We start from the raw sequence: 226443 nt of genomic DNA, 5'->3' as shown, positions 1-226443 counted from the left end.
GCCTCTCTCCTATCCGTTGATTGCCCGTAGCGTGAACGCAGCCACTATCCTCATGGCGCAGTACGGCCCACGCGCCGTGATCCCGTGATCGAGTCTGCCGCGATTGTTTCAGCCACCTGGCGCCTGAGAAGCCGATCCGGAAGGTGTCGGACGGCGAGATCGCGTTGCCCCCTGGTGCGGATCGAAGCCAGTTCGAAGTGCGCGAAGGGTGTCGGCCTGATGGATCTTGCCGCCTACCCTGACTGCCAAATGGAGGCAGCTCGCAAGGAGTGCCGCCAGCTCACCGGATCATAGAGATGGTCGGACCCGTTGATGCTGCACGCCGACTACAGCCCGCAGCGCAAATCAGTGCAATCCATCGTTGTAGAAACCTAAGTTAATTGCTCGATTAGCTAATATTTAACCCTGCTCAACCAGTTTCGCCCTGTCTGTGAGGGGGAGGTGACGGGCCGGGATAGTCCGGGGTCATACACCTGACGCGGATCCCCACGTCGGGCAATCAATATGCGCCACGCCACGTTCTCCATCGCCTCGGATCCGGCGAAGCACGATGCTCCTTCCACCCTGGCAAGCGTTTCCGCTCTGACTGAAGAGGTCAGACGCATCGCTCAGGACAAGGCTGGCCGCATCCAGCAGATCACCGCGCAGACCAAGATGCTCGCCCTCAATGCGCTGATCGAAGCTGCGCGCGCGGGAGAACAGGGTCGCGGCTTCTCCGTCGTCGCTCAGGAAGTGCGCGCCATCGGTAGCGAGGTGGAGACGCTCGCTCGCGAACTGGAGACGCATCTCTCGGCGCGGGTGAGCGACCTGCAGCGAGCCGTCGACGCAATGGCTGGTCGGGCGCAGGACGAGCGTCTCGTCGACTTGGCTCTGAATGCGGTCGAACTGATCGACCGGAACCTCTACGAGCGCACCTGCGACGTGCGCTGGTGGGCCACTGATGCGGCCGTGACCGCCTGCGCGGCAGCACCGGACGACACTGCGGCTACTTATGCCAGTCAGCGCCTCGGCGTGATCCTGTCGGCCTACACCGTGTACCTCGATCTGTGGCTCTGCGACTTGGACGGGCGTGTTCTGGCCAACGGCCGGCCGGATCGCTACCCGGAGGTCCGCGGCCGCAGCGTGGCCGGTGAGCCCTGGTTTCGCGAGGCCGCCCGTCTGTCCTCCGGGGACGACTATGTCTGTGCCGACGTCTGCCTTGAGCCCGGTCTCCATGGGGCACAGGTCGCGACTTACGCTGCGAGCGTGCGCGAGGGCGGTCAAGCAAACGGGCGACCGGTAGGCGTGCTCGCGATCCACTTCGACTGGGAGCCGCAGGCATGAGCCATCGTCGAAGGCGTGCGCGTGTCACCCGAGGATCGCAGCCGAACCCGCGTCCTGCTGATTGACAGCCGCAGACGGGTGCTCGCCGCCTCCGATAGCCAGGGCGTGTTGAGCGAGACGCTCGCGGTTGATCTAGGCGGGCGGCAGAGCGGCGTGGAGCGGGATCCGCGTAGCGGAACACTAACCGCCTATCATCGAACTCCGGGCTACGAGACCTACCTCGGCCAGGGCTGGTACGGCGTCATCGTGCAGCGAGGCGTTCAGGGCGGTCGATGAGGTCAGTCCGACAGGCTGGCCGCCTTGGAAGGCGGCCGAGACCAGTTGGTTCATCCCAGTCTTCTGTTAAGAGCCTATTATTCAAGGAATCACCTGTCGCACTTTGTCTGCGATCTGCTCGGGATCATCCGACGCCTCAGGCGTTATCGCTGAGCTTAGGGAGCCGGCATGGCTTCAAAGGGACGCAGCGTCGATGATCCACCAGCTTATTTACTATAGCCGCAACACCGTTCTGGGCGGCGATCGCGCCATGCTGACGAACCTGCGCGAGATCGTCTCCGCCTCTCAACGAAATAACAGCCGCGAGGGTGTTACCGGCTTCCTCATCTTCGACAAAACTTGGTTTCTCCAAATCCTGGAGGGCGAACGAGCCAAGGTGACGGAAACTTATAACCGTATCGCGCGCGATAGCCGCCACTCCGGCGCGACGATCGTCAACGTCCAGGATGTATCCACACGCTCTTTCCCGAACTGGACAATGGGCGGTGCCCTGCGCACCCTGGAGGTGCAGGAGATCTACTTGGCGCACAACATCGGCACGGTCATGGATCCGTCGCGCCTGAAGAGTGCTCAGATCCTCCAGCTGGCCATCGACCTTCAGGAGTTCGAGCAGGCCAAGCGGCAAGGGCAGCGGCTTGCAAGCTGACGGGATGCGAGGTGGCGCTGCCGCCGACATCCTTGAACGACAACGGCGCAGCAACCCGGAAGGTCACTGCGCCGCTGGATCGGGCCGCCGAGGGGGCGATGACGGCCTTGAACGGTGAGTACACCTGGCCCAGCCCCCGTGAGGTGCGCCCCAGCACATACACCAGCATGTGACTCGGCAGTGACACGCGTCGACGACCAGCTGTGGACAGCGCCGAGTGTCCCAGATTGGTCAAGGTTCAGCGGCCAGCGTGGCGCTTAACCCCCGATTTGGCTCTCCTATGTTCGCTAGCCCTCACGCCTTCGTTCTCCACCACCGCGAGCGCCTTGCCGTGCTCCTCTCCTCGGCTCTGTTCCTGGCGGGCGCACTCCCGTTGTTCTGGGCGATCGGCTGAGCCGTCGCCGTCACCCGGCGGATGTGCGGATCGAGTGTGCTATACTGTTCTGACCGACGAACCGACGGAGGTTCTGATGGACATCAAGCAGTCGCTCGAACTCGCGGTGCTCGTCATTGCGGCGATCGCGATAGTCGCGAGCCTGTTCAATCTGCTGACGCGGGAGCGACGCCCGAAGATCGGCTACACCTACAGTGGCAGCGGCTACTCGGACGGGACTGGCAGCTTCCCAGGTCAGGGCACAGACCCTAGCCCATTCTCTGGCAGTCATGGTGGGCACCACTGCACGCACAGCGGCTCTGGCAGCAGCGACGGCGGAGGCTGCGGTGGCGGAGATGGCGGAGGAGGCGGCGGCGACTGACGCATCGAATAGATGAGGCTGGCCGATCTGCGGCGACGCTTTCTTCAAGCTCGGTGGCAGATTGCGGCCACCATGCCGATCCGGTCCGAGCACCGCTTCTTCTACCCCAGCGACTGGGCGCAGCTTTCGGCCGTGATCCGGTTCGGATGGGCGAAAGGCTGCTGCGAAGGCTGCAGGCGGCCGCACGGACGGATGGTCTACAACCTCGGCGACGGACGCTGGTGGGACGCCGATGCCGGCCGGTGGCGCGATGGCTGGGGCAGGCGGATCGGGATCGCTGCGGAAGCTGACATCCTCGGCCGTGCCCGTCGGACCCGGGTCGCGCTCGCCGCTGCCCACCGGGACCACGACACCTCGAACAACGCGGACGCCAACCTCGCGGCCTTCTGCCAGCGATGCCGCATGATCCATGACCGGCCCGAGCATCAGACGCGACGCTGGCGGACGCTATCCCGGCGGAAGACGCTCGGAGACCTGGTCAGTGGATCCTACGCTTGAGGGCGTTCTAACCCGTCTGGTCTCGGCGGGTCAGCTGCTTCACCAACTCAGCCAGCCTTTCCTCGGACTTCTTTAGAGCAACCCGCGAACTGTGCCCTAGCGGCGTACCTTCGGCTGCTTCTCGGAGCTTCGCTATGGTGCCTTGGGTCTTCTCAACCTCGGCATCGAGCGCCGCACGCTCGCCGGATCCGTGTTCGACCATCTCGGCTCTCCCTATCGTCTGCGGCCTCTCATGCCGGGGCTGCTGCCGACTGAGTTAGGCCGTATCTTCAGGCGAGACGACCCCCGTGAGCCGCTTTAGGGGCCGGTAAGTGGCCGGCGGCGAGGGCAAACGAACGGTTCACCAAGTATGCGCAATTGCGCGGAATGCCGTGATCCCGCCGCCATCGGCTGACGTTCCACCGGCACACCCACCGGCGACATGCAGCCATGCTGACCGGTGCGCTCGCCGCAGAGCAATGGCATCGCGGAGGCGTTCGTGAAGACGCTGAAGCGCGACTATGCCTACCTCGCCATCTTGGCCGACGCCGAGACCGTGATGCGGCTCCTGCCGACTTGGTTCGAGGATTACAACGCCATCCACCCGCACTCCGGACTGCGCATGCTCTCGCCCCGAGAGTACCTCAGCCGGAGTGCCTAAACCCGCCCCGCCGCCTGTCCGGTCAACCAGGGTGCACTCCAGCCCATAATCACGGCGGTCATGACCATCGTACGGCGCAGACCGGACGTCGTAGCTTTGCCCACCAGCAGCTTCTTGGACTGTGGGTGTATCTCGATAGCCCTGGCCACGTCGATCCTGTTGACCAACGGTCGAACCAATGACCGGGCTTAACCCATTACGACAGCTCCGATCGTCTGCGCGACAGCGTTGGCTTGGTCGCGAGTTAGGCCGGTCACCAAGACAGCATTGTCCCGGTGTACGTGCCATCGTCGGTTGCCCGGATGCGGATCATGGAGCCTCCTGCAAATCGCTCATGCGCGGTTGATGGGTGAAGCCGGGCGGCGCGTTGTCTCGCACACGCGTTGCGTAAACGGCGCATCTGATCCTGCTGAGCCTCAGCCTCTTGCGACGGATAGCTTGTCATCGAGAGGATGATTGACAGCGAAGAATTGCTCTCGTGCTGTAGGTGCATCAGTTTCATGGCGATGCCCCTCGTCACTGCTTAAGCAGGCAAGCTTAATCTTTCATTCACGGTTGGCAACTCTGGGGAGCGCCGAGGGTCGATCCGGATGTATGTACGGCGTTCCAACAGCTATCCGGGAACGCGTTAGCTCCCGAAGAGAGTCGCCCGGCTCAATGCAGCCGCAGCACCTCCAGCGCCTTGCGCACTAGCCGTTCGGCACACGGCTTGGCGATGAAGTGCGCGGTCTCGGGCAGAAGCGCAGCTTCGTCGGGCATGCAACCCGAGCAGACGATGATCCGAGTCTCTGGCCAGCGCGTGACTACGGCGTGCGCAAGATCGCAGCCGTTCATCGTGCCGGGCATGTTCACGTCGGTGTACAGCAGGGCGGCACCGCCGTTAGCCTCCAGGTGCTGGAGTGCGCCGTGGGCGTGCTCAGCTTCTAGCACTTGGAAGCCAAGCTTCGACAGCATGTCGGCCGCCGCTATGCGGACGATCTCTTCATCTTCGGCGAGGACGGCGAGCGGGCGAGATCCTGACATGGATCAAAAAATGCGAACCGCCGCGACGCGTTTCAGCTCTGCCGTAGATTTTCTCGATGTGGTGACGGGCGAAATTCCTGCTTGGGACCAGTCCACAATCGACGCTGGCACGCCGCGCTAACCGCCCTCCCCCATCCTGCATCTCGGGCCGCGTTGCGTACTTGCCCGGGACGTGAGGAACGGCACCGAGCCCTGCCACCCCCGTGAACAGCTGGGGCGGGGGCTTTCGTTCAGGCGCTTCGCCCACCTGCGAGCCAAGCGGACGGCAGATGCAAGAGCTTCCGCGGCCCATGATGTGAACCTCAGCTCTCGGCGCAGCATCCGCTTCTTTCAGAGCGCCGAGCTCTGGTCATTCTGTCGCACAGCACAGAACTCAACCTCAGCCTGTTGGTCTGAGAATTGGCTGGGAGTTCTGCAACCGTGTCTCTGGCGTACATCATCATGCTGACGGCCGCGATCGGCGCCATCGCACTCACGATCGCCGCGCTTCCAGCCCTCGACCGCTTCCTAAGGTGGTGAGGCCGCCATCCGAAACCTTGCCGCCTCATCGCGGGTTGCCGGCGTGCGAGTTAGGTGGAGGATACCGCGGTGGAGTTCGTTGTGATGATCGCGGGCGTGGTCGGAGCTGGTGCGACCCTGCTGTTCATGATGCCAGGCCTGGACACCTTCTTTTCCTGGTAGCTGATTGCCTATGTCCTGCGATACGGGCCGCGTCGCGTACCGGCCTGTCACCGCGAAGAACGAGCCCTGAGCCGCGTCAGCCCGTGATGAGATCGGGCGACGGGGCTCCAAATGCACGTCGACCCTTACTTGGCCGCAGCGGCCTTCTTCGGCTTGCGGGCGCGGGCCGGCTTCTCGGTTGGCGCGACGACGGGCTCGGCAGCCCTTTTCCGGCCCTGGCTCTTCGGCACCTCGGCAATGGTCTCAGCGACCTCAGCCACCTTCGGCGCCGCGTTCCGACGCCGGTTGCCGAGACCGAGCGACAGGGCGAGCTTGGAGCGCTGCTCGGAGTAGCTGGCGGCCGTGGACGGGTAGTCGCGTGGCAGCCCAAAGCGCTCACGATACTCCTCGATGGTCAGGCCGTGCTTGGTCAGGTGGCGCTTCAGCGTCTTATACGGCTTGCCGTCGATGAAAGAGATCAGCGCGCCCGGCGTGATCGACTTGCGGATCTGTCCAGGCGTCAGCTTCTCCACCTTTGGTTCGGCCGAAGCAGGCGCGCTATTGAGTCCGCTGATCGCAGTGTGAACGTCAGCCAAGAGTGCTGGCAGATCAGCCGGGCGTACGGAGTTCTTCGACACGTACGCCGAGACGATATCGGTAGTGAGGTCGATGAAATTGGTCGGACTTGTTTCGGGAATTGAAACTCTGTCGTCCATGTGTGTCTCCTCGATATGCGCGCGCAGCAAACGCGATGAGAAGGTCTGATAGTCAAGTGCACGGATGGAAAGTTCCGGCTAATCAGGCCAGATATCCGCTGGTTTCAGGGCCGAGATCTGACGCGCATCAGCTGGTGATCGGCCAAGATTGAGATGAACTCCGACCGCATAGGTGATCCAGGGCTCTCGTTCGGTCGGCAGTGCGTGAAAGGCCGGCAGCCCGGAGCTTCCGGTATCGTCACTGCCGCATTCGCTAACGAGCGCGTGGCCTTGCCGCCTGGATAAGCAAGTATCCATATCCATTGTATTGCTTTTGTCGAGTCGATACGGATATAGACGCGCTCCTCGGCACATCTGCGCGAGCGAACTGAAAAAAGCAGGAATAAAGTGACAAGCGAAAACGTTGAACACACCGCCGACATCACAGAGCTGGCCGGCGGAATTGTTGCCGCCTACGTCTCGAATAACCCCGTCCCCCTCGCGGAGCTTCCCAACCTGATCCGAAGCGTGCACGGCGCGATCGCCGGGCTCGTCACCGGTACCCTCTCGGCCGAGAGCGGCCCTGCGGCGCAGAGCGAGGTCGAGAAGCCGAGCGCCGCCCAGATCCGCAAGTCGGTCCGTGATGATGGGATCGTGAGCTTCATCGACGGCAAGCCCTACAAGACGCTCAAGCGCCATCTGAGCAGCCACGGGCTCGACCCGCGCAGCTACCGTGACCGCTATGACCTACCTTCGGACTACCCGATGGTAGCGCCGAGTTATGCCGCGCAGCGTTCTGCGCTCGCCAAGGCAATCGGTCTCGGCCGCCCGGGGGCGATGGCTGCTCAGGCTGAAGAAGCGGTCCAGTCTGAGCGGAAGGGCCGACGCAAGGCCGCCTGACCGTCCATCACCGTTCACGCGCGGCCAAGGCGCCGGCCTGTGGCAACGATCCGTTAACCATAATTGCCGAGGTAGCTGTCAGCGACCGGCTGGGGGCTGAGCGTCGGAAGAGCAGCACCGAGACCCGGATGTACGGTCTCACGAGCGGCCTCGCCGGCGCAGTCGCAACAAGCCCGCACCTGGAACACCAGGGCGGGCCTTTCTCGTCAAATCGGGCAACAGCCCCGATACAATCGGTTTCTCATCCTACTCCAGTTGGGCCATCGATAACCCGACGCACGCGGCGGGCGAGTTCCAGCCGCTTGTAGGGCTTGTTGATGATCTCGAACTCTATACCGCCTGCGTCCGTCCGCTCCAGCGACGCCTCCGCGTACCCGGTCGTCAGCAGGATCTTGATCTTGGGCTGACGCTCGCGGGCGGCACGAGCCAACATCACGCCGTTCATACCGCCTGGCATGATCAGATCGGTGAACAGCAGGTCGATGCGTTCCTCGTCGTCGAGGACCTCAATCGCTGCCCTTGGGCCATCCGCGCTGATGACCTTGTAGCCGAAGTCCTCCAGGATGGTGCCCGCTGTGGCCGCAACGTCGGGGCGATCATCGACTACCAGGATCGTCTCTGTGCCATGCCGATCGGCAGCGCGTTGGGAGGCTTTGCGCTCGTCCTCGATCTTCTGATCCGAAGCGGGGAAGAGCAGGCGCACCGTCGTGCCGTGCCCGACCTCAGAGTAGATCTTGACCGATCCACCCGACTGCTTGGCGAACCCGTAGACCATCGCGAGACCAAGACCGGTGCCTTTGCCCTCACCCTTGGTGGTGAAGAACGGTTCCATCACGCGCGCCAGGATCTCAGGCGGCATGCCTGCCCCCGTATCGGTAACCGAGACCACGACGTAGGCCCCCGGTCCGACCGTCTTGAATAGCGCGCTGTCCTCGTCCTCAATCAGCAGGTTCTCGGTCTTCACCGTAACACGGCCGCCGCCCGGCATGGCATCGCGGGCGTTGATCAAGATGTTGAGGAGCGCGACCTCGGCTTGGGTCAGGTCGATGCGCGTGTTCCAGAGATCCTCAACAAGGGCTAACCGCATCTCGATGTGCTCGCCGAGGGTGCGCTCGGCCATCTCGCTCATGTTCTGTACGAGGCCGTTGAGGTTCAGGAGGCGGCCCTCCAAGCGCTGCTTGCGCGAGAAGGCGAGAAGCTGGTGAGGCAGCTTGGCGGCGCGCTCGCTGGCGTCGCGCACGGCCTCGCCCGCACGGCGCATCCGTCCGACATCGATGGTCGGGTGATCGATCAGCGCGAGCATCACCTCGTTGTGGCCTGAGATGACTTGAAGCAGGTTGTTGAAGTCGTGCGCGATGCCGCCGGTAAGCTGGCCCAGGCTTTCCATTTTCTGAGCCTGATGCAGCGACTCCTCGGCGTCCCGCCGCCGCGACACGTCAAGCTGCGAGCCGAAGAAGTACACGAGATCGCCCGACCTGTTGAACACCGGAGAGACGAACAAGGCGTTCCAAAACGAGGAGCCGTCTTTGCGGTAATTTATGATCTCGGTGGAGAACTCGCGGTGCTCGGCGATGGCGGCGCGGATCTCAGCGACCGATCTCCCGATCGGTCTCTGGCCCTTGTAGAAACCGGCAGTTCGTCCCAATCAACTCCGCGCGGGTGTAGCTTGTCATCCGCTCGAAGGCGCGATTGACGAAGATGATTGGGTTGTCCGGCTGATGCGGGTCCGTGACGATCATAGGCATGCGCGTCGTCTCGACGGCAGCGAAAAAGATGTCGTGGTGCTGATCGACGACGCCCTCGGGGCCGCTACCGCTGACCGGTGTGCGCGGGCCGCGGATCGCGGGCTTCTCAGGAGTGGTCACCATCGGTTCGGCTCATTACGGGACCGAACCGCGGATGCAGCAGGCCATCTCGTCACTTCGTTCTGAGGACGCGTAACATGAAGCCGGAACCATGTCCGGGTGCAGCGCGGCTACTCGCTGTCGCAGTTGTCACAAGAATTAGATCCCCTATCAGAGCCGATAAGTCCTTCGTGCCCCGCAGAAATTTTTCTCTTGCCGAGTCTTTGACCACGGATGCGTGGATGAAATAGGTTATGCGATCTGAAAAATTCTACTTTTGCACACAACTTGCGCGTCGGTCTCAGCCGCCAGCTGCCATAGCGAAGACCACCAAGAGTTGAAGAAACACGAGCCCCCCGAGCGTCAGCCGCCAGCCCGTCAGGAGCCTCGGCATCAAAGCCAACTACCCGATAGGACCAGTGCTTTCGCCCCTGAGAGGGCGAGGTCGGTGACGCCATTGTAGATGTTGAAGTGAAAGCGCACGGGGCTCTCCGCCGTTCGAGGCGGGAGCCGGCCGCTCTCACTCGCTGGCGTGCCAAGGTCGAAGCCCGCGATTGATAGCTGCGTTGTCACCCATCCTCGGGTGTCGCACAGACACAGATCAACCTTTCTGATGCGCGATATGCCAACCCATGTTGGGCAAGGTCGCTTCTGGCCGCATGGTCACCCGATCGCGCCGGCCGTAGCCCTTGAGTGGGCTTCCGGTTTTCCGCTCTCCATGCTCGCTGACGCAGCCGCCCTGTGGCGCGCAGCGCTATAGAGGACGCGATCTCATTTCCATAAGGCTCGGGCTGCAACTATGAGCGCCACGGCTGTGAGGATTGCCAGCTGTGGCCAGTCACTCCGGTCAGGTGCGTTTCCATAACGCCCGATCTGCAGCACTCCACCGCCCAGAAGTACGGTGAGCAGCAGCAACAGAACGAGGCTTAGCATTCAGACGCTGCGCGTCGGCGCTGCGTACCACAGCCTCTCTGCCCGGCTTGCTGACTGAACTCAGCTTGGATCTGACGAGCTTCGAAGGTCATGCGAACTCGTCCGACCTCAAATTCAGGAGTTCAGGTCGGACTGAGGCTTTCATGCGGGCTCCCTCTACGCCGGAGTAATTAGGGGAAGCGTCCTAAGGCTCGCGCAACGGTGATGATGCCTGCAAGCGCCACGAGGCCAGCGGCCAGCAGCAGCTTGGCGTGTACCCACCACATGTCAGCTTCGCTCCGGCCAATAGTTTTAGGGAACCTCACCGGGTGAGCTATGTGACCAAGACACTCTGCGCCAAGCGAACGCACCCTCGCAGCTCGCCAGGCCTCACGCATCCCGATCGCATTACGGCTGCTGATACCGAGATAGGCCGATCGAACGGCTTGCCCGACGTGACCACGTGATCACATTGCGACGCGAAAAGGTTGTTCATCGACGGTCGGTTACAGTGCGGCCTCGCCGACGCAGTCGCATAGAGCCTGCCCAGGTCCCATCTGGGCGGGCTTTTTCGTGCGTGATATCCAAGGCTCTCTTCACCATCCGAGGCGGAAGAATGGACCGACTCGGGATTACGCCCGTTCAAGCCGCATGGGCCAACGGGCGCAGACGCTACAGGACTTCCTGACGCCCAGCGCATCGGCGGTGGCCGACCTATCCGTGGTCGACTTCGTTCAACGCTGGCGTATGATCACGGGCGAACCGCCAGCCGTTCTGCTCACCTCACGAACCGAGATGCTGGCGCTCCTCATCGAGAGCACGCCCGCCGCGCCATTCAAGGCCCCCATCCCTGCGTGGGACAATCGCAAGCTGGGTTCCGGCACCGCCCGGTAATCGCCGCCCGCCATCCTGCCTCCGAGCCAAGTTGCGTATCGGCTCGGCTCACACGCTGGTGAGATCGGACGCTCCCCCGCCCCGTGAGCAGATCGGGGCGGGGCCGAGCGGCCGAGGAGTCAGCGCTTGATCGGCTGAGCAGACATGACGGCGGCGGTCAGCACCATCCGAAATGCCTTCTCCTTTGGCCCTGATCGGTCCACTGCCTCAAAGGCTGGCGTGGCGTTCACGAGGGCCGCGATGTCGAGGTTGTGTCCGCTAGCGAACCGGTAGGGGCCAGCGGTCGGATCCCGCAGGTACACGTCGATCGCCGCGACGATCTCCTGGCTGCTGATGATGCCGGCCCTGCGCAGGTCGGCGACGGTCGGCGGTTCGGCCATGGCGGCGGATCATCCCTCAAGGTAGTGACTTGGGCCGCACAGTCAGATCGAACAGCACTGCCAGCAGCGACCCACCTCGCGGGAGCTAGCCATGTGCCAACGGTGGCTAATCTCAGATCGATCTCGGCTCCCGCTTTGGCGAGCGTGCGAGGCTCCGGATACTTCGCGGCGGTCGCTTCGCCTTCACGGCAATCTCAGCTTCCTGCTACGGCATGAGGTCGCGCGCCGGCTCATCACCATCGAAGCCGCTCAGGATCTCCATCGGCATGCGCCTGTTCGAGACGCGGCTGCCGTCCTCGAACACGACGTCGAACAGGATGAAGCCTCGATCCTGAGGCAGTTGTTTCACGCGCTTGGCCATGCCCCGCTGATAGGCCGGCAAGCTCGACAGTGCCAGATCTCTAGGCCGCGGCAGACGGCTGGCCCATGTCACGAAAGGCAGACAACCCGGCTTCAATAGGTCGACGGGGGCGGGCCTACACGCTACGACGCTGACGAGGTCCCATGGCGCCGAAGAGTAGGCCACGCTGCTCTGCCGGCGTCGGGCAATCACCCGGTCGCTGTGGGAGCCCTACCGAACGGGGGACAACGATCCGTTGAGGGAGTGGTCGCCTGCTGATCTGAGATCTCCGCCGTAGCTTGATCGATCGCATGCACAAACAGCATTGCGGCGACGACGATCAGCACGAGCGCTGCGATGCGCCAGGGTTCGATGATGGGTTGTAGGGCCGGCGTGTTCATCTCGGTCTGCATCAGCCCACTCTCCCGGAGGTCTTGGGCCGTGAGACGGCGCTGAGATGGCAAGCGCTGGGTAAGAGCGTGGCACCCTGACGTTGGCTAAACCGTATAGTCCGGTCGACTCAAACAATACCATTCACGCTCGGAGGCCAGCGTAGCATCAGCCGGCACTCAGCAGAACCGCTAGAGGGCTGCGGAGGGGCGGCGGGCGACTTCGTCCGAAGCGATCCTGTGAGAATTCTCGCAGGCGGTAATTCGAGCGGAGCCATGCGTTGAGGGTCTGCGATCGGGCAGTGGGACGAACGCGGTTTCCCGTCGCACCCAGCCTGCCGCCTAACTCAAGTAGTTTCAGCAACAGCTGCCTATGCACAGGACAGCGGACCGCCCGCGTGCCCGGAGGTCCTGTCGGCCGTGTTCTAGTCCCCCTCAGTTCACGGCTGACGGGTCCGCTCCTGGGAGAAACGCGCCGCATGAAGGAAGGGGCTGCGCGTGGGCCTGAGTTCTGGGATGGGCTCGCCGACCACGTCACTGCAACCGTCGAGCCGGTGTTGCGGCGGAACCGGCGCGCTCGCGAGCCGGTGATCGCCTACCTGCGCGCTTTGAAAGTACTGGCGCGACGCGAGTGCGACAGTCGAGAGGTGATCCAGATCATCGCGTCCGCGCGCAGGCTCCTCGGTGATCGGGACGAGATCGAGACGCTCAATGAGCCATCCTTTCGAGCTTAGCCCCCGTAAAAACGTGTTTTCCTTGATCTAGATGCTATCGTAATCGACACAACTGCACGAACCCTGGCCTTAATCGTAGCGATCAATCCTGGCAGGGCTGCGAGTGAGGGTCCGTGTCGCCCCCGCCGAGTGACGAGCGGGGGTATGGATGCCGCGCTACCACTTCAACGTCCACGACGGCGTGAGCAGCCTTGATCACGATGGGACGGAGTTGCCGGACTGGAAGGCTGCCCGCCTGGAGGCTGTCCGGCTGGCAGGCGAGATCCTGAAAGACGAGGCGGAGCGCGTCGTTCTCGGCGAGGACTGGCGCATCGAGGTCAGCGACGATACTGGCCTCGTCCTGTTTCAGATGGCGTTCGTGATAACCGAGCCCTCAGCTATAGGATAAGATTAGACCGATCTAGGTCGCTTGTTCTGACCGCCTTCACTCGACCGTCGAGTCACCGGCGGTCGCCGATCTCAGCCCACGGGTCCGTTCGCCGATGAACAAGCATGACGCCGGTGGTTTCGTCGGCGATCGACCAAGGTCTACCGATCTCGACAACCCGCTGGCGCGCAAACTGGAGCATTTTGCCCGCCTCGCGGATGACGATCGGCTGCAGCTCGCGGCGGCTCTCTCACCCGCTCGGACCATAGCGGCGCGCGCCGATATCCGGGAAGAGGGAGACGACCCGCGCTCCGTCAACGTCATCCTCGACGGTTGGGCCTGCCGTTACCGGCAACTCCCGAACGGGCAACGGCAGATCGTCAGCCTGCTCCTGCCAGGCGATCCGTGCGACCCACAGGTGTTCCATCAGCGCCGCGTCCATCACGCGATCGGCGCGCTCACCCCAGTCAGCCTCGCTCAGATCCGCGGGTCTGCCATGAAGGAGCTGATGGCGCACAGTTCCGCGCTGGAAGAGGCCTTCTTCCGCGAGCGCCTGAGCGCAACGGCGATCCAGTACGAGTGGACGGTCAGCCTGGGCAGGCGCTCGGCCATCGAACGGCTCGCGCATCTATTCTGTGAGCTCCACGCCCGGCTCGACGCTGTGGGTCTGGCCGACGGAGCCTCATGCGCGATGCTGCTGACCCAGACCGATATGGCGAACGCTCTCGGCCAGACCTCAGTCCATATTAACCGTACGCTGAAGGAGTTGCGCGATATGGAGCTGATCACACTCCGGTTGCGGCGCCTGACCATCCACGATCATGCAGGCCTACAGGCGCTGGCCATGTTCGAGCCTACGTATGTGATGGACGATGAGGTGGGTTCGTCAGCGCAGCCACGCTGATCCTCGGTGCAATCAGCGGGGCACCAAGACAGCCTCTACGGATCCTCGCAGCTGTCCTGATGACCGTGGGCGCGGCTTAGGTTGCCCTGTTCTGATTGTCCCAGCCAGGAACAACGTGGCGGGTCCACGTCTTCCCTTCCCTCAAACTTAGAGGGAACATGTCTCGTTTCATCACGCTCACCGGCGCTGCGGCCATCCTGGCGCTCACGGCAACAACTTCTTTCGCGGCCCCGTGTGCTGTCGGTACGACGACCAGCAGCAAGGGCCCGACGACGAAGGACACTAGCTCCAACGTCGAGGGTGGCTCGACCCAAAAGGTGACTCCGGGCGCGAAGGGCGAGTCCCCCGGCACAGTCGGCGCGCTGAACAACGTCGGCGCCAACGCGATGGCCGACAAGGGCGAGAAGAAGGCCCCCGAAGGTCAGCCGGTCAAGCCGGGCGACGACAACTGCTAAGGTGAACCTGATCCGCTTATCTGGTGAAACGTCGATGTCGGTGAGGACGCTGACTTTGGCAACCGCACTTACGCTCGCGCTCTCGGGTGTCGCCACGGCCCAGGCTGCAGCCGGCGGCGGTAGCGCCGAGGGCAACATGAACAACCCCGGCTCGGTGAAGAGCAATTCTGAGAAATCCATGAGCACTGGATCTGGCACCAAGACCACGGGTACTGGACCTGGGACCAGCGGCGGCCCACCCGTCAGCACGTCCGGTGCACCAACCGGCAGTGGCACGGGCAACAGTGCCACCGGCAGCGGAGCAGCGCCAAGCGGCAGATAAATCATCGCCCCGCGGCTTCATGGTCGCGGGGCTGTCACTTCGCTTATAGAGCGGCCCGACTGCCATGGCGTCGCAGCGGAGGACCTATTCGGTAAAGTGCCTGTTGCACTCTCGGATCCGCATTTGTGGATCAGCGAGGTCTTCAGGTGGCAGAGCGGCATTCCAGCCAGAACGGGCAACACGGCGGCCCCAAGATGCCGCTATTTTACGGTGTAATCTGCAGTATGGGGCTGATGGGCGCAGCTCTAACCATCCTGATGACTGGACAGATCCTCGGCGCAAACCCGAAGATGAACGGTACAACTTTGCTGTCAGGTGAAGCATTAGTTGCTAGAGGTAACGTTCTACCTCGCAGCCCGGGCAACAAGCAACCGACTCAGACGCGTTCAGAACTAGACGGGCAGCGCCTCTCGCGCGCTCCGATCTGATGATTGCGAACCTCCGGGGCGCGGGCAAGATCAACCACGGGCATGTTGGAGCGGCCCAACTCGGTACATGCGATGAGGCAGGAGGGGCCCCCACAACACCGCAATTCGTGAAATTTGCTCGCGCGAACGAAGCGGCGTCGGAACGTGTGCGTGATACACATCAGACGCGCGACGGTCTTAGGTGGACCGTGCCGGTCTTCTCCGTAGCTATCGCCGCGATCGGAATGACATTAGGTCTTGGGATCTGGATGACTCCGTGAACTTATCGCGCTGAATGTCAGGTTCAGCTCGTTAGCATCTCAGGTGCGCCGGCTGGCAGCTCCTGAGATGATAGCACCACCGGCAGGAGCGCAGCAGTCAAAGCGCCACAGGGCCGGACCTCTCATACCAACAGCCCGTTGCACCTACGCGCTCGCATCATCGAGCGAGCGAGGTTCATCGGTGGCAGAACAACTCTCCGGGCAAGACGGTCGCCAAGGCAAGCGCGGCAGGCCGGCGCTCTACGTCCTGATCGTCAGCGTGGGTTTGATGCTGGCAGCGCTGGCCGGGCTCATGATGTGGCAGGGTGCGAGTTCGCCGCCGGACTATGCGAGCCAGAGCCAAGGCGCCTCACGCAAGCAGATCACGGGAACTGAGAGCGGTCAGGGCAGCGCGACGTCGCCGTCCAACAGCACCGCTGTTCCGGGTGGCAACCCGTCTTATCCGCAGCCTGCGGCACGCAGCGCTAATCCGTAGGGCGCGCAATGGCTGACCGTACATCCGATCCGACACGCCTGCTGATTGTCTATTACTCGCGCAGTGGCAGCGTCGAAAAGCTTGCGACCGCCGCTGCCGCGGCTGCACGAGAGGCCGGCGCCGATGTGCGCGTGCGCAGAGCGCGAGAGGTCGTCGATGCGGCAGCCATGGCCAAGGTCGATGGCTGGACCGAGAGTGCGGCTCGACAGAACGCTCTGTACGAAGCGCCCACGCACGACGATGCTGAATGGGCGGACGCCATCCTGTTCGGCACGCCGAGCTACTTCGGGGCGATGGCGACCGAGGTGAAGAACTTCCTCGACCAACTCGGCCCACAGTGGAAGCGGGGTGCTCTGGCCGGCAAAGTCGGGGGAGCCTTCGCGGCGGCATCCTGGCCGCACGGTGGCTCTGAGGTCGTCACGCTGTCGTTGTACGCTCCGATGTCGCATCTGGGCATGGTAATCCTGCCGACCGGCTACACCGACGAGGCGATGCTGGAGGCGGGCTCACCCTACGGTGCATCCACGATCGTCGGTAAGGAGAACCAGCCGCCACGGTCGGAGGACCTCGATGCCGCCCGACATCAAGGGCGGCGGATGGTGGCGATCGCCGGTGCGCTGATCGCGGCCGGAGAGATGCCGTGTCGCCGGCCGGATGCTACCTAGGCCAAGCCATCTTTGGCTGCCCTGTCCGGATCGTCAGGCTTGCGCTTAGCGTCCTCGACGAGATCCTCGCTCTCGGGCTCGCTACCGGTCGTTGGATCCGGAATGTTGACACCCCGGATCGGTACAGTGGGCGGCTGGACGCTTTCGCCCGCAGGCTTGTCATGCTCGGACATGATGCTGATCGCTCTCCTATCGTCCTCGCAGGAAGAAGAACCAGATCAGGATCAAGACGGGGATCGGCACGCCTAAAAGCCACAGCAGGCTACCGGTCAGCATGGTGTTACCGCCTTGTACCGGTGGTGATGGCGTTCATTGCGCCAGAGTGCGACAGCGACACGCCGGGCCTCGTAGCTTCGCCGCAGCGACGTACCGAGGCCGCCCTGCCCTTCCGGCGCGTACCCATAGGTCAGCACTCCATCCGGCCCGTAGATCCGGTGCATCTCCTCACGCCAAAGCCGATCCGCTGATGCGAGGGCGGCTTCCGTAAGAGCTAAACGGGTGAGGTTTGGCAGGATCATGGAAAACTCCGCGCGTGTATCGCTCAACGCGGCGATCGGAGCAGAGGTCCTCAGAATTGGCCTCGCTCGCCAGCCGTTAGGCGTAGGGGCTGCCGAACAGGTCGCCCAGGGCCTTTCGCCGGAACAACGTGCGCCCAGCGCCTAGGCTGATGCTCCGGCCGTTCGTGGATCATGTGGCATCGCTGGCAGAAGGCCGCGAGGTTGGCATCTGCGTTGTTCGAGGTGTTGTGATCCCGATGGGCGGTGGCCAGAACGACCCGGGTTTGACGGATCAGCCCAAGGATGTCGGCGTCCGAGGCTATGCGGAACCGCCTGCCCCAGCCATTGCGCCATCGGCCGGTATCCGGGTCCCACCAGCGTCCATCTCCGAGATGGTAGACCATCCGTCCCTGCGGCCGCCCGCAGCCTTCGCAGCAGCCTTTCGCCCGGCTGAACCGGATCACGGCTGAGATCTGCGCCCAGTCGATGGGGTAGAAGTAGCGATGCTCGGGCCGGATCGGCATGGTGGTCGCACTGTGCCACCGAAGATGAAGAAAGCGTAGCGTTAGAAGGATGCTACGGATCGCCCATGGACCTATCCGACCTTGAGTTCTGGGCCTTCCTCACGGCGGCGATCCCAGTCCTGTTCCTGCCGGTCGCGATCGTCTGGTGGAAGGGCCGCCCCATCGTTCCGGTCGCCCTGCTTAGCGTCGTGTTCTGGCCTGGCGCGCTGATCCTGGCTCTGCGCCTGCGGCGGCGGATCCGTAACTAGCCTCTGCGGGAACTTGAACGATGTTGATCGCGGTCACGTTAGGTCCGGGACCGATCAACACGATCCGTCTGGAGGAAACGCCATGTCGATCAAGACACTCGCGCTGGCTGCAGCACTGTCGCTCGCAGTCACAGGGTCGGCTCTCGCTCAGATGCCTGCTGGTGGCGGCAGCGCCCAGAGCAACATGAACAACCCGGGCAGCGTGAAGAGCCCGTCGCAGAAGCGGATGGGCGGCCAGCGGGGTATGATGAGTATGAAGCACATGAAGCGCCATCGGCGCCACCACATGCGTCGTTCCCCCATGTAATGTGATTTGCCCCGCGGGTCTCACGCCGCGGGGCGTCTGCACGCTTAGACCACCAGGGGATCCACTCTGATCCCTACCTGGATTAACTTAGCATCCCTTCTTGTAGAGTTTGCTCGCGATCTCGAAGATCTCCTCCGGCGCGTAGTCCGGCGCGAACGCACCGTAGTTGCCGTCGAGTTCCGGGATCTTGCCACCCTCAGGGTAGCTGTCGACGACTTCGAGATTGCCTAGCGGGTCGCCTAGGAGCGCCACCTCGTCGTTCGACCATACGCCAGCCGCTTCCTTGTAGTCATGCTCGCGGAAGGTGTAGAGCCGCCGGTGCTTGCCCTCGTCGAGGTACTTCTGACACTCCGGGATGCGCGACAGGTCGATCGTAAGCGCTCGTTGGCAGGCGCCTTGCGGGATAAGATCCTGGACCTGGATACAGTGCTGTCGCGAAGGCCTGTATCCGCCCTATGTCTGGACCTACGATCTCGCCCCATATCGTCGTAGCCGGCACGCGTCGCTCGTGGACGCGTGAGGAAAAGCGAGCGATCCTCGATGAGGCAGAGAGCACCACCGCGTCGATCTCGTCCGTGGCACGCCGCCATGGCCTGACGCCATCGCTGCTCTTTCGCTGGCGACGCGAGGCCTGGGATGAGGAGCGGGCGGCGGCCCTGCCGGTTCCGCCTCCCTTCGTTCCGCTCGCACTGCCGGCACCGGTGGGGCTGCCGACCCGTGACCAGGGTGCGCCGGGTGGCGCCATCGAGGTGGAACTGGTCGGCGGGCATCGGCTCCGTGCCGAGGCCGGTGCCGATCCCGCCTTGGTGCGGGATCTTCTCGCGGCGCTGCTGGATCGATGATCCCCGTTCCCTCGGGCTCGCGCGTGTGGCTGGCCACCGGCCACACGGACATGAGGAAGGGCTTCGACGGGCTCGCCGCGCTGGTGCAGGACCACCTGCACCATGATCCGTTCTCCGGTCAGGCCTTCGTCTTCCGCGGCCGTGCGGGGCGGCTGATCAAGGTCCTGTGGTGGGACGGCCAGGGCCTGTGCCTGTTCTCGAAGCGGCTGGAGAAGGGCCGTTTCGTCTGGCCGGGGACTGCAGGGGCCGCGGCGGCGCTCACACCGGCTCAGCTGGCGATGCTGCTGGAGGGGATTGACTGGCGGGCGCCCGAGCGCACGGACCGGCCGCGCATCGCGGGCTGAGGGCGGCCGCGCCCGAAGGAGCTGGCGAAGCCATCGTGGACAAGCTAAGCTATTGGTATGGCTCTCGATCCTGCCTCGTTGCCGGATGATGTGGATGCGCTCAAACGCATGATCATCGGCATGGCGAAGGACGCCGTTCATGCCAACACGCTGATCGAGAAGCTGCGCAGCGAACTCGCCAGGTTGAAGCGGGCGCAGTTCGGTGTCTCGTCCGAGAAGTTGCAAGCCCGCGTCGAGCAGCTCGAACTCGCCATCGAGGCCCTGGAGGTCGACGAGGCCGAGCGTCTTGCAGCGGCTCCGGTCGTCGCCGAGGCGGTCGAGGCGGCAAGCCGGAGGCCAGCACGCCGCCCCCTGCCGGATCATCTGCCGCGCGAGACCGTCGCTCATCCCGGCCCCTGCGCCTGCCCAGCGTGCGGCGGTGGCCTACGCCGGATTGGCGAGGACGTGACGGAGAGCCTCGACTACGTGCCGGGCCGCTTCAAGGTGGTGCGGCACCTGCGCGAGGCCTTCTCCTGCCGGTCCTGCGAGAGCGTGGTGCAGACCCCCGCGCCCTACCACGCCATCGCGCGCGGCCGTGCAGGCCCCGGGCTGCTCGCGCACATCGCCGTGGCCAAGTTCGATGATCACCTGCCTCTGTATCGTCAGGCGGAGATCTATGCGCGGGACGGCGTCACGTTGCAGACCTCGACCCTATCCGACTGGATGGGCGCGACTGCCGCCGCGCTGGCCCCTCTGGTCGATCAGCTTCGCGAGGAGGTGATTGCCGGCTCGGACGTCCTGCACGGCGACGATACGACGGTGCCGATCCTGGCGCCCGGCGCGGGCAAGACGAAAACCGGTCGGCTTTGGGCGTATGTGCGTGACGAGCGTCCTCATGGCGGGGTGCGTCCGCCGGCGGCCGTGTTCTTCGCCTCGCCGGACCGGAAGGGGGAGCGCCCGCTCACGCATCTGGCGGCGTTCTCCGGCGTGCTTCAGGCGGATGGCTACGCTGGCTTCAACGGGCTCTACGAGGCCCGTCGCCCGGGCGGCGCGTTGATCGAGGCGGCGTGCTGGGCTCACACGCGGCGCAAGTTCTTCGACGTTCATGCCAGGACCGGTTCGGCGGTCGCCTTCGAGGCTCTGGAACGGATCGGCGTGATCTACGAGGTCGAGCGATCCGTCAGCGGCAAGCCTCCCGACGAGCGCTTGCGGCAGCGCCAAGCTCGATCACGACCGCTCGCAGCGGCCTTGAAGTCCTGGGCTGAGACGATCCTGCCGCAGCTCTCCGGCGGCTCCGATCTCGCCAAGGCGTTCCGTTACATGCTGGTGCGCTGGACGGCGCTGACCCGCGTCTTCGACGACGGCCGGATCGCGCTCGACAACAACCCGGCCGAGCGGGCGCTGCGGTCCGTCGCGATCGGGCGCAAGAACTACCTGTTCGCCGGCTCGGCGCGCGGCGCCGAGCGAGCCGCGGCGTTCTACACCCTGATCGAGACGGCCAAGCTCAACGCGCTCGACCCGGAGGCCTATCTGCACGACGTGCTCACCCGCCTCGCCGATCATCCAGCCAAACGCCTGGCCGAACTCCTGCCCTGGAACTGGTCGCCGGTCGCCGCTGGTGCTCAGGCCGCCTGATCAACCGGGCCCCTCGCCGAGCGCTTACGGTCGATCTTGGGCGTCGGCAGCATCTGCTCGATGGCCACCCCGGTGAGCTTCTTCAGCGCCAGAGCGTAGGCATGGGCGTGGAGCGAACCGCGCACCAGCAGGTAGCCGCAGACCTCGCGCCCCGTCGGCTCGGTTATGGTCTCATAGACTCGCAGCTTATGGATGCGCGCGCCGCACTCCAGGTGGAAGTTGTGCAGCAGGTCGATGATCAGGTTCCTCAGATCCAGTTCGCGCACGTCCGAAAAGGGTGGATTTCCGCCGGTCCGCTTCGGGGCGGCGATGCATCAGAGCGGAAATCGTCTTTGCTACCGCTGGCGCCAGTGTGCCGAAAGTTAGGACGTCAGCTGCCAGATCGCACTCTTCAAGCCCGATTAATCCGGAGCCGCAGCCAGCGCCGTTTACGGGGCATGGGCGCGACCGGCTGCTCGGCCGCAGGCGCCGGAAAGAGCGGGCTGCCGACGATCTGGCGCGTCTGCTCGGCGATCTCGATCAGGATCGCGTTGTGCAGAGCCTGCCGGCGCTGCGCGACTTCCTCGGCCGGTATCTTCTCGGCGCCGACGCGAAGGCGCACGAGAAACTCGGTATCCGGCCGCTCGACTAGGGTCTCGATCCGAAGGTCGAGATAGCCGAGCTGCGAAAGCTCCAGAAGCATCAGCTTGAAGCTCGACGGCACGAACACCCAGCCGTGCGCGTCGACATACTCCGTCGCATAGCGTATTGAGGTTTTAGTCTTTATCTCTTCTAGACTAATCAACAATTCAGCGGGCCGGGTATCGTCCTGATGCCAAGCCGGTCCACGACCTTTCCAACTCATCTGCATCATGTAGTCGAGATGCGTTCTGAGGCTATGCCGATCACGCCGATCCTCAAAAGCGGCGATTGCGTCCGCCGTTGTGGAAGGATGGCGATAGAAATCGAAACACTTACGTTTGTCGGGCACAGCCAAGACTATGACGCCGTCCGGTTTGATAAGCCTCTGCGCAGCCTGGAGAAACGCGACGATGTCAGTCGAATGCTCGATAACATGCGAGGCTATGAATGCATCGAAGGAGCCGCACTGGTCCGGAAGTGCATCGGCAAGAGATCCGCCTTGCCACACGTAGTCGACTGCTTCTATGCGATCTACGTCTTTGCCGTGTTCGCGATATTTGGCGACCAGCTCCTCACGGGTTGTGTGATCTACTATGAAAGTGTTCCAGCCCTCTCGCTTCGGCGCCAGCGGGCTGTAACTCGGACCGATCTCAATGACGCGAGATTCCTTAGAGATGCCAGCTAGCAGTAGCTCGTCTCGTGTCATCATTGCGGCCTGTAAATCAGTCTCAGCCGATCAAGGTAAATCAGCGGTCGCGCAATCTGCTCAGCAAGCCCTTCCGACGCTGAGCCGGTGCGGGGCTCGGCTCTGGCGCTGGTGCTGCTGGGGCTTCCGGCCACGGGCTCGTGAGCGTTGACGCGTCGAACGTGCGCGCCGCGTTCGTTCCCCGCCTGATCGCGATGATCGACGGCCGGTGGTTCTGCACGTAAACGCCGTTCTCGTCCTGCATCGAAGCGTGGGCCTTGGCGAAGTGGACATCGAAGCCAAGGTTATCGAACAGCTTGATCCAGAGGCCGCGCGACAAGTGCCACCACACGTACATCATGCGGTGATCGTCGAGCGGGGTGATCGGGATCATGCGCAGGTCGTCGACCGGGACCGCCTCCGTCCAAGGCAGAAGGACGGCCTCGCGCGCAAGCCGCGCCCAAGCGCCAACGGAGTACACGGGATCAGACAGGTGCTCGATGATAGCGCCAGCCTGGACCACATCGAACATCTCGGCCGGCCACTCATATAGCTCCTGGTGCGGAGCGTACACGCACTTAGCCTTGCTGTTGTACTTGTGCCAGGAGTACCACCAAGAACGCTTGATCGGGTCGAGATTACTTTCAGTCCAAGCCGCTTGCGAAGCAGCTATGTCCTGGTACGACAGTGTTTCCTTATATGGAAAGTGGCGAAACTCCTTCGTCGTCGCAGCATCGAGGCCAGTGACTTCGGCTCCGGCCAGCTCAGCATTAAATGCGAGATAGCCCGAGGCCGTCCCAACATCGAGCAAGGTCTTGCCTTTGAGATCGTAGCCGCCGATGTACTGGCTGAAACCCGGTATATCCCAACTACCTTGTATGACTTCTCCGTCCGGGAAGCGCATGGTGTGATACCAATAAGCGGACTTTGATGGGTCGAGGGGCCAGGGCTGCTCGTAAACGGGCTGCTTACTCACGGCAAAAATACCTCCGCAACGACGGATTAAAAGCACCGAAGCGGCGCTATCACGGCGCGGAGAGGTGTGTCGATCAGGTTATTTTGCCACTGTCAAGTTGACAAACAGGGCTGCCCATGTTCGCTGATAAGTTGCACCCGTGGGAAGGTAGCACACGCTTTTGTAGCGTTTTATCTTTCCGGTACCGTTTGCCTCCAAGCCGCCAGCAGTCGGCTGTGATCGGCAACCTACACGCCCTAATCAGTCCCTCTCGGATCGCCATCTTGAACTACACGAGGTGGCACCCGCCCCTGCCATCGCCCTGCGCACGACCCGAACCCTTGTGCGCTCGGCGCCAGCCGGCCTGGCGTTCAGCGAGACTTGCTGGCACCGGACGAATTAGCACTCCGCGGCGTCAGCTCTCGCTCTTCATACCGAGCCGACTTTGAACAGCGACTGGTTTATGACCGCTTTCGGGAAGTGCCGGCGGCTTTCTAGGCGACCGCAATGGGTCGAAAACCGAATGACCGCTCAGGGTGGATTTTGTTGAAAAACTCAGGACCTGGTCGATTGCACCTTGTGAACGGCTCCGGCCGGTGAAGATCCTAATATTAAACGCTTAGAACACAATGCAGGAATGGGGTCGCGCCGTCCGCAAGAGGCAAATTTTCTCCCGGGCGCCAACTTTGATGACGCTTGAAGCGCTACCTTCGAGTTTTTCAACAAAATCGGTGGGTATCTGCCAGTCCGCTTCCGCTCAAACATGTAGCGGAAGCGGACGTTCGAGGGTTCGTGTCAGGCCGCCGCCCAGGCGATCGCATCAGCGCCGGCCGGCAGGCGCATCGGGCAAGCCGGGTCGGTTGCCGCGCGCCAGACCGCCTCGGCCACGTCCGAGGCCCGAGTCACTTCTTCCGTCGCCTGCTGGAAGTTCGCGAAGACACTCCCAGCCAGATCGCCGTAGGCCCTGGGCACATCCATCCCCATCCGGGTGCGGGCGTTGGTCCCGAACGCGGTCTCCGGCGATCGGCCGGGAATGACGAGATGGGCGCGCACGTCGAATGGCATGAGCTCGTGGGCGAGGGACTCGGTGAAGGCGTTCACCGCCGCCTTGCTCGCGGTATAGACCGCCAGCAGCGGCAGCGGCCGCAGGGTCACGCTTGACGTCACGTTGACGATCACACCTGCGCCCCGTTCCCGGAACTGCGGCAGCACAGCCTGGGTCATGGCGATGGTGCCGAGGGTGTTCGTCTCGAACACCTCCCGGGCGGACTCCATCGACAGGCCTTCCAGGGCGTTCAGCAGCCCGACGCCCGCGTTGTTCACCAGGACATCGAGCGGCCCGGCCTCCGCGACTGCCCGGGCGATGCTGCCGGCGTCGGTCACGTCGAGCGGCAGGACGGTGAGGCGGTCGGACTCCGGGATCAGGGCCGCCTGAGGCGTACGCATCGTGGCGACGACCCGCCAACCTCGGTCGAGGAACAGGCGCGCCGTCTCCAGGCCGAAGCCGGATGAGCAGCCGGTGATGAGGATCGTGTTCATGGGGACCTCGCGTTTGACCCACACGGGGTGATAGGAGCGCTCCGCCGGACGTGATACGGGCGCAAGTCCGTATTTCATTAGCGAGCGTCCGAAATGGTCGACCCGCTCACCCAGGTGGTCGGGCTGCTTCAGCCCAGCGCCTCGTTTTCCAAGTTGGTCCTGGCCGGCGGCGCCTGGACCGTGCGCCGCGAAGACCACGGCCAGCCGTTCTACGCCGCGGTACTGGAGGGGGCGTGCCGCCTCGCGATCGACGGCGAGGCGGAGATCGTCCTCGCGGCCGGCGACTTCGTGCTGATCCCCGCCGCCAGCGCCTTCGCCGCCTCCAGCCTCGTCGCGCCATCGGCGGGGCGGGCGCCACCGCCCGTCGAGGTCGGCCCCGGCGTGTTCCGGCTCGGCCCTCCCGAGGTGCCGCCCGACCTGCGCATGCTGGTGGGGCACTGCACCTTCGCCTCCGACGATGTGGATCTGCTTCTGTCGCTCCTGCCCCGGTTCGTCCATGTGCGCGGCGTCGGGCGACTAGCGATGCTGCTCGGCCTCGTGAACGAGGAGACGCGGGAGGACAGGCCCGGCCGCGAGGTGATTTTGGCGCGGCTTCTGGAGGTGCTCCTGATCGAGGCGCTTCGGTCCACCAAGGGTCCGGCGGCGCCCTCGGGCCTCCTGCGCGGGCTTGCGGACGACCGCGTGGCCGCCGCGTTGCGCCGGATGCACGAGCGCCCGACCGTTCCCTGGACAGTCGCGGCCCTGGCCCGAGAAGCGGGACTGTCGCGCTCGACATTCTTCGAACGGTTCCGGCGCGAGGTCGGCGTCGCGCCGATGGCGTATCTTCTGGCGTGGCGCATCGCGCTGGCGAAGGATCTGCTTGGTCGCGAGGGAGCTGGCGTGGCGGAGGTGGCTGAGCGCGTGGGCTACGGGTCTGCCAGCACCTTTAGCACTGCCTTCGCTCGTCATGTCGGCAGGCCGCCAAGCCTCTACGCCCGCGAGCAGCGCGCCCAACTCCGCAGCCCTGCGCCTCTGAACGTCTGAGACGGATGGAGAACAGTCTTGCCGCTTTCAAGCCGCGAATGGGTCGAGGCGGCCAGTTACAGCCTTTGCAACCTAAGCCCCGGGCGTCCGTTGGATGAGTATCCATTCAATCGGATCAAGGAGGCGCGATCTTCGTGAGAAGTCGCGGGAGATCGCTTATGTCTTTTAGTCCTATGCCAGTTCAAAGCCGCACCGTTACGCATATCGACATCACTGATCGCGCCGTCCGATCCGCATGGGCCGAGCGCTATGGCGTGACCGACGCGCAATTGCGCAAGGCCGTGAGGATGGTGGGTTCGCGGATCACCACACTCTCGAACCATCTTCGCATGGCGTCCACATCGTGATCGCTGCGCTTGCCCCGGATCGGCGGGCGTCATTGGCCGCGCATGAACTCGGCGTCCTGATCGTGGACGACGATCCCATACTCCTGATGGACATGGCGCAGTCTCTCGCCGATGCCGGCATCGTCGTGTTCGAGGCGCGAAACGCCAACGAGGCGCTACAGGTGCTCTCCACCCGAACCGATGTGCGCATGACGATCACCGATGTCGATATGGGCGACGGAGGCCTAAACGGGTTCCAGTTGGCGAAGGTGGTCGCGACGCGGTGGCCAGCGATGAGCTTGCTCATCGTCTCCGGTCAGAGCCGCCCCAAAGCCACTGACCTGCCCGAGGGCGCACGGTTCCTGGCAAAGCCCTGTGCGCCCAGTTCGCTTATTGGAAACGTGTTTGCGTTGGTGGCGCAGCAGAGCGGTTCCATCTAGCCGGCCAAGCTGCCGCTTCACGGTCGGTTCGTGCTCCCGTTCCTGCGCTTGCGCATGGCGCGGCTTAGGACCCGCGACAGCGCCTCCACGGAGTACGGCTTCTGCAGAAGCTCGAACCCATGGTCCGCATCCTGCGCGAGCACGTGGCTATATCCGCTCGTCAGGACGACCGGGATGCGCGGATACAGCCGAGCGATCTCCTGCCCCAGTTCCACGCCGTTCATGCCCGGCATGATCACGTCCGAGAACACCACGTCGTGGGCATCAGGGTCTCGCGCCAATGCATCGAGCCCTGCCTTCGCGCTCAGAACCCAGTCGGTCCGGTACCCCAATTCGCTCAGCGTCTGCGTCACGAACGTGCCGACGTCGCGGTTGTCCTCGACGACCAGCACGCAGGCGCCACCGCCGTCGATGGCCGGCGCGTCCTCCTCCAGGCGGGCGCGAGCCTGCTTCTCGGCCGCGCGCGGGAGGTAGAGGGTGAACGTCGTCCCCGTGCCGACCTCGCTCTCCACCATGATCTCGCCGCCGGACTGCTTGGCGAAGCCGTAGACCTGGCTGAGCCCCAGCCCCGTCCCCTGACCCACCTCCTTGGTGGTGAAGAACGGCTCGAAGATCCGCCCGAGCTTCTCCGGAGCGATGCCGCTGCCGGTGTCCTGGATCGACACCTTCACGAACGCCCCCGATACGGCTTCGTGGGCACGGACCGCCGGCATGCCCGCGGCCGGCTGCACGCTGATGGTCAGCTCACCCTCGCCCTCCATGGAGTCGCGGGCGTTGACCGCCATGTTGACCAGCGCGGTGTCGAACTGGCTCGGATCAGCGTTGATGAAGCACGGCTCGTCGGAGAGCTGCTGGCGAACGCTGATGCGCGCGCCCGTCAGGGTGCCGACCATGTCGGCGATGGCGCGCACGCTGACCGCTGCGTCGAACACCTCGGGGCGCAGGGCCTGGCGGCGGGCGAACGCGAGGAGCTGACCCGTGAGCTTGGCGGCGCGGTCGACCGTGTCGGAGATCGCCGCGATGTAGCGGGCACGCCGCTCCGCCGAGAGGTCGGGACGCTTGAGCAGGTCGGTCGAGGACTTGATGACGGTGAGCAGGTTGTTGAAGTCGTGTGCCACCCCGCCGGTGAGCTGGCCGACAGCCTCCATCTTCTGCGACTGACGCAGCGCGTCCTCGGCCTGCAGCAGCAGCCCCGCCTGCCGGCCGTTCTCGGTGACGTCGCGGGCGGAGCAGTACAGCAGGCCGTCCGAGGGAACGGCTGTCCACGACAGGTGCACGTAGTCCCCGTCCTTGGCGCGGAAGCGGTTCTCGAACGCCAGCGTGGCCCGCCCCCCGGCGAGATGGGCGACCTGCTCGCGCGTCTTGACCTGATCATCCGGGTGTTCCAGCCACTCCGTCGTCCGGCCGATGAACTCGCCCTGGTCCCATCCCAGAACCGTGGTCCAGGCCGGGTTGACGCTCAGGATCACGCCGCCGCCGTCGGTCACCATGAACAGGTCGCGGCTGACCTCCCACAGGCCGTTGCGCTCCTGCGTGCGCTGCTGGACCTGCTCGGCCAGGGTCGCGTTCAGGGCCTGCAGGGCCGCCTCGGCACGCCGCCGGTCCGTGACGTCGGAGGCGGCCCCGAGCCAGCCGGTGATCTCGCCTTGGGGATCGAGGAGCGGCACCGCGTGCGAGAAGGCCCAGCCCACCGTGCCGTCGACGCGGTTGACCCGATGTTCGAGGCGGTAATCAGCCTTCGTACGGATCGCGCGCTCGATCTCTGCGCGCACCGCTGCACGGTCCTCTTCCGGGATGTACTCGTCGAGCCAGTTCGCGTTAGCCGCGTCGGTATCGGGAATGAAGCCGCCGCCAGCGAGCTGGTGCAATTCGCCCCAATCCGCGCTGATCGAGTAGCGTACCTCGGAGGACGAGCGGATCAGCGCGTCGAGGCGCTGCTCGCTCTCGCGCAGCCGGATCTCGCTGGCCTGGACGGCCGCGAACTGCCGTTCGAGGCTCTCGTTAAGCTGGGTGAGATCGCGCTCGGCGGTGACCCGTCGTGTCGTCTCCGTTACGACCAGGAAGACGCCGGCGATCCGCCCCGCATCGTCCCAGAGTGGGCTGTGGCAATGGGTAAAGAAGGCATCCTGCGGCGTGCCGTCCCGGTCTGGAGTGTAGCGGGCATCCTCGACGAGGTAGGGCTGTCCCGCGAGCACCTGGTCGAAGATGGGCGTGAGCTGGTCCCACATCTCCGACCACCATTCCCGTGCCGGCTGACCAAGGTGGCCGGGGTGCTTGCGACCGAGGCTCGGCGCGTAGGCGTCGTTGTAAATCGTGACGAGGTCCGGTCCCCAATGGAGCATCATCGGGAAGGCCGAGTTCAGCACGATGCGCACGGCCGACTGCAGCGAAAGCGGCCAGCGCTCCACGGGACCGAGCGAGTTGACGGACCAGTCGAGGGCGCGCAGCCGCTCGCCAGCTTCGCCGCCGCCTGCGAGGCAGGAGCGTTCGAGTGAGAGCCCGGCGCTCACGCGCTCAGGGCCTGGTGTGTGGACTGCGTCGCTTTGAGTGTCTCGCAATGCAGCTGGAAGCTCCGCTCACGCTTATCGAGTAGGCGGAGCGCCGCGCGGAACACCTCGCTCAGATTGCCGTAACGCCCGGAGGCGAGCATGCGCTCGGCGGCGGCATGCAGCTCAGGGCTGAGGGAGACGGAAATGGTCAGACGTGCGGCCATCACTCATGTATCGCGCGCAGGAATTGTTAGAACAAGGCGTCCACGGCTGACGGAGGTGAGAGAGACCTCCGGTTTAGAGCCTGTCGTCACCTGAGGTGATCGAGGGCTGCGGCGAGGCAGAGGCCTCCGGTGAAGCTGGAGGCGGTTTTCTCATAGCGCGTGGCAACCGCTCGCCACTCCTTGAGCCGTGCCCAGAGCCGCTCGACGACGTTGCGGTTGGTGTAGATCCAGTCCGGGCAGCGCTCGGGAGCCTCGTTACTCTTGGACGGGATAGCAGGTGTTGCCCCGACCTCTCGCAACTGCTGCCGGAAGCGTTGGCTGGAGTAGCCCCGATCCGCCACGACCCATTGGGGAATGCCCGGCAAGCGACCGAGCAAGGGCAGCGCGTGGGGTAGTTCATGGGCCTGCCCCGGTGCGATCCGAAAGGCGATCGCGCGGCCTGCGCCGTCAGCGATCACGCAAGCCTTGGTCCCATAGCCGCCACGTGATCGGCCAACAGCTTCACGATCGTCTCGCTCGGCTGCAGATCCCCCCTTTTGGCGGCTCCAGCCGCCTTCTGATGCGCACGCATATTGGTGCCATCGAGGAACACCATGCCCAGCTGAACGCCGCGCTCCTGCACGAGAGCAAGTAGACGCTCCCACACCCCGCCGCGCGACCACCGGATGAAGATCTGTGCGGCCCGCCACCACGGCCCCAGGTCTTGCGGGATCGCGCGCCACTTGGCGCCGTTCTGATGGCGCCACAGGATCGCCGAAAGCGTGCGCCGCAGGTCTTGCGGCGGTGTCTTCGCCTTCGGCCGACAAGCCTCGACCAGTGGCTCCAGAACAGCCCATTGCGCGTCGCTCAGCATCGTCCCTCCTCAGAGCGGAAACACAAAACGCGTGCTGCGCCAGATGGTTCAGGCGACGACAGACCCTAGTTCAAGGCAGAAAACTCGGGTCGTCTTCCTGGCACGAGCTCACTCTAACGGCGTGTTGGCGAATGGCTGCTTTCGGGGAGCGGTGACGGCCATCTCAACGGCTGCCTTGGGTCGGTAGGAGGCCGTCTGCTTTTCCGGCAGCACCGCTCCGAAGCGGACCGACAGCTTTCGGCCAGACTACGCCACGCCGGATCGCCTGGCCGGGCAGAACCGGACATTCGGCTTGGCGCCCAATGCAGTCGTACTCGCGTGGCCGCGCGACCTTCGAAAGCAGACAAGTATCCCGCCGCCACTCTGGCGGTGACGCGCCCCTCCAAGGAATTCTCGGGCCCTGGGAGACGCCTCCAGAGCGGGCGTGGAGCGTAACAGCTGGCCGCGGTGCTTTGGACATAAACCCGTGGTCGCCACCGTGCAGCAGCCTCGCAATTGGCCGGGTTTAAAGTCTCGGCCAGCTCACCCGTCGGCTAGGCACGCGTCGCTTAAGCTTTAGCCCGGTCGGAAACCAACCGAACACCGGCAGGCCGGCGCGCCGCGAGCACGCCCGCAACCTTGCGTTCGAGTTCGCCGTCTCGGAACGGCTTCAACACGACCGCATCGGATCCACTGGCGCCGGCCTGACGAAGGGCTGCAGTGTCGGCAAAGCCTGTCACGAACACGACCGGCATTGCTGGCCAGCGTTTGCGAAGCTCAGCTGCCGCCTCCGCCCCGTTCATGCCGGGCATCGCGAAGTCCAGGACGACAAGGTCGACGCAAGGATTGCCTTCGAGGCTGGCCAGCGCCTGCAGGCCAGAGGCCGCTTCGCGTACGGCATAGCCGGCCTCACTCAGCCGGGTTGCAGTTACCTCGCGCACCCCTTCATCATCGTCGACCACCAGCAGTACGGGCTTGCTGCCAGGCGGACGAGCCCGCACACAATCGATGGGAGGCGCCGCGATGAGAGTGGCGGCGCTCTCTACCCGCGGCAGGTAGACCTTGAACGAGGTGCCCTCACCCAGGGCGGTATCGACGCGGAGGCCGCCGCCGGACTGCTTCACGAACCCGAAGACCTGGGCGAGCCCGAGGCCGGAGCCCTTGCCTGTCTCTTTGGTGGTGAAGAACGGCTCGAATATGCGCGCCAGCACTTCTGGCGGCATGCCGGTCCCGGTGTCGCTCACCGAGATCATAACGTACTCGCCCGGTTGTGGCTGCTCCGGTCGGGCCGGGATGCCATTTACCGTGACGTTGGCGGTCTCGATGGTCAGCCGCCCGCCGACCGCCATGGCGTCGCGAGCATTGATGGCGAGGTTGAGGATTACGAGCTCAATCTGAGTGGCGTCGACCAGCGCCGGCCATAGCCCGTCCTGCAGCGTCGTCTCGATCTGGATCGCGCCGCCGATGGAGCTCTGCAGCAGGTCACGCATCGATACAACGGTCGTGTTCAGGCTGACCGGAGTGGGTTCAAGGCGCTGCCTCCGCGAGAAGGCGAGAAGTTGCGCGGTCAGGTTGGCGCCGCGCGCGGCCGCGCCCCGCATCATGTCAAGTCGCCGCTTCGACCGCTCGTCCGTGACGGCGCGCTCCAGGAACTCGATGTTGCCGGCGATGACAGTGAGGAGGTTGTTGAAGTCATGCGCCACACCGCTGGTCAACTGCCCGACCGCCTCCAGGCGTTGGGCCAGTCGCAGGGCCTCCTCGACCCGCTCACGCTCGGCAATCTGCTCCTGAAGGGCTGCGTTGGCCTCTGCGAGTTCGCGAGTGCGCTCGGCGATGCGCGCCTCCAGCGTCTCGTTGAGCGCCTGCAGGGCGGCTTCGGCCGCACGCTTGTCCTCCCGCGCCCGGGTTTCCGCCAACGCCCGCACGATGGTGCGGCTCATGCGGTCAAGCCGCTGCTTGGTCACGTAGTCGGTGGCACCGTTCTTCAGGGCCTCAACAGCCACCTCCTCGCCAAGCGTACCCGAGCAGAAGATGAAGGGCGTGTCCGGGCACTGCTGCCGGGCGATGCCGAGCGCGCTGACGCCGTCGAAGGTCGGCAGCACGTAATCCGCCAGGATGAGGTCGTGGCGGCCCGCGACCGCCGCGGCGGCGAACTCGCTACGGGTCATGACCCGCTCAACCGTCACCGGGTGACCGAGGGTCTCCAACTCGGCCTCAATGAGTTCCGCGTCGAGGTCGCTGTCCTCCAGGTGGAGGATGCGCAGGGGGCCGGTCCCGGCTCCGATCACCCGTTCGATGGCCAGCCTCCCCGGTGCGGTGGCGGTTCATTAAGGAGCGCCCAGAACACGCCGATATCCTTGATCGCCGCGAAGAATTCGTCAAACGCGACCGGCTTCACCACGAAGGCGTTGACCCCGAGATTGTAGGAGCGGACGACGTCAGTCTCCTCGCGGGACGACGTCAGCATGACCACCGGGATGCCGCGGGTGTCGGGGTCTCCCTTGATCTTGGCGAGCACCTCCAGGCCATCGACCTTGGGCAGCTTCAGGTCGAGCAGCACCACCGCCGGGTCCTGGGCCTGGCGCTTCTCGTGCGCCCCGCGCCGGTAAAGGAAGTCGAGCGCCTCGGCCCCGTCGCGGCAGATGACGATCTCGTTGGCGAGCTGGCTCGATTCGAGGGCCGCCAGGGTCAGCTCGATGTCATTCGGGTTGTCCTCCACCAGCAGGATCGGTTTCAGTCCGGCCATCTCAGCGCGCCTCCTCCCGGATGGGTAGGGTGAAGTAGAAGGTGGCGCCTTTACCTAAGTCGCCCTCGGCCCAGGTTCGGCCGCCATGACGCTCGACGATGCGGCGGACGTTGGCCAGCCCGATACCGGTGCCCTCGAACTCCTCGACCCGGTGCAGGCGCTGGAACACACCGAACAGCTTGCCGACATAGGCCATGTCGAAGCCGACGCCGTTGTCGCGCACGAAGAACACCGCCTCGCCGTCCTGCGGTGGCAGACGCCCGATCTCGATGACCGCCTCCGGCCTGTCGCGGCTGTACTTCACCGCGTTCGAGAGCAGGTTCTCGATGACGAGGCGCAACATGACCGGGTCGGCGTGCACCCGGCCGAGGGGTCCGACCTCCCACCGCACGGTCCGGTCGGGGGTGACATCGCGCTCGACCTTGCGCCGAACCTCCTCGACCAAGGCGTTCAGGTCGCCGGACACCTTGTTCAACGCATGCCGGCCCATCTGCGAGAAGGTCAGGAGGTTGTCGACGAGGGTGCCGGCCGAGAGCGCCGCCTCGATGATGGTCTCGACGTAGTGCCGGCCTTTCTCGGAGAGGTTCGGCGCCTCGCGGGTCTTCAGCAGGTTGGAGTAACCCACGATGTGCCGGAACGGCGCGCGCAGGTCGTGGCTGACCGAGTAGGAGAAGGCCTCCAGCTCCTTGTTCGAGCGCTGGAGCTCCTCGCTCATCGCGGCGAGCTCCTCCGCCCGGCGCAGCACGATGCCGAGCACCGAGGCGCGCAGGTCCTTGGCCGCCTCAACCTCCGGGACGGACCACGGCAGGGAGCGGCCCTTCACGGTCTCCTTCCAGGTCTCGAAGGACTTGCGGGGGTGCAGCCGGTCGGGTCCGCCACCGGGATCCGGCCGCGCGGCCTTCACCGGATTGCCGCCCCACTTCACGGTGCGCACCACCTCCGGCCTGAACCAGAGGACGTAACTGGCGTACTTCTTCGAGACGGAGATCGCCAGGACACCGCTGGCGCGGTCCGCGACTGCCGCGGCCTGCGGGAAGCCTTCCGCCAGCGCGTCGGTCACGAAGACGTCGTCGGCGTCACCGCGGGCTGACAGCCAGTCGTACAGCGCACGGACCTCGCCCTCCGGGGGCGTCGACCCGAGCAGCCGGCAGCGATCGGCCGTCACGACGGCTGCGCCCGAGGCGTTCACCAGAGCCAGGACGTCGTCGGGATGGTTGAGGAGGCCGTCGACGAAGCTCTCCTCCTCAGCCATGTAGCCGAGCAGCCTCACCTGCACGGCACCGAGCGCCAGCCGTTGCTCGGCCTGCTCGCCGCGAACCTTGGCGGAGAGTTGCAGCGCGAAGATCTGGGTGAGGACGTCGCAGGCATTGCGGGCCTGGAGCGGCACCCGCTTGGGATCCCGGTTGTGGCAGGAGACGAGTCCCCAGAGCGCACCGTCGACCAGGATCGAGACCGACATGGACGCCATCGTGCCCATGTTGCGCATATACTCGACGTGGACCGGCGAGACCGAGCGCAGCACCGACTGGCTGAGGTCGAGGGGCTCGCCCTCCGGTGTCGTCGTCGGCCGTACCGGCACCGGGACGTAGTTGGCGTCGGGAATGATGCGCAGGCGGTTGCGGCGGTAGAGCTCGCGCGCTTGCGCCGGGATGTCGGAGGCCGGGAAGCGCAGGTCGAGATAGCTCGGCAGGACGCCGTTGCTGTCCTCGGCCAGCACCGTGCCGTGCCAGTCTCGGTCGAACCGATAGACCAGGGCTCGGTCGAAGCCAGTCACGTGGCGAATGTCTTGTGCCAAGAGTTGGCAGAGGTCCTCGACGGAGCGAGCAGCGTGAAGGCGCTCGACGAAGGCGCGCAGACGCGGCGTGAGCGCATCGAGACCGGCGTCTCCGGAGGAGTCAGCCGTCTCTTCCAGCTCCAGCACGACGAGGTCGTCGACCCGGTGCGCGGCGACCTCGTAAGCTTGGCGCGTACTCCCGGATCCGAGCGTGACCGTGCGCAGGTATGTTGCACCGTCCTGCTGCCTGTGGCCGTCGAGGTAGTGCCGGACGATGGCGTCGAGCTCGGGAAAGGCGCTGGAGAGCGTGGCGCCGACTTGGGCAGCTGCCGGGGCGTTGGCACTGGCCTGGACGATGCGCAGCACAGGCAGGTCGAGGGCGAGCAGGAAGCCGTGCGGCTGGACACTGCCCACGATATGGATCGGCTCGCGGTCGCAGGCCGTCAGGTCGACGTCATTCTGGGCCGCATCGCTGCGCTGGTACAAGCCTGGATCCCGTAAAAGCGTGGGCCGTCGGCGGCCCCGACCGTCCTGTTACCAGCCCGACGCGGATGCCGATATGGGTCGAAAGCGCCGGTGCCGCAGGCTGCTGGGCTAATCGTGCCGAAACGCCCGTCTGACGGTCATCAGGTCGAGAAGCGAGCCAGAGGACGAGTTGCCGGCTGGCCAGCGCCCCCTCCCAGTGGAACGTCGATAGTGCAGCTCGCACCGGCTGGTTTGTAGGTGAGGCGGACTTCTGCTCCAAGCTCGCCGGCAAGGCTGCGCTCGATGAGGCGAGATCCAAAGCCTCTTCGCCTCGGAGGCACGACCGTCGGACCGCCGGTCTCGCGCCATTCCAAACTAAGGTGCGGGCCGCCGTTTGGCTCCTCAACTTTCCAGACGATCTCGACCCAGCCCGTCTCGTTCGAGAGCGCCCCGTACTTCACCGCGTTGGTTGCGAGTTCGTGAAGCGCCAGCGTCAATGCCAGCGCGATCCTGGGCTCCAGCCGAACCGGCGGACCTTGTGTCTTGAAGCGCGTCGGTCCTGAGGATTGGTGCAGGTCGACCGCGGAGCCGACGATGTCCCACAGGTCAGCACCCTCCCAAGTCTCGCGCGTGAGAATGTCGTGCGCCCGCGCGAGGGTTAGCAGGCGCGGCTCTAAAGCTTGGCGTACGTCCTCAGGCGTGGCGGCATTCCGCACGCTCTGCGCTGCTATAGCTTGCACCGTGGCCAGCGTGTTCTTCACGCGGTGGTTCAGCTCATTGACCAGAAGGCGCTGGTGCTCCTCGGCGCGGCGGCGCTCCGTGATGTCGTGAGCAACTTGGACACTACCGATGACCTCGCTGTCGGCGAGAATAGGCGCCGCCGAGCACAGGACCTCGACCGGGCTGCCGTCCTTACGGAAGAACGTTGTCTCGTGTCCTTCAAGGACAGATCCAGAGGCGTGCGCCTGAGACAGCGGGCACTCGCAAGCGGGGTACGGCCTTCCATCCACGTGGTGGTGATGCGCAACGTCGTGCAGGATTCGACCGATCAGCTCGCTTGGTTCCCAGCCGAGCAGGCGCGAGGCGGCCGGGTTGGCGACGGTGACGCGCCCCTTAGCGTCGAGCAGGAACAGCGCGTCGGGCGCGTGCTCTGTGATGGCGCGGTTGAGCGCTTCGCTCCGCTGCAGAGCCTCCTGTCGTAGGCGCTCTTGCTCAACGTCCTCGATCAGCGTCACGGCGGCGATGATCTCGCCCGCGTCGTTCCGAACCGGAGCGCTGTTGAACGACAACCGCCGACATGGTCCGGTTCCGTCGCGGCCACCGTGACAGTACACGACCTCTTCATCGACGACGGTCTCGCCGCGCAGCAGCGCGCGCACGCTGGGGTATTCATCGACGGAATATGGCCGGCCGTCCGGGTGGCGAGCACCGTATGCAAGGTAGCGCTCGACGCTGTGGCCCATTTCGGTATGGCCGGTGATCTCGACGGCCTTGTCGTTCAGAATGAGTGAGCGTCCGCTCGGAGCCTCCGAGATGGAGATGCCAACCGGCGCCTGCCGGATGATGGCGGAGAGCACCTCGCGCTCGCGGGCCAGCTGAGCTTCGCTGGCCACCAATTCCTGCTCGGCGAGTTTGCGGTCATGGACGTCTTCAACGACGCCATACCAGCGGATGATCATCCCCGCATCGTTCCGGCGCGGGTAGGCGCGGGCGCGCATCCACCGATACACACCGGCGGCCGCGACGTAGATGCGGTAGTCGACATCCACCGGCTCGCCTGAGATCAAGCTGGCGGAGAAGACAGCGAGCGTTGGATCAAGATCGTCTGGGTGCAGGACCTTGAGCCAGCCCGTGCCGTCCGGCTCGCCTGGAACCTGACCCGTCAGGTCGAGCCAGCGCTGCGAGTAGGAAGTTATGTTACCTTGCGGGTCACAGGTCCAGGGCACCTGCGGATTGAGCTCGACTGTGTGTCGAAGGTGGTCCTCGCTTTCGCGCAGACGCTCCTCTGAACGCTTCCACTCAGTCTGATCGCGAAGAATTTTAACGAACCCGCCAGGCGCAGCCCGGATTCGAATGAGCTCTCCCGTGGCCCAGAACCGGGAGCCGTCTTTGCGCAGATGCCAGCGTTCGTCGCGGGCTCGCCCCCTGGCGCGGGCGTTCTGCTCCTCCGCGTCGGGCGCACCGGCCTCGCGGTCCTCCGGCGTGAAGATGAGGTCGGCAGACCGGCCGAGGATCTCGTCTTCCGTCCAGCCCATCAGGGTTTCGGCACCGGAGCTCCAGCCGGTGACTCGGCGATCCTGGTCCATGCCGATGAAGGCATAGTCGGTGGTGCTCTCCAAAACCGCGTGCAGGTGCGCGGCATGGAACCCGCGTCCATGCGACCGTTCATTCTTAGCCTGCGTCGAAGCCGACCCGCTCACCGATGTCCCGCCTCGCGATAGAGGCGCGCCTTGACTGCGGCCACGACGGCACGCCTGTCCGTGAGCTCTTCGTCGGCGATGCCGGAGATGCCTGCATCTCGCAACGCCCGCAGCAGAAGCGTACGGACGGTGATGCCCTCTTTCCTAGCCGCTTGGCGAATCGCTTCTCGAACGGGAGCAGGAAGCGTCACGCAGAGCTGCACGTCAGAGCGCGTCGCACTGAGCGGGTCAGTCATCATGGAACCTTATGCAAGAGCGCTTTTCTATATGAGCGAAGCCTAGGTGTTACAAGCTTAGTATTAGCTAAGGCTTCGCTTGGCTTTTTGAGCGGTCTAGGACTCTCGGCGCCCGTGTGCTGGTTTTGGCGGTGCGAGGGCGCCGATAGTGTTCCAGTTGCCTAGCCGGATGCTGGCTACCCACCCCAAACCGAAGTTATTGAATGGCCACCGAATGACTGCTCTCGGGAAGCGCCGAAGGCTGTCGGAACGGCTGGCATGGGTCGATAGGTGGCCGTCCGCTTTTCCAGCAGACCATCTCAGAAGCAGCCATTCCGCTTTCGGCCACTACCGGCAACGCTCGCTGGCGCCACTGAACGCCTAGGTGGGGTGGAAAGGGGAAGGTCGGCTTGGAGGCTCGCCTTGGCTTAAACCGACATGATCCTCGAAGCATCGCGCTCACCGCGGCGGCTCATAGTCTGGACGGCTTTGATGCCGCGCTGCGATGTGGTCGAGGAGAATGTGCGGGACGGTCAGGGCCGACAACATTTGGAGCGTCACGGTCAGAAGATTGGCCGACACATCAGATGAGCCAGAGGCATAGAGCGGCCAGAGGCCAGCGCCCAGTAGGAGGGTCAGGGCGAAGATCGGCAGCGACGTGCGGACGGCCCGCTGTATCGTATCAACGCCAGGAGCCTTGATCGGGTCTCGCACCAGAGCGAGCATGTGCCTGGGCGCATGAAGGCCGACGAAGTACAGGGTGAATGCCGTTAGGGGTGGTAGCGCCAGGAAGGTCGCAGCCAAGCCAATGATCTCACCGAGCACGTTCCACCGTGCTTGGCGCGTCAGAAGCCAAGCCACTGTCAAGGCAAGCCAGAGCCACGCTGCGGCTGACCACCAAGTGGGGAGCTGCGGCATCGGCATACGCGCAACGACCGAGAAGATCTGCGCCGTTTCCTCCGGGCGTAGCAGCGCTGGCAGTGCGATCGGTAGGCCCCCGCGCACGAGCGCCTCGATCGGTCTGCCCGGGCCCGCGTCCTCCTCGCCGAAATGCAGAACCGATACAGCCAGGAACCCCGCCAGGGTTGCAAGAGGCAGGACCTGCCAAGCCGAGAGAACTAGCGCGGAGAGACCGAGATACGGGATGGCAAAGACCCCGAACCATGCACGCCCGTATCGGGGGCGCAGCAGCGGCGCCGCCACCGCGCCGTCCAGGGCACCGTGGGGAACCCCAAGAACGATCACCGCGGTTAGGGCCACGAGCCAAGAGACTTCACGCGGCAGAAAGGCAGAGGCGACCAGCCCGAGCACAGCCAGCACGCTGGCGCCTTGCAGCAGCCGAGGCCACAGTGAAGGCATGCGGTGGCGGCTCGCGCCGGCGGCATCCCCGAGGAGGGAGAAAGACGACGGAGCCGCCATCCGCTTCAGGCCGCCCGGCGCAGCGGCGTGGTAGCGACAGATCCATCCTTCAGGTCGCGATCGACGGCGCGCGTCGTCTCCAGGGTCGCCATGATCCCGTAGACGACCTTGGCGGTCAGATCGAGGATGGCGATCACCGCCAGGGCCGCAGTCGGCGATAGGATGCCGAGGCCGTCCTGACCGACAAGCAGGACGATCGGGTAGGCCGACCACACTCCCGTGAGGAACACGGCATTACGCACGAAGGCTTTGCGCACATCGGCGCGCTCAGAGGCGTTCTCCTCACGCAATTGCACGAAGATCCCGTAGAACACGGCGAGAAACGCGCCGCAGGAGATGGCGAACCACGTCCACTTGACCGCGGCGACGTCGGACAGGCCAAAGGCCAGGGCCGTCACGATCATGATCAGGTCAGAGCCGATCAGCCCCCAGACAACTGCCGGCCGGCGCATGCCAGAGTGCATCGCCGTGCGCGAGAGCCCGACGAGCAGCAGAGGCGTGGTGAACGTCCAGTCGATGTAGCGCGCGAAGTAGAACTGGCGCGCAGCCTCTGCCGCGTCGGGACCGGCGGGGAGGACGAGACTTCCCTGTCCCGTGGCCATAGCGAAGTAGGAGCAGGCTGCGATGATCGGCACGATCCCGTGGATGATCCCATCGGCCTCTTCGGCGGGTGTCCGCCGCTTTGCCATGAATAGGATCGCGGCAGCTCCTGCCGCCATGCCTGCGAAGCCGAGCCACAGCCAGAATTGAGGCGTCATCGATGTCTCATTGGGATAGGGATGAAAGAGCCGCGCACGAACGTGGCGGCACCCTGCCCAAGAGGCTTGGAACGAGATCGTTGCGTAGGATGATTGTCGCAGTTGCGCCAAATCTGAGCCGCAGCCTTTGCCAAAGGCTTGGCAGCGTGTTTTCCGCTTAGGGAAGTCGCGGGTTCGTGATCCGACGACTTACAGCCGGGGCGCATCGGACGTCCGCTTCAGGGTGGGCGAATGGGCTCCAAGTACGGCCGCTATGGGTCGATGGGAGGCCGTCCGCTTTTCCCGCGGACAATCTCCGAAGCGGACAGGCCGCTTACGGCCAACTTCGGTCGGTCAGCTTCAAATCCGACCACCCGACAGCGGACTTTCTGAAGCCGGCTTTGGGTTGTGAGCTCGCGCCGTTAGGGCAGCTCCGGGTCAAAGGTTTGCGCGCCGTTAGATGGCGAAATGAAAACTCGATTTTGGGAGCTTCGCACACGCGTGCGAACCTCGCAGCTCACCGGTCCGGCGGAAATACCCTCCTGAAAACGGGATCGACCTCTTTCCAAGACCGTCCGGCCATACGGCCTCGGATCACAGCTGTCGAAAGACGTCTGACCCCCTACCAGAGGCTAGGCCCTCTGGCCCGATTTGGCCGGTTCACCCACGTCCGGGGACTTACAGCTTGAGGGCATGAGCCGCCCCGGGCACGCTCGCGATACAGCCGTCTGACAGCGCCACCACATACCGTTTGATCGCCATGTAGCGCGGAAATGGCCGTCCGAATACCGTCCGAGTCGGGCTTAGGCGTCTGTCCAGAGACTGCTCTGCAAAGGACAAAGCGTGCCGGCGGAGCTTGCAATCGGCCGCTTAGAAGGCGGCTGCTCTATCCAGCTGAGCTACGGAGTCAGGAGGCCCCAGAAGCCACGGGCTCGCCCGAGGGTCAAGCACTCGCTCGGGCGCACGCACCGGCCGGCGGACGGATCGGCGGCCGGCACGGATCCCGCCTGCGCGCGGCGGGGGCCTTGCGAAACGGGACGGATCCGGACAGGTCCGGATGCGGTTCATGCCGGGGCGCCGCGCCCGTGTCCGGAGACCGAGCTTGACCGCGCCGAGTCCCACAGAACCACCGTCCGCGCGCGCCCGGAGCCGCCGACGCGACGCGGGCCGGGGCAGCCTGAACCGGCCCGGCGCGGATCTGCGGCGCCTGCCGACCGGCCTCGACCTCCGGGGCCTGCGGCTCGTGGAGGGCGTGCGCGCCGCCTTCGCGTTCGGCGTCGTCATCCTGCTCAATATCTGGGTGCAGTGGCCGCCGCTGCTGACCATGGCACTCGCCGCCAACCTCGCCTGCTTCTGCGACAATGGCGGGCCGATGCGGGCGCGCCTGCGCGTGCTCACCGCCTTCTCGCTGCTCGGCGGCCTGCTCTGGGCCGCGCTCGGCCTGCTCAAGCCCCTGGGCCTGCCCGTGGTCGTGCCGGTCGCCTGCGCGCTGATCTTCGCCTGCGCGTACGCGCGGGTCTGGAGCGTGCAGGCGCAGTCGGCCGGCAACGTCCTCGTGGTGGTGCTGTGCATCGCCCTCGACCGGCCGCTCAACCCCGAACAGGCCGGCATCACCGTGCTGATGTTCGCCGCCGGCGGTCTCTGGGCGACCTTCCTGGCCCTCGTGATCTGGCGCCTGCATCCCTACCGGCCGGCCCACCGGGCGGTGGCGGAGGTCTGGCACGACCTCGCGCGGCTCTGCGGCGATCTCGAGCGGCTCGTCGCCCTGCTGGAGCCCGACAATGCCGCCTTCGACGGCCATGCCCGCGGCCACCGGCGGGGCGTGCGGGCGCGCATCGAGACCGCGCGGACCATGATCCTCGACCTCGCCCGCTCCCGCGAGCGCGTCTCGGACCGCACCGCCCAGGCGCTGCTGCGCCTGGAGAGCGCCGAGCAGATCTTTTCCGCCTTGATCGCCGTCGGTGAGCTGATCGACAGCCGGCCCGACCCGCGCCGCCGTGCTCTGGCAAAAACTTTCCTGCGCCGCCTGCGCCCCCTGCTGGTGACCATCGCCCGGGCGATCCGTGACGATGTCGACCTCGATCTCGCTCGCCTGGAGCACTCGATCACCCGGGTGGCCGAGGGGCTCTCGGCCGACCCGATCCTGGCGGGGCTCGCCGACCGGATCGTCGGGCGCGTGCGCATCGGCGCCAAGCTCTCGGCGCCGGAGGGTTACCGGCCCGGCGGCACCCTCACCGAGGGCGGCCGGCTCGACCGATGGACCCGCTATGTCGGGCCGCTGCAGCAGAACTTCACCCTGGCCTCGCCGAACCTGCGCCATGCCCTGCGGGCGAGCGCGGTCGCGGCCCCGGCGCTCGCCGCCACCCTGAGCTACGCGGGCGCCTTCACGCACTGGCTGGTGATGACCGTGGTGCTGACCATGCAGCCCTTCTACGCGGCGACGTGGCAGCGGGCCCTGGAGCGGATCGGCGGCACGGTGCTGGGCGGGCTCGCGGGCGCGGTCCTCGCCTATTACGCCACGACCCCGCTGATGGAGGCCGGCCTGATCCTCGTGCTCAGCGTGGTCGGCTTCGCGGCACGCCAGATCTCGTACGGCTTCTTCGTCACCTGCCTGACCCCGCTCGTGGTCCTGCTGGTCGAGCTGCTGGAGCCGGGCCACAGCTCCTGGGAGATCGTCGCCATGCGGGCGGGCTTCACGGTGCTCGGCGGGCTGATCGCGGTGGCGAGCTGCCTGGTGCTCTGGCCGATCTGGGAGCCCGACCAGGTCCGCCAGGAATTGCGCCGGGCGCTGAAGGCCCATGCGGATTTCGCCGAGGCCGTGCTGCGCGCCGCCCCCGGGCCGGAGCGGGAGGCCGCGCTCCTGGCCAGCACCCGCGCGGCCGGCCTCGCCCTCAACGATCTGGAGGCGGCGCTGTCGCGCGCCCTGCAGCAGCCCCGGGCCGGCCACCACCCGGAGGTGGAATCCGCCCTGGTGGCCGACGCGACCCTGCGCCGGATCAGCGCCCGGCTGACGGTGCTGCGGCACGCCCCCGAGGCCGCGGACCCGAGGACCGGGATCTGGCGGGACTGGATCACCACGACGCTGGCGGCACTCGGCGCCGATCTGCCGCTTCCGGAGCGGCCCGACCTGAACCAGGGCCAGTCCCTCACCCGGCTGGTGAGCCAGGTCGATCTCCTGGCCGGGACGCTGCGTCCCGGACAGATCCGCGCGGCGGCCGTGGCCGGGATGGCCACGCCGTCCGGGCCGCCGACCGTGTCGGTGACCCGGTAGGCTGGCGCGGCGGGACCCCGGACGATCCGGGGATCCGCGGCGTCAGTAGCGCGGCAGGGCGTTGGCCGGGCCGCCGGCATGCGGGCCGGCGTAGCGGTAGGCGAGCGGCCGGCCGTAATCGGCGGGGGCCTGCGTCACCACCGGAGCGTTGCCGATCCAGCCCGAATAGGCGGAGGCCGGGTAGGGCGAGTGCTTCGAGTCCAGGCCCTGCGCGAGGGCCGGCGTGGCGGCCGCGGCGACCAGGGCGGCGGCAGCGAGCATGCGGATCGTCATGATGATCTCTTGGTGTTTCGTATGACTTCAACGGGAAGTCATCCGGTCAACCGTGTCGGGTGAGGAAGATCGTCGGTGCGGCGGTCTTGATCACTCGGGCTTTGCTTGGCCGAATGTGACCTCTCAACGGGGATGTACTGCTTCGGGTTCGCCCGACGCCGTGCGCTGGCGCACGGGGGATGCGCCGCGCGCGGAAGCGTGCCAGAGACCGCGGCCTGACAGGGATGCAACCACCATGCGGCTGATCGTCGGCCTTGGAAACCCGGGCGCGCGCTACGCGGGCAACCGGCACAATATCGGCTTCCTCGCCGTCGACGCCATCGCCCGGCAGCACCGGGCCAGCCCGTTCCGGCACCGCTTCCAGGGCGAGGCCGCCGAGGTGGTGCTGGGCACGGAGCGGGCGATCCTCCTGAAGCCTACGACCTTCATGAACGAGTCGGGCCGCTCGGTCTCGGAGGCGCAGCGCTTCTACAAGATCCCGCTCGGCGACGTGATCGTGCTCCACGACGAGCTCGACCTCGCCCCGGCCAAGCTGCGGGTGAAGGTCGGCGGCGGCAATGCCGGCCATAACGGCCTGCGCTCGATCACCGCGCAATGCGGCAACGATTATCGCCGGGTCCGGCTCGGCATCGGCCATCCCGGCGACAAGGCGCTGGTGCATTCTTACGTGCTCAACGATTTCGGCAAGGCCGAGCAGCCCTGGGTCGAGGATCTCTGCCGGGCGGTGGCCGACCACGCCGCGCTGCTCGCCGCCGGTGAGGATGCGAGCTTCCAGAACAAGGTCCACCTCGCCATGGCCGGCCGCGGCTGGGATGACGTGAAGACGCTCGGCGCGAAAAATTGACACGAAAACACGGGGGCACGATATGGATCGGCCGTGGAGGCTGCCATGAAGAACGTCACCGTGACGATGAGCGAGGCCCTGCTGCAGCGGGCGCGCGTCGCCGCCGCGCGCGACGGCAAGAGCCTGTCGCGCTTCGTGGCCGAGGCCGTCGAGCAGCGGGTCGGCCGGCCCCTAACGCAGCGGGAGGCGCTCGAGCGCTTCCTGGCCGGTCCTCTCATGAATCTGACGGACGACAACGGCAAAGCACCGTCGCGCGATGAACTTTACGATTGAGCCGATCTTCATCGATACGAATGTGCTGGTTTACGCACGCGACAACCGGAACGCCGACAAGCGTGAGCGGGCACGGGCCTGGCTGGCCGCCATCACCGATGTGGGCGGCGCCCGCACGAATCTTCAGGTTCTCAACGAACTGACGCGCTGGATCCTTAAGAACGAGCCGGGGCGCTCGCTGGGCGACGTTCAGGCCGAGGTCGAGACGATCGGGGCCTGGGGAGTGCGCCCGATCGACCAAGACGACGCGGAACTGGCATGGCTCGTCCGCAAGAATCTCGGCTATCAGTGGTTCGACTGTCTTCTGGTGGCTGCGGCCCAGCTCGCCGGATGCCGCTACTTTCTGACCGAGGATATGGCGCATGGCGCCGTGTTCGACGGCCTTACCCTTATCAACCCTTTCCGCACGTCGCCCGACGATGTGCTGCGACGAACCTGATCACGGAACGGACCTATGGGCTTCAAATGCGGCATCGTCGGCCTGCCGAACGTCGGCAAGTCGACCCTCTTCAACGCGCTGACGCAGACGGCGGCTGCCCAGGCGGCGAACTACCCGTTCTGCACCATCGAGCCGAATGTCGGCGAGGTGGCGGTGCCGGACCCACGCCTGACGGATCTCGCCCGGATCGCATCGTCGAAGGAGATCATCCCGACGCGGCTGACCTTCGTGGACATCGCCGGCCTCGTGCGCGGCGCCTCCAAGGGTGAGGGCCTGGGCAACCAGTTCCTGGCCAATATCCGCGAGGTCGACGCCATCGCCCACGTGGTCCGCTGCTTCACGGACGGCGACGTCACCCACGTGGAGGGCAAGGTCGATCCGGCCGCCGACATCGAGACGATCGAGACCGAGCTGATGCTCGCCGACCTCGACAGCCTGGAGCGCCGCGCCGTCGCCCTGGAGAAGAAGGCCAAGGGCGCCGACAAGGAGGCCAAGGAAACCCTCGACCTCGTCAACCGCGCGCTCCCGCTCCTGCGCGACGGCAAGCCCGCTCGCCTCGTGGAGCGCAAGCCCGACGAGGAGAAGCTGTTCCAGTCGCTCGGCCTGATGACCGCCAAGCCCGTCCTCTACGTCTGCAACGTTGACGAGGGCGACGCCGACAAGGGCAACGCCTACTCAGACGCGGTCGTCGCCCGTGCCAAGGAAGAGGGCGCCGTGGCGGTGGTGGTCTCGGCCAAAATCGAGAGCGAGATCGCCGTGATGCCGGAGGCCGACCAAGCCGAGTTCCTGGAGGCGGTGGGGCTCACCGAGCCGGGCCTCAACCGGGTGATCCGCGCCGGCTACGACCTCCTCGGCCTCGTGACCTACTTCACGGTCGGCCCCAAGGAGGCGCGGGCCTGGACGATCACCAAGGGCACCCGCGCCCCCGGGGCGGCCGGGGTGATCCACTCGGATTTCGAGAAGGGCTTCATCCGCGCCGAGACCATCGCGTTCAAGGATTACACGGCGCTCAACGGCGAGGCCGGGGCCCGGGATGCCGGCAAGCTCCGGCTCGAGGGCAAGGAGTACGTGGTGCAGGACGGCGACGTGCTGCATTTCCGCTTCGCCAACTGAGGTCGGCCCCACCCCGTCATCGCGAGCGCAGCGAAGCGACCCAGGGCAGCGGGACCGCCCGGCAGCGTGGCGCCACTGGATTGCTTCGCTCCGCTCGCAAAGACGGCGTATCCCGATCCCCGCTGATCAACGAGACGAGCCCGCCATGCCGGATCCCGCCCTCGAAGACTTCTCCGTCGGCGACGTGATCGTCGGGGCGCCGCTGACGGTCACCCGCGACGCCATCGTGGGCTTCGCGACGGCGTTCGACTTCCAGCCGTTCCATATCGACGAGACGGCCGCCGAGACGACCTTCGCGGGCCGGCTGATCGGCTCGGGCTGGCACACGGCGGCGCTCGGGATGCGGCTGCTCCAGCAGGGACCGTTCAAGGGCGGCTCGTCGCTCGGCGCCCCGGGCATCGACGAGCTGCGCTGGCTCGCCCCGGTCCTGCCCGGCGACGCCCTGACGCTGACCTTCCGGGTCGTGGGGATGCGCGATTCGGCGACAAAGCCCGGCCTCGGCTTCGTGACCGCCGAGGTCGCCCTCGACAACCAGCGGGCTGAGACGGTGCTCACCCAGCGCTTCACCTTCATGCTGGCCCGCCGCGGCACCGATCCCCTGCCCCCGCGGCCCGTCGCGATCGGGGAGCCCGGCCCGGTCACCGAGCCGGACGATGCCGAGATCCTGCCGTTCCTGCGGGATGCCGAGATCGGCGCCGTGCGCGAGCTGGGCGCCTACGCGTTCACCGCCGAGGCGATCGTGGCCTTCGCGCGGGCCTACGACCCGCAGGCCTTCCACCTCGACCCCGAGGCGGCGAAGCGCAGCCATTTCGGCGGCCTCTGCGCCTCCGGCTGGCACACGGCCGCCGCCTACATGAACCGGATGCTCACGACCCGCGCCCGCGACGCCGGCTACACGGCAACCCGGGGTCCCATCCCGGAGGCGGGCCCCTCCCCCGGGTTCAAGAATCTGCGCTGGCTGAAGCCGGTCTACGCGGGCGACACGGTCCGGTTCAGCGCCAGGCTCACCGACAAGCGCGCCTCGGCCTCGCGGCCGGGCTGGGGGCTGGCGTTTGCCCGCAACACCGGGGTGAACCAGCGCGGCGAGCCGGTCTTCGCCTTCGACAGCGCCGTGTTCCACCGCTGGGAGCCCTGAGCGCACCGGGCCCGGTGCCGCGCGTTGTCGCCAGGGAAACGGACGGGATCAGGCATGTACCAGAAGAAGCTCGGCAACACGGGGCTGTTCGTCTCGGAACTCTGCCTCGGCACCATGACCTTCGGGGGCGGAGCCGGGATGTGGCGCCAGATCGGCGCCCTCGACCAGGCGGAGGCCGGGCGCCTCGTCGGGCGGGCGCTCGAGGCCGGGATCAACTTCATCGACACCGCCGACGTCTATGCCGAAGGGCTCTCGGAGCAGATCACCGGCCAGGCTCTGCGCGACCTCAAGGTCCCGCGCGACAGCGTCGTCGTCGCCACCAAGGGCTACGGGCCGACCGGCCCAGGCGCCAACGCCAAGGGCGCCTCGCGCCTGCACCTGATCGACGCCTGCAAGGCGAGCCTCAAGCGGCTCCAGCTCGACCATATCGACCTCTACCAGATCCATGGCTTCGACCCGGCGACCCCGATCGAGGAGCAGGTGCGGGCGCTCGACATCCTCGTGCAGCACGGCCACGTCCGCTACGTCGGCGTCTCGAACTGGGCGGCGTGGCAGATCGTGAAGGCGCTGGGGATCAGCGCGCGGGCCGGGCTCGCCCGCTTCGAGACCCTGCAGGCCTACTATTCCATCGCGGGCCGTGACCTGGAGCGGGAGATCGTCCCGATGCTGCACTCGGAGGGGCTCGGCCTCCTGGTCTGGAGCCCGCTGGCCGGCGGCCTGCTCAGCGGCAAGTATTCTGGCGGCAAGGATTCCGGCGGCAAGGATTCCGGCGGCAAGGATTCCGGCGGCGCAGGCGAGGGCCGGCGCGCGAGCTTCGATTTCCCGCCGGTCGACCGGCCCCGGGCCGAAGCCTGCATCGACGCGATGCGCAATGTGGCGGAGGCCCGCGGCGTCTCGGTGGCCCAGGTGGCGCTGGCCTGGCTCCTGCACCGCAAGGCGGTGACCAGCGTCATCGTGGGGGCCAAGCGCCTCGACCAGCTGGAGGACAACATCGCGGCGACCGAACTCAGCCTCACCGGCGAGGAACTCGACGCCCTCGACGCGGTGAGCGCGCTGCCGGCCGAGTATCCGGGCTGGATGTTCGAGCGCCAGGGCGTCCGGGCGCAGCAGCTCGCGGAATCGGGCCGGCCCGGCGTGCGCTGAGGCGGCCGGATCGCGCGGGCCCATCCGACCCGCATCCTCATCCTGAGGTGCCGGAGCGTAGCGGAGGCCTCAGGATGAGGGCACGGGTTGGGGTCAGCGGAGTCCAAGGCGATGACGGCTCAGCGGTCGAGGGCCTATGGAACCGCCGGTGTCGACGAGAGCCCTCGTCGCGCCGCGTGACGCCCCTCAGGGCGCCGCCAGATCCGGATCCTGCCCGCTGGCCTCCAGGCCGCGCCGCACCAGCCCGTCGCGCTTCGCCTGCGCGATGAAATCCGCCAGATAGGCCGCCCCCGTCGCGCGTCCCACCGGCAAGCCCATCGCTTGCGGGATCGCCATGAAGTGCCCCGGCAGCAGCCGCACCTCCGGATGCGACGCCGCGTAGGCGGCGAGCGGCTGATCCACGCCGGCCGCGACCTCGAGACCGTCGCGCGCGAACGCCGTCACCGCCTCGGCCGAGGTCGGCGCCCGCACCAGGGTCGCGTGCCTCAGGGCGCGGGTCAGGAACAGGTCGTAGGCGCTGCCGCGGCCCACCGAGACGCGCACGCCGTCGCGGTCGACCTCCTCCGGGCTCCGGATCGCCGAAGCGGCCGGCACGAGGTAGCGGCCGGCGATCCGCACGTAGGGCTCCGTGAAGGCGATGCCCTCGGCCCGCTTCGGATCGATCGCCAGGAAGCAGATGTCCCAGGCGCCCGTTCCCGCCGAGCCCGAGACCGCGCCCGCCCCGGAATAGGTCACGAACGCCACCGGCACGCCGAGCCGGGCGGCGAGCGCCCGGGCGAGATCCACCGAAACCCCCGCGGGCCCGTCCAGGCCCGCCTGCGCGAGGACCGGATTGCCGAGATTGATCGCCGCCCGGAGCGTGCCGGTGGGGGCGAGGTCGTGCAGCACGGCCGCGTCCGGCACCATCTGTCGCGTCTCCGCTTGGGCGAGGGCCGGCTGGGCGAGGGCGGGGAGCAGGAGCAGGCCGAGGGCCGCGCGCCGCCGCATGAGCATCGGTCTCGGCCTCAGGCGCGCCGCGTCTGCCCGGCGGGCACCCGCGCCTCGCCCTGCGCGGACCGCCGTCGCCGCCGGGCCAGCATATTGAGGCCCTCCACGCCCGCCGAGAACGCCATGGCGGTGTAGATGTAGCCCTTCGGCACATGCGCCCCGAACCCTTCGGCGATCAGCGTCATGCCGATCATGATCAGGAAGCCGAGGGCCAGCATCACCACGGTGGGGTTGCGGGCGATGAAGGCCGAGAGCGGCTCGGCGGCGACCAGCATCACCACCACGGCGATCACCACGGCGATCATCATCACCGGCACGTGCTCGGTCATGCCCACCGCGGTGATGATCGAGTCGATCGAGAAGACGAGATCGAGGAGCAGGATCTGGCCGATCGCCGCGCCGAAGCCGAGGCTGCCGCCGGCCGCTCCCGCCGCCTCGGGCTCCGGATCCACCGTGTGGTGGATCTCCTTGGTGGCCTTCCAGAGCAGGAACAGGCCGCCGCCGATCAGGATCAGGTCGCGCCACGAGAAGGCTTGGCCGAACACCGAGAAGACCGGCTCGGTCAGATGGACGATGAACGCCACGGTGCCGAGCAGCCCCAGCCGCAGGACCAGGGCGAGCCCGATCCCGATGCGCCGGGCCCGGGTCTGCTGATCGGCCGGCAGCTTGTTGGTCAGGATCGAGATGAAGATCAGGTTGTCGACCCCGAGCACCACCTCCATCACCACCAGGGTGGCGAGGGCGGCCCAGACGGCGGGCTGGCTGGCGAGCTGGATCAGGTCGGTCACTGGCGGGGGGCCTCGCTGGTCGGGAACAGGCTTTTGCCCAGGGTGGTGAGATCGAAGGGGGTGGGCCCACGCACCGGTTCGGGGGCGAAGACCCGCAGGATCTTCGGGACGACCTTGAAATGGGCGGGCGTGTGCGTGGTCAGCTCGCCGTCGGTGTTCACCGGCCGGGGCTTGCGGGTCGAGAGCCGGATCTCCTGCGCGTGGAAGGCCCGCACGTCGGCCGCGCGCCCATGCGTGCCCCGGCGCAGGGCCGGCAGCAGCGCGAGCAGCCGCCACCAGTGGTTGATCTCCAGGCTGTAGAAATCCAGCTTGCCGTCGTCGACCGCGGCACTCTCCGCCACGGTCATGCCGCCGCCGTAGTGCCGGCCGTTGCCCACCGAGACCTGGATGGTGGTGACCTTCTCGACCACCCCGTCATGCTCGATCGTCACCGTGAAGGGCCGGACCCGGCGCAGCACGCGGATGGCCGCGACCGCGTAGCCCAGCACGCCCCAGGTCTTCTTCGATTCCGCCGTGAGCTCGCCGGCGAGCTCGGCCGAGAAGCCGACGCTGGCCACGTTGAAATAATAGTGGCCGTTGACCCAGCCGAGATCCACCGGGCGTGCCTCGGCGGTCGGGATGAAGCGGGCCGCCGCGAGCGGGTCGAGCGGCAGGTTCAGGGACCGGGCGAGGTCGTTCGCCGTGCCGAGCGGCAGGATCGCGAGCGGCAGGCCGCTCTCCACCAGGGCCGGCGCGGCGTAGTTCATGGTGCCGTCGCCGCCGCCCAGGATCACCATGTCGACCGCGCCGGCCCGGTCACGGATCACGTCGCAGCAATCGGCCTCCGGCGGCGGCTCCTCCGGCTCGATGCCGCCCGCGCGTAGGATCCCCCGGACCTCGTCCAGATCGAGGGCGCCGTTGCGGGCCTTGGCGTTGCAGAGAAGCAGGGCCCGGCGCGGGTTGATGCTCATCGGGCGTTCCCGGGATGCGGGCCTGGGGGCGAAGCGGTCTCGGGACGGTCCAAGGGATCCTCGATGCGCGGCGGAGGCGGGCGGTATGGGAGCCTGGGAACGGCCGAAGGCCAAGACTGTCCCCGACTTGGTACCCAAACGCACGAACGCAACCCCATCATCCCCGCAATCCAGGGCTGGTCGCCGCCGTCCCATACGTCAGGATGGGGGCGCGCCCGAAACGATCGTGGAACCCCTTCGACGGGCGGGCGCATTCTCCCCATTGATCGCTCCGGCCGCCAGGAAGGCACCGATGTCCGCCACCCGTCCCGCTCGACCCCAAACCCTCGTGCTCGGCCTGCTCCTGCCTCTGGCCTTCACGGGCGCCGCGTCGGCTCAGCAGCAGGGGGCGGATGCCCGGTCGGCCTGGGTGGATCCGCCGCCGCGCTCCGCCACGCCGGCCGCGGGGGCCGCGAAGGAGTCCCCTAGGGCGACGGATCAGGCCAGGACCGTGCCGGCGGACAAGCCCACGGAGCAGCAGGCCGCCCAGCAGGCGAAGAGCCGGCCTGCCGGCACGCGCGACGCGGAACCCGTCCGCCAGGCCGCCAGGCCGGAGGCCGCCGAGGACGCCTTGCCGAAGGCCGCCGGAACGCGGGCGCCGAGCCCGAAGCGGGCCGCCGCCCTGGAGCGGCCACCGGCCCGCGAGGCGCTGCGCCGCCCCGCGCATCACCCGCACCGCCTCGCCGCGACGCCGGCGGCCTTCGCCCCGGTCTCCGCACCCGCCTCGGCCGAGCGCGCGGCCGCGGCCCGGGCCCTGACCGCCAGCTACCTCGACACCGTCTCGGCCTCCGGCGACACCATGGTGGGGGCCGCGACCCGGTATTACGCGACGCGCGTGCGCTTCTACGGACGGCCGATCACGACGGCCGGCCTCGTCGCCGAGAAGCGCAGCTTCGTCCAGCGCTGGCCCGAACGGCGCTACGAGCCGCGGGCGATGCACGCCGCCTGCGATGCCGAAACCTGCACGATCCGCGCGCTCGTCGATTTCCGCACGGCCAATCCCGGCCGCGGTGCGGTCTCCAGCGGCGAGGCCGAGCTGGTCCTGGAGGTGGGTTTCGCGGGCACGCGGCCTTACATCCTGGGCGAGACCGGGCGCGTCCTGCGTCGGAGCATCCAGGCCGGCACCCTGGCTCCGTCGCCCGGCAAGGCGTAAGAGCCTCGCGTGGCGGCCTGCGGCGCCGTCGCGGGCGGCGCGTGGTGATGCCGGGATCGGGTGTATGACGTCTTCAACGGTGGTGGCGAAGCAGGAAGCGGAGCCGGCGCGTCCGGCGCTCGACGATCCCGGTCGCACCGCCCTCCGCGCGGCGATCCGGGCCGAGATCGCCCGCGCGCGCCCGCGCCCGGTGGCCGTGCGGACCCTTGAACTCCTGGCGGAAGCCGCGACCGTGACCGACGCGGCCGGAAACGGCCTGCGCGTGCTCGACCGGCACGGCGCCGTGCGCCTGCGCGGCGACACGTCCGAGCCGATGACGCTGGCCGATCTCGTCGCGGAGCTGCAGGAGCGGCATCCGGCCCTGTTCCTGCCGCCCGAGCCCGAGCCTGAGGCGGCCCCGGTCGAGGAATCCCGGGATTCGCCGCTGCTCAGCGGCGCCTACGAGATGAAGGCGGCGACGGCGCGCTTCGTCGAGACCCAGTCGGAGCGCGCCCGCTCGCTGGCCGAGCGCTCCTCCGTGCAGGGCCGGGCGCTGGCCCAGAACGCCGCCGGCCGGTTCGCGACCCTGCGGACAAGCCTGCGCGGCCGGTTGGCCCGTCCCGCCGGCGAGCCCGAGGGGCATGCCGCGGCCGCGGCCCCCGGATCGGACCCGGTGGCGGCCTGGAATGCCGGAGCCGGCCGCTTCGGCGAGACGGTGCGCGACGGCGTCGAGCGGCTGCGCGACCGGCTGCGTTTCGGCCGGGACGATCTGGACGAAGCCGCCCGCCGGCAGCGCCGCTGGCTCGCGGGCGCGAGCGCGGCCGCCCTGGTGGCGGTCGTCGCGGCCGGGCTCGTCCTGGAGAGCCGCCCGCCCGAGACGGCGCGGCCCGCCGCGCCCGAGCCGGCCGCGTCCTCGTCCGCCGCCCCGGCCGGCACGCCGAGCGGCGCATCCCGGGGCGCGCCCGCGGCCGCCCCTGTTCCCGACACGGTGACCCCACCCCCTGAGACCGGCGGCGATCCCGAGCCCGACACGCCGCCGCCCTCGCCCAACGCTGTGACCGGGCCGGTCCAGGTGATCGATACCGCCACCCTCAAGGTCGGCGGCAAGGTCGTCCATCTGTTCGGCGTCGAGTGGGTGCGGGGCGGTCAGGCGGACGAGCTGGCCCGCTACATTGGCGGCCGGACGGTGACCTGCCAGCCCGCGCCGGGCAGCGAGACCATGAACTGCCTCGTGGACGGGCGCGACCTCTCCGAGGTGGTGCTGTTCAACGGCGGCGGCCGCGCCTCCCCGGAGGCGAGCCCGGAGCTGGTCGCGGCCGAGGACCATGCCCGGAGCGAGCGGCTCGGCGTTTGGAAGCGCTAGCCGGATGCCGGTCGAACCGTTCGGCACAACGGCGGACGGCCGATCGGTCAGCCGCCACAGCCTGAGCCGCGGCAGCCTGCGCGTCGACATCATCGAATTCGGCGCCGTCATCACGCGGATCGAGGTGCCGGACCGCGCCGGACATTCGGCCAACGTCGTCCTCGGCCTCGACACCCTGAGGGGATACGAGACCGTGAGCCCGAGCTTCGGCGCGGTGATCGGACGCTACGCCAACCGCATCGCGGGCGGGCGCTTCAGCCTCGACGGGCACACCTATCGGCTACCGGTGAACGAGGGCCCCAACACGCTGCACGGCGGCCCGCGGAACTTCGGCAAGCGCCTGTGGCGGGTCGAGGGCGCCGACGCGACCAGCCTCACCCTGGCCCGCCGCTCTCCGGACGGCGAAGAGGGGTTTCCAGGCAACCTCGACGTCCGGGTGCGCTACAGCCTGCCCGCGGACGGCGTGCTGCGCATGGATTACGCGGCCACGACCGACCGTCCCACGGTCCTGAACCTCACCAACCACAGCTACTTCAACCTCGCGGGTGAGGGAACGGGGAGCGTTCTCGGCCACGTCGTGCAGGTCGACGCCAACGCCTTCGCCCCGACGGACGCGACCCAGATCCCCACCGGCGCGCTCCGGCCGGTCGCCGGCACCCCGTTCGACTTCCGCATGCTGCACCCGCTGGAGGCCCGCATCCGGGCCGGCGACCCGCAGCTCGCCATCGCCAAGGGGTACGACCACACCTTCGTGCTGCGCGGTCCCGCCGGGACGTTGCGGCCGGCGGCCCGATGCACCGATCCAGAGAGCGGGCGCCGCCTCGACGTCTGGACCACGCAACCCGCCCTGCAGCTCTACAGCGGCAACAACCTCGACGGCACGCTGATCGGGCCGTCGGGCCGGATCTACCGCTCCGGCGACGGGGTCTGCTTCGAGACTCAGAGCTTTCCGGACGCCCCGAACCAGCCGGCGTTTCCGTCGGCGGTGCTGCGACCGGGCGAGACCTTCGCGGCGCGCACGGAGTTCCGGTTCTCGGTGGCGTGAGGCGGCGGGCGCCCGCTCAAGCGGCCGCGCGGATCCGATCCTCCGTGTCCGCCTCACGCGCTGCCGGCAGCGCGGCGGCGGGCGCGGCGGGATCCGGGCGCCAGGTCTCTCCGAGCGCCAGGAGCGCCGCCGTCACGTCGTCGAGCCGCGACGGCTCGCCCTCGGCCATACCCTCGGCGGCGGCGACCTCCTTCAGGTACTCGTCCCAGGCCCAGCGCCGCAGGATCTCCCGCTTGCACGGGCGCAGCAGCCGGGGATGGTCGCGCACGGCGGCCGGCGTGTCGAACACCGCCGCCGGGTTGACCAGGGCCCGCTCCAGATCGGGCAGGCTGGCCGAGTTCGGCGCATTGGCGCGCCGGTCCCGCGTCGTCGCGCGGCCCTGAGGGCGCGCCGGTGCCGGGCGCCGGTTCGCGCGCCAGACCCGCAGGGTCTTCGCCCGCGCCGTCTCCGCCGGCTCGGGCCCGGCGCTGTAGGCGAGGCCCTGGCGCTCGGCATAGGCCACAGCCTGGGCCCGCGTCGGGAAGGCCAGCACCACCTCCGTGGCGAGCGTGTCGGTCCCGCCGGTCCAGCCCATCAGCGGCTCGATCTCCGGGGGCGTCTGCCGCTCGAAGGTGAGTTCCCAGGTGTCGGCCCGGGCGCGGCCCAAGGTCTCGACGGAGGGCCCGCGGCGGCGGATCAGCGCCCGCCGGCCGGCGAGCCACGGCGCGTCCAATGCGGCGGGCGGGTTGTTGTGTCCGAGTCCGATGGTCTGATCCTGCATGGTTGCCTCCCTGTCTCGGCGCGCTCAGCCGCCGAAGAGGCCGAGGCGCGCCGCCGATTGCACGCCGAAGCTGGCCGCGAACGAGAGCAGCGCGGCGTCCCAGGCGGTCAGGTGCGGAGCGTCGGCCGGCGGCCCCGCCTGCGTGATCGCCAGACCGAGCCAGACGAAGCCCGACAGGCTCAGCAGGCCGGCCAGAACCCAGGGCAGGGCCGGCGCCGGGCAGGGCGCGGCCAGGGCGAGGCACAGCGCGGCCGACGCGATCCAGCTGCCCAGCACGGCTCCGTCGGTGGTCCGCGCCGGCCATCCGCGCCGGCTGCGCCGGAGCCGGGACCGGAGCCCGCGGCCGCCTTTCAGGTCGAAGGTCGTCATGGCAGCCCCCGGTTCAGTTCAGCGCGCGCGCCCGTCCCCCCGGGCCGCGCTGCCAGCGGCGCGAGAGGCCCCCCGAGCGCAGCGATTGGGGCGCCGCCGGGGGTGCGGCCGGTGCCGCGCCGTCGTCGAGCGCCTGGAGCGCGGCCAGGATCGTGTCGAGCGGCACGGGCTCGGCCCGGCAGCCCGGCAGGCAGCGCAGGCCCGGGCACGACTCGACGGCCCGCGCGTCCGAGGCCCAGGAGGCCAGGATCGCCCGTTTCTCGGCCCGCGACAGGCCCGGATAGCCCAGCACCTCGCGCGGATGCCGGAAGACGTCCCCCGGCGCCACGAAGGCCTCGAACGGCTCGATCGCCGGCGGCCTGAGGCTGGCCGCCGCCACCGGACCGAGGCGCTCGATGTCGGGCTGGAGCAACGATGTTTCGATCGGCTGCATGCAATCCTCCACGTGAGCAAAGGCGTGAGCAAAGGCTGGGCGGCCGGCACGCCCGCTCGGGTCGCGCCGGCCGCCGCGTCATGCGTCCCGCCCGCGGCCGCCGGGGCGGCCGCGTTCGGTCCCGGCTCAGTGCTTGGCGGCCGGGGTCGCGCTGCCGTTGATCGCGATCCGGCGTCGGCGCTCCGGTGCCTCGGCGGCGCGCGGCAGCGTCACGGTGAGGACGCCGTTGCGGAACGTTGCCTCGGCCTTGTCCTCCGCCACCGGGATGGGGAGGGCGATCGCGCGCTCGAAGCGGCCGTAGCTGCGCTCCGTGTAGCCGCGCGCCGCGTCGGTGGTCTCTGCGCGCTTCTCACCCTTGAGGGTGAGGACGCCGTCGGCGATCAGGAGCTCGACGTCCGCCTCGTCGAGCCCGGGAAGCTCGGCGGAGACCCGAAGCGCGCCGTTCTCCTCCACCAGCTCGACCTTCGGCCAGCCGAGCGTGCGGTCCGCCAATCCCGGTAGGCTGCCGAACCCGCTGAACACATCGTCGAACAGCCGATTCATCTCGCGGTGCAGCGTCAGGAAGGGGCTGGCCGCCTCGTTCGACAGGGAGGCCGGCGCGGGGGCCGGGGTGGTGCGGTTCCAGGGGATCAGATCTCTCACGCTCATGGTCCTATCTCCATCGAAAGCGATGCCGTCGTGGGAACAGGCCCGCGGGTCCGCGGACCCGTGAGGGATGTCGATCGGTGGGTGCGGCGGCGCCCGGGCGGGCCCGGGACGCCGGCCGTGCGGCTCCCGCCGCGGATCAGGCCGCCTTGGCCTCGCGGGCGATCTGCGCCGGGGCATTGTCCTGGCCGGACACGCCCGTCGTGCCGCCGATGGCGATGCGGCGGGGCTTCAGGGCCTCCGGCACCTCGCGCTTCAGCGCGACGGTGAGCAGGCCGTTCTCCAGGGAAGCCCCCACGACCTTCACGTGCTCGGCCAGGTTGAAGGTCTGGCGGAAGCTGCGCGCCGCGATCCCGCGGTGGAGGTAGTGCGTCTCGGCCTCCGGGGCGGCCTTCTGGCCCGAGACCAGGAGCGTGGTGTCCTGCTGGGTCAGCTCGATCTCGTCGGCCGTGAAGCCCGCGACCGCCATGGTGATGCGGTACTGGTCCTCGGCGACCTTCTCGATGTTGTAGGGCGGCCAAGCGGTCGATGCCTCGACCCGCTCGGCCTGATTGAGCAGCTCGAACAGACGGTCGAACCCGACGGACGACCGGAACAGGGGCGAAACGTCGTAAGTCCTCATAACCACATCCTCCAACGAGCAACGTGACTACAAGCGACGCCGGACACCGAGCCCGGCGCCCTCGCTGCGAGCCCGTTTCCAGGCCTCGCACGCGCGTAACGTGCGGATAGCGGTCGGGTTCCGAGCCGAAGCAATTTTTTTAGCCGCTCTGCCGAGAGGGGGGCGACGGGGCACTCCAACCCGAACACCGCATCCCGAGGTGCCGCGGAGCGGCCTCGAAGGAGGGATCCAGGGATCGCACGGCCGGTTGAAGGCCTCCTTCGAGGCCTCCGCTACGCTCCGGCACCTCAGGAGGAGGCTCCGTCTGGGACGGCCGGGAAAGCTGAGCGAGCGGCTCCAGCGCCCGCAATGATCAGCCGACGGCCTCCTCCACCAGGATCTCGCGCTTGCCGGCATGGTTGGCCGGGCCGACGATGCCCTCAATCTCCATCCGCTCCATGATCGAGGCGGCGCGGTTGTAGCCGATCTGCAGCCGGCGCTGGATGTAGCTGGTCGAGGCCTTCTGGTCGCGCAGCACCACCTGCACGGCCTGATCGTAGAGGTCGCCGCCGGCCTCGCCGAAGGAGCCCTGGTCGAATACCGCGCCGTCGAGTTCGAGTTCGGCCGCGCCGGCCTTCCCCTTGCCGCCCTTCTCAGGCGCGCCCTCGTCCTCATCCGCCGTGACGGCGTCGAGGTAGCTGGGCCGGCCCTGGCGCTTGAGGTGGGCGACCACACTCTCGACCTCGCTGTCCGAGCAGAACGGCCCGTGCACGCGGGTCGTGCGCCCGCCGCCGGCCATGAACAGCATGTCGCCCTGGCCCAGAAGCTGCTCGGCGCCCATCTCGCCCAGGATCGTGCGGCTATCGATCTTGCTGGTCACCTGGAAGCTGATCCGGGTCGGGAAGTTCGCCTTGATCGTGCCGGTGATCACGTCCACCGACGGGCGCTGGGTGGCCATGATCAGGTGGATGCCGGCCGCGCGCGCCATCTGCGCCAGCCGCTGGATCGCGCCCTCGATGTCCTTGCCGGCCACCATCATCAGGTCGGCCATCTCGTCGACCACGATCACGATGTACGGCAGCGGCGCCAGGTCCATCGCCTCGTCCTCGTAGACCGCCTCGCCGGTGTGGCGGTCGAAGCCGGTCTGCACGGTCCGGGTCAGGACCTCGCCGCGCGCCGCCGCCTCGGCGACCCGGGCGTTGTAGCCGTCGATGTTGCGGACCGCGATCTTGGACATCTTCTTGTAGCGCTCCTCCATCTCGCGCACGGCCCATTTAAGGGCGATCACCGCCTTCTTGGGGTCGGTGACCACAGGAGAGAGCAGGTGCGGGATGCCGTCGTAGACCGACAGCTCCAGCATCTTGGGATCGACCATGATCAGGCGGCACTCTTCCGGCTTGAGCCGGTAGAGCAGGCTGAGGATCATCGTGTTGATCGCCACCGACTTGCCCGAGCCGGTGGTGCCGGCGACCAAGAGGTGCGGCATGCGCGCGAGGTCGGCGATGATCGGCTCGCCGCCGATGTTCTTGCCCAGACACAGAGCCAGCTTGTGCTTGCTCTCGGCGAAATCGGCCGACGAAAGCAGCTCGCGCAGGTACACCGTCTCGCGCTTGGCGTTCGGCAATTCGATGCCGATGGCGTTGCGGCCGGGGACGACCGCGACGCGGGCCGAGACCGCCGACATGGAGCGGGCGATATCGTCGGCCAGCGCGATCACGCGGCTGGACTTGGTGCCGGGGGCGGGCTCGAGCTCGTAGAGGGTGACGACCGGACCGGGCCGCACCGCCAGGATGTCGCCGCGCACGCCGAAATCGCCGAGCGTCGCCTCGAGCAGCGTCGCGTTCTGCTCCAGGGCGTCCGCCGAGATCTGGCTCGCCGGCGACGGGCCGCGCGGCGCAGCCAGCAGATCGAGGGCCGGTAGGGCGTAATCCTCGGGACGGGTCGGCGGTGCCGGCGCGCGGCGGGCCGGCACGGGCGCGGCGGGCGGCGGGGCGACGCGGGACGCGGCCGGCTCGGTCCGCGACGGGGCCGGGCGCTGCGGGGCCTCGAACGCCTCCGCCTCGTCCTCGTCGTCGTGCAGCGGCACGGCCCGGCGAGCGGTCGCCGCCGGGACTGGCGACCCGTCCTGTGGGTCGAACACGGGCTCGCGCCGGGCCGCGCCCGGCCGGGCGCCCTCCGGCAGGTGGTCGGCCCAGGGCAGGTCCGCATCCGTGAAGGCCCGCCGGGCCGCGAGGGCCGGCGAGGCGCCGTCGAAAGGTTCGGCCCGGTCCGCGCGCCAGGTCGCGATCCGCTCGGAGGCGGCGTGGCGGAGGCCCATCAGCCCCTGCGCCAGGGCGCCGACCCCGACGAGGCCGAGGCTCGGCTCGTCGGCATCCTCGCGCTCGTCGCGGCTCGAGTCGCGGCCCCGCACCGGCGCGCGCCGGACGGGATAGGGCTCGTCGTGGAGCGAGTCCTCCTCCACGGCTCCGAAACGGCAGGCGCCGGTCAGGCTGAGGATCGCCACCGCGGCGTAGCCGAAGCCGACGAGATGCGCGGCCGCCGACGAGACCGCCCCGACGATCACCCGGGCCATCGACAGCAGGCCGTCGCCGGCCACGCCGCCGAGGCCGGTGGGCAGCGGCCAGCGCGTCGTCGGCGGTAGCGCGCTCGCCACCGCGCTCGCCGCGCAGAAGCCGATGATCCAGAGCGCGATGCGCAGGCCGCCGTCAGGGAGGTTGCGCTCGCGCATCAGCCGCACGCCCCAGAGGACCGGCGGCAGGACGAAGGCGAGGGCGCCGAGACCGAGGATCTGCATGGCGAGATCCGCCACGACGGCGCCCGGCTGGCCGAGGACGTTGTGGGCCGCATGGTCGGTGGCGTGGTTCAGGCTCGGATCGTCGATCGACCACGTGGCCAGAGCCACGGTCAGGGCGACCGCGCCGGTGAACAGCACGAGGCCGCCGAGTTCCGTCAGGCGCTTGCCCAGGAACGGGCGAACGCTATCGACGAAAGTGTCGTAGGGCGATGCGGGACGGCGAAGCGAGCGCATGCGGGACCGGACGCAAAACGGGGACGTACTCCAGAGGCTAGGCACGGGGGCCTTAACGAGCCGCTAAGGTTGAGGAAGGCTGACCGGCCCTCGTACGGGCGTCCTCAATCCGATGTCGGCTCCGGTGCCGGCCCCGGCGCCGGATCATCCGGGAGGGTGCAAAACCCGTCCCGCTGTGGCACAGGACCGGCCATGAACATCGACGGCCAGCCCTACCGCACGATCTTCCCGGACCCGGACGGCGTCAGCGTCCAGGTCATCGACCAGACGCGCCTGCCCTTCGCGTTCGAGCTGAAGCGGCTGGCCACGCTGGACGACGCCGCGGTGGCGATCCGCACCATGATCGTGCGCGGCGCGCCGCTGATCGGCGTCACCGCCGCCTACGGGCTGGCCCTCGCCATGCGGGCGGATGCCTCCCTCGACGGGATCGACCGGGCGGTGGCGACGCTGGCCGCCACCCGTCCGACCGCGATCAACCTGCGCTGGGCGCTCGACCGGCTCTCGGCCAACCTGCGGCAGGTCCAGCCGGGCGAGCGCTTCGCCCGCGCCTTCGCGGAGGCCGGCCGCATCGCCGAGGAGGACGTGGCGAGCTGCCGATCGATCGGCGCCCATGGCAGCCGGATCATCGCCGACCTGCACAGGGCCAAGGGCGGGGCCAAGGGCGGCGACAAGCCGATCACGGTGCTGACCCATTGCAATGCCGGCTGGCTCGCCACGGTGGATTGGGGAACGGCGCTCGCGCCGATCTACGCCGCCCACGAGCAGGGCGTGCCGGTCCACGTGCTGGTCGACGAGACCCGGCCGCGCAGCCAGGGCGCGGCGCTGACCGCCTTCGAGCTCAACGGCCACGGCGTGCCCCACACGGTGATCGCCGACAATGCCGGCGGCCACCTGATGCAGCACGGTCAGGTCGATCTCTGCATCGTCGGCTCGGACCGGACCACGGCCTCGGGCGACGTCTGCAACAAGATCGGCACCTACCTGAAGGCGCTCGCCGCCCACGATACCGGCGTGCCGTTCTACGCGGCGCTGCCGTTCTCGACCATCGATTGGACGCTCGACGACGGCGTCAGGGAGATCCCGATCGAGGAGCGCGACGGGCGCGAGGTCACCCACATGACCGGGCGGCTCGCCGATGGCGGTTTCGCCACGATCGAGGTGGTCTCGCCCGGCAGCCCGGTGGCCAACCCGGCCTTCGACGTGACGCCGGCCCGGCTGATGACCGGGATCATCACCGAGCGCGGCGTCTGCGACGCGAGCCGCGAGGGCCTGTACGGGCTCTATCCGGAGCGCCGCAACGCGGCGTGAGAGCCCGGTTCGGAGCTGTTCCGGCCGCGTTATCCCGAGCGACACCGGGGCGGTGCCGAGTCCTGTGCCGGCCTCCGACCCGCGCCCGCATCCTTGAAAGTCATCCGGGGTCCGATCTGGTAGGATCAGGTCTGCGGCGACGGGCGGGACGCCGGCCCATCCTGGGGCTTTGAAGCCCGCACCTCAACTCGGATGCCTGTCCATCCATTCCACAACCCCGGACAGTTGCTCGGGCCGCAAGAGCCCGGTTGCGCAGGGTGGGGCGGACCGGCGCTCGCCGCGCGCCAGCACCTCAGGATGAGGATAGAGGGTGGGTCGGCGTAGATCCCGGATGGGATCGGCCGACCGACGCCTCACACCACCAAGTTCACGATCCGCCCCGGCACCACGATCACCTTCCGGGGCGCCCTCCCCTCCAGGATCGTCTGGACCGCTGCCAGCGCCAGGGTCGCGGCCTCCACGGCCTGGGCGTTGGCGTCGCGCGGCACGGTGACGTCCGCGCGCTTCTTGCCGTTGATCTGCACCGGCAGGGTAATCTCGTCCTCGACGAGGAGCCCCGCCTCGGTCTCGGGCCAGGGCGCCTGGGCCACGAGGCCGCCGCCACCGAGGACGGACCAGCATTCCTCGGCGAGGTGGGGCATCATTGGGGCGATGAGCTGCACCAGGATCCCGGCCGCCTCCTTGGCGACGGCTGGCGAGGCCGGGCCGCGCAGGCCGTCCTCCAGGGCGTTGGCCAGGGTGTAGATGTGGGCGACGCAGCGGTTGAAGCGCAGGCGCTCGATATCGTCCTGCACGGAAGCCAAAGCCCGGTGGGCGGCCTTGCGCAGCAGCAGATCCGCGGCGCCGTCGCCTTTCGCCTGCCCGGCCGCGTTCACCAGCCGCCAGACCTTCTGGACAAACCGGGCCGCGCCCTGCACGCCCTCCTCGGTCCAGATCACGTCGCGCTCGGGCGGCGAGTCGGACAGCATGAACCAGCGCGCCGTGTCGGCCCCGTAGCTCGCGATGATGTCGTCGGGATCGACCACGTTCTTCTTCGACTTCGACATCTTCTCGATCGGGCCGATCGCGATCGGCGCTTGAGTTTTCACGTGAAACGCGCGGCGCTCGCCCTCCTCGGTGGCGAAGCGGATCTCGGCCGGGGGCACCCAGGCACCGGCCGCGTCCTTGTAGGTCTCGTGGACCACCATGCCCTGCGTGAACAGGCCGGCGAACGGCTCTGCGACGCCGGCCCAGCCGGTCTCGCGCATCGCCCGCATGAAGAAACGGGCGTAGAGCAGGTGCAGGATCGCGTGCTCGATGCCGCCGATATACTGGTCCACCGCCAGCCAGCGATCGACTACCGCGCGGTCGGTGGGCGCGTCCGCCAGCCAGGGCGCGGTGAAGCGGGCGTAGTACCAGGACGAATCGACGAACGTGTCCATCGTGTCGGTCTCGCGCCGGGCCGCCGCGCCGCAATGCGGGCAGGGCACGTTGCGCCACGCGGCGTCCCGCTCAAGCGGGTTGCCGGGCTGGTCGAAGGACACCTCCTCCGGCAGCTTCACAGGCAGGTCGGCCACCGGCACCGGGACTGGGCCGCAGCTGTCGCAGTGGATGATCGGGATCGGGCAGCCCCAGTAGCGCTGCCGGGAGACGCCCCAGTCGCGAAGGCGGAACTGGACCTTGCGCTTGGCGACCCCCTCCCCTTCCAGTCGCCGGGCCACAGCCTCGAAGGCCTCGTCCGTGCTCATCCCGTCGAGGAAGCGCGAGTTGATCATCCGCCCGTCCTCGACATAGGCGGTGTCGGTAATCACGAAACTCGCCGGGTCCTGGCCCTCGGGGCAGACCACGGGCGTGTTGCCGAGCCCGTACTTGTTCGAGAAGTCGAGGTCGCGCTGGTCGTGCGCCGGGCAGCCGAACACCGCACCGGTGCCGTATTCCATCAGCACGAAGTTCGCCACGTAGACCGGCAGCTCCCAGGACGGGTCCAGGGGATGGCGGACCGTGAGGCCGGTGTCGAAGCCGTGCTTCTCGGCGGTGTCGATCGCGGCCTGGGCGGTGCCGGTGCGGCGGCACTCCTCGATGAAGGTCTGCAGCTCCGGCCGTCCCTCGGCCAGAGCGGCGGCCAGGGGGTGGTCGGCCGCGATCGCCAGGAACTTGGCGCCGAACAGCGTGTCGGGCCGGGTCGTGTAGACGGTCACCGTGTCGGCGGCACCGGCCACCGGCTGGGCGAGGCTGAACTGAACCTCCAGGCCTTCCGAGCGGCCGATCCAGTTCTTCTGCATCAGCCGGACCTTCTCCGGCCAGCGATCCAGCCCGTCGAGGGCGGTCAGCAGGTCCTCGGCGAAGTCGGTGATCTTGAAGAACCACTGGGTCAGCTCGCGCTGCTCCACCAGGGCGCCGGAGCGCCAGCCGCGCCCGTCGATCACCTGCTCGTTGGCCAGCACCGTGTGGTCGACCGGGTCCCAGTTCACCTTGGCGGTGCGGCGGGTGACAAGGCCCTTGCCCAGGAAGTCGAGGAACATGCGCTGCTGGTGCTTGTAGTAGTCGGGATCGCAGGTCGCGATCTCCCGGCTCCAATCGAGCGACAGGCCCATGGCCTTCAGCTGGTCGCGCATCGAGGCGATGTTGGCGTAGGTCCAATCCCGCGGGTTGACCTTGCGCTCCATGGCGGCGTTCTCGGCCGGCAACCCGAAGGCGTCCCAGCCCATTGGGTGCAGGACGTTGAAGCCGCGGGCGCGCTTGTAGCGGGCGACCACGTCGCCCATCGCGTAGTTGCGGACATGGCCCATGTGGATGCGCCCCGACGGGTAGGGGAACATCTCCAGCACGTAGTATTTCGGGCGGGGGTCGGAATTGTCGGTCTCGAACAGGCGCTTCTCGGCCCAGGCCTCCTGCCAGCGCGGCTCGGCATCCTTGGCGTTGTAGCGCTCGACGGGCTGGGGGGCGGTGCTGGTGGTCATGGATCCGGCTGGGTCAGGGGCTCGTCGGTCATTCCGAAGGATGACCACGGCACGGTTGCGCCGCGATAGCATATCTGCGCCGCAGCCGGTCAACGCGGCGCGCGATTCGGGCTTGCGCGGGGCGCGCGAACGCATAGGTCGGCATGACAGGACACAGACCACACCGAGAGCCTGCGCCGGGGTGCTCCCGATCTCGTCCCTCATCCTGAGGTGCCCGCGTGAGCGGGCCTCGAAGGAGGATTCCAGGGATCGCCGCGCCATCTGGAGGTCTCCTCCGAGGCCTCCGTTGCGCTCCGGCACCTCAGGATGAGGGTTTGGGGTTGGAGAAGCGCCTCCCGGAGGGGTCCGTTCTCGGGTCGTGTACAGTTGGGCGCAGGATCGGCGTCCGGCAGCGATAGGACAGGCAGGCATGGACGACGCGATCACCGACACGAACGCTCCGGCGACGGACGGGATGGGGCACCGGACGGAGAAGCCCCCGGTCGGGCAGGCCGACGTCGCCGCCGGGCTTGCCGAGGTGCGGGCGGCGATCGCCCGGGCCGCCGAGGATTCGGAGCGCGATCCGGCCGAGGTCCAGCTGGTGGCCATCTCCAAAACCGTGCCGGCCGACGGCATCCTGCCCGCCCTCAAGGCCGGGCAGCGGGTGTTCGGCGAGAACTACGTCCAGGAATCCACGGCGAAATGGCCGGACCTGCGCGCCCGCTTCCCGGATGTGGAGCTGCACCTCGTCGGGCCGCTACAGTCGAACAAGGCCCGGGAGGCGGTGGCGCTGTTCGACGTGATCCACTCCCTCGACCGGCTGTCGCTCGCGGCGGCGCTCGCCAAGGAGATCGACCGGTCCGGCCGGACCCCGAAGCTGCTGATCCAGGTCAATACCGGCGCCGAGCCTCAGAAGGGCGGCGTCCTGCCGGACCAGCTCGACACCCTGCTGTCCGAATGCCGCGAGACCCACGGGCTCGCGATCCAGGGGCTGATGTGCATCCCCCCCGCGGAGGATCCGCCCTCGGCCCATTTCGCCCAGCTGGCCCGGCTGGCGAAGGCGCACAACCTGCCGATCCTGTCCATGGGCATGAGCGCCGACTTCCCGGCGGCGATCCAGCTCGGCGCCACCCATGTCCGGGTCGGGACCGCGATCTTCGGGGCGCGGCTACCGAAAGGGTAGCGGCACCCGACGGGTTCCAAGGGCCGAACCGAAACGGCCCGGTCGATGTCACAGTCGGTCAGGACACGTTACGGAGCGGCGTTCGCTTCAGCCGGCGCCACGGCCAGGATGACCAGGGCCATCAGGATTCCGAGCGGGAGGACGACACAGCCGAAGGCGAGATGCGCGATCCCGAAGGCTCCGCACAGCGCGCCTGCGGCAAAGGCCGCGATGGCCGGCAGCACGCGCAGAAACCGCCGGCGGGTCTGATCGCGATCCTCGGCCCGCCGCAGGACCAAGTCCGTCGCGTCGATGACGGCTTGGCTCACGCTCACCGTCATCACCGTCGTGGGCGCGAGATGGCCGAGGGAGAGGCGGCCGATGGCGTTCTGCAGGCCCATGGCGGCGACCGCCAACATGCCGACGGCGATGGCCGGGGCGCCGTCCGCCGCCCCCAGCGGCGCCGCCAGCGTGCCGCACAGGCCGAAGCCCGCGAGCAGGCCCAGTTCGACGGCGAGCAGCCAGGGCAACGGCGCGCGTCCCTGCCGCTCCAGCAGCAGCGCCAGAACCCGCGCGCCCGCCACTGCCCCGACGAAGACGGGCAGCGCCAGGAGCTTGGCCAGCACGCCGCTTGAGCTTGCGACCAGCTCGGCGCCGATCAGGACGAAGTTTCCGGTGACGTGGGCCGTGAACAGGCCGGTCAGCGCGATGAAGGCCGCGGCGTCGACGAAGCCGGCGACGAAGGCGAGGGCAGCCCCGGTGGCCGCGCCGCAACCCGTGTTCTGCAAGCGCACGCGACGCACCCCGACGTCAGTCGGCGCCCGCAGGTTCGGTCGCGGCGACCGGCATCTGCGGATTGGCGTAGTAATCCGGCCAGCGCGCGCAGAGATACAGGGCCGCACCCATCACGATGATGACCGCCAGGAGGAAGGCGAGTGCCTCGGTGACCTGCTGCGCCCACTTCCCGAGCGTCGGGATCGCGACCAAGCCGCCGACGAAAAGCGTTGTCATGAGCACGGGTGCGGACATGGACGAGGCTCGGCGGCTGGGCTCTGCAACGGGCTCGGCCCGGACCTTAAGCCGGCCCGCGCCGCAGCGTGACCGATATCGGTTATCATGAATCATGATGGGCCCTCCGAACATCGCACTGCTCCGCTCCTTCCTGGCCGTCGTCGAGAGCAGCAGCTTCACGGGCGCGGCGCAGTCGCTGGGGCTGCGGCAATCCACGGTCAGCGGGCATATCGCGCGGCTGGAACAGGCTCTCGGCCGCTCCCTGCTGATGCGGGATACCCATCGGGTCGCCCCGACGCCGGATGGCCAGGCCCTGATCGGCTTCGCGCACGACGTCGTGCAGGCGCAGGACCGGCTGTGCGCTTTCTTCTCGCCGAGCGGCCTGCGCGGCCGCATCCGGCTTGGTGTCTCGGAGGACTACACCCTCGCAACCCTGGGCCGTGTCCTCGCACGCTTCGCCGATCGTCACGATGCTGTGGATCTGCAGATCACGGTCGGGCTGAGCCGGGCGCTCTATCAAAGCTACGATGCCGGCGACTTGGACGTGATCTTCTGCAAGCGCCGGCGCGGCGATCCGCGCGGCACGATGGCCTGGACGGAGGAGCTGATCTGGACGGGACGGCCCGGCTTCGTTCCGGATCCGGGGCAGCCCTTGCCCTTGGTGCTCTATCCCCCACCCTCGATGACCCGCACGCTGGCGCTCGATGCCCTTGAGGCGGCGGGTCGATCCTGGCGGATTGCCTGCACCAGCGGCAGCCTGATGGGGCTGCGCGCCGCCGTCGAGGCCGGCCTGGGCATCGCGCCACACTCGGCCAAGGTCCTGCCGCCAGGGCTGGCCGCGATCCCCGACTCGGCGGGCCTGCCCGCACTCGGAGAGGTCGAATTCGTCGTGCTCGGCCCGGGCCGCCACCACCATCTGGCCACGGCGCTGCAGGAGGCGATCCTGGCGAGCACGGTCGAGCTTCAGGGTGCTGGTCCGTCCTGAACGGCGCGCAGGCCCCGAGCCATCTGCGCGGTCAGGTTATCGCGCTCAGCGTCGCGCTGCCGCCGAGCCGGGCTCAGCCGATCCGCAGATGCGTCCGCGGCCCGAGGCGCCGGAGCAGCCGCAGCAGGTCGGCCCGGGCCAGGGCGACGCAGCCCTCCGTAGGGCGGTAGCCGTCGCGGGCGATGTGCAGGAAGATCGCCGAGCCCCGCCCCTTCCGGATCGGGGCGCGGTTGTAGTCGAGGTCGATCACCACGTCGTAGAGCCCGTCGCCCCGCCACATCGATTCGGCGCTGACCCCCGGCGCCGGCAGGCGGATCGGCCGGTTGTAGCGGCGGTCCCGCCGGTCGTCGCACCAGCCGTCCTCGGGCCGGGTCGCCCGGAGCGGCAGCGCCGTGCGCGGGCGGACCCCGAGATGATCGGGCCGGTAGGCGCCGCCCCGCAGGCGGAAGCGGCCCCGCGGCGAGCCGCCGTCGCCCTCGCGCTTGGCGATGACGATTCCCCCGGCCCCGAGGGCGCAGGGAATCACCGTCGGACCAACCAGGAGCTGGCCCCGCCGCCGGTCCCCGACCGTCGCCCGCACGCGGATCTCGCCCAGGCTCAGGCGGACCGAGCCGGGCTCCTCATTTCGTCCTCGACGCACGGCTACCCCCTCTCAGCCTGGTCCACCGAAGCGGAACGGCGGGTCTCAGGTCCGGGATTCGCAGTTTGAATCCGGTGAACAATTGCGCACAAGGCAGTTTCCGGCCACAAACGTTGCCCTATCCTTGGCCGGAAACCGGGCGGCCGATCCGGGATTGGGAGCGAAGCCGCCACGCCTGGCGCGGCCGACGCCCTCGAATCACGGCGCGCGCCGCCCGGCACGGACAATGATGCGGAAACAATACCCTCGGCAAAGTCGCGACGCGCGATCCTGCTGAGACCATCAGTCATCGCACGCTGCGCCCGGAAGGCGGCCCTTCCCTTCCGCAGCCTGCTCTGGGACCCGGACGATGCCGAATGCCTACCGCCTGCTGATCTGCGACGACGACGCGATCCTGCGCGACACCCTCACCGAGCAGCTCGACCTCTGCGAGGATTTCTCGGTGATCACCGAGGCGAACGCCGCGGACGCGATCCGGCGGGTGGCCGCCGAGCGCATCGACCTCGCGGTGATGGATGTCGGCCTGCCCGATCTCGACGGGCGCGAGGCCGTGCGCCGGATGCGGGCGGCCGGATACCGCGGCCCGGTGATCATGCTCACCGCCCAGGATTCGGAGGCGGATCACGTCGAGGGGCTGGAGGCCGGCGCCAACGATTACGTGACCAAGCCGTTCAAGTTCGGCATCCTGCTGGCCCGCATCCGCGCGCACCTGCGCAGCCACGAGGCCTCCGAGGATGCGGTCTTCCAGATCGGTCCCTACACGTTCCGGCCGGGGGCCAAGCTGCTGGTCGGCGAGCGCGGCTCGAAGCTCAAGCTCACCGAGAAGGAGACCGCGATCCTGCGCTTCCTCTACCGGGCGGGCCGGGCGGTGGTGAACCGCGACACGCTGCTGGCCGAGGTCTGGGGCTACAACGCACACGTCACCACCCACACGCTGGAGACGCATATCTACCGGCTGCGCCAGAAGATCGAGCCCAACCCTGCCACCGCCGCGATCCTCGTGACGGAGGGCGGTGGATACAAGTTGCTGCCCTGACGAAATGAAGTTTTCCGTGTAGGCGATCCGAATAGGTTCGCGTGCGCGCAGGGTGGTGAGGCGTTCTTGGGGCTCGACGACGACATCGCGATCCTCGCAGCCGCGCCGCTGTTCGGCTTCCTCGACCGGGATGCCCTGCGCCTGCTGACCTTCGCGGCCGAGCGGCGCGAACTGACGGATGGCGACCTGCTGTTCTCCCGCGGCGACCCGGCCGATGGCGGCTTCGTGGTGATGTCGGGCACGATCCGGCTTGAGCCGCGGGGCGCGGGGGCCGAGCCGGTCCGGGCCGGGCGCGCGGCGCTGATCGGGCAGCTCGCCCTGTTCGTGCGCGGCACGCGCCCGACCGAGGCCCGGGCCGAGGGCACCGCCGAGGTCATGCGGATCACCCCGACCCTGATGCGCCGCGTGCTGGAGGAATTCCCCGGCGCCGCCCAGGCCGTCCACGACACCCTCGCGGACGACCTCGCCGGTCTCGTGGCCGATCTCGATCAGGTGCGCGCGCTGCTCGCGGCGATCGATGGCATCGCTCCGGGTGAGAGCCCGGGTGAGAGCCCAGGTGACAGCCCCGGTGACCGCTTGTAAGCACGGGCTCCCGCCGCAAGAGTTCTGACCCGTCCATGTCCCAGGCCGGCAAGCCCCATTCCGATCTCGCCCAGACCATCGAAGCCGCCTGGGAGGACCGCGCCAACATCTCGACCGCCACCCGGGGCGCGGTGCGCGAGGCGGTCGAGGCGGCCCTGGACCTGCTCGATTCCGGCAAGGCCCGCGTCGCCGAGAAGAGCGGCAACCAGGATTGGGTCGTCAACCAGTGGCTGAAAAAGGCGGTGCTGCTCTCCTTCCGCCTCAACGACATGGCGGCGATCGAGGGCGGCCCCGGCGGCGCGCCCTGGTGGGACAAGGTCGCCTCCAAGTTCGCCGGCTGGGGCGAGGCCGAGTTCCGCGCCGCGGGCCTGCGCGCCGTGCCGGGCTGCTTCGTCCGCCGCGGCTCCTACATCGCGCCGGGCGCCGTGCTGATGCCGAGCTTCGTCAATCTCGGCGCCCATGTCGGCGAGGGCACGATGGTCGACACCTGGGTGACGATCGGCTCCTGCGCGCAGGTCGGCAAGAACTGCCACATCTCGGGCGGCGCCGGCATCGCGGGCGTGCTGGAGCCGCTCCAGGCCAACCCGGTGATCATCGAGGACGATTGCTTCATCGGCGCCCGCGCCGAGGTGGCGGAGGGCGTGATCGTCGGCCAGGGTAGCGTCCTGTCGATGGGCGTCTATATCGGCGCCTCGACCAAGATCGTGGACCGGACCACCGGCGAGGTCATGTACGGCCGCGTGCCGCCCTACTCGGTCGTCGTCTCGGGCACGATGCCCGGCAAGGCGCTGCCGGACGGCTCGCCCGGCCCGGGCCTGTACTGCGCGGTGATCGTGAAGCGCGTCGATGCCGGCACCCGCTCGAAGACCGCGATCAACGAGCTGCTCCGCACCTGATTCTTCTGGGACTCGAGGGCGGCCCGATGGAGACGCAGGCGCTGAGCCTCACGGTGGCGGGCCGGCCGGTGCCGACGCCCTGCGACGTGATCGGCCAGGGGCAGGACGCGCTCCTGCTCCCGGCCCTCTCGACCATCTCGGCGCGGGCCGAGATGCGCGACCTCGCCCGCGCACTGGAGACCGGGTATCGCTGCCGCATCCCCGACTGGCCGGGCTTCGGCGCCCGGCCGCGGGACTGGGTGCCGCTGGCCCCGGAGACGTTCCACGCCTTCCTGGACGCGCTGATCGAAGCCGCGCCCGGCCCCTACGCGCTCGGCGTCGCGGCCGGCCATGCCGCCGGCTACCTCGTGGCGGTGGCGCGGCGCCATCCCGGCACCTTCGCCCGGCTGGTCCTGGTGGCGCCGACCTGGCGGGGGCCGCTGCCCACCGCGATGCCGGGCCGCGCGCACTGGTTCCCGCGCATCCGCCGGGCCGTGGAGGCCCCGATCCTCGGCGAGGCGCTCTACCGGATCAACATCAGCCCGCCGATCATCGGCCGGATGATGCGCGCCCATGTCTACGCCGACGCGGCCCGCGTCACACCGGCCGTGGTCCGCGACAAGCACGCGATCACCCGCCAGCGCAACGGCCGGTTCGGCACCGCGGCCTTCGTCACCGGCGGCCTCGACCCTGTGGCCAGCCGCGCGGCCTTCCTCGACCTGTTCGACGCGGCCCTGCCGCCGATCCTGGTGCTGCGGCCCGAGGGCGCCCCGCGCCGCTCAGGGGCCGAGATGGACGCCCTGATCGCCGGCGGCCGGGTGACGGGCGCGGTGATCCCCGGCGCGCTGAGCCCGCACGAGGAGCATCCGGAGGCCGTGGCGGCCGCGATCCGGGCGGGCTGACGTCCCTCAGCGCAGGGCGCGACGGGCCCCATCTGGACAGGATCGCCCGCCTGTGCAGGGACTGAGCGGGCCGGTTGAGCCGTTCGTCCGGCAGCGGGACTGGCCCGCAGGTTTCCATCCGATAGAGCCCCGGATCCGATGCTGCGCACCCCGTCCCGTCTCGCTCCGTCCGTCCTCCCCGCTCTCCTCGCCGTTCTCCTCGCCGCGGCGGTTCCGGCACTGGCCGAGGACATGCCCCGCCCTGCCCCGCCGGGCGTGGCGCCGTCGCTCGGCTCCGACACGCTCAAGCCCGGCAAGCCGGCGGCGAAACCCTATCTCGCCGACACGGCGCTGCCCGACGCCCTCAAGATCCTGCCGGCGCCGCCGGCCCACGACGCGCCCCTCGACAAGGCCGACCGGGCGGCCTTCAGCAGCACCCGCGCCCTCAAGGGCAGCCCGCGCTGGGAGATCGCCAGCAACGATGTTGCCGAGGGCGCCGCCGCGGTGCTGGAGAACTTCGCCTGCGTGCTCGGCACCCGGATCGACCAGACCCGGGTGCCGGCGGTGATCAACCTGCTGGAGCGGGCCCGCCTCGACCTCGCCCGGGCCACCCGCGGTCCCAAGGTGCATTACCGCCGGCTGCGGCCCTTCGTGGGCAACGAGGCCCCGATCTGCGTCCAGCGCAGCCAAGCGCTGGCCGACAGCTTCAGCTATCCCTCCGGCCATGCGACGCAGGGCTGGGCCTACGCGCTGATCCTGGCGGCCCTGGTGCCCGAGAAGGCGACCCCGATCCTGGTCCGCGGCCGGGCCTACGGCGAGAGCCGGATCGTCTGCGGCGTCCACTGGCTCAGCGACGTGGTCGCGGGGCGGCTGACCGGCACCACGGTCTTCGCGGCCTTGATGGGCGACCCGACCTTCCGGGCCGACCTGGAGAAAGCCCGCGCCGAGTTGCGCGCCGCCCTCGCCGGGGCCGGGACCGCGCCCGATCAGGCGACCTGCACCCGGGAGGCCGACGCCCTGCGAGAGCCGCCGCTGGAGTTCTGAGATCGGGCGGCGCAGATGAAGCGGCGCGCCCCCGGAGATCTCGGCGGGGCGCCGACAGCTCTTTTGCGCGTGGGGGATCTGACCGCGGGTCGGATGCAGTTCCGGCTCTGAACAGCGCGCCAGGCTGGAACGGTTATAGATTTTAGGTCTTCTAACTGTGTGATTTTCAACACGAATCTGCCTTGCCCGATCATCCTTGAGCAGCCCATCGTGAGCGCGCGATCGCCGGTCACCGGTGTCGGTTCGGGCTTCGAGGGTTCATGCGTTCGGTCCGCCTCACGGTTCTGCTCGCCTCGACGGCGCTCGCCGGCTCCGCCCTCGCCCAGGAGGCGAAGGTGCAGCTCAACGAGATCTCCGTGGAGGCCGCAGGCCCCGCCCCGGCCGCCGCGGCCGTCTCCGGCGCGGGCGGCAATGTCAGCGGCGGCGACGGCAACAGTTCGGCCACCAGCGGGGGCGGTGGCGGGCCCTCGGGGGTCACCGGCTACGTCGCCCGGGTCAGCCCCACCGCCACCAAGACCAACACCGCGCTGATCGACACCCCGCAATCGGTCTCGGTCGTCACCCGCGAGCAGCTCAACGACCGCAACGTCCAGAGCGTCAACGAGGCTCTGGCCTACACACCCGGCGTGTCGAGCAACGTGTTCGGCTTCGACCCGCGCTTCGACGCCTTCTACATCCGCGGCTTCGCCGCGACGAACAACGGCGTCTTCCGCGACGGCCTGCGCCAGCCCGGCGTCGGGCAGGCGGTGGCCCGGATCGAGCCCTACGGCACCGAGGCGCTGACCATCCTGCGCGGACCATCCTCCGGCCTCTACGGGCTGGGCTCACCGGGCGGCATCGTCGACATCACCTCGAAGCGGCCGGTCTTCGTGCCCTTCGGCGAGGTCTGGTTCCAGGGCGGCAACTTCGACCGCACCCAGGGGAATTTCGACATCGGCAGCCCGATCGAGGGCTCGGACGGCACCCTCGCCTTCCGGCTGACCGGCGCGTTCCGCGAGGCGAACACGTTCCTGCCGAGCGGCACCGACAACCGCTTCACCATCGCGCCGGCGCTGACCTGGAAGCCCTCGGCCGACACCACCTTCACGCTGCTCACCGAGTTCCAGCACTCCAAGGCGCCCGGCACCTCGGCCTTCTACACCGCGCCGGGCTTCGTCATCACCCGCCTCTACCAGGGCGACGCGGCCTTCAACGCCCTGAACCAGGATTCCTACCGCATCGGCTACGCCTTCGAGCACCGGTTCTCGGACGACCTGATCTTTCGCCAGAACTTCCGTTACCAGAACATCGACAGCCATCTCGCCTACACGCAGATCGACAGCGTCACCGGCCTCTCGGCCCAGCGCGAGAATGGGCTGATCCACGACCGGCTCGGCTACGTAGCGGTCGACAACCAGCTCGAGGCGCATCTCATCACCGGCCCGGTGAGCCACACCTTGCTCGCCGGCGTCGATTACCTCCACTACGATTACCGGCGCGATGCCGGCTTCGGCCTGATCCCGGACCTCAACCTCGCGGGCGTCAGCGACTTCTCGACCTTCCGCTACCGCACCTTCGTGCCCCGCCCGGCCCTCGCCTCGGCCTCCGAGCAGTCGCAGGACCAGATCGGCCTCTACATCCAGGAGCAGGCGAAGTTCGACCGCTTCGTCCTGACGCTGACCGGCCGCCAGGATTTCGTCAGCCAGTCCACCCGCGCCGGCACGCCCGGCAGCCTCGGTGCGGCGCGGAGCCAGGACGATTCCGCCTTCACGGGCCGCGCCGGTCTCAACTACCTGCTGGCGCCGGGGCTGGTGCCCTACGCGAGCTACGCCACGACCTTCACGCCGCAGCTCGGCGTCGACATCAACGGCCGCCCGTTCAAGCCCGCCACCGGTGATCAGATCGAGGCCGGCGTGAAGTACGCCATCCAGGACACCAACATCACCGGAAGTTTTGCCGGCTTCGATATCGTGCAGTCGAGCGTCCTGCAGACCGATCCGACCAACGTCGCCAATCAGGTCGCCTCGGGATCGGTCCAGTCCAAGGGCTTCGAGGCCGAGCTGACCGCCAATTTCGCGCCGGGGACAAATCTGACCGTCGCCTACACGCATCTCGACCTGCGCTATCGCAACGCGACCTTCCCGGGCACGACCCAATCGATCAGCGGCAATGCCGTCTCGGGCATCCCGGGCGACACCTTCGCGGCCTTCGGGACCTATCAATTCCCGCCCGCCTCGCCGCTGCGCGGCCTGCAGATCGGCGGTGGCATCCGCTACACGAGCACGAGCTTCGCCGACGACCTCAACACCGTGCGCAACCCGACGGTGACGCAATTCGACGCCTTGGTGGCCTACGATTTCGCGGCTTTGGACCCGAAGTACAAAGGCTTCCGGGCGCAGATCAACGCGTTCAACATCTTCGACCGCGACTACTACACGTGCCAGTCCGGCTTCTGCTACCGCGGCGCCCCCGCCACGGTGATCGGCAGCCTGATCTACCGCTGGTAGTGAAGGGCCGGTCAGTCTGTGCCGGCTCCGAGGTGGGCCTCAGCTTCGAACCGTTTCACATTTTAAACGTTCTAAGTGTGTGATCTAGAACACGTTTTCGGCTTGATCAACAAACCGTGAACGGGTGAAGAGGACCTCAAGTGCCGATCAACGGCGCGAATACAGGGTCTTTGATGTTCACGCGTTCTGCCTCCCTCGGTCTGCTCCTCGCCTCCACGGCCCTCGTCGGGCCCCACATGGTCAGTCGCGCCGCGGCCCAGCCCGCCGATGTCCAGCTCAACGAACTCTCGGTCGAGGCTGCCGGCCAAGTCGTGACCGGTCCGGCGGTCTCCGGGGCGGGCGGCAATGTCAGCGGCGGCGACGGCGGCAACAGCTCGGCCACCAGCGGGGGCGGGGGCGGCCCCTCCGGCGTCACCGGCTACGTCGCCCGGATCAGCCCGACCGCCACCAAGACCAACACACCGCTGATCGAGACCCCGCAATCCGTCTCGGTGGTCACCCGCGAGCAGCTCAACGACCGCAACGTCCAGAGCTTCAGCGACGCCCTCGCCTACGTGCCGGGCGCCACCATCAACGTCTCGGGCTTCGACCCCCGCTTCGATCAGGTCTTCATCCGCGGCTTCGACGTGCTCTCCAATCAGGGCACCTACCGGGACGGCCTGCGCCAGATCGGCAGCGGCTTCATCTTCCCGCGCATCGAGCCCTACGGGCTGGAGGCCGTGACGGTCCTGCGCGGGCCGGCCTCGGGCCTCTACGGCCTCGGCTCACCGGGTGGCATCCTCGACGCCACCTCGAAGCGCCCGGTCTTCGCGCCCTTCGGCGAGGTCTGGTTCCAGTCCGGCAGCTTCGACCGCTTCCAGGGCAATTTCGACCTCGGCGGCCCGGTGGAGGGCTCGAACGGCACCATGGCCTACCGGCTGACCGGCGTGCGCCGGGAAGCCGGCACCTTCATCGGCCGCGGCACCAACGACGACCAGCTCAACATCGCCCCGGCCTTCACGTGGAAGCCCTCGGCCGACACCACCCTCACCTTCCTGAGCGAATTCCAGGTCCGGAACACGCCGGCCACCGTGTTCTACTACAACGATCCCGGCTTCCGGGTGACCAAGTATTACAGCGGCGACCCGCGCTTCGCCGGGCTCGACCAGACGCAGTACCGGATCGGCTACGCCTTTGAGCACCGGTTCTCGGACGACCTGATCTTCCGCCAGAACTTCCGGCACTACGGGATCTTCCTCAGCGCCAAATACACCAGCATCGATTCCATCAACGAAGCGCGCACGCTGGGCTCCCGCTCGACCGGCTATATCCGCGAGGGGCTGGTGCAGCAGACGCTGGACAACCAGCTCGAGGCGCACCTCGTCACCGGCCCGGTCTCCCACACCCTGGTGGCGGGCGTGGACTACGCCCATTACGGTCTGAGCAACCGCTTCGGCGGCGGCCCCGCCCCCGACCTCAACCTCATCACCCAGAATTACGGCCGGCAATTCATCCCGACGCCGACGCTGGCGAGCCCGACGCGGCAGGCCCAGGACCAGATCGGCGTCTATCTGCAGGATCAAGCCCGGTTCGGCGACTTCATCCTGACGCTGAACGGGCGCCACGACTGGATCTTCCAGGACAACCGCACGACGCCGGTCAGCGCGGTCACCCGCCAGGACGACACCGCCTTCACCGGCCGCGTCGGCCTCGGCTACGTGCTGGCGCCCGGCCTCGTGCCCTACGCGAGCTACGCCACGACCTTCACGCCCCAGGTCGGCACGGATGCTCGCGGCCAGGCCTTCAAGCCGGCGAGCGGCGACCAGATCGAGGCCGGCGTGAAGTACCTGATCCCCGGCACCAACATCCAGACCGCCTTCGCGGGCTTCGACATCGAGCAGTCGAGCATCCTGCGCACCGACCCGACCAACATCGCCTTCCAGGCCGCGACCGGCTCGGTGCGCTCCCGCGGCTTCGAGGCCGAGGCGACCGCCAACCTCGCGCCGGGCACGAACCTGACCATCGCCTACACGCACCTCGATTTCCGCTTCCTGAGCCAGACCTCGTTCGGGGGCGCCAACCAGGACGGGAACCGCGTCTCCGGCATCCCAAGCGACACCTACGCGTCGTTCCTCACCTACGCGTTCCCGACCTACTCGGCCTTCCGGGGCCTGACGATCGGCGGCGGCATCCGCTACATCGGCACCAGCTTCGCCGACGACGACAACACGGTGCGCAACCCCACCGTGACGCTCTACGACGCGCTGGTCGCATACGATTTCGCCGTGATCGACCCGAAGTATCAGGGCCTGCGCGCGCAGATCAACGCCTACAACATCTTCGACCGGACCTATAACACCTGCGCGTTCGGAAACTGCTTCCGAGGCGCCCCGGCCACCGTCATCGGCAGCCTGATCTACCGCTGGTGATCCCGTAGGGGCGGGCGCCGGCATGGCTGGCCCCCGCCCCCGGCACTGGAGATCGGCGCGGAATCCGTCCTAAGGCCGGAGCATCGTCCTCCGCCCCGGGCCCGCCATGCTCTCGACCCTCCTGGTCGTGCTGCCGATCTTCGCGCTGATCTTCGCCGGCTGGCTGGCCCGGCGGATCGGCGTGCTCGGTGCCGCCGCCACCACCGAGCTCAACCGATTCGTGGTCTTCCTGGCGCTGCCGGCGCTGTTGTTCGACGTCACCGCCCACGCCCATTGGAGCGCCATCTGGAAGCCCGGCTTCATCGGCGCCTTCGGCCTCAGCAGCCTCGCGATCTTCGCGCTCACGGTGCTGATCCGGCGGGGGGAGGGGCGTCCGCTCGCCGATGCTGCTCTGGACGGGCTCAATGCCGGCTACGCCAACACCGGCTTCATGGGCTTCCCCCTGGCGCTCGTGGCCTTCGGTCCCGAGGCGCTGGCCCCCACCACGGTGGCGACGATCCTCACCGTCTGCGCCGTGTTCGCGGTGGCGATCGTGCTGATCGAGACCGGGCTGCGGCGCGAGGCGGCCGCGGCCGGGCAGGGCGGCGCCCGCGGCCCGGTCTGGCGCACGGTCGGCCGGTCGCTGCTGCGCAACCCGCTCTTGGTGGCGCCGGCACTGGGGGCCCTGGTGCCGAGCCTCGGGCTCGCTCTGCCGACGCCCGTGGAGACTTTCCTGAAGCTCCTCGGCGGCGCGGCCTCGCCCTGCGCCCTGGTGGCGCTCGGCCTGTTCCTGGCCCAGAAGCGCGGGCGGCAGAGCGGGCAGGGGCGGGTGGCGGGGCTCCTCGTCGGGCTGAAGCTCGCCGCCCATCCGCTGCTGGCCTACGGGCTCGGCCGCTACCTGTTCGACCTGCCGCCGCTCCTGCTGCACGTGGCGGTGCTGATGGCGGCGCTGCCCACCGGGACCGGACCTTTCATGCTGGCGGAGTTCTACCGGCGCGAGGCCGACCTGACCGCCACGGTGGTGCTGGTCTCGACGGTGCTGGCGGTCCTGACGGTCTCGGGCTACCTGGCGACGCTCTGAAACGTGGCCGATACCTGGCGACCACGCTCTTGCCGCAGAGGAATCGTAACGCTTCGGACCTAGCGTCATGGCGCGGGCCTCTGTGTCCGCGCTAGAACGATCCGGCGAAGCGGGGCGGAACGGCGGCTGATGGTGAGGTCTGGGGTATCGATCGCGGGTCGGGTCGGCCGTCTCGCCTGCGTGGCCGGCCTGGCGCTGAACCTCTCGGCCTGCTTTCGCCCGCTCTACGGGCCGACGGCCTCCGGCGAGACCGTCCAGGCGCTGCTCGCCTCCGTGCAGGTCGACGACGTGGTGATGGCCCAGGGCCAGGAGCGGCTCGGGCATTACCTGCGCAGCGAGCTGGTCTTCGACCTCGACGGGTCGGGCCAGCCCTCGGCCAAGCGCTACCGGCTGAAGCTTTCGGGCTCCGAGATCGTCCAGACCCCGATCGTCTCCTCGACGACCGGCCGCGCCGAGGCCGGCACCCTGGTGGCCAACATCAAGTACAGCCTCGAGGACATGACGGGTGCCAAGGTCTACACCGAGGGCGTGGCGACCTCGACCGCGACCTACGACCGGTCGGTCCAGCGCTTTGCCAGCCAGCGGGCGGCGCGCGACGCCGAGATCCGCCTCGCCAGCGTGCTCTCCGACCAGATCAAGAGCCGCCTCGCGGCCGTGCTCTCGACCAAGCCGTAAGCCGCGGTGACCGCGGTCAAGGCCGGTGAGATCGAGGGGCTGATCCGGCGTGGGCCCGACCCGCGCATCCCGGTGATCCTCGTCTACGGACCCGACACGGGTCTCGTCACCGAGCGCGCCCGCAAGCTCGCCGAGGATTTCGTCACCGACCCGGCCGACCCCTTCGCCCTGGTGCGGATCGACGGCGACGCCCTCGCCTCCGATCCGGGCCGGCTCTGCGACGAGGCCGGCACGATGGGCCTGTTCGGCGGCCGCCGGGCGATCTGGGTCCGGCCCGGCACCCGCAACTACGCGCCCGCGGTCGAGGCGGTGCTGGGCGCCACGGTCGCCGACGCCCGGATCGTCGTGGAGGCCGGCGACCTCGCCAAGAACAACCCGTTGCGCACCCTGTGCGAGCGCTCGGCCAAGGCTCTGGCAATTCCCTGCTACGCCGACGACGAGCGCACCCTCTCGGACCTGATCGAGCGCACCCTCCAGGAGCGCGGCCTGCGCATCGACCGCGCCGCCCGCGAGGTCCTGGCACGGAGCCTCGGCGGTGACCGCCGGGCCAGCCTGATGGAAATCGAGAAGCTCGCCCTCTACGCGGCCGGTGCGGGGACCGTGACCCTCGACCATGTCGAGGCCGTCACCAGCGACGTCGCCGCTAGCGTGCTCAACACCCTGATCGACGCGGCCTTCGACGGCCGCCGCGACGCGGTGGAGCGCGATTACCGGCGCTTCCGGCACGAGGGTCTCGATCCCGGCGTGGTCCTGGGCTCGGCGCTGCGGCACGCCCTGACGCTGCTCACCACCCGCCTCGACAACCCCGACAAGACGCCCGCCCTGATGGTGGCGACGTGGCGCGGCCTGCATTTCAAGCGCAAGGCCAGCATCGAGGGCCAGCTCGGCGTCTGGCCGCCCGGTACCCTGCGGCAGGCGGTGGCGGCCCTTCAGGCGGCCGTCCTGGCCTGCCGGCGGGCCGAGCCGGAACTGGCCCACGCCCTGGCCTCAGCGGCCCTGCTGCGCGTCGCCGAGGCCGGAGCGCGGCGTCGGCGGTAGGGCAGGGCGCGGGAGCGACCCGCCGGGGCGTTGCGGGGCTGGCGCGCCCGGCAGAACGCCCGCTCGACCCACCCTGCTCCGAGACCCGACCTCATCCCGAGGTGCCGGAGCGCAGCGGAGGCCTCGAAGGAGGGCTCCAGCCACGCGATCCCCGGAGCCTTCTTCGAGGCCCGCTGACGCGGGCACCGCAGGATGAGGGGCAGGTTGGGATCGAGCCCGGCGCCCCGAAGCAGGCCGGCTTGGTCTCAGCCGTCCGACACCCGGAAGCGGTTGAGCAGCCCCTGTAGCTCGTCCTGGGTCTCGTAGCGGATGCGGATCTCGCCGGAGGACTCGTCCTTCGGGCGGTACGAGACCGGGACGCCCAGCGCCCGGTGGATTCGCAATTCGAGGTCGCGCACCGGGGCGGCGCGCTCCGCGGACAGGCGCGGGCGGCCGGGCCGGGGCGCCTCGTTCGGCTGGGCCTCGGCGGCCGCGATGGCCTCCACGTCCCGGACCGACAGGCCCTCCGCCACGGCCCGGCGGGCCAGGGCCTCCGGATCCCGGACCGCGAGCAGCGCCCGGGCATGGCCGGCGGTCAGCTCGCCCTCGACGACGCGCTCCTGCACGGCGGCCGGCAGGTTGAGCAGGCGCAGGGTGTTGGCGAGGTGGCTGCGGCTCTTGCCGAGGATCTCGGCCAGCTCCTTCTGCGTGTACGAGAAGTCCTGCATCAGGCGCTCGTAGCCCGACGCCTCCTCGATCGGGTTGAGGTCGCTGCGCTGGACATTCTCCAGGATGGCGAATTCCAGCGAGGCGCGGTCGTCGATCTCGACGACCACCACCGGCACCTCGTCGAGCCCGGCCCGCTGGGCCGCCCGCCAGCGCCGCTCGCCGGCGACGATCTCGAACGTGCCGGGCACGTCACCGATCGGCCGCGCCACGATCGGCTGGATGATGCCGCGCTGACCGATCGAGGTCGCCAGCTCGGACAGTTCCGTCTCGCTGAAGCTCCGGCGCGGGTTGCGCGGGTTCGGCCGCAGGAACTCCACCGGGACCCTGCGCTGCGCGTCCACCTTCGCGGCAGCGGCCTGTCCCGTGTCGCCGAAATCACCGATCAGCGCCGCGAGGCCGCGCCCCAGTCGGGGTCTTGCCCCCTCCTCCGCCATGATCGCCACCCGTGTCACGCTCCACACATACCCCCCGGATCGGCGAGGGGCTCATCGGCGCCGTTCCGACCTCGTCGGGTACGGCTCCTGGTTCGATGCGCCCTCCGGAGCCAGCCGGCATCCGGTCCGCGGGGCGCTCGCGCAGTCCGATCAGGCCGCGGCCGGGACCCGGCCCTCGCGCTGGATCACCTCCGAGGCCAGGCGCAGATAGGCCTGGCTGCCGGCGCATTTCAGGTCGTACAGCAGGGCCGGCTTGCCGTGCGAGGGCGCCTCGGAGATGCGGACGTTGCGGGGGATCACAGTCTCGTAGACCTTGTCGCCCATGAAGCCGCGCACATCCGCCACGACCTGGGCAGAGAGGTTGTTGCGCGGGTCGAACATCGTCAGCACGATGCCCTGGATCGTCAGCTTCGGATTGAGGGCGCCGCGCACCTGCTCGACCGTCCGCAGCAGCTGGCTCAGACCCTCCAGGGCGAAGAACTCGCATTGCAGCGGCACCAGCACGGCATCGGCCGCCGCCAGCGCGTTGATGGTCAGCAGGTTCAGAGAGGGCGGGCAGTCGATCAGCACGTAGCTGATCTTCGACAGGCTCGGCGCCTGGGTCAGGCTCTTGAGCATCGAGCGCAGCCGGTGCGCCCGGTCGGGCAGGGTGGCCAGCTCCAGCTCGAGCCCGAGGAGATCCATGGTCGAGGGCGCGATCGACAGCCGCGGCACGGCGGTCGGCACCACCGCCTGCGCCAGCGAGGCCTCGCCAGCCATCACCTCGTAGGTCGAGACCCGCCGCTTGGCGCGGTCGATCCCGAGCCCCGTGGAGGCGTTGCCCTGCGGATCGAGGTCGATCACCAGCACGTCCTCGCCGATCGCCGCCAGCGCGGTGCCGAGGTTGATCGCCGTGGTGGTCTTGCCGACGCCGCCCTTCTGGTTGGCGAGCGCCAGAACGCGCAGAGGGCGTCGCATGGATGAATCCATGGACCGGTCGGCGGACTCGCCGAGGATCGGTTCGCTCATCGGTGGCTCGGGGCGGCGAGGGCAGTGACGCGCACGATCCGGGCAGCGGAATCGGTCCGGCTCGGCACGAGGTCGTTAACGACTGTCCACTGCGCGGACGCCTGGGTCAATTCGGCTTGTACATCCCGGCCCTTCGGAAACAGACCGGTGGTGCCCGTTTTCAACAGCGGCGCCGTCCAGGTGAGGAGCTGCGTCAGGGGTGCGAGGGCCCGGGCGCAGACGACCTCGATGCCCTGATACGCGTCGATCACCGCCTCGATGCGGGCGTTGCGCACCCTGACCGGTGCGCCGGTGAGGCGGGCCGTCTCGGTGAGGAAGGCGCATTTGCGCGCGTTGCTCTCCACGAGGTCCACCTGGATCCCGCGCTCGGTTCCGGCAATGGCCAGGATCAGCCCCGGGATACCGGCCCCGGAGCCGAGATCGAGCCAAGTCCGGGCCTCCGGGGCGAGGTCGAGGAGCTGCAGCGCATCGTCGATATGCCGGCGCCAGACCTCGTCCAGGGTGGCGGGGCCAACGAGGTTCTTGATCGGCTGCCAGCGGCGGAGCTGGGCGACGTAGAGGTCGAGCCGCTCGGCTGTTTCACGTGAAACACGGGAGCCGGCGAGGACACGGGCGCGGTCGGGATCGGTCATGCCGACAGACGATTCGCGTTCTCCCGCGCGCCGCGCCGGGCATGGGCGGCGAGCAGCGTCAGCGCGGCCGGGGTCACGCCTTCGATGCGCGCGGCCTGCCCGAGGGTCCCGGGGCGCACCGCCTCGAGCTTCACCCGCATCTCGTTGGAGAGACCGCTGATCGCCGCGTAGTCCAGCCCGGCCGGCAGGCGTACGGCCTCGTCCCGGCGGAAGGCCGCGATGTCGGCATTCTGACGATCGAGATAGACCGCATAGGTCGCGTCGGTCTTGAGCCGGTCGGCGATCCGCGGCGCGACCGCGGCGAGGTCGGGCCAGATTTCCGCCAGATCGGGCCATGCGATTTCCGGATAGGCGAGCAGCTGGAAGCCCGTCCGGCGGATGCCGTCGCGGTTCAAGCTGATCCCGTGGGCCGCTGCCTGGCTCGGCGTCAGGCTGACCGCGTCGAGCCGCGCCCGGGCCGCGTCGAGTTCCTGCTGCGACGCCGCGAAATGCGCCGCCCGGTGGCGGCCGACGCAGCCCAGGGCCTCCCCGCGCGGGGTCAGCCGGGCATCGGCGTTGTCCACCCGCAGGGACAGCCGGTACTCGGAGCGCGACGTGAACATCCGGTACGGCTCGCTGACCCCGTGGGTCACCAAGTCGTCGATCATCACGCCGAGGTAGGATTCGGCCCGGTCGAAGCCCGCGATGTCGAGGCCGCCGGCGGATCGGGCGGCGTTGAGGCCGGCCACCAGCCCCTGGCCGGCCGCCTCCTCGTAGCCGGTGGTGCCGTTGATCTGGCCGGCCAGGAACAGCCCCGGCAGGCGCTTCACCTGCAGGCCCGTGTCGAGCTCGCGCGGGTCGACGTAATCGTACTCGATGGCATAGCCCGGCCGGAGGATCGCGGCCCGCTCCAGCCCTGGAATCGCCCGGATGATCGCCTGCTGCACCTCTTCCGGAAGGGCCGTCGAGATGCCGTTCGGGTAGATGGTCGGGTCGTCGAGCCCCTCGGGCTCCAGGAAGATCTGGTGCCCTTCGCGGTCGCCGAAGCGCACCACCTTGTCCTCGATGGACGGGCAGTAGCGCGGCCCGCGGCTGGCGATGCCGCCGGAATACATCGGCGACCGGTGCAGGTTGGCGCGGATCAGGTCGTGGACGGCTTGGCTCGTCCGGGTGATGCCGCACCGGATCTGCGGATTGGTGATCCGCTCGGTCAGCGTCGAGAACGGCACCGGCTCGGCATCGGCCTCCTGCATCTCCAGAGCGGCCCAGTCGATGGTCCGGCCGTCGAGGCGCGGCGGCGTACCGGTCTTCAGGCGCCCGAGGCGCAGGCCGAGGCGGTCCAGCGTCCGCGCGAGCCCGACCGCCGGCGCCTCGCCGACGCGGCCCGCCGGGATCTGCCGCTCGCCGATATGGATCAGGCCGCGCAGGAAGGTGCCGGTGGTCAGCACCACGGCGGCGCAGGCGAGGGTACGGCCGTCGGCCAGGACGAGACCGGCGATGCGGCCGCCGGTGTCGAGGACGAGATCCTCGCAGGCCCCCGCGATCACCGTCAGGCCGGCTGTCTCGGCGATGGCCGCCTGCATGGCGGCCGCGTAGAGCTTCCGGTCGGCCTGGGTCCGGGGGCCGCGCACCGCCGGTCCCTTGCGGCGGTTGAGCAGGCGGAACTGGATGCCGGCGGCGTCCGCGACGCGGCCCATCAGCCCGTCCAGGGCATCGACCTCGCGCACGAGGTGGCCCTTGCCGAGGCCGCCGATGGCGGGGTTGCACGACATCGCCCCGATCGTGGCCGGGTCGTGGGTGACCAGGGCGGTGCGCGCGCCGCAGCGCGCCGCGGCGGCGGCGGCCTCGACGCCGGCATGGCCGCCGCCGACGATCGCGACGTCGAACCGGTCGGGTGAGGGGGTGGGCATCGGGTGACGCGCGGCCTTTCGCTGAAGTCCCGCCGCATCGTCCGCACGGGGGAGGGGCCCCAGGTCGGGCCGGTCAGGCCGGTCTAAGCGCGCGCGGACGCGGCGGTCAACGCGTCGCGCCGTCCGCCCGCCGCGGCCCGCCCGGTCGGGCCGGGATCGCGCGGACCGGCAATACGGCAGTACAGTATTCCGAGCCTGCGCGCCGCCCGCCTCTGTCCCGCGACGATGCTATACTTCGAGCTGGCCGGTGAGGACTGTCCCGGCCGCCCTTGCCAGGTGGTCCCGGCCATGCAAGTCTTGGCCGTCACGGAATCCTGAACGGACAACGGCGTCCGTCAGGCCCACGCGGGGGATTGTTTCGCTGCGTCGCGGAGCGACGCGCGGTGAGGAGAGATCGAGATGTCGTCGCTGACGATCGGCCTGGGTGCCGTCTGTTGCGCGGCCGGCGCCGCCGCCCATTTCCTCGACAGCACAAAGCGCAAGGAAGGCCTGTTTGGCCTCGCGGGTTTCGCCCTGCTGCTGACCGGGATGTTCCTGACTCGCTCCTGAGACCCACAGCGGCCGGAGACCCAGCCTCGGGCCGCTGCCGGAGCCGGCTCAGCCGGTCATCGCGGTGGCCGTGTAGCCCGCCTTGGTCAGGGCTTCGACGACCACCAGGGCCTGCGCGTCGGTGCGGATCGCCACCTGCCCGGTCGCGCGGTCGACCTGAACCTCGGCCGCGGGATCGAGGCGCTGGACCGTTCGGGTCACTGCCGCGGCGCAGCCGTCGCAGGTCATGCCCTCGACCCGCATCAGCAGATCCGTGTGCGTCGCGTCCATCGCGTCCTCCGAGAAGCCAGGCCCCGGGATGTCGGGACCGGATCCGCCCCGCGCAAGGCGGGCGGCTCAGAACAGGGCCGGCATCCGGAACGCGTAATCGATCCGCAGGCCGAACTGATACTGATTCGGGTTGCCGAAGGGACGGCGCACCAGCGGGCTGTCGCCGGACACGCCCAGGATCCGGGTGTAGCCGGCATAGGCCGTGTAGGCCCAGGTCTCGTTCGGCGTGTAGGTCACGGCGCCGAGAGCGCCCGCCGAGTAGAAGCTGTCCGGATCGTAGGGGGTGACGCGGCCGTTGAGGGCCGCCTCGGTCGGGGACACGCCGAAATACTTCCGGGCGAAGCTGGCATCGCCGATGTTGAAGCGCGGCCCGATCGAGAACAGGAGCTTGTCGACCGGTATCAGATAGTCGGCCGCCACTGAGCCGACCGTACCGTGATGTCCGTAGATGCCCTGCCGGATCTCGGCGCGGGTGCGGATGAACGAGACCGGGTAGAATTCCGCGAACACGCCCGGCTCGACCGCGAAACGCGCGTCGCGGAAGCCGAACAGGTGGCGCCGGTCGTCGCCGTAGTAGCGGCCCGGCACGAAGCGGGCGGTCGGCCCGATCCGGAAGGTCTCGCTGTCGTAGAGGGACAGGCTGAAACCGTCGTCGGGGGCCGAGAAGCGGCGCGGCTCCCCGACCCGGCGGATGTCAATCGAGGGATAACCCACCGCCGTGTAGTCGCTCGCGCCAGGATAGCGCGGCACGGCCTGGATCGAGCCGCTCACCGTCACGATCCAGGTGCTGGGATCGACCATCGCGAAGGTCGGCGTGGCGCGCGGCAGCACCGCGCCGAGATCGGCGGCGCGCGACGCCGTCGGAACGCTGGCGGCGACGAGCGCGGCGGCGCCGAGCACGGCGCGGATTCGAGAGGGACGGAGGGAGACTGACGTCATGGCCACGCTTTATGGCGCCTTTTCATCCGCTCCGCATTCGCAAGCCGCGCAACCCTCCCCGGAACGCCTCGCAATCGGGTCGGCCGTGACGATTCCGCAACGTTCCAGCGGGCGCGGGCGTCACACCACCCGGAATTCACACCCTGCGCGCCGCAGCAGGACGCACACGGCCTTGCCGCCCCGGCCGCGCGGCGCCAAAGATTCGGCGAGCGGTTCTCGCCCGGCGGGGTTTCGCGCGGGATCTCCCCCGGCGACCGGTGCGTGACCCTGGCGGGTGTTGAGACGATGGTCCCGGTCCTCGGCCGGTACGCGGGGCTGTTGACGGTCGGCCTTCTCGGGCTCGTCGTGTTCGGGCCGCTCGCCGTGTTCCTGCCGCTCTGGAGTGCCCTGACGCTCGGTGTCCTGTCCGCCGGGGTCGCGGGCCTCGCCCTGACCCGCATCGCGGTCCTGAAGGCGCGCTGCGAGAAGTTGTCCGGCGAGGTCGACCTGCTGTCCCGCCGCCTGCTCAAGGTCGAGACCGGCACCGCCACCGCCGCCGCGCAGCCGCAGCCCGAAGCCGCCGAGGCGGCGCTCCGGGCGCAGATCGAGGAGCTCACCGTCGAGTTCGGGCTCCTGAGCGGGATCGTCCGGGACCTCACCGGAGTGGTGACCGCGCAGGATGCCGAGATCGCCCGCCTCAACGCCCGGCCGGTCGCGGCGCCGGATTTGCGGTCCGAAATCCGGGCCGAGATCCGGGCCGAGCTGGCCGCGCCCGCACCGGAGCCGATCCCTCCGTTACGCCCGCAGGCCGCCGCACTCGAGGCGCTGCCCGTCGCGGCCACCCGGCCGGTCCTGCCGGCCTCGCCCGCGGCGCGACCGATCCCGCCATTGCCGCTTCCGCCGCGACCGATCCCGCCGCGACCGATCCCGCCCCGACCGGCCCGGGAGCCCGAGGAAGAGGCCGAGATCATCCGAGCCTTCGAGGGGGAGGGGCTGGAGATCCATCTCCAGCCGGTTGTCACCCTGCCTCAGCGCAAGGTCGTGGCCTACGAGGCGCTGGCCCGGCTGCGGGTCGGCGGCGTGTCGACCGAGCCCGAAACCTTCCTGCCGGTGCTGGAGCGCCACGGGCGCACCACCGAGCTCGACCGCCGCATGCTGCAGCGGGCCGCCATCGTGACCCGCCACCTCGCCCGGCGGGGCAGCGAGACCATGCTGACCTACGGCCTGTCGCCGCTGTCGCTGTTCGAGCCCGGCCTGATGCGCGAGCTGGCCCGCATGGCGGCGGACGATCCCGCCCTGGCGGGCCTGGTGATCGGCCTGCCGCAGGCGAGCTGGCGCGGCCTCGATGCCGGCCAGCGGGGCCTGCTGGCGCCCCTGCGCGGCCGGATCGGCTTCGGCCTCGACCGCCCGGACGACCTCCGCTTCGACGCGGCGGAGCTGGCCGCGCTCGGCATCGGTCAGGTCAAGGTCCCGGCGGAGATGCTGCTGCGCCCGGCCTCCGAGCGGGACCGCCTCGCCGACATCGCCGTCGAGGATACCGCGCCGGCCCTTGCGCGCGCCGGCATCCGGCTGGTCGCCACGGAGATCGGCGACGAGGCGGATGTGCCCGATCTGATCGACCTCGACGTGCCGTTCGCGCAGGGCTCGGCCTTCGCGACGCCCCGGCCCGTCCGCGCCGAAGTCCTGGCGACGCCCTCCGACGGCCCCGTGCCGCCCCCCGAGCCGGAACCGGAGCGGCGCTCCTTCCGGTCGGTCCTGCGTCGCGCCGTCTGATCCGGTTTCCGTCCGAGAGCGTTGGGTGGGGTGTCCGCATCCGTCATCACGCGCAGCGAAGCGATCCGGGGCAGCAGGACTCCTCCGGAGGTCGCGCGACCCTGGATGGCTTCGCTCCGCCCGCCAGGACGGCCGGCGCGGCCTCACCAGTAGATCTGCAGGCGCCCGATGACGGTGTCGACCGAGAACGGCGCAGTGCTGAGCGTGTCGGCCTGCGCCGCGCCGGGCCGCACGCGGCCGTGGATGTAGTTGGCGATGAGGCGGAGATTCGGTTCCGGGTACCAGCTCAGGCCGAGGGTGACATCCCGCTCCAAGCCGCCGCGCAGGCCCCGGTCGTCGAGGTCGATGGCGCTGAAGCGGGCGGCCAGCTCGAACACGCCGATCCCGCCCCGCGAGACCCGCTGCCCCTCCGGCACGGCCACACCCTTGAAGGTGGCGTAGGTGGTGCCGCCATTCGGCGTCAGGGCGTAGCGGCGGCCCTCCCCGTTCAGCACGAGGGCCGCCTCGATGTAGCCGCCCTGGAAGGCCCGCGCCGGCGGCGACCCGCCGGGCCCCGCGAAGCGCTCGATCTCGGCCCGGATGTACTCGGCCTGGACCAGGAACGGGCCGTTGCGATAGGCGAATTCCGCGCCGAGCCGCGAGACGCGCGCCACGTCGGGCAGGTCGCCGGTATCGGCGAACGGGCGCGCGAACAGCGACGCCTCCGCTTGAGTCGAGAAGCTGAAATCGCCGTCGCTCCGGGACCGGCGGCGATAGATCCCGGCGAGCCCGAAATGCAGGGTCTCGTTATCCGTCAGGATCGGCGCCACCGTCGCCCGCCCCGCGGCCGCGACGCCGTCCCCGCCGATGCCGTTGCTGGCGGCGTTGCCGAACACGCCGGCCACGGCGGTCCAGGCCTGCCCGTGATGCCCGACCGCGAAGCCGAAGCGTCGGTCCGGCACGAAGGCGTTGGCGAGCGAGCGCTCGGTGAACAGCGTGTCGTTGTTGCTCTGCAGCCATTCCAGGCTGAACGGCACCTTCATGTTGCCGAGGGTCAGGATCGTGTCCGGCAGCCCCTTCCAGGCCACGAAGGCGTCGTTGATCGGCAGTTGCGGATCGCTGAAATCGTACTGGAAGGCGATCACCCAGTCCTTGCCGATGGTCAGCGTCGGCTCGATCCAGGCGCGGCGCACGGCGACCTTGTCGGGGAAGGCTTCGGGCAGGCCGGGCCGGCTGAAGCCCGCCGTGCCGGCATCGAGGTGGAGCCGGCCGCCGATATTCAGCGTCACCTCGGGATCGGGAAACGTGAGGGTCAGCCCCTTCTCGTCGTAGCGCAGGCGCTCTCCGTAGGGGCCGGCCATGCCCTCGAATGCGTCGTCCCCGGCGCGGGCGGGGGTCGCGCAGGCGAGGGAGGCGGCCAAGAAGGCCTGGGCGGGGCGCGATCCGATCACGGGGCCAGCAGAGAGCAGGTCGGCCCGGCAGCGCCAACAGCGTGGGATAGCAAACCGTAAAAACGCTGGGGGCGTGACCCGGCTGCCACGATGCAGTTCCCGGGACGGCGCCCTGGCGCCGGCCAGCAGCACTGGGGATGCTGAAGGCGCGCAGCCCGGTGACTGGGTGCCCCGGGGCACGCTGGATCAAGGGTCGATTGCGGACCGATCCGGGCCAGAGCAACCTACGTGATGGAAGCCGGCAGCATTTGCGGCACCTTCGCGCGGCCTGCTCCGGACCTGCAGGCCTGGAAGGGTCGTGCCGATGTCTGCCGGGTCACTCTCCCGCCGCCGCGTCCTGGCGGTCGAGGACGAGTACTTCATCGCGGAGGAGCTGGAGGAAGCGCTGCGGAATGCCGGGGCCACCGTGCTCGGGCCGGTCGCGTCTGTCGACGGCGCCCTCGCCCTGCTCCGAACCGAGGCGGCGCCCGAGGCGGCGATCCTCGACGTGAACCTGTGCGGCGAGATGGTCTATCCGGTCGCGGACCTGCTGACGGCGCGCGGCGTTCCGTTCGTGTTCGCCACCGGCTACGATCAGGCCGCCCTGCCCGAACGCTACGCCGCGGTGCGCCATTTGGTGAAACCGTTCGAGCCGCCCGCGGTCCTTCGGGAACTCGGGCGCCTGCTCGCGGGCACGACCGCGCCGGCGTAGGGCGGCCCAGGGCAGGGCGAGGGCCGCGGCAAACAGCCTATTCCCATCCTTCCCCTCATCCTGAGGTGCCCGCGTCAGCGGGCCTCGAAGGAGGGCTCCAGGGATCGCGCGGCCGGCTGGAGCCCTTCTGCGAGGCCTCCGCTGCGCTTCGGCACCTCAGGATGAGGGCAAGGGTGGGACGATGATGACCGGCCCTCGCGCGACGGCTTGTGTCCCGCCGTCGACCGTCTCGATGCGATCGAAAACGGCCCTACACGGCGAGATTGTCGATCAGCCGGGTCCGACCGAGGAAGGCGGCGGCGAGGACGCGCGCCGGGCCGTCGACCCGCTCCATCGGCGCCAGGGTCCGGGCGTCGCAGACGGCGAGGTACTGAACCCGGAAGCCCGCCACCTCCAGCGCGGCCCGCCCGGCGGCGATCCGGCCGGCCACCGGGGTGCCGTTGCGCGAGGCGGCCGCGATCTCGGTCAGCACGGCGTGGAGCCTCGGCGCGACCGCCCGCTCCTCGGGCGAGAGGTAGCGGTTGCGCGACGACAGGGCGAGGCCGTCCGGCTCCCGCACGGTCGGCACGCCGCGGATCTCGACCGCGAGATCGAGATCGGCCACCGCCTGCTGGATCACCCGGAGCTGCTGGAAATCCTTCTCGCCGAACAAAGCGACGTCCGGCCGGACCTGGTTCAGGAGCTTGGTCACCACGGTGGCGACCCCGGCGAAATGACCCGGCCGGAACGGGCCGCACAGCCCCTCGGACAGAGCCCCGACCTCGATCCGCGTGGCGAAGCCCGGCGGGTACATGGTCGGCACGTCGGGCGTCCAGGCGGCGTCGGCCCCCGCCCGGCCGAGGAGGGCCAGGTCGGATTCCACGTCTCGCGGATAGCGGGCGAAATCCTCGTTGGGGCCGAACTGCGTCGGGTTGACAAAGATGCTCGCCACGATGCGCTGCCCGAGCTTCCGGGCCTCCGCCACCAGGGCGAGATGGCCCTCGTGCAGGGCGCCCATCGTGGGGATCAGGACGACGCGCTCACCCGCTGCGCGCCACCCCGCCACGCAGCCGCGCAGGGCGGCGAGATCGCTGAAACGCTGCGGGATCGACTCGGGCACGGGACAGGCTCCGGGGGCGGTGCCGCCGGTCTAGAGCCGTTTCCGATCGCGTTGCAATCGGGAACGGCGCGACGGGGCCTCCGCGCCGCGCTGCCCCCCGTCAGGGACAATAGGGCAGGAGCGAGCGGCCGAAGGGATCGTCGACGCCCAGCGGTGGCGTGAAGCCGTAATAGCTCGGATGCGACAGGCCGTATTCCGAGCCGACATAGCTCGGATCGTCCGGCGCGTTGGTGGGCACCTTTGCCCGCCGGGGCGTGCAGCCCGCCGGCACCGGACGGCTCCGGACGGCGTAGACCGGCCGGCGATCGATCCCGTCATTGCGCGGGAAGAAGCGCGGGCTGCCGCTCACCCCGGACTCGTAGGCGCCGCGGACCTCGAGATCCGCCGCCGCGCCGGGACCAGCGGGCAGCAGGGCAAGTCCGAGCGCCGCCATCACCCCGCGCCCCACGATCCGCATGCCGGTCCCACCTTTCAGGAAGGCGCCACCGTGCGGGAACAGGGTAAACGCGCTCTTACCCGGCCCGGCTAGGCGAGCGGGACGACCAGGGCGTTCAGCGCCGCGACGAGGTCACCCTCGGTCAGGCGGATCTGGAGGCCGCGGCCGCCGCCGTTGACGTGGATCTCGGCGCCCGGGTCACCCAGGGAGCCGGCATCGACCGCCGTCGGGAAAGGCCGCTTCTGGCCGAGCGGGCTGATCCCGCCGACATGGTAGCCGGTCAGGCGCTCGGCATCGGCGGGCTTCAGCATCGCGGCGGCCTTGCCCGAGAAGGCGGCCGCGACGCGCTTCATCGCGACCTCCTTGTCGGAAGCCACCAGCAGGCAGACGGGGCGTCCATCCACCGCCGCCATCAGGGTCTTCAGCACCCGGCCGGGATCGACGCCCAACGCCTCCGCGGCCTGGAGGCCGATGCGGGAAGCGTCCGGATCGTAAGCGTAGGTGTGGACACTGTAGCGGTATCCGGCCTTGTCGAGGGCCTGCGTCGCACGTGTGATCTTGGCGGGGGCCTTCGCGGCTGTCTTCGCGGCTGTCTTGGCCATGATGTGTCCGGTCTCACGCACCGGCCGCCCGCGCGGCGACGAGCCGGCCGATCTCCGCAAAGGCCACCTCGTAGGCCGCCGCGGGGGCTGCCGAGCCGGTGACGTACACGGTCGCGATCACCGGCGCACGCCCCGGCGGCCGCAGGATCGCGACGTCGTTCACCGTGCCGTTATCGCCGCTGCCGGTCTTGTCGCCTACCGGCCAGTCCGGCGGCAGTCCCGCACGGAGCCGCTTGAAGCCGGTCTGGCACGCCGCCATCCAGCCCTCCAGCCGCGCGCGCGACGGCGGGGCCAGCACCGACCCGAGCAGGATCCGCGCGAGGGTCTCGCGCATGGCCTCCGGGGTTGTGGTGTCGCGTGGATCGTGGGGGATCGCGGTGTTCAGGGTCGGCTCGGTGCGGTCGAGCCGGGTGAGCGGATCGCCGAGGCTCCGCAGCCACGCGGTCAAGTCTTCCGGGCCACCGAGGCTCGCGAGCAGCAGGTTCGCGGCGGTGTTGTCGCTCCATTCGAGGGCGGCCGCGCAGAGGTCGGAAACCGTCAGGCGGCCACCTCCGGTTTCCAGCGCCTTCCGGGTCACCGGCGCGTAGCTCAGCAGGTCGTTTGGCCCGTAGGCGACGCTCCGCTCCAGCGTCTCGGACCCGGCATCGACCCGGGCGAGAACCGCCGCGACGGCTAGGACCTTGAAGGTGCTGCACAGGGGGAAGCGCGCATCGGCGCGGTGTTCGATCAGGACGCGCCCGGCCGAGGCTGCGGAGACGCCGAGGCGGCCGCCGAGCCAGCTCTCGATTGCCACGAGGTCGGTCCCGGTTCCGGCGCGGGCCGGCCGCAGATGCAGGGAGGCGGGCGCGATCAACAGGCCGCAGCCGATGCTGCGGCGGGTCCAGAGCGTCATAGCGATTCCCAATTCGGCGCGTCCGCCTTTGTCCTGCAGCCGCAGAATGGCGCCAGGATGGTATAGGGTCGGACGGGTGTTTCACGTGAAATCCTGTCCCGGCAGCCCGGCCGCCGCGGAGCGTCACGCCTTTCGAAGACCATGACCGACACCGACACGCTCTTCGCTCCCGCCAGCGGCTTCGGCCGCGCGGCGGTTGCGGTACTCCGGATCAGCGGCCCGGCCGCTGGGGATGTGGTCCAGGCCCTGGCGGGGACCCTGCCGCCGCCACGGCGGCTATCGCTCCGGACGCTCCGCGATCCCGCCGACGGGGCCGAGCTCGACCGGGCCCTGGTCGCGTGGTTCCCGAGTCCAGACACCTATACCGGCGAGGACATGGCCGAGCTGCACCTGCATGGCGGCCCGGCGGTGCGGATGGGCGTGCTCGCGGCGCTCGCGCGTCTGCCCGGCTGCCGGGCCGCGGGACCCGGAGCCTTCACCCGCCGCGCCGTGCTGAACGGCCGGATGGATCTCGCCGAGGCCGAGGCGGTCGCCGACCTGATCGACGCCGAGACCGAAGGACAGCGGCGCCAAGCGCTGCGCCAGCTCGACGGTGCCCTCAGCCGGCAGGTAGCGGCTTGGCGTGCCGAGGCGATCGATTGCCTGGCCGCCGCGGAGGCGGCCCTCGACTTCGCCGACGAGGGTGACGTGGACGATGCCGGCCTCGACGCTGCCCTGTTCGGCCGGGCCGCCGCGCTGCGCGACGCCGTCGCGGCGGCCCTGCGCGATGGCCGCAGGGGCGAGCGGCTGCGCGACGGCTTCACGGTGGTGCTGGCCGGCGCACCCAACGCCGGCAAATCGACCCTGCTGAACGCCCTCAGCCGTCGCGAGGTCGCGATCGTCTCGGACGTGCCGGGGACCACCCGGGACGCGATCGAGGTCCGGCTCGACCTCGGCGGCCTACCGGTCCTGCTGGTCGATACCGCGGGCCTGCGCGATACGGCGGAGCCGGTCGAGGCCGAGGGCATCGCCCGCACCCGTGCGCGGATCGCGGGCGCCGATCTGGTGCTGCTGCTCGTGCCGCCCGAAGGCACCCGACCGAACTTCGACGCCGGTGCGGTTCCAGCCGTGACGGTCCTCACGAAGGCTGATCTATTTGCCGGCTCACAGCATGCCGGACTGACTGTTTCGGCGCGGACCGGTGCCGGTCTCGAGACCCTGCTCGACACCATCCAGACGGCGGCGGAAACCGGGCTCGGCGCCGGCGACGCGCTGATCACCCGAGCGCGTCACCGGGGGGCGCTCGAGGCCTGCGTGGCCCATCTGGACCGTCTGCAGACCGGCGCCGGCGGCTTGCCGGAACTCGCCGCAGAGGATCTGCGGATGGCCGTCCGAGCGCTCGGCGAGGTCGGCGGCCATGTCGGCGTCGAGGACGTGCTGGACCGATTGTTTGCCGGCTTCTGTATTGGGAAATGAGGGCTGTGCCCTGATGGGCTCGAGGTCGAGGCGCGGCTGTTCCGGATCACGGGCGCTCCCACCCGCGCCCTTACCCTGAGGTGCTGCAGCGCAGCGGAGGCCTCGGGGGAGGGATCCAGGGATCGCGCAGCTGGCAGAGTTCCTTCGAGGCCTGCTCCGCCCGCACTTCAGGATGAGCGCGCGGGTCGGGGGGACGTCCTTAGGTGGGGATCCGCAGCACGCGCGGTCGCCAGATCCCGAGCGCCACGTTCGCGGTGGCCACGGCGAGCAGCACCCAGAGCGTGCCGCGCTCGCCCGGGAGCGAGACCGCCAGGGCGGCGGGATCGAGCGTGCCGGCGAGCGCCTGCGCGCTCTGCTCGGCCTCCCGCTTCATCGGACCCTGCACGTAGACCAAGCCGCCCTCGAACATCAGGACGCCGGTGGCGAGCTTCAGCCACGCCCAGCCGGCATTGAGATAGGCGCGGTTCAGCGCCATCGCGAGCAGGCCCGACATCAGCGTCACGGCCAGGGACGGCAGGAAGATCCAGGTGGCGACCGCGCCCATCGCCCCCCGGATTGCTGCGTATCCCGACAGAGCCGCCGGCGCGGGCGCGAGGCTCAGCAGGACGACCAGCGCGGCCATCGCGCCGAGCAATCCGGCCGATCCCATCGTGTGCAGGAACTTCAGCAGGCGTCGCACGGCGTCTCACCCGGGCCGCTTTCGGCGAAGCTTAGCGCGGGTGGACCTGGCGGGATAGCGGCGCGTCGGTCGCAGGGCTTCCGGTCGAAGCGCTCCGCAGTTCTTGCGAACGCAGCGAAGCAATTCAGCAGCGCCACGCCGACCGAGGTCGCGCTACCGTGGGTCGCTTCGCTCCGCTCGCGATGACAGCGTGGACCGTCAGCTCCGGAGGCCTGGCGCCTCTTGGCCGGTGCGGGCGACGTACTCGGTATAGCCGCCGCCATACTGGTGGATGCCGTCCGGGGTCACTTCGAGCACCCGGTTCGACAGCGCCGCCAGGAAGTGCCGGTCGTGGGAGACGAACAGCATCGTCCCCTCGTAATTGGCGAGGGCGGTGATCAGCATCTCCTTGGTGCCCATATCGAGATGGTTCGTCGGCTCATCGAGCACCAGGAAGTTCGGCGGGTCGTAGAGCATCAGGGCCATGACCAGCCGGGCCTTCTCGCCGCCCGACAGCACGCGGCAGCGCTTCTCGACATCGTCACCCGAGAAGCCGAAGCAGCCGGCGAGCGCCCGGAGCGATCCCTGGCCCGCCTGCGGGAAGGCCTCCTCCAGGGTCTGGAACACGGTGCGGTCGCCGTCGAGCAGGTCCATGGCGTGCTGGGCGAAGTAGCCGAGCTTGACGCTGCCGCCGACCGTGACCGCGCCGTCGTCGGGCGCGGTGGTGCCGGTGACGAGCTTCAGAAGCGTCGACTTGCCGGCGCCGTTGATGCCCATCACGCACCAGCGCTCCTTGCGCCGCACCGAGAAGTCGAGCCCCTCGTAGATCGTACGGCTGCCGTAGCGCTTGTGCACGCCCTTGAGCATCACGACGTCGTCGCCCGAGCGCGGCGCAGGCTGGAACTCGAAGGCCACCGATTGCCGCCGCCGGGGCGGCTCGACGCGCTCGATCTTGTCGAGCTTCTTTACCCGGCTCTGCACCTGGGCGGCGTGGGAGGCCCGGGCCTTGAAGCGCTCGATGAAGGCGATTTCTTTCGCCAGCATCGCCTGCTGGCGCTCGAACTGCGCCTGCTGCTGCGCCTCGTTGAGCTTCCGCTGGCCCTCGTAGAAGGCGTAGTCGCCCGAATAGGTGGTGAGCGCGCCGCCGTCGATCTCGATGACCTTGGTGACGATGCGGTTCATGAACTCGCGGTCGTGCGAGGTCATCAGCAGGGCGCCGTCATAGGCCTTCAGGAACGATTCGAGCCAGATCAGGCTCTCGAGGTCGAGGTGGTTGGACGGCTCGTCGAGGAGCATCACGTCCGGGCGCATCAGCAGGATGCGGGCGAGCGCCACGCGCATCTTCCAGCCCCCCGACAGGGCGCCGACATCACCGTCCATCATCTCCTGGCTGAAGCTCAGGCCGTCGAGCACCTCGCGGGCCCGGCCCTCCAGGGCGTACCCGTCGAGCTCCTCGAACCGCGCCTGGACTTCGCCGTAGCGCTCGACCAGGGCGTCCATCTCGTCTGCCCGGTCCGGATCGGCCAGGGCCGCGCCGATCTCGGCGAGTTCGGCCGCCACCGCGCTCACGGGACCGGCCCCGTCCATCACCTCGGTGACGACGCTGCGGCCGGACATCTCGCCGACATCCTGGCTGAAATACCCGATGGTGATGCCCCGGTCGGCCGAGACCTGCCCCTCGTCGGGCTGCTCCTGGCCGATGATCATCCGGAACAGGGTGGTCTTGCCCGCCCCGTTCGGGCCGACGAGCCCGACTTTCTCGCCGCGCTGCAGGGCGGCCGAGGCCTCGATGAAGACGAGCTGCCGCCCGTTCTGCTTGGTGATCTTGTCCAGGCGTATCATGGCGGCGGGCGCTGTCCGGGGGAATGCCCTGGCGCTTACGGCATCCGCCTGGGCTGCGCAAAGCGTGATGTCGCAGTGCGGGATAACGCTTGCGCCCCGCGCAAGGCTGGGCGCATGCCGGGACCCGAAACCAGGCTCGGCCGTTGCCGTGTGCAACAGTTGCCATGGGCAACATGAGGAACGCGATGCTGTTCGGTTGGTGGAAGACGGGCATGGACATGGCCATGCTGGGGCTAGAGGCGCAGGGCGTCATCGCCCAGCGGATGGCGATGCTCGCCCTCGGCGGCCCGGCGGCCCAGGCCGAGGCGCAGCTGATGGTGACCGAGAAGATGCTGGCCGCCGGCGAGGCCGCCCTGATGCTCGCCGCGGGTGCCTCGAACGGCAAGGTGATCCGCAGCTACCGGCGGAAGGTCCAGGCCAATGCGAGGCGGCTGAGCCGGGGATGAGGGATCAGATCTGACCCCGCGCCGTCATCCCGAGCGCAGCGAAGCGAACCGGGGCAGCGGGAACTTCTCAGGACGTCGCGCCGCCCTGGATGGCTTCGCCGCCCGCGCAAGCACGGATACGGGCCGCCTCGAACCGGCGGCCCGACCTCAGTTGTTCGCCGTCCGGAACGTGTCGCAGGCCTTAGTCTGGCCGCTCTTGTAGCCAGCCGAGAACCAGCGCTGGCGCTGGGCCGAGGAGCCGTGGGTGAAGGAATCCGGCACCACGTAGCCCCGCGAGCGCTGCTGCAGGGCGTCGTCGCCGATCTGCGCGGCGGCGTTCAGGGCCTCGTCGATGTCGCCCTGGTCAAGCTCGGCGTATTTGTCGTTGGAGTTCTTGGCCCAGACGCCGGCGAGGCAGTCGGCCATCAGCTCGATGCGCACCGATAGGGCGTTCGCCTCGGCCTTGCTGGAGGCCTGCTGCTGGCGGGCCTGGACCTTGCCGAGGATGCCGAGCACGTCCTGGACGTGGTGGCCGACCTCGTGGGCGATCACGTACGCGTAGGCGAAGTCGCCCTTCACGCCGAACTTCGAGGCCATCTCCTTGAAGAAGCCGGTGTCGAGATAGACCTTCTTGTCGAGCGGGCAGTAGAACGGGCCCATGGCGGCCTGGGCCGAGCCGCAGCCCGAGCGGGTGCCGCCGGTATAGAGCACCAGCGTCGTCGGCGTGTACTGCTTGCCGGTCTGCTGCGGCAGGATCTGGCTCCACACGTCCTCGGTGTTGCCCAGGATCTTCGAGGCGAACCGTCCGCTCTCGTCGGTCGGCGCCTGACGGCGCCGGGCCTGAGTCTGCGGGTCGGCCGGCTGCTCCTGCTGGGCGCGGCCGCCGCCGATCCGCTCGGCACCGCCGATCAGGATCGCCGGGTTGATGCCGGTGAAGTAGCTGACGATCAGCAGCACCACGATGGTGCCGATGCCGAGCCCACCAGCGCCGCCGCCGGGGAAGCCCATGCCGCCGCCGCCACCCTCGCCCCGACGATCCTCGACATTGTCGGAGCTGCGTAGATCTTCCCAGCGCATGGTTGGGTCCCGCCATCGATGCCGCGCCGGCCGCCTCGGGCAGCCCACGGCTGTGTGCACGTCGCTTGGCCCGCCCGGTGGCGGACCACCGGCGGGAACGAAGCTCTAATGGCGGGAGGGGAGACCCGGTTCCGCGATCCCGGTCAAGCTTTCCCGTCGAGCAGCACGCGTAGGGCGCGGAAATCCCGCCACGCCAAGCGCTTCTGCACCGGCTGGCGCAGCAGGAAGGCCGGGTGCAGCGTCGCCAGCACCTTCACTTCGCGGCTCGGCAATTTGTACGGGAACAGCCGGCCACGGGTCCGCAGGATGCCGTCCTTGGTGCCGGTCAGCGTCTGGGTCGCGGGCGCGCCGAGGCAGACGATGATGTCCGGGTCGACCAGCTCGATCTGGCGCTCCACGAACGGCCGGCACACCGCCACCTCCTGGGGGGTCGGGTTGCGGTTGCCCGGGGGCCGCCAGGGCACGATGTTGCCGATATAGGCGCTTGACCGGTCCAGACCGATCGCCTTCATCATCTTGTCGAGGAGCTGGCCCGAGCGGCCCATGAACGGCTTGCCGATCCGGTCCTCGTCGGCGCCGGGCGCCTCGCCGAGAAACATCACCCGCGCCTCCGGATTGCCGTCGGCGAAGACGAGGTTCTTGGCGGTGAAGCGCAGCGGGCAGGCATCGAAATCCGCCAGGATCTTTTCCAGCTCGTCGAGGCTCTTGGCCTGACGCGCCCGGGCGCGGGCGTCGGACGCGGCCTCGTCGGGCTGGGCGCTGGCGGCGCGGCCGAAGGTGCGCGGCGCCACGGCCGGCGGCGGCGATCCGGGGGGCGGAACGAGCGTGTTGGCGACCGCGCCGGCCGGCGGCTCGGCGGCCCGAGGCGCCGTGCGGCGGAGCGCGCGCAGGGTCGGCGCGGGGGCGTCGGCCTCGCCGAAGCGGTCGTGCGGCTGCTCGTCGAGCGCCGCGTCGGCCCCGGCCTCCACGTGGAAGTCGAGATAGGCGATCAGGTCGGCTTGCGTGTCGGCGGGGCTCGGCATGGACTTCAGAATGTGGGGCGGCCGAGGCCTGTGGACAACTCTTGAAAGCGGCCAGCCGCCAAGGACTTGCGTGACCGAACAGCGCGGTACCGGGAGGCCGATACGGATCGTCCCACCCGTGCCCTCATCCTGAGGTGCCGAAGCGCAGCGGAGGCCTCGCAGGAGCCCTCCTTCGAGGCAGCTCCGCCGCACCTCAGGATGAGGGCGCAGGTTGGATCACCTCGATAGCCTGCCGTGCGGCAAAGGGAACTTTGCCATAACCCTGGGCGTCGGCAACTTGCCTTTCTAGCTTGGAATCGCTTGAGACGGCATCAGGAAGGCCGGCCCGGCGACGAACCGGGCGCCGGAACAAGAAAAGGAACGTGAGGATGGCGCTGCCCGAACGCGAGAGCATGGATTTCGACGTGGTCGTGGTCGGCGCCGGACCGGCCGGGCTCGCCACCGCGATCCGCCTGAAGCAGCGCGCCGCCGAGATCGGCGAGGAGATCTCCGTCGTCGTCGTCGAGAAGGGCTCGGAGGTCGGCGCCCACATCCTGTCGGGGGCGGTGATCGACCCGAGCGGCCTCGACCGGCTGCTGCCGGAGTGGCGCACCGATCCGGAGCGGCCGCTGAAGACCGAGGTGCAGCGCGACGAGTTCATGCTGCTCACCAAGAACAGCGGCCTCACCCTGCCGAACCTGTTCTTCCCCAAGCTCATGTCGAACCACGGCAATTTCGTCGGCTCGCTGTCGAACGTCTGCAAGTATCTCGGGGCCCAGGCCGAGGCGCTCGGCGTCGAGATCTATCCGGGCTTCCCGGCCTCCGAGGTGCTGTTCGACGCCAACGGCGCCGTGGCGGGCGTCGCCACCGGCGACCTCGGCATCGGCCGGTCGGGCGAGCCGCGCGCGGACTACACCCGCGGCATGGAATTGCGCGCCAAGTACACGGTGTTCGGCGAGGGCGCCCGGGGTAACCTGACCAAGGGCCTGATCCAGCGCTTCGAGCTCAACCGGCACAGCGACGTGTTCAAGTACGGGCTCGGCGTGAAGGAGCTGTGGCAGCTCGCGCCCGGCAAGTTCGAGCCGGGGCTGGTGCGCCACACGATGGGCTGGCCGCTGCCCAACCGGGCCGGCGGCGGCTCCTGGCTGTACCATTTCGACGACAACCTGCTCTCGGTCGGCTTCGTCACGCACCTGAACTACGAGAACCCGACCCTGTCGCCGTTCGAAGAGTTCCAGCGCTTCAAGACCCACCCGCTGATCGCCGAGACCTTCGAGGGCGCCAAGCGCATCGGCTACGGCGCCCGCGCCATCATGGAGGGCGGCTGGCAATCGGTGCCGAAGCTGGTCTTCCCCGGCGGCTGCCTGGTCGGCTGCTCGGCGGGCTTCGTGAACGTGCCGCGGATCAAGGGCTCGCACAACGCGGTGCTCTCCGGCATGCAGGCGGCCGACGCCATCGCCGATGCCCTGAAGGCGGGCCGCGCCGGCGACGAACTCACCGCCTACGAGGCCGGCTGGCGCGACAGCCCGATCGGGCAGGACTTGAAGGCGGTGCGCAACGTCAAGCCGCTTTGGTCGCGCTACGGCACGCTGGTGGGCGTCGGCCTCGGCGGGATCGACATGTGGGCGACGAGCCTGCTGGGCGCCTCGCCGTTCGGCACGCTGTCCCACGGCAAGCCGGATCACGCCTGCCTGAAGCCGCTCTCGGAGGTGACGCCGATCGTCTACCCGAAGCCCGACGGCAAGCTGACCTTCGACCGGCTGTCCTCGGTCTACCTGTCGAACACCAACCACGAGGAGGACCAGCCGCCCCACCTCAAGGTCCGCGACCTGGAGCTGCAGAAGCGCTCCGAGCACGACGTCTACGGCGGGCCCTCGGGCCGCTACTGCCCGGCGGGCGTCTACGAGTGGGTGGAGGATTCCTCCGCCAGCGACGGGGTGCGCTACCAGATCAACGCGCAGAACTGCGTCCACTGCAAGACGTGCGACATCAAGGATCCGAACCAGAACATCGACTGGGTGACGCCGGAGGGACCGGGCGGGCCGAACTACCCGAACATGTGAGGGCCGCCCTCGGCCCAGGAGCCGAGGCACCCCGTCCTTGCGAGCGCAGCGAAGCGATCCAGGGAACCGCGACGTCCTGGGAAGTCCCGCCGCCTTGGGTCGCTTCGCTGCGCTCGCGAGGACGGGAGGGCGGACGACCCGGGCATCCGCCCCCGCGCCATCCTTTCGCCTTGCGGGGCTGGCGGGATGGGTTCAGTGTCCCCAGCGTTTTTTCGGGGACGCCCCGCCATTCTCGCGCCCGGCCCACTTGCGAGCCGGCGCCCAGGAGCCGCGATCGGTTCATGATGACATCTCGCGCCCGCCGGAGCGTTTCGGCGCTCGCCCTGCTGCTCGCCGCCGGGCTTCCGCAGACCGGGCTCGCCGCGCAGCCGAGGGAATCGACCCCGGTGCTCGACTACGAGCCCGCGGATTCGCTGGAGGGCAACTTCCTCTCCGCCTACATCGCGGGCGCGTCCCGGGACACGGCGGCGGCGGCGACCTTCTACCGCGAGGCGGTCAAGGCCGACCCGCGCAACGCGGAACTCGTCGAGCGCGCCTTCATCTCGCTCCTGGCCGACGGCGCCCTGCCGGACGCGTTCCGCACCGCCGAGAAGCTGATCGCCCGCGATCCGACCAACGGGCTCGCCAACCTCTCGCTGGGTGTGCGCCAGATCAAGGCCGGCCAATGGGCCGCCGCACGCCAGAATTTTTCGCGCAGCGGCCGGGGTGCTGCGACCGACCTCACCGCGACGCTGCTCACCGCCTGGTCGTATGCCGGCGCCGGTGACGGCAAGAAGGCTCTGGAGACGGTCAACAAGCTCCGCGGCGAGCGCTATTACAACACGTTCCGTGACTACCATGCCGGCCTGATCGCGGCGGTGACCGGCGACAATGCCGAGGCCGAGCGCCGCCTGAAGGCGGCCTATGAGGCCGACCGCAACACCCTGCGCATCGTCGATGCCTACGCGCGGATGGAGGCGAGCCTCGGCCGCACCGACCTGGCAATCCAGGCCTATTCCGATTTCGACCAGCTCTCGCCCCGCCATCCGCTGGTGCGCGACGCCCTGGACAAGCTCAAGGCCGGCAAGCCGCTCACGCGCCTGATCGGCAACGCCCAGGAGGGCGCCGCCGAGGTGCTGTACGGGCTGGGCTCCGCGGGCTCGACGCAGGGCGACGAGCTGCCCGCCGTGATCTACCTGCGGCTGGCGCTCTACCTCGCCCCCGACCACGCCCTCGCCCGGCTGACGCTGGCCGACACCCTCGACCGGATGAAGCAGCCCGAGCGCGCCAACGAGGCCTACGCGCAGATTCCCGCCAATTCCCCACTCAAGCTCAACGGCGACATCCAGATCGGCCAGAACCTGGAGCAGATGGGCAAGGGCGACGAGGCGCTCGAGCATCTCGACGCCACCATGAAGGCGCATCCGGACGACATCGACGTGATCACCGCGCTCGGCAACGTCCAGCGCGCACGCAAGAAGTACGAGGAGGCGGCGGCGACCTACACCCGCGCCATCGACCTGATCGGCGACCGGCCGCAATCCAATTACTGGACGACCTACTACTTCCGCGGCACCGCCTACGAGCGCGCCAAGCAATGGCCGAAGGCCGAGGCCGACCTGAAGAAGGCCCTGTCCCTGGTGCCGGCCAGTCAGCCGGCCGCCAAGGCGCAGGTGATGAACTACCTGGGCTATTCCTGGGTCGACCAGAACACCAACATCGACGAGGCGTTCAAGCTGCTGCAGCAGGCCGCCGACGCGAGCCCCCGCGACGGCATGATCGTCGACAGCCTCGGCTGGGCCTATTTCCGCCTTGGCCGCTGGGACGACGCGGTGCGCGAACTGGAGAAGGCGGTCGAGCTGAAGCCCGGCGATCCGACCATCAACGACCATCTGGGCGACGCCTACTGGCGCTCCGGCCGGCGCCTTGAGGGCAAGTTCCAGTGGCAACACGCCAAGGACCTGAACCCCGAGCCGGACGACCTCGCGCAGATCAACACGAAGCTGAAGGACGGCCTGCCCGACATCGAGAAGCCGACCGCCACCGCCGAGACTGTGCCGGCGCCGGTCGCCGCCCCGCACAACGCCGAGAACCCGGAGCTGCCGAAGGGCGCGCCGCAGCCGCACGAGGCGCCGGGCGCCGCCGACAAGGCCAAGAAGTCGGGGGGCTGACGGAGCCGCGCCCGTCCTTCTCGGATCGCTCACTCTCTCCTCGGTGTCGGCGCATCGCGGCCGCTTCCTCCTGTCATTCCGGGGCCGCGCAGCGGAGCCCGGAATCCAGAGCCGCCGACCGGCCAAGATCCGGCACCGAGCGCGGTTCTGGATTTTGGGCTCGCCTTCGGCGTCCCGGAATGACGGCGTGGATCTCCGGCCGTAGACGGCCAACAGGGAGACGGATTTTCCTAAGCGTGCCGCCGTCAGCCCTTGTGAGGCGGGGCGACCATCCTTTCCGGATCGACAAGAGTATTTTGTCGGCCACCTCATAAAAATCGACGCGCATTTCCGAACGGTTTGACGCACAGTGCGCAGCCGTTCGCGGGCGGCTGCCCGCACGACCGGTCACCCGCACGGCAACAGCCGGCGGTCGGGCGCCGAGCCCGCAATCCAGGGAGGGAACGCCCATGCCGTCAGACATCGAGATCGCCCGCGCCGCGACCCTGAAGCCGATCGCGCAGGTCGCCGAGCGACTCGGCATCCCGGATGACGCGCTCCACAATTACGGCAAGCACATCGCCAAGATCGACCACGGCTACATCGCCGGGCTGGAGAGCCGGAAGCCCGGCAAGCTCGTGCTGGTCACCGCGATCTCCCCGACCCCGGCCGGCGAGGGCAAGACCACCACCACGGTGGGCCTGGGCGACGCCCTGAATCGGATCGGCGAGAAGACCATGATCTGCCTGCGCGAGCCCTCGCTCGGGCCGTGCTTCGGCATGAAGGGCGGCGCCGCCGGCGGCGGCAAGGCGCAGGTCGTGCCGATGGAGCAGATCAACCTGCACTTCACCGGCGACTTCCACGCCATCACGTCGGCCCACAGCCTCGCGGCCGCGCTGATCGACAACCACGTCTACTGGGCGAACGAGCTCAACATCGACGTCCGCCGCATCCACTGGCGCCGGGTCGTCGACATGAACGACCGCGCGCTCCGCCAGATCACCCAGTCGCTCGGCGGCGTCGCCAACGGCTTCCCCCGCGAGGATGGGTTCGACATCACGGTGGCGTCCGAGGTGATGGCGGTGTTCTGCCTCGCGCGTGACCTCGCCGATCTGGAGGAGCGCCTCGGCCGGATCGTCATCGCCGAAACCCGCGACCGCAAGCTCGTCACCCTCAAGGACGTGAAGGCCACCGGCGCCATGACGGTGCTGCTCAAGGACGCCTTGCAGCCGAACCTCGTGCAGACGCTCGAGGGCAACCCGGCGCTGATCCATGGCGGCCCCTTCGCCAACATCGCCCATGGCTGCAACTCGGTGATCGCCACGCGGGCCGGCCTGCGGCTCGCCGACTACACGGTGACGGAGGCCGGCTTCGGCGCCGATCTCGGTGCCGAGAAGTTTTTGGACATCAAGTGCCGGCAGGCTGGCCTCGTCCCCTCGGCCGTCGTGGTCGTGGCGACGATCCGCGCCCTCAAGATGCACGGCGGCGTCGACAAGAAGAACCTGGGCGGCGAGAATATCGACGCCCTGGAGAAGGGGTTCGCCAACCTCGCCCGGCACGTCACCAACCTGCGCGGCTTCGGCCTGCCGGTGGTGGTCGGCGTCAACCACTTCCACGCCGACACCGACGCCGAGCACGCCAAGCTGAAAGAGCTGTGCCGCGAGCGCCTCGACGTCGAGGCGATCACCTGTCGCCACTGGGCCGAGGGCGGCGCCGGCGCCGAGGAGCTCGCCCGCGCGGTGGTGAAGCTCAGCGAGGCCGAGCCGGCGCCGATCCGGCACGCCTACGAGACCGAGAGCCGCCTCACCGACAAGATCCGGGCGATCGCCACCAAGCTCTACGGCGCCGCCGACATCCAGATCGAGACCAAGGCCGCCGGCAAGCTCGCCACCTTCGAGAAGGACGGCTACGGCCACCTGCCGATCTGCATGGCCAAGACCCAGTACTCGTTCTCCACCGACCCGACCCTGATGGGCGCGCCCGAGGGCCACATCGTCGGCGTGCGCGACGTCCGGCTCTCGGCCGGCGCCGGCTTCGTGGTGGCGATCTGCGGGGAGATCATGACCATGCCGGGCCTGCCCCGGGTGCCGGCCGCCGACACGATCCGGCTGGATGCCAACGGGCAGATCGACGGGCTGTTCTGAGGATCCTGCGCGGCCTTCGAGGGTGGCTCAAGGCCGCGCGGGACTGTCCCAGAGGCTCAGCAGGGACATACCGGTTGTCGCTGAGGCAGTCAGGGGCGATCGGCTGCCTCGGGCAGAGGGCTGGAACGCGGGAAATCGATCGCGATATCTTCGACGCCCTCCGGCCACCCCAGGGTCTCAACGAAATCGGGCTCCTGTCCCGTGAGGCGCCGGTACTCGGCGAAGCTGAGCAGGACATGAGTGGGCTGGCCGCGATCCGTAATGAACACAGGTCCACCGGCTGCTGCCTTCTTGGCGCGTTCGGTATCCTGATCGAAGGCTGAGCTCGTCAGGGTGGTGATTGCCATGTTCGCCGCCCCGTCCAAGATTCGCGCGCTGTCCGCAGGGCTCTGCCCTGCACCCGCAAAAGGTCGTGGACCTTTTGAAGCCGGGACTTAGGCACCCCCGAACAAGTCCACCGCCAGCCGAGAATGGGCCTCGCGCAGCAGCCCGGTATCGACCCCGAGCGGCTGCCCGTCGATCACCCGCCACTGACCCGCCACCATCACCCGGTCGGCCCGGGTGGCGCCGCACAGGACCAGGGCCGCCAGCGGGTCGTGGGCGCCGGAGAAGCGTAGTTCGTCCAGGGTGAACAGCGCCAGGTCGGCCTCCCGGCCCGGCGCGATCCGGCCGATATCGGAGCGGCCGAGGCACGCCGCCGAGCCCTCGGTCGCCCAGCGCAGGGCGTCGAGATGCGTCACGGTCTCGGCCCCGTAGGTCAGCCGGTTGATCATCAGCGCGTGGCGCACGCCCTCCATCAGGTTCGAGCTGTCGTTCGAGGCCGAGCCGTCGACCCCGAGGCCGACGGGCGAACCCGCCGCCTCCAGGTCGCAGGTGCGGCAGCGGCCGGAGGCCAGGGTCATGTTCGAGGTCGGGCAGTGGCACACGCCGACGCCGGCCTTGCCCAGGCGCGCGACCTCGGCATCGGTGAAGTGGATGCCGTGGGCGAGCCAGACCCGGTCGCTCAGCCAGCCGACCTCCTCCAGATACTCCACCGGTCGGCAGCCGAACATCGACTGACAGTATTCGTCCTCGTCCAGCGTCTCGCCGAGATGGGTGTGGAGCCGGCACGCGTGCCGGGCGGCCAGCGTGGCGCTCTCGCACATCAGGCGCTTGGTCACCGCGAAGGGCGAGCACGGCGCGAGCGCGACCTGCACCATCGCGCCCGGGGCGGGATCGTGGAACAGGTTCAGCACCCGCTCGCAATCGGCGAGGATCGTGTCGTCGTCCTGCGTCAGCGCCGCAGGGGGCAGGCCGCCCTCCCGGTCGGACAGGCTCATGGAGCCGCGGGTGATGGCGGCGCGGATCCCGAGGGCCCGGGCCTCCGCGACCTGGACGTCCATCGAATCCTCCAGGCCCTTCGGGAACAGGTAATGGTGGTCGCCCGCGGTGGTGCAGCCCGAGAGCAGCAGCTCGGTGAAAGCCACCTGCGTGGCGAGCCGGAACGCCTCCGGGGTGATCCGCCCCCAGACCGTGTAGAGCGCCTTCAGCCAGGGGAAGAGCGGCTTGTTGATCGCGAGCGGATGCGCGCGGGTCAGCGTCTGGAAGGCGTGATGGTGGGTGTTGATCAGCCCGGGGATGACCACGTGGCGCGACGCGTCGAAGGTCTCGTCGACGGGCGCTGCGGGACGGGCACCCGCCGGCACGTGCTCGACGATCCGGGTTCCCGCGACCACCACCCCGCCGCCGGCCCCCTCGGCCAGAATGGCGAGCGGATCGCGGATCCACAGGCGGCGCGGGCCCGGTTCAGCTGCCTCGGCCATGCTCTCGGTCGCTCCGTCCGCCCAACCCGGGATGCGTAGCGGAGCGATCCGACCTCCGGCAAGCCTGCGCCGGGCGCGGCGCGCTAGCGGATGCCTGCGCCCGGTGCCCAGGACTGGCCGCGCATCTCCGCGCGGGTCCCGGCCTCGGCAGACTGGCTCCGGAACGAGTCCGCCGTCAGGACGTGCTGCGGTGCCCCGCCGGCCGGCACGGCGACGCCCCGCCGGGTGAGCCAGGCCTCCATCTCGGCAATCTCGCGCTGCTGCTCGACGATGACCGCCTCGGCGAGCTGACGGGTCCAGGGACCGGTCGCGTGCACGAGGGCGACCTGCGCCATCGCGATCGCGCCCTGGTGGTGCGGGATCATCTGAAGCCGGAAATCGACGTCGGGATCCCCCGTATAGGGGACCGCCATGGCGCGCATCATCGCGCCGTGCGCGGCCTTGAAGCCCTGCGTCGCCGGCGGGTCGCCCCAGGGTCCATGTGCGGACGAACTGTGAGCTGAATGCTGGGCGAGGGCCGTGCTCGCGGTCAGAACGAGCCCGAGGCCCAGGGCCGGCCCAAGATGTCGCATGCCTGTTTCCCCTCCGCACACGTGCCGATCCAGCGTCGATTCGGGCACGCTGGGGCTTGCCATAGTGGCAAGGTCAACGTCGCGACACCGATCGGCGGCGATCAGGGTTGACGGGCCCGGCCGTGCTTGGGAAACGTCACGAAGACTGACCTATCACCCGTTGGGAGCGGCCGCGCCGTGACACGGACAGCCCCGCGCGAAGGGTCCTTCGCGGCCAAGCCCGTCCCGGGCGCCGCACCGGCGACCCTCGGCAGCGACGACCTGATCGAGCTCCTGTTCTTCGCCTACCGGGATTTCGTGGGCGATCCCGACCGGATCCTGGCGGATTACGGCTTCGGCCGGGCTCACCACCGGGTGCTGCACTTCGTCGACCGCTATCCGGGCCTGACCATCGCCGAGCTCCTCGACATCCTGCGCATCACCAAGCAAAGCCTGAACCGGGTGCTCAAGGACCTGATCGGGCAGGGCTACATCGCGCAGAAGCCGGGTTCGAGCGACCGGCGCCAGCGCCTCCTGTACTGCACGGAGGCCGGCGCCGGGCTCGCGGCCGACCTCACGCGGGTCCAGGCGCGCCGCCTCGCCCGGGCCCTCGCCGCACCGGACGCGCGGGGCTCCCCGGAGGACTTCCTGATGGCGATGATCGAGCCGGAGGACCGCCCGGCGGTCCAGCGCCTGATGGCGCGGCGCGGGAGCGCGGCCGATACCCGTGCAGCCGACCCGCGCGCGGCCGATTTCCGCGCGACCGGCGGGGGCGGCGCGTGACGGCCGCCCGGGCCGAGCTGCCCGACGAGGCGCCGCACGTCCTCGTAGTCGACGACGACCGCCGCCTGCGCGACCTGCTCGCCCGCTACCTCACCGACCAGGGGTTCCGGGTCACCACGGCGGCGAGCGCCGCCGAGGCCCGGGCCCGGGCCCAGAGCGTCGTGTTCGACGCGATGGTGCTCGACGTGATGATGCCCGGCGAGAACGGCTTCGACTACGCCCGCAGCGTGCGCGAGACCTCCCGGGTGCCGATCCTGATGCTCACCGCCCGCTCCAACCCGAACGACCGGGTGATGGGCCTGGAGATCGGCGCGGACGATTACCTGCCCAAGCCCTTCGAGCCCCGGGAGCTGACGCTCCGGCTGAACAACATCATCCAGCGCGGCGTGCGCCCGCGTGCGGCGGCCGCCGAGGCCGTGACCTTCGGGCCGTTCGCGTTCCGGATCGACCGGGGCGAGCTGCGCCGGGACGACGAGCTGATCCGCATCACCGACCGCGAGCGCGAGATCCTGACGATCCTGGCCATGGCCGGGGGCGGCAATGTCGAGCGGGAGCAGCTCGCCGGCTCCGGCGGGGCGGCCATGGAGCGCACGGTCGACGTCCAGATCAACCGCCTGCGCCGCAAGACCGAAGTCGATCCCGCCAACCCACTGTTCCTGCAGACGGTCCGGGGCGTCGGCTACCGGCTGGCGGTGGATTGAGGACGGGTCTGAGCGACATCGGCTTAGCCGGGGTGATGTCCGAGAGGGGTGGAAACCCGCCGGTCCGCTCTTGGCGTCGTATCGCCGAAAGCGGACCTCGTCGCCCGCGTTCAGGACCCGGAATACTCCCCTTCGGTCACCTGCTCCATCCATGTCACGGCCTTGCCGTCGAGACGCTCTTGGATCGCGATGTGCGTCATCGCCGTGTTCGCACTGGCGCCGTGCCAATGCTTCTCGTCCGGCTCGAACCAGACGACGTCGCCCGGTGCGATCTCCTCGATGGGGCCGCCCTCGCGCTGAACCCATCCGCGCCCGAACGTGACGATCAGCGTCTGGCCAAGCGGGTGCGTGTGCCATGCCGTCCGTGCGCCCGGTTCGAATGTCACGCTAGCCATCGCGACGCGGGCCGGATCTGGCGCGCTGTGAAGCGGATCGATCCGCACCGTGCCGGTGAACCATTCACTGGGCCCCGCGCCCGAGGGTTGAGTTCCGCTGCGCTTGATGTCCATGAGACCTATCCTCCATCGTTCGCAGTAAACGTCAGAGCGACCAGCCGCCATCGACAGAGATCGATGCACCTGTGACGAACGCACCGAGGTCCGAGCACATCCAGAGGACGGCTTCGGCGATCTCCTCGGGCTTGCCGAGCCGGCCAACCGGCTCAAGGTCGATCGCCTTCTGGATGTCGCCGCCAGTGAAGCGGTCCATCATCGGCGTCCCGATGTTTCCGGGCAGGACGGCATTCACCCGGATGCCCGCCTTCGCGTAGTCAAGAGCGGCCGACTTGGTGAGGCCGATCAGGGCATGCTTCGAGGCAGCATAGCTCGCGCCGCCCGCCACGCCCCGGATACCGGCGCCGGACGAGGTGTTGACGACCACGCCGCCGCCCTGGCGCAGCATCTGCGCGATCTCGTGCTTCATGCACACGAACGTGCCGCGCAGGTTGATGCCCAGGATGCGGTCCCATTCGCCAAGGGCGATCTCGTGGACGGGCGCGGCCTTGTTCTCGACGCCGGCGTTGTTGAAAGCGCAGTCGAGGCGGCCGAACCGCTCGACGGTTTTGGCGACCGCCTCCTCGACGTCCTCCGGCACCGACACGTCGCACCGGATCGCGAGGACTTCGCTGCCCGCCGCCTCGATGTCGGTGCGAAGCTGGTCGAGTGCACCCTCCGTGCGGTCGGTGATCGCCACCCGCGCGCCTTCTCGCGCGAACGCAATGGCCGAGGCACGGCCGATGCCGCTGGCCGCGCCTGTGATGAACGCGGTTCTCCCGGTGAAGCGATGCATGTCTCGATCTCTCGGCTGATCCTGCTGGACCAGACCTAGACATCGCGCAGGCCGACGATCAGCCGCTCGGCCCTCAACGAAGCGATGAGCGGTGCTCATCGTCGGAGGACGCCGGCGCTACAGGCCGAGCGGCTTCACCTCGCGGATCACGTCTATGAAGAGTCGCAAACCTGTCGGAAGTTGGCGACGGCCGGGATAGTAGATGTGGAAGCCGGGCCCAAGAGGGGCCCAATCCGCTAGAACGACGCGAAGCTCGCCGCGAGCGATCGAGGGGCCGACGCACGCCTCCGGGAGATAGGCGAGGCCGCCGCCGGACACCGTGAGCGACAGGGCGAATTGCGTGTTGTCGAGCGTCACGGCGCCTGGGGCATCGAGCGCGATGGCCTCGTCCTTCCTCTCGAACTCCCACCGGTACAGGCTCTCGTCGCCGAGGCGAATGCGCAGGCATCGGTGAGCCGCGAGGTCACTCGGATGTTCGGGCGTGCCGTGCAGATCGAGATAGGCTGGAGCGCCGACCACGACCCAGCGCAAATCGGCGGACAGGCGTTGAGCTATCATGTCCTGAGGGACGGTCCCGCCGTAGCGGATGCCTGCATCGGCGCCGGTATCCACGACATCGAGCAGGTCGTTGGACACCCGAACGTCGATCTCGATCCTCGGGTGCCGTTCATGGAAGAGGGGCAGCACCGGGGCGAGCAGCAACGTGCTCGCATGTTCGAGCACGTTGAGGCGGACCCGTCCGGTCGCTTTCGTCGGTTCACGGTGCTGGTTGAGCACATCGAGCGCGGAGGCGATGGCCGAGAATGGCGCATCCAGCGAAACGAGCAGATCTTCTCCTGCCGCCGTGAGTGTGACGCTGCGGCTGGTGCGGTTGACGAGGCGGACGCCGAGGCGCGCCTCCATCGCCTTGAGCGCGTGGCTAAGCGCAGAGGCGCTGACGCCAAGCTCCAGACCCGCACGCCGAAAGCTTCGGTGGCGTGCGATGGCGAGAAAGGTTCCGAGATCAGCTAGTTCGGCTCGATTGATCCGCATCCGGCCAGTGGAGTGTCTGCTCGCGGGAAAGCAATTCGTATCGCGTCATGACCGCGATGGCTCGGAAGCAGCCACCTCACGCTCAACCCGAATGGGTTCAGACTCGAAGGGGATAGAGGCCTGGGGCGTCACACCGGGCGCGGCTCGTCGGGTTTCAGCTTGAGCGCCTTGGCGATCCGGGTCGACAGGCTGCCCACGATGGCCAGGGCGGCCTGGGGATCGACCCGTGCGCGCACCGCCTCCAGCGCCTCCTCGGGACCGGGCTTCATCACCGCGTAGACGAGGGTGCCCGACCCGTTGCCGCGCGACCGTTCCGCCGCGACGGAGACGAGGAAGGCCGTGTAACGTCTCCGCGGGCGACCAGGCATGTTTCCGCATGTGGCATGTCGGCTAACTATCGCCAATGCCTGATTCCGGCAGCCGCTCCGGAAGAAGCACCACTATCCTACACCAACCCGCACCGGGCTCTTCAGATCATCGCAAGGTCGATGCCGGGAAGCGGCAGCCCGTCGAGCCGCGCGCGCCAGCTTTGCCCGGAGGCGATCGGCAGCGCGTCGGTCAGGGTGCCGGTGGTGACGATCTCGCCGGCCGCGAGCGGCGGGGCGTCCAGATCGTTAGCCAGCACATCGACGAGATGGCCAAGGGCCGCGAGGGGGCCGGTGCCGAGGACGTTCCGGCCGCCGCCCCGGTCCGCGACCGCCCCGTCCCGCAACAGGTCGACGGTGAAATCCGCGAGGCGGCCGATCCAGGCCTTCCGGTCCGCGGGGGCGATCCGCACGCGCTCGCCGACCACCAGCAGCCCGTGCAGCCCGAAGGCCGCGACCGTGTCGGGGGCCGCGAAACGCCAGCCGGGATAGAGCGACTGCACGATCTCGAAGCCGGCGGCCGCCCAGTCGAGGCAGCCGATCAGGGCCTGTGCGTCCATGCCGGGCTCGGGCGCGCGGGCCAGCCCGAACACGATCTCGGGCTCGATCCGGGGCTCCACGAAGGCCGCCAGAGCGACCGGACCCGGCAGCGCGTCTCGGTCGCGCAGGGTGGTGTCGTAGACGTGACCCCAGATCGGCGCGTGGACGCCGTAGCGGTCCCAGAGCGTCGTGTTGGTGAAGCCGATCTTGCGGCCGATGGCCCGCTCGCCCCGCGCGGCGCGCAGGCGCCGCACCTCCTCGGCTACCCGGTAGGCGGCCGGCAGGTCGAGGGCCCGATCCCACCCGGTCAGCGGCGGGATCTGGCGGCGATGCTCGTGCGCGGCCAGGATGGTTCGGGCGTGGTGCGCGGGAGAGAGAGGCTCGGTCATCGGCACCGCTTCCTTGGTTGGGCCATGTGGGGTTGGGCCATGTGGGGTCGGGCCGTGTGGCTCGGGATCCGCAGCGTCGCGCCGGAGACGCGGCGGTACGACGCGCGGGGACCATCGGCCAGGAACGGGCCGGCGACAAACCGGACCGGTCGGCCACGATCGCCCCCTGGCGGTTTCCGACGGCAGGGCGCAGAAGGGTCCGGCCCCCTTGAGGAACACCGCATGCGCGTTGAGCTCGTCGCGATCCAGACCCGGGACGGCGCGTGCCCGACGCAGGTGGCCACGCCGGACGGCGCCGGACCCTGGCCCGCCGTGATCCTCTACATGGATGCCGGCGGCATCCGGCCGCCCCTGGTCGACATGGCGCGGCAGCTCGCGGCCGGCGGCTACGTCGTGCTGCTGCCGGACCTGTTCTACCGCTACGGACCCTACGCGCCGTTCGTGCCCGCGGAGGTGTTCAAGGGCGACTTCCGCGCGATCCTGGGCCCGCTGATGGCCACGACCGACGCCGTCAAGGCGGCGGCGGATACCGGCGCCCTGCTCGCCTATCTCGACACGCGCGGCGACATCGCCGGCCGGAAGGTCGGGGCGGTGGGCTTCTGCATGGGCGGCCGCATGGCGCTGACCACGGCCGCGACCTATCCCGACCGGTTCGCGGCCGCGGCGAGCTTCCACGGCGGCAATCTCGCCACCGACGATCCGGCAAGCCCCCACCGCCTCGCGCCGCGGCTGAAGGCCGAGCTCTACATCGCGGCGGCCGAGAACGACGGCAGCTACCCGCCCGAGATGGCCGAGCGGCTGGAAGGGGCGCTGTCGGCGGCGGGCACCCGCTACGGGGCGGAGACCTACCCCGCCGCGCATGGCTGGATGATGCCGGATTTCCCGGTCTACGACCGGGCCGCCGCAGCGCGCGGCTGGACGGCGATGCTGGCCCTGTTCGACCGGACGCTTTCCCGCAGCGGGTGAGCGGGGTCGCCTGCGCGGGCCGCTACCAGACCAGCCGCTCGATCACCGCGTCCGGGTGCACCACCTGCTGCCCGAGCCAGTCCGCCACGTCGCCAAGCCGGTGGTGCTCGGCCGTGACGCCGAGTTCCTCCGCGTGGATGCCCCGGGCCACCAGCAGGCTCGCGATGCCGAAGCCCCGCGCGCCGGCGATATCGGTGCGGATCGCGTCGCCGATCGCCAGCACCCGGGCCGGATCGACGGGCGCGCCACCCAGATCACGCCCCTTGGCGAGCGCCGCCTCGTAGACCGGGCGGTGCGGCTTGCCAGCATAGACCACCGCGCCGCCGATCTCCGCGTAGGCCGCCGCGATCAGGCCCGCGCAGGGGATCAGCCGGTTGCCGCTCTCGACCACGAGATCGGGATTGGCGCAGATCAGCGTCAGCCCGCGGGCGGCGAGGCGCTCGAGCTCCGGCCGGTAATCGTCCGCGGTCTCGCTGCGGTCGTCGAACAGGCCGGTGCAGACGATCAGGTCGGCTTCCGCCTCCGGGACGAGGCTGAGATCGAGCCCCCGGAAGATGCCGAGGTCGCGCTCCGGCCCGAGATGCCGGATCCGGGCGCCGGGGCGGGCGGCGATCAGGTCGTGGGTGAGGTCGCCCGAGGTCAGGATCGCGTCGTAGGTCTCCCGCGGCACCCCGAACCGGTCGAGGATGCGGCCGACGCCGTCTCCGGGCCGGGGCGCGTTCGAGACGAGCACCACCCGGCGGGGCCGGTCGCCGGGGAGAGTGCGGAAGCGGATCAGCGCCTCGCCGGCGGCCGTATGGGCCTTCTGGCCGTCATGCAGCACGCCCCAGACGTCGCAGAGGATCAGGTCGTACCGGTCGGCGATCTCGGCGAGGCCGTTCAGGGTCGGGATGGCGGTCATGATGGTCCGTGGAAATTTCTCGGGTTTCAAAAGGTCCGGGACCTTTTGCGGGTGCAGGGCGGAGCCCTGCAAGCGGGCGAAGCCCGTTCAGAGGCCAGGGCTCCGCCCCGGCAACCCGCCAGAGGCCGCGGCCCTTTGGAAACCCGTTACCGGCGTTGCGGGCCCAGCCGGTGCTCGGCGAAGAAGTCGAGCATGGCGCGGGAGGCGTCGGGTCCCTCGCGATCCGTGTAACTGCCCTCCGGGCGGCCGCCCGACCAGGCGTGGCCGGCGCCGCGCACCCGCCAATCCTCGACCACGGCCCGGCCGGTCTCGTCTAGGTAGCGGGTGCGGGTGAAGGGATGGCCGCGACCCTCGATGGTCTCGGACCGCGCCGTCAGCCCGGCGATGCTCGCCTGCGCGAGGACCTGATCGGCGTTGCGCACGCTCACCGTGCCGTCATCCTCGCCGTGGAAGACGATCGTCGGCACCCGCGTCGCCGCGGCCGGGGCGCCGAACGGCGTCGTCGTGCCGAGACCCGGCGCGCCGACCTGCATGGCCATCAGCGCCGAGCCGAGATCGCGGGCGCAGCCGGCCGCGAGGCCCGAATGGACGCCCACGGCGGCGTAGAGGTCCGGATAGGCGCGGGCGATGTTGAGGGCGGCCGCGCCCCCCGCCGACAGGCCGGCGATGTAGACCCGGGCCGGGTCGATCGGATGTTCGGCCATCACCGCGCGGGTGAGCCCCGCGATGATCGCCGGCTCGCCGGAGCCGCGGGCCTGGTCCCGCGGCTCGTACCAGTTCCAGCAGCGCTGCGCGTGGGCCTGACGGCTCTGGGCCGGATAGGCAACGAACACGCCCGCACGCTCGGCCAGGGCGTTCATGCCGGTGCCGGCGGCGAAATCGTCCGGGTTCTGCGTGCAGCCGTGCAGCATCACGATCAGCGGCGCCGACGCCTCCGGATGGCTTGGGATGAACAGCTTGTAGTCGCGGCTGCCGGCGGCATCGGTGTAGCTCAAAGGCACGAAGCCGCTGCCGGCGGCCGATTTCCGCTCGTCGGCCGGCGCGGGCTGCCGCAGGGGATGACCGAGGCCCTTCAGCACCGGCGCGAGGCCGCGCACGACCTGACCGACCACCTCGCCCATCACCTCGCGCACCCGGGCACCGGATTCCGGCGCGGCACTCCGCGCGGTCTCGGCCCGGTTCTCGCCGGCGGGGGTGGAGGCGGAGGGCGCAGCCTTCTGGCCCGCGAGGCTGCGCTGGATCAGGGCGGTCGCTTCCTCCAGCCGGCCGAGGCCGGTGAGGCGGGTGGCCTCGATCATGTCGGTGAACGGCGAAGCGCCGCCCTTCTCGTCGCGGCTGCCGAAATCCTCGGTCATGCGTGCGCGCCTCGTCGCCTCAGGATTGCTGCCGCGGTCGGGCCCGGCACGTCTGCGCCGCCGCAGCGCCGATCCTCACCCGCTCGCCAGATGGGACGTCGGCCCCGTATTGTGCATTGCAATAAACGCCGATGTGCGCTGCGGCAACAGCCCCCGGCGCAACCCTCCGGTCTCCTGATCCGGCGTCACGCGGAGAGGTCGGCGGATCAGGCGGGGTCGTCCGCGCCGATGTAATCGGCCCAGATCGCGGCGGGACCGAGGCTGGCGCGGAAGCTGTCGTGATGGGCGCGCTCCGCCTCGGTCAGCCGGCTGCGGTAGGGGCGGGGCGTTGCGGAACTCGTCTGTCGCGCCGCCGATCCGGCGACGGGAGCGGCGACCTCCGCCGCGAGCAGCCCGAGGCTGGTCTGCTTGCCGCCGAGCAGCTCGACATAGACCTCCGCGAGGATCTGCGCGTCGAGGAGCGCCCCGTGCTTGGTGCGCTTGGTGTTGTCGATGCCGTAGCGGGAGCAGAGGGCGTCGAGATTGTTGGCCGCTCCCGGGTGCTTGCGCCGGGCCATCGGCAGGGTGTCGACTACGTCCTCCAACCGGATCGGCGGCGGGGCGCGGTCCCCGAGCCGCGCGTATTCCATGTTGAGGAAGCCGATGTCGAAGGGCGCGTTGTGGATGACGAGGCGCCCGTCGGCGAGGAAGTCCAGCAGCTCGCCGACGATCTCGGCGAAGACCGGCTTGTCGGACAGGAACGCGTCGGACAGGCCGTGGACGTTGAACGCACCCTCGGAGACCGCCCGCTGCGGGTTGCAGTAGCGGTGGAAGGTCCGGCCCGTGGGGATGTGGTTGAGGAGCTCGACGGCGCCGATCTCGATCAGCCGGTCGCCGCCCTTCGCCTCCGTGCCGGTGGTCTCGGTGTCGAGGACGATCTCGCGCAGCATGGGTCTCGCGGCTCGCAGGTGAGAGACGGATTCTAGCCGGATAGCCCGGCGCGGTTAAGCTCCCGTGCCTCTCACCGCAGGGCAGTTGCTCCAGCGAAGGTTTTGCCGAGACCGATCACGGTCGCGCGAGCTCGGTCTGCCGGTCACCGGGACATGTTGCGGTAGACGCAGACGCGGCCCTGGTCCTCGTACCCGGCCGGACAGGCGGTGACGCAGGCGCCCGCGGCGAATTTCTTCGGCGGCGGGCAGGCAGTGGCGTACTGGGCCTGGGCAGGTGCGGCGGGCAGCGCCAGCATGGCAGCCAGGATCGTCGCCACGACGCCGCCGGAGCGAACCGGACCGATCCTTCTGAAACGCCGCGCCATGCCGTCCATCCTGCGCTCGGTTCACCCCCGCACTGCACCTGCAGATAGGCAAGGGCGCGGCCGGATCACCCGCCGGCCCGGTGCGGCGGCGCACGCCCCTCCGTGAGCGCGGCCACGATCCGCGCCACCGCGGCCTCGGCGGCGGGGAAACCCCGGCTCGTGTCGATGACGAAATCCGCCCGGGCGCGCTTCTCGGCATCGGGCATCTGCTTGGCCAGGATCGCCGCGAAGGCCGCTTCATCCATGCCGGGACGGGCCAGGACCCGGGCGCGCTGAATTTCGGGCGGGGCGCTCACCACGGCGACCGCGTCGCAGCGGCCCGCGCCGCCGGTCTCGTAGAGGAGCGGGATGTCGAGGACGACGATGGGCGCGTCCGCGTACCGGGCCAGGAAGTCCGTGCTCGCCGCCCGGACCAGCGGGTGGACGATCGCCTCCAGGGCCGCCATCCGGTCCGGTGCGTCGAGCACGGCGGCGCGCAGCCGGGTTCGGTCGACGCCGCCTTCCGCGTCGACCACGCCGGGAAAGGTCTGTCCGATCGCCGCCGCGGCCGCGCCGCCGGGCCCGTAGAGGGCGTGGACGGCGGCGTCGGCGTCGTGGACCGGGACGCCGAGCCGCGCGAACATCGCCGCGGTGGCCGACTTGCCCATGCCGATCGAACCGGTCAGCCCGAGGATGACGGGCCCGGAACCGGCCTTCGGCCTCATCGGGTGAGATCCGGCCTTCGGCCTCATGGTGCGAGATCCGCCACGATCCGGTCGCGCAGGGCCGGGGTGACCGCGGGGCGCAGGCCGAACCAGGCTTCGAAGCCCGGCACCGCCTGGTGCAGCAGCATACCGAGCCCGTCCACGGCCGCGAGCCCGCGCCGGCGCGCGGCGGCGAGGAGGTCCGTCTCCAGGGGCGCGTAGACGATATCGGCCACGGCCGCGTCCGCCGGCATCGGGGCGAGGTCGAGGACGAGGGGCGGCTGCCCCTTCATGCCGAGCGCCGTGGTGTTGACCAGGAGCCCGGCCCCCGCCAGCGCCGCCGGCAGGTCGTCCCAGGCGAGGGGTTCGCCGATGCCCGGCGCCAGGGCCGCCACCGCCTCGGCCCGGGACGCCGTGCGGTTGGCGACCCGGATGCGCCGGACCCCGCGCTCGGCGAGGCCGACCACGATCGCCCGCGCGGCGCCGCCGGCCCCGAGCACCACGGCGGTGCCGCCCGCGCGCTCCGGCCAGGCCGCGCCCAGGCTCTGGTCGAGATGGGCGCAGAAGCCCGGCGCATCGGTGTTGTCGCCGCGGATCCGGCCGTCGGGTTCGACCACCAGGGTGTTGACCGCCCCGATTGCTTTCGCCCGCGGCGTGAGCGTGTCGGCCAACGCGAAGGCCGCCTCCTTGTGGGGGATGGTGACGTTGCCGCCCTGGTAGCCGGAGGCGGGTAGGGCCCGGACGAACGCCGAGAATGCCTCTGGGGCCACGTCCAGGCGCTCGTAGGAGCCGGAAATGCCGTGCTCGGCGAGCCAGTGGCCGTGGATCAGCGGCGAGCGCGAATGCGCGATCGGGTGGCCGACCACGAAGGCGCGGCGCTCGGTGCCGCGCGCGTCAGGCAGAGCGCTCGGAGACTCGCTCATGCCGCGCAATCCTGCGCGAGGCGGCAGGCCGGGCCGCCGGCCTCCTCGATCTGCAGGGTCGCGTGGCCGATGCCGAAACGCGCGCGCAGGCCCTCGGCGGTCTCGGCGAGGAAGCCGTTGCCGGGCAGGCGGTGGGCCTGATGACCCTCTGCCATCACGAGATGGACCGTCAGGGCGACGCTGGTGGTGCTCATGGGCCAGATATGCAGGTCGTGGAGGCCGGCGACGCCGGGCCGGCCGAGGAGGAAGCCCGTCACCGCGTCCGGGGAGATCTCCGGCGGCACGGCGTCGAGGGACATGGCCACGCTGTCGCGCAGCAGGCCCCAGGTCGCCCAGACGACCAGGGCCGCGATCACGAGGCTGACCGCCGGGTCGAGCCAAGCGAGGCCGGTGAGCTGGATCACGAGGCCGGCCACCACGACGCCGGCCGAGACCGCGGCATCGGCCGCCATGTGCAGGAAGGCGCCGCGGACGTTGATGTCGCCCTTGGCGCCGCTGGCGAACAGCCACGCGGTCAGGCCGTTCACCAGGATCCCGATCGCGGCCACTACCATCACGGTCGTGCCCGCCACGGGCTCGGGGTGGACCAGCCGGACCAGCGCCTCCCAGATCACCGCCCCCATGGCGATCAGCAGGAACACGGCGTTGAACAGGGCGGCCAGGATCGAGGAGCCGCGATAGCCGTAGGTGAAGCGTGCGGTGGCCCGCCGGCGCACCAGGATGGCGGCGATCCAGGCCGCCGCGAGACCCAGAACGTCCGACAGGTTGTGGCCGGCATCGGCCACGAGGGACATGGAGTTGCTGAGGTAGCCGTAGGCCGCCTCGACCACCACGAAGGCGGTGTTGAGCACGATGCCGATGGCGAAGGCCGTGCCGAAATCCTTTGGCGCGTGTGCGTGCGCGTGGCCGCCATGGGCATGACCGCCGTGCCCGTGGCTGCCGTGTGAATGGCCGCCATGCGAATGGTCGTGTCCGGCCAAAAGCTGCTCCTTCAGAAGGCCAAGTAGCCGGCGGCGCGCAGGCGGGCGAGGAGCGGCAGCAGCGGCAGGCCCAGCACGGTGCTGTGGTCCCCGGCCACCGATTCGAACAGGTGGATCCCCGGCCCTTCGAGCTGGTAGCCGCCGACGCTCGCCCGCACGCGCTCCGCGCCGGCGCAGTCCACATAGGCCGCGATCGCCCGGTCATCGAGGGGGCGCAGCGTCAGCCGGGCTGTCTCCACGAAGGCGTCCCGCACCGCCCCGGCCAGGACCACGGCGGAATGGAGGGCGTGGGTCCGGCCGGACAGGCGGGCGAGCTGCGCCCGGGCGGCCTCGGCGTCGGCCGGTTTGTGGAACACGGTGCCGTCGCAATCGAGCACTTGGTCGGCGCCGAGCACGACCCGCCCCGGGAAGCGTGCCGCCACCGCCTCGGCCTTGGCGCGGGCGAGCACCAGGGCGAGGTCGGGCGGGGTCAGGCCGGCGCGCGCCGCCTCGAGGGCACGCTCGTCGACGTCGGGCGACGCGGTCTCGACCGGCAGGGCGGCGCTCTCCAGCAGGAGGCGCCGGGTCGGGCTGGTCGAGGCGAGGAGGAGCGGGGCCGAGCCGGTCCAGGGCGAGCGGGGCATCGCGCCAGTGTCACGGATCCGGGCGTGTGTGCAAGCCGGGCTGCGACGAGCCCCGCCGCCGGGATCGACCGGGCGGCGGGGCTGTCGCGGCGCCGATACGCAACCTGGCGCCCGAAGAGGACCTTGGCAGGGACCGGTTAGGAGACAGTCAACGGGTGTATTGCCCAGCCGCTGGTTTTCGTACCGCGGCGGGACAGAGGCAGAGGCGCACCGGCCGTCCAACCCGCACCCTCATCCTGAGGTGCCGGAGCGCAGCGGAGGCCTCGAAGGAGGCCTCCAGACAGCGCCGCGAGCCCCGGAGCCCTCCTTCGAGGCGGCTTCGCCGCGTCTCAGGATGAGGGTGCGGGTTGGGATGGCCGTTGACCGCCGCCTCAGGTGTTCATCGAGTCGAAGAAGTCGCCGTTGCTCTTGGTCTGGCGCAGCTTGTCGAGCAGGAACTCGATCGCGTCGGTGACGCCCATCGGGTTGAGGATGCGGCGCAGCACGTAGGTCTTCTTGAGCGAGTCCGGCGGGACCAGCAGCTCCTCCTTGCGGGTGCCGGAGCGGGTGATGTCGATCGCCGGGAAGATGCGCTTGTCGGAGACCTTGCGGTCCAGGATGATCTCGGAATTGCCGGTGCCCTTGAACTCCTCGAAGATCACCTCGTCCATGCGCGAGCCGGTGTCGATCAGCGCGGTGGCGATGATCGAGAGCGAGCCGCCCTCCTCGATGTTGCGGGCGGCGCCGAAGAAGCGCTTGGGCCGCTGCAGAGCGTTGGCGTCCACGCCGCCGGTCAGCACCTTGCCGGAGGACGGCACCACCGTGTTGTAGGCGCGGCCGAGGCGGGTGATGGAATCCAGCAGGATCACCACGTCGCGCCCGTGCTCCACGAGGCGCTTGGCCTTCTCGATCACCATCTCGGCGACCTGCACGTGGCGGGTGGCCGGCTCGTCGAAGGTCGAGGCGATGACCTCGCCCTTCACCGAGCGCTGCATGTCGGTGACCTCCTCGGGCCGCTCGTCGATGAGCAGCACGATCAGGTAGCACTCGGGATGGTTCAAGGTGATCGACTGGGCGATGTTCTGCATCAGCACGGTCTTACCCGTGCGCGGCGGCGCCACGATCAGGGCGCGCTGACCCTTGCCGATCGGTGCCACGATGTCGATGATCCGCGGCGAGAAGTCCTTCTTGGTCGGGTTGTCCAGCTCGAGCTTGAAGCGCTTCGTCGGGAAGAGCGGCGTCAGGTTGTCGAAGTGGACCTTGTGCTTGATCTTCTCGGGGTTCTCGAAGTTGATCGTGTTGACCTTGAGCAGCGCGAAGTAGCGCTCGCCGTCCTTGGGGCCGCGGATCGGGCCCTCGACGGTGTCGCCGGTCCGCAGGCCGAAGCGGCGGATCTGGGTCGGCGAGATGTAGATGTCGTCCGGGCCGGGCAGGTAGTTCGAGTCGGAGGAGCGCAGGAAGCCGAAGCCGTCCTGCAGCACCTCGACGGTGCCCGAGCCGATGATCTCGACCTCCTTGGCAGCGAGCTGCTTCAGGATCGCGAACATCAGCTCCTGCTTGCGCATGGTCGAGGCGTTCTCGACCTCGACCTCCTCGGCGAAGGCCGTCAGGTCGGTCGGCGTCTTCGACTTGAGGTCCTGGAGCTTGACCTCGCGGACGCCGACGAGGGCGGCCGGCATCTCGGCCGGCTCCACGGTCTCGATATCGGCGAGGTCGTCGGGGTGTGGCGTCATGGGGTGTCTTGCAACCGACGAAGAAGGTGGGAGGGCCGGTTCTGTGCCAAGCACCCGGGGGACGGGCGCTGAAGGGCGGGCCGCGCTGCGGCGAGGGGCCCGTGGATCAGGGTGGCGAAACCGATTTGGCAGGACCCTCAAGGCTCACGGGCGCGCTGCGGCGCAGACCTTGTGATGAGGGCCCCGCACAGATAACGCCTTTTTTCCCCGACCTCAAGGCCCCCGCGCGGCCCGCTTCCAGGGCTCGCCGCGGCACTCCGCCGGCGCTAGACAGGCCGACGCCGGGAGACGGCTTTCGGGCCGGTTCCGGAACCGTGCCGGCGCGCGACCGTTGCCCGTCCCGGCGCTGCACTGCAGCAGATCTCCGCCCTGAAAGCCCCGCCCAACTCCCATGCGCGACGACGTCACCGGACGCACCCTGACCACGCACGAGCCGCGCCGGATCCCGTGGCTCGACATCGTCTTCGGCTTCGGCCCGATGGTGCCGATCGCGGTCGGCGCCGCCGCGGCGTGGTGGCTGAACGGGCAGCCCCTCGATTATCTGGTGGCCCTGTTCACCCTGCTCTACGCGGCCTCGATCCTGCTGTTCCTGGCCGGTGTCCACCGGGGCGTCAGCTTCCGGACCGAGGGCGGCCCGCAGGCCTCGCAGATCGTGACGATGCTGGTCCTGTACGCGCTCGGCCTGTTCAGCCTGTTCGCCGCGGTGATGGGCAAGGCCGTGCCGGCACTGGCGATGCTGATCCTCGGCTACGCCCTGATCGGGATCCTCGACCCGATCGCGGCGCGCGCCGGCGAGGTGCCGCTCGCCCATGCCCGGCTGCGGCCCCTGCAGATGCCGATCGCCGTCATCAGCCTCGCGGCCCTGCTCTGGCTCAAGCTGACGGCGCCGTACTGATCGACCCCGCTTCCGCACCGTCATCCCGGGGCCGCGCAGCGCAGCCTGGGATCCAGACACGCCGGCGCGCCGGATCCTGACACCCAAGCGCCCTGGCCCCATGACGGTACGTCCCGTGCGCGATAGCGGCGATGGCCTTGCGCCGAGAGCCTTCGGAAACCGAATTCCCCTTTCCGATCGCATGCTCTAGAGCCCGGCCCCAGGATCTCCGCCCGGCGGAGACGACTCAGATCCGATGCCGGACCCAGGCTCCGGGTCCGCGGGAAGCGAACGCGCGCACATGTCCAAGGCCGGCACACCTAAGGCCGAGAAGGCCGAGACCCTGAAGCCCCGCCTGCCGCGTGGCTTCGTCGACCGGCGCGCCGGCGAGATCGCCGCGCAGGGCCGGATGCTGGAGACGATCCGCAAGAGCTTCGAGCTCTACGGCTTCGAGGCCCTGGAGACGCCTTTCGTCGAGTACACCGAGGCTCTGGGCAAGTTCCTGCCCGACCTCGACCGCCCGAACGCCGGCGTGTTCTCGTTCCAAGACGACGACGAGGCGTGGCTGTCGCTCCGCTACGACCTGACGGCGCCGCTCGCCCGGTTCGTGGCCGAGCACTACGACGCCCTGCCCAAGCCCTATCGCAGCTACCGGACCGGCTACGTGTTCCGCAATGAGAAGCCGGGGCCGGGCCGCTTCCGCCAGTTCATGCAGTTCGACGCCGACATCGTCGGCGCCGGCAGCGTCGCGGCCGATGCCGAGACCTGCATGCTGATGGCCGACACGCTGAACCGCCTCGGGCTCGGCGGCCAGTACGTGGTCAAGGTCAACAACCGGAAGGTGCTCGACGGCGTCATGGAGGCGATCGGGCTCGCCGGTCCCGACAAGGCCGGCCAGCGCCTCACGGTCCTGCGGGCGATCGACAAGCTCGACCGGCTCGGCGTCGACGGGGTGCGCGACCTCCTCGGCGCCGGCCGCAAGGACGAGAGCGGCGACTTCACCAAGGGCGCGGGCCTCGACGCCACGGCGGTCGGCCGGATCCTCGCCTACGTGTCGTTCCAGGCCGATGCCGCGGATGGCGCCGACAAGGTGGCGTTCTGGGAGAAGTTCTTCGCCGGCTGGCACGACGCGGTCGGCGATTCGGAGACCGGCCGGGAGGGCATCGCCGAACTGCACGCGATCATGCGCCTCTGCGCCGCCGCCGGCTACGGCCACGACGTGATCCGGGCTGATCCGAGCGTGGTGCGCGGCCTCGAATACTACACCGGCCCGGTCTACGAGGCCGAGCTGACGTTTCCCGTCACCAACGAGGACGGCCAGACCGTGCGCTTCGGCTCAGTGGCGGGCGGCGGGCGCTACGACGGCCTCGTCGGGCGGTTCCGGGCCGAGCCGGTGCCGGCCACCGGCTTCTCGATCGGCGTCTCACGGCTGTTTTCGGCGCTCCAGCTCGTGGGCAGCCCCCTGATCGCCGGTGCCGAGGCGCCCGGACCGGTGGTGGTGCTGGTCCTCGACCGGGAGAACATGGCCGATTACCAGCGGCTCGTCGCGCTCCTGCGCGCCGACGGCATCCGGGCCGAGCTCTATCTCGGCGCCGCCGGCATGAAGGCGCAGATGAAGTACGCCGACCGCCGCCGCGCGCCCGTGGCGGTCATCCAGGGCTCGAACGAGCGGCTGGCCGGCGAGGTCCAGATCAAGGACCTGATCGCGGGCGCCCAGGCGGCCGAGTCCATCGCCAGCAACGCCGAGTGGAAGGCGGCGCGGCCCGCGCAGGTCTCGTGCCCCGAGGCCGACATGGTGGCGCAGGTCCGCGCCGTGCTGGCCCGGCATTTTCCGTCAACGGAGATCTGAGACACGCGCGCATCGAACCGCACATCGAACGCAGGGGCTCCGGCGGCGTTGTCGTCGGTCGATGCCGTGGAGATGGCGGGATGCGCACGAAGATCCTCATCCTGTCCTTCGGCCTGATCGGCTCCGGCGCAGGACCCGCCTGGGCCGCCCGGCCGGTCCTCGACCGGCTGCCCAGCGCCGTCGCGCAGGCCACCCCCGGGACCGGAAGCGCGCCGATCTTGAGCGCCGGGATCGCCGGGGCGCCCGCCGTGACCGTGCTTGCCCGCCGCAAGCCGGCCCGGCGTCCGCGCGGGGCGCGCCTCGGCAGCCTCCGGCCGCTCTGAGCCGGTCACGTCCTTGATTCCGTAGCGGATATCGGGTCCCGGCGCGGGACTGCGCAGTCCTGCGCGGCGCGCCGGCCCGGTGCCGCCGCGCTGCGTGTCGCCAAGTCCGGTCGCGGTTGCTACAGAGCGCCCGCGAGGTGGATTGCCCCGCGAGGTGGATCGCGATGACACGACCGGAGGCGGGCGAGACGGGGGCGGGGGACGCGGCGCGCGCGCGGCTCTCCGCCCATCTGGCGGCGGCGGGCTACCGGCCGGTGACGCCGCCGGTGCTGCAGCCCCTCGAGCCGTTCCTGGAATTGTCGGGCGAGGATATCCGCCGGCGGATCTTCGTCACCCAGGATGCGGGCGGGGCCGAGCTGTGCCTGCGGCCGGAATTCACCATTCCGGTCTGCCGTCTGCACCGGGCCGAGGCCGACGGCCGGGCGGCCGATTACAGCTATTGCGGCCCGGTCTTCCGGCTCGCCGCCGACGAGCCCGACGAATTCTTCCAGGCCGGCATCGAGTCGATCGGGCGCACCGACACGCCGGCGGCCGACGCCGAGGTGCTGGGCCTCGCCCTGGAGGGCCTCGCGCTGTTCGGCCGGACCGACCCGGCGGTGCGGCTCGGCGATATGGGCCTGACCGTGGCGCTCCTCGACGGCCTCGCGGTTCCGCCCGCCGCCAAGCGTCGGACGCTCCGGGCACTGGCCGCCGGGCGTACGCTCGATGCCGTGACCAACGGCGCCGAGGGCACCCGTCCCGAGGATCCCCATGCCGGCCTGCTGGCGGCGATCCAAGGCCAGGACCCGCGCGGGGTGCGCGCCTTCGTGGAGGACGTGCTGGCCATCGCCGGGATCTCGGCGGTGGGCGGGCGCAGCGCCGGCGAGATCGCCGAGCGCTTCCTCGCCAAGGCCTCCGCGCAGGCCCATGGCGGCGCCGGGCTCAACGCCGAGAACCGCGGGATCCTCGACCGCTACCGGGCGGTCGCCGGCCATCCGGACGCGGCCGCCCGCGACCTGCGGGCGCTGGTCGCCGACGCGGCCATCCGGCACGACGCCCTTTCGGCCGCCCTCGACCTGTTCGAGGAGCGCACTGGCTTCATCGCGGCCCGCGGCCTGCCGATCGAGCGCTTCCGCTTCCAGGGCGGCTTCGCCCGCAATCTCGACTACTACACTGGCTTCATCTTCGAGGTGACGGAAGGCGAGGGTCCGACCCTGGTCGGCGGCGGCCGCTACGACGGCCTGCTCGGCCATCTCGGCAGCCCGGCGCCGCTGCCGGCGGTCGGCTGCACCTTCTGGATCGAGCGCGTGGCGGGAGCCGGCCGATGAGTGCCTCGGACGCGGCCGCCATGCCGCTGATCCTCGCCGTCCCGTCCAAGGGACGCCTGCAGGAGAATGCCAGCGCGTTCTTCGGCCGGGCCGGGCTGAAGCTCGCGCAGGGCGCCGGCGCCCGCGACTACCGGGGCAAGCTCTTGGGCGTCCCCGACGTCGAGGTGCGCTACCTCTCGGCCTCGGAGATCGCCGCGCAGCTCGCCTCGGGCGCCGCCCATCTCGGCGTCACCGGCGAGGACCTGATCCGCGAGACCCTCCCGGACGTGCGCGGCCAGGTGGAGCTGCTGACGCCGCTCGGCTTCGGCAACGCCACCGTGGTGGTGGCGGTCCCGCAGGCCTGGATCGACGTGCGCGACATGTCCGACCTCGACGAGGTCGCGGCCGGCATGCGGACCCGCCACGGGCGGCGCCTCCGCGTGGCCACCAAATACGTCAACCTGACCCGCCGGTTCTTCGCCGAGAAGGGCGTCGCCGATTACCGGATCGTCGAGAGCCTGGGCGCCACCGAGGGCGCGCCGGCGGCGGGCTCGGCCGAGATCGTGGTCGATATCACTACCACGGGGGCGACGCTCTCGGCCAACGCGCTGAAGGTGCTGGACGACGGCATCATCCTGCGCTCGGAGGCCAATCTCGTCGCGTCGCTCAAGGCCTCCTGGGGCGAGGGCCAGCGGGCGGCCCTGCGCACCGTGCTCGGCCGCATCGCCGCCGAGGAGCGCGCCCGGACCACCCGCGAGGTGCGCGCCGCCCTGCCGGAGAGCGGCACCATCGACCTCGCCACGATCGCGGGCCTGCACGAGGCCGAGCTGCCCTACGGCGCGCCGAAGGGTCCGGAGGGCGAGATCGTCCTGCGCTGCCGGGAGGCCGCGGTGTTCGACCTCGCGGGCGCCCTGGTCGAGGCCGGCGCGCGGGCCGTCACGGTGCGGCGGGTCGACTACGCCTTCGCGGCCGAGAACCCGCTGGCGGAGCGGCTCCTGGCGCGGCTCTGAGACCGCCGCGCCATGGAGCTGAAATGGCTCGAGGATTTCCTGAGCCTCGCGCGCACCGGCAGCTTCTCGCGCTCCGCGGTCGAGCGCCACGTCACGCAGCCGGCCTTCGGCCGCCGCATCCGGGCGCTCGAGGGCTGGCTCGGCGTCGCGCTGGTCGACCGCAGCACCTACCCGACCGCCCTGACGCCGGAGGGCCGGCTGTTCCTGGAGACCGCGGAGGAGACCGTGCGGCGGCTCCACGGCAGCCGCGACGCGCTGCGCGCCCGGATCCGGCCGCCGCCGCGGACCGTGTCGGTGGCGGCGCTCCACACCCTGGCGCTGACGGTCTTCCCGCGCTGGTTCCAGGACGTCGAGGCTCGCACCGGGCCGCTCGGCAGCCGGCTGCTGCCGGACGATTTCCACGCCTGCGTGCAGGCGCTGGCCGAGGGCGGCTACGACCTGCTGCTGACCTACCACCATCCCCTGGTGCCGATCCCCCTCGACCCGGCGGCCTTCCCGCACCTCGCCATCGGCCGGGACAGCCTCGTGCCTGTGCACCGGCCGGGACCGGCCGCGGACCGGCCCGGGCTCGGCTATCCCCGGGACTCGTTCCTGGGCCGGGTCGCGGCGCTGGCCGGTGACGGGGCGGCCGTCGCCCACGTCAACGAGAACGCCATGGCGGAGGCCCTGAAGTTCATGGTCCTCGCGGGCCACGGCCGCGCCTGGCTGCCCGAGAGCCTCGTCGCCCGCGAGCTCGCCGAGGGCAGCCTCGTGGCAGCCGGGCCGGGCACGGCGCTGGAGATCCGGCTGTACCGCCGGGCCGGGCGCGGCGGCGCGGTCGAGGCGGTCTGGGCCGCGGCCGCCGCCCTGGCGGCCGAACCCTAGGCACCGCCGCCGGCGCCCGGTGCCGGATCGGCATGGCCGATGCCGACATGGCATTGGATTCCCGCCCCGCCGCGGCCCATCAGGGCAGCCGCGACGGTCGGAGGCGGCGATGCTCGGTGTACTCGGCGGGATGGGCCCGATGGCCACGGTGGACTTCCTGGCCAAGCTCGTGCGGGCGACGCCCGCGGGGCGCGACCAGGACCACATCCCGACCTTGGTCTGCTCGGCCGTCGACATCCCCGACCGCGCCGACGCGATCCTGGGCACCGGACCGGACCCGCTGCCGGCGATGCGCGCCGCCCTGGCACGGCTCGAGGCCGGCGGCGCCACCCGGATCGCGATCCCCTGCAACACCGCCCATCACTGGCACGCGGCGCTGCAGGCCGGGACCGGCCTGCCGATCCTCCACATCGTCGACGCCGTGGCCGAGACCCTGGCACGGACCGGGATCGGGACCGGCGGCCGGATCGGCCTGCTCGCCACCGACGGCACCCTGCGGGCCGGGCTCTACCGGGAGCGGCTGGCTTTGCGCGGGGTCGCGTGCCGCGCGCCCGGTCCGGAGGATCAGGCCGCCGTGGCGGCGGCGATCCGCTTGATGAAGGCGCACCGGGTGGCCGAGGCGCGGCCGCTTCTGGAGGCACAGGTCCGGGCGCTGGCGGAGGCCGGCTGTGATCGGGTGGTGATGGCCTGTACGGAGATCCCGATCGCGCTCGCCGGGAGTGACCCGTCGGGCCTGCTGGTGGATGCCACCGAGGCGCTGGCGCGCGCCTGCGTGGCGGCGTGCCGGCCGGATCGCGGGGACGCCGCCGCGGCTCTGCCGCGCGCGGCCTGATCGGGCGCCCTTTACGGACCCTGCTTGGCGAATTCCGACAGCACCCCGCGCAGCACCTTGAGCCGGGTTTCGTAGGCGGCTTTGAGGCAGGCGACGTCGCCGCCGCAGGCCTGCCGCTCCTTGAGCCACGCCTCCTGGTCGTCGCGCAGCTTCCCCTGGCCGCCCATCGGCAGCACGCTCTTCAGGATCTCGAACCGGGTTGCCATCTCGACGTCCCGGTCGTTGAGCGGGAGATGGGCGCAGATCGCCCGCTCGTCGGGCGCCTCGGCCTTGTCGCACGGGAAGCTCGCGGCCCGGACGGGGGGCGGAGCGAGGGTCGTCAGCGCGGAGAGGGCCAGGGCGAGGACGAGCGGCTTCGACATGGTCCGCCAACGGCCCGCCGGCGGAAAGGCTCCGCGCGAAGCGGCGGCAGGGTAAACCGGTCCGGGATCACAGGATCACAGGATCCCGGGATCAGAGGCCCGGCTTGACGATCGCCAGGATGACGATTCCAATCATCAGCAGCGTCGGCACCTCGTTGAGTACCCGGTAGAACTTGTGACCGCGGGTGTTCCGGTCGGCGGCGAAATCCTTGACCATCCGGGCGAGCCAGCCGTGGATCCCCGACATCGCCAGGACCAGCCCGAACTTCGCCTGCAGCCAGACGCTCGCGTAGAAGCCGCTCATCCCGGCGAGCGTGAGCCCGAACACCCAGGTGGCGATCATGGCCGGGTTCATGATCGCCTTGAGCAAGCGCCGCTCCATGACCTTGAAGGTCGCCGATTGCGCCTCAGAGCCCGGCGGCAAGCTCGCGTGGTAGACGAACAGCCGCGGCAGGTAGAGCATCCCGGCCATCCAGGCGATCAGGCTGATGACGTGGCCGGCCTTGATCCAGTCGTACAGCACCCGTCCGGCCTCAGCCCTGGCCGCGCAGCCGCGCGAGCATCCGCTCGACATGGGCCACCGGCGTCTGCGGCGTGATGCCGTGGCCGAGGTTGAAGATGTGCGGCAGACCGGCGGTCGCCGCCAGCACCGCGTCCACCGCCGCGTCGAGGGCGGCGCCGCCTTCGATCAGCGTGTCCGGATGCAGGTTGCCCTGCGTCACCGTCGTGGCCGGCACCCGTGCCCGCAGGGCCCGCAGGTCCACGCCCCAATCGACCCCGACCGCGTCGGCGCCGGTCTCCGGCACCACCCGGGCATGGCCGTCGAGGCCCGAGCCGCGGGCGAAGACGATGATCTTGGCCCCCGGCACCCGGGCACGGACCCCCGCAACCATCCGGGCGATCGGCTGCAGCGACCAGCGGGTGAGGGCATCGGCGGCGGGCGCGTCCGGCAGCGCGCTCTCGGACACATCTCCGACGGGCTCGACGACCCCACCGGAGGCCGGCACCGCGCGCGGCAGGGTGCCGGCATGGGATTCGAAGATCTGCACCGCGTCGGCGCCGGCCTCGAGCTGGCGCACGAGGTAGTCGGTCTGCACCGTGACGAGGCGGTCGATCAGGGCGTCGACCAGGGCGGTGTCACCCTCGGCCAGCGCCCGCGCGGGGGCGAGATCCGGCGTGCCGCGGCCGCCAATCATGTAGCTCGCCACCGTCCAGGGCGCGCCGCAGAAGCCGAGCAGCGTGGTCTCGCCGGGCAGCTCCGCGCGCAGCCGCGTCACCGTCTGGAAGACCGGGGCGAGATGGGTCATGACTGCCGGATCGCCGGCCTCGCGCAGCCGCGCGAACGCGTCCCGTCCGTCGAGCGGGTCGAGGCGCGGGCCCTCGCCCTCGACGAAGCGCACGTCCTGGCCGAGCGCGTGGGGGACGACGAGGATGTCGGAGAACAGAATCGCCGCGTCGAAGCCGAAGCGCCGGATCGGCTGGAGCGTCACCTCGACGGCGAAGTCCGGGCTGTAGCAGAGGTCGAGGAACGAGCCGGCTTCCGCTCGGGTCGCCCGGTATTCCGGCAGGTAGCGCCCGGCCTGGCGCATCATCCAGGCGGGGGGCGGCCCGATCGCCTCGCCCTCGAGGACGCGCAGCACCTTGCGCTCCGACGTCGTCCCGGACGTCTTCCGCTCGGGCTCGCGCTCCGTCCCCGTCATGGCCGTTCCCATCCCGTATTCCTCACCCCGCATGCCCGTCGGCGGGCGTCCTGTCGAGTCGAGGCGCGCCGATCCCCACACAGGCCCCTTCGAAAAGATAAGAGAGAATCTTGGAGTCTGTTTTTTCTATTGGGGGGCCGAATCTCGGGGGCACAAAAGCGTCCACAGGCGGTCCCCGACGCCGCGCCGTTAACGAGCCTTTAAAGGATTTGCTCCATCTTGCGAGAACCGGATGCTCCGACAGCACCTTGGCAACGCCGAGTCGTGTACGGGCCCCCGATGCGTCCCGGATTCTCCCAGAAGCCCGGATTCCGCGCGTCCCGCTCGCCTGCCTGTGAACGGCGGAGTCGACAGCGCGCACCGGGATCGCCCTGGACCGGCCCGGTCGGGCATCCTATCCACATTCATCGACTCCCCTGGCGGCCAGCGGTGGACAACCTCGGCGCCGCGCAAGGCGACCGCCGAGTCGACCGGAGAGGCGATCGGAATGGGCCGCAGCTACTTCCACCTCCACCTCGTCTCCGACTCCACCGGCGAGACGCTGATCAATGTCGGGCGCGCCGCGGCCGCGCAGTACGAGGGCGTCTCGGCGATCGAGCACGTCTACCCGCTGGTCCGCTCGGCCGCGCAGCTCGACCGGGTGATCTCGGAGATCCGGGCGGCGCCAGGCCTCGTCCTCTACACCCTGGTCGGCGGTGATCTCGGCGAGCGGCTGGAGGAAGTCGCCCGCGAGACCGGCTCGCCCTGCCTGTCGGTGCTGCGGCCGGTCCACGACCTGCTGCGCGCCTATCTCGGCGCCGAGACCACGGCCCGGCCCGGCGCCCAGCACATGCTCAACGCCGAGTACTTCAAGCGCATCGACGCGATGAACTTCACGCTGGCGCACGACGACGGCAACCTGCCGGACGATCTGGAGGAGGCCGACGTGATCCTGCTCGGGGTCAGCCGGACCTCGAAAACGCCGACCTCGATCTACCTCGCCAATCGCGGCCTCAAGACCACCAACCTGCCGCTGGTGCCGGGCGTGCCGCTGCCGCCGGCGATCGAGCGAGCCCGGAAACCCCTGGTCGTCGGCCTGTTCGCCTCGCCGGAGCGGATCGTGCAGATCCGCCAGAACCGGCTGTCGAGCCTCAACGCCGATGAATCCTCCCTCTACGTCGACCGCTCAGCGGTGGCCGACGAAATCACCGCCTCCCGCCGGCTGTTCGTCAAGAACCGATGGCCGACGATCGACGTGACCCGCCGCTCCATCGAGGAGACCGCGGCGGCGATCGTCGACCTCCACCGCGACCACCGGCTGAAGTTCATCGCGGACTGAGACGGGGTTCCCAAAGGGCTGAGCCCTTTGGCAGGGGTTCGGGGGGCAGAGCCCCCGAGACGCCAGGGCTCCGCCCCGGACCCGCGAAAGGTCTCAACCTTTCGAAACCAAGACGTTCTCAGCTCCCGCTCAGGACCGTCCGGACCAGGGCGAGGCCCGCCACGAGGCCGATCAGCCCGGCGGCGACCGAGGCCACCACGTAGAGCGCGGCCGCGGCGGTCTCGCCCCGCTGGTACAGGCTGACCGCGTCGAGGGAGAAGGTCGAGAAGGTGGTGAAGCCGCCGAGCACGCCGGTGGTCAGGAACAGCCGTGCCGGGTGGCCGGCCGCGCCCCGCAGGGCGAAGCCCTCGGCGAGCACGCCCATCAGGAACGAGCCCAGCACATTGATGATCAGCGTGGCCAGCGGGAAGCCGAGGCCCGGCAGCAGCCGCGCCACCGCGACGTTGACGCCGTGGCGGGTCCCGCCGCCGAGCCCGGCCCCGAGAATGACGATGAGGGTGTTGATCATGCCTGCCCTTCCTGTTCGGTCGGGCGGCCGCGTCGTGTCGCGGCTTCGGCGCAGGGCCCCACCGCGGACGGCTGAGGGCACGCCCGTTCGGTAGGAGCCATCAGCCCGGCAGGGCGGCCAGGATCGGCGACCGTCGGGCGGTTGTCGGGGAGCTCCATCCCCATCGCCGACAGGCATAGCGCAGGATGCGCGGCAGGGGAATCGGGTTTTCCGAACGCCCGGGCGCCGCGAGACGATGTTCACGGAGCGCTTGCCCCTCCCCCTTGTGGGGTGGGGTCAGGGGTGAGGGTGGTCCAGGATCAAGCGTTCCGGTGCCGCTTGCACCACCCCCACGCGGGATCTGCGATCCCCAACGCCTCCCCACAAGGGGGAGGCGAGCGTGGTCCGGAGGGATGCCTGCGCCGGCTCAGCGGGCGAAGGCGAAGTGGCTGCGCTGCTCGATCTGAGCGGCGTAGAAATCCTCGATCACCTCGCGGACGACCTCGGCCAGCTCGTCGCCCCGGTGCTCGTCGAGTTGGATGTCGCTGCCGACCGTCCGGCCGATCGCGCAGCTCGCGGCGCCCGGCACGAGGCGCTCGTTGTAGCGCTGGTTCAGGCCCGAGACCGAGATGTAATTGCTGCCGCCGAGTTCGGGACCGTACTTGATCTTGATCTTCTGCTCCGACTCGGTGCCGCGCAGCTGCGCGCAGAGGCTGATGAAGTTGTCCTGATCGATCTTGGCCTCGAGCCCGGTGATGCTGCCGTGGACGTTGTCCTCCTCGTTGAGGACCTCGGCCATGAGGTGCAGCACCCCGACCACCGGCTCCAGCGCCCGCGCGCCGTCCTCCAGAAGCTTCTTGCGGAAGTCGTTGCTGCGGGCATCGGCTTCCTGCAGCCGCGCGCGGAACCTGTCCTTGACCTCGTTCACGCGTGCCATCGCGCGCCTCCCTGGTGGTTCAGCCCGATGCTTTGATGCTCGGACATTGAGAACCTACGGAGGCCCAACAGATGACGCAAGATCGTGCAAAATATTGATGCCTGCTCAGAACTTGAGCCGTTGCACAGGAATAATACTTGCTCACGAACTGTGCAACGGTGTCCGTCCGGGCGGTCGGGTCTACTTGAGGAGCTGCAGCAGGCTCCGTCCGGCCGGGGTCTTGAGTTCCTTGGCGTCGAGCGTGCCGTCGTTGTCGGGATCGGCCGCCTTGAAGCGCCGCTCGACCAGGGCGAGGTATTCCTTGCGGTCGAGGGTGCCATCGGAATCGGTGTCGGCCGCCTTCAGGTCCTTCTTGCTGAGCCGGCCCTTCAGCTCCTTCGCGTCGACGGTGCCGTCCTTGTCGGTCTCGGCGCCGTCGAAGACCTTGCCGGCGGCGGCCTGCGCCTCGGCCAAATCGATCGTGCCGTCATGGTCGGTGTCGACGGCTTTCAGCGTGCGCTCGGTGCCGGCGGACCGGGCCAGGGCCGAGGAGGACAGGGCGGCCGGAACGGCCAGACCGAGGGCGAGGGTCGCGGCCAGCGCGCGGGCGGGTGTGATCAGGATCGCGGGCATGAGCGGAATCTCCGGTGGCGGTCAGCGCCGGCAGCCCAAGCCGCCACGCGGTGTGCCGTTCCCGGAGGCGCGTTCACAAGCTGACGATTATCCGCGAGCAGGCGAGCCGGGCCACGGGCCTGCAAGTGTCTGTGCAAGGTCCCGGCGCGTCGGGCGCTCACGCCTCCGATTTCGCAAGGCGGTTCCCCTGTCGCCGCGCATTCCCGCTGCCGCGATCAGCGCGCCGGGCCGTCCAGCGGCGCCAGCCGCTCCGGCCCGGGCGGCCCGGCGACCCGTTCCGGGCGCGACAGCGCGCGGGCCAGGGCTGGCAGGTCCGGGACGGGGGCGCCCGCAGCACCGAAGACCGACCGGTCGAGGGCCGCCAGGACTGCCGCCACGTCCGGCCGGCCCCGCCAGATCCGGGCAAGGTCCGGGGCGTCCCGCATCGCCGCGTCCAACGCCGCGCGGAACCCGGCCGGATCGCCCGCGCGGGCCGCCGCACGCAGGGCCCGGCGGGCGGAGGCAGACAGGCGTAAGGACGGCCGGCCGAGACCGAAGCCGATCAGCGCCAGGCCTAGCCCGAAGGCGGCGAGCGCCGCCGCGGCGGTCACGAGCGGCGAGGGGATCGCGGGCGGCGCCCGGTCGGTCTCGCGGTCGGGCAAGCCACCGCCGATCTGCCGGGCCGGGATCTCGGTCTCGCGCATCGTTCGGGTGCTGGTGTCGAACCACGGGATCGCGATCGCGTCGAGGGGGATGATCTCCGGCACGCCGGGCTTCACGTCCCACTGGTAGGTGGCCCGCGCCACCGGTCCCGACGGGGTCAGCAGGGTCTCGCGCGTGACCGGGCCCGCGAAGGTAATGATGCCGCGGGTGCGCATCACCGGCCGCGGCGGCAGGCCCTCGGCGACCATGCCCTGCGCCTCCAGGGTGACGATCCGGCGGGCCGTCTCGCCGACCTTGATGGTCTCGGGGTCGGGGCTCCACGAATCGGTGATCGCGACGTCCTTGGCGGGCAGCCACCACGGCTCCTTGGCGTCGGGACCGCCGGTGGGCTCGGTCCAGGGCGCCACCGGGAACGGGATCGGCTTCGAGCGCACCTCGACCACCCGCCGCTCGCCGACATCGTTGATTGTCAGCTTGTGGATGAACGGCTCGATGGTGAACTGCCCGGCATGGTGCGGGAACACCGCGACGGTGCGGTCGAACGCGATGGCGCTCTGGCCGTCGGGGAGCTTGGTCCTGCTCCAGTGGTCACGGCCGAGCTGCGTCCAGGAGAAGTTGGCGAGCGAGGGCTGCACCACCTCCTCCAGCAGGATCGGCTGCTTGTAGACCCCGCGGATCTTCAGCAGCACCATCTCGCGGGCGAAGGGCGCGCTGTTGCCGTTCAGCTCCGCGGTCGCCGTCAGGGTGAGGTCGCCGGGCTCGACCTCGGCCTGGGCGGGGAGGGGGGCGAGGAGGATGAGGGCGAGAGCCAGTGGGCGCATCTCAGCCACCCCAAAAGACATCACCACGGGTTGCTCCCGGCGGGAATCGCGGTGCCGGCCTCGACCCGGCGGGTCTGCTCGGCGCGCAGGCGCAGCTTCAGATAGCGGCCGGGATCGTCCGGCAGAGTCTGGAGCCAGAGCCGGTCCGGGCGGATCTCGTGGGCCTCGAAGCTCTTGGTCACCCGCCGGACCTCGCGTTCGGGCGCCTCGGCCACCATGGCGGAGCCGCCGCCGGTCCGGCCGCGGCCGGCCGCGTCGCCGGCCGAGCCGCGGGCCTGGCCCTTGCCGGCGTCGATCGATTGCTGCTCGGCCTTGCCGCGGCGGGCGACCTTGCTGTTGCCGGGCAGCGACGCGCTGGCGCTCGACTCCTTGTTGCCGGCCAGGCCCTCGCCGCTGGAGGCGGCGTTGATGTCGTTGTTCTGGTCCTGGTTGCCGGTGTTGTTGTAGCGGGCGCCGTACTGGGCGGTGCCGTTGGCGACGCCGCCGCCGGGGCCGCGGTCGATCACCTCGGCCTGCATCCGGGCGATCAGCGAGCGGTTGGCCTGGGCGTCGGCGTCGCGGGGGTTGAAGCGCAGCGCCTCGTCGTAGGCCGCGAGCGCGCCGGTGAGGTCGCCCGCCTTCGCGAGCGCGTTGCCGAGATTGTAGCTCGCCCGCCGGCCTCCGGTGCGGAACAGCGCGATCGCCGCGTCGTAGCGGCCGGCCTCGTAGAGCGCCGCGGCGCGCCAGGCCGGATCGTCGAGGACATGCGCGGCGAGCCCCGGCAGGCCGAGGCCGATCAGCAGCCGCCCGAAACCGGTGCGCGGCTGCGAGACGGCGAGCAGCGCCAGGAGGCCGAGGCCGGCAAGCGCGAGGCCTGCGACCCGGGCGCGGTGCCGCCGGCGCGGCGGCAGGCCGGCCCGGAGCGGGGCGGCGAGGCCGGTATCGGGGAGGGTCAGCCGCATCAGGCGCTCCTCATCACGCGCTCCTGCGGAACAGGACCAGGGCCGGCAGGGCCGCGAGCAGCAGCAGCCAGCGCCCGAGATCCGCGTAGGCCAGCACCCCGTAGCCGCCGGCCGCGAGGTGCTGGCTGAGCCCGGCCCCGACCGCGTCGAGCACCGGGCCGGGGGTGTTGATGTCGGCGGTCGCGCCGCCGCCGGCGCGAGCAAGGGCGTCGAGGGCGGTCCGGTCGGGCTTCGGTGCGTTCGGCGGGAGCGGCTTGTCGGCCGGGACGAACAGGGCCTGGAGCCGCCAGCCGTGCTCGGCGATGGCGCGCGCCTCTCGGGTCGCGGCCTCGCCGATGCCGTCGCCGTCGCTGATCAGCACCACGTCGGCCGCGACCACGTTGGCCTCCGCCAGGGTGCGGCGGGCGAGCGCCAGCCCGCGCTCGGGATGGGAGCCACGGTCCGGCACCGTGTCGGCGTCCAGGGCGAACAGGGTGGTGCCGAGGCTGTCGCGGTCGGTGGTCGGGGAGGCGGCGAGGTAGGCGTCGCCGGCATAGACGACGAGCGCCACCGCCCGGGTGCCGGCGGCCTCGGCCACCGCGGCGGCGGCCTGCCGGACGCCCTGGAGATTGCCGCCCTCGGTGACCGAGCGGGACAGGTCGACGACGAGCACGGTCTCGTCGAGGTTGCGGAAGGTGCGCCCGTCGGCGCGCTCCATCGCGGGGCCTGTGAGCGCGAGGGCGATCAGCCCGGCCGCGAGCGCCGCCGCGCGGTTCGCCTGCCGCCGTCCGCCGAGCACCGCGCCGGTCCGGGCGAGATGGGCCATCAGCGCCGGATCGACCGCCCGGGCCCAATCGCCGAGCGGCGCCGCGCGCCACGCGGCGCGGAGCGCCAGCAAGGCGACGACCGGGATCGCCAAGAACCACCACGGACGCAGGAGCGCGAATGCGTCGAGGGCGCTCATCGGGTCGATCCTCCCGCCCAGACTACCTTATCCTGAGGTGCCGGAGCGCAGCGGAGGCCTCGAAGGAGCCCTCCAGCCAGCCGCGCGATGTCTGGAGCCCTCCGCCGAGGCTCGCTGCGCGCGCACATCAGGATGAGGGGATTGGTCGGACAGGCGTGGTATCGGGCCATCACGCCCCCCTCCGGCTGGCGAGCAGCACGGCGGCGGCCATTAGCGCCAGGGCGGCCGGCCAGGGCCACAGGTCCCGGCGCAGCGGCAGGGGCGGCGCCAGCGCGCGGCCGCCCTCCAGCCGGTCGATGGCGTCGGCGACGCGGACGAGGTCGTCCGTGGTCCGCACCCGGAACGCCTCGCCGCCGCTGGCCTGGGCCATGTCGCGCAGGGTCTCGGTGTCGACCACGTCCTGCTCGCCGTCGGCATCGGCCATGTCGCGGGGGCCCAGCGCTATGGTGTAGACCTTGATGCCCAGCTCCCGGGCGAGTTCCGCCACGTCCTTGGGGGCGGTCTGGCCGGCATTGTTGGCGCCGTCCGAGAGCAGGATCACGGCCTTCGCGGGCTTCTCGCCGGGCTTGCTCCCGGACGCGGCCTCGCCCCCGGTATCCCGGGGATCGAGCCGCCGCAGGGCGAGCCCCAGGCCGTCGCCGATGCCGGTGGAACGGCCGCTGATGCCGATCGTCGCCTCGTCCAGCGCCCGGGCGACCGCCGCGGTGTCGAAGCTCGGGGCGGCGGCCACGTAGGCCTGGTCGGCGAAGATCACGAGGCCGATCCGGTCGCCGGCCCGGCGCCGGATGAAGTCGGTGCCGACGCGCTTGACCGCGGTGAGCCGGTTCACGGTCTCGCCGTCGAGGGCGAAGTCGCGCCGCTCCATCGAGCCCGACAGGTCCATGGCGATCATGATCTCGCGACCCGAGGCCGGGAGCGCGGCGGCCGGCAGGACGAGGCGCGGACCACTCAGCGCCGCCACGAGGGCGATCCACAGCGTCCAGGTCAGCAGGGCCCGCCGCCGCCCGCGGGCGGCGAGGTCGGCGCCGGTGCGCCCGTCGCCGACCAGCGTGCCGGGCACGCGGAGCGCCCCGCTGCCGCCCTCCGGCTCGGGCGGGATCAGGCGGGTGGCCAGTAGCGGCAGGGGCAGGGCCAGCAGCGCCCAGGGCGCGGCGAGATCGAAGGCCGACAGCAGGGCGCTGAGCCAGGCGGGCAGGAGGGCGCTCATGAGGACGTCATGCCCGCAGCCGTCCGATCAGGCGGCCGAGTTCGGCGTCGAGGGCGTCGAGGTCGGGATCCTGGCGCCGGTACAGGCCGTCGGTGAGCACCCGTCCGGCACCCCGCGTGAAGAAGTCGGTCCTGAACAGCCCGTCGAGGCGGGCTGCCCAGTCCGCCCCCGCGGCCCGGCTCTCCGCGTCACCGCCGAGCGTCCGGCCGAGGCGGCGCAGCAGACGGGCCTGGGCCAGGAGGCGCGCCTCCGGATCGAGGCCGCGACTCCGGGTCAGCTCGGCCAGCGCCGCCCGGCGGATGGTGGCCCGGGACCGGCTGCGCCCGTAGCGCACCAGCCCGACCAGCAGGGCGGCGAGGAAGCCCAGGGCGGCCGCCGCGATGATCTCGCCCTGCACGGCGCCCGCGGCGCCACTGGGCAGGTGCAGGCCGCGGAGCTGGTCGAGGGACAGGGGGATCTCGGCGGGCGTGACGGGATTCATCGGGATGAACCGCCGGTTCCGGTCTCACAGCACCGCATCAAGGCGCTCCATGAGCGGCGCGTAGGCCTCCGGGCCGGTCTCGACGTCGAGGCGCACGCTCGCGATGCCCCGGCGCGCGTAGTCGGCGAGCCGGGCCTCGGCGGACTCCTCCGCCGGCCCGGCCGCGTTCGGCAGCGCGGTCCCGCGGCGGCCATTCGCGAGGGCGAAGGGGTAATAGCCCGGCGGCCGGGTGCGCTCGAAGGCGTCGCTGACCAGGATGAGCCGGATCGCGATCCGCTCGGCGAGCAGCGTCAGGAGTTCGTCGAAGCCCGGGCCGGGATCGTCGAGGGCGCTGGCGATGACGAGATGGCCGCCGGCGGGCAGCAGGCTGCGCGCGAGACCGAGCGTCGCCTCCAGAGGCGGCTCCGCGCGGGCGGGCGCGCCGGATTCCGCCGCCAGCGCGTCGGCATGGGCCTGGGCGAGGGCGCCGGTCACCGCGATCATGGCGCGCTCGCCGCCCGCCGGCCGCAGTACCGTGGGCGCGCCGGCCGACGCCACCGCGAGACCGACCCGGCCGCCATCGGCCGCGACCCGCCAGCCGAGCAGCGCCAGGGCCTCGGCGGCCGCGACCGAGCGGAGCGCCCGGCGGGTGCCGAACAGCATGGAAAGCCGGAAATCGGCGAGCAGCACCACGGCGCGGTCGCGCTCGTCGTAGTGGGTGCGCACGTGCAGCTGCCCGGTGCGGGCGGTGGCGTTGCGGTCGATGAAGCGGCGGTCGTCGCCTTCGGACCAGAGGCGGACATCCTCCGGCTCCGAGCCGCGCCCGCGGCGCCGCGTGACGATGCCGCCGGGCAGGCCCGCAAGCGTCCGGGTCGCGGGCGCCGAGCCGCGGCGGGCGAGGTGGCGCAGGCCCATCAGGGCCTCGCCGGAGAGGTGGATGCCGTGCTCGGCGCGATCTCTCCCTGCGCCCTGAACGGGGGAGGGGGGCCCGGCCGTCGGGCCGCCGTCCCCCGCGGAGGGGGGCGGGTGTTGGCGGCGCGACTGCCCGAACCCGAACACCGTCAGAGCGCCCGCACCCGCTGGATCAGGTCACCGACGACGCCGCGCGCCGTCTTGCCCTCGGCGGCCGCCCGCCAGGTCAGGCCGATGCGGTGGGAGAGGGCGTCGCGGGCGAGCTCCGTGACATCCTCGGGGATCACATGGTCGCGACCGCGCAGCCAGGCCCGGGCCTTGCCGGCCATCATCAGCGCCAGGGTGCCGCGCGGCGAGGCCGGGTGCTCGATCAGGGCGCGCAGGTCCGGGGCGGCCGCGTCGGTGCGGGTCGCCGCCACCAGCCGGACGAGGTAGTCCTTGAGCGCCGGCGACACGTAGGTGGCGAGCGCCGCCTCCCGGGCGGCGCGCACGTCGGCCAGCGACAGCCGCATGGTCATCGCGTCGACGTGGTGGGTGATCTCGCCCTCGACCAGGTCGAGGATCGCCCGTTCGGTGGTCTCGTCGGGCATGTCGACCACAACGTGGAGAAGGAAGCGGTCGAGCTGCGCCTCGGGCAGCGGGAAGGTGCCGGCATGCTCGATCGGGTTCTGGGTCGCCACGACCATGAACGGGTCGGACAGGCGGTGGGTGTGACCCGAGACCGTCACCTGCCCCTCGGCCATGGATTCGAGCAGCGCCGACTGCACCTTCGGGGGCGCGCGGTTGACCTCGTCGACCAGTACGAGGGCGTGGAACAGCGGCCCGGGCAGGAACTCGAAGGTGCCGCTGTCCTGGCGCCAGACTGTGGTGCCGGTGAGGTCGGCCGGCATCAGGTCCGGCGTGCACTGGATGCGCGCGAAGGAGCCGTCGAGCCCGTCGGCGAGGCGCTTGACCGCGCGGGTCTTGGCCAGCCCCGGCGCACCCTCGATCAGCAGGTGGCCGCCGGTCAGGAGCCCGATCAGCAGGCGTTCGACGAGGCCGGCGCTGCCGATCAGGCCGCGCTCCAGCCCCTCGCGCAGCGCCATCACGCGCCCGTGCAGATCCGCATCCGGGACGCTCTCGGGCCGGCGTTCGGCGCGCGCACCGCTCATCACAGCGCTCATGCGGAGACTGACCCGACGCGGATCGAATCCGCCGCACCGGCCGTTCCCCGGGCCATGTCGTGGGCCATGTGCTGCATCCTGCACGTCTCCTCGGCCGGGTCCCGAATTCTTAAGGGATCCTCAGGCTCTTGCCGGTGTGCCCGCTGCCCGGTGCGGCCGTCAATCCCGCTTCGGACACGCTGTCCGATCCGGGCCGGGCCATGGTGTCACGGTTCCGTCACCTCCCCGCTTCCATGAGACCGCGGATGACCAGCTACGCCGCCCTCCCCGAAGAGTTGAAATCCGGCATCGGCCTGCTCGTGGCCTTCGTGCTCGGCACGATCATCGGGGCCGAGCGGCAGTACCGGCAGCGCACGGCGGGCCTGCGCACGGCCGTGCTGGTGGCGGTCGGCGCCAGCGCCTTCGTGGATCTCGGCATGCGGCTGACCGGTCCGGACGGGGGCGTCCGCACGGTGGCCTACGTGATCTCCGGCATCGGCTTCCTCGGCGCCGGCGTGATCATGAAGGAGGGGATGAACGTCCGCGGCCTCAACACGGCCGCCACGCTGTGGTGCTCGGCCGCCGTCGGCGCGTTCTGCGGCGCCGACCTGCCGCTGGAGGCCGTGTTCGTGATGGTGACGGTGCTGGCTTGCAACACCGCGCTGCGGCCGCTGGTGAACGCCATCAACCGCGCGCCGATCCGCGAATCCGCCACCGAGGCGACCTACGAGGTCCAGGTCACCACGGCACCTGGCGAGGCCGGGCCGGCCCAGGACCTGCTGGTCGAGCGCCTGGAGGCGGCCAATTACCCGGTCAGCAGCGTCGTGGTCGAGGAGCGCGGCGAGTCCGCGGTCGACGTGGTGGCAACCCTGACGGCCAGCGCCGTGAAGGCGGAGGAGCTCGACGCCGTCACCGCCGAGCTCGCCCGCGCCCCGGGCATCCGCCACGCCACCTGGTCGATCCAGACGGCGGATTGATCCGTTTCGGGGTCGGAACCCGGTCTGCTCGACCGCACCCGCGTGGTCCCGACCCGTGGGCCATCCATCGGGATCGCACGGGGTCCTCCGAACCGGCCCCCTGTTGACCGCCGTGTTGCTGCTCGAACCTCACGCGCAGCCGGATTAAATGTTTCTTCTAAACGTATGCATCTCATTTCCAGTCAGATCTGGAGATAATTCAATAATTTTATTCAGGACTAGATACATACTTGCCGTCACATCAGTTCTAGAATTAGAATGAGTCTGCAGAACGGAGGGTTCGATGCGCCGGAACTTTGCTCTTCCGATGATGGCTCTCGGGATGCTGGTGGTCTCCAGTCAAGCCCAGTCCGATACGCTGCAGGCCGATGCACAAAGTGCGGCCACCAAGTGGGATGACGCCTACAACAGCGGCGATATGGGCACCCTCGGCAGGCTCTATACGACGGACGCCGTCGTCGTGACGAAGGGCATGCCGCAATCGGGCGAGGGCATACAGAAGTTTTTCTCGGGCCTGAAATCCAAAGGCTGGGACGATCACAAAACAATCGTGAAGACGGCTCTGCCCAAGGACAACCTGCTCATCGTGTCGGGGCGCTGGGAGATGACCGGTCCCGTCGAAGGGGGCACGAAGAAGAAGTTCGAAGGAAACTGGGTGAACGTGATGGAACGCGGCAAGGATGGCTGGCGCACCGTCCTCCACACGTGGAACTAAGCCCCGCACCATAAGACGCTCGGCCTCGGCTTCCGACGGAGATCATGGAGGGACGCCGTGACACCATGGGTTCTGTTCGTCCTCCCCATCCTCCCCATCCTCACCGCCACGGCAGTCCAGGCCCTCGACGCGGAGGCCGTTGTCGGCACGTGGCGTCTTGCCAGCGCGACGCGCAACATCGTGGAATCCGGCGAAGTCATCGATGCCTATGGCGGGCCGAGGCCGAATGGATGGCTCACATACGGCACAGACGGTCGGATGATGGTGATCTGCGCGTTCGAGAACCGGGACAGGCCGGAAGCGAACGACAAGATGTCCGACGAAGACCGCGTCAAGCTGCACAAGACGTTCTTCGCCTATGCGGGCACCTACAAGGTTGAGGGGAGAACAATCACCCATATGATCGACACCTCGTGGAACGAAGTGTGGTCGGGGACCTCACAGGTCAGGAAAGTGGAGCTCATGGACAACGCGCTGATACTCACGACGTCGCCGTTCAAGTTCAATGTCGACGGACGGAACAGCATCATCACTTTGGTCTGGAAGAAGTATCCCTGAATGCGATGAGTGCCGTTCCCGATCGCGTCGAGACGGTCGACGGCAGATCACGGGGCGTTGCGTCGGGGCGGATCATCCCACCCTCGCCCTCGTCCTGAGGTGCGGCGAAGCCGCGTCGAAGGCGCCCTCCAGCCGGACGCGCGATCCCTGGAGTCCTCCTCCGAGGCCCGCTAGCGTGGTCACCTCAAGATGAGTGGGAGTGATGGGATAGGGGCGGGTCGTCGCGACTCACAACCGCGAGCCCCGCTCCGCGAACGGGACGCAACCCGAACGGTCGCGGCTGCAGGCCCGGCTTCAGCATCCCGGCTGGACAGGGTCTCAGGTTCGCGCGCCGCCGCACACGGTGCACGGTGACGGGCGTTCGAACCCCAGGCTCGACCCGATCGCGACGCAGCCGGCTCGCGATCCCGCCCCGGTCACGAAACCTCCGGGCCCGATCGAACCTTATCCGGCGGATGTCCGGAGACCGACCATGACCCAATCGCAGAAGAGCGCGCTGATCGTCGGGGCCTCCCGCGGCCTCGGGCTCGGCCTCGTCGAGACCTTCCTGGCGCGCGGCTGGCGGGTCACCGCGACCCAGCGCACGCCGTCCCCGCAGCTCGGCCGCCTGAGCGCCGAGGCGCTGCGCATCGAGACCGCCGACATCGACGACGATGCGGGTGTCGCCGCCCTCCACGACCGCCTGGCGGGCCAGCGCTTCGACCTGATCTTCGTGGTGGCCGGCGTCGCCACGCAGGCGCATGATCCGCTTCACGCGGTGCCCCGTTCGGTGGCCGCGCAGGTCTTCCTCACCAACGCGATCAGCCCGATCCGTTTCGCCGAGGCCTTCCTTGACCGCCTCGCCCCCGGCGGCAGCCTCGCGCTGATGAGCTCGGTCCTCGGCAGCGTCAGCCTCAACGACAGCGGCGGCTGGGAGACCTACCGGGCCAGCAAGGCGGCGCTGAACACCCTGGCGCGCAGCTTCGAGATCCGCCACCGGGCCGAGAACCTGTCGGTGCTGATCCTGCACCCGGGCTGGGTGCGCACCGAGATGGGCGGGGCGGAGGCCGATATCGACGTGGCGACCAGCGTCACGGGGCTCGCCGACGTGATCACGGACCGGCTCGGCCGGCCGGGCGCCCATTACCTCGATTACACGGGCAAGACGCTGCCGTGGTGACGCTGCGCCGGTAGGAGTCGCTCAGCGGCGCGGGTCGAGGGGCCGACCTCGGCGCTCGATCACCACGGTCGGACGGGTGCGCCGCTCGACCACGACAGTCCGGGGCGCTCGGCTCGGGCTCGCATGGGTCAGGATCCGCTCCGGCGCGCGCTCGGGCTTGGCCTTCTTGGCCGCCAGGACGTGCGGGCGGACCTCGTCGGCGGGCAGGCCCATCAGGCCCGCGGCGATCTCGACCTGCTGCTCGACATCGTCGGCGAGGTCTTGCGCGGCGGCGACCGCCTCGTTCACCGTCGGCGGCTCGCGGCGCACCCGGATCGGGGGCAGGTCGGCGAAGCTCTTCTGCGTCTTCTTCACGGAGCGACTCGCGGTCTTCATGGGGAAGACATAGCCCTTTCCGGGCCGGTTGTGCAGTGCATCAAAAACCTGTGACCGGCGTGCCCGGCACATGCCTTGAGGGCGCGTGATGCAGGAATGGGCAGGACGGGCCCAGCCCGCTCGGGCAGACGAACAATCCTTTGGCAGAATTCTTCCCAGCCCGCGCCGGATGCGACATAGGGGCGCAGGACGCTCCGTGCAACGTCCGGAACCGGCGTCACGCCGGCGGCGGCGTTAAGGCCGCCTGTGCTAGCATCGTCCGATGACCGAGACCCTCGATCCCCGGCTCACCCCGGCCCGTGCCGACCTCGCCGATCTCCGCCTGCGTGACCGGGTCACGGCGGCACGCTACGTGGCGGCCGCGCCGCGCCGGGTGACGGCGCCCGCGGCACCGCTGCGCCGGGCGCCATCCGCCACGGCCGGTCTCGACACCGAGGCTCTCCTCGGCGACGCCGTCGACGTCTACGACGAGGCGGACGGCTTCGCCTTCGTGCAGCTCGTCCGCGACGGCTATGTCGGCTACCTGCCGGCCGCCAGCCTGGGCCCGGCCGCACCGGAGCCGACCCATCGGGTCACGGCCCTGCGCACCTTCCTGTATCCCGAGCCGGACCTGAAGCGGCCGGTCCGCGCCCATCTGAGTCTCGGGGCGCGCCTCGTCGTGACCGGGGAGACGGACACGTATCTGGAGACCCCGGGCGGCTTCGTGTTCGTCCGCCATTGCGCGCCGGTGACGGCCTGCGAGCCCGACTATGCGGCGACCGCCGCGCGGCTCCTCGGGACGCCCTATCTGTGGGGCGGCCGCACCAGCCTCGGGCTCGACTGCTCGGGCCTCGTGCAGCTCTGCCTCGACACGGCTGGGCTGCCCTGCCCGCGCGACGCCGACATGCAGGAGCGCGACCTCGGCCATGCGCTGCCGCGCGACCACGTGGACCTGCGCCGGGGCGACTTCGTGTTCTGGCGCGGCCATGTCGGGCTGATGCTCGATTCCGAGACGCTGATCCACGCCAACGGCCACCACATGGCGGTGGCGGCCGAGCCCCTGGCCGAGGCCGTGGCCCGGATCCAGGCGAACAGTTTCGGCGCCGTGACCGGCATCCGGCGCCTCTGACCCGGCCGGGGTCCAATTCGCGCGGCAATCGTGCTACAGAGGCGCCCCGCGGCCGTCTTCCTGCCCGGTTCCTGAGCCAGGAATGTTGACAGGACAGCCCCGCCCTCGCCACATCCCCCGCATGACCGTCGATATCGCGACCCCCGAGCCCGTCCTGGGCACCGCCGGCAAGCCGCCGCTGGAGATCCTGCTCTGCGCCCCGCGCGGCTTCTGCGCCGGCGTGGTGCGGGCCATCGACGTGGTGGAGCGGGCGCTCGCCATCTATGGGCCGCCCGTCTACGTCCGCCACGAGATCGTGCACAACAAGTACGTGGTCGAGAGCCTGAAGCGGAAGGGCGCGGTGTTCGTCCGCGAGCTGGACGAGGTGCCGGACGGCGCCGCCCCGGTGATCTTCTCCGCCCACGGCGTCGCCAAGACGGTGCCGGCGAACGCTGATTCGCGCGGGCTGACCACGATCGACGCCACATGCCCGCTGGTCACCAAGGTCCACCGCGAGGCCGAGATCCACCACAAGCGCGGCCGCCACGTGCTGCTGGTCGGCCATTCCGGCCATCCCGAGGTGGTCGGTACGATGGGCCAGCTGCCCAAGGGCTCGATCACCCTGGTGGAGGATCTCGAGCAGATCGCGGCCCTGACCCCGGACAATCCCGACAACCTCGCCTGGGTGACCCAGACCACCCTCTCGGTCGACGACACCCGCCACATCGTCGAGGCGCTGAAGAAGAAGTTCCCGAACATCACCGGGCCGCACAAGGACGACATCTGCTACGCCACCACCAACCGCCAGGAGGCGGTGAAGCAGGTGGCGCCGCTGGTCGACGCGCTGATCGTGGTCGGCTCGTCGAACTCGTCGAACTCGCAGCGCCTGCGCGAGGTCGCCGAGCGGGTCGGCTGCCCGATCACCCGCCTGGTGCTCCGTGCCGAGGAGATCGACTGGCCGGCCTTCGAGGGCATCCGCAAGCTCGGCCTCACCGCCGGCGCCTCGGCCCCCGAGGTGCTGGTCGAGGAGATCATCGATGCCTTCGCGGCCCGCTACGACGTGATCGTCGACACGGTCTCGACGGTGATCGAGGACATGGTCTTCCCGCTGCCGCGGGAGCTGCGCAGCGAGGCCGCTGAGTAGGCGACCCAGTAGGCAGCCTGGACACAGGCGCGGCAGGCTTTATGCGGGGGCGCTTCGGCGCCCCTCGTCGTATCGAAGTTCCAAAAATCCAGAGCGCGAACACGTGGCCGTCTACACCGAGGTATCCGACGCGGCGCTCGCCGACTTCCTGTCGGCCTACGCGATCGGCGGCCTGCTCTCCTACAAGGGCATCGCCGAGGGCGTCGAGAACTCGAACTTCTTCCTGCACACGACCGACGGCGCCTACATCCTGACGCTCTACGAGAAGCGCGTCCGGGAGCAGGACCTGCCGTTCTTCATCGGTCTGATGGAGCACCTCTCGGCCCGTGGCCTCGCCTGCCCGCAGCCAGTCCGGGACCGGACCGGCCAGGCTCTCGGCCAGCTCTGCGGCCGGCCCGCCGCCATCGTGAGCTTCCTGGAGGGCGTCTCCGTCAAGGCGCCGGGCGCCGAGCATTGCCGGGAACTCGGCCGGGCGCTGGCCGCGCTCCACGAGGCCGGCCGGGACTTCGCCATGGTGCGGGAGAACAGCCTCTCGGTCTCGTCCTGGCGGCCGCTCTTCGCACAGGCCGAGGCCCAGGCCGATTCGGTCGAGCCCGGCCTCGCGGAGCGGACCCGGGCCGACCTCGCCGTTCTTGAGGCGCACTGGCCCCGCGATCTGCCGGGCGGCGTGATCCACGCCGACCTGTTCACCGACAACGTGTTCTTCATCGGCGACGCGCTGTCGGGCCTGATCGACTTCTACTTCGCCTGCACGGATGCGTTCGCGTACGACCTCGCGGTCTGCCTCAACGCGTGGTGCTTCGACCCCGACGGAACCTTCCACCGCGACAGGGCGGCGGCCCTGATCGCCGGCTACGAGGCCGTGCGGCCGCTCGAACCCGTTGAGGTCGCTGCCCTGCCGATCCTGTGCCGGGGCGCCGCCCTGCGCTTCATGCTGACCCGCCTGGTCGACTGGCTGAACGTGCCGCCGGGCGCCCTGGTGAAGCCCAAGGACCCGCGGGAATTCGATCGCCGGCTCACCTTCCACCGGCAGGCGCGGGACGCCCGGGATTACGGATGGGCGGGCTGAGACGCGGATGAGCACTCGGCCGTGCCGGCGACCCGTCAAACAACCGGGTCGCCGCGTGGCCGTGGCAGCAATGCTGCCGTTCAACCGGCGGTGAGCGCGGAGCCCGGACCCGGAGGGACACGCCGGAGGCGGGCAATCCAGAGCTGATGACGCGCCACGATCTTGCACCGATGCGGATCTGGGTTCCGGGCTCGCCTGCGGCGCCCCGGAATGACGGGGCACGCGGTCGCGATGCTTTCCTACGGAGACGAGGATCAAGCGATCTGCGCATCCCTTCGCCCGCAGGGGGGCGGGAGAGGCGCGGAACGAATGGCCCTCGCTTCCGAACAAGTCGCCGAGCCGCTCAGTCGGTCTGCCCGTCGAGGCCCAGCCAGTGGCGGCCGTCACGCGCCAGGAGGTCGTCGGCCTCCTTCGGGCCGGTGCTCCCGGCCGGGTAGAAGGCCACCTCCGCCTGCGGCCAGCCCTTGAGCAGCGGCTCCACCGCAGCCCAGCCGGCCTCGATGTTGTCGGCGCGCTGGAACAGCGTCGCATCGCCGGTCATGCAATCGTAGAGCAGCGTCTCGTAGCCGACATTCGGCCGGTCGGCGAAGAAGTCCTTGTAGTGGAAGCCGGAGCGGACCCGGCCGATCTTCATCTGCGGCCCCGGCACCTTGACGTTGAACTCGGTGCTGACCCCGTGGTCGGGATCGATCAGGATCCGCATCACGGTCGGCCCGAGATCGGCGGTCGGCGTGTCCTCGAACATCTTGAACGGGGCGGGCTTGAACAGGATCGCGATCTCGGTGCGCCGCCCGGTCATGCGCTTGCCGGTGCGGATGTAGAACGGCACGCCGGCCCAGCGCCAATTCTCGATGTGGAGCTTCAACGCGATGTAGGTCTCGGTGACCGAGTCCTTGGCGACCTGCGGCTCGTCCCGGTAGGCCGGGACGTCGCGCCCCTCCGAGGTGCCGGCCGTGTACTGCCCACGCACCGCGTCCTCGGGCGGGATCGGCCGCACGGCCTCGGCGAGCTTTGCCTTCTCGGTGCGCACGGCCTCGGCGTCGAAGGAGTTCGGCGGCTCCATCCCGACCATGCAGAGCAGCTGGAACATGTGGTTCGGCACCATGTCGCGCAGCGCCCCGGTCGGCTCGTAGAAGCCGCCGCGCTCCTCGACGCCGACCGTCTCGGCGGCGGTGATCTGGATGCTGTCGATATATTCCCGCCGCCAGACCGGCTCGAGCAGGCCGTTGGCGAAGCGGAACGCCATGATCGACTGCACGGTCTCCTTACCCAGGAAGTGGTCGATCCGGTAGAACTGGCTCTCGTCGCCCTGTTTGAGGATCCGGGCATTGAGCGCCCGGGCCGAGTCGAGATCGGAGCCGAACGGCTTCTCGATGACCACGCGGCGGAAGCTGTCGCCCTCTTGCTTGAGCAGCCCGGCCTGGCCGAGCCCGTCCACGATGGTCCCGAAGAAGCGCGCCGCCACCGCGCAGTAGAACACCGCGCTGCCGGAAACCCGCTGCTTCACGGCCGCGTAGGTCTCGGGCTTCTCGAAATCGCCTTTGAGGTAGTGGAGCCGGTCCCGGATGAAGCCCCAGCTCGTCGGGTCGATGTGGTCGGCGTGGAACTCGGAGGTCGGGTCCTTGCTGAACGCCTCCAAGGTCCGGGTGAGGTTTTCGCGCAGGGATTCGTCGGTGCCGTCGTTGTGATCGATGCCGAGGATCGAGAAGCCCTCAGACAGGAGCCCGGCCCCTGCCAGATTGTAGAGCGAGGGCATCAGCAGGCGCTTGGTCAGGTCGCCGCCGGCCCCGAAGATCACCAGCGTGCAGGTCGGCGCCGGCTTGGTGCCGCAGGCCGCCTTGTCGTTGAGGGCTGTCGTCGGCTCGGCCATCCCTGACTCCCGTGTGGCTGCGGTGCAGCAAACCGGCCTGACAACCCGCCGCGGCGAGGCCCGTTCCGGTACCCGTTGGGCTATGCTGCGCCGAGTCTAGGATCAAGGAACCCCGCATGCATAGCCATTCCCTCGAACCCTGGACGCACGGCCACGTCTTCCTGGGCGACCGGCACGATCGCCACGCCCGCCGGACCTGGGCGGTCGTCGCGCTCACGGCCGCCACCATGGTCGCCGAGATCCTCGGCGGCACGTGGTTCGGCTCCATGGCGCTGGTCGCCGACGGCTGGCACATGTCGACCCACGCGGCGGCGCTGGGCATCGCGGCGCTCGCCTACCATTTCGCCCGACGACACGCGGACGATCCGCGCTTCAGCTTCGGCACCGGCAAGTTCGGGGATCTGGCGGCCTTCGCCAGCGCGATCATCCTCGGGCTCATCGCGCTGCTGATCGGGGCCGAGAGCCTCGACCGTCTGCTGCACCCGGTGGCGATCGGCTTCGGACCGGCGATCCCGATCGCCGTCGTGGGGCTCGCCGTGAACCTCGCCAGCGTCTGGCTGCTCCACGACGATCACAACGCCGAAGACGGCGGGCACACCCACGGGGGACACGCGCACGGCGGCCATTCCCACGGGAGCCACGCCCACGCGGGACACGGCGGACACGACACCAACTTCCGGGCCGCCTACATCCACGTGCTCGCAGACGCGCTCACCTCGGTCCTGGCCATCGCGGCCCTGCTCGGCGGGCGCTATCTCGGCCTTGCCTGGCTCGATCCGGCTATGGGGCTGGTCGGCACGGCGGTGATCCTGGCGTGGTCGTGGAGCCTCCTGCGCACAGCCGGCCTCGTGCTCCTCGACGCCCGGCCCTCGGCCGCGGCCACCCGGGAGATCCGGGAGCGGCTGGAGACCGGCGGCGACCGGATCAGCGACCTGCATCTCTGGCAGGTCGGGCCGGGCCACCGCGCTGCCGTGATCGCCCTCGTCAGCGATGATCCGCAGCCGCCCGCCCACTACAAGGCACGGCTGGCCGGGATGAGGGGGCTGAGCCACGTCACCGTGGAGGTCCAGCCCTGCCAGGGGCATGCGGCGGTGGCCTGAGAGGAGCACACTCCGCGTCGGCAACGCACGGCGGTCTTCCAACCCACCCCCTCATACTGAGGTGCTGAGCACAGCGGAGGCCGCGAAGGAGACCTCCGGTTGATCGCGCGCTCCCTGGAGCGCTCCTTCGAGGCCTGCTGGCGCGGGCGCCTCAGGATGAGGGCGGAGGGTGGGAAGGTCTGCGTCGAACAGGCTACGAAATTGTCCGACGCACCCTACTCGTCCGGGCGGACCGCCTGACCGCCCCGGTCGATCGGCAGACTCGGACCCTTCAGCTCGGAATCGCTCGGCAGGGCGCGCACGTCCCAGCCGCCGCCGAGCGCCCGGATCAGCGTCACCGCCGCGGTGAAGCGGCTCAGCCGTACCTGGAGGGCGTTGACCTCGTTGGTTACCAGCAGGTTCTGCGCGGTCACCACGGTGGTGAAGTTCTGGGTGCCGGCCCGGTACTCGTTGAGGGTGATCTCCACGGCCTTGCGCGACAGGTCCACGGCGGTGTCCTGCGCCCCCTGCTGCTGGCCGAGGATGCGTAGCGCGGCCATCTGGTTCTCGACCTCGGCGAAGGCCGACAATACCACCTGCCGGTAATTGGCCACCGCGGCGTCGTAGCCGGCCTCGGCCGAGCGCAGCGCCGCCGTGCGGGCGCCGCCGTCGAACAGCACCTCGCTGCCGGAGGCCGCCACCGACCAGACCTGATTGGCCGCCGAGAGCAGGCCGTTGCGGGTCGCCCCGGAGATCCCGCCCTGGGCCGAGATCGTCACGGTCGGGAAGAAGGCCGCCACCGCCACGCCGATGCGCTCGCTCTGCGCCTGGACGAGCCGCTCGGCCTGGGCCACGTCCGGCCGCCGCTCCAGAAGATCGCCCGGGATCCCGACCGGCACCCCGGGGGGATTGCGCCCGATGCCGGCCACCGGGATCGACACCTCGGAGGGTGGCCGCCCGATCAGGGTGGCGATGGCGTTGACGTACTGCACCCGGGTCAGGCGCACCGCGATGGCCTGCGCCTGGATGGTCTGGACCTGGGTCTGGGCGGTGATCACGTCGGAGCGGGCCGCGACGCCGGCGGCGTACTGGTTCTCGGTGATCGCCAGGGTCTTCTTGAAGTTCTCGACATTCTCGTCGAGCACCTTCTGCAAGGCATCCGCGTAGCGCACCGTCAGGTAATCCGCCGCGATCTCGGCCTGGATGGACAGGCGGGTCAGCGCGATCGTGGCGGCGTCGGATTGCGCCAGGGCCGCCTCGCTCTCGATGTTGCGGCGAGTGCCGCCGAACAGGTCGAGTTCCCAGCTCGCCTGGCCGATCAGCGCCACGTTGGTCCGCGTGGTGGTGCCGCTGCCGGTCCGGGTGATGCTCGGCGCGCCGATCACCGTCGGGTACAGGGCGGCCTGTGCGGAGGCGACCAGCGCCCGCGCCTGCCGGTAATTCGCCACCGCCTGCCGGAGGGACTGGTTGTCGACGTCGACCAGGCGGATCAGCCGATCCAGCGTCGGATCCCGGAACACCCGCCACCAGTCGCCGCGCTCGACGGCGTCGCTCGGCCGGGCCTCGCGCCAGCCCTTCTTCCGCGCCGCGACGTAGGCCGGGCTGTCCTCCCGGACGCCGCCCTGCTTGTAGGCGAGGGGCGTCTCCACGGAGGGCCGGGCGTAGTCGGGGCCGACCACGCAGCCGGCGAGGAGCGGGGCGGCGAGGAGGAGGGACGCGAGGGTGCGGCACCGGCGATCGGCAGCGGCGAGTTGGTGACTCGACGGTCCGACGGAAGCAGGCGTGATGCCCACTCGCGCCCTCATCCTGAGGTGCCGGAGCACAGCGGAGGCCTCGAAGGAGGGCTCCAGCTGATTGTGCGATCCCTGGAACCCTCCTTCGAGGCCCGCTGGCGCGGGCGCCTCAGGATGGGGGCGTCGGTTGGACAGATGCTCACACCCGGCCGGAGCCGCCGCTGTTTCACGTGAAACCTTAACCATCATTCCCCGGCCGGCAGCGCCGCTTCTCCGCCCCGTCCGGCGCGCCTGCGGCGGTTGAGCACCCTGTGCCGGAGGCGATCGAGGGTGAGGTAGACGACGGGGGTGGTGTAGAGGGTCAGGATCTGGCTCACAATCAGGCCGCCGACGATGGCGATGCCGAGCGGCCGGCGCAGCTCCGCGCCCTCGCCGTTGGCCAGGATCAGCGGCACGGCGCCGAGCATGGCCGCCAGCGTCGTCATCATGATCGGCCGGAAGCGCAGGAGACAGGCCTCCCGGATCGCGTCCACGGGATTTGCGCCCCGGGTCCGCTCGGCGTCGATCGCCACGTCGATCATCATGATCGCGTTCTTCTTCACGATGCCGATCAGCAGGAAGACCGCAATCAGCGCGATGATGGTGAAGTCGGTGCCGGTCACCAGCAGGGCCAGCACCGCGCCGACGCCGGCCGACGGCAGGGTCGAGAGGATCGTCAGCGGGTGCACGAAGCTCTCGTACAGGATTCCCAGCACGGCGTAGACCGCCAGGATCGCCGCCAGGATCAGAAGCGGCTGGCGCGAGGCCGAGGCGACGTAGTTCTTGGCCGCGCCGGCATACTCGCCGTGGATCGTCGCCGGAAGGCGTAGGGAGGCCATCGCCTGGTCGATGGCCGCGGTGGCGTCCGACAGGCTCTTGCCCGGCGCGAGGTTGAACGAGATCGTGGTCGCCACGAACAGGCCCTGGTGGCTGACCTGCACGGGCGCATTCCCCGGCTCGATCCGCGCGAAGGCCGAGAGCGGCACCATCGTCTCCTTGGCGGCCGAGACCGGGGCGCTCGACGAGGCGCCGCCCTTGCTCGCCGCGATCGCGTTGGAGGACGCGTTGCGGGCCGAGTCGGAGGCGATCGCGGCGGCGTTCGACGCCGTGTCGGCCGTGCTGGCCGAGGCCGCCGCACCCGTGCTGCCGGGGGCGCCGCCGACCGCGCCGGTGCCGGCGGCGGCGCCCCCGGCACTCGTGGTCGCCGACGACGCGCTGCCGGGGCTGCTCGTGCCGGTCGCCGCGTTGGTGTTGACGCTGCCGCCCGCCGCGACGGTGCCGGCCACCGCGTTGGTGGTCGCCGAGCCGGCCGCGTTGCCGCCCGAGGTCGAGACGTAGATCTGCTTGAGCGTCTCCGGCGTCTCCAGGTAGCGCGGCGCGATCTCCATCACGACGTGGTACTGGTTCAGCGGGTTGTAGATCGTCGAGACCTGGCGCTGGCCGAAGGCGTCGTAGAGCGTGTTGTCGATCTTGTTCGGGGTGATGCCGTAGCGGAACGCGGTCGCCCGGTCGATCACCACCCGGCTCTCCAGCCCGCCCTCCTGCTGGTCGGAGGTGACGTCCGCGAAGGTCGGGTCCTTCTGCAGGGCGGCGAGCAGCTTCGGGGCGGCGGCGAACAGCTCCTCGGCGGTGTCGCCCTGGAGGGTGTACTGATACTGGGCGAAGCTCTGGCGGCCGCCCATCTGCAGGTCCTGGCGGGGGAAGACGTAGAGCCGCGCGCCCGCGACCTGTGCCAGCTTCGGCCGAAGCCGCGCCATCACGGTGGAGATCGGCGCCCGCGCGTTGAGCGGCTTCAGCCCGACGAAGACGTTGGCCGAGTTGGTGCCCCGGCCGCCCGTGAAGCCGACCACGCTCTCGACCGCCGGATCGGCGCCGACGATCGCGGTCGCCTGCTTGAGCTTCTTCTCCATCGATTGGAACGAGATGCGCTGGTCGGCCTGGATGCCGCCCATCATCTGGCCGGTATCCTGCTCGGGGAAGAAGCCCTTCGGGACGATGATGTAGAGGTAGACGTTGAGTCCGACCGTGGCGAGCAGGCTCAGCAGGACGAGGCGCGGATGGGCGAGCGCCACCTCCAGCGTCCGCGCGTAGGCGCGGAGCAGCCCCGAGAAGCCGCCCTCCAGCATCCGGATCAGCCGGTTCGGCCGGCGCCCCGAAGCGGGTGCCCCGTCCGGACCGTGCCCCTCGGCGCGCAGCAGCCGGGCGCACATCATCGGCGTCGTGGTGAGCGACAGGACCAGGGAGATCAGGATCGACAGCGACAGGGTGACGGAGAATTCCTGGAAGATGCGGCCGACGAGGCCGCCCATCAGCAGGATCGGCAGGAACACCGCGATGAGCGACAGGCTCATCGAGATCACCGTGAAGCCGACCTCCCGGGCGCCGATCAAGGCCGCCTGGAGCCGGGGCTTGCCCTCCTCGATGTGCCGCTGGACGTTCTCCAGCACCACGATGGCGTCGTCGACCACGAAGCCAGTGCCGATGATCAGCGCGGTGAGGGACAGGATGTTGAGCGAGTAGCCGAGCAGGTACATCGCCGAGAAGGTGCCGATGATCGAGATCGGCACCGCGACCGCCGGGATCAGCGTGGCCCGCCAGGAGCGCAGGAAGCCGAACACCACCAGGATCACGAGGCCGACCGCCACCAGCAGCGTCTCCTCGGTGGCCGAGAGCGAGGCGCGGATCGTGGCGCTGCGGTCGCCCGTGAGCTTGATGTCGATGCCGCCGGGCAGGGCCGCGGTGATCTGCGGCAGCGCCTCCTTCACGGCGTTGATCGTCTCGACCACGTTGGCGCCGGGCTGCTTGTAGACGAACAGCAGCACGCCCGGCTCGCCGTTGACGATGCCGAGGTTGCGCTTGTCCTCGACGCCGTCGAGCACCTGGCCGACATCGGTGAGCTTCACCGCCGCGCCGTTGCGGTAGGCCACGATGATGTCGCGGTAATCGGCGGCCTTGCGGCCCTGGTCGTTGGCGTAGAGCTGGTAGCGGCGGGGGCCGACGTCGATCTCGCCCTTGGGCGAGTTGGCGTTGGCCGAGGCCAGCGCCGCCCGGATGCCCTCGAGGCCGATGCCGTAGTTGAACAGGGCCGTGGGATCGAGTTCGACCCGCACCGCCGGCAGGGACGAGCCGCCGATATCGACGTTGCCGACGCCGGGCAGCTGCGACAGCTTCTGCTGCACGACGGTGGCGGCGGAATCGTAGACCTGGCCGCGGGTCAGCGTCTGCGAGGTCATGCCGAGGATGATGATCGGCGTGTCGGCGGGGTTGAACTTGCGGTAGGTCGGGTTCTGCCGGAGCGCCGCGGGCAGGTCGGCGCGCGCCGCGTTGATCGCGGCCTGGACGTCGCGGGCCGCCCCGTCGATGTCGCGGTTGAGGCCGAACAGCAGCACGATCCGGGTGGAGCCCAGCGTGTTGGTCGACGTCATCTCGTTGACGTCCGCGATGGCGCCGAGCCGCCGCTCCAGGGGCGCCGCCACGGTGGCGGCCATGGTGTCGGGCGAGGCGCCGGCCATCTGCGCCTGGACGAGGATGACGGGGAAGTCGATCTGCGGCAGCGGCGCCACCGGCAGCTTCAGGAAGGCGAACAGCCCGGCGAGCAGCACGCCGATCGTGAGCAGCGTGGTCGCCACCGGCCGCCGGATGAACGGCTCGGAGATGTTCACGGGAGCGCCCCGCCGCCCGCGAGATCCGGATCGCGTCGCCCGGAAATCCGCCGCTCCAGCCGGTCGAACGCCAGGTAGATCACCGGCGTCGTGAACAGCGTCAGCACCTGGCTGACGATCAGGCCGCCCGCGATGCAGATGCCGAGCGGCTGGCGCAGCTCCGAGCCCACGCCGGTGCCGAGGATCAGCGGCACCGCAGCGAACAGGGCCGCCAGCGTCGTCATCAGGATCGGCCGGAAGCGCAGGAGGCAGGCCTGAAAGATCGCCTCCCGAGGCTCCAGCCCGTCCTCGCGCTCCGCCTGGAGCGCGAAGTCGATCATCATGATGGCATTCTTCTTCACGATGCCGATCAGCAGCACGATGCCGATCACCGCGATGATGTCGAGGGACAGGCCGAACAGCATCAGGCCGAGCAGCGCCCCGATCCCCGCCGACGGCAGGGTCGAGAGGATCGTGATCGGGTGGATGAAGCTCTCGTAGAGCACGCCCAGCACGATGTAGACCGTCACGATCGCCGCCAGCACGAGGAACAGCTCGTTGCCGAGCGCCGACTGGAAGGCGAAGACCGAGCCCTGCGGCACCACCCGGAACGAGGGCGGCAGGCCGATCTCGGCCTTGACCCGGTCGATCGCCTCGACGCCCTGTCCGAGGGCCGCGCCCGGCGCGAGGTTGAACGACACGGTGGTGGCCGGGAACTGGCCGAGATGGGAGATCAGCAGCGGCGCCCGCCGCTCGCTGATCCGCGCCACGGCCGACAGCGGCACCTGACCGTTCGCCGCCGTGGAGGAGGGCAGGTAGATCGCGTCGAGGCTACGCAGGGTCGTGTGCAGCTTCGGATCGGCCTCCAGGATCACCCGGTACTGGTTCGACTGGGTGAAGATCGTCGAAATGATCCGCTGTCCGAAGGCGTCGTAGAGGGCGTTGTCGATCGTCGCCGGGGTGATGCCGTAGCGGCCGGCGGTGGGCCGGTCGATGGTCACGTAGGCGGCGAGCCCTTGGCCCTGGTGGTCGCTCGCCACGTCGGTGACCACGGGCGATTTCGCCAGCGCCTCGGTGAAGCGCGGCACCCAGGTCTCGAAATCGTCGATGTTCGGGCTCTCGAGGATCACCTGGTACTGGGTCGCCGAGACCGCCGTGTCGATGGTCAGGTCCTGGACCGGCTGCATGTAGAGCCGCATGCCGGGCGCGTCCGCGGCCGCCGCCGAGATCCGCCGGATGATCGCGCTGGCAGACGCCGTGCGCTCCTCCCGGGGCTTCAGGTTGATCAGCATCCGGCCGGAATTGAGCGTGACGTTCTGGCCGTCGACGCCGATGAACGACGACAGGCTGGCGACGTCCGGATCCTTGAGGACGATCTCGGCCATGCGCTGCTGCCGCTCGGCCATGGCGGCGTAGGAGACCGACTGGTCGGCCTGGGTGATGCCCTGGATCACGCCCGTGTCCTGCACCGGGAAGAAGCCCTTGGGGATCACCACGAACAGGTAGGCGGTGAGCGCCAGCGTGCCCAAGGCCACCAGCAGCGTCAGGCCCTGGTGGTCCAGCACCACCCGCAGGGAGCGGCCGTAAGATTCGATCGTGCCGTCGATGGCGCGCCGGCCGAGGCGGGCGATCGCGCCCTCCCGGCGGTGGCGGGTCTCGGCCTCCGGCACATGCTTCAGGAGCCGCGCGCACAGCATCGGCACCAGGGTCAGCGAGACCACCGCCGAGATGATGATCGTGGCCGCCAGCGTGATGGCGAATTCGTGGAACAGGCGCCCGACCACGTCGCCCATGAACAGGAGCGGGATCAGCACGGCGATCAGCGAGACGGTCAGCGAGATGATGGTGAAGCCGATCTCGCGGGAGCCCTTCAGCGCCGCCTCAAGGGGCGAGTCGCCGGCCTCGACGTGGCGGGCGATGTTCTCGATCACCACGATGGCGTCGTCGACCACGAAGCCGGTGGCGATGGTCAGCGCCATCAGCGACAGGTTGTCGAGGGAGAAGCCGTACAGGTCCATCACCGACAGGGCGCCGACCAGCGACAGCGGCACCGACAGGCTCGGGATCAGGGTCGCCGACAGGCTGCGCAGGAACAGGAAGATCACCAGCACGACGAGGGCGATGGCGAGGCCGAGCTCGAACTGCACGTCCTCCACGGAGGCGCGGATCGTGGTGGTGCGGTCGGTGAGCGGCGCCACCGCCACGGCGGCCGGCAGGCTCGCCTGCATCTGCGGCAGCAGCGACTTGATCTTGTCGACCGTGGCGATGACGTTGGCGCCCGGCTGGCGCTGGATGTTGAGGATCACCGCCGGCGTCGCGTCGGCCCAGGCGCCGAGCTTGGTGTTCTCCGGCCCCTCGACCACGTCGGCGACCTCCGAGAGCATCACCGGGGCGCCGTTGCGGTAGGCGATGATCGCCGAATCGTAGGCCTTCGGGTCGCGGATCTGGTCGTTGGCGTTGATCGCGTAGGACTGCTTCGGCCCGTCGATCGTGCCTTTCGGCGTGTTGACGTTGAGGTTGGTGATGGTCGTGCGCAGGTCGTCGATGTTGAGCCCGTAGGCGGCGAGCGCCCTTGCGTTGAACCGCACCCGCACGGACGGGCGCTGCCCCCCTGAGATGCTCACGAGGCCGACGCCCGCCACCTGGCTGATCTTCTGGGCGAGCCGCGATTCCGCCAGATCCCGGACCTGGGTGAGCGGCAGGGTCTTGGAGGTCAGCGCCAGCGTCAGGACCGGCGCGTCGGCCGGGTTGACCTTGGCGTAGACCGGCGGCGCCGGCAGGTCGGAGGGCAGCAGGTTGCCGGCGGCGTTGATCGCCGCCTGGACCTGCTGCTCGGCGATGTCGAGGGACAGGTCCAGGCTGAACTGCAGGGTGATGACCGAGGCGCCCGCGGAGGATTGCGAGGTCATCTGGTTGAGGTTGGCGAGCTGCCCGAACTGCCGCTCTAGGGGCGCGGTCACCGAGGAGGTCATCACCTCGGGGCTGGCGCCGGGATAGAAGGTCTGGACCTGGATCGTCGGGTAGTCGACCGCCGGCAGCGCCGAGACCGGCAGGTTCAGGTACGACACGCCGCCGACGATCAGGATCGCCAGCATCAGCAGCGTCGTGGCTACCGGGCGGAGGATGAACAGGCGGGACGGGTTCATGGGCGCGACTCGTCCGCGCCGGACAGCCTAGGCTGCAGGGAGGCTTGCATCGGACGGCATGGCCATCCCGTCCGCGCCCTCATCCTGAGGTGCCGGAGCATAGCGCGGGCCTCGAAGGAGCCCTCCAGCCGGCCGGGCGATCCCTGGAGCCCTCCTTCGCGGCGGCTCCGCGGCCCCTCAGTATGAGGAGGAGATTGGGACTGACCGTCTGGAAGCGCCTCAAGTCCGCGGAGGAGGGCGGGGAGGCCGCGGGTCTCGCGCACCAGAGCCGTCCTCACTGCGCCTGACGGCGCCGGTGCCGACGACCGCCCTCCGCTGTCCCTTGGGAATCCACCGCCGTGTCGGCGGGCGCGCCGGGCTTCACATCCCCTTTGCCGTCGGGCTTGGCCTCGGCGGCCTTCCCGTCGCCCGCGGCCGCCTGCGCGCCCTCGGTGATCCGTACGGGCGCGCCGTCCTTCAGCCGGTCGGTGCCGTCCGTGACGACGCGATCGCCCGGGTTCAGGCCGGAGGCCACCACGGTGCTGGTCCCGTCGGTCTCGCCGGTCTTGATCGGCCGGACCGTGACCTTGTTGTCCCCGTCCATCAGGTAGACGTAGGTGCCGGGCGTGCCCTGGAGCAGGCTGGAATTCGGCACCAACGTCGCGCCCCGCACCGTGTCGACGGTCAGCTTGGCGTTTACGAACTGGTTCGGGAACAGCTCCTCGTCGGCGTTGTCGAACAGGGCGCGCAGCTTCACCGTGCCAGTGGTCGTATCGATCTGGTTGTCGACCGTGTCGAGCCGGCCGGTTGCGATCTCGTGCGCGTCGCCGCGATCGTAGGCCCGCACGGTGAGCTTCGCGCCGGCGCGCACCTGCCGCATCACCCGCGACACGTCGTCCTCCGGCAGGGTGAACACCACCGAGATCGGGTGCAACTGGGTCACCACCACGATCGCCGTGGAGGCGGCCGAGATGTAGTTGCCCTGGTCGACTTGGCGCAGGCCGACCCGGCCGTCCACCGGCGACGTGATGTGCGTGTAGGCGATGTTGAGCCTCTGCTGGTCGACCAGCGCCTGGTCGGCCGCGACCGTGCCCTCGTTCTGCTTCACCAGGGCGGCCTGGGTGTCGACGTTCTGCTTCGAGATCGAATCCTGCCGGTTCAGCGTCTGGTAGCGCTGGAGGTCGAGCTTCGAGTTCTGCAAGAGAGCCTGGTCGCGGGCGAGCTGGCCCTGGTACTGGGCGAGCAGCGCTTCGTAGGGCCGGGAATCGATCTGCGCGAGTTCGTCGCCCGCCTTGACGGTCTGGCCCTCGCGGAACTTCACCTGGGTGAGATAGCCGCTGATCTGCGACTTCACCGTCACAGTGGCGAGCGGCGTCACCGTGCCGAGGCCCTGGAGGATCACCGGCATGTCGCCGGTCGTGACCTGCGCGATGCCCACCGCCTGCGGCGTGTCGGCGCCGCCGTGCCGGCCGCCGCGGCCACCGGCCCGATGGGCCGTCGCGGGCTCGGCGCCCTTGTCGGTGCGGGCCTCGTACCAGCGATGGCCGATCGCCCCGGCGCCGGCGAGCAGCACCAGGATCACGAGCCAGCGGATCGGCCGGAACCGCCGCCGCCGGACGTCGCGCGCGGGCGCCTCGCCGGGCTGGTAGGCGCGGGCGGTGTCGGTCCGGATCGGTGAACTCTCGTTCATGCCTGACTAGAGCACAGGACGATCGCCTGCGCGACCGATTGCACCCTATCCCTCACTGTCCAAACCCCCATGTCCGGTCTCCGCGGTGCCGCATGCTGCCGCGGCCCGAAGGCCCCGCCGAAGCTCACCCTCCCGTCGGGACGGCGGCGGCTCCGATCCCGCGGACGGGAGCGTAAGCCCATAAAGCTGTCCGGGACCCGAACGGCTCCTTACCGCGGCGTCATGGCCACCGGGCGGCCTCGATCGTGCGGGTTCCTCGGTGCCCGCCCAATGCGCCGTCACTAGGGCGGCGAGGTTTCAGTCGTGTTGCTGGGGGCCGCCGGCCGGCGCCGCGTAGGCGCTGAGCACCGCGCGGAACGCCGCATCTACGGGCGTGACCGGCAGGGCGCGGCGCAGGCCGAATCCGGCGCCGCCGATCAGGAGGGCCAGAAGCAGGCAGCCGAGGAGCTCGCGCGCTGTCATCCGCATGTCGGATCCCGGGCGCCGGTCCGGCGACCGGAACGGCCGGCCCCGGACATGACCAAAGGGCCACCGACCCGCAAGTCGATGACCCTTCGTGAGGACCGGAGCGGCACTCCGCTGACGGGGCGAGGGGGCGAAGCCCCATCGGCGAGAGCGCCGCTCCGACCGTGCTCTCAACCTACGATACGAGTGATGAAAGTCAACATTCGTCAGCCGGTTGTTGGGCGCCGGACAGCGCGTCTGTGCGAGTGCGCACATTCCGCATCGCGCGGCGGCCATGGTACAGGCCGGCGATGCCGAGACCCGTCATGCCGATACCTGCGACACATTTGGCCCCGGGCCGCACAGCATGAATCCCGTTTTCGCCGCGCTGCCCACGACGGTGTTCGAGACCATGTCGCGGCTCGCGCAGGTCCATGGCGCCATCAATCTCGGCCAAGGCTTTCCGGACGATCCCGGCCCCGAAGACGTGCGCGAACGGGGCGCGCGGGCGCTCCGCGACGGCTGGAACCAGTATCCGCCGATGATGGGTCTGCCGGCCCTGCGCGAGGCGGTCGCCGTCCATTACGCGCAGCATCAGGGACTGACGCTCGATCCCGAGACCGAGGTGATGGTGACCTCCGGTGCCACCGAGGCGCTCGCTGGCGCGCTGCTGGCCCTGATCGAGCCCGGCGACGAGGTCGTGCTGTTCGCGCCCATGTACGACGCCTACCTGCCGCTGGTCCGGCGGGCCGGCGGCGTGCCGCGGATCGTCGCCCTGCAGCCCCCGGCCTTCCGCCTCGACGAGGCGGCCCTGGCGGACGCGTTCGGGGACCGCACCCGGGTCGTGGTGCTGAACAATCCGCTGAACCCGAGCGCCACCCTGTTCGCCCCGGACGACCTCGCCCTGCTCGCCCGCTACTGCCAGCGCTTCGACGTCACGGCGCTGTGCGACGAGGTCTGGGAGCACGTGGTGTTCGACGGCGCCCGCCACCGGCCGCTGATGGCGCTGCCCGGGATGCGCGAGCGGACGGTCAAGATCGGCTCGGCCGGCAAGATCTTCTCGCTCACTGGCTGGAAGGTCGGCTTCGTGATGGCCGATGCCCGGCTGATGCGCGGGCTCGCCAAGGCGCACCAGTTCCTCACCTTCACGACGCCGCCGAACCTCCAGGAGGCGGTGGCCTACGGCCTGCGGAAGCCGGCCCCGTGGTTCGAGACGATGCGGGCGGGCTACGCCGCCTCCCGTGACCGGCTGGCCGGCGGCCTGCGCGACCTCGGCTTCCGGGTGCTGCCGGCCGAGGCCACGTGGTTCCTCAACATCGACATCGCGGAGTTCGGCTACGCGGACGACACGACCTTCTGCGAAGCCCTTGTCACCCGCCACGGCGTGGCGGCGATTCCAGTCAGCGCCTTCTACCCGGACACCGCCGTGCGCAGCCTCGTGCGCCTGTGCTTCGCTAAGGCCGACGCGACCCTGGACGCGGCCCTCGACCGGATGAGCGGCCTTCCCGGGAGGGCGGCGTGACGGGGACGGTCCTGGCGGCCGCCGTCCTTGCGGGGATCCGGTGCGGGGGCCACATCGTTGGGCAGGATGGCTTCCCGACGGACCCCGACCATGGATTTCACCCAGGCTCCCCGGGCCGGGCACTTCACCCGGACCGAGACTTTTCCCGGCGGCGCGGCTCCCTCCGGCGGCCGGCCGCCCTTCCTGTCGGCGGATCTCAGCCGCGAGGCGAGCCTCGCCCGGCTGGAGACGCTGGCCCACCTGATGGACACGGCCTTTGTGATCCCGGGCATCAACCGGCGGGTCGGGTTCGACGCGCTGATCGGCCTCGTGCCGGTGATCGGCGACGTGGCCGGCATGGTGATCTCATCCTTCATCGTCTACGAGGCCAAGCGCCTCGGGGCACCGCGCTGGCTGGTGGCCCGGATGGGGCTGAATGTCGCGTTCGACGGGCTGATCGGCGCGGTGCCGGTGGCGGGCGACCTGTTCGACGCCGCCTTCAAGGCCAACCGCCGCAACGTCCGGCTGCTGCGCCGCTGGATGGAGCGCAGTGGCGGCCTGCGCCCGAGCGAGATCGAGGGCACCGCGACGCGGATCGACGGCTGAGGGGCCGCGATCCGTCGCCTTGGTCGGACGATCGGTCCCACACAGCTCCGATGAGTCAGGAGAACGCGCTGTTCGACGCCTCTCCCTTCCCCCGCGAAGGGAGGAGCGGGACGCGACGTGACGGCTCTCGGAGGTCCCAGCGATGAACGAAGTCGCCCGTCCCGGCGAGAGCGAGGTCGTGCCGGCGCCGATGCCCGGCGCCCAGCCGATTGTCCTGCGTTCGGATGAGGGCGCGCCGCCGCCACCCGCTCCGGTGGGACGCCGCGGATTGTCGCCGCTCAACCGGCGCCGGCTCGACAATTTCCGCCGCAACCGCCTCGGCTACGGGTCGTTCCTGATCTTCGCCGGTCTGTTCATCCTCAGCCTGTTCGCCGAGTTCATCGCCAACGACCGGCCAATCCTGCTGTCCTACAAGGGCGAGTGGCTCGTCCCGGTTCTGGTCGACTATCCGGAGGAGAAGTTCGGCGGCTTCCTCGCCCAGACCGACTATCGCTCCTCCGAGATCCGCAAGGAGATCGCCGAGAACGGCTGGGCCCTCTGGCCGCCGATCCGCTTCTCGTACGACACGATCAACGAGGATCTGCCGACGCCGTCACCCTCGCCGCCGACCTGGATGCTCACGGACGCGCAGTGCCGGCCGGTGGCCGAGAAGCTCGGCGGCACGACCTGCGCCGACATCCCCTGGCACTGGCTCGGCACCGACAACACCACGCGGGACGTGCTGGCGCGGGTGATCTACGGGTTCCGCATCTCGGTGCTGTTCGGCCTGATCCTGGCGGCGATCTCCTCGGCCATCGGCGTGGTGGCCGGCGCCGTCCAGGGCTATTTCGGCGGCTGGGTCGATCTCGCCTTCCAGCGCTTCATCGAGGTCTGGGGCGGCATCCCCACGCTCTACCTGATCATCATCATCTCGGCCTTCATCGCCCCGGGCTTCTTCGTGCTGCTCGGGATCATGCTGCTGTTCTCCTGGGTATCTCTGGTGAGCGTCGTGCGCGCCGAGTTCCTGCGCGCCCGCAACTTCGAGTACGTCCGGGCCGCCCGGGCGCTGGGCCTGTCGAATGTTCGGATCATGGCCGTCCATCTGCTGCCGAACGCCATGGTGGCGACGCTGACCTTCCTGCCGTTCATTCTGAACGGCTCGATCACCACGCTGACCTCCCTGGACTTCCTTGGCTTCGGCCTGCCGCCGGGCTCGCCCTCGCTCGGCGAACTCCTCGCCCAGGGCAAGGACAACCTGACGGCTCCGTGGCTCGGGCTGACGGGATTCCTGGTCATCGCCGTGATGCTGAGCCTGCTCGTCTTCGCTGGCGAGGCGGTGCGCGACGCGTTCGACCCACGCAAGACCTTCGTCTGACGGACATCTGAGGTTTCCCGGGCGGCGCCTGCCGCCCGGGACCGGACGAAACGACGCGGAGTCCGGTGCTCCTCGCGAAATCTTGCGCGACGACTGCGCAGATCCTTCGCGAGACCGTGGAGCGATGATGCAGGACCCGCGAAAACACCCGCTGTGCTCGGGTGTAAAGGTCTCTCCCGTCAACGAAAACCCGCCTGCCGAACCGGCGCAGCATTCGCGCTTTTGGACGCGGTAATGCGATCCGGAAGAGCGGTCCAAGTGCCGCGAATGCAACCTTACCCTGTATACATGGTGGGTCGATGCATCCTTAGACTTTTGGTTGGTCACAGAGAATGAAAGCGATCAGCTTGCTTTTTCGCACCCGTGTCTTAACTCGCGAAAAGAGGGGATCTCATCAGGCTTCGAAGCCAAGGAAAGAGAGAATGTCTGAAGCTGCGCCGACATACCAAATGGATTTCATCGAACGGACCGTGGACGTCGTCGCGGCCTACGTCTCCAACAACTCGCTTCCCTCGGCCGAATTGCCGGCGCTGATCGCCAGCATCCATGACGCGCTGAATTCGATCGGCTCGGGTCCGTCGGCTCCGGCCGCCGAGACTGTCGAGCGGCCGACACCGGCCCAGATACGCAAGTCGATCCGCCCCGACGGCCTGATCAGCTTCATCGACGGCAAGTCGTACAAGACGCTGAAGCGCCACCTGACCAAGCATGGTCTGGATCCGCAGGGCTACCGCGAGCGCTACGGCCTGCCGTCCGACTACCCGACCACCTCGGCGAATTACTCGGCGCAGCGCTCGGCGCTGGCCAAGAGCCTGGGCCTCGGCCAGCCCGGCCGCGCGCAGGCGATCGAAGACGAACCCGTGCCCGCGGAGGAGCCGGCCGTTTCCGGCCGCGCGCAGAGCCGTCGCAAGGGCACGGCCGCCTCGGGCAAGAGCCGCGGCGCCGGCCGCAAGGTCGAGGCCGCCTGACCGAATCGGGTCGGACCGCCTGGAAACGGGCTCTCGACCGGAGAGGGTCGGGAGCCTGCCCGATTGAGGAACGCGGCCGCGATCAGGCCGCGAGCCGCCCATCCAGCGGGAACACCTTGGCGGGGTTCAGCATCCAGTCCGGATCGAACACCGCCTTGACCCGCATCTGCTGCTCCAGATCGACCTGATCGTACTGGAAGCGCATCAGCTCGCGCTTCTCGATACCGACGCCGTGCTCGCCGGTCAGGCAGCCGCCGACCTCGACGCAGAGCTTCAGGATCTCGTCGCCCGCCGCCTCGGCCTTCTGCAACTCGCCGGGCCGGTTGATGTCGAACAGGATCAGCGGGTGCAGGTTGCCGTCGCCGGCGTGGAACACGTTGGCGACCCGCAGGCCCTTCTCGGCGCAGATCGCCCCGATCCGCTCCAGCACCGGCCCGAGCTGGCCGGTGGGGATCGTGCCGTCCATGCAGATGTAGTCGGAGATCCGGCCGGTGGCCCCGAAGGCCGACTTGCGGCCCTTCCAGATCGCGGCCGATTCCGCCTCCGAGCGCGAGACCCGCACGCTGGTCGGGCGGAAATCCTTGGCGATCGTCTCGATCCGCGCCAGCATCGCGTCGCACTCGGTGTCCGAGCCCTCGACCTCGATGATCAGCATCGCCTCGGCGTCGCGGGGATAGCCGGCCTGGGCGAAGTCCTCGGTGATCAGGATCGCCTCGCGGTCCATGTACTCGATCGCCACCGGGATGATGCCGGCCGCGATGATCGCCGCGACGCAATCGCCCGCATCCTCGACCCTCGAGAAGCCGACCAGCACCGGCCGCGCCCCTTCCGCCGCGCGTAGGATCCGCACGGTCGCCTCGGTGACGATGCCGAGCTGCCCCTCCGAGCCGCAGACGAGGCCGAGCAGGTCGTAGCCGCCGCTGTCGAGGTGCTGGCCGCCGATCTCCACGACGGTGCCGTCGTTGAGCACCAGGGTGACGCCCAGGAGATTGTTGGTGGTCACGCCGTATTTGAGGCAGTGCGCGCCCCCGGAATTCATCGCGATGTTGCCGGCGATCGTGCAGGCGAGCTGGCTCGACGGGTCGGGGGCGTAGAAGAAGCCCTCGTGGCTGACCGCCCCGGAGATCGCCAGATTGGTGATGCCGCTCTGCACCCGGGCGGTGCGGTTGGCGAAGTCCATGTCGAGGACCTTGGTCATCTTGCCGACGCCGAGGATGATCGCGTCGGCCTGCGCGATGGCGCCGCCCGCCAAGGATGTCCCGGCGCCGCGGGGCACGACCCGCACGCCGTTCGCGTGGCAATAGGCCATCACGGCGGCGACCTCCGCGGTGGTCGAGGGCAGGACCACGGCGAGCGGCATCTGCCGGTATGCGGTCAGCCCGTCGGTCTCGAAGGCCCGGCGCTCGTCCTCGCTGACCACCAGCGCCTCGGGCGCGACCAGGGGCGCGAGCCCGGCCAGGATCGCCTCGCGGCGGGCGAGGATCGCGGGATCGGGGTCGGGGAAGCGGATGGTCATGGGGCTTGTGCCCTCCTAGGACCCGCGGCGCGGGATGGCGTACGGGCAGCATGGACCTCGGCGGGCGGCCCTTCAACCGGTGTGCGGCGCTGCGTCGTCCCCGCGTCACATTTCAACCACGACGGCTGCCTAGCGTCGCCGCATACGCTTCGCATCGCCGGCCGCCTTGGGCCCGGGGACCCGGCCGGACGGGCCGAGAACGGACACGATGAACGCTCCCGCCTCCAGCGCCCTGCGCGACGACCGCTACGACGCCCCGTCCGCGCATCTCGCCACCACCCGCGACCTCGGGATCCGCAGCCTCCAGCTCGGCATCGCGGCCCTGCAGGAGGCGAGCGCGGCCTTCCAGGGCCGGCTCGGCGCGGCCTTCGAGGAGGCGGTGCAGACGATCCTGCAGAGCAAGGGCCGCGTCATCGTCAGCGGCATCGGCAAGAGCGGCCATGTCGGCCGCAAGATCGCCGCGACGCTGGCCTCCACCGGCACCCACGCGTTCTTCGTCCATCCGACCGAGGCGAGCCACGGCGATCTCGGGATGATCGCCCGGGACGACGTGATCATCGCGCTGTCATGGTCGGGCGAGACCGCGGAGCTGTCCGACCTCGTCGGCTTCAGCCGCCGGTTCTCGATCCCGCTGGTCGCCATCACCCGCAACGGCGAGAGCACCCTGGGCAAGGCCGCCGACGTGCTGCTGGAGCTGCCCCGCGTGCGGGAATCCTGCCCGCACGACCTCGCGCCGACCTCCTCCAGCCTGATCCAGCTGGCGCTGGGCGACGCCCTGGCGGTGGCGCTCCTGGAGCGGCGCGGCTTCACCTCGGCGCGCTTCCACACCCTGCATCCCGGCGGGACGCTGGCGGCCCGCCTCAGGACGGTGCAGCAGGTGATGCACGGCCCCCAGGACATGCCGCTGGTCCACGAGACCGCGCTGATGTCCGAGGTGCTGATCGAGATCGCGGCGCGGCGCTACGGCTGCGTCGGCGTCACCGATGGGGCCGGGCGCCTCGTCGGCATCGTGACGGACGGCGACCTGCGCCGCCACATGGGCCCGGCGATCCTCGACACGCCGGTCTCGGCGGTCATGACCCGTGATCCGATTACCGTCGAGCCGCACAAGCTCGCCCAGGCGGCCCTGGAGTTGATGAACCGCCGGCTGATCACGGCGGTGTTCGCGGTCACCGACGGGCGGCCGGTCGGCATCGTCCACGTCCACGACCTGCTGCGCGACGGCATCGCCTGAGGCGGCTCGCGGCCGGCAGGTCCGCCGAGCCGGCGCCGCTCACAGCCGCGCCAGCAGCTCCGCCTTCTTGGTCGAGAATTCCTGATCGGTGAGCACGCCGCGCGCGTGCAGCTCCGCCAACCGGTCGATGGTCGTGAGCACGTCGTCCGAGGGGGAGGGAGCCGGCGCGCCGGCTGCCTGGATCCCGGACGGCTCCGCCGGGCGCCGGTCCGCTTGGCGAGCCCCCTTTTGGCCCGGATCCCCCTGGCGCGGGGCGGCGACCGCCGCCTCGATCCGGCGGAGGCGATCGAGCGCGACGGCGCCGGCTGGCCCGGTGAACCCGAGGCTGCCATTCGCCTGCGAGACGCCCGTGATGCGGTGCTCGCCGGTATCGTAGAGGGCGACGCCCGAGCCCGATTCGACCGCGAGCCGCCGGTGCTCCGGGAAATAGGCGTAGCGCATCCCATTCTGCGAGCCGGTGCTCGCGGGAGCGCCGAGGCCCGCCGGCCACCATTCGCCACCGCCGCGCCGCGCCGCGGGTCCCGCCTGCGAGAAGCCGCCCGCCGGCAGCGCGCCGGCCAGCTCGTCGCAGAGTGCCCCGACCCGCGCCTTCAGGGCGTCGTCGAACATCCGGCCGACCATGACCATGCCGCCGGCGAACCACTGGCCCATCCCGCCGAGATCGGGATGGTCGAACTGCGCCATCGTGCCGTGGCCGCGCTCCAGCGCCCGCACCAGATGGCGCACGGCATCGAGGCTGACGCCGTGGCGCTCGGCCACGCTGCGCAGCCCCGACGCGTGGTCGGGCCGCCCGTCACCGGAGAAATCGTCGGGTGAGGCGCTGTCGGACGGATCCATGAGCCAGCTCCCGATACGTCGCAGGGCGGACAGGATCGGTACGGAACCGGCGATCCGCTGCCCCGCCGCCGCAGTCTGCGGCGGTGTCGGCCAAGCCCGTGACGGGCTTGCGATGCGGGCACAATCCCTGGTCTCGGCCACCGGTTCCAGCCCGCCTCAGCCCGCTTGCTGCGGGAACCGGCCCGCGAGGGTGAAGTCGGTGATCGGCCGACGGCCGTTCGGCGTCTCGCGGGGCCGCTGCTCCTCGGTGAGCTCCGCCTCGGGCGTCTTGCGGCCGACCGCGAAGGCGGCCTCGATCCGGTGGTTCTCGGGCAGGCGCAGCACCTCGGGGGCGCGGACATGGTCGAAGCCGACCATGCCGTGGGCGTGCCAGCCCTGGTGGATCGCCTGGAGCTGGAAGGCCAGCGAGGCGGTGCCGGCGTCGAAGGAATGGCTGTAGGACGGCCTCAGCTCGTCGCCGACCTTCATGAGCCCGTTCGAGACCAGGAACAGGATCGCGCCGGTGCCCGAGACCCATTTCTGATTGCCCGGCACCAGCAGGCCCAGGAACGTCTCCCAATGGGCGTCGTCCCGGAGCGCGTAGAGGAAGCGCCAGGGCTGCGAGTTGTAGGCGGAGGGCGACCAGCGCGCCGCCTCGATCATCCGCATCAGCTCGGATTCGGGCACGGCCTCGCCCGTGAAGGCGCGGGGCGAGTGCCGCTTCACGAAGACCGGATCGATGTCGTGGTCGGCTCGGCGGGGCGGGGGCAGGCTCAAGACAGGTTCTCCTGAGAGGGTCAGCAGACGGCGAGTTCGATCGACACTGCCTGAAACACCGGCCTGGAGGCAACAGAGGTCCATGCTGTTTACCTCGGCCTGGAGAGGAAGCTACACATTGCTGTGTTCACCGGAACGGCTTTGTTCACCTGATCGGCGACACGGTAAGGTGATTTGCAGCCGCGGTATGATCTTTCCTCTTTGGCGAATAGGAGATTCAACCTGTCGTCTGTTGTAAACAGATGATACCGTTGATAAATACCTCATTATAATGCAGGCAAAGAATTATGAATTTCTACAAATCAGATCTTTTACAGAAGATCGCGGACGGCCGCTTCACGAGATGGAGAACCGGAAACAGAAACTGGATTGGCAAATTTCCCTACGACATACTCGACGCTGCGGCAATTGCTGGATCGCCCGCGATGCCCGGTATCATAGAAGGCGGACACTTCACGATCTACGAACCTGGATTTTCTTATCGCGACATTGAGGGAGGCTTGCAGCAATGGCATGCCAACACACAGCGCCTCGCCGCGCAGTGGAGGTCACAACACGGAGCCGATATCGTTGCTGAGCTGCCTGGCACATGGTGCTTCCTTGCTCAACCATGGAGCGACGTCTTCTGGCATTGGATGTGCGAAGCTCTTGTAAAAATCTCAGCCTTTGAGTCGTCTGGATACAAAGGTGGATTCATTGTGCCTGGAGGCGTCGCGTTCGTGCGCCGTTCCTTGGATTTGCTGCAGATTCAGCCGGAGCGCATATATTACTGCGACGCTCCTTACGCCAAAATCGAGCGCCTCATTATACCTCACCGGTTCCGCGCCCAACTCGACCTGAAGAGTCAGATCGACACGGTCGACTGGTTGAGAGAGCGGCTATTATCCGATCAGAAGATGGATCATGACCTTAAGATCTATGCCGCGAGACGGGGCCGCCGATCGATTGTCAATGAAGACGATTTGCTCTCGCTCCTGTCAAAGCATGGATTCCAAAGCGTTTATATGGAAGATCTGGATCTCGGTGAGCAGATCGCTTTGGTATCACGAGCAGCTGCTTTTACAGGTCCTCACGGGTCCGGATTCGCTCACACGATGTTCATGCCACGCCGGTCCCACGTCGTGGAATTGTTTGCGCCGTCGGGCGTGAATCCCTGCATGCTGACGACCGTCGAGCATCTGGAGCAGGATTACTCGATGATCGTTGGAACAACCTCCCTGGCTTCCGGCACAACGCACGACGCTCCGATCCTCGCGAATATCGAGTTGGTGTCTCTGACGCTCAAACGTGCTGAAGAACTTGACCGCTTTCACCGGCAATGTGCGCAGAGTTGAGGATGATGTGAGCTCCGTCTGGCCCGATCTTCCAAGCTGTCTTGTTGTCGGCGCGGCCGGGTACGAATCGTAACGCCAGCGGTGGCACTGACGTCAGGAATCGGCAGCGAGCGGTCGCGATCCGTTTGCCGGCTGATCGAGGGCAGGCTGAGCGGCTGCTCTGGTCGCGACGGCACAAAGGGGGATGCTGTTGCAGGCCCGAAGCCTCTGGGCGACGCACGCCTTCACCAAACAGACGTCGGACATGGCGCAGTGTTGTCTTGTGACGCCAGTCTGATGAACCAGGGCACGACTTGCCCGTGCGCGATAGCGCGGCGACTCGGAGCCGGGCCCGACCGCTTGGCAACTGGGCTCCGCCGAACCGGTCTTCGAATGAGCGGGGAACGCTCTTGAAGGCGGGGCAATGTCGGCAGGGTGCGCAGGGCGCCAAGCAGACGCTAGAGCCGGTCCCGCGCCGCTTGAGACAGGTTAGCAGGTGGCGCGTTGACGGGTGAAGGAGCATTCCGATGCCTTCACCTCTGTCTGTGGATCTGCGCGAGCGTGTCGTGGCGGCCGTGGCGGCCGGTGCCTCCTGCCATCGCGCCGCGAGGCGCTTCGGGGTCGGCGTGTCGAGCGCCAGCCGCTGGTCGCAGCGCTCGCACCAAGAGGGCCATGTCGCGCCCAAACCTATGGGCGGCGATCACACCTCGAAGCGTATTGAGGCGCATGCCGCACTGATCCTGGCGACTTCCAAGCAGGAGCCGCGCCTCTTCCTGCGCGAGTTGCGCGACCGACTGGCTGAGCAAGGCGTCCAGACCAGCACGAGCGGTCTATCGCGCTTCTTCCAGCGGCACGGGATCAGCTGGAAAAAGGGGCGACGTACGCAGCTGAGCAGGAGCGTGAAGACGTAAGAGCGGCCCGCGAGGCGTGGTTCGAGGCCCAGCCCGAGCTCGACCCGGACCGCTTGGTGTTCCTGGATGAGACGGCGGCCGCCACCAACATGGCGCGGCGCTCCGGTTGGGCCCCACGCGGCGAGCGCTGCCGGCTTGCGGCTCCGTTTGGCCACTACAAGACCACGACCATCACGGCCGCCTTGCGCACGAGCGGGCTGTGCCCGACCGCGCTGTTGGACGGCCCCACGAACGGCACGCGCTTTTGCAGCTATGTCACCGAGACCTTGGTCCCGGTGCTGCACCCTGGCGATATCGTCGTCATGGACAACCTGCCAGCCCACAAGGTCGCGGGTGTGCAGGATGCGATCGAGGCCGTAGGGGCTCGGCTGCTCTACCTCCCGTCCTACAGCCCTGACTTCAACCCGATTGAACAGGCCTTCGCAAAGCTGAAGGCGCTGTTGCGCAGCGCGGCCGCCCGCACGATCCCGGATCTCTGGGCGGCGATCCGCCAGGCATTCACCCGCTTCACCCCGCAGGAGTGCCGCAACTACGTCGCTGCAGCCGGCTACGATGACGACTTGGCCGTCGCTACCTGACCGGGAACAGCTCTAGATCACTGTTTTGAAGTACGCGATTGTATCGTGCAGCCCTTCTCTCAGGCCGATCTTCGGACTCCAACCCAGATACTGTTCGGCTTTGGCAATGTCGGGCTTCCTTTGCCGCGGGTCGTCCGGCGGCAACGGTTGATATTCGAGCTGAGAGGATGATCCCGTCAGCGCGACTACGATTTCCGCAAGTTCTTTGATCGTGAACTCCGCTGGATTGCCCAGGTTGATGGGGCCGGTGATCTCGTCAGAACTGGACATTAAGTTCAGAAAGCCGTCAATGAGGTCGTCAACGTAGCAGAAAGATCGCGTTTGATGCCCGTCGCCGTATATCGTTATGTTCTCTCCGCGTAGGGCCTGCACGATCACATTCGAGACGACGCGCCCATCGTTGGGATGCATGCGGGGCCCGTAGGTGTTGAATATGCGCGCGACCTTTATCGACAGGTCGTGTTGTCGGCGGTAATCGAAGAACAAAGTCTCCGCGCAGCGCTTCCCCTCATCGTAGCAGGAACGGAAGCCGATCGGATTGACACGGCCCCAATAATTTTCGGTCTGCGGGTGAACCTCGGGGTCGCCGTATACTTCTGACGTCGAGGCTTGGAAGATTTTGGCTTTTGTTCTCTTTGCTAAGCCAAGCATATTGATGGCTCCGAGCACATTCGTTTTCGTCGTCTGAACGGGGTCTGCTTGATAATGTATTGGTGAAGCTGGGCAGGCGAGGTTGTATATTTCGTCGACTTCTACATATAAAGGAAACGTTACATCGTGGCGCTTGAGCTCAAATCTTGGATGGCCGAGCAGCGGTGTGATGTTGCTGCGCAACCCCGTATAGAAGTTGTCGACACACAAAACTTCGTGCCCATCGTTCAGGAGGCGCTGGCAGAGATGGGAGCCAAGAAACCCGGCCCCACCCGTCACAAGGATCCTTCTCGACCTATCGTAACGCACAGGCTTTCACTCCAGATCTGCGTCTGCGCAGTGCAAAACACAGGATTACCTGAGTTCTGCGTCTCTGAACGTCGAGCAGAGCGGTACCTGTCGACAGCCAAGTCTCGATCCGCGCACAGCGGAGACGTTCCTATCGTACGAAATGTGGCGCTGTCGACTGTCTGGACACTGATCTGGACAGATCGCTTAAAGTACTGATTGACGCGGATTTACAAGCTTATATTGAACCTATCGTCGATCATCAAAACTTATATGGAATAAGAAGGATTATACATCATGTATTAGAAAATATTAAACAAAAAAGAAGCAAAAATTATTGGCGACGTTGGGCCTTCCGGATAGGTCCTCTTCGCAGAAGGCGAGCCGGCGCGGTCGGCTCTACGATGCTTGTGCCATCGCGGACGCAAGACGCTCGACGAAGGCGCCTCGGATCGCCGCTTCTTGAGCCCATCCGGATGACGAAGAACGTTCGACCAGCCAGACGAGCAGCCTTGCGGACGCGGTACGCGCAAGGCTGCTCGCGGGAGGGAAGGGGTTCGCGTCAGGTCCTTGGGACCTCACGCCACGCTGCGCTCGATCTCCTCCTCGTCGCAGATCACACCGGCATTGCCCTCGAACTCCGCCGCGAGGTCCACGGGGGCGTGGGTCGGGGCCGCGTTCACCCGGTCGCGGGCGAAGGTCGCCAGGAACAGGCGCATGACGTGGCGCACGCCCGCGTCGTTGATGGTGCGCTGGTCCTCGTTGTAGTAGCGCCCGGCATTCACGTTGCTCGTGACGATGTCGTAGGCGGGAAAGTAGACCGCCCGCGGGTCGCCGCGGCCGACCACCTCGCCGGCCGCTACGCGCAGCACCGACTTGGAGTAGCTGTTCGACTCCATCACGTGCCGGTCCATGTAGGTGGCGATCATCGGCACCGGCGAGACCGTGAAGATCACCCGCGCCTTCGGGTTCACGCTCCAGAGCCGGTCGAGGAAGCCGTTGAGGTCGCCGAGCACCTCGCCCGCGCCCGCGTTGACGCACTCGTAGAGCTCAGGGTCGAAGGTGCCGCCGGCAACGCCCGGGGCGAGCGGCAGCGCCGCGCCGTCGGCCCGCCAGCGCCAGCCTTCCGTCAGGCCGAGCGTCAGCACGAACACGTCGAGCGTCTCGAACAGGCGGCGCACCTCGGCGAGATGCGCGTCGCGCGCCGCGACCACCTCGGCCTCGCTCGCAAAACCCGCCGGCTCGACCGTGGGGCGGAACGGGTCGACGTAGCGGCCGTCGTCGCGCAGCCACGCCTTCAGCTCCGGCTCGAACGTCCCGTAGGCCCGGTCGAACAGCTGCACGAACTGGCGCGTGTAGTAGAGATTGCCGTAGCGCGCCGAGAACGTGCCGAACTGGCGGGCATTGGCCTCCTCGGCGCTCATGCCGGGGGTCGGCGGCTCGGTCAGGTAGTAGTTGAAGCCGGCGCCGCGCACCGCCTCGGCCACCCGCTGCGCGAAGCACGAGCCGCCGGTGGCGACCTTGTCGGTCGGCCCGATCACGAACGTATCCTTCGGGTGCGGATTGACCGCGAAGGGCGGCACGTTGGTGACGACCTTGCGCCAGAATCGCTCGGCCGGTAGACCCGTATACGGATTCAACGCCATCTTCGAACCCTCTTCTTCACGACGGCGACCGCCCTCGGGGGCGATGACCCGTCCGCTGACACCGGCACGCGACGTGGCCCTGAACGACCTGCCCCGGCGCGCCCGCAGCGCGTTCACCCTCTCGGCGCCCAGCTGGGCGCCTACCCGTTGGGCCCCCACCTGGGCGACACCATGGCGGAACCGCGCCCGCGCCGCTACCGGGCGTGACGGGCCGAGCATCGCGGTGCTGGGCAATTGCCAGGCCCGGGGCGTTGCGCAGGCGATGCGCCTGCTCGCGCCGAGGAGCCCGGTGCGCTATCTGCCCATGGGCTCACTCAAGCGCGACCACGGTCATGTCGACGGCCTGATCCGGACGCTTCGCGCCCACGACCACGTCTTTGCGCAGAGTTTCCCGGCCGGGCTGATCCCGGGCGGCGACGCTGCCACCGTGCGGGCGGCCGACCCGCGGCTCAAGCTGTTCCCGGCGATCGTGTTCTCGGCCTTCCATCCCGACATGGTCTATGTCGGCCAGGCGTCGAACCTCGCCGCGCTGAAGCTGACCCCGTCGCCCACGGGGCAGTACCACTCGGCGATCGCGCTCACCGCCTACCGGCTCGGCCTCGACCCGAAGCGCACCGTATCCCTGTTCCGCGAGGACGTGTTCGCCCGCCTGGGCTATCTCGACCACTGGGATCCAGCAGTGCGCGAGCTCGTCGGGTCGGCGGCCGCCCTCGGCTTCGGGCTGGAGCGCGAGGTGACCCGCTGGGCGCGCCGCGGCGCCTTCATGCACCTGATGAACCACCCGAAGGCCCATGTGATCGGCGACATCGCCCGGCGCCTGCTGCAGGAGAACGGTCTCACGCCCGAGCCGGTGGAGATCGAGGATTACCTCGGCGACGAGTTGGTCGAGGACGTGATCTGGCCGATCTATCCGCCGGTGGCCGAGCATTTCGGGCTGACGGGCTCGTACCTGTTCAAGACCAAGGCGCGCGGCGACGACTTCCCGACGCTCTACGACTTGCCGGGCTACATCGCGGCGAGCTTCGCCATCTACGACGCGACGCCGCCGGGCGACCTCGCCTGCCCGCGGGTGGAGGCGTGGCTGTCCACGCCGGACATCGTGGCGCTGTTCCAGGCCGGCTGACGCCGCCGCCGGGGCCGAGGCGTCCAGCTGGCAGATTTGTCCTTGGGAGCGGAGCGAAGCAATCCAGGGTCGCGCTGCCCTAAGTCGCTTCGCTGCGCGCGCGATGACGGTCCGGCTCGGATGGAACTGTGGCTCAGCCCGCCGCGCAGAGCGGCGCGTCATGCGCCGTCCCGCCGAGGCCGTCGACCATCATCCGGACCAGCCGGTTGACCTCCTGGACCTGGAACGGCTTGCGCAGGAAAAGGCTGCCGGGCACGCCGCTGCGGCGGTTCGCGTCGGCGGAGGTGTAGACCACCGGCCGGTCGGGATGGATCGACCGGAAGGCGTGGGCCACGCTCCAGCCGTCGATCAGCCCCGGCAGATGGATGTCGGTGAACAGCCAGTCGATCTCGCCGCCGCGGGCGCGCATCAGCGTCAGCGCGGCCTCGCCGGTCGAGGCCTCGATCACCCGGATCCCGTGCGTCTCACACAGGCTCGCGACGATCTCGAGGAGCAGGTAGCTGTCCTCGACGATGAGGACGCACTGGGCGGGACGCATGGCGGATGTCCGGTGTTCGGCCGCTCCATTTGAGAACGGATAGGGTTGAGGATCCCTTAAATGCCGGCCGAGACGGTTACCGTGTCGGCCTGGGCCATCCCTGATCGCACTGCCGTCGGGCGCGGCGCCCGGGCTTCGCTCCCACGCGCGCTCCTGTTGCAGCGCCGCAACCGGTCCGTCCGAAATGGCCTGTCCGGCCCCGACGCCCCGCCGCCGCCGCATTCCGGGTGCGACAGCGCACGACGTCGAGCGCGCCCACGGCGCCAACCCGTCCCGAGGCCGCTCGTCGGAACCGTCGCTTAACCATCCGCGCCTACCAACTGTACCCAGGACTACGCGGACCCGCCTCGAAGACCCGCAGCCGGCCTTCGGCACCGCTCGAGGAGCTTTTTCAGATCATGACGCAGCGTTTTCGTGCCGCCGCCCTCGGCCTCGCCCTCGTCGCCGGCCTCGGCCTCGGCGCCTGCAGCAATGACAAGGATCTCGCCGACGCCTCCGCCTTCGGGGCCGGCGCCGCGACCCCGGGCAGCGCGCAGGACTTCGTCGTCAATATCGGCGACCGGGTGTTCTTCGAATCGGATTCCACCGACCTGACGCCAACCGCGACCGCCACCCTCGACAAGCAGGCCGCGTGGCTGCAGCGCTACCCGCGCTACACCTTCATCATTGAGGGCCATGCCGACGAGCGCGGCACCCGCGAGTACAACTTCTCCCTGGGCGCCCGCCGGGCCCAGGCGGTGAACGACTACCTTGCCACCCGCGGCATCGCAGGCAACCGCATGCGCACCGTGTCGTACGGCAAGGAGCGGCCGGTGGCGGTCTGCAACGACATCTCGTGCTGGTCGCAGAACCGCCGCGCGGTGATCGTGCTGGACCGCGGCGCCGGGGCGTAACAGCCTTCTCTGCCAAAGGGCGTGGAGCGTCGCGAGTCGCGGCGTGCCACGCAACCGCATCCGCACAGCGCGGGTGACGGTGCGGTGTCAGGATGATGCGCAGGGGAGGGCGGGTAAGCAGCGAACCGGGACTGCGCGTCCCGCCGAATGACCCAAAAGGTTGAACGCGCCGCAGTTTTGCCGCGGTGCGGCGCATCTGATAGGTCCTCGCGCCGCCACCGGATCGCAGCCGCATCATGCCCGCCCGCCTTCGCACCCGCCTCGCGCTCTCCACGATCCTGGGAGCCCTGCTCCTCGGTCATCCGGCCGCCGCACAGGACGCCTCCGAGCTGGTGGTGCGCCTCGGACGGATCGAGAACCAGTCCCGGCTCATGGCCGGGCAGATCGAGACCCTCCAGTACGAGAACCGCCAGCTCAAGGAGCAGCTGCGCAAGTTCCAGGAGGACGTCGAGTTCCGCCTGAACGAGGGCAAGGGCGGCAAGCCCTCCGCGGCTCCGGCGCCGGCGGGGGCCGTCAACGGCGGCAATCCGGGCGCCGGCCGCCCCGGCAAGCGCGGCGACGCCTTCGACCCGTCCCAATCCCCCGGTGCCCCCGGCACCCCGATGCAGCTCGGCAGCACGCAGCCCTCCGCGCCGCTGCCGCCCCGGGAGGCCGTCGAGGCCGCGCCCCGGCCGCAGCGCCTGCCGCAAGGGGCGATCAACGGGGCGATCAACGGCGAGGACGAGGACGCGGACGCTGCGGCCCCCGGCTACGACGAGCCGGTGGACCTGCGCCCGCCGGCCCGGACGGGGGCGATCCCGGCGCGGCCCTCCGAGAGCGTGGCCGCCACCCAGACCGGCGATCCGGCCTCGGATTACGACGCCGCCGTGGAGCTGTACCGCGCCAAGCAGTACGAGCAGGCCGAGATGGGCCTGCGCCAGTTCATCCAGTCGCATCCGCGCGACAACCGCGTCGCCGGTGCCACCTACTGGCTCGGCGAGAGCTACCTGGCCCGCGGTCGCAATCGCGAGGCGGCCGAGCAGTTCCTGAAGGTCTCGACCGACTACGCCCGCTCGTCCCAGGCGCCCGACGCCATGCTGAAGCTCGGCGTCACGCTCAACGCCCTCGGGGCCCGCGAGCAGGCCTGCGCGACCCTGGCCGAGCTGGACCGGAAATTCCCGAATGCCGGCAACGGCGTCCGTCAGGGCGTCGCGCGCGAGCAGAAGCGCGCCCGCTGCGGCGCTTGAGCGGGCCGGGCGATCCGGTCCTCGACGCCCTGAGCCCCTGGCTCGGCCTTTCCACCCGCGACCGGCCGGGCGTTCTCCTCGCCGTCTCGGGCGGCCCCGATTCGACCGCCCTGATGCACGCCGCCGCGATCCTGGGGCGAGCGACCGGCGCATCCGTGCAGGTCGCCACCGTGGATCACGGCCTGCGGCCGGGCTCCGACGCCGAGGCCCACGCTGTCAGCCAGGCCGCCCGGACCCTCGGCTTGCCCCACGCGATCCTGCCCTGGTCGGGCCCGAAGCCCGGCACCGGCCTGCAGGACGCGGCCCGCAACGCCCGCTACGCCCTGCTCGCCGCCCAGGCCGAGGCGATCGGCGCCGGCCTCATCCTCACCGCGCACACCCAGGATGACCAGGCCGAGACGGTGCTGATGCGGCTCGCCGCCGGCAGCAGCCTCGCGGGGCTCGCCGGCATGCGCGCCGAACGGGCGCTTGCCCCCGGCCTGAGGCTCGGCCGTCCCTTCCTGCACCTGCCGAAATCCGCCCTGGTGGCGTGGTGCCAGGCCCGCGGCATCCCGTATCTGCGCGACCCCACCAACGTGAATCCGCGCTTCGCCCGGGCCCGCTTGCGCGCGGCCTGGCCGGTTCTGGAGCGCGAGGGCCTGACGCCGGCGCGCCTCGCCCGCCTGGCCGAGCGCGCCGCCCGCGACGAGGCCGCGCTCCGGAGCGCGGCGGCGCGGGCCCTCGACACCGCGCTTCTGCCGGGCGCGACGGGGGGCGCGGTCCTGTGCCTCGACGGTGCCGCGCTGGCGGCGCTGCCCGACGCCGTGGCGCTGCGCTGCCTCGATCTCGCCCTGAGCCGGGCCGGCGGAGCGCCGCGCCGGCTCGAACGCCTCGAGGCGCTGGTCCTCGAATCGCTGCTGCCGGCCCTGCGTCGCGGCGCGCCGATCCGGCGCACCCTGGCGGGGCTCCTGGTCGCCGCGGAGGCCGACGGCACCGTGCGCCTCGCCCCCGCGCCGCCGCGCCGCCGCAGGGCCGCGGATGCTGCCCTCGCCGCAGGGGCCCCCGAATTACTTGGCAACGGAGACACCCCCGCCTACATTGGCGAAGTGTGCACGGATGGACCGGAACAGCCGCGTGGCGGGTCCGTCCTGGGGGTCGCACACGCCAAGGATTGATCGATGAACCCGAATTTTCGCAACTTTGCCTTATGGGTCGTCATCTTTCTGCTGGTGCTGGCCCTGGTCACCCTGTTCCAGAATCCGGGGCACCGGGGCGGCGGCAGCGAGATCGCTTACAGCCAGCTCCTGAACGACGCCGATGCCGGCAAGATCCAGTCGGTGGTGATCTCCGGACAGGACGTGTCCGGCACCTATGTCGGTGGCGGCAACTTCACCAGCTACGCGCCCAACGACCCGAGCCTGGTCTCCAAGCTCCAGGGCAAAGGCGTGCAGATCACCGCCCGTCCGCCGTCGGACAACACCCCCTGGTTCATCCAGCTACTTGTGAGCTGGCTGCCGATCCTCGTCTTCATCGGCGCCTGGATCTTCCTCTCGCGCCAGATGCAGTCGGGCGCCGGCCGCGCCATGGGTTTTGGCAAGTCGAAGGCGAAGCTCCTGAACGAAGCCCACGGCCGCGTGTCGTTCGATGACGTCGCAGGCGTCGAGGAGGCGAAGGAGGATCTCCAGGAGATCGTCGAGTTCCTCCGCGACCCCCAAAAATTCCAGCGGCTCGGCGGCCGGATCCCGCGCGGCGTGCTGCTCGTCGGGCCGCCCGGCACCGGTAAGACCCTGATCGCCCGGGCGGTCGCGGGTGAGGCCAACGTGCCGTTCTTCACCATCTCGGGCTCCGACTTCGTCGAGATGTTCGTGGGCGTCGGCGCTAGCCGCGTGCGCGACATGTTCGAGCAGGCCAAGAAGAACGCGCCCTGCATCATCTTCATCGACGAGATCGACGCGGTCGGCCGTCACCGCGGCGCCGGCCTCGGCGGCGGCAACGACGAGCGCGAGCAGACCCTCAACCAGCTCCTCGTGGAGATGGATGGGTTCGAGGCCAACGAGGGCGTGATCATCATCGCGGCGACCAACCGCCCCGACGTGCTCGACCCGGCGCTGCTGCGGCCCGGCCGGTTCGACCGCCAGATCATGGTGCCGAACCCGGACGTCACCGGCCGCGAGCGCATCCTGCGGGTCCATGTCCGCAAGGTGCCGCTGGCCCCCGACGTCGACCTCAAGACCATCGCGCGCGGCACCCCGGGCTTCTCGGGCGCCGACCTGATGAACTTGGTCAATGAGTCCGCGCTGCTCGCTGCCCGTCGCGGCAAGCGCATCGTCACGATGCACGAGTTCGAGGACGCCAAGGACAAGGTCATGATGGGCGCCGAGCGGCGCACCCTGGTCATGACCGAGGACGAGAAGCGGCTCACCGCCTATCACGAGGGCGGCCACGCCATCGTGGCGCTGAACGTCCCGGCGACCGACCCGGTGCACAAGGCGACGATCATCCCCCGCGGTCGGGCGCTCGGCATGGTCATGCAGCTGCCCGAGCGCGACAAGCTCTCCATGAGCTTCGAGCAGATGACCTCGCGGCTGGCGATCATGATGGGCGGCCGCATCGCCGAGGAGATGACCTTCGGGCGCGAGAAGGTGACCTCGGGCGCGCAGTCGGACATCGAGCAGGCGACGCGGCTGGCCAAGATGATGGTGACCCGCTGGGGCTTCAGCCCCGAGCTCGGCACCGTCGCGTACGGCGACAACAACGACGAGGTCTTCCTCGGCATGTCGATGGGCCGGCAGCAATCGGTCTCCGAATCGACCGCCCAGAAGATCGATGCCGAGGTCCGCCGCCTCGTGGAGACCGGCCTGGAGGAGGCGCGCCGCATCCTGGCCGAGCACAAGGACGACCTGGAGGCCCTGGCGCAGGGGCTCCTCGAATACGAGACCCTTTCGGGCGAGGAGATCCGCAACCTGCTCAAGGGCCAGCCCCCGATCCGCGACGGCGGCGACGTGCCGCCGACCCCGGCCCGGGGCTCCTCGGTTCCCTCGGCGGGCCGCGGCCGGCCGAAGGAGAGCGACGGCGGCCTGGAGCCGCAGCCGCAGGCCTGAGGTCTCGGGACTGACGATCGGAAGGGCGCCGCGAGGCGCCCTTTTTCGTGCGCGGCAGCCCGTCATCGCTTCGCGCCGCGCGCACGGACGCCGGTTGACCGGTTCACGCGTGACAATTCGGGCCGCGCGTTTGCAGGCCGCACCCGCCGGCCGCGCCAAAGCCTCGGTTCGGAACTACGGACCGACAGAACGATCCTGAAGGCCCATTCGCCCATGCCGGTCTCGACCTATCTCGTCGTCGCCCTCGGCGCCGGCGTCGCCGGCTTCGTGCAGGGCCTGTCGGGTTTCGCCTTCGGGTTGGTGGCGCTGTCGTTCTGGGCCTGGGTGATCGACCCGAAGCTCGCCGCCGTGCTGGCCGTCTCCGGCGGCTTGGCCGGGCAAGTGGTGGCCGCCGTCACGGTCCGGCGCGGGCTCGATCTCGGCCGCATCGCCCCGTTCGTGCTCGGCGGCCTCGCCGGGATCCCGCTGGGGGTCCTCCTGCTACCCCGCCTCGACGCGGACTGGTTCAAGGCGCTGCTGGGCCTCCTGCTGATGGTCTGGTGTCCGCTGATGCTGCTCGCCCGGGACCTGCCGCGGATCACGGTCGGTGGGCGGCTCGCCGACGCCGCGGTCGGCCTCGCCGGCGGCATGATGGGCGGCCTGGGCGGCTTCACGGGCGTGCTCCCGACCCTGTGGTGCACTCTGCGCCGCTACGAGCGCGACGTGCAGCGCACGATCATCCAGAACTTCAATCTCGCGATGCTGACCGTGACGATGATCTCCTACCTCGCCACCGGCCTGGTCACCCGGCCGATGCTGCCCATGCTGGCCGTGGTGCTGCCCACCATGCTGGTGCCGACGCTGCTCGGCACCCGGGCCTATGTCGGCATCAGCGAGTCCGGGTTCCGCACGCTGGTCCTGACGCTCCTGACGGGTTCGGGCGTCGTCCTCGTTGCCGCGTCGTTGCCGAAGGTCCTGTAGCCCGACGCCAGGCCCCGCCGTATTTCGACCGCCTTTGTCGCGGAGCAACCGATTCACCACGGCACGGCGTCCGCCCCCGGACACGGCCGCGATCTGCTAAGTCTGGTCCGGCCTTCGTCCGGGCCCCGGAGACGTCATGGTGCGCAAGTATTTCGGAACCGACGGCATCCGGGGCCGGGCCAATGGCGTGATCACGCCCGAACTCGCCCTCAAGGTGGGGCAGGCCGCCGGCCTCGTGTTCCAGCGCGGCGACCATCGCCACCGGGTGGTGATCGGCAAGGACACCCGCCTCTCCGGCTACATGATCGAGACCGCGCTCGTAGCGGGCTTCACCTCGGTGGGCATGGACGTCCTGCTCCTGGGGCCCGTGCCGACGCCCGCCGTGGCGATGCTGACGCGCTCCATGCGGGCCGATCTCGGCGTGATGATCTCGGCCTCGCACAACCCGTTCGAGGACAACGGCATCAAGCTGTTTGGACCCGACGGCTTCAAGCTCAACGACGCGATCGAGCGCGAGATCGAGGGGCTGATCGACGCCGACATGCACAAGCGCCTGTCCGGCTCCCAGGATCTCGGCCGGGCCAAGCGCATCGAGAGCGTGCATGCCCGCTACGTGGAATTCGCCAAGCGCACCCTGCCGCGGCAGGTGACCCTGGACGGCCTGCGTGTCGTGGTCGATTGCGCCAACGGCGCCGCCTACCGGGTCGCCCCCGAGACTCTGTGGGAACTCGGCGCCGAGGTCATCGCGATCGGGACCGAGCCGGACGGGTTCAACATCAATCGCGACGTCGGCTCGACCGCGCCGGCGGCGCTCGTCGAGAAGGTGCGCGAGCGCCGGGCCGATATCGGCATTGCCCTCGACGGCGATGCCGACCGGGTGCTGATCGTCGACGAGAAGGGCCAGGTGGTCGACGGCGACCAGCTCATGGCGGTCGTGGCCCGCTCCTGGAAGGAGGACGAGCGCCTCACCCAGCCGGGCGTGGTCGCGACGATCATGTCAAATCTCGGCCTGGAGCGCTATCTCGGCGGCCTCGGGCTGACGCTGGCCCGCACCGCGGTGGGCGACCGCTACGTCCTCGAGCACATGCGCCAGCACGGCTACAATCTCGGCGGGGAGCAATCCGGCCACATCATCATGTCGGACTACACCACGACCGGCGACGGCTTGGTGGCGGCGCTCCAGCTCCTCAGCGTGGTGCAGCGGCAGAACCGGCCGGTGAGCGAGGTCTGCCACTGCTTCGATCCGCTGCCGCAGATTCTCAAGAACGTCCGCTACAAGACCGGCGAGCCCCTGCGGCAGGACAGCGTGGTCAGTGCCATCGAGCACGCTCGCGAGCGGCTCGGCAATGCCGGCCGCCTGGTGATCCGCCCCTCCGGCACCGAGCCGGTGATCCGCGTGATGGCCGAGGGCGACGATCGCGGCCTCGTCAACGCGGTGGTCGACGAGGTGGTCGACGCCGTGGCCCGGGCCGCGGCCTGACCGGTCAGGCCTGGTCGTAGGCGGCGCGCAGCTCCGCCGGCGCGGTCATCCGCCATGCCGCCAGCAGGGCTGCCCGCAGGGTCTCCTCCGCGCAGCCGTCGAGATCGAGATTGGTCCAGCCGCGGCGCCCCCAGGCGCCGTCGAGGGGCGTGAACAGGTCCGGCTCGGCCGCGCACAGCGCCGCCTGATCCGCGGGCGACAGCCGCAGCACCAGCCGCGCCTCCTCGAGCCACAGGGTCGCCAGCACCCGGCCGCCGACGCGGAAATCCGGGTTGCCGCTGTGGGCGCCCGCCACCGTCTCCGGCAGCATCAGCGCCAGGATGCGCACCTCCTCGGGGAGCACCGGCGCCTCAACCGGACGCACGGGGCAGATCGGCTGGTGGCCGGTCGGCTGTCGGTCGCCTCCCGACCGGGACGGCATCGGCCGTGTCGCTCATGCCTGCTTACCCCCGGCAGTTGTTGGACGCGTCCGTGGCGACGCAGGGCCACGGAGACAAGTAAAATCCGAGCAACAGAGATCCCGACCGGCCGACACGAATGCGCAAGCCTAACATTTAACGTTAAGTCAGATTTAAGACGTTGCTTTCATCCTTCACCACGTACCCCCGAGACCGCACGCGGAGCGTCCGGCTCACGTGCCCAGTGAAGGAATTCCTATGGCCCGCTCCAAGCTGAACGCTTTGGTGCGTAGCCTGACGCTCGTGGCGAGCGTCGGCGCGCCCTGCCTCGCCGCCGCCGCGGATCTGCTGCCCCCGCCCCCGCCGCCTCCGCCGCCACCCCCGATCGAGGTCGGCGGCGGCTGGTACCTGCGCGGCGACGTCGGCGCGAGCATCTACACCCGTCCGAAGTACAGCGAGGCCTACGACTACACCGGCTACGCCGAGTCCAACCGGTCCTTCGGCAACGAGATCGGCAGCGGCGGTTTCGCGGGGGTCGGCGTCGGCTACCAGTTCACCCCGTTCTTCCGCGGCGACATCACCGGCGAGTACCGCTACGCCACCGGCCTGCGCGGCAGCGAGTACTACCGCGGTCCGGACTACGATGACGGCCTCGGCTCCTACGGCGTCAACAAGTCGAGCGGCCACTTCGACTCCGCCGTCGTGCTCGCCAACGCGTATTTCGATCTCGGCACGTGGTACGGCATCACGCCGTTCATCGGCGGCGGCGTCGGCTACGCCTTCAACCACATCTCGTCCTACTCGACCAACCAGCAGTTCACGAGCCCGACCTACGGCTACGATTACGGCAACCCAGTCTACGGCTGCGATTGCGGCGCACCCTCCTACAATTACAAGCCGGTCTACGACTCGAACGGCAACCCGGTCTACAACACCAACAGCGGCACCAAGTTCTACAAGGACAAGTCGAGCGGCAGCTTCGCCTGGGCGCTCCACGCCGGTCTCGCCTACAACGTGACCGACGCGTTCAAGGTCGAACTGGCCTACCGCTACCTGAACCTCGGCAAGGCCGAGACCGGCGCCGGCTACGTGCCGTGCTGCACCGGCAGTCTGCAGGCGATCAAGGTGAAGGACATCGAGGCGCACGACGTGAAGATCGGCCTGCGCTACTACCTCGGCGGCGTCGTCGCGGCCCCGCTGCCGCCGCTGATGCCGGAGCCGATCCCCGGCCCGCTGGTGCGCAAGTACTGATCGCGCACCGAACCCGAACCCCATCGTGAGACTGACGACGGCGCGGAGATCCTCCGCGCCGTTTCGCGTTGTGCGCCGCGCCCGCCGGGCAGTCCGGCCTGTTGCGGCTCTCAGCTTTGCCGCGCCACGCACCAAGACCAGGAAGTCCAGATCGAGACTGGGAGAATGTAAGTTAGAAACGGACGATTAAGGTTACTCATCTACCACTCAGTCGAGGCTCGATCCGCCGTCTGTCTCTTTCCGTCCCAGGACGATCCCGATGCGTACCGTCACCTTTCCGCTGCTGGCGGTTCTCGGTCTCTGCGGCGTGACCACCGCCCGAGCCGCCGATCTGGATTACGATTACCTGCGCGGTGCCGAGTACGACACGGCTCCGATTGTCCAGACCCAAACCTTCGCGGCGGAGCTGTTCGTCGGCTACGTGGCCGGCCAAGCCCATGAATACGTCAACGTCGTAGGCGGGCAGGGACGCGTGAGCCAGTTGAACTGGAACACCAATTCCCTGGCCATCGGCGGCCGGGTCGCCTTCAGCCCCTTCGAGGACGTCACCTTCCGCGCCCGCGGCTGGACTGCGGCATTCTCGGGCGGGGCGATGGAGGATTACGACTGGCTCAACGGCTATAATGGCGCGAGCAGCTGGACCCATTACTCGCAGAGCCCCAACGCCAAGCCCTCCACCATGTGGCAGGCGGACGCGAGCACGGCCGTGACGTTCTACAAGGACGAGGACACGGCGTTCTACGCGATTGGCGGCTATCGGTACTTTACCTTCAAGTCCAATGCCCGGGGCGGGGCCTACATCTACTCGTCCCCGACCGGATACCGCGACCTGCAGGGCACGTTCCCCGGCGGCCAGCTCGGGATCGCCTATCAGCAGGAATGGCAGACGCCCTATCTCGGCCTGGGTGGCAAGATCGCGTTCGGGGACTGGACAGCATCGGGTGAGCTGATCGGCAGTCCCGTGGCGTTCGGGAACGCGAAGGATCACCACGCCCTGCGCGGCCTCGTCTTCAAGGACTCGATGAGCCCCAGCGGCATGGTCGGGTTCGACGCGGCCCTTGAGTACCGCGTGACGCCGCTCTTCTCCGTGGTCGGGCGCGCCGAGTATCAGAACTACCTTGAGGCCGCCGGAAGCGAGAAGCTCTACGCGGGCGGGGTCCTGGCCGGCGCCTATCCGAAGCCGCTGGCCGGTGCCTCGATGGAGACGCTGCTGCTCTCGGTCGGTGTCAAAGCCAAGCTCTGAACCGGCCGAAGGCCCGGTGCGGGCGCATCGCCCGTGCATCCCCGTTGCCCGACAGGCCGGACGCCATGATCAGGAAGCACACAACCGTGACGCCGCGTCTCGTCCTGTCCCTCGCGCGCTGCGCGTCCTGCCTTTCGGCCGGCGTGATCCTCACGCTCTGTCTCGGACCCGCCCGGGCTGCCGACCGGGCCGGACCGCGCTTCGATCCGGCCTCCGCGCACCGGGCATCCGCGTTCGTGCACCGCGAGCATCGGCACGGCCGGCTCGGCCACGGCCGTCATCAACCGCGGCACCGCATCGTCTACCGAGCCCCGGTGGTCGGGCCGCCGGTCGGGGCGGTCCGCATCTGGGGGTACCTGCCGCGCAACCACAACATCCCGATGTACAACGAGCCGCCCCGGCGCGAGCCGATTTGGTGAGACCAACTGGGTGATCGCCGCCGCGGCCCCACCTCAGCTCTCCAGCTCGCTGTCCCAGTACAGGTAGTCGAGCCAGGTGTGGTGATACTGGCGGTGGTCGAACTCGGGCTGCCGGTGGTGCAGCTCGTAGCGCGTCGGCCGCCGCGGCTCGGTCATCAGCGGCATGTCGGCCTCGTTCGGTGTGCGGTTCGCCTTGCGCAGGTTGCAGGGCGAGCAGGCCGCCACGACGTTCTCCCAGCTCGACAGGCCGCCCCGGGAGCGCGGCACCACGTGGTCGAAGGTCAGGCCGCCCGAGGGCAGCCGCAGGCCGCAATACTGGCAGCTGAACCCGTCGCGCAGGTAGATGTTGTAGCGGGTGAAGGCCGGGCTGCGGGCGAGCGCCACGTAGTTCTTCAGGGCCACCACGCTCGGGACCCGCAGCGACCGCGAGGGCGAGCGCGCCTCCACGTCGTAGCTCGCCACCAATGTGACGCGGTCGAGGAACAGGGCCGTGAAGGCGTCCTTCCACGACCAGAGGGAGAGCGGATTATACGAGAGCGGCCGATAATCCGCGTTCAGGACGAGGGTTTGGAGATCCATCATCGGCGCGACTCTTCGGACTATCTCTGACGCGGATAACGCGCGGGACCGCGCCGCCGCCTCACCGGCCCACCCGAACCGGCCCAGGGCCGATGCAGGATGGGCCGGCGCGCGACGCGTCGGCTTGGCGGGAGAGGCGGAGGGAGCAACAGGGCTGCGGGCCGGCGCGCAGGGGCGCCGGTCGAGGCGGTCACATCCGGAACGCGGCCGGGCCGGGCCGGCGCTGTCACCGGCCGTGCCCTTTCGCGTAATGACGAAAAGGCCCTGTCCATCAGGTGTTCATCTAATCCCAGCGTGACACCCTTGTGAAGCTTTTCCGGGCGGGCCCAGGGACGCACCCACAGGACGCACCCGGAGCGAGGCCGGCGGCGGCCGAATCCGGCCCGGGCTGTGCAGGAGCACGGTTTCGCCCTATTGCTCGCCCAGAGCGCCCAGCCGTCAGGAGGCCCGCCCGGTCCCCTATCGCCGCTGATTCGCCGATGCCGGACCCGCCCGCGCGTCCGGCGCACCCGACGAGAGGTTGCCCATGCACCGTACGCCAGCGCGTACCCGGACGCCGCGGGGCGGCGCACGCCCGTCCCTCACGCTCGCCCTTCTCGCCGCTCTGGTGCTCGGGATTCCTGCGGGCGCAGCCCGGCCCGCCTTCGCGCAGGCGGCCGCGCCGGCCCCGGCGGAGACCAAGCCTGCCGCTGGCAGCCTGACGCCCGGCAAGGCGCCCGACGCGAAGCCGGAAGCCAAGCCCGAAACCAAGACCCCGGCCGCCGCGCCCGCGGGCGCGGCCCCGCACGCGCAGGCCGAGCTGCCCGAGCAGTTCAAGGCGGTCCGAGCCAAGATCGACGCCGCCAAGGCCGAGCTCGATGCCCGCGAGAAGCAGCTGGGGCATACCGACCTGACGGTGGCCGACCTCACCGCCATCCGCGACAGCGCCGCCACGGTGACCGACGAGATCCGCACCCTGGTCACCCGCCTCGACGCGCCGCTCGAGGCCGCGCGCGAGCGGCTGGCCCAGCTCGGGCCGAAGCCGAAGGACACCCAGGAGAGCGCCGACGTCGCCGAGCAGCGCGTCGAGCGCGAGGCCGCGGTCACGCGCATCGACGAGACTCAGCGGCTGGCCCGCTCCCTGGTGGTTCAGGGCGACCAGATCGTCGACCGGGTCTCGAACCGCCGCCGCGAATCCTTCACCCGCGACCTGTTCCAGCGCTCCCAGCCGCTGGTCGGCGCCGGGCTCTGGACCAAGGTGATGGGCGACGTGCCCCGGGACACGCGCGCCCTGCAGAGCGCCGTGTCGGATATCGGGCTGCTGTTCTCCCGCAACGGCAGCCTCGCCAACCTGCTGTTCCTGGGGCTCGCCTTCGGGATCTCGGTGGCTTTGTATTTCGGCCGGCGCAACATCGCCCCCAAGGGCGCCCGCCGGGACGCCGGCAAGGCCGATCCGTCGCGCCGCGCCGTGATGCTCGCCGCCTGGCGGGTGATCCTGCTCGGCACCGTGCCGGCCGTGGCCGGGTCCTACGCGGTCTACTACGCCCTCGATTCCACCAACCTGCTGCCGTCCCGGCTGCTGCCGGTCGCCGCCGCCATCCTTGGAGGGCTGGCCTTCATCGCCTTCGTGGAGGCCCTGTGCGACGGGCTGCTCAGCCCCGAGAAGCCGGCCTGGAGGCCCGCCCCGGTGAGCGACGCGGCAGCCACCCGCCTGACCCGGCTCGCCGTCGGCATCGCCACGGTGATTACTGTGGTGAAGTCCGTGGAGGCGCTGAATTCCGGGATTTCGGCGGCTCTGCCGATCTCCATCGCCACGCGGGGCCTCGGGGCGGTCGCCACCGCGCTGATCCTGGCGGTCGGCCTCCACCGCTTCGCCGACACCGAGCAGGAGGAGGAGGCCTGCTTCGGCCCCTACGTGCCGACCAAGACCACCACGGGCATCGGCGGGCCGGCGCGGCTCCTGGGCTGGGCCGCGGTGGCGCTGATCGGGCTCGGCGCACTGGTCGGCTACGTCGCCTTCGCGGCCTTCTTGATCGACCAGCTGATCTGGGACGCGGCCGTCCTCGTGCTGCTCTACCTGCTGGTCCAGAGCGTCGACATCTTCGTCGGCCGCGCGCTCAGCGACGAGACGCGGCTCGCCACCACGCTCCAGGCCAATACCGGCCTGCGCAAGCGCTCGCTCAACCAGATCTCGGTCCTGGCGACCGGGGCCGCCCGGCTCGTCCTGTTCCTGGCGGCCGCGGTCCTGGTTCTGGCACCCTGGGGTCTCGACTCCACCGACATCCTCTCGTCGGTCCGGCAGGCCTTCTTCGGCTTCAAGGTCGGGGACGTCACGATCTCGCTGTCGAGCATCGCGCTGGGGATCGGCATCCTGGTGGTCGGCGTGTTCATCACCCGCGGCGTTCAGCGCTGGCTGGAGAACACCTACCTGCCGGCCACAGACCTCGACGCGGGCCTGCGCAACTCGATCACCACGGTGGCGGGCTATTGCGGCTTCCTGATCGCGCTGGCGCTCGCCTTCTCGTATCTCGGCCTGAGCCTGGAGAAGCTCACCATCGTGGCCGGCGCCCTATCGGTGGGTATCGGTTTCGGCCTCCAGTCGATCGTCAACAACTTCGTCTCCGGCCTGCTGCTCCTGTGGGAGCGGCCGATCCGGGTCGGCGACCAGGTGGTGATCGGCGATTCCGAGGGCATCGTGAAGCGGATCTCGGTCCGCTCCACCGAGATCCAGACCTTCGACCGCTCGGCCGTGATCGTGCCGAACTCGAACCTGATCTCCGGGGTGGTCAAGAACCGGGTGCGAGGCGACCGGACCGGGCGTGTCAGCATCACGGTCAGCGTCCTGCGCAACCAGGATCCGGTGCGCGCCGCCGAGATGATCACCGCCTGCGCGCAGGCGCATTCCGATATCCTGAAGGAGCCCCCGCCCCGGGTGGTGTTCAAGAAGATCGGCGACCCGTTCCTGGAATTCGAGCTGCTCGTGTGGATCGTGGACGTGAGCCTCGGCCAGAAGGTGGTGACCGACCTGAACTTCTCGGTGTTCGCGACCCTCTCGGGGGCGGGCTTCATCCCGCCGCTCGGGCCCGGCTCCAGCATCGTCACCGTGCAGGGCCTCGACACGATGCAGAGCGCCATGGGCGAAATCGCCAGCCGATTCGGGATCACGGCGCCGGTCTCCGAGGGCGGTGAGCCGGGCCGGGCCCAGCGCGACCGCGGTTTGCGGAGCGCGGGGGGCTGAGAGGCCGATGCAGTTTCGCTGAAGGCCGCCTATATGGCTGAGGCATCCGAGCCGGCTGCCGAGGCAGGGACCAGGGACACGTGGGCGCACGAGACACGAGACGGATTGTGCGAGGGCTGGCCTGCCTCCAGGTGATGGCGCTCCTCGGGGCCTGCGCCACCGAGGCGCCGACCAGCACGGCGCTGCCGAGCATCTACCTGCCGCTCGCGAACAACAGCGCCCACATCGACGTCGATGTGGCCCGCGACATGATCTCGTCCTACCGCCGCAACCGCGGCGCGCCGCCGCTCGCGGTCGATCCCGAATTGCAGCGGCTGGCGGAGGCCGAGGCGGCCGCCATGGCGCTGGCCGACCGGCCGAGCCGGGCACAGACCGTGAAGGGCGCGGTGGAGCGGCTCGGCTACGCGGACGTGAACGCCAACCTCTCGGCCGGCTACCACACTCTGGCCGAGGCCTTCTCCGGCTGGCGGGAGAGCCCGCCGCACGACGCCACCATGCTGGCGCCCCGGGCGACCAAGATGGGGATCGCCACCGCCTACGCGCCGGGCTCGAAGTACAAGGTCTACTGGGCGCTGCTCACCGCGCGATGACGGTCGCCGCCGCGCCGCATTTCAGGGACGCCCTGTTCCTGAATACTGACTTCGCGTTGGAATATTTGATACTGTCATTGACAACCGTGCCGAGACACTCGATTGTCCGCGCTCTGCAAGGCACGGGGGTCGATCGCGATGTCGGCCAAGTATATCGCCGACTGGGCAGAGCTGTTCTCGATCGCTCTGACGGTCGTCATCTTGAGCTTCATCGTCCCGATCGGGATTTTCATCGGCCGCGCCAACATTCGGCTGAGCCGGCGTGAGATCGTCGTCGATCTCGAGCGGCTGTTCAGCTTCGCCACCGTCGATGGACGCCGGATCATCTTGCCGTCCTTCGAGCTGGTGAAGTACAAATACGACCCCGAGACGAATCCGCAGCGCGAGGAGGTCGACAAAGACCCACAGGCCATCCGCTTCTACATCTTCCCGGTGGCGCTCTATGTCGTCATCTGCGCGATCTGTATCGGCATGGGGTTCCATCGCCGGGAGAGTGGTTCCTTCGGCCTTCTCGGTAACTACTTCACCGATCCGCAGAACACCATAACGGGATCGCTCGCCTACTCGTTCATCGCCGCCTATATCTACACGGTCCAGTACCTTATTCGAAGAATATCGAACTTCGATCTGTCACCGATCTCGTTCTTCCATTCCGTCCTCCATATGTTGCTGGCCCTATCGGTCAGCGCCGCCGTCTGGCACGCGCACATCTTCGACGTCGACCGGCTGGGGGCGTTCGGGGCCAACCTCGCCGTGACGGTCGCCTTCCTGATCGGCCTGGTCCCCGATCTCTTCATCGGCGCGCTGGTGGCCAAGTTCCCGTGGATCCGGCTTCGCAGGGTCGCCGAGGACAGCAAGAACCTCCAGGAGGAGCTGCCGCTGGACATGATCCTCGGCATCGATCCCTTTATGAAGTTGCGGCTCGGCGAGTTCGAGATCCAGGACGTCCAGAATCTCGCGACCATCAACCCGATCCAGATCTTCGTGGAGACGCCCTACGGCCTCTACGAGGTCATCGATTGGGTCGCACAGGCGCAGCTGATCCTGGCGGTGGGCCCCTCGAAGGTGTCGGAGCTGCGGAAGCTGAGCATCCGGACCATCTTCGACCTGGAGCGGTGTGTGCAGAACCCGTACATCGCGCAGCGGGTGGTCAACATCCTGCTGAGCGAGGCGGTCGACATCGATGGCGAGATCCGCGTGTCGTCGGCGAGCCGGGACCGATCGGGCGGCAGCAGCGAATTGCGGCTCGACGAGCGCTACGAGCTCGACGCGATGATCAGCTACATCCGGGACGACCTGCATGTCCGCCGGCTGCGGCAGATCTGGGACGTCATCAACAGCCGCCTGGACGACCGGAGCGTCACCAGAAGCCCGGAAGACGGGCCGCTCGCAGGGGAGGCCGAGGGGCCGCGGCGCCGGGACGAAGACCCGGAGCGCGGACTTCGCGCGGTCGGAAGCTGACATCTCCGACGGCAGCCCCTTCACGTTCGGGACCGGCACGCCTCCTTGAGCAGCGTCACGGTCACGCGCCGGTTGCCTGGCAGGTCGGGGTTGTCGGGGAACATCGGCTCGGTATCGGCCTTGCCGGTGACCGAGGCGAACCGGTCGTCCGGAACCCCTGAGCCCGCCAGGATCTCCCGGACGCTGACGCGCGGCCCGTCGGCAGCTCTCCGGGCGAGGCTACCGGGCGCTGCCCGGGCCGATCGGTGGCGGTGAAGCCCGTGACGGCGATGCGGGTTGGCATCTGACGGAGCGCCGGGCCGAGCTTCTCCCATAGGCGCCGGGTCCGGTCGTTGGGCCGGGTCGAGCCCTCCGGGAACATCGCGCGCCCGTTCTGGTCGACGACCGATACGTCGAGGCCCCGCTCGGTCCCGGCGATCACGACATTCTTCGAGAGCTCGGCGAAATCCGGCTGTTGGCGATCGCGGCACTGTCGGTATGTCGGCCGGGTTGCCGATCAGGGTAGGAAATCTTTCTGAATGAACCGTAAAGGAAACTGTTTCGAGCCTGTATCGGCCCGTCATCGCCCGTTCAGGCGGGCGCTGGCATACCCCTGTCGTACGAGGGGTTTGACCCGGGTCCGGCGCTGATGTCGCCCGGGCAGACCTTTTCGGTGAAGGCGTGAGACCCGGGCACACGGGCCGCGTCAGGGGTGGCGGAGCGGTACGATGGTTCGTCTGTACGGGCGGGTCCTGGGATTCCTGAAGGCGGAGCGGCGGCTGGCCATAGGGTTGGCCGCCACCAACGTCGTGCTGGCGGTGGCGGCCTTCGCCGAACCGCTGCTGATGGGCCGGATCATCGACCAGCTGACCCATCTCAAGCGCGGCGGCGACGCCATGGGCACCATGCTGCCGCTGCTGGCCGCCTGGGTGGCGTTCGGCTTCTTCACCATCGCGGCGGGCGTGTTCATCGCGCTTCACGCCGACCGGCTCGCGCACCGCAACCGCCTGTCGTCGATGGCGAGCTACTTCGAGCACGTCCTCGACCTGCCGCTCGCCTTCCACTCGGCCAACCATTCCGGCCGCGTCCTGAAGGCGATGCTGGAGGGCACCAACGGCATGGCCTGGCTGTGGCTCGGCTTCTTCCGCGACCACCTCGTCGCCCTGGTCTCGCTCGGCGTGCTCCTGCCGATGACCCTGTTCATCAACTGGCAGCTCGGCTCGATCCTGGTGGTGCTGGTGCTGGCCTTCACGGCGCTCACCACCTTCGTGATGCGCCGGACCGAGACGCTCCAGGGTCAGGTCGAGGAATTCAATTCGGGCCTCGCGGCCCACGCCTCGGACGCGCTCGGTAACGTCGCGGTGATCCAGTCCTTCACCCGCGCTAAGGCCGAGAAGGATGCGATGCGCGGCATCATCACCAACCTGCTCGCCGCGCAGATCCCGGTCCTGTCCTGGTGGGCGCTCGCCAACGTGGCGACCCGGGCCTCGGCGACCATCACCATGACGGCGATCTTCGTCACCGGCATCTGGCTCTATCAGGCCGGCACCACGACGGTGGGCGAGGTCGTGGCCTTCATGAGCCTCGCCACCGCCTTCGTGGCCCGGCTCGACCACGTGGTTGGCTTCGTCAACGGCCTGTTCCAGCAGGCGCCGAAGATCGCCGAGTTCTTCGAGATCTACGACACCGTCCCGGCGGTGGCCGACCGGCCGCATGCCCGGCAGGTCGCCCGCTTCGAGGGCGCAGTCACCTTCGACGACGTCGCCTTCTCGTACGATGGAAGACGCCAGGCGCTCGACGGCGTCTCGTTCACCGCCAAGCCCGGCGAGACGATCGCGCTGGTCGGCACCACCGGCTCGGGCAAGTCGACGACGCTCGGCCTCCTGCACCGGAGCTTCGACCCGGCCTCCGGTTCGATCCGGATCGACGGCATGGACATCCGCGACGTCGGCCTCGCCTCCCTGCGCCACAACATCGGCGTGGTGTTCCAGGAGCCGATGCTGTTCGCCCGCTCGATCCGCGAGAACCTGCAGGTCGGCTGCCCCGACGCCACCGACGCCGAGATGCTCGACGCCCTGGAGCGGGCGCAGGCCAGCGCCTTCATGGCGCGCCAGGCCGACGGGCTCGACACGGTGATCGGCGAGCGCGGCCGGTCCCTCTCGGGGGGCGAGCGCCAGCGGCTCTCGATCGCCCGGGCGCTCCTGAAGAACCCGCCGATCCTGATCCTCGACGAGGCGACCTCGGCGCTGGACGCCGCCACCGAGCGCAAGCTCCAGGGCGCGCTGGAGACCGTGATGGAGGGGCGCACCACGTTCGTGATCGCCCACCGCCTCGCGACGATCCGCGACGCCGACCGGATCCTGGTGTTCCACGAGGGCCGGATCGTCGAGGCCGGGACCTTCGACCAGCTGGTGGCCGAGGGCGGCCGCTTCGCCGAGCTCGCCCGGGCGCAGTTCATGGCCGCCCAGGCGGAGGAGGACGAAGGGCTGGCGCTGGCCGCGTGAGGACGGCGCCCGTCCCGACCGGCCAATGCGGCGGGTCGGCTGGCAAGACCCCCGGGATTCCAGTCAGACGCGCGCCGCGGCAAAGCTCCGGCGCGCGTTTGCCTGTGGGGTGCTGAACGACAGGACCATCAGGCGCCGCGTCCCGGTCCGCCGCGTCGCGGCAGGTTTGTCCCCGATCGGACGGGCGGCGGTGCCGGATGCGACGCGGACAGCGGCACAGCGCCTCCTCTCCGCCGGCCGCGCAAACCGCCTTCGCGGGCGGCGGCGGAGACCGCGACCCCGGCGCAGTGAAGAGCGCGAGCGATCGACCGGAACACCCTCACGCCTCCGGATCGCCCGCCCCAGCGATGCGCGCCTTCGGCCGAGTGGCTTCGAACGGGTCCGTGACAGCAAGCCCGGCGCGATCGCCAGGCCGTCGGAAGAGGGTGGGGGATCGCCTCTGATCAGGGCCACGCCCTCGGCCCGCTTCGCATGGTTCCCGCTGGGACAGCTCGGTCGAGCTGCCCCCTCCGTCATCACGAGCGCAGCGAAGTGACCCACGGCACCGCGATCTCCGGGATCGTGGCGCCGACTGGATTGCTTGGCTCCGCTCGCAAGGACGTGCGGCCGAAGGCATCGACCGGGAACGGTCTTACGCGCCCGAGCCCGAGATGTCGGGAGATCCGAGCCCGCACGGGAGGGGGGACCGGCGCGCGGCCCTGATCCCGGCTCGCCGATCCCGACAGGAGGCTTTCAATACAGCCCGCCGGCCTGCGCGGCCCGGTCGGGATCGGCCGGGACCGCCGCGGGGGCCGCCGCCTGGCCGCCGCCGGAGGACGGCGCCACGTAGGAATCCGGCGGCGCGGTGCCGGGCTTGAACGCCTCCAGGATCGTCCCGGCGCCCTCGCCCGAGCCGGCGCGGGTGCCGCTGCCGAGGTTGACGCGGATCAGCTTGATCCCCGGCGGCACGCGGAACGGCGTCGGCGGCTTGTCCTTGAGGGCCGTCTTCAGGAACTCCAGGGCGATCGGCGCGGCGAGCCCACCACCGGTGGCGCGGTCGCCCAGCGAGCGCGGCTTGTCGAACCCGATATAGATGCCGACCGCCAGATCCGGCGAGAAGCCCACGAACCACGCGTCCTTGGCGTCGTTGGTGGTGCCGGTCTTGCCGGCGAGCGGCTTGCCGATCTGCTTCAGGATCGTGGCGGTGCCGCGCTGGACCACGCCCTCCATGATCGAGACCATCTGGTAGGCGGTCAATGGGTCGAGGACCTGCTCGGAATCGTCGACCAGCTTCGGCTCGTCCTGGCCCGACCACTTCTCGGCGTCGCAGCCGATGCACTTGCGGTTGTCGTGGCGGTAGATCGTCTCGCCGATGCGGTCCTGGATCCGGTCGATCAGGGTCGGGCGGATGCGCCGGCCGCCATTGGCCAGCATCGAGTAGGCCGTGACCATGCGCATGACCGTGGTCTCGCCCGCGCCCAGCGACATCGGCAGCACCGGCAGCATGTCGTCGTAGACGCCGAACCGGCGGGCGTACTCGGCGATGAGCGGCATGCCGACATCCTTGGCGAGGCGCACCGTCATCAGGTTCTTCGAGTGCTCGATGCCGTAGCGCAGGGTGTGGGGGCCGCCGGACTTGCCGTCGTAGTTCGAGGGCGTCCAGGCCTCCTGGCCGGGGCCGGCCTCGATGGTGATCGGCGAATCCTGCACGATCGAGGCAGGCGTGTAGCCGTTGTCCAGAGCCGCCGAGTAGACGATCGGCTTGAACGAGGAGCCGGGCTGGCGCATCGCCTGGGTGGCGCGGTTGAACTCGGATTCGTCGTACGAGAAGCCGCCGACCATGGCGTGGACGCGGCCCGTATTCGGGTCCATGGCGACGATCGCGCCGGAGACCTCGGGCTTCTGGCGCAGGCGGAACTGGCCGCGGCCGCCCTCCATCGCCTCGACATAGACCATGTCGCCGGCCTGGAGGTTGGCGCGGCCGGCCCAGCGCATGCCCTCGGGAGGGATCACGCCGGTCTCGCGGTCCTTGCCGACCTGGCCGGACGCCTCGCGCCGGGGCTGCAGGCCGACCTGCACGCCGCCGCCACCGTTGCCCAGCACCACGGCGAGACGCCAGGGCGCTACGTCGCCGAGCGCCGGGACCTCGGCCGCCGCCATGCCCCAGTCGCGCCCGGTCAAGTCGACCTTGGTGACCGGACCGCGCCAGCCATGGGCCTGGTCGTAGCGCACGAGGCCGTCGACCAGCGCCTTGCGGGCCCAGGCCTGCATCTTCGGATCGAGGGTCGCGCGCACCGACAGGCCGCCCTCGTAGAGCTTCTTCTCGCCGTAGCGCTCGGAGATCTCGCGGCGGACCTCCTCGGTGAAGTAGTTGGCGTTGGCGGCGTTCGGGAAGGCGACGCGTGGGTTGACGCCGAGCGGCATCTTCTTGGCGGAGTCCGCCTCCTCGCGGGTGATGTAGCCGTTCTCCGCCATCAGGCGGATGATCTCGTTGCGGCGATCCAAGGCCGCCTGGGTCTTGCGGTAGGGGTGGTAGTTGTTCGGCCCCTTCGGCAGGGCGGCGAGGTAGGCCGCCTCGTTGATGGTCAGCTCGTGGACCGACTTGCCGAAATAGTCGAGCGCCGCCGCGGCCACGCCGTGCAGGTTGCGGCCCGGGACGATCGTGCCGAGGAAGATCTCGTTGAGGTAGAGCTCGAGGATCTTGTCCTTCGAGTAGGCCGCCTCGATCCGGAGCGCCAGCAGCGCCTCCTTGATCTTGCGGTCGTAGGTCTGCTCCGACGAGAGCAGGAAGTTCTTGGCGACCTGCTGGGTGATGGTCGAGGCGCCCTGCCGCTTGCCCGACTTGGCGTTGGTCAGGAAGGCGCGCACGATCCCCTCGGGATCGATGCCGCCGTGCTTGTAGAAGTTCTTGTCCTCGGCCGACAGGAAGGCGGCCACGACGATCTTCGGCATCGCCTGGATCGGCAGGTACAGCCGGCGCTCGCGGGCGTATTCGGCGAGCAGCGAGCCGTCGGCCGCGTGGACGCGGGTCATCACCGGCGGCTCGTAATTGGCGAGTGCCGCGTGGTCCGGCAGGTCTTGGCTGTACTTCCAGTAGAAGTAGCCGCCGACCGCCGCCCCGACCACGAACAGCACCGCCGCGGCGCTGAACAGGATGCCGAAGAAACGAAGGATCAGACGCATCCGGTGTTCCGCTCGTCGCTGGCCCGGCCGCATGCCGGGATCGGCCTACCCGGCGCGTTACGTCCGCTCTCGATGCGGTCGGCCCCCGGATGGTCCCGTCAGGCCCCCTCGGAATGCCGGTTCAGCGGCGGTGCGACGGGGCGTTCGGACGTCCCGTATCGACACTCTATCTATGGTAAAACTGGGGCGACGGCGGCCGAGCGGCGCGTCCCCGTCGGTCGGCCCAGCGTGGCGCGGTTGGTGAAGAACAGGTCGATCGCCTTGGCCATGGAGCCGGTCACGCCGGACCGCCAGTCCGGCGATTGCAGCATCTCCAGGTCACGCTTGCTCGACAGATAACCCAGCTCTACCAGCACGCTCGGCACGTCGGGCGAGCGCAGGACCACGAAGCGCGCCTCGCGGTGGGGCTTGGCGCTCATCTCGATCACCGGGCTCAGCTGGCCCATCAGGGTCCGGGCGAAGCCCGACGAGAAGCCGCGGGTCTCGCGCAGGGTCAGCTCCTGCAGGATGTCGGCGATGTCGGGCGGCGCCTCGGCGGAATCGACGCCGGCGGCGGCGTCGGCCCGGTTCTCGCGCTCGGCAAGCTTGGCGGATTCGGCGTCCGTGGCCTTCTCGGAATTGGTGTAGATCGTGGCGCCGCGCACCTGGGGCGCCGCCGAGATCGAATCGGCGTGGATCGACACGAACAGGTCAGCCTTGGCCTCGCGGGCGAGGCGCACGCGCTCGGCCAGCGGCACGAACACGTCGCGGTCGCGGGTCATCCGGACCCGGTAGCGGCCGCCCGCCTCCAGCTTCGCGACCAGCGCCTGGGCGAATCCGAACACAATGTCCTTCTCGAACACGCCGCCCACCGCGATCGCGCCGGGATCGGTGCCGCCATGACCGGCATCGACCATGATCAGCGGGCGCTGGTCGGCGGGTTCTGGGGCGGCGGTCCGGGCCTGGGCCGGGGCGGGATCGGCCGCGGCGGCCGCCTTGCGGAACGCGTCGCGGTCGGTTCGCTGCAGCGGGATCGTGAGCAGGACGGCGCCGTCCCGGGGGCGGGTCGCCGTCTCGATCTTACCGACCGTGGCGGGCGAGGCGAGATCGATGACGATGCGGGAGCGCCCGGGAGCGAACAGGCCGTAGCGGAAGGATTGCACGAGGCCGTCGCGGCGGCTCCCGGTGCCGGATTCGAGCTGGAAGTTGACCTCCGGCAGGTCGATCACGGCCCGGTCGGGCCGCTCCATCACGAAGCCGCGGGCCTCGACCGCCCGGGACAGGGTCAGGGTCAGGCGCGTGGTGCCCGCCTGGGTCGCGAGATCGGCCCCGATGGCCACGGCCGGCTTGTCGCCGTTCTGCGCGACGACCGGCGCTCCCGCCGACGCCGCGGACAGCGCGACGGCGAGGCAGAGACAGGCGGAACGGATCTGGCGCGCACAGCTCGGCATCGGTCCGGTATCATCTCCCGTGCCCTCCGTTACGGCATGGGACCGGCATGGTTAACGGACTCTTGCCGCGGCCGGTTCGATCCGGCCGCCGTTGTTGCGGTGAGGCGACAATGGCCGGGGCCGCCCCCGGCGTGCCGAATCAGCGGAACGCGACGACGCGGCTTGCCTTGCCGACCACCGTGACCCAGCAGGTCAGGGAAGCGTCGGCAGCGCGCTGGACCTCGCCGACCTGCAGGCGGATCAGGTCGGCCGGCGTGCGGGCGCCCGAGAGGGCGCGCAGATGCGCGAAGGCGGCCTCACCCTCGCCCCGCACGTAGCGGGCGATGGTCGAGCCGATCTCGACGACGTCGAGGCGGTCGGGGGCGAAGGCGATCCGGTTCGGCTCCGCGAGGCCGGAGGCCTCCGGTGCCGCGGCCAGGACGGTCTCCGCCGCGATCTCGTCAGCGGGCGTCTCCGGAATCGCCGCGGCGATGGTCTCGAAGGTTTCCTGGGTCGGTGCAGCCTCAGCCAATGCAGCCTCGGCCATTGCGACCTGCGGTTCGGTTGCCTCGGGGATCAGCGCGCTCGCGGGAGCGGGGTCCGGCGCCGTCTCCGGTGTGCCGGCCACGACGGCGGCCGTCTCGATCGCGGATTTCTCGGCGTGGCTCTCGGTCGGGGTCGGCGCGTCCGCCTCCCGGGGCGGCTTCGCCTCCCAGGTGGAACGGCTTCCTCTCGGTCGACGCGGCTTTCCCATCGCGCGATCTCCTCCTGTCGGCTTCAGCCCGTCCTGACGGAGCGGCGGCCGGAGGTGATGCGCGGCCGGCCCGCCCGCGGTGTCGGCGCCGGACGCGTGGTGCCCGGGCGTCCGATCGTGGAATCCGGCCGGCGCACTCGACCGCCCGGATCCCGGAATGCGTCCCCGACCGCCAGGATCGGGGACGGAAAGGCCGGCCTCAGCGGGCGACGGCGTTCTGGGCGAGGGCGCCGTAATCCTTGGCCTGAGCCTGGAGGGCGGCGAACTGGCTGCGGACGAACTCGGACTGCAGCTCGAACGCCTCGCGGAGATCCTTCGTACGCACGAGCTTCTGGGCGAAGTCGAAGGTCGCGTTGGCGTTGGTCTGGGCGTGATCGAAGCCCTTCACGACCGCGGCGCTGAGGGTCGACTGGAAGGTCTGGCCCGAAGCCTGGACCTGCTCGGCCGCCTTGACGGCGTTGGCCATCATGGTGCCGACGGCGTTCCGGGCCTGATCGACGCTCTTCTCGGCGAAGTCGCGCATCTCGGTCGGGATCTCGAAGTTCGGGGTCTGCATCGATGTCTCCAGCCTGATTTTTGGAGCGGGACGCCGGATGCGTCCGCGGTGACGCGCCTCTATATGTTGCACTGCAACAAGAAGTCAAGTGCATGTTCCGGGGCGCTTCGGGCCCGGCAAGAGCCGATAAAATGCCGAATCGCTGATCTCGGAAGTCATCAGCCCGTGGCTCGGCCGCGACAGCAGCAGGCGATCAAGCTCTGCCATTCCGATACGCGGTATCGATTGCTGATCCCCGAGGAGAGCCGCATTACAAAAAACTATCCCGCTGTCCAGAGGGGCGCGAACGGATCGTGAAGACTACTGGCATGCCAGTAGTCTCGGTCTGCCTCAAGACCGAGGCGAGACAGCCGGCTGGTCCCGATGCTGCATTGCACCAGGCGTAGGGACCGGCAGCGCGGCGTAGAGCGCCCGGAGGGCCGTCGCGTGGGCTTCCAGACCGCTCGGCGCAGAGCGAGACATCCTGTAAGCCTCCGCCCCGAGGGCGGCGGCCAGGGCATCGTCCCGCAGGGCCGTGAAGGCCGCCGCCAGCGGCCCGACCTCCGGGGCGACCACGAAGCCGGTCCGACCGTGCCGGACCTTCTCGGCGGCACCGGACCGGTCGGAGGCGACCACCGGGATCCCGGCCGCCAACGCCTCGTAGACGGTGAGCGGCCCGGTCTCGTACCAGCGCGACGGCGCGGCCAGCGCCCGGGCGCGGGACCGAAGAATCTCCCAGACCCGATCGGGGCTCTGCCAGCCGATGACCGTGACCCCGTCCCGGGCGCGCAACTCCGCCTCCAGGGGGCCGGTGCCGATGAACAGGGCGGGCAGGCCGGCGGTCCGGGCGGCGTCGGCCACGAGGTCGGCGCCCTTCTCGCGGGTCAGGCGGCCGACATACGCCACGGCGTCGCCGCGCCCCGGCTCGGCCGGCGGCCCGTCCGCGACCCGGACGGGATTGTCGACCCGGTGGTGCGTGACGGCGTAGCCGCCGAGCAGGTCTCCGAGCCGCCGTCGGCTGGCGTCGCAGACATGGACGACATGGAGCGGGCGCCGCCGGGTCACCTGCCGCAGCGCCGCGGCCCGGGCGACGCGCACGAGCTTGTGGGCGGGGCTGCGCGGGTCACAGGGGGCCGCGAGGCAGGCGGCCGACAGGGGCGCGAGGCCGCAGGGCTCGGCCCGGTCGAACCGGTAGTAGACGCCGTTCGGGCAGGCCAGGGCGTAGTCGTGCAGGGTGACGACCAGCGGCGCGCCGGCACCGGACAGGACCGGGAAGATCGCGGGCGACAGGGTGCGGGTCCATTGGTGCAGGTGGATGCAGTCCGGCCGCGTCGGGAGGCCGTCGATCGCCGCGGCGAGCCGGCGCGCCGCGTCCGCGTGCCAGATCCCCGCCGCCGCCGCCCGGACGCCACCGAGGGACCAGATATCCGGCAGGCCGAGGACGATCCGCCGGATGCCGGGGTGGTCGAGGAGCGGATCCACCGGACCCGCGATGGCCTGGATGAAGCTGACCGCCAGACCGGCCTCGGCGAGGCCGCGGGCCGATTCCAGAGCGACCTTCTCGGCCCCGCCGCTGGCGGCCGCGAATTCGGCCAGGATCACGACGTGCATGGAGATCGTCTCGACATCAGCGGCCGGGACGATGGCGGAAACCGGTTTACGGGCGATCAACCGCGGCGGGTTACAGACTTCGATCCCGGATCGGAGCGGCGGAGTTCCTGACGTGCACGTCGTCCTCGTCGCAGATCACGCCGCGATCAACGGCGGCCAGGCCAAGGTGGCGATCGAATCCGCCCTGGGGCTCGCCGCCCGCGGCGTCCGGGTCAGCCTGTTCGCGGCCGTCGGACCGGTGGATCCGCGCCTGGAGCCCGCCGGCATCCGGGTGGTCTGCCTGGAGCAGGACGACGTCACCACGGCGCGCAGCAAGCTGGCCTTCGCGGCCCAGGCGATCTGGAACGGGGCGGCGCGCCGCGCCCTCGCGCGGGAACTCGCCGCCTGCGATCCCCGCGACACCGTGGTGCACGTCCACGCCTTCGCCAAGGCGCTGTCGCCGTCGATCGGCACGGCGCTGCGGGCCTCGGGCCTGCCCTGCCTCTACACGATGCACGAGTTCTTCCTGGTCTGCCCCACCGGCGGCTTCTACGCCTATCCGGAGCAGCGGATCTGCCACCGGACCCCGATGTCGGCCGCCTGCATCGGGGCGAATTGCGACGCGCGCAGCTATCCGCGCAAGGTTGCCCGGATGATCCGCCATGTCGGGCTTAGCCATGTGGCCCGGCTGCCGGAGCTGTTTTCCCACGTCGTCACCATCAGCGACCTCCAGGAGAGCGTCGTCCGGCCGTTGATGCCCCCCGGCACCGTGTTCCACCGGGTCGACAACCCGATCGCGGTGGCGCGGGCGCCGGTGCCCGGAGACGCGCCGGGCGATTTCCTGTTCGTGGGGCGGATCTCCACCGAGAAGGGCGCGCCGATCTTTGCCGAGGCGGCCCGGCGGGCGGGGGTGCGGGCGGTGTTCGTGGGCGACGGTCCGGAGCGGGCCGACCTCGCTGCGCGCTATCCCGAAGCGGAGATGCGCGGCTGGCGCGACGCGGCCGGCGTGCAGGCGTTGATGCGGCAAGCCCGCGCCTTGGTCTTCCCGAGCGTCTGGTACGAGGGCCAGCCGCTCACCGTCTACGAAGCCCTGGCCTGCGGCACGCCGGTGATCGTGAGCGACGCCTGCGCGGGTCGCGAGGCAGTCACCGACGGCGAGACCGGGTTCTGGTTCCACTCGGGCGATCCGGACGCGCTCGCCGACCATCTGCGGCGCCTGTCGGACAACACCCTCGCGGCCCGCATGGGCCGGGCCGCCTACGATCGCTACTGGGCGGCACCGCTGAGCCTCGACGCGCATCTCGACCGTCTCGGAGACGTCTACGAGGCGGTGCTGCGCGGGGCCGCCGCCCGCGCGGCGATCGGCGGCCCGGTCGAGCGGCCGCTCGCGACCGCCTGAACCGTCCGGGTCGGACAATCGCGCGCTCCGCTCCGGAACCTGCGCCGGATGACACCCATCCGTCACCCCGGGGCCGCGCAGCGGAGCCCGGGATCCAGACCCGCCGACGCGTCAAGATCTGCACCGACGGCGAGTCTGGGTTGCCCGCCTCCGGCGTGCCCCTACGGGTCCGGGCTCGCCTGCGGCGCCCCGGGATGACGCGGCTCGGCGCCGATATGAGACGGGGATCATGTGCAGCGGAGCGGTCCGCCCGATGCCCTTTCCGTACCAGCCGGCCGGATTGACGCGCCGGCGTGGAAAGTTCGGAAACACCCGCCGCGCCTCGCGTTGATGCGCACCGGCACCCTTGCGTGCCCCCGTCACCGATGAGCGACCGACATGGCCGAGGACCACAAGCCGAACGAGACCAAGCCGGGCTTCCAGCAGGGCAGCGCCAAGCCGGGCGACGCGAAGAATCCCGACAACAAGCAGGAGAAGTTGAACGAGCGTCTGGACGACGCCCTGGAGGAGACCTTCCCGTCGAGCGACCCGGTCTCGGTGAAGATCACCAAATAGGCGCTCCGCAGGCGCCTGCCGGGTGGCGTCAGGCCGCCCGGCCGCCGAAGGAACCGTCCGCGGCGCGCGCGATCAGCTGCCGCGCCGCCGGCGCCGGGACCGGACGACTGAACAGGAAGCCCTGGACCTCGTCGTAGCCCTCGGCGCGCAGCATCGCGAGCTGCTCGGCGGTCTCGACGCCCTCCGCCGTCGTGGCGATGCCCAGGCTCGTGCCGAGGCTCGCCACCGCCCGCACGATCGCCGTGCAATGGGTGTTCTCGCCGACCTGGCTGACGAAGGACCGGTCGAGCTTGATCTTGTCGAACGGGAAGCTGCGCAGGTAGCTGAGGCTCGAATAGCCGGTCCCGAAATCGTCCATGGCGATGCGGATCCCCATCGCCCGGAGCGCGTGCAGGGTCGCGAGATTGGCGGCGCTGTCGGCCAGCAGGACCGACTCGGTGATCTCCAGCTCGAGACGACGCGGGTCGAGCCCGGAGGCCGCGAGCGCGTCGCGCACGGTCTCGACGAGGCTGCGGTTGCGGAACTGAACCGGGGAGAGGTTGACCGCGAGCCGGATCGCCTCCGGCCAGGCGGCCACCTCGGCGAAGGCGGTCTGCATCACCCAGGCTCCGATCGGGACGATCAGGCCCGTCTCCTCGGCGAGCGGTACGAACTCGGCCGGCGAGACCGAACCGTGCTCGGGGTGGTGCCAGCGCAGCAGCGCCTCGAAGGCGAGGATCCGGTCGGCCTGCGCGCTCATCAGCGGCTGGTAGACGAGCGAGAACTGCTCCCGGGCCAGGGCCTCGCGCAGCTCGTTCTCGCGCCGCCGCCGCGCCTGGACCCAGGCATCCATCTCCGGCTCGAAGCACCGGAAGGTGCCGCCGCCCTCCGCCTTCGCCCGATACAGGGCGAGGTCGGCGTTCTTCATCAGCGTCTCGGGATCGGTCCCGTCGCGCGGCAGGCAGGCCACGCCGATGCTGGTGCCGATATGGCAATCCTGGCCGTCCAGGCGGAACGGACGGGCGAGCTCGGCGATGACGCGCGCGATCAGCCCGTCGGCGAGCACCGGCAGGCCGATCCCGCGCACGAGGATCGCGAACTCGTCGCCGCCGAGCCGGGCGACCAGGTCGTCCTTGTTCAGGCATCCGGCGATCCGCTCAGCGGCCTCGCGCAGCAGCGCGTCGCCGACCGGATGGCCGAGCGTGTCGTTCACGATCTTGAACTTGTCGAGGTCGAGGCAGAGCAGCACCGATTCCTCGCCGTTCCGGGCGTGGCGCGCGATCGCCTCGCCGAGGCGGTCCCGGAACAGCACCCGGTTCGGCAGGCCGGTGAGCGCGTCGTGGTGGGCCATGTGGGCGATGCGCGCCTCCGCCAGGCGGCGCTCGGTCATGTCGATCGCGGCCTCGAGGACGGCCTGCTCGCCGCCGAACGGCAGGGCCCGCTCGAACAGGGAGACCTCGATGGCCGAGCCGTCGGCGCGGCGGTGCAGCGCGCCGGTGGCGGGCAGGCCGAGGCCCGGCGCCTCCTCGGGAGCGATGACCAGATCGGCGGGCGCGCGGGCCAGGAACTGATCGCGGCTGTAGCCATAATGGGCGATGGCCGCGTCGTTGACCGCCAGGAACCGGTCGCGCGCCTCGGCCACGACCCACATCGGCACCGGGTTGTTCTCGAACAGGAGCCGGAACGAGGCCTCCCGGGCCTTGATGTCGCCGACATCCGTCATGGTGATCGACAGGAGGTCGCCGACGCAGCCCGCCTCGACCTTGAGGTACAGGGTCCCTCCGTCGGACTGGGGCCGGCTCAGCTCGAAGGCCTCGCGGCCGCCCCGCTCGACCATGGCGGCCAGCGTGGCGATCGTCCGGGCGGTGATCGTCCCCGGGAACAGGTGACCCACGCGCTGCCATTGCAGGACGGACGCGGGACGCTCCAGAAGGCGCTCGGCCCCTTCGTTGAGGGCGACGATCTTGAAATCGACCGGGCGCCCGTCGCCGTCCCGGACAGTGCTCAAGGCCAGGATGCCCTGGTCGGTGGCAGTGAACATCGCCTGGACGAGCTCGGTCCGGACGCTCGCGGCGTCGAGCCCGAGCAGCACGAAGGGCTCGCCCCAGCGGTTGCCCAGGGGCAGGCCGACCAGGCTGGTCGAGGTGACGACGCCGGCGGCGAGGCGGTCGCATCGGCCGTGGGCCGGCTCGCCGGTGGCGAGGGCGGCCGCCACGACCTCGTCGATGGGCTGACGGAGATCGACCGGGAAGGCGTGAACCGGGACGGACTCGACCGGGACGGGTGCGACCGGACGGCCGGCCGGATCCTGCGCCAGCCAGGCGCCGAACTCTTGGCCGGCCCAGAGGATCCCGGTGGCCTGGCCGTCGCGGGTCGTCACAAGGGCGGCCCGGTCGGCGAGCCGCCCGAGGCTGCCCAGGACGACAGCCTCGTAGGACGGCAGGGGGTCTCCCGGCGATCGACACTCCTGCCAGTGGCGCAGGAGGCTCTTCCCGGTCTGCAGATTTGCGTGCTGCGCGCTCACTGAGCCGCCCCAGTCGTTGACCGGGGCCAGCAAGCGGGGGACTTCGTTTAAGCGAGGTTCATGCGCTGGCTTATAATCCCATGAACGACGCTATTCCCCAGATTTATACTGGTATTCAGGCTGCTTCCAGCAGCCTGCGGGCGATCACCTGGGCCTGAATCTCCGCCGCGCCCTCGAAGATCGAGAGGATGCGGGCGTCGCACAGGATCCGGCTCACCGGGTATTCCAGCGCGAAGCCGTTGCCGCCGTGAATCTGCAGGGCGTTGTCGGCCGCCGCCCAGGCGACGCGGGCGCCGAGCAGCTTGGCCATCCCGGCCTCCAGGTCGCAGCGCTTGCCCTCGTCCTTCTCGCGGGCCGAGAAGTAGGTGAGCTGGCGGGCGATGTTGATCTCCACCGCCATCATGGCGAGCTTGTCGGCGACCCGCGGGAAGCTGACCAGCGCCTTGCCGAACTGGACGCGCTCCTCGGCGTAGCGCAGGCCGACGTCGAGGGCCGACTGGGCGACGCCGATGGCGCGCGCCGCCGTCTGGATGCGGGCCGACTCGAAAGTCTGCATCAGCTGGGCGAAGCCCTTGCCCTCGACCTCGCCCAGGAGGTTGCCGGCCGGGACCTCGAAGCCCTCGAAGGCCAGCTCGTACTCCTTCATGCCGCGGTAGCCGAGCACCTCGATCTCGCCGCCCGACAGGCCCTGGACCGGGAACGGATCCTCGTCGGTGCCGCGCGGCTTCTCGGCGATCAGCATGGAGAGGCCGCGGTGGCCCTTCTCCTCCGGCTTGGTCCGGACCAGAACCGTCATGATGTCGGCGCGGACCGGGTGGGTGATCCAGGTCTTGTTGCCGCTGATCTTCCACGTGTCGCCGTCCTTGACGGCCTTGGTGCGCAGGCTGGCCAGATCCGAACCCGTGTTCGGCTCGGTGAAGACGGCGGTGGGCAGGATGTCGCCGCTGGCGATCTTCGGCAGGAAGCGCTGCTTCTGCTCCTCGGTGCCGCCGCACAGGATCAGCTCGGCGGCGATCTCCGAGCGGGTGCCCAGCGAGCCGACGCCGATATAGGCCCGGGACAGCTCCTCCGAGACCACGCACATGGCGGTCTTCGGCAGGCCCATGCCGCCGTATTCCTCGGGGATCGTCAGGCCGAAGACGCCGAGCTCGGCCATCTTGGTCACGATCTCCATCGGGATGTAGGCATTCTTCAGGTGCCACTCATGCGCCTGATCGACCACCTCGGCCTTGCCGAAGCGGCGCATCTCGGAGCGGATCGCCTCCATGTCCTCGTCGAGGCCCGAGGCGCCGACAGTCGCCGCGCCGCCGCCGTCGCGCATCTGCGCCACCAGGGCGGCGCGGTTCTCGGGCGTGTTGCCCTCGGCGATCAGGGTCTCGACCGCGTCGGTGCGATACGGGGCCACCTCCTTGGCGGACAGGCCGAGGGAGCCGGTGAGGCGGACCATCTCGCCCTGGCTCATCGGGATGCCGGAGAAGAGCTGGTCGAGATATTCGCCAGCGCCGATCCGGACGAGGAGCGCCTCGGTCTCGCCGAACCGGCCCTCGGCCTGGAGGCGCTCGGCATAGCCGCCGAGTTCGGCGACCGCCTCCGCGTAGGTTGCGAGCCAGGCGAGCCCGTGGGCGGCGTGCTGCTGGCTCTCGAGCTTGGCCGCGTCGATCCGCCCATCCGTCCCGAGGATCCGCGTGCGGACCCGCCGCGTGGCCTCGGCGGCCAGCGCCTTGGCACTCGCGCCGGCGCTCTTGGTCAGGGACACGAGGTCCTGCGGCTCGGTCTGGATGGCGGGGGATGCGGACATGGTTTTTTGCTCGCGTGGCGTCTTCTTGGATCGGGTCTTTTAACCTGTTCGGATCCCGGGCCGAAGCAGATTTCGTTTGCGGCGTCTTGAACTGAAGTTGAATGCCCGGCGACTTGGCGCGGGCGTGCTCGACTTGGAAACTCCGAGTCTCGCCTTGATCCTGCTCGACCTCATCCGAGTGCCCGGATGCGCAGCGAAGTCCTTGAAGGAGCCCGGCCGGCCCCGATTCAGCGTTTCTGCTCGCACCGCGTCTTCACGTAGGCCCCGTCCTCACCCTTGAAGCCGGCATTGGCCGCCAGGACCGGTCCCTGGACCAGGCATTCCTGAAGCGTGTGGGCCGGGCCGGTGATCACGTCGATGGCGGTGTCGCGCGAGCAGTCGGGCGCCTGGACGGAGGCGGCACAGATCAGGGCGACGACGATAATTGAATTCATGATGCCTCCCAGAGGCCCGGCTTTTCGGACGGCGGGCGGCGTCTACCGAAAGATGGATCCGTCAGGCCTGGTTCCACCGGACCGGATGCCCCGACCTTGCTGACGGCGCAAAGCCACGCAGTGTCGCGCCCCCTCCCAGCGTGGCGCGTCCCTGGGGCCCTTCGCCGCGCGTGATGAGCGCGCGCGTCACACCAGCGCCGGAAGATCCGCGCCGGCCTCGATCGTCTCCGGGCTCGGCACCCGGTTCTCGCCCAGGAGGTGCAGGAAGGCCGTGAAGGCCGGGTTGCGGCCGATGCTGCAGGCCGCGACGGCGCGTCCCGCACGGACGTAATAGGCGATGAAGTCGAGTGCATCGGGATCACCCTGCAGGATGATGCGGTCGAAATCCGGCGCATAACCGCCGTAATCCAGCCGCTTGTCCCCCTGGTTGCTCCAGAAGAACGGCGCACCGGAGAACGCGTCGGTCGCGCCCAGGATCGCCCGGGCCGCGTGGGTTCCGTGCTGCTGCGCCAGCCGCCAGTGCTCGATCCGGGCGGTGACCCCGCTGCCGCGCTCCGGGAAGGCCGCGATGTCGCCGGCGATCCAGACGCCGTCGGCGAGCCTCAGGTCGGCGCCGACCGGCAGGCCGCCGTGCTCATCGGGCTCCACCCCGGCGACGATCCCGGTCTCCGGCGCGGCGCCGGCGCCGATCAGCACGATGTCGGCCGGGAGCCGCGCCCCGGACTCGGTCTCGACCGCCTCGACGGAGCCGGTGCCCCTGATGCGCGCGACGCTGCCCGTGACGAAGGTCACGCCGGTTGCCGGCATGGTAGCGCTTCAGGGCCGCGCCGACGGCCTCGCCGAAGCGCTTGGCGAAGGGGATCTCCTCCCGGGACAGGATCGTCACCGACAGGCCGCGCTTGGTCAGGAAGGCTGCGGCCTCCAGGCCGATGAAGCCCGCGCCGATCACCACCACGCGCCGGGCGTGCTCGGCCGCCGCGCTGAGCCGCACGGCGTCGTCGAGGCTGCGCAGGGTCATCACGCCGTCGAGGTCCCGGCCGGCGAAGTCCGGCACGACGGCGCGGCTGCCGGTGGCGATCAGCAGGGCGTCGCCGGTGAGCACCCGCCCGTCCGCCAGGGTGACGCTGCGGGCGGCGGGATCGATCCGGGTCGCCTCAGCCTCAATCCGCTCGACCCGGTGGGCGGCGGCGAAATCCGGCTCCAGCAGGGTCTTCTCCGCGGGCGTGGGCTTGGCCAGGAACTGCTTGGACAGCTTGGTCCGGTCGTAGGGCGGACGGGCCTCCCGGCCGACCATCGTGATCGTGCCGGCATAGCCCTCCCGGCGCAGGGTCGTGACGCCGGCGACCGCCGCCGCGCCGGTGCCGACGATCAGGACATGGGCGACGGGCGTCTCAGCGCGCCTGGCCGGGGCGGGTTCCGGGGTCAGCAAAGCCACCGCCTCGCCGCCCTCGATCCGGACCGGATAGCGGGTGAGCGCCTCCAGCGCCGGCGGCTCCTCCAGGCTGCCGTCGGCGACAGCGAAGGCGGCCTTGTGCCACGGGCAGTAGAGCCGGCCGCCGCAGATCTCACCCTTGGCGAGGGGCGCCCCGAGATGCGGGCATTTCGCCTGGAAGGCGCGCACCCCGTCGGCGTCGCGCACGAACAGCACCGCATCGTCGCCGGCCTTGCCCTCGGCCTTGCCGCCGAGGGGGATCGCGTCGAGGGCGAGACGGATCTCGCGGGGCTTGTCCTGATCCATCCGCGCCTTGCTCGGTGCCGGCCCGGGCCGTTGTGGCCCGCGCACCAAACCGCGAGACCGCGAAGGGTTTCTGGGCCTTCCGTCGCAGGCCCGGCCCCTCAGCCGCGGCTGGCGACCGCGACGCCCAGGGCGGCGAGCGCCATCCCTGCGCCCTGCACCGGGGTCAGCACCTCGCCGAACAGCGCGTAGCCGAGGATCGCCGCCACCGGCGGCACCAGGAAGAACAGCGCGGCCACCCCCGCCACCGCGCCGCGCCGGATCAGCGCCAGCAGCAGCAGGATCCCCGCCACCGAGTTGATCAAGACCGCCCAGGCGAGGCCGAGCCACAGGGTCGGCACGGGATCGATCGCGGCGCTGCCGAAGGCCAGCGCCAGGGGGATCGCGCAGGCCATGCCGCCGACGAACTGGAGCGTCGCGCCGGCGAGCAGGTCGCCCCGGCCGCCGGTCCGCTTCTGCCAGAGGGTGCCGAAGGTCAGGGCCAGCACCGCCAGGAAGCTGACCGCCAGCGCCCGCGGCGGGATCCCGGACGGGTCCGTGGCGCCGAGCTTCGGGGCGAGTACGAGGCCGGCGCCGGCAAAGCCCATCAGGATGCCCAACGCCCGGCGGCCGCTGACGCGCTCGCCCAGCAGCGGCTGCGCCAGGAGGGCGGTGAGCAGCGGCTGCAGGCTGCCGACGAGCGCCGCGATCCCGGCCGGCAGCCCGTGGCTCACCGCCCAGAAGGTGCTCGACAGGTAGACGCCCTGCATCAGGAAGCCCGCGATCACCGGATCGCGCCAGCCGGCCCGGTCGGCCGGCCACCGGACCCGGGACGCCGCCGCGATCCCGGCCAGGATCAGCGCGACGGCGGTGAAACGGACCGCGGTGAACGCGAAGGGGTCGGCGTGCGGCACCACGGCCCGCGCCGAGATGAAGCCGGTCGCCCAGATCGGGACGAACAGGGCCGGGAGGGCGCCGGCCGCGAGGCGCGACGGTCGTGCGGGAGTCAGCATGGCGCGATCTAAGCGGTATCCGGCCGGTGAATCGCAACGCCGATTCGGCCGTCTGGCCCCCGCACTGCGCCCGCGAGCGTCCGGCGTGGCGCGGGCGCGTCACCGGACGGCGTTCGGGACCGGATCGGGCCGGCGGCGTTGACGGGCGGGCCCCGGCGCCGTTCATCGGCGGGCCGCTCCGCCCAAGGATTGTGCGCTCGAGCATCGTGCGCCTGAGGATCGTTGAACGCCCGTGAACCCTCTCCGCAGTGGATCCCAGGTCGCGGGCCTCGCCGCGCAGCGCTTCGTCGCCCACGACGGCTGGGCGATCGCGAGCCACATCGCCCTCTCGACCCTGACTTCGCTGTTCCCGTTCCTGATCCTGCTCGCGGCGCTCGCCGGCCTGTTCGGCACGCAGTCGCTCGCCGACGAGGCCGGAGTGCTGATCTTCGACGCGTGGCCCCGGGAGATCGCCAAGCCGATCGTCGGCGAGGTGCACCGGGTGCTCACCGAGCAGCGCAGCGGCGTGCTGACGCTCGGCGCGCTGTTCGCCCTGTACTTCTCGTCCTCCGGGGTCGAGAGCCTGCGGGTCGGGCTGAACCGCGCCTACGGCCTGCGGGAGAGCCGGCCCTGGTGGCTGACCCGGCTCGAATCGATCGGCTACGTGATCTGCGGCGCCTTCGCCATGCTGGCCTTCGCGCTGCTCGTGGTGCTGGGTCCACTGATCTGGCGCAGCATCGTCCTGGTGGCGCCGGGGCTTGAGCCGCTGGGACTCGCCGTGGCGATCGGGCGGATCGGCGTCACGGCCCTGCTGCTCGCGGTGATCCTGGTGATCGCCCACAAGTTCGTCGCGGCCGGGCGGCGCTCGATCCTGTCGGTGCTGCCGGGGATCGGCGTGACCCTGGTCCTGTGGTTCTTCGCGGGCCTCGGCTTCGGCTACTACCTCGACCGGTTCTCCAACGCCTACGCGTCGACCTACGGGGGGCTGGCCACCGCGATGGTGTTCCTGGTCTTCCTCTACTGGCTCGCCGCCATGTTCCTGTTCGGCGGCGAGATCAACGGCACGGTCATCGCCGCCCGCCGCAGCCGCCTGCAGGCGAAGATGCTGGCGCGCCGGGCCGAGATGGAGGGCCGCTGGACCGCCTCGAACACCTGAGGATCGCCGGGCCGGCCTGGATGCTCTGGAGCACACGGGAGACGGACCGTCCGCGCGGGATTCGGGCAGCGCCGTCGGTTCCACGGCGAACCCGCTCGTGCGGCGCGGCACAGAAAAAAGCCGCCCCGGAGGGAGCGGCTTCGAGGAGTCTTCAGGGAGGCATCAAACAGAGCGGACGAGATGTCCAACTCGACATCCAGATCTCTGGATGCCTCTTCATGCCTCGAAAACCTTAATGATCAGTTAATATTAGTTTTCGATGCCGTTTCTACGCGGCCAGACTGTCGAACAGGCCGCGCCCATCGGTCCCGCCGATCAGGCCTTCGACAAAGTTTTCCGGATGGGGCATCATGCCGAGGACGTTGCGGTTCTCGGAGAACACGCCCGCGATCGCGTTGAGCGAGCCGTTGCGGTTCGCCTCCACGGTGATGGTCCCGTCCGAGTCGCAGTACCGGAACGCCACGCGGCCCTCGCCCTCGATCTGCGCCAGCGTCTCGGGATCGGCGAAGTAGTTGCCCTCGCCGTGGGCGACGCAGACGTCGATGACCTGACCCTGCCGGTAGGCGCTGGTGAAGCGGGTGTCCGCGCGCTCGACCCGGAGGGTCTGCCGGTGGCAGATGAAGCGCCGGTTGACGTTGCGCATCAGCACGCCCGGCAGCAGGCCCGATTCGCACAGGATCTGGAAGCCGTTGCAGATGCCGAGCACGAGACCGCCGCGCGCTGCGTGGGCCCGGACGGCATCCATCGCGGCCGCCCGGCCGGCGATGGCGCCGCAGCGCAGGTAATCGCCGTACGAGAAGCCGCCCGGCAGAACGGCCAAGTCGGTGCCGGCCGGGAGTTCGTGGTCCGCGTGCCAGACCAGGCTGACCTGAGCCCCCGACCGGCGCAGGGCCCGGACGACGTCCGTCTCGCGGTTGGAACCAGGGAAGACGACAACCGCGGCGTGCATCAGAGGATCTCGATCGCGTAGTTCTCGACGACGGTGTTGGCCAGGAGCTTCTCGCAGGCCGTGCGCAGGGTCGCCTCGGCGGCGGCGCTGTCGGCGGCCGACACCTCGATGTCGAAGACCTTGCCCTGCCGTACGCCGTCGACGCCCTCGATGGCGAGGGACTTGAGGGCGGCCTCGATCGCCTTACCCTGCGGGTCCAGCACACCGGTCTTCAGGGTGACGATGATACGGGCTTTCATGGATCGACGGGTCTCACGGATAGCCGGGACAAGAGTATACCTGCGGCATCGTTACGCACCGCGGTCGGTATCTAGCAGGAACGACCCCGGACTGTCGAACGCATCAGACGCATGGGAGGGGTCGTTCTCTCAATTGCAGGTTGAAGCTGCATGTTCCGAGGGCCTCAGGCCGGTCGACGGGGCGCCGACGCACCGCTTCTCAGCGGCTCGATGCTGGTCGCCCGGCGCCACAGCTGGACCATGATCCAGGCCGCGAACAGACTGAAGATCCCCATCAGGACATGGCCGATCCGGTCGCCGAGATCGAAGATGCCGGCGACGGCCCAGCCGGCCGCGATCGCCACGGCGAACACCTCGGTGCCCACGAGGACCATCATGCTCACGATGGTGATGGCGTTGCGCCCGTTCACGAAATCCCCCCTCAAAAACAGTCCGGGTCCCGGACGGAACCGCCCGAGACCCGTGCAGCTAGCCCACACAGGCCGGCCGACGCAACCGAGTGTGCGAAACGTCGCTCAGCGCGGCGCGCGTTTGGCCAGGATCCGCTGCAGTGTCCGCCGGTGCATGTTCAGGCGCCGGGCGGTCTCGCTGACGTTGCGGCTGCACAGCTCGTAGACGCGCTGGATATGCTCCCACCGCACCCGGTCCGCCGACATCGGGTTCTCGGGCGGGTCGGCCCGCTCGCCCGGCTGCGCCATCAGCGTGCCGTGGATCTCGTCCGCGTCCGCGGGCTTGGCGAGGTAGTCGAAGGCGCCGAGCTTCACGGCGGTCACCGCGGTGGCGATGTTGCCGTAGCCGGTCAGGATCACGCCGCGCGCTTCCGGGCGGCGCTCCTTGAGGCGGGCGATCACGTCGAGGCCGTTGCCGTCGCCGAGGCGCATGTCGATCACCGCGAAGGCCGGAGCCCGCGCCTCAACGGCCGAGACGCCGTCGGCGACGCTGTCGGCCACCTGCACGTGGTAGCCGCGGCTCTCCATCGCGCGGGCGAGGCGCGTCGAGAAGGGCTTGTCGTCGTCGACGATCAGCAGGCTGCGGTCGGAGAAGGCGGCCAGCGGATCGGCATCGTTGATCACGGCAGCGTCGGTCGCCACCGAGGTCCCGGGCTGCGTAAGCATCCGGCACTCCTTTCGAGTTTTCGTCGTCGGGTTCTTGGTCTGTCCCTCATATAGGGACGACATCGCGCGGTGGCAGGGGGGGGCGGATATTGAGTTCCGGAGAATGCCGCGGCACCGCTCCGCGCTCGAAGATGTGACGGGCCCAGGAGACCCGCACGACCGCCCCGTGCGCGTCCGGCGCCGCGACGTTCATCAGGGCAAGCTGGGCGCCCGAGCGCTCGATCAGGGTCTTGGCGATGAACAGCCCGAGGCCGAGCCCCGCGCCCACGGTCTCGCCGGATTGCGGCCGGTCGTGGCTGCGGGTCGTCACGTAGGGCTCGCCCGCCCGCAGCAGCACCTCGCTGGAGAAGCCCGGCCCGTCGTCGCGGATCTCGATCCAGACCCGCTCGGCCGACCAGCGCCCCTCCACGGAGACCCGGGCCTCGGCGAAGTCGACGGCGTTGTCGAGGATGTTGGCGAGGCCGAACATCACGCCGGGGTTGCGGCGGCAGGCCGGCTCCGGGCCGTCGCCGGCGCTGCTGACGTCGAGCCCGGCGCCGAGCGCCCGCTGCGGGGCGACCAGCTCCTCCACGAGGTGGCTGAACGTGACCGTCTCCAGGAAGCCGGCGCCGGCCCCGTCCCCGTCGAGGGAGGTGAGCTTGCCGAGGATGCCCCGGCAGCGATCGACCTGCTCGCGCAGGAGATTCAGGTCCTCCGCGACCGCCGGGGAGGCGGTGGGCCCGAGCTGGCGGATCAGCTCCTTGGTCACCACCATGATGGTGCCCAGCGGCGTGCCCAATTCGTGGGCAGCCGCGGCCGCCAGCCCGTCGAGCTGCGACAGGTGCTGCTCGCGGGCCAGCACCAGCTCGGTGGCGGCCAGCGCCTGGGCGAGGAGCCGGGTCTCCTCGGCCACGCGCCACGCGTAGACGCCCGTGAAGGCGGTGCCGAGCAGGATCGCGGTCCAGACGCCGGAGACGTAGAGGAACGGCAGCTCGATCCGCCCATCCGCGAACCAGGGCAGGGGCCGGTGGACCAGGGCCAGCAGGGTCGCGAGTCCCACCGCCAGCAGGCCGAGCGCCAGCGTCCGCTCCGGCGGCAGGGCGGTCGCGGAAATCAGCACCGGAGCGAGGAACAGCAGCGAGAACGGGTTCTGCAGGCCGCCGGTGAGGAACAGCAGGGCCGCGAGCTGGACGATGTCGAAGGCCAGCAGCAGCGCCGCGGAATCGTCGCTGAGCCGGTAGCTCGCCGGGAATCGGATCCGCAGGGCGAGGTTCAGCCAGGACGAGGCGGCGATCACCAGGAAGCACCAGCCGAACGGCAGCGGCAGGCCGAGGCCGAACTGCGCCCCCACGACCGCCGCGCTCTGGCCGGTGATGGCGAGCCAGCGGAGGCGGACGAAGGTGTCGAGCCGCAGGTGTCGGGCGTCGCGGCCGAGGCCGCTGAGGTCGGTGTCGGGCATGCGCTGTTTCGGTGCGGCGCCGGACCGGCGGTTCCGGTGCGGTTGGCGCGCGGAGTCCTACCGCATGGCGCGGAAGCGGGGAGTCCGGCAATCCGTCCCAGCATGGCGGGCCGGCCGAATTGTCGCGGGCTGGCGTCGTGACGGGCAAGTCCGCCCGGCTCAAGGATGTTCCATAATCGTTCAGGCTGGAACATTATCCTGACGATCCGGGTTCCCGCCTTCCGAGCCGCAAGGCTGGACGCCTGCGGCCGGGCCCGAGACCGCGAGGTAACGATGCTCCTGGCCTACTCGATGTACGAGGGTGCCCGCGCCCTGATGGCGCCGGCCCGGGTCGCCGCGGACCTCACGCGCTACGGGCTGCAGATGCCCGGCAATCCCCTGGCCTACGGACCCTATGCCCGCGCGGTCAGCGCCGGCTGCGAGATGTTCGAGCGCGTCACCCGCCAGTACGGCAAGCCCGCCTTCGGATTCACCGAGACGGTCGTGGACGGCGCGGCGGTTCCGGTCACCGAGCGGGTGGTCTGGGAGCGGCCGTTCTGCCGCCTGATCGCCTTCGACCGCGCCTTCCCGGCCGCCCCGGCCGAGCCGCAGCCGAAGTTGCTGATCGTCGCGCCGATGTCGGGGCATTACGCGACGCTGCTGCGCGGCACCGTGGAGGCGATGCTGCCGAACCACCGGGTGTTCATCACCGACTGGACCGACGCCCGGATGGTGCCGGTCGTCGCCGGCCGGTTCGATCTCGACGATTACATCGACTACCTGCAGGAGATGTTCGCGGTCCTCGGGCCGGACCTGCACGTCATGGCCGTCTGCCAGCCGGCGGTGCCGGTCTTCGCCGCGGTGGCGCTGATGGAGGCGGCCGACGAGCCCGCCGTGCCGGTCTCGATGACCCTGATGGGCGGCCCGATCGACACGCGCCGCTCGCCCACCGCGGTGAACTGCCTCGCGCAGGAGCGCGGGCAGGCGTGGTTCGAGAAGAACACGATCAGTCTCGTGCCGCCGATCTATCCGGGGGCCTGGCGCCAGGTCTATCCGGGCTTCCTGCAGCTGTCGGGCTTCATGGCGATGAATCTCGACCGTCACGTCACCGCCCATTCGGACATGTTCGACCATCTGGTCACGGGCGACGGCGACTCGGCCGAGAAGCACCGGGAGTTCTACGACGAGTACCTCGCGGTGATGGACCTCACCGCCGAGTACTATCTCCAGACCGTCCAGACCGTGTTCGTCGATCACGCCCTGCCGAAGGGGCAGATGCGGCATCGCGGCGTGCCGGTCGATCTCGGGGCGATCCGCCGCTGCGCGATCCTCGCGGTCGAGGGCGAGAACGACGACATCTCTGGCGTCGGCCAGACCAAGGCGGCCCTCGACCTGACGCCGAACCTGCCCGAGGCGCGCAAGGCCTACCACCTCCAGGCCGGCGTCGGCCATTACGGCGTGTTCAACGGCTCCCGCTACCGCGCGGTGATCGCCCCGCGCATCGCCGCCTTCATCCGCGCCATGCAGGCGGTGCCCGGCGCGCGCGGCGGGCATCTGCGCCAGGTCGGCTGAGGCGCCCGATCCGCACCGCCATTCCGGGGCGCCGCAGGCGAGCCCGGATCCGGAGGCGGGCAATGCAGACGTCCTGTCGGTGACAGGATCCGGCACGTCGGCGGTTCTGGATCCCGGGCTCCGCTGCGCGGCTCCGGGATGACGGGCGGAGCGGCTTCGGTCGGCGTGCTCCGGGAGCCGGACCGCGCGTTTCCCGTCCCGGGCCGGAGACCGTTCCGCGCCGTCGGACCCGTGAACGGACGGGATCGGGGCTGCAGCCGCGCAGGCGCTAGGCCCTCATCCGTGCCCGGACAAATCCCCCGCCAATTTGAATACATAACGCACTCCCGGCCTGGCTGGCGCGGGGCTTGCGAGACGCTGTCCGTGAGCCCGATCCGCACCGAGACCACCGACGCCCATCCTGTCGCCGCCGCGCGGTCGGCGGCCGGGCCGGCGCGTGCCCGGGCCCCGTTGTCACGCCGGGCCATTGCGCCCCCGCGTCAGAACCGTTCAAACTCGCCCACAAGGTGTGGGCCGGCGATCAGTGCTTGAGACCCGCACCGCCAGGGAGAAGACGATGGACCGCAGGACGTTCCTGAAGGGCTCGGCCGCGCTCGGGCTGGCCGCACCGCAGATCGCACGCCCGGCGCTCGCCCAGGGCGCCAAGGTGCTGCGCTTCGTCCCCCAGGCCAACCTCGCCAATTTCGATCCGATCTGGGGCACGCAGTACGTGGTGCGCAACGCCGGCACCCTCGTCTGGGACATGCTGTACGGCGTCGATGACCAGCTGAACCCGCAGCGTCAGATGGTCGAATCCGAGGAGGTCTCGGGCGACAAGCTGACCTGGACCTTCCGGCTGCGCCCCGGCCTCAAGTGGCACGACGGCGAGCCCGTGCTGGCCAAGGACGTGGTGGCGAGCCTCACCCGCTGGATGGCCCGGGACCCGATCGGCCAGATGATCCGGGGCATCCAGGACGAGCTGGCGGCGACCGACGACCGGACCTTCCGCTGGCGCCTGAAGAAGCCGTTCCCGAAGCTTCTCTACGCGCTCGGCAAGACCAACGCCCCGATGGCGCTGATAATGCCGGAGCGGATCGCCAAGACCGACCCGTTCACGCAGATCACCGAGTATGTCGGCTCGGGCCCGATGAAGTTCGTCCGCAACGAGTGGGTGCCGGGCGCCCGGGCGGTGTTTGAGACCTTCGCCGACTACAAGCCCCGCGACGAACCGAATTCCTGGCTCGCGGGCGGCAAGCGCATGCTGGTCGACCGGGTCGAGTGGGTGATCATGCCGGACGCCGCCACCGCGTCGGCGGCCCTGCAGAACGGCGAGGTCGACTGGTGGGAGAACCCGATCTCCGACCTCGTGCCGCTGCTGCGCAAGAACGCCAACCTCAACGTCGACATCGCCGACCCGCTGGGCAATGTCGGGTCGTTCCGGATGAACCACCTGCACCCGCCCTTCGACAACCCGAAGATCCGGCAGGCGGTCATGACCGCAATGAGCCAGGAGGATTACATGCGGGCGATCGTCGGCGACGACGACAGCCTGTGGAAGAAGCTGCCGGGCTTCTTCACGCCGGGAACGCCGCTCTACAGCGAGGCCGGCGGCGCCAATGTCGGCAAGGGCGACATCGCGCTCGGCAAGAAGCTGCTCAAGGAAGCCGGCTACAAGGGCGAGCCGGTGGTCTGCGTCGTGGCGCAGGACCAGGGGATCACCAAGGCGCAGGGCGACATCACCGCCGACCTCCTGAAGCAGATGGGCTTCAACGTCGACTTCATCGCTACTGACTGGGGCACCACCGGGACCCGGCGGACCTCCAAGGCGCCGCCATCCCAGGGCGGCTGGAACATGTTCCACACCTGGCACGCGGGCGCCGACACCATCAACCCGGCGGGCTATCCGGCGGTGCGCGCCAGCGGCGACAAGGCGTGGTTCGGCTGGCCGAACATCCCGCCGGTCGAGACCGCCATCGCCGAGTGGTTCGACGCCGCCGACCCGGCCGCCGAGAAGGCCGCCATCGACAAGGTCAACGCCGCCGCCGTCGAGGGCGTGGTCTACGTCCCGACCGGTTTCTTCCTCGGCTACCAGGCGTGGCGGAAGAACGTCTCCGGCATCGTGAAGGGGCCGATCCCCTTCACCTGGGGCGTGTCGAAGGCTTAGGACCGGAGGCGCCCCATGCTCGGCTATATCGGCAGGCGCATCCTCGCCACCATCCCGGTCATGGCGGTGGTCGGGCTGTTCGTCTTCAGCCTCCTCTACTTCGCCCCCGGCGACCCGGCGGCGATCATCGCGGGCGACCAGGCGACGCCCGACGACGTTGCCCGCATCCGCGCCACGCTCGGCCTCGACCGGCCGTTCCTGGTGCGGTTCTGGGAATGGTCCTGGCAGATCCTGCACGGGGATCTCGGCACCTCGATCTTCACCAACCTGCCGGTCACCACCATGATCGGCCAGCGGGTGCAGCCCACCGTCTCGCTGATGCTCGTCACCCTGGTCTTCGCCATCGTGGTGGCGGTGCCGCTCGGCGTCGTCGCCGCCTGGAAGGCCGGCAGCCTGATCGACCGCCTCGTAATGGGGCTCGCCGTGATGGGCTTCTCGGTGCCGGTCTTCGTGGTCGGCTACGTGCTGGCCTACGTGTTCGCCCTCGAACTCGGCTGGCTGCCCGTGCAGGGCTACACGCCGATCGAGCAGGGGTTCTGGCCCTGGCTGTCGAACCTGATCCTGCCGGCCGTGACGCTCGGCCTCGTCTACATCGCGCTGATCGCCCGGGTCACCCGGGCGACCATGCTCGACGTGCTGCAGCAGGATTACGTGCGCACCGCCCGGGCCAAGGGGCTGTCGCAGGGGCCGGTCCTGTTCATCCATGCCCTGAAGAACGCCGCGGTGCCGATCGTCACCGTGATCGGCATCGGCATTGCGTTGCTGATCGGCGGCGCCGTCGTGACCGAGACGGTGTTCGCGATCCCCGGTCTCGGCCGTCTCACGGTCGATGCGATCCTCCGGCGCGATTACCCGGTCATCCAGGGCGTCGTGCTGCTGTTCAGCTTCGTCTACGTGCTCGTGAACCTCGCCATCGACCTGTCCTACACCTTGCTCGACCCGAGGATCCGCTATTGACCGCGACCGCCGCGCCCTATCCCGACAGCGCCCGGCCCACGGGCCTCCCGCCCGCAGAGGCCGCCCCGAAGGCACCGCCGCCCCCGGGTCTCGCGGTCGCGGCGCCGCTGCCGGACGTCATCCCGGTGCGCAAACGCCGGGGCCGGATCTGGACCTATGTCCGCCGAAACCCGACCATCGTGGTCGGCGGCGTGCTGCTCCTCATCGTGTTCCTGATGGCCGTGCTGGCGCCGTGGCTCGGCACCGTCGATCCGACCGCCCTGGCGCCGGCCAAGCGCACCCGGGTGCCGTCCGCGCAATACTGGTTCGGCACCGACATGCTCGGCCGCGACGTCTACTCGCGGGTGGTCTACGGCGCCCGGGTCTCGCTGCTGGTCGGCTTCTCGGTGGCGTTCCTCGCCTCGATCGCCGGCCTCGCGGTCGGGCTCGTCTCCGGCATGGTGCGCTGGCTCGACGGGATCGTCATGCGGGTCGTCGACGGCATGATGTCGATCCCGCCGATCCTGCTGGCGGTCGCGCTGATGGCGCTCACCCGCGGCTCGATCCAGAACGTGATCATCGCCATCACCATCGCGGAGATCCCGCGCGTCGCCCGCCTCGTGCGCGGCGTGGTCCTGTCGCTCCGCGAGCAGCCCTACGTCGAGGCGGCGGTGACCACGGGCACCCGGATGCCGGCGATCATCTGGCGCCACATCCTGCCCAACACCCTGGCGCCCATGACCGTGCAGGCGACCTACATCTGCGCCTCCGCGATGATCACCGAGGCGATCCTGTCGTTCATCGGCGCGGGCGTGCCGCCCTCGACGCCGTCCTGGGGCAACATCATGGCCGAGGGCCGGGCCCTCTGGCAGGTGAAGTTCTACATCATCCTGTTCCCGGCCATCTTCCTCTCGATGACGG

207 protein-coding genes, 9 pseudogenes and 1 riboswitch (1 of these 217 running past the window's edge) are annotated in these 226443 nt (G+C 69.6%); of the genes and pseudogenes, 101 read left to right on the top strand and 115 right to left on the bottom strand.

What is annotated here, in order from left to right; all coding sequences use genetic code 11:
- Positions 1-52: 52 nt before the first annotated feature.
- The 6 genes and pseudogenes from ABIE45_RS04540 to ABIE45_RS04515 form a co-directional block, all read left to right on the top strand.
- Positions 53-294 (top strand): annotated as a pseudogene (locus tag ABIE45_RS04540) (pyocin activator PrtN family protein).
- Positions 295-504: 210 nt separating this feature from the next.
- Positions 505-1599 (top strand): annotated as a pseudogene (locus ABIE45_RS04535) (methyl-accepting chemotaxis protein).
- Between the two features lie 193 nt (positions 1600-1792).
- Positions 1793-2245 (top strand): BLUF domain-containing protein, encoded by a 453-nt coding sequence (locus ABIE45_RS04530; protein WP_192711564.1) that lies wholly within the window; start codon positions 1793-1795, stop codon positions 2243-2245.
- Between the two features lie 470 nt (positions 2246-2715).
- Positions 2716-3000 (top strand): hypothetical protein, encoded by a 285-nt coding sequence (locus tag ABIE45_RS04525; protein ID WP_192711565.1) that lies wholly within the window; start codon positions 2716-2718, stop codon positions 2998-3000.
- A 72-nt stretch (positions 3001-3072) separates the two neighbouring features.
- Positions 3073-3498, top strand: coding sequence for a hypothetical protein (locus ABIE45_RS04520; RefSeq protein ID WP_192711566.1), 426 nt, complete (start codon positions 3073-3075; stop codon positions 3496-3498).
- A gap of 436 nt (positions 3499-3934) precedes the next feature.
- Positions 3935-4138, top strand: a pseudogene (locus tag ABIE45_RS04515) (integrase core domain-containing protein); the annotation flags it as partial.
- 654 nt (positions 4139-4792) lie between these two features.
- Here ABIE45_RS04515 and ABIE45_RS04510 read toward each other — a convergent pair.
- A complete protein-coding gene (locus ABIE45_RS04510) occupies positions 4793-5161 on the bottom strand; it encodes a response regulator (RefSeq protein WP_192711567.1) in 369 nt (122 codons plus the stop codon).
- Positions 5162-5967: 806 nt separating this feature from the next.
- Positions 5968-6537, bottom strand: a complete 570-nt coding sequence (locus ABIE45_RS04505; RefSeq protein ID WP_192711568.1) for a MucR family transcriptional regulator — start codon at positions 6535-6537, stop codon at positions 5968-5970.
- A 387-nt stretch (positions 6538-6924) separates the two neighbouring features.
- On the opposite strand from ABIE45_RS04505, the gene ABIE45_RS04500 reads away from it, so the two are divergent.
- Entirely contained in the window at positions 6925-7416 is a 492-nt protein-coding gene (locus tag ABIE45_RS04500) for a MucR family transcriptional regulator (protein ID WP_192711569.1), read from the top strand.
- A 241-nt stretch (positions 7417-7657) separates the two neighbouring features.
- Here the strand turns inward: ABIE45_RS04500 and ABIE45_RS04495 are convergent.
- Positions 7658-9284, bottom strand: a pseudogene (locus ABIE45_RS04495) (hybrid sensor histidine kinase/response regulator).
- Positions 9285-10823: 1539 nt separating this feature from the next.
- Between ABIE45_RS04495 and ABIE45_RS04490 the strand changes: the two are divergent.
- A complete protein-coding gene (locus ABIE45_RS04490; RefSeq protein WP_192711570.1) occupies positions 10824-11066 on the top strand; it encodes a hypothetical protein in 243 nt (80 codons plus the stop codon).
- A 119-nt stretch (positions 11067-11185) separates the two neighbouring features.
- Here ABIE45_RS04490 and ABIE45_RS04485 read toward each other — a convergent pair whose 3' ends face one another.
- From ABIE45_RS04485 to ABIE45_RS04475, 3 genes are all read right to left on the bottom strand, one after another.
- Positions 11186-11446 carry a hypothetical protein gene (locus tag ABIE45_RS04485; protein ID WP_192711571.1) on the bottom strand — a complete coding sequence of 87 codons (261 nt, stop codon included), beginning with the start codon at positions 11444-11446 and terminating at the stop codon, positions 11186-11188.
- A gap of 205 nt (positions 11447-11651) precedes the next feature.
- On the bottom strand, positions 11652-11807 hold the full coding sequence (locus ABIE45_RS04480; protein WP_373622165.1) for a hypothetical protein: 156 nt from the start codon (positions 11805-11807) through the stop codon (positions 11652-11654).
- A gap of 188 nt (positions 11808-11995) precedes the next feature.
- Entirely contained in the window at positions 11996-12199 is a 204-nt protein-coding gene (locus ABIE45_RS04475) for a hypothetical protein (RefSeq protein ID WP_192711572.1), read from the bottom strand.
- A gap of 455 nt (positions 12200-12654) precedes the next feature.
- Here ABIE45_RS04475 and ABIE45_RS04470 point away from each other — a divergent pair, with 455 nt between their 5' ends.
- From ABIE45_RS04470 to wrbA, 7 genes are all read left to right on the top strand, one after another.
- Positions 12655-12909: a hypothetical protein gene (locus ABIE45_RS04470; RefSeq protein WP_192711573.1), complete on the top strand. Its 255-nt coding sequence runs from the start codon at positions 12655-12657 to the stop codon at positions 12907-12909.
- Positions 12910-13057: 148 nt separating this feature from the next.
- A complete protein-coding gene (locus ABIE45_RS04465) occupies positions 13058-13297 on the top strand; it encodes a hypothetical protein (protein ID WP_192711574.1) in 240 nt (79 codons plus the stop codon).
- A 94-nt stretch (positions 13298-13391) separates the two neighbouring features.
- Positions 13392-14180 (top strand): Crp/Fnr family transcriptional regulator, encoded by a 789-nt coding sequence (locus ABIE45_RS04460; RefSeq protein WP_192711575.1) that lies wholly within the window; start codon positions 13392-13394, stop codon positions 14178-14180.
- Between the two features lie 158 nt (positions 14181-14338).
- Entirely contained in the window at positions 14339-14635 is a 297-nt protein-coding gene (locus tag ABIE45_RS04455) for a hypothetical protein (protein ID WP_192711576.1), read from the top strand.
- Positions 14636-14669: 34 nt separating this feature from the next.
- Positions 14670-14957 carry a hypothetical protein gene (locus tag ABIE45_RS04450; protein ID WP_373622844.1) on the top strand — a complete coding sequence of 96 codons (288 nt, stop codon included), beginning with the start codon at positions 14670-14672 and terminating at the stop codon, positions 14955-14957.
- Between the two features lie 869 nt (positions 14958-15826).
- On the top strand, positions 15827-16120 hold the full coding sequence (locus ABIE45_RS04445) for a hypothetical protein (protein ID WP_373622164.1): 294 nt from the start codon (positions 15827-15829) through the stop codon (positions 16118-16120).
- 8 nt (positions 16121-16128) lie between these two features.
- The gene (wrbA, locus tag ABIE45_RS04440; RefSeq protein ID WP_373622163.1) at positions 16129-16785 is read left to right on the top strand and encodes an NAD(P)H:quinone oxidoreductase; all 657 of its coding nucleotides are present in this window, start codon (positions 16129-16131) and stop codon (positions 16783-16785) included.
- On the opposite strand, the gene ABIE45_RS04435 is transcribed toward wrbA, so the two are convergent.
- The 3 genes and pseudogenes from ABIE45_RS04435 to ABIE45_RS04425 all read right to left on the bottom strand — a co-directional run bounded on the left by ABIE45_RS04435 (position 16782) and on the right by ABIE45_RS04425 (position 17806).
- Positions 16782-16958 carry a hypothetical protein gene (locus tag ABIE45_RS04435; protein WP_373622162.1) on the bottom strand — a complete coding sequence of 59 codons (177 nt, stop codon included), beginning with the start codon at positions 16956-16958 and terminating at the stop codon, positions 16782-16784. The genes wrbA and ABIE45_RS04435 overlap by 4 nt on opposite strands.
- A gap of 96 nt (positions 16959-17054) precedes the next feature.
- The gene (locus ABIE45_RS04430) at positions 17055-17303 is read right to left on the bottom strand and encodes a hypothetical protein (RefSeq protein WP_192711796.1); all 249 of its coding nucleotides are present in this window, start codon (positions 17301-17303) and stop codon (positions 17055-17057) included.
- 76 nt (positions 17304-17379) lie between these two features.
- Positions 17380-17806 (bottom strand): annotated as a pseudogene (locus tag ABIE45_RS04425) (hypothetical protein).
- Positions 17807-17871: 65 nt separating this feature from the next.
- On the opposite strand from ABIE45_RS04425, the gene ABIE45_RS04420 reads away from it, so the two are divergent.
- Both ABIE45_RS04420 and ABIE45_RS04415 read left to right on the top strand, forming a co-directional pair.
- Positions 17872-18054, top strand: a complete 183-nt coding sequence (locus ABIE45_RS04420) for a hypothetical protein (RefSeq protein ID WP_192711795.1) — start codon at positions 17872-17874, stop codon at positions 18052-18054.
- An 82-nt stretch (positions 18055-18136) separates the two neighbouring features.
- Positions 18137-18361: a hypothetical protein gene (locus ABIE45_RS04415; protein WP_192711797.1), complete on the top strand. Its 225-nt coding sequence runs from the start codon at positions 18137-18139 to the stop codon at positions 18359-18361.
- 87 nt (positions 18362-18448) lie between these two features.
- On the opposite strand, the pseudogene ABIE45_RS04410 reads toward ABIE45_RS04415, so the two are convergent.
- A pseudogene (locus ABIE45_RS04410) lies at positions 18449-18733 on the bottom strand (manganese catalase family protein); the annotation flags it as partial.
- Between the two features lie 83 nt (positions 18734-18816).
- On the opposite strand from ABIE45_RS04410, the gene ABIE45_RS04405 reads away from it, so the two are divergent.
- The 3 genes from ABIE45_RS04405 to ABIE45_RS04395 are packed head-to-tail and all read left to right on the top strand — an operon-like array spanning position 18817 to position 21161.
- Entirely contained in the window at positions 18817-19203 is a 387-nt protein-coding gene (locus tag ABIE45_RS04405; RefSeq protein WP_192711790.1) for a transposase, read from the top strand.
- Entirely contained in the window at positions 19200-19547 is a 348-nt protein-coding gene (gene tnpB, locus ABIE45_RS04400; RefSeq protein ID WP_192711791.1) for an IS66 family insertion sequence element accessory protein TnpB, read from the top strand. Before ABIE45_RS04405 ends, tnpB begins: the two co-directional genes overlap by 4 nt.
- Positions 19548-19604: 57 nt before the next feature.
- Positions 19605-21161 (top strand): IS66 family transposase, encoded by a 1557-nt coding sequence (locus ABIE45_RS04395; RefSeq protein WP_192711792.1) that lies wholly within the window; start codon positions 19605-19607, stop codon positions 21159-21161.
- A 29-nt stretch (positions 21162-21190) separates the two neighbouring features.
- Here the strand turns inward: ABIE45_RS04395 and ABIE45_RS04390 are convergent.
- The 4 genes and pseudogenes from ABIE45_RS04390 to ABIE45_RS04375 form a co-directional block, all read right to left on the bottom strand.
- A pseudogene (locus tag ABIE45_RS04390) lies at positions 21191-21406 on the bottom strand (manganese catalase family protein); the annotation flags it as partial.
- Between the two features lie 146 nt (positions 21407-21552).
- Positions 21553-22488, bottom strand: a complete 936-nt coding sequence (locus ABIE45_RS04385; protein ID WP_373622161.1) for a methyltransferase domain-containing protein — start codon at positions 22486-22488, stop codon at positions 21553-21555.
- A 40-nt stretch (positions 22489-22528) separates the two neighbouring features.
- Entirely contained in the window at positions 22529-23443 is a 915-nt protein-coding gene (locus ABIE45_RS04380) for a hypothetical protein (RefSeq protein WP_192711745.1), read from the bottom strand.
- 774 nt (positions 23444-24217) lie between these two features.
- Complete coding sequence (locus tag ABIE45_RS04375; RefSeq protein WP_192711746.1) at positions 24218-24961, bottom strand: SDR family oxidoreductase; 744 nt, start codon at positions 24959-24961, stop codon at positions 24218-24220.
- A gap of 93 nt (positions 24962-25054) precedes the next feature.
- Between ABIE45_RS04375 and ABIE45_RS04370 the strand changes: the two genes are divergently transcribed.
- From ABIE45_RS04370 to ABIE45_RS04360, 3 genes are all read left to right on the top strand, one after another.
- A complete protein-coding gene (locus ABIE45_RS04370; RefSeq protein WP_192711747.1) occupies positions 25055-25984 on the top strand; it encodes an AraC family transcriptional regulator in 930 nt (309 codons plus the stop codon).
- A 158-nt stretch (positions 25985-26142) separates the two neighbouring features.
- Entirely contained in the window at positions 26143-26331 is a 189-nt protein-coding gene (locus ABIE45_RS04365; RefSeq protein WP_373622160.1) for a DUF3606 domain-containing protein, read from the top strand.
- Positions 26328-26750 carry a response regulator gene (locus ABIE45_RS04360; protein WP_192711751.1) on the top strand — a complete coding sequence of 141 codons (423 nt, stop codon included), beginning with the start codon at positions 26328-26330 and terminating at the stop codon, positions 26748-26750. Before ABIE45_RS04365 ends, ABIE45_RS04360 begins: the two co-directional genes overlap by 4 nt.
- A gap of 17 nt (positions 26751-26767) precedes the next feature.
- Here ABIE45_RS04360 and ABIE45_RS04355 read toward each other — a convergent pair whose 3' ends face one another.
- The 10 genes from ABIE45_RS04355 to ABIE45_RS04310 form a co-directional block, all read right to left on the bottom strand.
- Positions 26768-29260, bottom strand: coding sequence for a PAS domain-containing sensor histidine kinase (locus ABIE45_RS04355; RefSeq protein WP_192711748.1), 2493 nt, complete (start codon positions 29258-29260; stop codon positions 26768-26770).
- Entirely contained in the window at positions 29257-29463 is a 207-nt protein-coding gene (locus ABIE45_RS04350; protein WP_192711749.1) for a type II toxin-antitoxin system ParD family antitoxin, read from the bottom strand. The genes ABIE45_RS04355 and ABIE45_RS04350 overlap by 4 nt, the downstream gene beginning before the upstream one ends.
- An 86-nt stretch (positions 29464-29549) precedes the next feature.
- A protein-coding gene (locus ABIE45_RS04345) for an IS5 family transposase (protein ID WP_373622098.1) occupies positions 29550-30316 on the bottom strand; the annotation gives its coding sequence in 2 pieces (ribosomal slippage) (positions 29550-30001 and positions 30001-30316; 768 coding nt in all).
- Between the two features lie 548 nt (positions 30317-30864).
- Positions 30865-32583: a response regulator gene (locus ABIE45_RS04340; protein ID WP_192710368.1), complete on the bottom strand. Its 1719-nt coding sequence runs from the start codon at positions 32581-32583 to the stop codon at positions 30865-30867.
- Entirely contained in the window at positions 32580-33041 is a 462-nt protein-coding gene (locus ABIE45_RS04335; protein WP_192710369.1) for a response regulator, read from the bottom strand. Before ABIE45_RS04335 ends, ABIE45_RS04340 begins: the two co-directional genes overlap by 4 nt.
- A gap of 1 nt (position 33042) precedes the next feature.
- Complete coding sequence (locus tag ABIE45_RS04330) at positions 33043-35301, bottom strand: ATP-binding protein (protein WP_192710370.1); 2259 nt, start codon at positions 35299-35301, stop codon at positions 33043-33045.
- 140 nt (positions 35302-35441) lie between these two features.
- Positions 35442-37700, bottom strand: a complete 2259-nt coding sequence (locus ABIE45_RS04325) for a PAS domain S-box protein (protein WP_192710371.1) — start codon at positions 37698-37700, stop codon at positions 35442-35444.
- Positions 37697-37936, bottom strand: coding sequence for a hypothetical protein (locus tag ABIE45_RS04320; protein WP_192710372.1), 240 nt, complete (start codon positions 37934-37936; stop codon positions 37697-37699). The genes ABIE45_RS04325 and ABIE45_RS04320 overlap by 4 nt, the downstream gene beginning before the upstream one ends.
- Before the next feature lie 438 nt (positions 37937-38374).
- Positions 38375-39274 (bottom strand): Brp/Blh family beta-carotene 15,15'-dioxygenase, encoded by a 900-nt coding sequence (locus ABIE45_RS04315; protein ID WP_192710373.1) that lies wholly within the window; start codon positions 39272-39274, stop codon positions 38375-38377.
- A 65-nt stretch (positions 39275-39339) separates the two neighbouring features.
- Positions 39340-40092, bottom strand: coding sequence for a bacteriorhodopsin (locus ABIE45_RS04310; protein ID WP_192710374.1), 753 nt, complete (start codon positions 40090-40092; stop codon positions 39340-39342).
- Positions 40093-41173: 1081 nt separating this feature from the next.
- On the opposite strand from ABIE45_RS04310, the gene ABIE45_RS04305 reads away from it, so the two are divergent.
- Positions 41174-43342, top strand: a complete 2169-nt coding sequence (locus tag ABIE45_RS04305) for an FUSC family protein (RefSeq protein ID WP_192710375.1) — start codon at positions 41174-41176, stop codon at positions 43340-43342.
- 42 nt (positions 43343-43384) lie between these two features.
- Here ABIE45_RS04305 and ABIE45_RS04300 read toward each other — a convergent pair whose 3' ends face one another.
- The gene (locus ABIE45_RS04300; protein WP_192710376.1) at positions 43385-43615 is read right to left on the bottom strand and encodes a hypothetical protein; all 231 of its coding nucleotides are present in this window, start codon (positions 43613-43615) and stop codon (positions 43385-43387) included.
- Positions 43616-43850: 235 nt separating this feature from the next.
- On the opposite strand from ABIE45_RS04300, the gene pth reads away from it, so the two are divergent.
- From pth to ABIE45_RS04270, 6 genes are all read left to right on the top strand, one after another.
- Positions 43851-44459, top strand: a complete 609-nt coding sequence (pth, locus tag ABIE45_RS04295; protein WP_192710377.1) for an aminoacyl-tRNA hydrolase — start codon at positions 43851-43853, stop codon at positions 44457-44459.
- A 45-nt stretch (positions 44460-44504) separates the two neighbouring features.
- Complete coding sequence (locus ABIE45_RS04290) at positions 44505-44732, top strand: hypothetical protein (RefSeq protein WP_192710378.1); 228 nt, start codon at positions 44505-44507, stop codon at positions 44730-44732.
- Positions 44716-45171, top strand: a complete 456-nt coding sequence (locus ABIE45_RS04285) for a PIN domain-containing protein (RefSeq protein WP_192710379.1) — start codon at positions 44716-44718, stop codon at positions 45169-45171. Before ABIE45_RS04290 ends, ABIE45_RS04285 begins: the two co-directional genes overlap by 17 nt.
- 15 nt (positions 45172-45186) lie before the next feature.
- Complete coding sequence (gene ychF / locus ABIE45_RS04280) at positions 45187-46284, top strand: redox-regulated ATPase YchF (protein WP_192710380.1); 1098 nt, start codon at positions 45187-45189, stop codon at positions 46282-46284.
- 145 nt (positions 46285-46429) lie between these two features.
- Positions 46430-47419, top strand: a complete 990-nt coding sequence (locus ABIE45_RS04275; protein WP_192710381.1) for a MaoC/PaaZ C-terminal domain-containing protein — start codon at positions 46430-46432, stop codon at positions 47417-47419.
- A 54-nt stretch (positions 47420-47473) separates the two neighbouring features.
- On the top strand, positions 47474-48562 hold the full coding sequence (locus ABIE45_RS04270; RefSeq protein WP_192710382.1) for an aldo/keto reductase: 1089 nt from the start codon (positions 47474-47476) through the stop codon (positions 48560-48562).
- Between the two features lie 186 nt (positions 48563-48748).
- On the opposite strand, the gene ABIE45_RS04265 is transcribed toward ABIE45_RS04270, so the two are convergent.
- From ABIE45_RS04265 to ABIE45_RS04255, 3 genes are read right to left on the bottom strand one after another with little or no spacing between them, the layout of a single operon-like run.
- Positions 48749-49549, bottom strand: coding sequence for an ABC transporter substrate-binding protein (locus ABIE45_RS04265; protein ID WP_192710383.1), 801 nt, complete (start codon positions 49547-49549; stop codon positions 48749-48751).
- A 17-nt stretch (positions 49550-49566) separates the two neighbouring features.
- Complete coding sequence (locus tag ABIE45_RS04260; protein WP_192710384.1) at positions 49567-50337, bottom strand: TerC family protein; 771 nt, start codon at positions 50335-50337, stop codon at positions 49567-49569.
- The gene (locus ABIE45_RS04255; protein ID WP_192710385.1) at positions 50334-51287 is read right to left on the bottom strand and encodes a lipid kinase; all 954 of its coding nucleotides are present in this window, start codon (positions 51285-51287) and stop codon (positions 50334-50336) included. The genes ABIE45_RS04260 and ABIE45_RS04255 overlap by 4 nt, the downstream gene beginning before the upstream one ends.
- Before the next feature lie 292 nt (positions 51288-51579).
- Here ABIE45_RS04255 and ABIE45_RS04250 point away from each other — a divergent pair, with 292 nt between their 5' ends.
- The 3 genes from ABIE45_RS04250 to ABIE45_RS04240 all read left to right on the top strand — a co-directional run bounded on the left by ABIE45_RS04250 (position 51580) and on the right by ABIE45_RS04240 (position 54866).
- Positions 51580-52479 (top strand): hypothetical protein, encoded by a 900-nt coding sequence (locus ABIE45_RS04250; protein WP_373622159.1) that lies wholly within the window; start codon positions 51580-51582, stop codon positions 52477-52479.
- A 64-nt stretch (positions 52480-52543) separates the two neighbouring features.
- Positions 52544-53821 (top strand): nuclease, encoded by a 1278-nt coding sequence (locus tag ABIE45_RS04245; RefSeq protein ID WP_192710386.1) that lies wholly within the window; start codon positions 52544-52546, stop codon positions 53819-53821.
- A 4-nt stretch (positions 53822-53825) separates the two neighbouring features.
- Positions 53826-54866 carry an aldose epimerase family protein gene (locus ABIE45_RS04240; protein WP_192710387.1) on the top strand — a complete coding sequence of 347 codons (1041 nt, stop codon included), beginning with the start codon at positions 53826-53828 and terminating at the stop codon, positions 54864-54866.
- Positions 54867-54882: 16 nt separating this feature from the next.
- Here ABIE45_RS04240 and ABIE45_RS04235 read toward each other — a convergent pair whose 3' ends face one another.
- From ABIE45_RS04235 to ABIE45_RS04210, 6 genes are all read right to left on the bottom strand, one after another.
- Positions 54883-55626 (bottom strand): NADH dehydrogenase ubiquinone Fe-S protein 4, encoded by a 744-nt coding sequence (locus tag ABIE45_RS04235; RefSeq protein WP_192710388.1) that lies wholly within the window; start codon positions 55624-55626, stop codon positions 54883-54885.
- Positions 55627-55650: 24 nt separating this feature from the next.
- The gene (locus ABIE45_RS04230) at positions 55651-55995 is read right to left on the bottom strand and encodes a hypothetical protein (protein WP_192710389.1); all 345 of its coding nucleotides are present in this window, start codon (positions 55993-55995) and stop codon (positions 55651-55653) included.
- Positions 55996-56008: 13 nt separating this feature from the next.
- Positions 56009-56428 (bottom strand): hypothetical protein, encoded by a 420-nt coding sequence (locus ABIE45_RS04225; protein WP_192710390.1) that lies wholly within the window; start codon positions 56426-56428, stop codon positions 56009-56011.
- Between the two features lie 126 nt (positions 56429-56554).
- A complete protein-coding gene (locus ABIE45_RS04220; RefSeq protein WP_192710391.1) occupies positions 56555-57076 on the bottom strand; it encodes an Hsp20/alpha crystallin family protein in 522 nt (173 codons plus the stop codon).
- A gap of 136 nt (positions 57077-57212) precedes the next feature.
- A complete protein-coding gene (locus ABIE45_RS04215) occupies positions 57213-57695 on the bottom strand; it encodes an Hsp20 family protein (RefSeq protein ID WP_192710392.1) in 483 nt (160 codons plus the stop codon).
- Between the two features lie 352 nt (positions 57696-58047).
- Positions 58048-60702 (bottom strand): DNA translocase FtsK, encoded by a 2655-nt coding sequence (locus ABIE45_RS04210; RefSeq protein ID WP_192710393.1) that lies wholly within the window; start codon positions 60700-60702, stop codon positions 58048-58050.
- A gap of 192 nt (positions 60703-60894) precedes the next feature.
- Between ABIE45_RS04210 and mtnA the strand changes: the two genes are divergently transcribed.
- The gene (mtnA, locus tag ABIE45_RS04205; RefSeq protein ID WP_192710394.1) at positions 60895-62010 is read left to right on the top strand and encodes an S-methyl-5-thioribose-1-phosphate isomerase; all 1116 of its coding nucleotides are present in this window, start codon (positions 60895-60897) and stop codon (positions 62008-62010) included.
- A gap of 353 nt (positions 62011-62363) precedes the next feature.
- On the opposite strand, the gene leuS is transcribed toward mtnA, so the two are convergent.
- Positions 62364-64949 (bottom strand): leucine--tRNA ligase, encoded by a 2586-nt coding sequence (gene leuS / locus ABIE45_RS04200; RefSeq protein ID WP_192710395.1) that lies wholly within the window; start codon positions 64947-64949, stop codon positions 62364-62366.
- 454 nt (positions 64950-65403) lie between these two features.
- On the opposite strand from leuS, the gene ABIE45_RS04195 reads away from it, so the two are divergent.
- Entirely contained in the window at positions 65404-66111 is a 708-nt protein-coding gene (locus ABIE45_RS04195; RefSeq protein WP_192710493.1) for a YggS family pyridoxal phosphate-dependent enzyme, read from the top strand.
- Between the two features lie 68 nt (positions 66112-66179).
- Here ABIE45_RS04195 and ABIE45_RS04190 read toward each other — a convergent pair whose 3' ends face one another.
- Both ABIE45_RS04190 and ABIE45_RS04185 read right to left on the bottom strand, forming a co-directional pair.
- Positions 66180-66884 carry a YoaK family protein gene (locus ABIE45_RS04190; protein ID WP_192710396.1) on the bottom strand — a complete coding sequence of 235 codons (705 nt, stop codon included), beginning with the start codon at positions 66882-66884 and terminating at the stop codon, positions 66180-66182.
- 16 nt (positions 66885-66900) lie between these two features.
- Positions 66901-67119, bottom strand: a complete 219-nt coding sequence (locus tag ABIE45_RS04185) for a hypothetical protein (protein WP_192710397.1) — start codon at positions 67117-67119, stop codon at positions 66901-66903.
- 94 nt (positions 67120-67213) lie between these two features.
- On the opposite strand from ABIE45_RS04185, the gene ABIE45_RS04180 reads away from it, so the two are divergent.
- Positions 67214-68086: a LysR substrate-binding domain-containing protein gene (locus ABIE45_RS04180; RefSeq protein ID WP_192710398.1), complete on the top strand. Its 873-nt coding sequence runs from the start codon at positions 67214-67216 to the stop codon at positions 68084-68086.
- Between the two features lie 73 nt (positions 68087-68159).
- On the opposite strand, the gene ABIE45_RS04175 is transcribed toward ABIE45_RS04180, so the two are convergent.
- Positions 68160-68726 carry a L,D-transpeptidase family protein gene (locus tag ABIE45_RS04175; protein ID WP_192710399.1) on the bottom strand — a complete coding sequence of 189 codons (567 nt, stop codon included), beginning with the start codon at positions 68724-68726 and terminating at the stop codon, positions 68160-68162.
- Positions 68727-69075: 349 nt separating this feature from the next.
- On the opposite strand from ABIE45_RS04175, the gene ABIE45_RS04170 reads away from it, so the two are divergent.
- The 10 genes from ABIE45_RS04170 (at position 69076) to holA (ending at position 80811) form a co-directional block, all read left to right on the top strand.
- Positions 69076-69762: a response regulator transcription factor gene (locus tag ABIE45_RS04170; RefSeq protein WP_192710400.1), complete on the top strand. Its 687-nt coding sequence runs from the start codon at positions 69076-69078 to the stop codon at positions 69760-69762.
- A 66-nt stretch (positions 69763-69828) separates the two neighbouring features.
- Entirely contained in the window at positions 69829-70344 is a 516-nt protein-coding gene (locus tag ABIE45_RS04165) for a Crp/Fnr family transcriptional regulator (RefSeq protein ID WP_192710401.1), read from the top strand.
- 35 nt (positions 70345-70379) lie between these two features.
- Positions 70380-71240: a 2,3,4,5-tetrahydropyridine-2,6-dicarboxylate N-succinyltransferase gene (dapD, locus tag ABIE45_RS04160; protein ID WP_192710402.1), complete on the top strand. Its 861-nt coding sequence runs from the start codon at positions 70380-70382 to the stop codon at positions 71238-71240.
- A 26-nt stretch (positions 71241-71266) separates the two neighbouring features.
- Entirely contained in the window at positions 71267-72121 is an 855-nt protein-coding gene (locus ABIE45_RS04155) for an alpha/beta fold hydrolase (protein WP_192710403.1), read from the top strand.
- 138 nt (positions 72122-72259) lie between these two features.
- The gene (locus ABIE45_RS04150; protein WP_192710404.1) at positions 72260-73144 is read left to right on the top strand and encodes a phosphatase PAP2 family protein; all 885 of its coding nucleotides are present in this window, start codon (positions 72260-72262) and stop codon (positions 73142-73144) included.
- Positions 73145-73404: 260 nt separating this feature from the next.
- The gene (locus ABIE45_RS04145; RefSeq protein ID WP_192710405.1) at positions 73405-75630 is read left to right on the top strand and encodes a TonB-dependent siderophore receptor; all 2226 of its coding nucleotides are present in this window, start codon (positions 73405-73407) and stop codon (positions 75628-75630) included.
- Positions 75631-75803: 173 nt separating this feature from the next.
- Positions 75804-78038 carry a TonB-dependent siderophore receptor gene (locus ABIE45_RS04140; protein ID WP_192710406.1) on the top strand — a complete coding sequence of 745 codons (2235 nt, stop codon included), beginning with the start codon at positions 75804-75806 and terminating at the stop codon, positions 78036-78038.
- A gap of 106 nt (positions 78039-78144) precedes the next feature.
- Complete coding sequence (locus ABIE45_RS04135) at positions 78145-79098, top strand: AEC family transporter (RefSeq protein ID WP_192710407.1); 954 nt, start codon at positions 78145-78147, stop codon at positions 79096-79098.
- Between the two features lie 129 nt (positions 79099-79227).
- The gene (gene lptE, locus ABIE45_RS04130; protein WP_192710408.1) at positions 79228-79773 is read left to right on the top strand and encodes an LPS assembly lipoprotein LptE; all 546 of its coding nucleotides are present in this window, start codon (positions 79228-79230) and stop codon (positions 79771-79773) included.
- A 6-nt stretch (positions 79774-79779) separates the two neighbouring features.
- Complete coding sequence (holA, locus tag ABIE45_RS04125; protein WP_192710409.1) at positions 79780-80811, top strand: DNA polymerase III subunit delta; 1032 nt, start codon at positions 79780-79782, stop codon at positions 80809-80811.
- A gap of 245 nt (positions 80812-81056) precedes the next feature.
- Here holA and ABIE45_RS04120 read toward each other — a convergent pair whose 3' ends face one another.
- From ABIE45_RS04120 to mnmG, 4 genes are all read right to left on the bottom strand, one after another.
- Entirely contained in the window at positions 81057-81953 is an 897-nt protein-coding gene (locus ABIE45_RS04120; protein ID WP_192710494.1) for a ParB/RepB/Spo0J family partition protein, read from the bottom strand.
- Between the two features lie 150 nt (positions 81954-82103).
- The gene (locus ABIE45_RS04115) at positions 82104-82961 is read right to left on the bottom strand and encodes a ParA family protein (protein ID WP_373622158.1); all 858 of its coding nucleotides are present in this window, start codon (positions 82959-82961) and stop codon (positions 82104-82106) included.
- Positions 82958-83593 (bottom strand): 16S rRNA (guanine(527)-N(7))-methyltransferase RsmG, encoded by a 636-nt coding sequence (rsmG, locus tag ABIE45_RS04110; RefSeq protein WP_192710411.1) that lies wholly within the window; start codon positions 83591-83593, stop codon positions 82958-82960. The genes ABIE45_RS04115 and rsmG overlap by 4 nt, the downstream gene beginning before the upstream one ends.
- The gene (mnmG, locus tag ABIE45_RS04105) at positions 83590-85482 is read right to left on the bottom strand and encodes a tRNA uridine-5-carboxymethylaminomethyl(34) synthesis enzyme MnmG (protein ID WP_192710412.1); all 1893 of its coding nucleotides are present in this window, start codon (positions 85480-85482) and stop codon (positions 83590-83592) included. Before mnmG ends, rsmG begins: the two co-directional genes overlap by 4 nt.
- A 399-nt stretch (positions 85483-85881) precedes the next feature.
- Between mnmG and ABIE45_RS04100 the strand changes: the two genes are divergently transcribed.
- Positions 85882-86031: a hypothetical protein gene (locus ABIE45_RS04100; protein ID WP_192710413.1), complete on the top strand. Its 150-nt coding sequence runs from the start codon at positions 85882-85884 to the stop codon at positions 86029-86031.
- 48 nt (positions 86032-86079) lie between these two features.
- Here ABIE45_RS04100 and ABIE45_RS04095 read toward each other — a convergent pair whose 3' ends face one another.
- The gene (locus tag ABIE45_RS04095) at positions 86080-86301 is read right to left on the bottom strand and encodes a heavy-metal-associated domain-containing protein (RefSeq protein WP_192710414.1); all 222 of its coding nucleotides are present in this window, start codon (positions 86299-86301) and stop codon (positions 86080-86082) included.
- A gap of 66 nt (positions 86302-86367) precedes the next feature.
- Complete coding sequence (locus tag ABIE45_RS04090) at positions 86368-87246, bottom strand: MipA/OmpV family protein (protein WP_192710415.1); 879 nt, start codon at positions 87244-87246, stop codon at positions 86368-86370.
- Positions 87247-87525: 279 nt separating this feature from the next.
- On the opposite strand from ABIE45_RS04090, the gene ABIE45_RS04085 reads away from it, so the two are divergent.
- Positions 87526-88992 carry an EAL domain-containing protein gene (locus tag ABIE45_RS04085; protein ID WP_192710495.1) on the top strand — a complete coding sequence of 489 codons (1467 nt, stop codon included), beginning with the start codon at positions 87526-87528 and terminating at the stop codon, positions 88990-88992.
- 143 nt (positions 88993-89135) lie between these two features.
- Here ABIE45_RS04085 and ABIE45_RS04080 read toward each other — a convergent pair whose 3' ends face one another.
- Positions 89136-90422: a porin gene (locus ABIE45_RS04080; protein ID WP_192710416.1), complete on the bottom strand. Its 1287-nt coding sequence runs from the start codon at positions 90420-90422 to the stop codon at positions 89136-89138.
- A gap of 304 nt (positions 90423-90726) precedes the next feature.
- Here ABIE45_RS04080 and ABIE45_RS04075 point away from each other — a divergent pair, with 304 nt between their 5' ends.
- A complete protein-coding gene (locus ABIE45_RS04075) occupies positions 90727-91113 on the top strand; it encodes a response regulator (RefSeq protein ID WP_192710496.1) in 387 nt (128 codons plus the stop codon).
- A gap of 250 nt (positions 91114-91363) precedes the next feature.
- Here ABIE45_RS04075 and panC read toward each other — a convergent pair whose 3' ends face one another.
- From panC to bla, 4 genes are all read right to left on the bottom strand, one after another.
- Positions 91364-92212, bottom strand: a complete 849-nt coding sequence (gene panC / locus ABIE45_RS04070) for a pantoate--beta-alanine ligase (RefSeq protein ID WP_192710417.1) — start codon at positions 92210-92212, stop codon at positions 91364-91366.
- Between the two features lie 100 nt (positions 92213-92312).
- A complete protein-coding gene (locus ABIE45_RS04065) occupies positions 92313-92669 on the bottom strand; it encodes a hypothetical protein (RefSeq protein ID WP_192710418.1) in 357 nt (118 codons plus the stop codon).
- Positions 92670-92737: 68 nt separating this feature from the next.
- Entirely contained in the window at positions 92738-93250 is a 513-nt protein-coding gene (locus ABIE45_RS04060) for a YbaK/EbsC family protein (RefSeq protein ID WP_192710419.1), read from the bottom strand.
- A gap of 13 nt (positions 93251-93263) precedes the next feature.
- Positions 93264-94142 carry a class A beta-lactamase gene (bla, locus tag ABIE45_RS04055; protein WP_192710420.1) on the bottom strand — a complete coding sequence of 293 codons (879 nt, stop codon included), beginning with the start codon at positions 94140-94142 and terminating at the stop codon, positions 93264-93266.
- A gap of 141 nt (positions 94143-94283) precedes the next feature.
- Between bla and mnmE the strand changes: the two genes are divergently transcribed.
- Positions 94284-95597, top strand: coding sequence for a tRNA uridine-5-carboxymethylaminomethyl(34) synthesis GTPase MnmE (gene mnmE, locus ABIE45_RS04050; RefSeq protein WP_192710421.1), 1314 nt, complete (start codon positions 94284-94286; stop codon positions 95595-95597).
- Positions 95598-95796: 199 nt separating this feature from the next.
- Here mnmE and ABIE45_RS04045 read toward each other — a convergent pair whose 3' ends face one another.
- Together ABIE45_RS04045 and ABIE45_RS04040 are read right to left on the bottom strand one after the other, a co-directional pair.
- A complete protein-coding gene (locus tag ABIE45_RS04045) occupies positions 95797-96276 on the bottom strand; it encodes a hypothetical protein (RefSeq protein ID WP_192710422.1) in 480 nt (159 codons plus the stop codon).
- Positions 96277-96474: 198 nt separating this feature from the next.
- On the bottom strand, positions 96475-98097 hold the full coding sequence (locus tag ABIE45_RS04040; RefSeq protein WP_192710423.1) for an ABC-F family ATP-binding cassette domain-containing protein: 1623 nt from the start codon (positions 98095-98097) through the stop codon (positions 96475-96477).
- A gap of 185 nt (positions 98098-98282) precedes the next feature.
- On the opposite strand from ABIE45_RS04040, the gene ABIE45_RS04035 reads away from it, so the two are divergent.
- Positions 98283-98543, top strand: coding sequence for a hypothetical protein (locus ABIE45_RS04035; protein WP_192710424.1), 261 nt, complete (start codon positions 98283-98285; stop codon positions 98541-98543).
- Between the two features lie 147 nt (positions 98544-98690).
- Here the strand turns inward: ABIE45_RS04035 and ABIE45_RS04030 are convergent, their stop codons facing one another.
- Both ABIE45_RS04030 and ABIE45_RS04025 read right to left on the bottom strand, forming a co-directional pair.
- Positions 98691-99599, bottom strand: a complete 909-nt coding sequence (locus tag ABIE45_RS04030) for a neutral zinc metallopeptidase (protein ID WP_192710425.1) — start codon at positions 99597-99599, stop codon at positions 98691-98693.
- A gap of 143 nt (positions 99600-99742) precedes the next feature.
- Positions 99743-100621 carry a uracil-DNA glycosylase gene (locus tag ABIE45_RS04025; protein WP_192710426.1) on the bottom strand — a complete coding sequence of 293 codons (879 nt, stop codon included), beginning with the start codon at positions 100619-100621 and terminating at the stop codon, positions 99743-99745.
- Positions 100622-100989: 368 nt separating this feature from the next.
- Between ABIE45_RS04025 and ABIE45_RS04020 the strand changes: the two genes are divergently transcribed.
- The 3 genes from ABIE45_RS04020 to ABIE45_RS04010 all read left to right on the top strand — a co-directional run bounded on the left by ABIE45_RS04020 (position 100990) and on the right by ABIE45_RS04010 (position 106936).
- Entirely contained in the window at positions 100990-102663 is a 1674-nt protein-coding gene (locus tag ABIE45_RS04020) for an electron transfer flavoprotein-ubiquinone oxidoreductase (RefSeq protein ID WP_192710427.1), read from the top strand.
- Positions 102664-102944: 281 nt separating this feature from the next.
- Positions 102945-104813 (top strand): tetratricopeptide repeat protein, encoded by a 1869-nt coding sequence (locus tag ABIE45_RS04015; RefSeq protein WP_192710428.1) that lies wholly within the window; start codon positions 102945-102947, stop codon positions 104811-104813.
- 449 nt (positions 104814-105262) lie between these two features.
- Positions 105263-106936, top strand: a complete 1674-nt coding sequence (locus tag ABIE45_RS04010) for a formate--tetrahydrofolate ligase (RefSeq protein ID WP_192710429.1) — start codon at positions 105263-105265, stop codon at positions 106934-106936.
- Between the two features lie 89 nt (positions 106937-107025).
- Here the strand turns inward: ABIE45_RS04010 and ABIE45_RS04005 are convergent, their stop codons facing one another.
- The 3 genes from ABIE45_RS04005 to ABIE45_RS03995 form a co-directional block, all read right to left on the bottom strand.
- On the bottom strand, positions 107026-107283 hold the full coding sequence (locus tag ABIE45_RS04005; RefSeq protein ID WP_192710430.1) for a type II toxin-antitoxin system prevent-host-death family antitoxin: 258 nt from the start codon (positions 107281-107283) through the stop codon (positions 107026-107028).
- 87 nt (positions 107284-107370) lie between these two features.
- Positions 107371-108738 carry an 8-oxoguanine deaminase gene (locus ABIE45_RS04000; RefSeq protein ID WP_192710431.1) on the bottom strand — a complete coding sequence of 456 codons (1368 nt, stop codon included), beginning with the start codon at positions 108736-108738 and terminating at the stop codon, positions 107371-107373.
- Between the two features lie 83 nt (positions 108739-108821).
- On the bottom strand, positions 108822-109310 hold the full coding sequence (locus ABIE45_RS03995) for a DUF305 domain-containing protein (protein ID WP_192710432.1): 489 nt from the start codon (positions 109308-109310) through the stop codon (positions 108822-108824).
- 177 nt (positions 109311-109487) lie between these two features.
- Here ABIE45_RS03995 and ABIE45_RS03990 point away from each other — a divergent pair, with 177 nt between their 5' ends.
- Positions 109488-110072: a MarR family transcriptional regulator gene (locus ABIE45_RS03990; RefSeq protein ID WP_192710433.1), complete on the top strand. Its 585-nt coding sequence runs from the start codon at positions 109488-109490 to the stop codon at positions 110070-110072.
- A complete protein-coding gene (locus ABIE45_RS03985; protein WP_192710434.1) occupies positions 110069-110773 on the top strand; it encodes a response regulator in 705 nt (234 codons plus the stop codon). The genes ABIE45_RS03990 and ABIE45_RS03985 overlap by 4 nt, the downstream gene beginning before the upstream one ends.
- Positions 110774-110883: 110 nt before the next feature.
- Here ABIE45_RS03985 and ABIE45_RS03980 read toward each other — a convergent pair whose 3' ends face one another.
- From ABIE45_RS03980 to ABIE45_RS03960, 5 genes are all read right to left on the bottom strand, one after another.
- Positions 110884-111282, bottom strand: a complete 399-nt coding sequence (locus ABIE45_RS03980; protein WP_192710435.1) for a cupin domain-containing protein — start codon at positions 111280-111282, stop codon at positions 110884-110886.
- Between the two features lie 31 nt (positions 111283-111313).
- Entirely contained in the window at positions 111314-112060 is a 747-nt protein-coding gene (locus tag ABIE45_RS03975) for a glucose 1-dehydrogenase (protein ID WP_192710436.1), read from the bottom strand.
- Positions 112061-112177: 117 nt separating this feature from the next.
- The gene (locus ABIE45_RS03970; protein ID WP_192710437.1) at positions 112178-113092 is read right to left on the bottom strand and encodes a LysR family transcriptional regulator; all 915 of its coding nucleotides are present in this window, start codon (positions 113090-113092) and stop codon (positions 112178-112180) included.
- A 128-nt stretch (positions 113093-113220) separates the two neighbouring features.
- Positions 113221-113460: a hypothetical protein gene (locus ABIE45_RS03965; protein WP_192710438.1), complete on the bottom strand. Its 240-nt coding sequence runs from the start codon at positions 113458-113460 to the stop codon at positions 113221-113223.
- A gap of 101 nt (positions 113461-113561) precedes the next feature.
- Complete coding sequence (locus ABIE45_RS03960) at positions 113562-114386, bottom strand: hydratase (protein ID WP_192710439.1); 825 nt, start codon at positions 114384-114386, stop codon at positions 113562-113564.
- A gap of 222 nt (positions 114387-114608) precedes the next feature.
- Between ABIE45_RS03960 and ABIE45_RS03955 the strand changes: the two genes are divergently transcribed.
- On the top strand, positions 114609-115352 hold the full coding sequence (locus ABIE45_RS03955) for a dienelactone hydrolase family protein (protein WP_192710440.1): 744 nt from the start codon (positions 114609-114611) through the stop codon (positions 115350-115352).
- A 22-nt stretch (positions 115353-115374) separates the two neighbouring features.
- On the opposite strand, the gene ABIE45_RS03950 is transcribed toward ABIE45_RS03955, so the two are convergent.
- The 9 genes from ABIE45_RS03950 to rho form a co-directional block, all read right to left on the bottom strand.
- A complete protein-coding gene (locus tag ABIE45_RS03950; RefSeq protein WP_192710441.1) occupies positions 115375-116253 on the bottom strand; it encodes a TIGR01459 family HAD-type hydrolase in 879 nt (292 codons plus the stop codon).
- Between the two features lie 146 nt (positions 116254-116399).
- Positions 116400-117608 (bottom strand): PHB depolymerase family esterase, encoded by a 1209-nt coding sequence (locus tag ABIE45_RS03945; protein WP_192710442.1) that lies wholly within the window; start codon positions 117606-117608, stop codon positions 116400-116402.
- A 206-nt stretch (positions 117609-117814) separates the two neighbouring features.
- The gene (gene dnaQ, locus ABIE45_RS03940; protein ID WP_192710443.1) at positions 117815-118537 is read right to left on the bottom strand and encodes a DNA polymerase III subunit epsilon; all 723 of its coding nucleotides are present in this window, start codon (positions 118535-118537) and stop codon (positions 117815-117817) included.
- Positions 118538-118680: 143 nt separating this feature from the next.
- Entirely contained in the window at positions 118681-118902 is a 222-nt protein-coding gene (locus ABIE45_RS03935) for a hypothetical protein (RefSeq protein ID WP_192710444.1), read from the bottom strand.
- 65 nt (positions 118903-118967) lie between these two features.
- A complete protein-coding gene (gene coaE / locus ABIE45_RS03930; protein WP_192710445.1) occupies positions 118968-119606 on the bottom strand; it encodes a dephospho-CoA kinase in 639 nt (212 codons plus the stop codon).
- Positions 119607-119629: 23 nt separating this feature from the next.
- Entirely contained in the window at positions 119630-120508 is an 879-nt protein-coding gene (locus ABIE45_RS03925; protein ID WP_192710446.1) for a shikimate dehydrogenase, read from the bottom strand.
- Positions 120505-121488, bottom strand: coding sequence for a cation diffusion facilitator family transporter (locus ABIE45_RS03920; RefSeq protein ID WP_192710447.1), 984 nt, complete (start codon positions 121486-121488; stop codon positions 120505-120507). Before ABIE45_RS03920 ends, ABIE45_RS03925 begins: the two co-directional genes overlap by 4 nt.
- Positions 121489-121499: 11 nt before the next feature.
- Positions 121500-122111, bottom strand: a complete 612-nt coding sequence (locus tag ABIE45_RS03915) for a Maf family protein (protein ID WP_192710448.1) — start codon at positions 122109-122111, stop codon at positions 121500-121502.
- Positions 122112-122482: 371 nt separating this feature from the next.
- Complete coding sequence (gene rho, locus ABIE45_RS03910; protein WP_192710449.1) at positions 122483-123823, bottom strand: transcription termination factor Rho; 1341 nt, start codon at positions 123821-123823, stop codon at positions 122483-122485.
- A gap of 391 nt (positions 123824-124214) precedes the next feature.
- Here rho and ABIE45_RS03905 point away from each other — a divergent pair, with 391 nt between their 5' ends.
- From ABIE45_RS03905 to ABIE45_RS03875, 7 genes are all read left to right on the top strand, one after another.
- Complete coding sequence (locus ABIE45_RS03905) at positions 124215-124718, top strand: DUF3429 domain-containing protein (protein WP_192710450.1); 504 nt, start codon at positions 124215-124217, stop codon at positions 124716-124718.
- Positions 124719-124998: 280 nt separating this feature from the next.
- Positions 124999-126546, top strand: a complete 1548-nt coding sequence (gene hisS / locus ABIE45_RS03900) for a histidine--tRNA ligase (RefSeq protein ID WP_192710451.1) — start codon at positions 124999-125001, stop codon at positions 126544-126546.
- 80 nt (positions 126547-126626) lie between these two features.
- Entirely contained in the window at positions 126627-126869 is a 243-nt protein-coding gene (locus tag ABIE45_RS03895) for a hypothetical protein (RefSeq protein ID WP_192710452.1), read from the top strand.
- A gap of 164 nt (positions 126870-127033) precedes the next feature.
- A complete protein-coding gene (locus ABIE45_RS03890) occupies positions 127034-128176 on the top strand; it encodes an ATP phosphoribosyltransferase regulatory subunit (RefSeq protein WP_192710453.1) in 1143 nt (380 codons plus the stop codon).
- Positions 128173-129165, top strand: a complete 993-nt coding sequence (gene hisG, locus ABIE45_RS03885; protein ID WP_192710454.1) for an ATP phosphoribosyltransferase — start codon at positions 128173-128175, stop codon at positions 129163-129165. The genes ABIE45_RS03890 and hisG overlap by 4 nt, the downstream gene beginning before the upstream one ends.
- A 12-nt stretch (positions 129166-129177) precedes the next feature.
- Positions 129178-130029, top strand: a complete 852-nt coding sequence (locus ABIE45_RS03880; protein ID WP_192710455.1) for a LysR family transcriptional regulator — start codon at positions 129178-129180, stop codon at positions 130027-130029.
- Between the two features lie 109 nt (positions 130030-130138).
- On the top strand, positions 130139-130861 hold the full coding sequence (locus tag ABIE45_RS03875) for an amino acid racemase (RefSeq protein WP_192710456.1): 723 nt from the start codon (positions 130139-130141) through the stop codon (positions 130859-130861).
- Between the two features lie 11 nt (positions 130862-130872).
- On the opposite strand, the gene ABIE45_RS03870 is transcribed toward ABIE45_RS03875, so the two are convergent.
- From ABIE45_RS03870 to ABIE45_RS03860, 3 genes are all read right to left on the bottom strand, one after another.
- Positions 130873-131223, bottom strand: a complete 351-nt coding sequence (locus tag ABIE45_RS03870) for a lysozyme inhibitor LprI family protein (protein WP_192710457.1) — start codon at positions 131221-131223, stop codon at positions 130873-130875.
- Positions 131224-131314: 91 nt separating this feature from the next.
- Positions 131315-131746, bottom strand: a complete 432-nt coding sequence (gene hemJ / locus ABIE45_RS03865) for a protoporphyrinogen oxidase HemJ (RefSeq protein ID WP_192710458.1) — start codon at positions 131744-131746, stop codon at positions 131315-131317.
- A gap of 10 nt (positions 131747-131756) precedes the next feature.
- Positions 131757-132923: a uroporphyrinogen decarboxylase gene (locus tag ABIE45_RS03860; RefSeq protein WP_373622154.1), complete on the bottom strand. Its 1167-nt coding sequence runs from the start codon at positions 132921-132923 to the stop codon at positions 131757-131759.
- Positions 132924-133410: 487 nt separating this feature from the next.
- On the opposite strand from ABIE45_RS03860, the gene ABIE45_RS03855 reads away from it, so the two are divergent.
- Positions 133411-134241: a pyruvate, water dikinase regulatory protein gene (locus ABIE45_RS03855; RefSeq protein ID WP_192710460.1), complete on the top strand. Its 831-nt coding sequence runs from the start codon at positions 133411-133413 to the stop codon at positions 134239-134241.
- A gap of 118 nt (positions 134242-134359) precedes the next feature.
- Here the strand turns inward: ABIE45_RS03855 and crcB are convergent, their stop codons facing one another.
- The 10 genes from crcB to ABIE45_RS03805 all read right to left on the bottom strand — a co-directional run bounded on the left by crcB (position 134360) and on the right by ABIE45_RS03805 (position 143354).
- Positions 134360-134749 carry a fluoride efflux transporter CrcB gene (crcB, locus tag ABIE45_RS03850; protein WP_192710461.1) on the bottom strand — a complete coding sequence of 130 codons (390 nt, stop codon included), beginning with the start codon at positions 134747-134749 and terminating at the stop codon, positions 134360-134362.
- 84 nt (positions 134750-134833) lie between these two features.
- A riboswitch (Fluoride riboswitch) is annotated at positions 134834-134920 on the bottom strand.
- Positions 134921-135155: 235 nt separating this feature from the next.
- Entirely contained in the window at positions 135156-135665 is a 510-nt protein-coding gene (locus tag ABIE45_RS03845) for a hypothetical protein (protein WP_192710462.1), read from the bottom strand.
- Between the two features lie 180 nt (positions 135666-135845).
- On the bottom strand, positions 135846-136277 hold the full coding sequence (locus ABIE45_RS03840; protein ID WP_192710463.1) for an EF-hand domain-containing protein: 432 nt from the start codon (positions 136275-136277) through the stop codon (positions 135846-135848).
- A 215-nt stretch (positions 136278-136492) separates the two neighbouring features.
- Complete coding sequence (locus tag ABIE45_RS03835; protein WP_373622153.1) at positions 136493-137740, bottom strand: hypothetical protein; 1248 nt, start codon at positions 137738-137740, stop codon at positions 136493-136495.
- 20 nt (positions 137741-137760) lie between these two features.
- Positions 137761-138681, bottom strand: a complete 921-nt coding sequence (locus ABIE45_RS03830) for a tetratricopeptide repeat protein (protein ID WP_192710464.1) — start codon at positions 138679-138681, stop codon at positions 137761-137763.
- Positions 138682-138694: 13 nt separating this feature from the next.
- Entirely contained in the window at positions 138695-139624 is a 930-nt protein-coding gene (locus ABIE45_RS03825; protein WP_192710465.1) for a VWA domain-containing protein, read from the bottom strand.
- Between the two features lie 169 nt (positions 139625-139793).
- Positions 139794-140831, bottom strand: coding sequence for a VWA domain-containing protein (locus ABIE45_RS03820; protein ID WP_192710466.1), 1038 nt, complete (start codon positions 140829-140831; stop codon positions 139794-139796).
- A 7-nt stretch (positions 140832-140838) separates the two neighbouring features.
- A complete protein-coding gene (locus ABIE45_RS03815; RefSeq protein ID WP_192710467.1) occupies positions 140839-141312 on the bottom strand; it encodes a DUF4381 family protein in 474 nt (157 codons plus the stop codon).
- A 24-nt stretch (positions 141313-141336) separates the two neighbouring features.
- Complete coding sequence (locus tag ABIE45_RS03810) at positions 141337-142206, bottom strand: DUF58 domain-containing protein (RefSeq protein WP_192710468.1); 870 nt, start codon at positions 142204-142206, stop codon at positions 141337-141339.
- A gap of 146 nt (positions 142207-142352) precedes the next feature.
- Complete coding sequence (locus tag ABIE45_RS03805; RefSeq protein ID WP_192710469.1) at positions 142353-143354, bottom strand: MoxR family ATPase; 1002 nt, start codon at positions 143352-143354, stop codon at positions 142353-142355.
- A gap of 257 nt (positions 143355-143611) precedes the next feature.
- On the opposite strand from ABIE45_RS03805, the gene ABIE45_RS03800 reads away from it, so the two are divergent.
- The 4 genes from ABIE45_RS03800 to ABIE45_RS03785 all read left to right on the top strand — a co-directional run bounded on the left by ABIE45_RS03800 (position 143612) and on the right by ABIE45_RS03785 (position 146754).
- On the top strand, positions 143612-144322 hold the full coding sequence (locus ABIE45_RS03800) for an MgtC/SapB family protein (RefSeq protein WP_192710470.1): 711 nt from the start codon (positions 143612-143614) through the stop codon (positions 144320-144322).
- A 283-nt stretch (positions 144323-144605) separates the two neighbouring features.
- Positions 144606-145037: a DUF4440 domain-containing protein gene (locus ABIE45_RS03795; RefSeq protein ID WP_192710471.1), complete on the top strand. Its 432-nt coding sequence runs from the start codon at positions 144606-144608 to the stop codon at positions 145035-145037.
- Between the two features lie 57 nt (positions 145038-145094).
- Positions 145095-145595 (top strand): lipocalin-like domain-containing protein, encoded by a 501-nt coding sequence (locus tag ABIE45_RS03790; RefSeq protein ID WP_373622152.1) that lies wholly within the window; start codon positions 145095-145097, stop codon positions 145593-145595.
- A gap of 472 nt (positions 145596-146067) precedes the next feature.
- A complete protein-coding gene (locus ABIE45_RS03785; RefSeq protein ID WP_192710472.1) occupies positions 146068-146754 on the top strand; it encodes an SDR family oxidoreductase in 687 nt (228 codons plus the stop codon).
- Positions 146755-146775: 21 nt separating this feature from the next.
- Here ABIE45_RS03785 and ABIE45_RS03780 read toward each other — a convergent pair whose 3' ends face one another.
- Positions 146776-147108 carry a hypothetical protein gene (locus ABIE45_RS03780; protein ID WP_373622151.1) on the bottom strand — a complete coding sequence of 111 codons (333 nt, stop codon included), beginning with the start codon at positions 147106-147108 and terminating at the stop codon, positions 146776-146778.
- Positions 147109-147391: 283 nt separating this feature from the next.
- On the opposite strand from ABIE45_RS03780, the gene ABIE45_RS03775 reads away from it, so the two are divergent.
- The 3 genes from ABIE45_RS03775 (at position 147392) to ABIE45_RS03765 (ending at position 150429) form a co-directional block, all read left to right on the top strand.
- Positions 147392-148237, top strand: a complete 846-nt coding sequence (locus ABIE45_RS03775; RefSeq protein WP_192710474.1) for an NlpC/P60 family protein — start codon at positions 147392-147394, stop codon at positions 148235-148237.
- 121 nt (positions 148238-148358) lie between these two features.
- Positions 148359-149360, top strand: coding sequence for a 4-hydroxy-3-methylbut-2-enyl diphosphate reductase (gene ispH, locus ABIE45_RS03770; RefSeq protein ID WP_192710475.1), 1002 nt, complete (start codon positions 148359-148361; stop codon positions 149358-149360).
- A 103-nt stretch (positions 149361-149463) separates the two neighbouring features.
- A complete protein-coding gene (locus ABIE45_RS03765) occupies positions 149464-150429 on the top strand; it encodes a homoserine kinase (RefSeq protein ID WP_192710476.1) in 966 nt (321 codons plus the stop codon).
- 343 nt (positions 150430-150772) lie between these two features.
- On the opposite strand, the gene zwf is transcribed toward ABIE45_RS03765, so the two are convergent.
- Positions 150773-152299: a glucose-6-phosphate dehydrogenase gene (gene zwf / locus ABIE45_RS03760; protein WP_192710477.1), complete on the bottom strand. Its 1527-nt coding sequence runs from the start codon at positions 152297-152299 to the stop codon at positions 150773-150775.
- Between the two features lie 116 nt (positions 152300-152415).
- Between zwf and dmeF the strand changes: the two genes are divergently transcribed.
- On the top strand, positions 152416-153399 hold the full coding sequence (gene dmeF / locus ABIE45_RS03755; RefSeq protein WP_192710478.1) for a CDF family Co(II)/Ni(II) efflux transporter DmeF: 984 nt from the start codon (positions 152416-152418) through the stop codon (positions 153397-153399).
- Positions 153400-153614: 215 nt separating this feature from the next.
- Here dmeF and ABIE45_RS03750 read toward each other — a convergent pair whose 3' ends face one another.
- The 5 genes from ABIE45_RS03750 to ABIE45_RS03730 form a co-directional block, all read right to left on the bottom strand.
- Entirely contained in the window at positions 153615-155171 is a 1557-nt protein-coding gene (locus ABIE45_RS03750) for an efflux transporter outer membrane subunit (RefSeq protein WP_373622150.1), read from the bottom strand.
- 185 nt (positions 155172-155356) lie between these two features.
- A complete protein-coding gene (locus ABIE45_RS03745; RefSeq protein WP_192710479.1) occupies positions 155357-158812 on the bottom strand; it encodes an efflux RND transporter permease subunit in 3456 nt (1151 codons plus the stop codon).
- A complete protein-coding gene (locus ABIE45_RS03740; protein WP_192710480.1) occupies positions 158809-161937 on the bottom strand; it encodes an MdtB/MuxB family multidrug efflux RND transporter permease subunit in 3129 nt (1042 codons plus the stop codon). Before ABIE45_RS03740 ends, ABIE45_RS03745 begins: the two co-directional genes overlap by 4 nt.
- Positions 161938-162211: 274 nt before the next feature.
- A complete protein-coding gene (locus ABIE45_RS03735) occupies positions 162212-163606 on the bottom strand; it encodes an MdtA/MuxA family multidrug efflux RND transporter periplasmic adaptor subunit (RefSeq protein ID WP_192710481.1) in 1395 nt (464 codons plus the stop codon).
- Positions 163607-163903: 297 nt separating this feature from the next.
- A complete protein-coding gene (locus ABIE45_RS03730; protein WP_192710482.1) occupies positions 163904-164074 on the bottom strand; it encodes a hypothetical protein in 171 nt (56 codons plus the stop codon).
- A gap of 343 nt (positions 164075-164417) precedes the next feature.
- Here ABIE45_RS03730 and ABIE45_RS03725 point away from each other — a divergent pair, with 343 nt between their 5' ends.
- From ABIE45_RS03725 to ABIE45_RS03710, 4 genes are all read left to right on the top strand, one after another.
- The gene (locus tag ABIE45_RS03725; RefSeq protein WP_192710483.1) at positions 164418-165572 is read left to right on the top strand and encodes an aminotransferase; all 1155 of its coding nucleotides are present in this window, start codon (positions 164418-164420) and stop codon (positions 165570-165572) included.
- A gap of 90 nt (positions 165573-165662) precedes the next feature.
- Complete coding sequence (locus ABIE45_RS03720; RefSeq protein WP_192710484.1) at positions 165663-166157, top strand: DUF4112 domain-containing protein; 495 nt, start codon at positions 165663-165665, stop codon at positions 166155-166157.
- Positions 166158-166299: 142 nt separating this feature from the next.
- A complete protein-coding gene (locus ABIE45_RS03715; protein ID WP_192710485.1) occupies positions 166300-167511 on the top strand; it encodes an ABC transporter permease in 1212 nt (403 codons plus the stop codon).
- A 422-nt stretch (positions 167512-167933) separates the two neighbouring features.
- Positions 167934-168479, top strand: coding sequence for a MucR family transcriptional regulator (locus ABIE45_RS03710; RefSeq protein ID WP_192710500.1), 546 nt, complete (start codon positions 167934-167936; stop codon positions 168477-168479).
- 82 nt (positions 168480-168561) lie between these two features.
- Here ABIE45_RS03710 and ABIE45_RS03705 read toward each other — a convergent pair whose 3' ends face one another.
- Positions 168562-169995 (bottom strand): FAD-linked oxidase C-terminal domain-containing protein, encoded by a 1434-nt coding sequence (locus ABIE45_RS03705; RefSeq protein WP_192710486.1) that lies wholly within the window; start codon positions 169993-169995, stop codon positions 168562-168564.
- A gap of 208 nt (positions 169996-170203) precedes the next feature.
- On the opposite strand from ABIE45_RS03705, the gene ABIE45_RS03700 reads away from it, so the two are divergent.
- The gene (locus tag ABIE45_RS03700) at positions 170204-171229 is read left to right on the top strand and encodes an SIS domain-containing protein (RefSeq protein ID WP_192710487.1); all 1026 of its coding nucleotides are present in this window, start codon (positions 170204-170206) and stop codon (positions 171227-171229) included.
- A 39-nt stretch (positions 171230-171268) separates the two neighbouring features.
- Here ABIE45_RS03700 and ABIE45_RS03695 read toward each other — a convergent pair whose 3' ends face one another.
- Together ABIE45_RS03695 and ABIE45_RS03690 are read right to left on the bottom strand one after the other, a co-directional pair.
- Positions 171269-172066, bottom strand: a complete 798-nt coding sequence (locus tag ABIE45_RS03695) for an SHOCT domain-containing protein (RefSeq protein WP_192710488.1) — start codon at positions 172064-172066, stop codon at positions 171269-171271.
- 156 nt (positions 172067-172222) lie between these two features.
- Positions 172223-172822 (bottom strand): nitroreductase family protein, encoded by a 600-nt coding sequence (locus tag ABIE45_RS03690; protein ID WP_192710489.1) that lies wholly within the window; start codon positions 172820-172822, stop codon positions 172223-172225.
- A 287-nt stretch (positions 172823-173109) separates the two neighbouring features.
- On the opposite strand from ABIE45_RS03690, the gene ABIE45_RS03685 reads away from it, so the two are divergent.
- Complete coding sequence (locus ABIE45_RS03685) at positions 173110-174156, top strand: glycosyltransferase family 61 protein (RefSeq protein WP_192710490.1); 1047 nt, start codon at positions 173110-173112, stop codon at positions 174154-174156.
- Between the two features lie 506 nt (positions 174157-174662).
- Positions 174663-175624, top strand: a protein-coding gene (locus ABIE45_RS03680; protein ID WP_373622149.1) for an IS630 family transposase whose coding sequence is annotated in 2 segments (ribosomal slippage) — positions 174663-175011 and positions 175011-175624 — 963 coding nt in all. Because the reading frame shifts where the segments join, the coding sequence is not laid out codon by codon here.
- Positions 175625-175636: 12 nt separating this feature from the next.
- Here the strand turns inward: ABIE45_RS03680 and ABIE45_RS03675 are convergent.
- Both ABIE45_RS03675 and ABIE45_RS03670 read right to left on the bottom strand, forming a co-directional pair.
- On the bottom strand, positions 175637-176584 hold the full coding sequence (locus ABIE45_RS03675) for a UDP-glucuronic acid decarboxylase family protein (RefSeq protein ID WP_192710605.1): 948 nt from the start codon (positions 176582-176584) through the stop codon (positions 175637-175639).
- A 557-nt stretch (positions 176585-177141) separates the two neighbouring features.
- A complete protein-coding gene (locus tag ABIE45_RS03670) occupies positions 177142-178209 on the bottom strand; it encodes a GSCFA domain-containing protein (protein ID WP_192710606.1) in 1068 nt (355 codons plus the stop codon).
- A 43-nt stretch (positions 178210-178252) separates the two neighbouring features.
- Between ABIE45_RS03670 and ABIE45_RS03665 the strand changes: the two genes are divergently transcribed.
- On the top strand, positions 178253-179332 hold the full coding sequence (locus tag ABIE45_RS03665) for a WcbI family polysaccharide biosynthesis putative acetyltransferase (RefSeq protein ID WP_192710607.1): 1080 nt from the start codon (positions 178253-178255) through the stop codon (positions 179330-179332).
- 133 nt (positions 179333-179465) lie between these two features.
- Here the strand turns inward: ABIE45_RS03665 and ABIE45_RS03660 are convergent, their stop codons facing one another.
- Positions 179466-179870 (bottom strand): response regulator, encoded by a 405-nt coding sequence (locus tag ABIE45_RS03660; RefSeq protein ID WP_192710608.1) that lies wholly within the window; start codon positions 179868-179870, stop codon positions 179466-179468.
- A 398-nt stretch (positions 179871-180268) separates the two neighbouring features.
- Between ABIE45_RS03660 and pal the strand changes: the two genes are divergently transcribed.
- The 6 genes from pal to glmM all read left to right on the top strand — a co-directional run bounded on the left by pal (position 180269) and on the right by glmM (position 187509).
- Complete coding sequence (pal, locus tag ABIE45_RS03655) at positions 180269-180763, top strand: peptidoglycan-associated lipoprotein Pal (protein ID WP_192710609.1); 495 nt, start codon at positions 180269-180271, stop codon at positions 180761-180763.
- 236 nt (positions 180764-180999) lie between these two features.
- Positions 181000-181989 carry a tol-pal system protein YbgF gene (gene ybgF, locus ABIE45_RS03650; protein ID WP_192710610.1) on the top strand — a complete coding sequence of 330 codons (990 nt, stop codon included), beginning with the start codon at positions 181000-181002 and terminating at the stop codon, positions 181987-181989.
- Positions 181986-183143 (top strand): tRNA lysidine(34) synthetase TilS, encoded by a 1158-nt coding sequence (gene tilS, locus ABIE45_RS03645; protein ID WP_192710611.1) that lies wholly within the window; start codon positions 181986-181988, stop codon positions 183141-183143. The genes ybgF and tilS overlap by 4 nt, the downstream gene beginning before the upstream one ends.
- 3 nt (positions 183144-183146) lie before the next feature.
- Entirely contained in the window at positions 183147-185069 is a 1923-nt protein-coding gene (ftsH, locus tag ABIE45_RS03640; RefSeq protein WP_192710612.1) for an ATP-dependent zinc metalloprotease FtsH, read from the top strand.
- Between the two features lie 213 nt (positions 185070-185282).
- Complete coding sequence (locus ABIE45_RS03635) at positions 185283-186029, top strand: sulfite exporter TauE/SafE family protein (protein WP_192710613.1); 747 nt, start codon at positions 185283-185285, stop codon at positions 186027-186029.
- Between the two features lie 139 nt (positions 186030-186168).
- On the top strand, positions 186169-187509 hold the full coding sequence (gene glmM, locus ABIE45_RS03630) for a phosphoglucosamine mutase (protein ID WP_192710692.1): 1341 nt from the start codon (positions 186169-186171) through the stop codon (positions 187507-187509).
- 4 nt (positions 187510-187513) lie between these two features.
- On the opposite strand, the gene ABIE45_RS03625 is transcribed toward glmM, so the two are convergent.
- Positions 187514-187852: an MmcQ/YjbR family DNA-binding protein gene (locus ABIE45_RS03625; RefSeq protein ID WP_192710693.1), complete on the bottom strand. Its 339-nt coding sequence runs from the start codon at positions 187850-187852 to the stop codon at positions 187514-187516.
- 313 nt (positions 187853-188165) lie between these two features.
- Between ABIE45_RS03625 and ABIE45_RS03620 the strand changes: the two genes are divergently transcribed.
- The 3 genes from ABIE45_RS03620 (at position 188166) to ABIE45_RS03610 (ending at position 190820) form a co-directional block, all read left to right on the top strand.
- The gene (locus ABIE45_RS03620; protein WP_192710614.1) at positions 188166-189158 is read left to right on the top strand and encodes an outer membrane protein; all 993 of its coding nucleotides are present in this window, start codon (positions 188166-188168) and stop codon (positions 189156-189158) included.
- Between the two features lie 259 nt (positions 189159-189417).
- Complete coding sequence (locus tag ABIE45_RS03615; RefSeq protein WP_192710615.1) at positions 189418-190401, top strand: omptin family outer membrane protease; 984 nt, start codon at positions 189418-189420, stop codon at positions 190399-190401.
- Positions 190402-190487: 86 nt separating this feature from the next.
- On the top strand, positions 190488-190820 hold the full coding sequence (locus ABIE45_RS03610) for a hypothetical protein (protein ID WP_192710616.1): 333 nt from the start codon (positions 190488-190490) through the stop codon (positions 190818-190820).
- A 33-nt stretch (positions 190821-190853) separates the two neighbouring features.
- On the opposite strand, the gene ABIE45_RS03605 is transcribed toward ABIE45_RS03610, so the two are convergent.
- Positions 190854-191402 carry an HNH endonuclease gene (locus tag ABIE45_RS03605; RefSeq protein WP_192710617.1) on the bottom strand — a complete coding sequence of 183 codons (549 nt, stop codon included), beginning with the start codon at positions 191400-191402 and terminating at the stop codon, positions 190854-190856.
- A gap of 523 nt (positions 191403-191925) precedes the next feature.
- On the opposite strand from ABIE45_RS03605, the gene ABIE45_RS03600 reads away from it, so the two are divergent.
- From ABIE45_RS03600 to ABIE45_RS03590, 3 genes are all read left to right on the top strand, one after another.
- Positions 191926-194616 (top strand): DUF3772 domain-containing protein, encoded by a 2691-nt coding sequence (locus ABIE45_RS03600; protein WP_192710618.1) that lies wholly within the window; start codon positions 191926-191928, stop codon positions 194614-194616.
- 134 nt (positions 194617-194750) lie between these two features.
- Positions 194751-195206, top strand: a complete 456-nt coding sequence (locus ABIE45_RS03595; RefSeq protein ID WP_192710694.1) for a CAP domain-containing protein — start codon at positions 194751-194753, stop codon at positions 195204-195206.
- Positions 195207-195344: 138 nt separating this feature from the next.
- Positions 195345-196667, top strand: coding sequence for a hypothetical protein (locus ABIE45_RS03590; protein WP_192710619.1), 1323 nt, complete (start codon positions 195345-195347; stop codon positions 196665-196667).
- A 9-nt stretch (positions 196668-196676) separates the two neighbouring features.
- Here ABIE45_RS03590 and ABIE45_RS03585 read toward each other — a convergent pair.
- Positions 196677-197118: pseudogene (locus ABIE45_RS03585) on the bottom strand (flagellar motor protein MotB); the annotation flags it as partial.
- 256 nt (positions 197119-197374) lie between these two features.
- Between ABIE45_RS03585 and ABIE45_RS03580 the strand changes: the two are divergent.
- Positions 197375-199150, top strand: coding sequence for a glucan ABC transporter ATP-binding protein/ permease (locus tag ABIE45_RS03580; RefSeq protein WP_192710620.1), 1776 nt, complete (start codon positions 197375-197377; stop codon positions 199148-199150).
- Positions 199151-199882: 732 nt separating this feature from the next.
- On the opposite strand, the gene ABIE45_RS03575 is transcribed toward ABIE45_RS03580, so the two are convergent.
- From ABIE45_RS03575 to ABIE45_RS03555, 5 genes are all read right to left on the bottom strand, one after another.
- Positions 199883-202312: a penicillin-binding protein 1A gene (locus ABIE45_RS03575; protein WP_192710621.1), complete on the bottom strand. Its 2430-nt coding sequence runs from the start codon at positions 202310-202312 to the stop codon at positions 199883-199885.
- 170 nt (positions 202313-202482) lie between these two features.
- Complete coding sequence (locus tag ABIE45_RS03570; RefSeq protein ID WP_192710622.1) at positions 202483-203742, bottom strand: N-acetylmuramoyl-L-alanine amidase; 1260 nt, start codon at positions 203740-203742, stop codon at positions 202483-202485.
- Positions 203743-203881: 139 nt separating this feature from the next.
- The gene (locus ABIE45_RS03565; protein WP_192710623.1) at positions 203882-204475 is read right to left on the bottom strand and encodes a hypothetical protein; all 594 of its coding nucleotides are present in this window, start codon (positions 204473-204475) and stop codon (positions 203882-203884) included.
- A 199-nt stretch (positions 204476-204674) separates the two neighbouring features.
- Positions 204675-205031: a phasin gene (locus ABIE45_RS03560; RefSeq protein WP_192710624.1), complete on the bottom strand. Its 357-nt coding sequence runs from the start codon at positions 205029-205031 to the stop codon at positions 204675-204677.
- 330 nt (positions 205032-205361) lie between these two features.
- Positions 205362-206621 carry a glycosyltransferase gene (locus tag ABIE45_RS03555; protein WP_192710625.1) on the bottom strand — a complete coding sequence of 420 codons (1260 nt, stop codon included), beginning with the start codon at positions 206619-206621 and terminating at the stop codon, positions 205362-205364.
- Positions 206622-206733: 112 nt separating this feature from the next.
- Here ABIE45_RS03555 and ABIE45_RS03550 point away from each other — a divergent pair, with 112 nt between their 5' ends.
- Positions 206734-207999 carry a glycosyltransferase family 4 protein gene (locus ABIE45_RS03550; protein WP_192710626.1) on the top strand — a complete coding sequence of 422 codons (1266 nt, stop codon included), beginning with the start codon at positions 206734-206736 and terminating at the stop codon, positions 207997-207999.
- A 378-nt stretch (positions 208000-208377) separates the two neighbouring features.
- Positions 208378-208554, top strand: coding sequence for a hypothetical protein (locus ABIE45_RS03545; RefSeq protein WP_192710627.1), 177 nt, complete (start codon positions 208378-208380; stop codon positions 208552-208554).
- A 28-nt stretch (positions 208555-208582) separates the two neighbouring features.
- Here the strand turns inward: ABIE45_RS03545 and ABIE45_RS03540 are convergent, their stop codons facing one another.
- The 6 genes and pseudogenes from ABIE45_RS03540 to ABIE45_RS03515 all read right to left on the bottom strand — a co-directional run bounded on the left by ABIE45_RS03540 (position 208583) and on the right by ABIE45_RS03515 (position 216016).
- On the bottom strand, positions 208583-211036 hold the full coding sequence (locus ABIE45_RS03540; protein ID WP_373622841.1) for a putative bifunctional diguanylate cyclase/phosphodiesterase: 2454 nt from the start codon (positions 211034-211036) through the stop codon (positions 208583-208585).
- A 136-nt stretch (positions 211037-211172) separates the two neighbouring features.
- Positions 211173-212855: an acyl-CoA dehydrogenase family protein gene (locus tag ABIE45_RS03535; RefSeq protein WP_192710628.1), complete on the bottom strand. Its 1683-nt coding sequence runs from the start codon at positions 212853-212855 to the stop codon at positions 211173-211175.
- Between the two features lie 227 nt (positions 212856-213082).
- On the bottom strand, positions 213083-213289 hold the full coding sequence (locus ABIE45_RS03530) for a hypothetical protein (protein WP_192710629.1): 207 nt from the start codon (positions 213287-213289) through the stop codon (positions 213083-213085).
- A gap of 186 nt (positions 213290-213475) precedes the next feature.
- Complete coding sequence (locus tag ABIE45_RS03525) at positions 213476-214096, bottom strand: oxidoreductase C-terminal domain-containing protein (RefSeq protein WP_373622148.1); 621 nt, start codon at positions 214094-214096, stop codon at positions 213476-213478.
- Positions 214097-214148: 52 nt separating this feature from the next.
- A pseudogene (locus ABIE45_RS03520) lies at positions 214149-215027 on the bottom strand (FAD-dependent oxidoreductase); the annotation flags it as partial.
- Positions 215028-215125: 98 nt separating this feature from the next.
- Positions 215126-216016, bottom strand: a complete 891-nt coding sequence (locus ABIE45_RS03515) for a DMT family transporter (RefSeq protein ID WP_192710631.1) — start codon at positions 216014-216016, stop codon at positions 215126-215128.
- A gap of 232 nt (positions 216017-216248) precedes the next feature.
- On the opposite strand from ABIE45_RS03515, the gene ABIE45_RS03510 reads away from it, so the two are divergent.
- Positions 216249-217151 carry a YihY/virulence factor BrkB family protein gene (locus tag ABIE45_RS03510; RefSeq protein ID WP_192710632.1) on the top strand — a complete coding sequence of 301 codons (903 nt, stop codon included), beginning with the start codon at positions 216249-216251 and terminating at the stop codon, positions 217149-217151.
- A gap of 268 nt (positions 217152-217419) precedes the next feature.
- Here ABIE45_RS03510 and purQ read toward each other — a convergent pair whose 3' ends face one another.
- From purQ to ABIE45_RS03485, 5 genes are all read right to left on the bottom strand, one after another.
- Entirely contained in the window at positions 217420-218100 is a 681-nt protein-coding gene (gene purQ / locus ABIE45_RS03505; RefSeq protein WP_192710633.1) for a phosphoribosylformylglycinamidine synthase subunit PurQ, read from the bottom strand.
- Positions 218100-218339, bottom strand: a complete 240-nt coding sequence (gene purS / locus ABIE45_RS03500) for a phosphoribosylformylglycinamidine synthase subunit PurS (protein WP_192710634.1) — start codon at positions 218337-218339, stop codon at positions 218100-218102. Before purS ends, purQ begins: the two co-directional genes overlap by 1 nt.
- Positions 218340-218503: 164 nt before the next feature.
- A complete protein-coding gene (locus tag ABIE45_RS03495) occupies positions 218504-218749 on the bottom strand; it encodes a hypothetical protein (protein WP_192710635.1) in 246 nt (81 codons plus the stop codon).
- Positions 218750-218854: 105 nt separating this feature from the next.
- Positions 218855-219454 (bottom strand): ActR/PrrA/RegA family redox response regulator transcription factor, encoded by a 600-nt coding sequence (locus tag ABIE45_RS03490; RefSeq protein ID WP_373622147.1) that lies wholly within the window; start codon positions 219452-219454, stop codon positions 218855-218857.
- Between the two features lie 46 nt (positions 219455-219500).
- Positions 219501-220892 carry an ActS/PrrB/RegB family redox-sensitive histidine kinase gene (locus ABIE45_RS03485; protein WP_192710636.1) on the bottom strand — a complete coding sequence of 464 codons (1392 nt, stop codon included), beginning with the start codon at positions 220890-220892 and terminating at the stop codon, positions 219501-219503.
- A 273-nt stretch (positions 220893-221165) separates the two neighbouring features.
- On the opposite strand from ABIE45_RS03485, the gene ABIE45_RS03480 reads away from it, so the two are divergent.
- From ABIE45_RS03480 to ABIE45_RS03465, 4 genes are all read left to right on the top strand, one after another.
- Positions 221166-222443 (top strand): polyhydroxyalkanoate depolymerase, encoded by a 1278-nt coding sequence (locus ABIE45_RS03480; protein ID WP_192710637.1) that lies wholly within the window; start codon positions 221166-221168, stop codon positions 222441-222443.
- Between the two features lie 556 nt (positions 222444-222999).
- The gene (locus ABIE45_RS03475) at positions 223000-224586 is read left to right on the top strand and encodes an ABC transporter substrate-binding protein (protein ID WP_192710638.1); all 1587 of its coding nucleotides are present in this window, start codon (positions 223000-223002) and stop codon (positions 224584-224586) included.
- A gap of 15 nt (positions 224587-224601) precedes the next feature.
- The gene (locus ABIE45_RS03470; protein WP_091782462.1) at positions 224602-225543 is read left to right on the top strand and encodes an ABC transporter permease; all 942 of its coding nucleotides are present in this window, start codon (positions 224602-224604) and stop codon (positions 225541-225543) included.
- Positions 225540-226443 carry the 5' portion of an ABC transporter permease gene (locus ABIE45_RS03465; RefSeq protein WP_192710639.1) on the top strand. 71 nt of this gene lie beyond the right edge of the window, so only the first 904 of its 975 coding nucleotides appear in the window; the start codon lies at positions 225540-225542; its stop codon lies off the right edge, out of view. Before ABIE45_RS03470 ends, ABIE45_RS03465 begins: the two co-directional genes overlap by 4 nt.

It is taken from the genome of Methylobacterium sp. OAE515 (assembly GCF_041806315.1).
Taxonomy (GTDB): Bacteria; Pseudomonadota; Alphaproteobacteria; order Rhizobiales; family Beijerinckiaceae; genus Methylobacterium; species Methylobacterium tardum.
This window is presented reverse-complemented; position numbering and strand designations above follow the sequence as displayed.

Coding starts and splice junctions, on each gene's coding strand:
- ABIE45_RS04000 (WP_192710431.1), bottom strand. CDS start 108,738: ATGGCCGAGGCAGCTGAACCGGGCCCGCGCCGCCTGTGGATCCGCGAT.
- ABIE45_RS03605 (WP_192710617.1), bottom strand. CDS start 191,402: ATGATGGATCTCCAAACCCTCGTCCTGAACGCGGATTATCGGCCGCTC.
- ABIE45_RS04240 (WP_192710387.1), top strand. CDS start 53,826: ATGCCGGTCGAACCGTTCGGCACAACGGCGGACGGCCGATCGGTCAGC.
- ABIE45_RS03515 (WP_192710631.1), bottom strand. CDS start 216,016: ATGCTGACTCCCGCACGACCGTCGCGCCTCGCGGCCGGCGCCCTCCCG.
- mnmG (WP_192710412.1), bottom strand. CDS start 85,482: ATGCCCACCCCCTCACCCGACCGGTTCGACGTCGCGATCGTCGGCGGC.
- lptE (WP_192710408.1), top strand. CDS start 79,228: ATGGTGAGGTCTGGGGTATCGATCGCGGGTCGGGTCGGCCGTCTCGCC.
- ABIE45_RS04375 (WP_192711746.1), bottom strand. CDS start 24,961: ATGAACACGATCCTCATCACCGGCTGCTCATCCGGCTTCGGCCTGGAG.
- ABIE45_RS03815 (WP_192710467.1), bottom strand. CDS start 141,312: ATGAATCCCGTCACGCCCGCCGAGATCCCCCTGTCCCTCGACCAGCTC.
- ABIE45_RS03710 (WP_192710500.1), top strand. CDS start 167,934: ATGTCTGAAGCTGCGCCGACATACCAAATGGATTTCATCGAACGGACC.
- ABIE45_RS04385 (WP_373622161.1), bottom strand. CDS start 22,488: ATGACACGAGACGAGCTACTGCTAGCTGGCATCTCTAAGGAATCTCGC.
- crcB (WP_192710461.1), bottom strand. CDS start 134,749: ATGATCAACACCCTCATCGTCATTCTCGGGGCCGGGCTCGGCGGCGGG.
- ABIE45_RS04275 (WP_192710381.1), top strand. CDS start 46,430: ATGCCGGATCCCGCCCTCGAAGACTTCTCCGTCGGCGACGTGATCGTC.
- ABIE45_RS04040 (WP_192710423.1), bottom strand. CDS start 98,097: ATGATACGCCTGGACAAGATCACCAAGCAGAACGGGCGGCAGCTCGTC.
- ABIE45_RS04505 (WP_192711568.1), bottom strand. CDS start 6,537: ATGGACGACAGAGTTTCAATTCCCGAAACAAGTCCGACCAATTTCATC.
- ABIE45_RS03620 (WP_192710614.1), top strand. CDS start 188,166: ATGGCCCGCTCCAAGCTGAACGCTTTGGTGCGTAGCCTGACGCTCGTG.
- ABIE45_RS04085 (WP_192710495.1), top strand. CDS start 87,526: ATGGTCCCGGTCCTCGGCCGGTACGCGGGGCTGTTGACGGTCGGCCTT.
- ABIE45_RS03905 (WP_192710450.1), top strand. CDS start 124,215: ATGCGCGACGACGTCACCGGACGCACCCTGACCACGCACGAGCCGCGC.
- ABIE45_RS04320 (WP_192710372.1), bottom strand. CDS start 37,936: ATGACTGACCCGCTCAGTGCGACGCGCTCTGACGTGCAGCTCTGCGTG.
- ABIE45_RS03715 (WP_192710485.1), top strand. CDS start 166,300: ATGAACGAAGTCGCCCGTCCCGGCGAGAGCGAGGTCGTGCCGGCGCCG.
- coaE (WP_192710445.1), bottom strand. CDS start 119,606: ATGAGGCCGAAGGCCGGTTCCGGGCCCGTCATCCTCGGGCTGACCGGT.
- ispH (WP_192710475.1), top strand. CDS start 148,359: ATGACCGTCGATATCGCGACCCCCGAGCCCGTCCTGGGCACCGCCGGC.
- ABIE45_RS04405 (WP_192711790.1), top strand. CDS start 18,817: ATGTCTGGACCTACGATCTCGCCCCATATCGTCGTAGCCGGCACGCGT.
- ABIE45_RS04520 (WP_192711566.1), top strand. CDS start 3,073: ATGCCGATCCGGTCCGAGCACCGCTTCTTCTACCCCAGCGACTGGGCG.
- ABIE45_RS04420 (WP_192711795.1), top strand. CDS start 17,872: ATGGACCTATCCGACCTTGAGTTCTGGGCCTTCCTCACGGCGGCGATC.
- ABIE45_RS04215 (WP_192710392.1), bottom strand. CDS start 57,695: ATGAGGACTTACGACGTTTCGCCCCTGTTCCGGTCGTCCGTCGGGTTC.
- ABIE45_RS04415 (WP_192711797.1), top strand. CDS start 18,137: ATGTCGATCAAGACACTCGCGCTGGCTGCAGCACTGTCGCTCGCAGTC.
- ABIE45_RS04225 (WP_192710390.1), bottom strand. CDS start 56,428: ATGCAGCCGATCGAAACATCGTTGCTCCAGCCCGACATCGAGCGCCTC.
- ABIE45_RS04455 (WP_192711576.1), top strand. CDS start 14,339: ATGTCTCGTTTCATCACGCTCACCGGCGCTGCGGCCATCCTGGCGCTC.
- ABIE45_RS03480 (WP_192710637.1), top strand. CDS start 221,166: ATGCTCCTGGCCTACTCGATGTACGAGGGTGCCCGCGCCCTGATGGCG.
- bla (WP_192710420.1), bottom strand. CDS start 94,142: ATGACGCTCTGGACCCGCCGCAGCATCGGCTGCGGCCTGTTGATCGCG.
- zwf (WP_192710477.1), bottom strand. CDS start 152,299: ATGGCCGAGCCGACGACAGCCCTCAACGACAAGGCGGCCTGCGGCACC.
- ABIE45_RS04060 (WP_192710419.1), bottom strand. CDS start 93,250: ATGGCCAAGACAGCCGCGAAGACAGCCGCGAAGGCCCCCGCCAAGATC.
- ABIE45_RS04480 (WP_373622165.1), bottom strand. CDS start 11,807: ATGGCCAAGCGCGTGAAACAACTGCCTCAGGATCGAGGCTTCATCCTG.
- ABIE45_RS03840 (WP_192710463.1), bottom strand. CDS start 136,277: ATGCCCGCGATCCTGATCACACCCGCCCGCGCGCTGGCCGCGACCCTC.
- ABIE45_RS04255 (WP_192710385.1), bottom strand. CDS start 51,287: ATGAGCATCAACCCGCGCCGGGCCCTGCTTCTCTGCAACGCCAAGGCC.
- ABIE45_RS03470 (WP_091782462.1), top strand. CDS start 224,602: ATGCTCGGCTATATCGGCAGGCGCATCCTCGCCACCATCCCGGTCATG.
- mtnA (WP_192710394.1), top strand. CDS start 60,895: ATGAACATCGACGGCCAGCCCTACCGCACGATCTTCCCGGACCCGGAC.
- ABIE45_RS04450 (WP_373622844.1), top strand. CDS start 14,670: ATGTCGGTGAGGACGCTGACTTTGGCAACCGCACTTACGCTCGCGCTC.
- rsmG (WP_192710411.1), bottom strand. CDS start 83,593: ATGACCGATCCCGACCGCGCCCGTGTCCTCGCCGGCTCCCGTGTTTCA.
- ABIE45_RS04475 (WP_192711572.1), bottom strand. CDS start 12,199: ATGCAGACCGAGATGAACACGCCGGCCCTACAACCCATCATCGAACCC.
- ABIE45_RS03805 (WP_192710469.1), bottom strand. CDS start 143,354: ATGAGCGGTGCGCGCGCCGAACGCCGGCCCGAGAGCGTCCCGGATGCG.
- ABIE45_RS03730 (WP_192710482.1), bottom strand. CDS start 164,074: ATGCGGATGACAGCGCGCGAGCTCCTCGGCTGCCTGCTTCTGGCCCTC.
- ABIE45_RS04035 (WP_192710424.1), top strand. CDS start 98,283: ATGCTGTTCGGTTGGTGGAAGACGGGCATGGACATGGCCATGCTGGGG.
- ABIE45_RS03635 (WP_192710613.1), top strand. CDS start 185,283: ATGCCGGTCTCGACCTATCTCGTCGTCGCCCTCGGCGCCGGCGTCGCC.
- ABIE45_RS04470 (WP_192711573.1), top strand. CDS start 12,655: ATGAAGGAAGGGGCTGCGCGTGGGCCTGAGTTCTGGGATGGGCTCGCC.
- ABIE45_RS04015 (WP_192710428.1), top strand. CDS start 102,945: ATGATGACATCTCGCGCCCGCCGGAGCGTTTCGGCGCTCGCCCTGCTG.
- ABIE45_RS03615 (WP_192710615.1), top strand. CDS start 189,418: ATGCGTACCGTCACCTTTCCGCTGCTGGCGGTTCTCGGTCTCTGCGGC.
- ABIE45_RS04075 (WP_192710496.1), top strand. CDS start 90,727: ATGTCTGCCGGGTCACTCTCCCGCCGCCGCGTCCTGGCGGTCGAGGAC.
- ABIE45_RS03825 (WP_192710465.1), bottom strand. CDS start 139,624: ATGAGCGCCCTCGACGCATTCGCGCTCCTGCGTCCGTGGTGGTTCTTG.
- ABIE45_RS04315 (WP_192710373.1), bottom strand. CDS start 39,274: ATGCCTTCACTGTGGCCTCGGCTGCTGCAAGGCGCCAGCGTGCTGGCT.
- ABIE45_RS03600 (WP_192710618.1), top strand. CDS start 191,926: ATGCACCGTACGCCAGCGCGTACCCGGACGCCGCGGGGCGGCGCACGC.
- ABIE45_RS04150 (WP_192710404.1), top strand. CDS start 72,260: ATGCTGCGCACCCCGTCCCGTCTCGCTCCGTCCGTCCTCCCCGCTCTC.
- ABIE45_RS03855 (WP_192710460.1), top strand. CDS start 133,411: ATGGGCCGCAGCTACTTCCACCTCCACCTCGTCTCCGACTCCACCGGC.
- ABIE45_RS03545 (WP_192710627.1), top strand. CDS start 208,378: ATGGCCGAGGACCACAAGCCGAACGAGACCAAGCCGGGCTTCCAGCAG.
- ABIE45_RS04465 (WP_192711574.1), top strand. CDS start 13,058: ATGCCGCGCTACCACTTCAACGTCCACGACGGCGTGAGCAGCCTTGAT.
- ABIE45_RS04020 (WP_192710427.1), top strand. CDS start 100,990: ATGGCGCTGCCCGAACGCGAGAGCATGGATTTCGACGTGGTCGTGGTC.
- ABIE45_RS03580 (WP_192710620.1), top strand. CDS start 197,375: ATGGTTCGTCTGTACGGGCGGGTCCTGGGATTCCTGAAGGCGGAGCGG.
- ABIE45_RS03705 (WP_192710486.1), bottom strand. CDS start 169,995: ATGACCATCCGCTTCCCCGACCCCGATCCCGCGATCCTCGCCCGCCGC.
- ABIE45_RS03950 (WP_192710441.1), bottom strand. CDS start 116,253: ATGACCGCCATCCCGACCCTGAACGGCCTCGCCGAGATCGCCGACCGG.
- ABIE45_RS04155 (WP_192710403.1), top strand. CDS start 71,267: ATGGAGACGCAGGCGCTGAGCCTCACGGTGGCGGGCCGGCCGGTGCCG.
- ABIE45_RS04510 (WP_192711567.1), bottom strand. CDS start 5,161: ATGTCAGGATCTCGCCCGCTCGCCGTCCTCGCCGAAGATGAAGAGATC.
- ABIE45_RS04270 (WP_192710382.1), top strand. CDS start 47,474: ATGTACCAGAAGAAGCTCGGCAACACGGGGCTGTTCGTCTCGGAACTC.
- ABIE45_RS04010 (WP_192710429.1), top strand. CDS start 105,263: ATGCCGTCAGACATCGAGATCGCCCGCGCCGCGACCCTGAAGCCGATC.
- ABIE45_RS03670 (WP_192710606.1), bottom strand. CDS start 178,209: ATGGCGTTGAATCCGTATACGGGTCTACCGGCCGAGCGATTCTGGCGC.
- ABIE45_RS04350 (WP_192711749.1), bottom strand. CDS start 29,463: ATGGCCGCACGTCTGACCATTTCCGTCTCCCTCAGCCCTGAGCTGCAT.
- ABIE45_RS03740 (WP_192710480.1), bottom strand. CDS start 161,937: ATGAACCCGTCCCGCCTGTTCATCCTCCGCCCGGTAGCCACGACGCTG.
- ABIE45_RS04285 (WP_192710379.1), top strand. CDS start 44,716: ATGAACTTTACGATTGAGCCGATCTTCATCGATACGAATGTGCTGGTT.
- ABIE45_RS03725 (WP_192710483.1), top strand. CDS start 164,418: ATGAATCCCGTTTTCGCCGCGCTGCCCACGACGGTGTTCGAGACCATG.
- ABIE45_RS04120 (WP_192710494.1), bottom strand. CDS start 81,953: ATGGCGGAGGAGGGGGCAAGACCCCGACTGGGGCGCGGCCTCGCGGCG.
- ABIE45_RS03800 (WP_192710470.1), top strand. CDS start 143,612: ATGACCAGCTACGCCGCCCTCCCCGAAGAGTTGAAATCCGGCATCGGC.
- ABIE45_RS03820 (WP_192710466.1), bottom strand. CDS start 140,831: ATGAGCGCCCTCCTGCCCGCCTGGCTCAGCGCCCTGCTGTCGGCCTTC.
- mnmE (WP_192710421.1), top strand. CDS start 94,284: ATGACCGACACCGACACGCTCTTCGCTCCCGCCAGCGGCTTCGGCCGC.
- ABIE45_RS04370 (WP_192711747.1), top strand. CDS start 25,055: ATGGTCGACCCGCTCACCCAGGTGGTCGGGCTGCTTCAGCCCAGCGCC.
- ABIE45_RS03735 (WP_192710481.1), bottom strand. CDS start 163,606: ATGAACGAGAGTTCACCGATCCGGACCGACACCGCCCGCGCCTACCAG.
- dmeF (WP_192710478.1), top strand. CDS start 152,416: ATGCATAGCCATTCCCTCGAACCCTGGACGCACGGCCACGTCTTCCTG.
- rho (WP_192710449.1), bottom strand. CDS start 123,823: ATGACGCCACACCCCGACGACCTCGCCGATATCGAGACCGTGGAGCCG.
- leuS (WP_192710395.1), bottom strand. CDS start 64,949: ATGACCACCAGCACCGCCCCCCAGCCCGTCGAGCGCTACAACGCCAAG.
- ABIE45_RS04135 (WP_192710407.1), top strand. CDS start 78,145: ATGCTCTCGACCCTCCTGGTCGTGCTGCCGATCTTCGCGCTGATCTTC.
- ABIE45_RS03945 (WP_192710442.1), bottom strand. CDS start 117,608: ATGACCGAGGATTTCGGCAGCCGCGACGAGAAGGGCGGCGCTTCGCCG.
- ABIE45_RS04185 (WP_192710397.1), bottom strand. CDS start 67,119: ATGTCCGCACCCGTGCTCATGACAACGCTTTTCGTCGGCGGCTTGGTC.
- ABIE45_RS03890 (WP_192710453.1), top strand. CDS start 127,034: ATGACACGACCGGAGGCGGGCGAGACGGGGGCGGGGGACGCGGCGCGC.
- wrbA (WP_373622163.1), top strand. CDS start 16,129: ATGGCTGACCGTACATCCGATCCGACACGCCTGCTGATTGTCTATTAC.
- ABIE45_RS03810 (WP_192710468.1), bottom strand. CDS start 142,206: ATGGGCCTGCGCCACCTCGCCCGCCGCGGCTCGGCGCCCGCGACCCGG.
- ABIE45_RS03880 (WP_192710455.1), top strand. CDS start 129,178: ATGGAGCTGAAATGGCTCGAGGATTTCCTGAGCCTCGCGCGCACCGGC.
- ABIE45_RS03895 (WP_192710452.1), top strand. CDS start 126,627: ATGCGCACGAAGATCCTCATCCTGTCCTTCGGCCTGATCGGCTCCGGC.
- ABIE45_RS04395 (WP_192711792.1), top strand. CDS start 19,605: ATGGCTCTCGATCCTGCCTCGTTGCCGGATGATGTGGATGCGCTCAAA.
- ABIE45_RS03795 (WP_192710471.1), top strand. CDS start 144,606: ATGCGCCGGAACTTTGCTCTTCCGATGATGGCTCTCGGGATGCTGGTG.
- ABIE45_RS04290 (WP_192710378.1), top strand. CDS start 44,505: ATGAAGAACGTCACCGTGACGATGAGCGAGGCCCTGCTGCAGCGGGCG.
- ABIE45_RS03995 (WP_192710432.1), bottom strand. CDS start 109,310: ATGCGACATCTTGGGCCGGCCCTGGGCCTCGGGCTCGTTCTGACCGCG.
- ABIE45_RS03860 (WP_373622154.1), bottom strand. CDS start 132,923: ATGACGGGGACGGAGCGCGAGCCCGAGCGGAAGACGTCCGGGACGACG.
- ABIE45_RS03535 (WP_192710628.1), bottom strand. CDS start 212,855: ATGTCCGCATCCCCCGCCATCCAGACCGAGCCGCAGGACCTCGTGTCC.
- purS (WP_192710634.1), bottom strand. CDS start 218,339: ATGAAAGCCCGTATCATCGTCACCCTGAAGACCGGTGTGCTGGACCCG.
- ABIE45_RS03875 (WP_192710456.1), top strand. CDS start 130,139: ATGCTCGGTGTACTCGGCGGGATGGGCCCGATGGCCACGGTGGACTTC.
- ABIE45_RS04005 (WP_192710430.1), bottom strand. CDS start 107,283: ATGGCAATCACCACCCTGACGAGCTCAGCCTTCGATCAGGATACCGAA.
- ABIE45_RS03830 (WP_192710464.1), bottom strand. CDS start 138,681: ATGCGGCTGACCCTCCCCGATACCGGCCTCGCCGCCCCGCTCCGGGCC.
- ABIE45_RS03590 (WP_192710619.1), top strand. CDS start 195,345: ATGTCGGCCAAGTATATCGCCGACTGGGCAGAGCTGTTCTCGATCGCT.
- hisS (WP_192710451.1), top strand. CDS start 124,999: ATGTCCAAGGCCGGCACACCTAAGGCCGAGAAGGCCGAGACCCTGAAG.
- ABIE45_RS03660 (WP_192710608.1), bottom strand. CDS start 179,870: ATGCGTCCCGCCCAGTGCGTCCTCATCGTCGAGGACAGCTACCTGCTC.
- ABIE45_RS04530 (WP_192711564.1), top strand. CDS start 1,793: ATGATCCACCAGCTTATTTACTATAGCCGCAACACCGTTCTGGGCGGC.
- dapD (WP_192710402.1), top strand. CDS start 70,380: ATGTCCCAGGCCGGCAAGCCCCATTCCGATCTCGCCCAGACCATCGAA.
- ABIE45_RS04300 (WP_192710376.1), bottom strand. CDS start 43,615: ATGACGATCCGCATGCTCGCTGCCGCCGCCCTGGTCGCCGCGGCCGCC.
- ABIE45_RS03595 (WP_192710694.1), top strand. CDS start 194,751: ATGGCGCTCCTCGGGGCCTGCGCCACCGAGGCGCCGACCAGCACGGCG.
- ABIE45_RS03525 (WP_373622148.1), bottom strand. CDS start 214,096: ATGCCGGCAACCGGCGTGACCTTCGTCACGGGCAGCGTCGCGCGCATC.
- ABIE45_RS03575 (WP_192710621.1), bottom strand. CDS start 202,312: ATGCGTCTGATCCTTCGTTTCTTCGGCATCCTGTTCAGCGCCGCGGCG.
- ABIE45_RS03570 (WP_192710622.1), bottom strand. CDS start 203,742: ATGCCGAGCTGTGCGCGCCAGATCCGTTCCGCCTGTCTCTGCCTCGCC.
- dnaQ (WP_192710443.1), bottom strand. CDS start 118,537: ATGCTGCGCGAGATCGTCCTCGACACCGAGACCACCGGCACGGAGGCG.
- ABIE45_RS03695 (WP_192710488.1), bottom strand. CDS start 172,066: ATGGATCCGTCCGACAGCGCCTCACCCGACGATTTCTCCGGTGACGGG.
- ABIE45_RS03845 (WP_192710462.1), bottom strand. CDS start 135,665: ATGGCACGCGTGAACGAGGTCAAGGACAGGTTCCGCGCGCGGCTGCAG.
- ABIE45_RS04100 (WP_192710413.1), top strand. CDS start 85,882: ATGTCGTCGCTGACGATCGGCCTGGGTGCCGTCTGTTGCGCGGCCGGC.
- ABIE45_RS04525 (WP_192711565.1), top strand. CDS start 2,716: ATGGACATCAAGCAGTCGCTCGAACTCGCGGTGCTCGTCATTGCGGCG.
- ABIE45_RS03475 (WP_192710638.1), top strand. CDS start 223,000: ATGGACCGCAGGACGTTCCTGAAGGGCTCGGCCGCGCTCGGGCTGGCC.
- ABIE45_RS04195 (WP_192710493.1), top strand. CDS start 65,404: ATGGGGCACCGGACGGAGAAGCCCCCGGTCGGGCAGGCCGACGTCGCC.
- ABIE45_RS04245 (WP_192710386.1), top strand. CDS start 52,544: ATGACGTCTTCAACGGTGGTGGCGAAGCAGGAAGCGGAGCCGGCGCGT.
- hisG (WP_192710454.1), top strand. CDS start 128,173: ATGAGTGCCTCGGACGCGGCCGCCATGCCGCTGATCCTCGCCGTCCCG.
- ABIE45_RS04250 (WP_373622159.1), top strand. CDS start 51,580: ATGTCCGCCACCCGTCCCGCTCGACCCCAAACCCTCGTGCTCGGCCTG.
- ABIE45_RS04310 (WP_192710374.1), bottom strand. CDS start 40,092: ATGACGCCTCAATTCTGGCTGTGGCTCGGCTTCGCAGGCATGGCGGCA.
- ABIE45_RS04115 (WP_373622158.1), bottom strand. CDS start 82,961: ATGAGCGAACCGATCCTCGGCGAGTCCGCCGACCGGTCCATGGATTCA.
- ABIE45_RS03980 (WP_192710435.1), bottom strand. CDS start 111,282: ATGGACATCAAGCGCAGCGGAACTCAACCCTCGGGCGCGGGGCCCAGT.
- ABIE45_RS03720 (WP_192710484.1), top strand. CDS start 165,663: ATGGATTTCACCCAGGCTCCCCGGGCCGGGCACTTCACCCGGACCGAG.
- ABIE45_RS03560 (WP_192710624.1), bottom strand. CDS start 205,031: ATGCAGACCCCGAACTTCGAGATCCCGACCGAGATGCGCGACTTCGCC.
- pal (WP_192710609.1), top strand. CDS start 180,269: ATGACGCAGCGTTTTCGTGCCGCCGCCCTCGGCCTCGCCCTCGTCGCC.
- ABIE45_RS03775 (WP_192710474.1), top strand. CDS start 147,392: ATGACCGAGACCCTCGATCCCCGGCTCACCCCGGCCCGTGCCGACCTC.
- ABIE45_RS04145 (WP_192710405.1), top strand. CDS start 73,405: ATGCGTTCGGTCCGCCTCACGGTTCTGCTCGCCTCGACGGCGCTCGCC.
- tnpB (WP_192711791.1), top strand. CDS start 19,200: ATGATCCCCGTTCCCTCGGGCTCGCGCGTGTGGCTGGCCACCGGCCAC.
- pth (WP_192710377.1), top strand. CDS start 43,851: ATGCGGCTGATCGTCGGCCTTGGAAACCCGGGCGCGCGCTACGCGGGC.
- ABIE45_RS03870 (WP_192710457.1), bottom strand. CDS start 131,223: ATGTCGAAGCCGCTCGTCCTCGCCCTGGCCCTCTCCGCGCTGACGACC.
- ABIE45_RS04490 (WP_192711570.1), top strand. CDS start 10,824: ATGGGCCAACGGGCGCAGACGCTACAGGACTTCCTGACGCCCAGCGCA.
- ABIE45_RS03700 (WP_192710487.1), top strand. CDS start 170,204: ATGAACGCTCCCGCCTCCAGCGCCCTGCGCGACGACCGCTACGACGCC.
- ABIE45_RS03485 (WP_192710636.1), bottom strand. CDS start 220,892: ATGCCCGACACCGACCTCAGCGGCCTCGGCCGCGACGCCCGACACCTG.
- ABIE45_RS04170 (WP_192710400.1), top strand. CDS start 69,076: ATGCCGAATGCCTACCGCCTGCTGATCTGCGACGACGACGCGATCCTG.
- ABIE45_RS04235 (WP_192710388.1), bottom strand. CDS start 55,626: ATGCAGGATCAGACCATCGGACTCGGACACAACAACCCGCCCGCCGCA.
- ABIE45_RS03955 (WP_192710440.1), top strand. CDS start 114,609: ATGCGCGTTGAGCTCGTCGCGATCCAGACCCGGGACGGCGCGTGCCCG.
- ABIE45_RS04140 (WP_192710406.1), top strand. CDS start 75,804: ATGTTCACGCGTTCTGCCTCCCTCGGTCTGCTCCTCGCCTCCACGGCC.
- ABIE45_RS03490 (WP_373622147.1), bottom strand. CDS start 219,454: ATGCTTACGCAGCCCGGGACCTCGGTGGCGACCGACGCTGCCGTGATC.
- ftsH (WP_192710612.1), top strand. CDS start 183,147: ATGAACCCGAATTTTCGCAACTTTGCCTTATGGGTCGTCATCTTTCTG.
- ABIE45_RS04265 (WP_192710383.1), bottom strand. CDS start 49,549: ATGCGGCGGCGCGCGGCCCTCGGCCTGCTCCTGCTCCCCGCCCTCGCC.
- ABIE45_RS03785 (WP_192710472.1), top strand. CDS start 146,068: ATGACCCAATCGCAGAAGAGCGCGCTGATCGTCGGGGCCTCCCGCGGC.
- ABIE45_RS04335 (WP_192710369.1), bottom strand. CDS start 33,041: ATGGCCGGACTGAAACCGATCCTGCTGGTGGAGGACAACCCGAATGAC.
- ABIE45_RS04180 (WP_192710398.1), top strand. CDS start 67,214: ATGATGGGCCCTCCGAACATCGCACTGCTCCGCTCCTTCCTGGCCGTC.
- ABIE45_RS04430 (WP_192711796.1), bottom strand. CDS start 17,303: ATGATCCTGCCAAACCTCACCCGTTTAGCTCTTACGGAAGCCGCCCTC.
- ABIE45_RS03925 (WP_192710446.1), bottom strand. CDS start 120,508: ATGAGCGAGTCTCCGAGCGCTCTGCCTGACGCGCGCGGCACCGAGCGC.
- purQ (WP_192710633.1), bottom strand. CDS start 218,100: ATGCACGCCGCGGTTGTCGTCTTCCCTGGTTCCAACCGCGAGACGGAC.
- ABIE45_RS03965 (WP_192710438.1), bottom strand. CDS start 113,460: ATGCCTGGTCGCCCGCGGAGACGTTACACGGCCTTCCTCGTCTCCGTC.
- ABIE45_RS03960 (WP_192710439.1), bottom strand. CDS start 114,386: ATGACCGAGCCTCTCTCTCCCGCGCACCACGCCCGAACCATCCTGGCC.
- ABIE45_RS03555 (WP_192710625.1), bottom strand. CDS start 206,621: ATGCACGTCGTGATCCTGGCCGAATTCGCGGCCGCCAGCGGCGGGGCC.
- ABIE45_RS04485 (WP_192711571.1), bottom strand. CDS start 11,446: ATGGCCGAACCGCCGACCGTCGCCGACCTGCGCAGGGCCGGCATCATC.
- ABIE45_RS04365 (WP_373622160.1), top strand. CDS start 26,143: ATGTCTTTTAGTCCTATGCCAGTTCAAAGCCGCACCGTTACGCATATC.
- ABIE45_RS03915 (WP_192710448.1), bottom strand. CDS start 122,111: ATGCCCCGCTCGCCCTGGACCGGCTCGGCCCCGCTCCTCCTCGCCTCG.
- ABIE45_RS04065 (WP_192710418.1), bottom strand. CDS start 92,669: ATGCGGATCGTGGGGCGCGGGGTGATGGCGGCGCTCGGACTTGCCCTG.
- ABIE45_RS03970 (WP_192710437.1), bottom strand. CDS start 113,092: ATGCGGATCAATCGAGCCGAACTAGCTGATCTCGGAACCTTTCTCGCC.
- ABIE45_RS03975 (WP_192710436.1), bottom strand. CDS start 112,060: ATGCATCGCTTCACCGGGAGAACCGCGTTCATCACAGGCGCGGCCAGC.
- ABIE45_RS04230 (WP_192710389.1), bottom strand. CDS start 55,995: ATGACGACCTTCGACCTGAAAGGCGGCCGCGGGCTCCGGTCCCGGCTC.
- ABIE45_RS03665 (WP_192710607.1), top strand. CDS start 178,253: ATGACCCGTCCGCTGACACCGGCACGCGACGTGGCCCTGAACGACCTG.
- ABIE45_RS03685 (WP_192710490.1), top strand. CDS start 173,110: ATGAATTTCTACAAATCAGATCTTTTACAGAAGATCGCGGACGGCCGC.
- ABIE45_RS04025 (WP_192710426.1), bottom strand. CDS start 100,621: ATGCCGAGCCCCGCCGACACGCAAGCCGACCTGATCGCCTATCTCGAC.
- ABIE45_RS04030 (WP_192710425.1), bottom strand. CDS start 99,599: ATGCGCTGGGAAGATCTACGCAGCTCCGACAATGTCGAGGATCGTCGG.
- ABIE45_RS04460 (WP_192711575.1), top strand. CDS start 13,392: ATGAACAAGCATGACGCCGGTGGTTTCGTCGGCGATCGACCAAGGTCT.
- ybgF (WP_192710610.1), top strand. CDS start 181,000: ATGCCCGCCCGCCTTCGCACCCGCCTCGCGCTCTCCACGATCCTGGGA.
- ABIE45_RS03935 (WP_192710444.1), bottom strand. CDS start 118,902: ATGGCGCGGCGTTTCAGAAGGATCGGTCCGGTTCGCTCCGGCGGCGTC.
- ABIE45_RS04435 (WP_373622162.1), bottom strand. CDS start 16,958: ATGTCCGAGCATGACAAGCCTGCGGGCGAAAGCGTCCAGCCGCCCACT.
- ABIE45_RS03565 (WP_192710623.1), bottom strand. CDS start 204,475: ATGGGAAAGCCGCGTCGACCGAGAGGAAGCCGTTCCACCTGGGAGGCG.
- ABIE45_RS04095 (WP_192710414.1), bottom strand. CDS start 86,301: ATGGACGCGACGCACACGGATCTGCTGATGCGGGTCGAGGGCATGACC.
- ABIE45_RS04220 (WP_192710391.1), bottom strand. CDS start 57,076: ATGAGCGTGAGAGATCTGATCCCCTGGAACCGCACCACCCCGGCCCCC.
- ychF (WP_192710380.1), top strand. CDS start 45,187: ATGGGCTTCAAATGCGGCATCGTCGGCCTGCCGAACGTCGGCAAGTCG.
- ABIE45_RS04210 (WP_192710393.1), bottom strand. CDS start 60,702: ATGCGCTCGCTTCGCCGTCCCGCATCGCCCTACGACACTTTCGTCGAT.
- ABIE45_RS03835 (WP_373622153.1), bottom strand. CDS start 137,740: ATGCGCCCACTGGCTCTCGCCCTCATCCTCCTCGCCCCCCTCCCCGCC.
- ABIE45_RS03530 (WP_192710629.1), bottom strand. CDS start 213,289: ATGAATTCAATTATCGTCGTCGCCCTGATCTGTGCCGCCTCCGTCCAG.